The sequence below is a fragment of the Sphingobacterium sp. NGMCC 1.201703 genome, assembly GCF_047784615.1.
GTDB lineage: Bacteria > Bacteroidota > Bacteroidia > Sphingobacteriales > Sphingobacteriaceae > Sphingobacterium.
This window is the reverse complement of sequence record NZ_JBLOHD010000006.1, coordinates 173,015-403,700: the sequence shown is the minus strand read 5'-3', so window position 1 is coordinate 403,700 and position 230,686 is coordinate 173,015. Positions and strand designations below refer to the sequence as shown.

Here is a 230,686-nt window from a genome sequence, read left to right as displayed (position 1 = left end):
GATGAAGAACTGGAAAACGCGATTGAAAAGTTTCTGCAGTTTAGGCGTCCAGTCTCTCCATTTGATCTAGCAACTTTTAAGGCATTATTTAAAAATACCACTCAAACATTTAAGGAGCGTTTTACCATCAGGATCGGCCAGAGCCTCAAGGTTGTGACCACCCGACAGATCGAGTGCATTTACAGCGAAAACAAAGGCACCTATTTATATACCAATGAAAATGGGAATTATCTGTTTGACCAAACACTGGATGCCTTAACCCCACAATTATCACCCAAAGAATTCTTTCGGATCAACCGAAGTGCTATCGTGCAATTTGATGCCATCAAAAACATTGCAGTACATTCCAATGCGAGATTAAAAATATATCTCAAGCATTATGAATCTGACGAGCTGATCGTTTCGAGGGAGAAAGTCGCTGCTTTCAGAAATTGGCTTGATAAATAACCTAGGATTGAACACCCGATTTACTATTCGTGAAGCTGTTAAATCACATCCAATGATCCAGGCTCAAGTCATCGAACGAGCACTTAACGGCAAGGAAAAGAAGAATATAGTGGGAGGGGTTACATATTGAGCCTATAATTCAGTGGAATACTGAATCTAAGGGACACGGCAAATCCTTTCATCGGCCGATAATCTTTTTTGTCATTGATGGAAAAGCCATATCCAAAATCGAGATCTAAAAGTGTTGCCAAGCTGGCACCGATTTTCGGGGTAAAAGTATAAGGCGTCACTTCCGCACGTACAAATGGAGTCAGCACATAGGTTTGGGGATAATAGGTTAAAGCCGCTTCCGGGATAACCGCAAATTTCTTTTGAGTCCAGGTGAAGTTGGCTGTTGCATCTGCCCGCAAGATGTTATCACCTACAAATGGAAATGCAAAATAAGCTCCGGTTTTGATGATACTCCCTTTTTGGAACTGATAACTCAGGGTCGGACCGATCAAATGGTCCTGTGCTGCTGCCTTTTTTCCAAAAGCAAGCAAAATAACCATACAACCTAACCAAAGTATATTTTTATTTTGCATGACTCATCATTTAATAGAGATGAAAATTCAATGGTATATTCACTCCTATAGATACGGTAAGACCATCTATTGGCTTGAAATTTTTCTTTGTATTGTAATCAAAGCCATAACCTATACCCAGATCGACAATGGAAAATAAACTTGCGCCAACTTTAGGCGTAATCGTATAAGGAGTAAGCTCAGCCTTAACAAATGGGAACAGAACAAAGTCATTCAAATAATAGGTGAAGCCCACTTCCGGAATAACAGTTGTTTTGTTATCCATCCAACTGAAATTTGCACCAGCGTCTATTTTCATGTACTGAAAGTCGTTGGGTGCAAACAGCCCCCAACCGGAAACTTTTAGAAAATTGCCACTTTGGTACTGATATCCCACAGAAGGTCCCCATATCCATTTGTTATGCTCCTTCCAAGACCTATCCTGAGCCTTCAAGAAGAAGGATGAACAACATAGTGCGACAAATAACAGTAGGGTTTTTAATTTCATCCAGCTAAATTACAAACTATAATCTATTTTATGGAATACAACAGGCGCACTCCAGAATAGTTTTACTTAAAACCGAAAATAGTACCTATACGGGTTCGATACCCATAAATTTGTTGCGATAAGATTCCTATTTAGAAATACTATTTTAAGGTTCTAGCAACTTTATTCTGATAAATTGAGAGCGTTCGCTTAAAGAACCGTCTTCACCCCAGTAACCATTTACATGATTAGCCGCCGCATAGATATGTCCATCTTTTCCCCAAAATAATAATTCCTCTTTCCAACTTGGCATCCATTCTTTAAAACTTACTGAAATCAGTGGGCTCACTTTCCCTTGTTTCACGTGGAAGAGTTGCAGGTCACCCGTCGATTCATAGGGATCAGCATGCAAAGTCATCAGATATTTTTTGTCCACGGAAAAGAAAGGATAATCGCCACATTCCACAATAAGATGCCCGTCCTTTCGGTCAAAAAGCCGTACATCAGCACTTTCCCAATAGTTTCCCGCAACGGCAAAGGCATTCAGGAAATCGTAATGCCCCATGTAGGAATAGCGAGCTTCCGATTCATTGTCTATATCCTTATCTGTAAACGTCAATGTTTTCCCGTTTGTCAGTGGTAACTCCAAAACGTCCCCGTTTTTGCTATAAGACAATGTATCCTTAATCAGATAATTTTTGGCTGTATTTCGGGCGGCTAGAAAAGCCTGCTCATCGATCAATTCCACAAAAAGATACTTATCCAATGGATGCCCTTTTTCGTAATAGCTTTCCTTTCCGTTCACCGTCTGCGAGACAATGATATTTAGATCCTTAGGTGAGATTGTAATTTTATCCTGTTTGCCCAGTTTAGATTTTTCCACATATACTTTTTCCCATTGTGTTACATCAATGGCTTCGCCGTTAGCCCCTTTATAATCCCGTTGAATACGATCCATCACAGCAATCCAACCGCCCTCCTCACCGATTACATCCAGTTTGGTACCATAAGGATACTTTCCAAGTGCCGGAGCACTTTCATCAGCGCCCTGGCGTAACACCACACCAGCACGGTCGACCACATAGAGGTTTTTCAAGACTTTTGTCTGATCGTAGTTGATCGGCAATGGAGGAAATTTCTCCGCCACAGCAGTATCCTTGACTGCGACCGAATCCATTTGAGTAGAATCTCCCTTTTGGGTATCCGTCTTCTTCGATTGGTCACCGCAGCCTGACATTCCGATGGAAATAGTCCCGCCGATTAGCAAACACAGGGGTAAAAATAGCAGTCTTTTCATAAGGGTGAAGATAGCGATTCCCCTGCCGAAAAAAAATACTGGTATTCAGGGGTTCTTACCTCCCGGTATAAATATGAAAAAGCCAACAGGTTTGGTTCATCGCTATTTTGAGTAACGGCCACCGCAATTATTGTCTTTTTCATTCACAATAATTTTAGCTTTTTCGCCAAAGCGTCTTACGATTCACCTGAAGACCGTTGTGCATTCTTTTTGCCTTAATTACTGTCCATGTGATAACGATCGCGATCGTCAAAAAGCGGAAGATATTCGCGTACCAGTTTCCGGCGGCAGTATCATCGACATTAAAGAGCATCCAAGCCAGATTCATCAGGATATGTAAAGCAATGGGAACCCAGATATTAAACTTCCATTCGGTATACAACCAGCCAAACAATACCGATCCTAAAAATGTTGTCGTGAAAATGAGCGCCAATTCCATCGGATCCTGACTTTGATATAAATGTAATAACGCAAATACGAAAGACGTCGCCAGAATAGCGGGTATAAAACCCAAGCGTGTATAACGGTAAACAAGACCAAAAAAATAAGCCCTAAAGATAAGCTCTTCAAAAAATCCAGCAGATACAGTATTAATCATCAAAGAATTGAAATCAGGTTCTTTGATCAAGGAAAACTTAAATGCATACCCGATAAACATCGGGAGTGTTGCCAACACACCGATAGCTAGCCCCGATATTAATGATCCATTCAAACCAAATTTAGAAATCAGGCTGTCTTGAACTTTTGGACGAAGTAAAAGCGCTCCTACAAGCAGAGGGAGTAAGCTAAGTCCATAGGTTGATATATGCCCCAAGGTTCTGTTGTGAAAGATGCTGGTCATTTTGGAATGGACAGAAGCAAAGAATAATTGATCCAAACCAAAGTAAACCCCGAAAAACAAAAACAAAACAAATAAATTCAAATTTGTGCGATTCATAACTTTTTGGGACAAAACTAAAGGACAATCTCAGAATTGACAAAAGTAAGTGGCGGATAGCAAAGATTAGGGACGAATGGCAAACAGCAGCTTAGAACTAATTAAGCAAGATTATTTCACTAAGTAGGACTTTACCGAAAGAAGCATCGAACGGGACACAAAGGCATTCTCCTCCATACCCTCGAAACGCAATAGAAATCCTTGCGCATTGCCCTCTTTGCTCAATATCCTATCGAAGTTAACCAGATATGATCTATGGCAACGGTGGATATTTGCATCTGTCAGCAACGCGGCTAGCTTCCCTAGTGTAATACGGACGATCTCTTTTTTTACCCTATTATCTTCGTACAAATAGACTATGCAATAATTATCCATGGATTTGGCAAATATAAAATCCTGTCGACCAAAATATAAATGCTGGCTTCCATTGGCAACACAAACAATAGCATTGGTACCAGAAATAAGAGCATGCTGATCCGTTAAACCTATCCGTATTGGAGAAGCAGGCTTCTGAAAGATGGCGTTCGATATATGCAGTTCAGGTAAGTTCGCCTGTATCGGCAAAACAGCGTCTAGAGAAACAGGATCTGGAGAAACAGAGGAGAGAGAGAGACAGAGTTTGACAGATGCTCATCAAGTAAGCTTTTCGGCACCAGAGAGGCCGGTCTCTGAGGCGCAGAGCTCGATACCGACGTAGTCGGCTTAGCCCGATTTATATGTAAACTTGCTAAAAAATAGATCAGCCCAATGGGCACATAGAGAGATAGGGTATAAAGCCCCATATATACGAGGTTAATCCATTGCATGGGGACTTGACTAACAATCAAACTATTATACAGAAAATTCAATATTGAAGCTGATACATATACCAATAGCATGCGTACCAATTCCTTTCGCATGGTCCATTCACTCCCCCAGGATAATACAAAAGAAGCCAATAGATAAGAAAAAGCGAAAATAGCCCCATAACCGGCCAATAGTAGGTACTTGCTGGAATCTTCAAAATTGTAAGTGCCAAAAGGCTGAAAAATAATTAAAAAAAGATAACAGGATACCCCCAACAAAGAAGCATACCCCAGCGAAGTCCGGAAAGAAAATATCACCGTGACCATCAATTGTCTATACCTTATCCATGGTGTTGTATTGATCATAATCAGCGACAATTTACTAAAATTTTATCGTTTCATATCGTACTTTTCGGTCGCACAGAGACTTTCAAGCCAATTATAGTGATTACAACGCATAAGCTGACAGAGCATATATACCGAAAAACCCAACTCCATCGAAGATCTGCCATGGCGGACTTACTCGCTGTTTATGGTAATCCACCTAAAGAGCTAGGGCTGCTCGGTAGCCCCCTCCAAAAATTCCTTACTCAACTGTCAAAGACAGAACCTACCCATAACAATAGTTTACAAAACGTTGATATAGCAATCATAGACCCGTTTAAGTCACCTCTTGGATGGTTTCTCTCTGAAATATGGTATTTTGTAAAAGAGAGATCATAAATCGGATTATTTGAAGGGCCGATAAACAGCTTTGCTTTTTATTGATTAGTTTTGTGTTTCAACGATAAATTAGCATTTCGGTGGCATTATTATTCAACGAAGGACGTCCGGTAGTTAGACTAAGAGCATTTCGTGCTATCGACGATCCCAAAACCTGTGAACGTTTTATAGAAGGGCATGCCCATGTCTTGACAGCAATCGGTGTCAAGAAAGTTACTTCATCCAAAAATGACTGGATGTATAATCCTGCATCTTTCGTACTTATTGTAGAGTCACTTGATGGCGAGAAAGTATATGGCGGAGTCCGGATACATGCCGCTGGAGGGAGTGAGCCGCTACCGATAGAACAGGCTACAGGCGCTATGGATGCACGTATCTACGATTTAGTATACGATTATGCTCTTCACGGTACCGGAGAGGGCTGTGGTCTATGGAACTCCCGTGAGATTGCAGGTTATGGTATCGGCAGTATCTTCCTCACAAGGGCCGGAGCAGCAATCAGTACACAGATCGGGATCAAGTCACTGTTTGCTTTATGCGCTCCGTATACGGTTAAACTAGCTGAGAGTGTAGGCTATCGAATAGATACCAGCGTCGGTAACAACGGGACTTTTTACTATCCCAAGTTGGATCTATTGGCAACAGTTATGATTATGAGAAATCTGGACACATTGACAGAAGCGGATCAGGAAAACAGGGCGGCAATATTTTCACTCCGAAACAACTCCAATATCGTCCGGATTGAAACCCTGCGAAATAAAGAGATTGAAATTCACTATCAAATCGACATTCCCCACCTAGACCGTTGGGATCTTGATGAAGTCATAAAAAATTTGCAACACACATCCGCGGATCTCAAAGTAGATCATCGTAATCTAAATATTTTGTAATGGAAACTAAACACTATGGGGCCGGTTATCTACAGGACACCGGAGACTTTCTTAAGCAACTAAAAATACATTCCTATAGCCCTTTCCACACCATTAAAGGGGGGCTTGTTACCGATCTTGGATGTGGTACCGGGATGGACGCCATTAACCTTGCAAATATGTTGGGAAGTGCTGTACAGATCGTTGGCGTGGATCACGACGCTGCGTTGATAGAGCATGCTAAGTCAAGCAGTAAAGATATCCCCAATGTTCGTTTTGTACAAGGGGAGGTATACCAGCTCGATTTTGAGGATGAAAGTGTATCGGGCGTACGGATGGAACGCCTTGTTCAGCATCTGACGGCTCCGCAGGACATGTTTCGCGAGGTTTATCGCATCTTGCGTAAAGCTCAGCCCTTGGTTATCGTAGAGACCATCTGGAATAGTCTGACTTTTTACACGCAACATGTAAATATTGAAACGAAGATATGTCATTATCTGACCGAAGAAAAAGTCAACAACGGCTGGGCAGGTAATAAGCTTACCGCTGATCTCCTTGCCAATGGATTTCAACAGGTTCAATTGCAAACATTCAATATGGTTGCACGTTCTAGGGAAGAAGCTAACCGTTATTTATTTTTGGACAGAATACTATTGGAAATGTTCGAAAAAGGTAAATTAAGTCAAGCTGAATATGATGCTTTTCAGCATACGCTGAATCAATTGGATGAATCGGGCTGTTTTTTGGTTTCCATGAATTTAGTAATCGCGCAAGCAGAAAAATAGTATCCTAAAGATGAAGTGCTGGTTTCTACTGTTCTGTCTATTTATAGGCGCATATTTACCCACACATGCCAAGCTGAGCGTCGACGATCCTGGGCAACGGCTGCTGGTCGGACATTCGCTTGCACGCTATACTGGCCCCGAAAACTCAGACTTTTCGACAGTGTCATCTTCTTCAGCCTTTCAATCCTTGAATAGGGATGTCCCTAATCTCGGGACATCGCCAAATGCCATATGGTTACGACTACCGATCAAAAATAATACCCAACAAGATTTAGATTTTCTTTTAGAAATTGCCTATCCGTTATTGGACGAGATTGAATTATACAGTCCTTCCGAAAATGGCGCTTATCAATCCATAAAGTTAGGAGAACATCAAAATTTTTCCAGCCGGAAATATAAGGTCGCCAATTATGTCTTTGACATCCATCTGCCCAGAAAGTCTGAAAAGGTATTCTTTCTTCGTATTAAAAGTACTGAGCAGGTTATTTTACCCATTTATCTGAGCAGCAAGCGCCAATTTGTGAGACAGATGAATAGCGATAGTCTCCTGAGTGGTATTTATATCGGGATTGTATTCATTATGGCGATCTACAACCTTTTTCTGTTCTTTTCCGTACGGGAGAGAGGTTACCTTTATTACGTATTATATGTCGCCTGCGCCGGGATCACCCAAATGGGTATCAAAGGTTACAGTTTTCAATATTTATGGCCTTCCTGGCCCTATTTTGCAACCAAAGGCCCCATTATTTTCGGTTGTCTGTCCGGGCTTTTCGCGTTGCTCTTTGCTGGTTCATTTCTTCGGTTATCAAAGAATGCTCCTCGATCAAGGCCTATCATCACCATTTTTATAGCGTTCTTTGTATCGGGTACAATTCTGGCATTGATTGGTCAGACACAACTAGCATTTTTCGTGATGCAAGTGACTACTGGAGCCGGCTCACTGTTTGTCCTTTATCTATCTTACCGCATCATGATAAGCGGCTATAAACCGGCCAAATACTTTGTCTATGGCTGGACAGTGCTCCTCCTGGGATCTGTTGTATTTTTGTTAAAGGATTATGGCATACTAGATTATAACAACTTTACAAGCAATGCGGTACAGATTGCTTCCGTGATCGAAATGGCTTTACTTTCGTTTGGTCTGGCTTACAGTATCAATATACTGAAACAGGAAAATGAAGAGGCCTATAACCGGGAATTGGCGATTTCTCAAGAAAATGCGCGACTTATTAGTGAACAGAATGTAATATTGGAACAGAAGGTCGGGGAACGGACGCGGGAACTAACAGAATCCAATACCTCATTGCAGACCACACTGGAGCACCTCAAAGAAGCCCAGTCGCAACTTGTCGAAGCTGAAAAAATGGCTTCCCTAGGACAGCTGACCGCGGGAGTTGCCCACGAGATCAATAACCCAATAAACTTTGTTACGGCTAATATTACCCCGCTCAAACGTGATATCAATATGATCTGGGCAACGTTGGACGAAGTCGAACGTATTGCATTTAACCCAGATATTTCCGATAACGAAAAACAAGTACAGATCAAAAAATTTAAAGATGATCTAGATATTGACTATCTAAAGACCGAGGTAGATTTTCTACTGCAAGGAATGGGTGACGGGGCTCATCGCACAGCAGAAATTGTAAAAAGTTTACGTATCTTTTCCCGTGTCGACGAAGACACATTAAAATTTGCCGATATCAATGAAGGGCTGGCCTCTACCTTGGTGATCCTGAACAGTTTGATAAACAATTCGATCGAAGTGGAAAAGAATTATGGTAATCTACCAAGGGTAGAATGCTACGCAGGAAAATTGAATCAGGTATTTATGAATATTATCACTAATGCCGTGTATGCCATAAATAAAAAATTCGCTGATGACAGCGGCGGAAAATTAAGTATCGAAACGGGAGTTACAGCGGATGAATCCGGTATTTTTGTTAAAATTGCAGACAATGGTATCGGTATTCCGGAAAACATTCGGGATCGAATTTTTGAACCTTTTTTCACGACTAAAGATGTCGGCGAAGGAACAGGCTTAGGCATGTCCATTGCTTATAATACCATTGCTAAACATCATGGTAAGATTATTGTGGAATCGGAAGAGGGGGAGGGTACAGCTTTTACATTGCACATTCCTATACAACAAAGGGATTGGCACCAAAATAACCCCGAATAGTTCGATAAATTATCATTAATTTCGTTCATTTTTGGGAAGATAAACCAGATAATAAAATTATGCAGCAGGAGCTTGAAATATTATATATTGATGATGAGGCTAATAACTTGGTTGGTTTTAAAGCAAATTTTAGATACGATTATGTCATTCATACCGCATCGAATACTGCCGAAGCCGAAAAAATACTTCTTTCCAATCCGAATATCCGTGTGATCTTTTGCGATCAGCGCATGCCGGGAGAACTGGGAATAGATTTTCTCCACCGCATCAAAAAGGATTATCCGAAGCCAATCCGCATTTTATTGACAGCCTATGCTGACATGAATACGGTTATCGATGCGATCAATAAGGGGCATATATTCCGCTTTGTTCGCAAACCTTGGATGGAGGAAGAAATTATCTCAGCGATCGAAGAAGCCAACAAATTTTATGTTGCAAATTCGCTATTGGAAACGAGGAACCAAGAACTGCAGAAAGCATATGACGAACTGGATAAGTTTGCCTATAGCGTGAGTCATGATTTACGTGATCCACTGACAGGTGTTCTCTCCGCTGTCAAACTCGGGCTGGAATTTGACAATATAGACCGTATCCATGAGTTACTTAGCCTCATGGATAGTTCACTGGTCAGCCTAGATGCCTACATCGATAGCCTTCGGGACTATTATCTCTTGCGAAGAGGCGAACTGATGTTATCTGAAATTAATTTTGACGAGCTTTTTGCCAATGTTAGACAATTCTATAATATGTATACACAAAATAAGGAGGTAACATTCGATATTCATGTGGAACAGAAAGAACCCTTCTATTGCGATAAAGCCATACTGGAATTGATTTTACATAACCTGCTATCTAACGCGTTCAAATATCAGCAAAAGGAGCATACGAATCCTTTCGTCAAATTATCCGTTGATGTCTCAGACCAACAGGCGACTATTATCGTGAGTGATAATGGTATTGGAATTTCGCCTGAACATATTAGCGATATTTTCAAACTATTTTTTAGAGGCAGCGATCAGGCCAAGGGAATGGGATTTGGCTTATACAATGTACAAAATGCACTAATCAAGTTACAAGGGACGATCGATGTGCAATCACCGGCAAATACAGGCACAACATTTACGGTTAAGATACCGAGCAAATAAGAACTGCTATCCTAAAATACAATTCTTAGGATAGCAATTTTTGACGTAGCATAAACTCCAATTGATCATTAGACGTTTCGAGCTGCGCATTTGTTTCTATTATTTTTTGTCGTTCTGTATACACTTCATAGGCACGTTGAATCGTTTGATCGAGTTCCGTCTCGCTCCAGGGTTTATTGAGGTAATGAAATATCTTTCCTTTATTGACAGCATCGACTACCGCCGCCATATCAGCATAACCTGTTAAAAGTATACGCATTGGTGCGGCGTCAATTTTTATGATTTCTTCCAAAAACTCCACGCCCGTCATTTCAGGCATCCGCTGGTCAGTGATAATAATATCAATGGGATTGCTTTTGACAAGTTCTATCGCTTTAGCACCACTGATAGCGGTAAACACGTTATATTTTAATCGAAATGTCGCTTTAAAGGAAAATAGATTATTTTCCTCATCGTCGACATACAATATCGAAATCTTCTTGTTTTCCATAAGCTTATTGTCTCCGATGCAAATTTACGGAATAAATTTTCTGATTAAGTAACGGGAAAGTAGTTTTTATAGCCTTGCTCTTGCCTTGCCATACCTTTTCATTAAAACGAAAAATCCTACAACGTATTTGCGAATTTTTTCTGAAAAAATTTTTAAGCAATGAGATAACCCATACGGAAGTATAAGGCTTTGTAATAGATTTGAAAATAATTTGTAACATTTTATCGCTTCCTGTATTTATCTCTTATAATGGAATTTGAATATCTATATAAAAATTATTCAAGCAAAATATTTAGAGTTTGCTTGGGGTATTTTAATGATGTTGAAAAGGCAAAAGATGTGATGCAAGATACATTTATTACAGTATTCACGCACATGGATGAACTGACACATCATGAGAATATCCCGGGCTGGATATATAGAATTGCAAGCAATAAATGCCTGAGACAAATAGAAAACGAAAAGAAAAAAGAACTTATTAAAGATTATGGATTTTTAAGATCCAACGAAGTAGATCCCTATATGGAGGAGAAAACCCTTGTTAAACTCCATCAATGTATAGCTGATCTGCCCAAATTGGATAGACTTATCATAGGCTTTTTTCTAGAGGACCTGAAACAGGAAAAGATTGCTGAAATATTGGGAATTACGCATTCTAATGTCCGGGTGAGGATGCATAGGATAAAAGAAGTTTTGTCAAAAAAAATGAAAGATGATGAATAATGACCTAACAGCCTTAAAGAAAGTTTGGCAGACAGCCGAAACAGATACGGATAAAAATCTCAAAGAATTCCACCAGGAATTGCGTCGCTGGAGAAAAAAAAAGAAAAGGGCAGTATTCTTCTGGAGTATTTCAGTTATCCTATTTTCCAGTATTTCCCTCGGCTACATCATCTATACGGATGAATTGAACAGCATTTCTAAAAGTATCTCCGAAATAATTGTACTCTTGATCTCTGTTTATCTTTTCAGTTATTCCTGGCAAAAGATCAATAAGGAGCGAAAGGAGTATTTGTCAAACAGTATTGATTTTATAAGGACCCTATCAGCTATCTACTGGGAGCAGAAGCGTCAAGAGCTGAACATATTCTCTATTGGAGCGACTCTTTTTTTCATTGCGGTTTTTCTCTATTGGTTAGACTACTTAGATAATTCATCATCTCTAATATTTTCACTATCAACTCTGCTAATTCTTACCCTCACTATATGGCTGATAATTAAGCCTCTCCTTTGGAAAAGGGCAAAAATCAAGAACCAGACATTGTCGGCCAAAATAGCTCAAGTCCTTAAGCATGATTAAAAAATTTTATGCCTACGTTCGATTATCACCCAATGGCGGAGGATGTCAGACTAGGTCCATTCAGTTTAAAAACTCACCTCTTTTTATCGGACATGAAAGTTTTCCTACTTACTATATTTATTTCCCTGTCTTTATTTGTCATTGGCCAGCCCATACAAAATAAGATAGACCATCTTCTGAAAAAAGAAGCGCTATCAGGAGCCGTTTTTTCGGTTGTGAACAATGGTCATATTACATGCTATAGTTCTGGGTTAAAAAATATGGAGACCCACGAACCTATGCTTAAAAATACCAAGATACATGTAGGTTCAATAACCAAAACTTTTCTTGCGATGGGCGTTTTGCGACTGGCCACGGAAAATCGGCTCGATCTGGATGATCCAATCAAGAAATATCTGAAAGATTTACCCATGAACAACCCCTGGGAGAGCTCACATCCTGTCACAATTAAACATTTACTTAATCATACCGCTGGTCTTTCCGACATTCGGCTGTGGCATTTTTTTAGCACAGAAGTTAGTCCCCAAACACCATTAAAGGAATTTTACAGAAGAAATCCCCAGGTATTGGATATACATGTTTTACCAGGAACGTTGTTCTCCTATTCTAATATGGGATACACTCTATTGGGAATGCTGATAGAAAGTGTTGTGAAGGAACCTTACGAAAACTATCTTGACAAGAATCTCCTGCAGCCTATTGGACTACACAACAGTACATTTCACTTCACTTCCCAAAAGGAAGATAAAGAACTGGCGATGGGACATTTGGATAATGGCCGGCCCACCTTTGCCATGCCAATCTATGTGCGTCCGGCAGGTCAATTCACAACTACTGCTCAGGATATGGGAACTTTTTTGGAATTTGTTCTCAACGAGGGGCGGTTAGATGGTAAAGAATTCATCAGAAGCGAATTTATTAAACAATTTGGACACCCCGAACAGACCATTGCCGCAAAGAACGGGCTGAAGCTCGGTTACGCCTTTGGCGCTTTATCCAGAGATCGCCATGCTGTAATCGGAATTGTTCATTCGGGGAATACAATCGGCTTTCGGGCAATGTATTACATTTTCCCAAAGGAGAAAAAAGCTTTCTTTATAGCCCATAATATGGACAGTGAAACAGCAGACTATGAGGTGTTTAACCAAGCCTTGATCGATAATTTGCATATACATCCGATGCGGGCAACCGTTCCTTCAAAAAAAGAAACAGCCCCCACTCTGTGGGACTCGGACCGAAACGGATACTATGTGCCCGTAATTACAAAGATTTATCCCATGGAACTTTTGGATATCATCAGCTCTTATACCTTGGTAGAAAATCACAAAACGGCTATTTCGATAAAACCCTTCCTTAAGAAAGAAACACTCATAACAGCCGACGATAGTCAGCTCTATATTGCCCAAAATAAGACAGAAGCTTCGCATTTATTCTATCGGGATGAACATGGGGAGTCATATCTTACGACAGGCATAATGACTTTAAAAAAAGTGAACGGTTGGAAAATCGTATTACTGGCACTTTCTATTACGCTTGGAGCGCTGGCAGCCTCCGTCCTGTTGTTACTTTTCATGTTTAATATGTATAAAAAGAAGTGTAACCATTTCAGATCAGCAGAAGTTCCCTGTTCAATTGCTTTATTATTACTTGTGTTTTCGGGGCTTATCGTATTCAGCAATGATATTACCCAGATAGGGAATAAATCTTTTTCAGCGATCCTGTTGTACGGTGCAACAATTTTATTTCCTGTGGGAACTTTCACATCCATTATACAATACGGATTGAACCTAAAAAAAAGCATTAAACGCTTTGATTTTTGGCTAGTTGTCCTGGTTGCCCAATGCCTGATAACACTTTGGTGTTATCATGTAATCCCTTTTGCAACATGGGAATAATGGTCTTTAGATACGGATAAAACAAGTCCCGTTTTGTAAGGTGGGACTTTTATGGACAGCTGTTTCTTTAGTTTTGAATCTCTAATTAAAAATAGAATAAAATGAAAAAGACAAATTTAAAAGTTAGGTTTAGTAGTGCTTTGATCATTATTTTTGCGTTGATATCTTTCGTTGGTTGCAGCAAAGATAAGGATGACAACCCTGGTTCAGATAGTGGCTCCATCGATGTGGCAATAGGTACATATAAGGGTACCTATAGTATTGGAACTGTCAATCATTTTAATGCTGTTCTGATTGTTACGAAAGTAGATAATAATCGACTTAAATTTGTAGCCAAATCGGGGGAGCCGTATTCAAATGTTGCAACTAAAACAATCCAAGCAAAAGCAGATGTACCGGGATTGGTGGATGGGCATGATTCACAAGGGCAATTTACTTACAAAACAGCAGAAAAAGACCTAACTTTAGTTGCAAATGCAACATCGTCATCAGAATTTGCTTATAGTTTTGAAGGACAAAAACAATAGCTTACAATCTGAAGTGCAGATCTATCTTACTAAAGAATTTGTTGTGTAATATATTTTACGCAGCAAATTCTTTTTTCCAGTTAATTTCAAACCATTTAAATTAATTTTGTAGAGATGTCTGGATTTATGGAGTACATTGATGTAAAGTTAACCGGACAATTGGCTTTTAACGAGTTAAAAAAAAACAATTATTTCTGCTTATTTATATCCCGTTATGAACTTAGCTTGGCTATTTATTTATTTTTTTGGCGTTAGCATCTCGTTATTTCTTTTTCTGTTACTCCTTACCAAAAAACGGAAAAATGTTGCAGACAAAATTTTAGCATCTTGGCTTTTTTTTGCTTTTTTTGACCTTATTCTCATAGGGCTTTATGGCTCGGGCGAAATACAAAAAATACCAAAGCTAATTGGCTGGGAATTGCCATTTCCATATCTACATGGCCCATTTTTATACTTATATATTGTTTTTATAAGTGGCCAACAGAAATATACATGGCATTATTTGTTTCATTTTATTCCTGCTGTTGTAATAGCTATGGTGTTAGTTTTTTTATTGCCTGTTGCAATTGTTACCACAAAAGGATACTATCATGTTGCACCTGAATTTGACCTTGTGTTTTTGATAATGGAATCCGGTCTTATGATTTCAGGAGCTACATATATTATTTTATCTACGATCCTTTTATATCGACACAAGCGAAACATTAAAGCACAGTTTTCCAATACCAACAAAATTACGCTGAACTGGATGCAATATCTTGTTTTCGGAATGGGGGTTATCTGGGCAATTGTAATAACGGTACAGATCCCCCCAGTCTTATTTATAGGGATAACACTATTTATTTTTTTTATCGGATATTTTGGGATCCGACAGGTCGGTATCTTTTCAAATGCATTGTCGACACATGAAGTGCTTCTTCCCAAAGAGATTGAGCGAACTTCAAATCCACTGTATACTGCTGCTGTTGATAAGGAGGAAAAATCTGATAGAATTAAATATGAAAAAACAAGGTTAGAAGATACCGAGAGGAACAGAATTTACGCTGAGCTTACCCAGTTGATGGAAGATAAGAAATGTTACCAAAATCCAGATTTGACATTAGGTGATCTGGCAATCCTCCTGACTATTCCACCCGGTTCACTTTCTCAGGTCATAAATTCGATAGAAGGCAAGAATTTCTATGACTACGTCAATTCATTTAGGGTGGAGACATTCAAACAAATAGTCCTAATACCAGAAAATCGAAAATATAATTTAGTGTCATTGGCATTTGAATGTGGATTCAGTTCCAAAACAAGTTTTTATCGGAACTTTAAAAAGGTTACGAATATGTCACCAAGTGATTATCTACGGCAAAACAATATCATTGCTACGATTTAAATAATTTGAATAGGCTTTTAAAGCAACTATACTATAACGATCTTCATTAATACAAGTAGCTGGAATAATAACACTTGCCCTTGGAAAAGATCGGGCGGCCAATTTGCTAGGAGATTTTGGTCTGTTTATCCGACATCTACAATGAGATTCCAGCGAGAAAAACTAAAAATTTTACAACTCTTTTCCATAATTCTGTAATAACACAAGGTGCTAGTATACTGACCTTTACTGCGTATAAATTGAACAACATAATTTCCAATAGACAAAAATGGCTAAATTATTCAATTATAAATCAGGTGTTACTAAAACGGAACCAGGAACGAAACTGTACAACGCTGCCCTAGTATTTATTTTTATTACCATCACGATCGACGCCATTGGTTTTGGGCTAATCATGCCTATTATGCCCAGACTCATTTCGGAGCTAAGAAACGTTTCCATTGGTCAGGCAAGTATTTGGGGTGGCTATCTACTTACGGTATATGCCATTATGCAATTTATCTTTTCGCCGTTGGTAGGAAATCTGAGCGACATGTATGGAAGGCGACCGGTAATACTTATTTCATTACTTGGTTTTTTTGCCGACTATTTATTGCTTGCTTGGCGCACACGTACACGCTGCTAGTTATTGGAAGGGTGCTCTCCGGCATTACCGGAGCCAGTTTTACAGTGGCTACCGCTTACGTAGCCGACATAAGCACGGATGAAAATCGCACAAAAAATTTTGGCGTGATAGGGGCCGCTTTTGGTTTGGGTTTTGTTGTAGGACCTGCTCTTGGCGGATTGCTTTCCGTATGGGGATTACGTGCGCCTTTTTATGCTGCGGCCTTACTTTGTTTTTTAAATTTCCTACTCGGTTATTTTGTTCTTCCCGAATCCTTAAAACCCGAAAATCGCCGACCTTTTGATTGGAAAAATGCCAATCCCATTGGTTCGCTAAAGCTGTTTGTAAAATATCCTGCAATCTTTGGATTAGTAGTTTGCTTTTTCGTTTTTAATATAGCCGGTTATGCCGGGCAAAGCACTTGGAGCTTTTTTGTCATGGATCAATTTGACTGGACAGAAGTGCAAGTAGGTATTTCGTTAGCCATACTAGGTGGTATGATAGGTTTGGTACAGGGGGTGCTTATTCGTTACACGACCCCTCGATTGGGGAATGAAAAAAGTGTGTACCTCGGTTTGCTTTTGTATGCCATAGGTATGGTACTTTTTGCCGTTGCCACCCAGGGTTGGATGCTTTATGTGTTTTTAATACCTTACTGTCTTGGAGGCATAGCCTATCCCGCTTTGCAATCGCTCATCACGGCACAAGTGCCATCCAATGAACAAGGTGCACTACAAGGCGGTATAAATAGTGTATTGAGCCTTACCGCAATCTTTGGTCCTTTGCTAATGACCCAAACTTTCTATTATTTCAGCCACAAAAAAGCACCCATATATTTTCCCGGTTCAGCCTTTATCCTTGGCGCTTTGTTGATGTTGTTCAGTCTGTTATTGGCATATTATTATTTGCATTATAGAAAAAGAAGGCGATAATTTCTCCATGAACAAAAAGCCGTCCTACTTATGTAAAACGGTTTTTCTATAAGTGACCTCTATTTTCCGATTTTTTTATTGCTTGTAGTTCAACTGTTAAAGAGACTGAGGCTCTTTACAACACGGTTGAAAATTTTAGAAGTTGATCACAAGACGGATGGAAGTATCACCAATGATACATTGATATTTAAGAAGGCTGAATACTTTATTGAAAAAGGAGGCTTAGAAATAGCAAAAGCCCTTTTTATTCAGGTATGGTAATGCAAGAACGGAATACGATTCAACTATGACGTATTAAAGAGAAGCTTAATCTTATGTAATAAAAATGATGCAAGGGCCTTCTCAGAAAGGAAAAACTGAAAGCGACGGTAACCGGACCTTACACGCTTATAAATAATTTTTATAACTCTTGTAATAATTCTTGAAACTATATCGGTCCCGATTCTTCCTAATTTTGAAAATGTTAATAGTAAGTATTGATCTTGCAAGCAGGATTCAAAGATCTTAATCACTGAAATGTATATGTTGACGGAGGAAACATGTTTGACTGTCATTCTATAAAATAGGAATTATTCTTTTAAGCAAACACCTTTTTGGCAAATTACATTGTTTAGATGACTTGTTAATCCTAAAAAATTACTAACATAAAAAATAACGGTCATGGTAAAGAATCATAAAAGAAAAAAACTCTATTTAACCCCTAAAATTGAAATTACAATAATTGCAATGGAAGAAGGTATAGCAGCTGGATCTGCAAATATACAGCCTGGGGATAATACAGGTTCGGTCAAAAGCGAATGGGAAACTGCCGACGATAACAACAGCAATATGGGCTGGTAAGTCTTGTAAGCTGACTTTTTATTAAATCAACATGAAATTGTATGTTAAAAAATAGTATAAAATATTCAAGTTTGTTACTGGCATTTATAATCAGTTTAGGTGCCTGTAAAAAAGAACAGGGTGATACGTTACCGAAAGGTAAAGCAGCTATTCGTGTAAATTTATCGGGTGCCGAGTTTGATCAAGGTGGCGTGATTGGCTCCAAAGCTTCTACAGGTAGTACTGCATCTACATCGCAGCGTCAGGTAGTGGCTATTAGTAAGGAGTTAAGTATGGTCACTGAGCTTGTCCCTGCCTCCCAGAGGGAGACCGTTCGTAAAAACGCTTCGGTAGATGGGAAGCGGGCTGCTGTGGTTCAAGAAGACTTACCCGCAAATGTTAAATACAAAGTAGCGGTGTATGATGCCGCTGAAAACTATGTGACGGAGCGTGATTATACCCGTGGCCAAGAAAGCAGTACTGAGGCCCTGATCCTGAACGGTGGTGAAAACTATACGTTTATAGCTTATTCGGTAGGAAGTACTTCTGTATTGCCTGCTATCACTTTTTCAGATGCGAACAATAAGACCTTGGCCGGGTCTAGTGTAATGGATGTGAATGCGGACTCGACTGATCTCATGTATTTCCGAAAGGATATGCAATTGGTGAGTGATGCAGACAACCACCTGGAAGTCGTGCTAAAGCATCAGTTTAGCGAGATCACAACGAAAGTAGATGCTTCGGCCACCGGTTATAATATCGTTGATATCCGGGGAGGAATTTATGACCATTATGCGCAGGCAGACATTGCTTTACAGGACGCTGCGATTACGCGAAAAGGTACTGTAGGCGAAGCAGGACTTGATTTTTCAGGTCTAAATACCATGGTCGTGAATGCTGCTCCCCGAAAACTCAATGCCAACACGACGACCGGAATGTTACACTTTTCAGGTTTCGCCATCGGTGAGATTAGAGTCACAAATCTGACAGCTCTGGAAAACCTGAGTATTACCCCCGGGGTGAAGTATAATCTCAACCTCACCATTGTTCCCAATGATATTTACCTGACCTATCAGGGACAATCGGCGGCCCGCATCAATGGCAAGATATGGATGCGCCATAATTTGGGTGCGAATACAGATGTTAATCCCGACCTGGATCCCGTGATTTCCTCTTTGGGGGGGAATTTTTACCAATTTGGACGTTCGGCCGTGGTTGCAAATGCAAGTAGCTCCGAAAATGCGATTTCAAACTGGAATACGACCGCCGCACCAGCTAATGCCTGGAACAGCGGCACAACAACTACACCGCAGAAGACAGCCAATGATCCCTGCCCAAGCGGTTACCGTATCCCAAGTAAGAATGAATATGACCAATTGCTTCAGGATATGAGCGTAAGCAACAATAGTGGTACTTGGGGGACCACAAGTGCCAACGTAGCCTATGGGCCAGCTAAAATACTAACCAGTAAGCGAAATCGTTCGGTAATACTAACTTTTCCGGCTTCCGGTTTCCGTGATAGCAGAGATGGTAAATGGGCGTGGCGCGGAGGAAGCGGACCGTTCTGGACTTCTGAGCGTACAACAGTGGATCAGGTTTATAGATTATCAATCCTTCGGGACATCGCCACAGTGCGTAACACAGCGAATGTTGGACATACAGCTGTCTCAGGATATTCGGTACGCTGTATTGCCGAATAAGAGAGGAATTTTGGAACACTGGAATTAAATGCCCTAGCAGCCAATGAATGTGATATGCAGAACGGAATTTTTCAGGATACCGGAATTCTATACCCCTCTTGCTAAGGATGTTAAACAGTCCTAATGTTATAGCTTCTCAAAAGACAATAAAGTCATTTTGAAGTATTATATTCATATCGTTGATTTTTATTTACTACCTGTATATTGGTTTGCAATATGCAGGTAGTTATTCTTCAACAATTAGCTATAGCTCGAACGCTATCAGGTATATTAAAGCAGTCTTTTGGGTCCTATTACTTATACTTTGTGACGGTTTTACGTGAAGTTCAACAAAAAACTATGCAAAACACACCGTTTTGAGGGATTTCAAAACGCATGGGGTATAATTCCCTAAACTACCCTAAAAACGAAAAAAGCCATCCTACTAAGTAAAACGGCTTTTTTAGATAGTGACCCCGCTGAGGCTCGAACTCAGGACCCACAGATTAAGAGTGTACCGGCTATACCCACTAGAGCACGTTTAAAAGCGCTTTTTTCTATTTTTCGTCTTGCTGAGACAAAAGTGAGACACAATGAGTGATTATTCAGTCAAAATCAAAAGATCAGATGATTTAAAAAAAAGAGTATTTATTTCAATTTGCCTAAATGGGAAAAGAACAAAGGAATACACAGGACTAAAAATAGGCTTAGATATTAAACCTAACTATGCTACATCGGTTTATGAAAGAGATAAACAATTACAAGTATTAGAGTATGAATTTAGGAAGGCTATTGACATTGGGAATTATCCGCCAACTTCTGAAATTAACCACACATTTGTTGAAGAAGAGGTATCTATAAGAAAAGCATTTCAGAGCGCCTTAAATCAAAAATTAATTTCGAATTTAAATATTCGTTATAAACAAAACTTGACAAAAGTTCACTCCGCATTTATCAGTTACCTTGGGGAAGAAAATTTAGATAATCCAATCTCCACTTTAAAGGTGCAAGAGGTTCAGAATTTCCTCAATCAATTTCAAAGTTCAAATACCTATTATATGGACAAAAGAAGAGATCTAGGAGTTTTATTGTCCAAAATCAACAACCTGTATGATTTAAATATTAATCTGATTAAGAAAACAGAAAGAAGAAAACCTAAGAGTGTTTTACATCAGACCTACGATGAAAAACAAATCCATTTAGTATTAAACTATTTAAAAAAAGCACACGAAAATCTTTACTTGTGTTGCTTGCTTAGTTATGGTTGCTTTCTGAGACCACATATTGAAGTTCGTAAGCTAAAGGGACGACATTTTAAAAATGATTTCAGTGAAATCCACCTCTCAGGAGAAGAAAACAAAAGTGGGAGAGTTCGGGTCACGCCTATACCCAAATATGTCAAAGAAGCCATAATAGAAAGAGCTAGGAAACTTTTACCTAATCAAAACCTATTTACAGGAACCGCAGATTATTTTAATGAAAATTATTTTAGCAAAGCTTGGTCGAGGCAGGCAAAGAAAATGAGAGAATTAGGTTTATTAAGTGAAAATCAAACCATTTATTCTTTTAGACACACCGCTGCCATAAATGTATATAAGAAAACCAAAGATCTTCATATACTCCAACAACTGTTAGGTCATTCTGATATGATTGTAACGCTTAAATACCTGCGTGGATTAGGTGTTCATAATGCGGATGAATTGAAACATGTGATGCCTGAACTATAGTGTCCGAGACATAGAAATTATTTATTATACCCCCTAATAAAAATCGTGTCTCAATCAAAATGAAAATCAGCCCATTTCCCTTTGTGGGGATGGGCTTTTTCATTTTATAAAAACTCGAAATTTATCTATTTTCAACAAATTAATTTTTACATGAAAGAAATAGATAAAGATGCTGTCCAGTACATGGAATTGGCATACAATATACCCGAAGTAAACCTACAGGATTTAAACATATATTACAATTTTGAAAAATATCTAGACAAGGGGATAAAGGTTCTAGGATTCGAAGTAAAACGGATCATTCCTTATCAAACAATCGTAAATGGTGTTCCTATTCCTCACGATGACTGTAATATTCAAAAACGTCTTACAATACTCTATTATGATAAAACCTATGATGAACTAAGTGATGATGAAAAAGCAAGGATCGATTATATACTGGAAGATATGACAGTAATTGCCCATTGTTACGTTGAAATGAATGGAAAAATTTTTATAGCTACCTCCATCACCACGATAACGTTTCTAAAGACGATAGTTACAAATCAAAGAAGCATCATTTAGAAATCCAAAAAAGCTTTTTAAGCGATATGCTTACATTGATTGAAATGACAGATAACAAGGCTAACTCCCATTCACTTTTTAGACTAGTTGACGAATATGGGGCTGTTGATACCACAAAAACCATTAAAATTGAAGGCATTGAGCAGAACAATATTTCGAAGTATTTATTACAGCTTAAATTCGATGCTTGGATCGATCGGTATAAACCTCTAGAGTTGATAGAGGCTTATAATAAAAGTATTGGAAAAACTTATCAATATGGCATTGATGAGGTGCCTATGGATAAATATTCGGATCAATTGGCCACTATCACAAACCAAGCTGTTATTTATCTCTACATAACCCATGAAATGAAACCGAATCTATCTTTTGATTATATTTCCAAACTATATCATCATATCGAAACCAATTTTCCAAATTTTAAAGCAACCTCAGTGCTTAATCATTTTAATAAAATCATCGTCACGGCAATAAACAAATATCTGGAGAATGATCTCAATTCTGATGACAGGAAATACAAAGTCAAAAACAAAGATCTATTTCTGTTTTCAATTCTAGCACTCTTTAATTTAATTCCAAAAGATAATCCTAACATACAATTGACTGGTAAGCAATCAGCTAAAGAGGATTACATAAAAGAATTACTGAGAGCGAAGCCTGATAAATATTTTGTGGGGAGTTCAAAATGAAGTAAAATTTAGCCCACAAACGATTCTTCTGACTTTTGTTGTGTCCGAAAGGGATAACACTTGAACAATAAGGCGCCAAAGTTTAAGTGGTCAAACGAACTGGGATGACATAACAGATTAAAATTAAAGATTCACGGATGAATATTGTGCAATTAAACAAACGCTCACAGGAGCAAAAATCATTATTTACTAGCACAACAAAACGGGCTAGTGCAAAGAGCGCTAAGTATACGCTTTCTAATAAAAATTTCTTTATCGAAAACCATGAATATTTCGGAGTGGTTTCAAAAAAATATTTCATCGAATACTATAGGTCGCTCGACAACGAGCAGCGACTAGGTCTATGGTTATTCTTCAAAAATCTTTCGGCAGGAAATAAAATGGATATATCCGAAGTTCGGTTTAATGAGGATAATGTTTCGTACGTTGAAATCAAAACTACACTCGATAGAAAGCGAACTAAATTTGATCTATACTATATGAGAGGCTTGTATAAGCTGTTAGGGTTTGCGCCGTTTACTAAATACGATCTTGATGTCAAGGAGTTGCTAAAGATAGCAAATCAAAAATAAATCGTCACAAGCTGGGGTAATCTCCCCAGCTTATTTATTCCAAATTTCATAAAATTTCCATAAGCCAATTTATTTGGCCCAGCATTTTAATGTCATGAAAACAGAAAATCTATACATCGCAAAAGGTGATTATTTAAATAAAATACTTTCTCGAATCCCTACAAACACATTGCTATTTAAAAATATTACTGGTATTGGAGCGACTTACTCAGAAATAATGGATAAGACCAGAAACTCAATCATAATAGTACCAAATGTTCCTGTAATACAAGGCAAGCGAGCTAAACACACCCATCTATTGGGAGTTTATGAAGGAATAGGAAAAGATCAAATCAAGCGCTTTCTAAAGAAAAGTAAGCCAAAATTTAAGAAAATCATGGTAACTCCTGAATCACTATCCCGCGTATTGGACTCGTTGAAGGAATTAGAAATAGACTATCTCAACGAATACTTTCTTTTGATTGACGAGTTTGATAAAATGACACACGATAGTGACTTTCGTGAAGAAATTACGTTTCCAATGTCGCTATTTTTTGAGTTCAAGAATAAAGCAATGGTGAGCGCAACTCCTATTATTCCATCAGACACTCGCTTTGAAAAACACAATTTTACAATTAAAAATATTGTTCCAACTTACCCTATCACGAGAGAGTTAAAGTTAATTACAACAAATTCGGTATTGGATGCATTTAAGTCTAAATTAGAATCCTGTAAATCAGATAAAATATTTGTTTTCTTTAAATCACTAGCACAAATCTCTAATTATATTAACTCATTGAATATTGAAAGTGAGTCTAGTATTTTCACTTCAAAGGAAGAAGTCAAAGAGTTTTACAACAAAAGAAAAGAAATAACCCCCTATCATCTAGGTTATATATTGGACGAAACAAAGTTCAGCAAATATAATTTTCTGACCAGCAGATATTTTACTGCTGTCGATATAGATATTGAAGAAGATGCTGATGTATTTATCCTTGCAGATTTGAAAGTTTCACATACGATCATCGACCCTTCAAATGAGATTATTCAGATACTAGGCCGATTTAGAAAGAACAACATCAAATCAGCACATTTCATCACAGATATTAGCCCCAGTATCTCCTTTAAAAGCCAAGAACAGTGTAAAGCATATTTGGAAGCGAACCAAGAGGTATTTAATTATCTTAAAACTATGCGCTTTTCCACGCCAGACTTAGTAATTAAGGAAGTTATTGATGACCTTATTGATATGACTGGCTATAAGATTTTTGTAAATAAGGATTATAGCATTAACTACTTTTTAAGAGACAATTATTGTCTGTCAAATCACATCAAATCGTTATATATCGATATAAAAAGATTAATGGTCGAATTTAAAAATGTAAAAATTTATAATACGGAGATGAAATATTTCAATGTGTTACATGAAGATTTACCGTTTTCAAATCTTGATTTGGACAAAGTTAAATTTAGGGATACCAGCATTCCATTTTTAGAAAAACTAAACACAATCATTGATAATCTAAATGAGTTACAAGATATTCAAAAGAGAATTCACGCCGGTGAATATGTGATCGGAAACATGCAAGAAATGACAAAATATCTTTTAGAAAAATATCCTGAGATATTCAATATCTTCATGGACGAGGGTGAAGACAGACTAAGGGAAATTGCCAAAAGTCAACTTAAATTAAGCCAATACTATCAAAAGACCTATCTCAATGACGCTTCAAAAAATTATCCTTTAATTTCCGAATTACAAGAAAAATTTAGAATAGGAGAGGTATATAAAGAAGCATCTATTTTGACCAAATTTTTCATGGTTGCGAAAAACTATGATATTGGGATCAAAAGGAATAAACATTGTCTAGGATTATTTATCGAAACAAAGAAAATTTCAAAACTTAACGGACAAAGAAGACTAGAAATCACAGGATTCATCCATAAAAAATAAACGATTTTCGGGACATCAAAATCATTATTTATACCCCCCAATAATTTTGATGTCCTGAAATTTTTTGTGTAAAATGAACATCGCACTATCCATATAATCAGTCTATCTCCCCCCAAATTAGTAATAAAAAAAATCGCAACTATTTAAACTGTATTATTAATATAGTCGCTAATAGAAATAGATTTTAAAAAACTGAAATACAGCAATTTATTACTTGAATTTGCGAGTTTGAATCCGATATAACATGTTTTTCAGCTCTTTAAATACGGAATCACAGCATTAACAAATGGTTTCTATTTCTAAAAAGTCAGCCCAGCTTCCACAAAAAATAAAAAATTATATATTTTTTCCACAACCAATAAATAAACACCCCCACCTTTAAACACGAGAGGTGTATATTATTCAACCCCCAATCGTTGCATTGAGAGAAACGATTAATAAAAAACATAATCAAACCATGAAAAATCTACTCAATGTTTCAGAAATTCGGGTCGAGTTCGTTCCCGAATTTAAAATTTCAGAGTGTCCATTAATTACCAATTCACAGCAAGCCTATAAAATATTGATGCAGGTCTGGGACAGATCCGTTATGAGCTTTTTAGAAGAGTTTAAAGTTATCTTACTTAACAATGCAAACAAAGTATTGGGCATTATAGACCTAGCAAGAGGTGGTAAGGATTTCGTTCCAGTGGATATGAAAGTTATCTTTTCCATTGCGCTGAAAGCATCAGCATCTAAAATTATACTGGCACATAATCATCCATCGGAGCAATTACAGCCAAGTTCTGCTGATAGAGCAATCACAAAGAAAGCTATTGAAGCAGGCAAGTTCTTAGACATCGAAGTTTGCGACCATCTAATCGTAACGCATGATAAATACCTCAGTTTAAAAGATGAAGGATATTTTGACATTGATAATCAATAATTATTTATCTTTGTATTGTATTAAAATATTGAAGAAATAAAGCGTTAGCTTGAAGTTCTTGTGAAAGAGAAAACCTAGGAAATTTTCAATTGCACAACAAGAGCGGATAAGGTGACGTTCTACGCTATATATAAGCGTGGGACGTGCCTATCTGTTTGTTTGTGCAGGGTTCTCCTAGGTACCTCTCTCAGCAATCAGCTCTAGGTTACGTCCCACGCTTTTCTATTATTAACCAATCGATAGGGGATGAATCGATATTAAATCAGCATCCTAAATGAATTGACCTTTCTAGTGCGGATTCCCGTAAAACACAACTCACAAATGAATTTACTTTTATAAGCGATATTTTATGCCCATCGCTTGATTCAGATTTACCGCTCTGGGCATAGCGGTTTAGACATATTAGATTTTATGAAAAAGATTTTTTATTCCTTTTTAGCGTTCATACTTTTTGTTAGCTGTTCGAAAGATGACAGTCCAGATGACCCAACCGTAAATGGAAGCTGTACGGTTGCATCCATAAATAATTTATACAATGAGGTATTAAAAATAAAGTACGATGAAAACAGACGAATCGTTGAGTATTCAAGTGGTACCGATCGTATATACACTTACTCCTATTCTAAGACACAAATCGAAGTTGTTGAAAACCATCAAACCCAAGTATATGATTATGATACAAAAACATATCACCCAGTAACCCATCAAACTATTTACAAATACACACTAGACGATCAAAATAGGATTGTGAAGCGTACATATAAGACCGATTACAATGAGATAGCGACTTATAAATATAAATATTCGGCGGAAGGACTTTTATTAGCGATTACAGGTGACGATGGTAAAATCTATACTCAGATTAATTATAATAATGGAAATATTAGTGGCTTAGATCATCCTATCTTTTCGGAAACCTATAAAGTTGAATTGGACGCTTCAAAATCATATGCGCCATTTTCCAATCTTATAATTGATTTTTTCTCAGATAATGCTGATGAGCAAGATTATATTCTTTATGAACAAGGTTTTTTTGGTAAACTACCTAAAAAAAGAATCAATAAAATTAGCGGGAGTTCTAAAAGTGGTACTCTTACTCAAACATTCACATATAAAGAAGACTCCAAAGGAAATGTAACGGATATAGATGAATACAATGCCCATACATATAATAATAGACCCCAAGATAATACATCAACAGTCAAAACAGCTTCCCTTACTTATAAATGTAAATAAGGCTATCTAGCGGGATATTAAATATTGTGTTTAAACCTCTCCAAATCAGAGAGGTTTATTACATTTGTCACCTTATTAAACTATTTATGCGTTTTATATTTTCACTATGCGCTGTACTTTTAGCAAGATTAATCTTTGAGGACATAATCAACTATTCAAATGTCTACACCCTTCTTGTGGTGGTAATCGTATTTCTACTTGTTTGTGGTTACCTATATCTAGAAAAGGCCTATAATTGGTTTAAATTTATTGGGATAGCAAGCCTAATTTCGTTTTGTTTTGATATGGACACTTTAAATAGAATTGACATATTTGGAATCATTGGAAAATTCCTGCCTATATTATTCTATGTTGCTATTGGATTAATCGCTCTAATTATCATTGCAGTATCTATTTTAACGTTACATGATTGGTGGCATAAAAAATTCAATAAGCCGAAAAATAGAATAGAGACAATATACGACATCTTTCCAAATCAGAAAGAAGACATACCAGATGAAAACTTTCAATTTATGCAAAGGGTGTTTACATCATTTTTAACTGCCCATGCCGTGAACGATATTTGCGAAATTGATGAAAATGCCGAGCTTCTCATTACAGAACTCCATTCAGATGACGAATATGATTTGTTATTCCATATCGACATATTAAGCCTAGTGAAGGATTATTCAGAGTTGGTTCCACAACCCAAACTGGAAGAATTTGTCATCCTTTTTATTAAGTCATACTACGATGAGGTGAAAGGGTACTATACCTTTAGATTTTCAGATTCATTTTCTTCTTAAAAACTCTACATCTCACCTATAACCATCCCCAACACGTCATTTGAAACTTTTGAGGGTTTCCATGAGTGTTGGGGATTTATTACTTATATCTTAAAATGACTAAGTCATTCTTTTCTTTGTGGACCTAATTAGCAGAAACATTTACTAATGAATGAAAATAATGCTTATCCTGATCCTCATTAAAAGTACTGATACAGTTAAAAATAAGTTGGTTTATAATAACATTTTTAACAAATGCAGTTACTTTATGTTTAGCCAAACAAACCCTAATTACTTGGGAAAAATAATGTTCCAATAAATGACCATAACAAAACTTGCTAATAGACAGATTTTTTATCAAATCTTTCTCTTCAACAATAATGCTACCATTCTTAACATTAAAGGTATCCTCATCTAGAAATGGGTATTCATCTTTGCTTATATTTATATGGGAATTCGGATTATCTCTTTTGAAAATTGTCTCACCTTTTTCAAAAAAATAGTGATCATAATCAATATACTTACGAATAGTTTTTTCAAAATAATTATATACACCCCTTAATTCAGCCACTTCTTTTAGATTTTGACCTAAATTAAGACAGACTATATAACAAATGTTATCAATATTAAATATATCATTTTCAATACTATATCCGTGACTATATATTATATTAGGATGAATTAATCGCTTATTATTGACTTCATCATACTCACTATCCATACATATTATAGTATTGCTTAACGTTTGATCTAATATTTTAGAAGAAAGTTTTAATAAGACCGTCTTACTTCCTACAGACTTAAATTTTACCTCTTTTAAAGTCGAATATTTCGAAAAAATATTTTTCCAAAAAATTATATCCCTAGATTCTTCTGTGTATTTATCTTCGACAAGTATCTCATCTAGACTATAGCTTTTTTCTCCTCCTTCAACATAGCAAATAGCTTTTGACCGATAGAATTTATTTAGGTTTCTTAAACCTGAATTTGAGCGCAAAAATACTTTCATTTTATAAGATACAGTCTTCTATAAAAATAACAGAATTTTGATAATCACCAACGATGTCAGGAGAATGTGTTGCAAAAATAACTTGTGATGTCGAGTTAATTGTTTTAATACTCTTAACTAATTTTTCTTGCCAATCAACATGTAAGGATAACTCGGGTTCATCTGCGATATATATGTGTGGCGAATCATTTTGTAAAAGAGCTTCCCCGAGAATAATGATTAGTTGTTTTTCCCCTGAAGATAGTTTTTTCAAACTAAACTCTTTGTTACTCTGTGTTTTTACAATGAAATCATTATTTTTTGTAAAAATCAATTTTTTTCTTTGCAACATAGAGTTTACAATCTCGAGAAATAAATCTCGAGATCTAAAAATCTCCTTTTTCCTCTGTTCAAGAAAAGTCCATTGTTGGACAATCTTATGAATTCTATTCGTTCCTATCAATGAAGCTGCATGGTTGAAATTTAGATTCTCTGAGTTTTTCACCCTTTGATTTGCTCTTTCGTAATTTTCATAGTGTTTCTCTATCTTTTTGCTGTAATGTCTTTCAGGAACATCAAACTCTCTAAAAATGTCCCGAAGAGATTTGATTTCTAGAGGTATATTTAAAGAATCATTACTTCTAAAATAACCCTCTGATTCATCGGATATTAATGATAAAAAAATTTGTTTTTGGAACAACTCAGTTTCTTCATTTACCTCAGATTGTAATAATGAAAAATGTCTAATAAATTTGTTTGTTATCTCATCAATCTTTCTGTCCACTGAGGGTTCATGTGATTCACCATTTGTTTTATTATTAAATCTATTTATTGATAACCAATTTACAGATGTTATGTTCCTGAGGACAGTATATATACTATCTCTTTTTGAGATTAAACCTTCTTGAAATACTCTATTTTGAACTCTTCTACCCCTTAAAAATCTTTCCTCTTCCAACTCGTTTAATGAGAAATCAATTGGTTCTTCTTTAGTCGAAAACCTAATTTTGACATTAATATTATTAAATACGGAGTATTCTTCATGAGTTTTTTTAATTTCTATGTTTGGCTTGAACTTACTCTTATCAAAGCTCCTAAACTTAATGAGTATCCTGTCAAATTCTGTTGTATCTAATGTTGGAAAATCTAACTTTATCGCAGCAACGATTAGGTTAATAATGGTGGTTTTTCCAGATCCATTTACTCCAACTATAAAATTTATATCTCTGTTGAAATTAATTATAACCTGTTTATCTCCCCAAAATCCTTCAATCTCGATTGTTTCTATATAATTCATACGTTAACGAGGTAATATGGCATTCCGTTTCGGAATTTATGCCATTAAGATACGCCAAACTTTATAAATATGAAACCTTATTTCATAAAATTTCATATTTATAGCTTCGCTGTTTGTCATACTTAATGTTTTATAAATCCCTTCACTTCATAAAAACTCTTTTGTCTTTTGAATAAGCATAGCATGCACATTCAAAATCCAACCGCTTTTAGAGTTTGGCTCGCCTGCTGTTCTCTCAGGCTTCGCTCTTGTCACTATTTTTGATAAGCCCAGGTCACAAGCCCCTTTTTCAAAAATACCGCCAAGAAGCTTCGTCTATTTCATAGATATCGTTGAATCGTGCTTCGCACTTTTCTTCAACGACCTTCGTTCAACTCGCAGGACGGCGAGCGATTAAACAAATTTTTAAGAACTGGGTGAGACACCGAAAATTACTTTATATACCCCCAGAAAATTTTCGTGTCTCAGCGTTGGATCGAATTCATAGCTTATAGAGCTTGTAAAAGAATTTTGAGGTGTCAACTATTCTAAAACTGTTTACGATTATTAGATGACTTTAAAAAGCTCTATCAAGATAAATAGGCGGTGAGACATGAAAATAATTAAGGGGTATAAAAAACAGAAAATGGTATCCCATCACAATTTTCAAATTGATTTTTCACTATTTTGCGAGACAAAAGTGAGACAAAGTGAGACACTTTGCGAGATAAAAAGGCCCTAAAACGACCATTTTTTAGTATCTTTGAACAAAGAAGTAATTAATAGATTTTATAACTTCTCGGCATGGCATAAATGCAAAAAACCGCTTTAAAGGCACTATAAGGACACAAAAAAGCCATCCTACTACGTAAAACGGCTTTTTTAGATAGTGACCCCGCTGAGGCTCGAACTCAGGACCCACAGATTAAGAGTCTGTTGCTCTACCAACTGAGCTACGAAGTCATTCGATAAACCAAATGTAAGATTCACCGAAGAGAAAGTCAAGTTTAGAAGTAAGTTTTTATTCTTTGTCTTTCATTTTCTGCTCCATCGCTTCGATTGCTTTAAATGTGCGTTCATACATGGGGTCTGAAAAGGCTGATGCAAGCACATCCCATGTTGGGACCAAAATGGGGATTATGAGCGCTATTCCAAACTTGCAGGGCTCCAAAAAAAATTAGACATCCGCTTTCAAATCATCCTCGCAGAATGACGCTCAAAAAATTCTGTACCTGCTATACATCATAAACTACTATTTATTCATTTTAGGAATATCCTCCTGCTTCCTAGGAGCAACGACCATCCCCATGATCATCGGCCGAACTTCCATCTCTATCGGTTTGTTTATTATTGTTTTACCCCCCTTTTTTAATGGGATGACAACTGTTCGATAGCCGATCATTTCTGCCCGAAGTTCCTGATTCTTGTTCAGGAGGGATTGTGGCACCCAAAGTTCAAAATTACCCTTTTCATCAGCCTGTGTATGGTAGTTTCCTATGGTCACATTCGTCCCCATCATATTGTCCCCACCAGAAGCGCAGACAATTTTTCCGGTAATCTTTACTTTACTGCTATCCTGATTTGATGATACTTGACTGTTATTACCTCGAAGGTTTGAATTTGTTTTTTTCCCATCAGATTTACCTGTTCCATCTCCTTTCGATTGTACCACAATCACTTCTCCTGTAGTCGTATTATTGACAGGATGGTCTGGATTTATTTGTTTCCCAGCGGGTTTTACACCTTTTTCTTTTGATTGTACGGTCGTTCCTTGTTCAGTTGTCACAGCCCGTCCCTGAGCTTGTACCATAGGAAAACTCAATGAACCGATCAACATCAATCCTGCAGCAATACCACTCCATCGATTGAGCCATAGCGGATTTTTTGCAAAGGAAACACTGGCATCCAGTTCACGTAGCAGCTGGTCTTCATAAAACCGGCCACAAAGCCCTCTACTGGATTTTTTGATCTGATCGATAATTTCCTGATCGCTCATCTCCGAGAAGTCAACGACCACCTTTTCACACTTGCCACAAAAGCGGCCCTGTTCCTGTGCTGTCATTTTACCCCAATCTGCTGTGCAGGATTCTTTTACTTGTAATATGATCTTTTCCATGTCTATGTCTTTATGTTTGGTGAGGGATGCAGAAAAATTCAAGATTCCACAAGTGCGGAATAAAATAATTTTAAAACCTGTAAAGAGGGAATAGAGGAATACAAGTAAAAATAAAAAACAGGCTGTGTCCAAAAAATGCTCGGACACAGCCTGTTCATCAACTTCAATATCGCTTTCAAATCAAATTCGGAAGCTATTTTTCGAAATAGACTTTCGATATGGTAAAGCCATAGCTGTAGGGAATCCGCCAGCTTATAGCCATTTATTCATGTTACCGCACTATTTGAGATCAGCTAAAATTTCCTTCACTGCACGCTCCAGTTGCGGATCTTTGTTTTCCATACGGTCCTGCACCGTATTTTTGACAAAGATATCCGGCGCCACACCAGTCTGCTCTAAATCCTGACCATCGAGGGTATAACATCCCCAGGAAGGTAAGCGGTAAAAAGAACCATCTACCAATCCTTTGCCAGAGGTAAAGATGATCCAGCGGTAAGTTTCATTACCGATGATCTTGCCCAGTTTTAGCGCTTTGAATCCCGCTGCGGTCATTTCGGCATCACTCAACGATTGCTCATTGATCAACAGCACCATCGGTTTGGCTGCGGGTGCAAAATTACTTTGGGGTGCACGTTTTCCGCCACGATATTGCCATTGTAGATAGGGACGCTGCGACAAAAAGCGTAACACCTCATCGTGTACATTTCCACCGGTATTGTAACGTAAGTCCAGGATAATTCCCTGTTTGTTATTTTCCTGCTCAGCCATGTCGATGAGAAAGCGTTGCAACTCTCCGCCCGACATATTCTTCATATGCGAATAGGCAATTTTATTGTCACTTAGCCTATCAACACGGCCGCGGTTATCCTTGATCCATTCATCATAAATCAATTCCCTAAAAGCTGAACCGGAAATTGGTCGCACATGGGTATGGATTTCTTTACCATTACGGTTTAAAGTCAGCTGCACTTCCTCTTCCAATGATGGCCAGGTAAAATAACTATCCCGGTCTGCCGCAGTATTTAATTTAACACCATTGACAGCGACCAGTACGTCACCGGATTTGATGTCCACTTCTTTCTTTGCAGCCGGCCCATTGGTCACAATGCGACTGATTTTATAAGGATTCTGACTATCGTAGTCCACACCGATTTCATTAGTCACGAAGCCAAATGGTTTACGTTCTTCTGCGCCCATGGAACTAAAGCCAAGGTGAGAGGAATTCAGCTCCCCTAACATATCGTTCAGGAGAATACGCAAGTCATTGCGGTCATTGATACCAGGTAGATATTTCTCATATTTCTTTTTGGTTGCTGTCCAGTCTAAACCATGGAAATTGTGGTCATAAAAGTTCTCTTCCAAATTGGCCCAGGTCTCATAAAACATCTGGTTAAACTCTTTCTCAAGATCTCTATTGAATTTATAGCTCATGGTTATCGCATCGAGCTTATTCGCCTCCAGATTATACTTCTGTATGATACCTCGATGCAGCACAAAGTACTTACCTGCAGATTCCTGCACCAGGCCCATACCGCCTTCGATAACCTTCTCTGTTTTGGGAGCAGTGAATGGTTCATAAACCGTACGGTAGGCGCTGAACTTGCCCTCATGGTCAGACCCATAGAAAACATAGGTCTTGTCTGCCTTTTGGATCACCAAAGGGTTATATTGTGTCCCAAATGTAGGGCTGACCTGCTCAATACGATCCCGTAACCCCTCAAGATCAAGCTGTACCAAGACGGTTTTCTTGGGCTCCGGACTAGAAGCTGCCGGTTTATTCTTATCCGCATTGGCCTTGCTCTTATCCTTGGCATCATTTTCTTTTTTAGGCGCTGTTGGCTTATTTGCGACCGAATCTTTTTTTACTGTCGGCTGAGCAAATAATTCATCAAACTTCGTACTGCGATAAGGTTGGTCAAAATTGGTCAGCGCCATACGGAAGATGCTCGAATTTTGCATTCCGGTAGGGTATGAGGGCCTTGTTCTATTACTTGCAAAATAAATATACTTGCCGTCTGGCGACCAATAGGGGCTGGTCTCGGAGACACCGGTATTGGTCAGGTTGGTCGTTTGTCCACTCTTGAGGTTATGGACAAAGATGTCCTGCTCAAAATTACGCATTGCGGTAAATAACAAATAATTGCCGTCCGGCGAAAATGAGGGCGAAGAATTTTGGAATCCCCAGATTTCGTCTTTGACTATGGTCTGGCTCTTGAGACTACCGAGATCCAAGGTACGCACCTCATCACGGCCACTTAGGTACACCGCTTTAGTACGATCAGTATTAAAGCTAATATCACGGTTGTTTCGAAGATCCTGGGTCAGCTGTTTCACTTCACCTTTGCCATCCGCTGTGCGGGAAAACCAATTTTGATAGCCCTGGAATGTCTGGCTATAGAGTAGGGTTTTGCTATCCTTAAGCCATTTGACCTCCATGACGCGCTCACCCTGCCCCGACATTTGACGGACAAACTTGCCCTCGCTATCGGAGACAAAAAGCTCGCCTCTGGATACAAAAGCAATTTTTTTGCCGTCTGGGGAAACATCAAAATTGCTGATATTCCCCGTGATATTGAACTCTTTCAACTTGCCAAGTACCTGATTGCGGTTCAAGGCAATATTAGGCTGCAAGGTTTTCTTTCCATTGACATCGTAAATATAGAGCTGATAACCCTTTTCAAATACGATCTTCTCGCCGTTTGCTGACACAAAGGGCCGTTTAATAGATTCCGGAAAGCTTGTCAACGCTGTTTTGGCCTTTCCGTTGAGCTGATACAGGTTGTATTCGCCGTTGTTTTCATCCGAAACGTAATATATCGTTCCTTTTTGGTCTATCGTAGGCCATAGGTCTTTTCCGACGTAGTCTGTATACTGTTGAAAGTTTTTTGTTTTGGGATTATAGGAACGGATATCCGGGTTGAATGCTCCTTTATAGCGCTTGCGGTTTGCCGAACTATATCCTTCCCAGCTATCATTGAATAGGAGCTCTCCTGATGGGGTAGGAACAATACCGCTGATGTAATTAAAAAAATGTGGAAATAGGCGTGTTGCCGTACCGCCATCTACTGAGACCTGATAACCACCCATACGATTATAACGTGTCGAAGTAAAATAGAGTGTTTTACTGTCCCAGCTCCAACTATCCACTTCATCCGCGGCATCATGTGCGGTCAACTGACGGATGTCCCCGCCCGCCAAGGGCATGACATAGACGTCCATATTCCCATTTTGATTGGCCGAGAATGCTAACCATTTGCCATCTGGGGAGATTCGGGGATTGATCTCATTACCTTCCATCCCGGTAAGCCGGACAGCAACCCCACCTTGGCTTGCCACTTTCCAAAGATCACCTTCATAACTGAATACCATCTCCTTCCCATCGGGCGTCAATGCAGGATGAGAGAGGAATGTCGGTTGCTGCGCAACAACATAAGCAGTTCCACCATAGGCGAGAACTGCACTTAAAAGCAGTTTTTTTATCATTATATCTAGGCGGCTAATAATTGTTTGCCTTTAACAAAAATAGAATAGCTTATTGAAAAACCGTTGAAGTATTGCGAATTTTACAATTTTATTGAATTTAGCTGGATGTTAGAGGTATTGATTGAACATCTTCGTATATTTAATGTAAAATACGGGATATATATATTTAACATCTGGCCGCTGAACATAGCAGCAATCAGCAAGGGCTAACCAGAAACAGGCAATATATAGGTCATTGATAATAAACTATTTAAAATCAAACTAATTTATCCAATAAAGAGACGAAGATAATTATCGCAACCACTATACCTGAACAACTAAATAGAAGATGATAATTAGAGTGCATTTTGACGATAATTATCACTTGGCTTTAATTGCTTATTGCTCGCTCGATCAATAACGATCATTTTTTCTGTTAGGACCGGTTGCCAAATTTCTTTATTGATCCTATCGTAAAATGAAATACTTATCCGTAACTTTGCACGCTCAAATCGAATACTATGGACGCAACGTTAACTCTCTCAGAGGAAGAACTTTACAACAAGCGCAATCGCATACGGATTGCGGTATCACTTTTCTTTTTTTGTCAGGGCATTGCTTTCGCATCCTGGGCCAGTCGAATTCCTGTCATCAAGGAGCGCCTCCATTTGAGCGAAGGACAACTGGGAACAATTCTATTGATGCTTCCTGTAGGACAACTGGCGACAATGGCTCTTTCGGGCAAGTTGGTTACCAAATATGGCAGCGCCAAAGTCCTACGTATCGTACCGATTGCTTACGCATTGGTTCTGTGCGCTATCGCCTTTGCTCAAAATGCCTGGCAACTGGGTGCTATTCTATTTCTTTTTGGCGTCACAGGTAATATGTGCAACATCTCGGTCAATACACAAGGGGTCGCTACAGAGCAGATCTATAAAAAGTCTATTATGACTTCTTTTCACGGAGCCTGGAGTATCGCTGGTTTTACCGGAGCGTTAGTTGGACTGCTGACCATGAACCTTGGCCTGGATACACTGCCCCATTTCTTGATCATACTGGCTTTCGTCACGGGCAATACCTTGATTAATCAGCGGTATCTGGTGCCGGGAAAATCGCCACAGAAAGAAAAGCGGAGTTTCTTTTCCAAACCGGAGGGAAGCCTTTTACAACTGGGTATCATTGGCTTTTTTAGTATGGCAACCGAGGGAGCCATGTTTGACTGGAGCGGGGTATACTTTAAGGAAATTGTACATGCTCCCGAAAAATTCGTAGTCATGGGCTATGCGTCTTTTATGATCATGATGGCTATAGGCCGTTTTGTGGGTGATGGTGTAATTCGTAAACTGGGAAGAAAAAGAACCTTACAATATAGCGGGCTCCTGATGTTTGTGGGCATGATGACCTCGGTCGTTTTCCCCCAGTTTATTGTATGCACCCTTGCTTTTATGCTTGTGGGGATCGGTGTTGCCTGTAATGTACCGTCTATCTATAGTATCGCTGGCCAAAACAAAAATGTACCATCAGGCGTGGCATTGGCTATGGTTTCCAGTATTAGTTATCTCGGTTTTCTAATGGGGCCGCCGCTGATCGGTTATATCGCAGAGGTTCTTAGTCTCCGATATTCATATGGTGTTTTCGCCTGCTTCGGCCTGCTTATGTTCGGCATGGTTGGAAGGTTATCGCTATTTAAGGAACCGCAGCCAAATTCGTAACAGTATTCGCTTTAATAATATCTTCTTAGTATACTTAGTTGTTTTTGATCTCCGCTATTTTATTGATGTCTTACCACTGTTCCCTGCGATATTTTCGGCGGTCTCGGTTTACCATGTTTACTCTGGCCTGAAGATCATCCTTATTTAAGAAAAACCAGTCCAATTAGCAGCGTTATTGGAAGAATAGCTATAGAGAGAATAGCAAAGATGATGGTATCCTAAAATAAACAGGAGAAGTACCTTTTATGGTATTTCTCCTGCAATCGAAAAGCGACATTGCTGACGTCACTTCTTTCTATGTAGCCCCGAGCAGAATCGAACTGCTATCAAATGTTTAGGAAACATCTATTCTATCCGTTGAACTACGGGGCCATTTCAAAAGCCAAACTTAGGTTTATTTTATAAATAAGTCAATAGCTACATGAAAATCCGCACTATATTTTTTTTGGCTCTATTACAAGAAAAAAATATTCGATAATATTCAACAATGCCTCAACTACCGCCACATGACTATATACATCCAATAACGGAAGTAGCTAAGGATTAATCTGGAGTAGCCCCAGACACCCCTGCGACAGGCCACTTATAAATATAGACGCAACAGCCCAAAGAGCTACCTTAAACAGATTGCCATCTGTGCAATGTGTTCATCTATTTGGCAGGAAATTTAAAGTGACTTTTATAAAGGGAAAAATGTGGAGGGAGAAGGATTCGAACCTTCGAAGCCGAAGCAACGGATTTACAGTCCGTCCCATTTGACCGCTCTGGAACCCCTCCAGCATTGCGCTATTTTGAAATAGAACGTCGCAAAAGTAGGTTTTGCGCAGCAGATGTGCAACTATTTTGACGCATTAATCTGTAACTACCCCAGTATGAATTGTTTTATTTTTATCGAAATGCCCCCGATCCCATATAAACGCATCATCAACGACATATTAATATAATAAAAACTTATTGTTATATTCCAGTCATAATAGATTTTGATGATAGTGTATTGGTAAAATCAATTCGCTTTTTGATCGGAGTTGCCTTATCTTTGTGCCAACAAAAAAGAAAGATATATTATGAGTTTCACAGGTAAAAGTTTTCCAAGCATTACAGTAGATGCAATCGATTATTTAGGCGACAATTTGCAGATCAACATTTTCGAAAAAGCAGTTAAAGAAGGTAAAAAAGTACTTTTGTTCTGGTATCCAAAAGATTTCACTTTTGTATGTCCTACAGAGTTACATGCTTTCCAAGAAGCTGCTGCTGAATTTGAAAAACGCAACACGATCTTAATCGGTGCTTCTTGCGACACAAACGAAGTTCACTTTGCTTGGTTAAACACTGCAAAAGATAATGGCGGTATCGAAGGTGTTGAATATCCTATTTTGGCTGACACTAACCGCAACTTGTCTAGCGTATTGGGTATCTTGGACGTTCAAGAAGTGGAGCATCCTGAGTACGGAACATTAGCACAAGGATCTGCTGTTACTTACAGAGCTACTTATTTGATCGACGAAACTGGCCGTGTATTCCACGAGTCTGTAAACGATATGCCTTTGGGTCGTAACGTAAAAGAATATTTACGTCTTATCGACGCTTATGCTCACGTACAAAAATTTGGCGAAGTATGTCCTGCAAACTGGGAAGAAGGTAAAGATGCAATGAATGCAGACAGAAAAGGTGTAGCTGACTATTTAGCTAAGCACTAACAATAAAAGACCCTAGGTCTTATCGACAGGGGCCTTATCCCGGCTCCTGTTGATTTCTCCATCAATCACCTTAATAATAAAATCATGTTACAAGAATTAGAAAACGATAATTTACAAGAAATTGTAAACAATAACGATATTGTGATGGTTCAGTATGCCGCTACCTGGTGTGGTAACTGCAAAATCATGAAACCAAAATTCAAGAAATTGTCCGGCGAAAATGAGGATGTTCCTTTTATCATCGCTGATGCGGAGAAATTTCCGGAATCACGCAAATTGGCTAACGTCAATAACCTACCTACATTTGCTGCATTTAAAAACGGTAAATTGGTGAATCAAGTACAAACAAATAAGTTGGACGCATTAGTAGAATTATTCAATGAAGCTGCCGGTAATTAAACATCTTACAGAATTCATCGAACAGAACGATGTCGACTATGTACTGGAGACCATCGAGACATTGGAAGCGCTTACCGAAGCTCCATTGAAAGATGAGGAACTCGACGTAATCGGTGAATTAATTTCTAACCTATACGGAGCTGTAGAGGTTGATAAATTGATAAAAGAAGGCAATTCGAAAAAAGATGCTTTAAATATGTTTATGAAACGTGTTTTAGGAGCAATTGACAAATAATTTTGCTTGATCAAACACCCTAAAGTGAAACTTTCTTTTTCATATTTTTAGTTGCTCAAAAGCTAAATTGTTGACAAAATTTAGCAATGTGGAAAACTAATTGAAGGAATCTGACAGAACTAAATATTTTCTACATATATTTACTATGTTAAAGGTTGCCACTTGGAGCGAAGCGACAAAATAACTATTCTCTAAAAATTCGTTTCAGGAAAAAATATTTTAATTGTTAAACGGAAATTTCAACTTGGTTGGAATTTCCGTTTTTTATTTAAGATGAATATGAGCTAACTTGTTTATTTTCGTGCGGTTTCATCTACTTTATAGCGAATAATATACATTAAAATTACAATGCACAACGATGCGGTTTTGGATGAAATCTTTATCTTTAAACATGCGAAAACCCTTTCTTTCTGTCCTTATTCTATTGGCGAGTATCTTGTCAAAATCAACTGTACAAGCACAAAATCCACAGTGGAATGCCGCCGAGATCAAGCTTAATCTAGAAAAACTGAATGTTTTAGGCTCTGTTTTGTACTTTGCAGCGCATCCAGATGACGAAAACACCCGTCTGATCGCCTGGTTGGCCCAGGAGAAAAAATATCGAACAGGCTACTTATCCCTGACACGTGGTGACGGGGGGCAAAATCTCATCGGTACCGAGCAGGGCATCGAACTGGGACTCATCCGTACGCAGGAACTTCTTGCCGCACGAAAGATTGATAAAGGGGAACAATTTTTCTCCTCAGCCTATGACTTTGGGTTTTCCAAAACACCCGAAGAAACGTTTGCCTTCTGGGACAAACAACGGGTGCTCGCCGAAGCAGTATGGTTGATCCGCAAATTCAGGCCTGATGTCATCATAACAAGGTTTCCCCCCGATGCCAGGGGCGGACATGGCCACCACCAGGCCTCAGCGATGTTGGCACACGAAGCTTTTAAGGCCGCAGCGGATCCCAAACAGTTTCCCGAACAGCTCCAATACGTAAAAACCTGGCAGGCAAAACGCCTCCTTTGGAATACATTTAATTTCGGCGGACAGGACAATACAAGTGAAGATCAGCTGAAGGTGGATATCGGCAACTATAATGCGCTTATAGGGGCTTCCTATGGTGAAATTGCCGCACATAGCCGTTCCTCACACAAAAGCCAGGGCTTCGGATCGGCCGCTCAACGCGGTTCTTCCATCGAGTATTTTGAATATGTCGACGGGACTCCCGCCAAAGCTTCCCCGTTGGAAGGAATAGATACTTCCTGGAAAAGGATCGCAAATAGCGAAACAGTACAGGCACTGATTACAAAAATTAACCAGAACTATCGGATAGATAGACCAGAATCCTCTTTACCTGACCTGATCCAGCTCTATAAATCCCTTGATCTGATCAATGATACATACTGGAAAAATGAGAAGAAAAAGGAGGTAGAGAAATTAACCTTAGCCTGTGCCGGAATTTGGTTTGAAAGTATCGCAAAAAATCCTGAATATGCTGTAGGTGATCAGATCAATGTCGACAACGCCATTATTGCACGACGTCCGGATGTTACCGTACAGTTGGCTAAGCTAAATGGCAAAGAGGTGCATAAAAACCTTGTCAACAACCTTCTTTTAAAAGATGCTGCTACCGTTAGCGCAACAAATTCAACACAGCCTTATTGGCTCAATGAACCTCACGCCAAAGGAAAATTTAATGTCAGTGATTTCAATCTAACCGGTTATCCCGAAAACCCCAATAATCCAAAAGTACGCTTTGAATTATTGATCAATGGGACCACAATTGCGTTTGACCAGCATATACAATATAAATATACGGATCCCGTTCGCGGCGAAATCTACAATCCGATAGTTGTCCTTCCACAGCTTACTGCAAAGAGCTCCAGCCCGCTGGCGCTCACTCAAAATGCCCAATCCGTTAAAGTAAACCTCATGTTCAAAAAAAACGGACAGGATCGGGTACAATCATTCAATGTAAAGGCTATCGGTGCAAAAGGCTGGAAGATATCTCCGGCTTCATTTGAACTCCAGTTTGCCTCAGATGTCAGCAATCTCTCCAAAGAGATCACCATAAGCCCCTTAGATGCCACTGTTTCGTCTATTGATACCCTACTTTTCCAAGTCGATCAAAAGGATAGGCTAAAAGAGATAAAATCAATAGGTTATAACCATATTCCGGAGATCGTTTACTTTCCTGATGCCGCTGTCAGGATGAGCAATATCCATCTGAACAACGAAATTAAGAAAGTAGCTTATATCCATGGCGCTGGGGACCTCATTCCGGAGTCGCTCAATGCTATTGGTATATATGTAGATGTCCTAACGGGCGAGCAGCTATTAAAAAGTGACCTTTCGGGCTATGATGCAGTTATCCTGGGCGTAAGGATCTTTAATGTCAACAAAGATATCATTCAGATTCAAGATAGACTGATGGACTATGTCAGTAAGGGTGGAACTGTTCTTGAACAATACAATGTCAGCAATGGCTTGGTTTCGAAAAATTTTGGCCCCTATGCGTTTAGCCTTGGAAGGAGCCGGGTTACCGATGAACTTGCTGCTGTTCATTTTGACGAAAAAGATCCTGTTTTCAATTATCCCAATAAAATTACAAAAGCGGACTTTGACAATTGGGTACAGGAGCGGGGATTGTACTTTGCTGAAAATATTGACAAAAGATACCGTACACCGATCAGCATGCAGGATCCGGACGAGCCTTTGCATAAAGGATCATTATTGATTGCAGAACATGGAAAAGGAAAATTTGTCTATACATCGTTATCTTTTTTTAGACAATTACCTGCGGGAATTCCCGGAGCTTACAGATTATTTGTAAATTTGTTATCAAAATCAAAATAGAATATCATAATGGAAAATCAGATTGACAACAACTGTACAACAATAGATGCAGGAAAGGCTAAAGGAATTATCCTTTTAGTTGCTGTAGTATTTGGTGCATTAATTGGCTTCACTGCAAATGAGACATTTTTAAGTATCATTGGCGGTGCTGTTATCGGATTGATTATCGCTGCATTTTTTAACAGTGTTATCTATCCTCAAAAAGCCTCAGATAGATAAAAAACAACATGAATAGCTGGAAACGTTACTATTGGATAGTCGTTATCTGGCTATTTATATTTATCCTTTTTCTGTACTTTTTTACGAAACATTATTCATGAGTACGGTAGATTGGATCGTTCTATTGCTAACACTTTTGTCGATTGTCGTCTATGGCATCTATAAAAGTCGAGGGATAAAAAATATTGATGGTTATCTTTTGGGCAATCGTTCTTTGCCTTGGTACCATGTCGGGCTTTCGGTAATGGCCACTCAGGCGAGTGCCATTACTTTTTTGTCTGCTCCCGGATTAGCATACTCCTCTGGGATGAGTTTTGTACAGTTTTATTTTGGTCTCCCTTTGGCCATGATTGTACTCTGTATTACCTTTATCCCAATATTTCACAGACTTAAAGTCTTCACTGCCTACGAATTTCTGGAGAAACGATTCGATGTCAGGACCCGCGGGCTCACCGCATTGCTATTTTTGATCCAGCGTGGTATTTCAACGGGTATCACTATTTTTGCCCCATCGTTGATCATTTCGGCTATTCTCCACATAGACCTGACACTAACAACGCTGATTATCGGAAGTTTTGTGGTTATCTACACCACCTATGGGGGCACTAAAGCTGTATCTCACACGCAATTGCTCCAAATGAGCATTATATTTGGGTCACTTCTTATTGCTGGTGTGCTCGTCATCCATTTGCTCCCGGCAGATGTAGGCCTTTCTAAAGCGTTGCACATTGCCGGCAAATCAGGTAAAACCAATGCCCTTGACTTCACTTTTGACCTCAACAACAACTATACGCTGTGGACAGGATTGATCGGTGGTTTTTTTCTGCAGTTATCTTATTTCGGAACAGATCAAAGCCAGGTAGGCCGTTATCTAACCGGATCGTCCATAAAGGAAAGCAGAATGGGATTAATTATGAATGCCCTTTTAAAGATCCCCATGCAATTTGCTATCCTATTGATCGGTGTCCTCGTATTTACTTACTACCAATACCACCAACCGCCTATCTTCTTCAACCAGGTCGAAGTACAGAAGTTGAAAGAAAGTCAATATGCCGCTTCCTATCAAGAACTGGAACAAACACATACTCAGTTATTTCAGCAGCGTGAATCTATGGTCAATGATCTCAATACAGCGCTAGATAAGAATGATGAGGAGAACATTGAGACTTCCCGTTCGGCATTGCATCAACTGAATGCACAAATGCAGCAAGTGAAAGACAGCACACTGACACTTATCAAGAAAAACAATCCGGCAGCCGAGACAAACGATAATAACTATGTATTCCTGTCCTTTGTCACCAAAGCCTTTCCCAAGGGGCTGATCGGCCTGCTGATCGCCGTTATTTTTCTGGCCTCCATGGGTTCTACCGCCAGTGCAATTAATTCGCTGGCTTCAACAACAACGATAGATATTTACAAACGTTTTATAAACCGCAATGCTACTGAAAGACAGGATCTCCTTTGGTCGCGTATATTTACCTTAGCCTGGGGTATCTTTACAGTTGTCATCGCCCTATATGCGAACAGACTGGGCAATCTTTTGGAAGCAGTAAACATCTTAGGTTCTTTATTCTACGGTACGATCCTAGGCATATTTATCGTTGCCTTCTATCTAAAAAAAATTCAGGGAAAGGCTGTTTTCATCGCCGCGATTCTCTCTGAAATCATGGTCATTGGTATTTGGTACCTGGACAAGATTCCTTTTCTATGGCTGAATCTCATTGGCTGTGTGGCGGTAATGATAATCGCTTATTTGATACAGCTTTCGCTCAAAAGAGATGCTACTATACCTGACATAAGCAAGACACAATAGCAACAATCCGAAGAAATAGGATAATAGCCCCCATACAAAGGCGCTGATTACGAATCGGAATTTAATTTGGAGAGGCTTCTTAATGTCCGCGAACATAAAAAAGTCCGGATTCATAGCAACCCCGAACTTTTCGTTTTATAGACCGAGATACCAACGTCTTATTTGGTATCAGTGATCAGGATTCGCCTTTTGACAGCTTATTAGTATTTCTTGTAAATATTATAAAGTACACTTTTATCATAAACCGTCAACTCGGGCGTTGTATCGCGTACGATAAATTTACGTTTAAAGGCAACGATCGCGGCTTTTAGATTAGATGTATCATACCCAATGATCTTAAGCGCGTCAATGGCATTAAAACTATCGGGAGGGGCAACGAGCTTACCTTCATCATACCAGATGCCAAATCCTTTTTCCGCCAGCTTCTTCCAGGGAAAGAAAACACTGGGATCATTTTTACGTGCCGGAGCGATATCCGCATGACCGATAAAATTATTGTCAGGAATCAGATAACGTGATTTTAATGTATCCAAAACAGTGATCAGTGAATTGATCTGCGCATCGGGAAAGGGTTCCCTGCCATTATTGTCCAATTCAATTCCGATAGAACAAGAGTTCATGTCCACAATAGTTCCCCATTTAGCTACACCGGCATGCCAGGATCGTACATAGTCATTCAACATCTGGATAATCTCACCGTTGCGGCCGATCACATAATGTGAACTCACTTTGGTGCGTGGGATCTGGAATGTCTTGATCGTCTGGCCTACACTATCCTGTGCCGTATGGTGGATAATCACAAAATTTGGTTTGCGGACATCATAGTGTATAGCTTCAGCCTGCCGCCAGTAGGGGTGTTCACCTGTCTTCTGTAAGAAGATCACTTTTCTTTCCTGCGGTGTCAATTGATTTGTGTCGGGCTTGGCCACAACCTTCTCCTCCAATGTAGCGCCAGGGAGGAAAGAAGCAACCAGTGGTGTGGTCATAGCAGCAGCTTGTCCCTTGGATTTACAGCTCGCCAAGGACATCAACACAGCAAATACAATTCCAACTGACACTGGTCTAAACATTATTTTGGTAAACTATAGACAATTCCCATAGCCAATGACTGGCTCAATTGAACTCTTGAGATCACATCTGGATCATAGATCATAATTCCATTCAGATTGACGTTGATTACCCGGGTCACTTTTGCTGTTACGGTTACATCAAGGCGATGGGTAGGATCCGAAATCTTCTCATAGTCCGCAAATAAATTGTAACGTGCTTTTACATTCAATTTATCTGTAAAATTCTTATCTAAGTTGCCCGTAAGCTGGAATGCCAGCGCATTGGCAAAAGAACGGTCTTCTTTCACCCCAAATCTCTCCCCAGTACCTACCGTAGGATTGGCAGGATCTCTATAATAGCCGTACTTTTGATAAAATCCTTCTCCAGAACGAGGTTTTACGCGCTCATCCAAAATAAAGGTCTGCCGTGCGGTACCCGTACCAAAACGCAACGAAAACTCATTGCTCGGCTTATACTCAAGACCGAATGATTCTGTTAGATAGGCCGGCGCCATAAACGCATTTTCAATATAATCAATCGTGTCCTTACCATTTACAGCTTTATATTTATAACCCGCATCAAATTGTGACTCGAAGGTTACCGATGTAAACAAGGCCCAGTTTGCCGACAATTTATAAGATAACTTGTTATCCCAAAAAATACGGTCATTGTTCTTTTTTGCGATATTATTATTATTCTTGATCTTACCGTAACGGAGATCAACTTCAGTCACAAAATTAAAGTTGTCGCGGGTATAATCTGATTTGTGATTGGCGTTGAGGCCAACAGCGATAGATCCAACACCACCACCTTTCCAATTATCGTTAAAGGATGCCTGGTTTAAGTTGATACCAAATTTAGTCCAATGTTTCCAGTAATCGACTTCAAGATTGAGTTGGGGTACAACCGGACGAATGGTTTTTATATTTAAAGGTAGCTCTTCTTGTACAGAAATTACGGTATCTGGTTTTGCTCTAAGATCCTTCAGATCCTGCGCCTTTATACTTGTAAAAGAAAGGCAAAGCAAAGCCATGCCGACAAAATTGAATAACTTCATTCTGAAAACTCTATTTTTTGTTTACGGTACTAATTTATAATTAATTGTTGGAAAAGGCTCAATAAAATATTGCGAAGGATTCATTCGGTAACGTGAATAGCAATCTTTGATGTAATTTGTGACTTCGTAATCGCTTGCCGCCAGGATAAAAAAATAGGATGGTCTAAATATTCTTCTAAACCGTTCTGACTCCTCAACATTGAGCCCCGTAACCTTACTGATAAGTTCTTTCGTAAATTTGTAGTCGATCACATTTTCCTTATAATCGTTTTCTATGGTCTTCGTCAGTCTACGCGCTCTCTTGGCTTCTTTACTAAATAAACTATAAATGGAGTTGATACTCAATCCTGCCCCGCTAGGTCCCACTGAAAATACATCGCCATATCCCGCCAAGCGGTAGGCTTTCTCATAATCTTCTTTCGCCTTTTTCAGAATTTCCTCGGGGTTCTTTCGTGCGGACACCTGAACCTCATCAATATAGATAGACTCCCTTCTCAAACGAAACAACAATAACCCTTTATTGTCAACAGCAAGGGTATCTGAAAAATATTCCTTGCTCATGGCAACGATCTGATCACCTATCCGGGCCAGAAAATCAAATTCACCTTTTATATTATTATAGAATACCTCGCCTGTCCTTAAATTGGCAAGTTTCACATTTCCGATACGTTGTTTGGTTTTTTTGTCAAATACAATTCCTTCAACTTTCTTTTCCTGACAAAAAAGTAGGGGAGAACTGCCCAATATGGCTACGAACAGAAAAATATAACGCATTAGTTTCACTTTCGTAAAACTACTATATCGCCATACAAAACTGAAATATTTAACATCTTTTAAAGCGTAACTATTTAGATATAACCAATAGCTGTCCTAGGGACAATGCTTCATCTGTAAGACCATTTAAAGATTTGATTTGCTCCACAGAGACATTATAGAGTTTGCTCAGTGAATAGAGGGTTTCCTGCGCTTTCACTTCATGAATACGCATTGCTACAGGGCTTTTGATCTCTTCCGTTTTCACAACAGCGGGAGGTGTTTCCTCAACATTATGGACAATCTCTTCTTTCACGACCTCTTCACGCATGACCTTTTGTGTCGGCGTCTCTTTCCGGTCGTATTGGTCAAGATGATAGCGTTCGATCATTTCGATCAATAAATCCGGATAGCGGGGATTGGTCGCATATCCTGCAGCCTTAAGCCCTTTTGCCCAACCTTTGTAATCATCCTTGTCCAATTTGAACAAGGCCGAATAGCGGGGACGTAATAAAAACTCCGAATGATCCCTAAACGACTGTTGAGGATTGTCGTATACACGGAAGCAATCGTTAATATTATCATCAGGACGGGTCACGGATTTGCCTTTCCATACGCCACCACACTTGATACCGAAATGATTATTTGCTTCACGAGCCAGGAAGCTATTACCATTGCCGGATTCTAGCAAGGCCTGAGCGAGTTTAATACTGGCCGGAATACCATATTTGTTCATTTCTGCAATGGCAATGTCTTTATAATGCGCAATGTAGTCATTCCCAGCCATGGTGGGTCGGCCTGTTGAAGATGAAGAAGTTTTTGAATTGGATCCGGATTTAGAGGACGATATGGTGCCTCTCCGGCTTGAACATGATGTAATCAACATCATGAATACAATCATGCCATAAAAAAACTTCTTCATGCAATACTGTCGTGCTTATTTTTTAGTAGACGAGAACTTATTTTGCTTGGAATCGTTATCAAACATATCAAGGTGATAGAGTTTGATCGTTTTAAGTACTTTCGCTGTCCAGTCTCTACTCGTGGAGTAACCTGAACGAGCTATTGCCTTTACCCAAGCTTCATATTTTTCCCCTGGATGTTTTTCAAAAAGGCTTTGGGTAGTCTTCTTTCTCTTTACTATTCCTACAAAGTCATCATACGAGTCCAATACAGACCGATAACCTTTGTAAGCTGATCGAATAACAGTGCTGTTATTCTTTCCTTTGACACCAAAATGGTTATTCAAATTTTTTGCTATCCTGCTACCACCATTTCCGCTTTCATGCATAGCGATGGCTAAGATAACCGATGCTGGAACACCGTGTTCCTCCATCATTTCTTTTGCTATTGGACTGTACTTATCGACATATGCCGCACTTTGAGCTGAAACTTTTGAAATTCCAAAAGTTGCTAAAGCCAGTACCAGTACAAAGCTTTTTAATTGTTTTAAATTCATGAAGAATGTTTTAGTTCACAAATTACTTCTTGCGCAACGCAAAAAGTCCGTCTCGAATCGGTAATATTACCTTCTCTACGCGCTTGTCCTGAGCTAAACGTGCATTCAAATCAATGATCTGCTTTGTTTGGTTGTCTGGTTTTGAATCTAACACCTTACCTTTCCATAAGACGTTGTCAATCAAAATGAGTCCCCCAGACGGAACTTGATTTATTATTGTTTCGAAATAATATAAATTTCTCTTTTTATCAGCATCAATAAATACCAGATCAAATGTTTCATTCAATGTAGGTATGATCTCAGCTGCATCGCCAATATGATATCGGATCTTATCTGCGAATTCAGACGCATCAAAATATCCTTGGACCCGTTCTTGTTGCTCTTCATTGATATCAATGGTGTGTAAAACTCCATCTTGCTGAAGCCCTTCTGCGAGACATAATGTTGCATATCCCGTAAAAGTTCCGATCTCCAAAATACGTTTTGGAGCAACCAATTTACTCAATAAAGAAAGAACTCTTCCCTGGTAATGACCAGATAACATATGGGGCATTGTTTCCTTCAAATATGTCTCCCGATTTACCCTTTTCAGTAACGAATTTTCATCGTCTGTAGTATGTTCCAAATAGGACTCCAAATCGTTGGCAACAATTTCCATAACCACAAAGGTACCAAAAAACATATTTATGATAAAAATATTTTTTTATAAAACACTGAAAAACAGCTATATATAATTATTGGTTTGTAAAGGAATTTTGTAACGAGTCGCCTTAAAAGCTCAAAAACGCAATATCCTCATTTTTCGAATTTTGTGTTTTTTTCAAGATTTCATCAAAAAATACGCCCTCGAGAAGAGGTTCTTCTCGAGGGCGTATTTTTATTATTTAACAACAAAAATATTAAGCTAGATCTGCTGTGATCAAGCGTAAAAATTCAGATCGGGTCACGTCGTTTTGAAATGCACCTGTAAATGCGGAGGTTGTTGTAACGGAATTCTGTTTTTGCACACCGCGCATGGCCATACACATATGTTTGCACTCCATAACAACTGCAACACCACGGGCACCTAACGTTTCCTGAATACAATCCCGAATCTCGTTGGTAAGACGTTCCTGTACCTGCAAACGACGGGCAAAGATATCCACTACACGCGGAATTTTACTCAAACCTACAATATGTCCGTTCGGAATATAAGCAATATGGGCCTTTCCAAAGAAAGGTAACATATGGTGCTCACATAAAGAATACACTTCGATATCCTTAACAACTACCATCTGGCTATAATCTTCCTCAAACATGGCTCCTCTGAGTACTTCAGCAGCATCGATATCATATCCATGTGTCAAAAACTGCAGTGCTTTGGCCACGCGCTCGGGGGTCTTTACCAAGCCTTCACGCTTGGGATCCTCTCCTAGGCATTCCAAAATATCTGTATAATGAGAAGCGATGCGATCTACTTTTTCAGTATTGTATTTGTCGATCTTAATATATCCATCCAACTCTTCGCTGTCAAATGAGTGTTGACCCATAGTTTCTACTATTTAAATGTATTAAAGATTAATCGCCAAAATATTCGACGTAGTTATTTTCGGTTTCGTGTAAACGAACACTATGCAAGGCCACACCCTGTGCTTCAAACTGTGGTTTCAGGATCTTAAATATCTCTATAGCGATATTTTCGGTAGAAGCCATGACACCCTTCATAAACTCAACATCCAGATTGAAATTACGATGATCCACTTTATCAATGATACTGTGATTGATAATTTCCTTCATGATCTTTAAGTCGATCAAAAAACCAGTTTCGGGATTTACCTCCCCCTTGACTGTGACAAAAAGGTCATAATTGTGCCCATGCCAATTTGGATTAGAACAGAGCCCGAAAACTTGTTCGTTTTGTTCATTGCTCCAATCTTCACGATACAGCTTATGTGCTGCACAAAAACGTTCACGACGAGTTATAAATATCATAATAATACAAAGATACGGCTTTGAGCCCAATTTTAACATTTCTATTTTAGGAATGCCGTCAGAATATGGTAATATAATTGAGAGCTAAAGATCACGCGCCGATTTTTATTTTAATGTGCTAAAGACCTCCGCGATAATTCGTAATTTTCGCATACTATTAAAAGAAGTCTGTCATGAAGATATTAATCGTTGCCGCTACGCAATTCGAAATTCAGCCTTTTCTGGAAGTTGCCGCCAATTACCCCAATTGTGACACGCTGATCACTGGCGTAGGCATGGTTGCGACAGCATTTGAATTAGGAAGAGTACTACACGAAAACAAATATGATCTCCTTATCAATATAGGCATTGGGGGCTGCTTTGACCGCAACTTGAAAATAGGTACGGTGGTGCAGGTCATTGCGGAATCGTTGGTAGAATTGGGGGCAGAAGATGACCTAGAGTTTATCCCGATCGAACAGTTGGGCTATGGAAAGTCAACATTTGAGTCTTCTTTGCTTCATGGTAAACAGCTATCGCTTCCTTTTTTAACCCAGGGATATGGCATTACAGTAAATAAAGTACATGGGAATGCCGACAGTATTGCAAATGTACAGCAGCTACAGCCCAACAGCTGTATCGAAAGCATGGAAGGTGCAGCAGTTTTCTTTGCTGCTGACAAAATGGATCTTCCGGTGATCGAACTTCGTGGAATCTCCAATTATGTCGAAAAAAGAAACCGTGCCACGTGGAACATTCCGCTGGCGATAATGAATAGTAATAAGGCACTTATACAAACCCTGGATTTCTTGCCAGACTTATTTTCCAAAATTTAATACAAAAGTCATTTACTTATTAAAAAATGACATAAAACTATACAATTAAGCTAGTCAAATCTTCAAAATATCAATTTTAAATAGTAGATTTGTGATCTAAAAATTGATACTATTTTACAACTGATGAGAGAAATACAATTCAGAGAAGCACTTCGTGAAGCAATGAACGAAGAAATGCGTAAAGACGACAAAATATTTTTATTAGGTGAAGAAGTTGCTGAGTATAACGGTGCTTATAAAGTAAGCCAAGGTATGCTTGATGAATTCGGTGCAAAACGTATCATTGATACACCTATTGCTGAACTAGGTTTTGCTGGTATCGCTGTTGGTGCAGCAATGAACGGTTTAAAACCAATTGTTGAATTCATGACATTCAACTTTTCACTTGTTGCAATTGACCAGGTGATCAATGCTGCTGCAAAAATCCACTCCATGAGCGGTGGGCAGTTTTCTATTCCGATGGTTTTCCGTGGCCCAACAGGAAATGCAGGTCAGCTAGCTGCACAGCACTCTCAAAACTTTGAAAACTGGTTTGCAAATACTCCAGGATTAAAAGTGGTTGTTCCTTCGAATCCTTACGAAGCTAAAGGTTTATTGAAATCTGCTATCATTGATCCAGATCCGGTAATCTTCATGGAATCTGAGGTTATGTACGGTGATAAAGGTGAAGTCCCTGAAGAGGAGTACTACCTAGAAATCGGAAAAGCAAACATCATTCAGGAAGGTACTGATGTTACTGTTGTTTCTTTCGGTAAAATGCTTCCTCGTGTTGTAATCCCTGCAGTTGAAGAACTTAAAAAAGAAGGTATCAGTGTAGAATTGATCGATTTGCGTTCTGTACGTCCTATTGATTACCCTACGCTTATTGAATCTGTAAAGAAAACAAACCGTCTGGTTATCGTAGAAGAAGCTTGGCCATTGGCATCTATCTCAACTGACCTAGCATTTAATGTACAGCGCAATGCATTTGATTATTTGGACGCTCCGGTAATCCGTGTGAATTGTGCTGATGTACCTCTTCCTTATGCACCAACTTTGATCGAAGCTGCGTTACCTAGCGTAGAAAAAGTAGTGAAAGCTGTAAAAGAAGTATCTTACATCAAAAAATAACTGAATTCTTTTTGAATCAAATAACAATCCCTTTTACTGACGTAAAAGGGATTTTTTTTTATATTTACCTGTCCTGTTATTAACAACAAAAAATCCAATAGATGAAAAAACTGAAAACAATGGCCTCAACTGCTTTATTTGCATTGATCGCCCTATCTGTATCGGCTCAAAAGAAATATACCCTTCGGGTGAACCCCGAGGAGGGCAAGAAAGTAGCGCAAAACGTTATCATGGCCATGGATATCGAAACTAGCGGACAAAAGATTGTGACAGATTTAACGATGGGATTTGATATTACAAATACCACAAAGAAAGATAACTCTTTTTTATTTGAACTTAAATATACCGGTATCAATATGAAAATGAGTGGCGAAGCCATGGAAATGACTTACGACTCCAAAAATCCAGAAGCAAATGAATTTTCGAAGCAGATGCATGCTACAGTAGGAAAATTGGTAGATAGTAAGATCAGCTTCTCTATAGATCAATTGGGAAAATCCTCAAATATTACACTGCCCGAGGGGGTCAACCTTCCATTTGATCGGAGCATGTTTGAAAATATCAGCACAGTATTACCAGAGAACCCCATTGGCATCGGGGAATCATGGACTTCAAAAGCCGAATCGGAAGAGTCGGGTCTATTAATCGAAAACAAAATGACACTTGCAGAAGTAAATGAGCAAGGCTATAAAGTAAATGTGGAGGGGAAGATGTTTGGATCTGATGCAAAGCAAGTAGGTAACATGCAGGGATTCTATGTATTGGATAAAAAGACTTGTCTGACTAAAATAACGGAGATGACAAGTGATATCGATATGCCCGAAGCAAAGATTAAAACGGTCATAAAATGCCAGTAGATGGCAGCGACTGAAGGTTCGTTACGGCCGATATGCCGACCGCGGCGAGTGAATTGGTCATTTCGTAAAAAAATACGAATCAATAAAAATAAATGCTTTTAACAAAAAAGACGGGGGTAATTTTTATAATTACCCCCGTCTTTTTTTATCACGCTGATATTATGCGTTGATTTCTTCTTTGTATTGATCTGCAGATAGTAATGCATCCACATCTGCTGCATTATTCAATTTGACACGGACAATCCAGCCTTCACCGTAAGGATCAGAATTCACCAGTTCAGGAGAAGCATCAATTGCATCATTAACCGATAAAATTGTAGCTGCTACAGGTAAAAACAAATCAGAAACTGTTTTTACAGCTTCGATCGTACCGAAAACTTCATTTGCGGCAACTTCCTCACCTACAGTATTAATGTCAACAAAAACGATGTCACCCAATTCACGTTGAGCGAAATCAGTAATCCCTACAACTGCTTCATCACCTTCAACACGAATCCATTCGTGATCTTTGGTGTATTTCAATTCTGCTGGAAAATTCATTGTATCTAATTTTTTGATTTTTAATGCCGTGAAGTTACAAAATATCTTCAATTGTCAAAAATGATATTCATTATAACATTTTTGTGTTTATTTTTAGATTATGAATCCGCAAATCGAAAAACTTTATCAGATCGCACTAAAAAAGGAGCGTTTTATTATTGGCTTAATGTCCGGGACCTCCTTAGATGGACTAGATGTCGCATTATGTCGTATTGAAAACGCGGGAAAGGCCACCAGGATAAGTTTAGAAAAGTTTATTACAATGGACTATGAAGATATTTTTAGAACCAAAGTCCGTGAAATATTCGCCAAAAGGACCATCGACCAGCAGTTACTTTCGGGACTTAATGCATACGTAGGTATCACCCACGCGAACCTGATCAATCAAGCAATAGCTAGCTGGAACATCTCAGCTGATCAGATAGATTGTATTGCTAGCCATGGACAAACGGTCTACCATGCCCCCCAATCGTTAACGAAAGATCTGAATTGGCCCAATAGTACGCTACAAATCGGCGACGGAGACCATATTGCGATACATACGGGAATAATTACATTATCGGATTTTAGACAAAAGCACATTGCCGCAGGAGGAGAGGGCGCACCTTTGGCAGCCTATGGGGACTACCTCCTTTTTTCCCATCCTACTGAAAACAGATTTTTACTGAATATAGGAGGTATTTCCAATTTCACTTTTATACCAAGTCATCAAAATAATCTGGAAGCCTATGCGACAGATCTAGGGCCGGGAAATACAATGATGAACCAGTATATGAAAGCTCATTTTGATCAGGAGATGGACAGAGATGCTATCGTTGCAAAAAAAGGTACAGTTAATGCCCCGTTATTAGAGCAGCTCCTTGCCGAAGAATTTCTAAATCTAGCGTTTCCTAAAACAACAGGACCGGAATTATTTAACCTGGATTACCTGAATGAGGCTCAAAGGCGTTCAGATACTTTAGGTTTATCAGCAGAAGATGTCATGGCCACGCTCAATCGCTTTTCAGCGCAGGCCATGATCGATGGCATCTGTAAACAGGCCAAAGGTTTATCCAATGTTTCGGTATACATCAGTGGCGGCGGGTTACATAATCCTTTGCTTTTTGACTACATCAAAGCAAATCTACCGGACATCAAGGTGGACAGTTTCGCCTCCCTGGGTATTGACCCTGATGCGAAAGAAGCCGTTCTTTTTGCCCTATTGGCCAATGAAACTCTTGCAGGAAAAAAATCCAATGTCACGCATATAAAAGATTCTCCAGCGGTCTGTATGGGTAAAATCAGCCTACCACAGTAGACTATTCGCTGTCGATCGCCTCTTGTAAAAACTCCTTGAACGGTAACATCTTTTTGTAAGAGGCGATGATATTATCCAATGCACTTTTGTCGGACAAATCTTTGATCGTCAGGGACTGATCCAGAACAAAACTTTTTAGCTTGATAAAATCAATATAAGGGTTATCCTCCGCGTAACCGGCGGGAGCACGTTTAAGTAGATCTTCTTTAAACAATGTTATTTTTCCATCATCCAATGTACGATTGAGAATTGTCGCTATTTGTTCACCGTTATAGTCAATCTCCTGCCTAATCGCTTCCAGATGCAGTTTTTCTGGCCTCCAATAACCACAGGCTATAAATGAATTTTCGGCGCCGATATGAATATAATATTCGGGGCCATGCAACTTTCTTCCGTCAACAGATATTCCGGCTCCGAACCAAGTCTTATAGGGAGTTTTGTCATTTGAAAACCGTGTATCTCTATAGATACGGAATAAACATTTATTAGCTTGAATAGAGGTATTTATTTTTGGATCAAATTCACTGAGTGCAGCGATCAAGTCAGTTATAAAACTCCGTACATCCGCCAGTGCAGATTCATACTTTTCCCGGTTCTCCGCAAACCACTCCCTTGAATTATTTTCCTTTAATTCTACCAAAAAATCAAAGGTAGATTTCTGAATATGACTCATAATTCTTTTAACTGATTAAAATTAAGAAAACATAAACCATCGGTGCTGCCAATAACAAGCCATCAAAACGATCGAGAAAACCGCCGTGTCCGGGCAGAATGTTACCCGAATCCTTTACATGTAAGCTCCGCTTTAACATCGATTCAACCAGATCTCCCAATGTACCAACAATACTAATGATCATGGCCACGATAATCCATTGCCACAAGGGTAAACTTCCAAAATATTTTTCAAGATTTATAGCGACAACAACGGCCAAAATAAAGCCCCCAAAGAATCCCTCCCAGGTCTTTTTTGGAGAGATCCGCTCAAACAGTTTATGCTTTCCAAAACTCCGCCCTGCAAGATATGCGCCAGTATCATTCGTCCAAAGCAATATTAAAAACCCAAGCGGAATATAATGATTGAAAACGCCACTGATAAAGCCCAGTTGCGCAAAAAGGAAGAAAGGTAAGGTCACATAACAGATTCCCAAAAATGTATAGGCTATATCATTAAAAGGAAAACTTCTTTTTTGAAAAAGTGAAATAATATAGGTCAAACTGACCAATGGTGTGATAAGCCATAGGAATTTAGGCGCCAAATCACCTATAGCTACCATAGATCCTAGGACAAATAGTGCCACGGCTAAGAGAATTCCGAGTGGCTTATTGGGCGCTCGTTCTTCCGATGATACGATACCATAAAATTCATACAGGCACCATGCACTCAACAGCGTAAAAAAAACACTGTATAAATATGGCCCGAATAAGGTAGATGCCACCATGACAGCTACAAAAATGGCTCCGGTTATCGCTCTTGTCTTCATTCTAATTTTCTCCCGCTGCTTCTTCCATCAGTCTTTCGGCAGTTTCAACCGAATTTTCACTCACATACAGCTCTATTTTTCCAAACAGATAAGAAGAATCCTGTTTATTCAATACCACAGTAGGAATACCGTTCTCCTCCAGCATCTGTTTTACTATTTCAGCCTGAATAGCATTTGTGTATGTTTTAATTTTCTTCCAGTCGTTCTCCATGGTTTTCTTTTTGTGTTGAGAGATAAAATAAGAATACAAAAATAGCAGTAAAAATGAAGCCTACAACATATATCCACCAAGATTGCACTTCAAATGCATTGATTTCATCATAGCTTTTACCATTTCTGGTATAATAAAATGCCATGATTGTAGCCCCTGCATTGTTGACGAAATGGCCGAAAATAGGTAACCAGATATTTTTGCCCCACAGATAGAGGTAACCAAAAAATGCTCCCAATAACATCCGTGGTATAAAGCCAAAAAACTGCAGATGTATGGCACTAAAAACAAAAGCTACAATCCAGATGACTACGTGGGGATTAGATATCCATCTTCCGACAATATTTTGAAGGATACCACGAAATAATAGCTCTTCGCCTATTGCTGGTATCAAAGCCAAAACAACCAAGTTAAACAGAAATCCTATAAAACTTGTTTCTACGATAATCCCCTCTATCAGATCGCCCGATTCCCGCTCACTACGTTCCATCCAAACCTGTACGGATCGCATATTGTCCGGCAGCTGTAACGATTCATTCCAATGTCCGATTAAACTCATCAGTGGCATAAAAGCGAGCATAGCGAAAAAGATATAAGCGAACTGCTTTGCCCGCGGCTGATATTCCTGCTTAAAATAACGGATTCCATACCCCTCGCGGGTATTCATCAGATAAGCTGGTACAACAAATGAGCCCAGACTACTCAACAATAACAAAAAACGCATTTCATTTGGAGAACCTTGCATAAGTATGGCCAATGAGAATACCTGTCCTGTAAATTTGTAGTAGAAAAAGAGGATAAGGATATCGATAACCTGTGAGATAAAGGTAAATCCGATGACCAACAGGACCAGACGCAATAAAGATTGAAATGGGGATGTAGTTTGCTCGGGGTACATAAATTTTAAATATGCTTTAAAGATAACAATAAAAGCATGTTACTTTATAAAGTAGCCACAATTCAATCAAGCTTTCCGGATCTTAGCTACTGAACACGAAGCAACAAACGCCCTAAAACTGCTTTAAACAAAGGAATATTTATTTAAACACCATAAAAAAGCACTATATAAAAGGAAACCTTTTCTTAGTAAGATAGGGGTCGACAGTACGATATAAAAATTTGGCTACCAGCTCAAGATGACTTTTTGAGAATGAAAAACGGGCAATTTTCGATCTGAAAATTGCCCGTTTTAGTAAACCAATCATTTGCTCAAAACTTAAATTTGCAAAGATTTACCAAAATCGACTTTATAAATACAGCCTTTTCTCTATCGATATTGACTTATTAATTTACCCGTATTGGATCTGCTGGTTTCTGTAGATTTTTGTAAGGATAAGTTTTCATTTCTTCCAATAAAATCTTCACCGTTCTTTCCAATTGAGGATCGCGTCCCTCTAACAAATCTTTCGGTAATTGCTCAACAAAGATATCCGGAGCAACACCCTCATTTTCTATAATCCAGTTTCCTTTCAGATCATATACGCCAAAGTTAGGTGAGGTAATACGTCCACCATCCAACAACGGCGGATATCCACTGATACCGACCAGAATACCCATTGTTGTGCGGCCAACCAGCTTACCAAGACCTTTAAAACGGAACATATAAGGCATCATATCACCGCCCGAACCCGCATTTTCATTGATGATCATTGCTTTTGGACCGTAAATACCATTGCCCGGCGTCGTAAAACCTCTACCATCACGGATGCCCCAGCCGGAAATCAATTCCCGGGATAGCAAATCAATGACATAATCGGCTACCCAACCACCACCATTGTTTCTTTCGTCCATCAGAAGGGCCTTTTTATCCATCTGAGAGAAATAATATCGGTTGAAGTAGGTATAACCCTCCGGTCCGGTATTTGGCATGTATACGTAAGCTATTTGTCCATTACTTAACTGATCAACCTTCTTGCGGTTGCGCTCCACCCATTCCATGCTGCGCAAGCTCATCTCGTCCGCAAAAGAAATCGGTTTTACAACAACTTCGCGGGCGCCAACCAGCGACGGTTTGGAATTAATTTTTAACGTTACCTGTTTGCCTACAGTGTTATCAAATAAACTATAGATATCCTTTTCTTCGGTTAATTCTATACCGTTTACAGCAACGATATAATCCCCTTCTCTGATATTCAAACCCGGCTCTGCCAGCGGCGCTTTAAACGAAGGATTCCATTCTAAACGTGTAAATAACTTCCCAATCTGATAATAACCATTTTTGATTGTATAGTCAGCACCCAATACACCTACCGAAACCGACGGAGTGGAAGGTTGATCCCCCGGATAAATATAGTTATGTCCAACAACCATTTCACCCATCATTTCGTTCAGTAAATAACCTAAATCCGAACGGTGATTAACAAATGGAAGGAATTTTTCATATTTGGCTTTCATCGCTTTCCAGTCAGCACCATGCATGTTTTCTACATAGAAATAGTCTTTCTGCATAGCCCAAACTTCGTTGAAGACCTGTTTCCATTCTGCGACAGGGTCTACCAGCTGTTGGATCCCATCCAATTTTATTGCGCCCGCAGTCGGAGATGCGACTTTCTGTCCAGCCGTCACGATATTATAACCATTTCCTGTCTGATATAACATTTTCTTGCCGTCGGCACTAATCACAAAACTCCGTGCGTTTTCAACCAATGTCTTATTTTCCAGATCTTTAAAATCGTAAGCACCGATAGTGCCACCGCGTTGGTAAGTCAGCTGGTTTGGAACCAGGCCATTCAGATTCCAATAGGTACCTACCGGCAAAGGCAGAGCCACGATACGGTTCTCGATACGATCAAAATCTACCTGAATGGATTTATCTTCAGGCTTGCTTGCCGGAGTTTCCTCCTTTTTATCATTTTTCGGTGCTTTTTTATCGTTCTCTTTTACGCGTGCTGTTTTGTTGCTCTCTTTTTCTGCAGGTTTGTCTGCCTTTTCTTCGCGAATCTGTTCTTCATCACTTTCGTTCTTAAAGAAAGAAGGGGTTTTGCTGGATAGAATAAAAGCATATACTGCGTAATCGACATTACGTTGCGTAGCCGACATATGCAGACCGGAATTGGTTAATCCGGTATTGGTACTTGCTGTAAAGAAAAGGTATTTACCATCCTGTGAAAAAGCAGTGCTACGAACAGAACTCATACCATCTGTAATCTGCTGCGTTTTCTTTGAATCCAAATTGTACATAAATACCGCCGGTACCCCATTTTCTAAAGTACGTGTAAATGAAATCCATTTTGAGTCTGGAGACCAGCTTGGCTGGAAATGGTTGGATACTCTACCGGTTTGCCCACTCAGTTTATCATCAGCAACCTTCACAATAGCCTTCGATGCAATATCAATGTAGTATAGATTGAGGTGGGCATCGTTATAAAATAATTTTTTCGAATCCGGAGACCAGGTAGGTTCAAAATAAAAATTCGTTTCGCCCAGATTGAAATACAAAGGCTGGTCTTTTCCAAACTGATCCACTAAAACTAGCTGGTAAGCACCATTTTTATCCGAGATATAAGAAACCCATTTTCCATTTGGTGACCAATCTGGAAAACGTTCGTGTGAGCCCGGAGAATTCGACAAATTACGGGCTTCACCTTTTTCCTTAGGTACAGTGAAAATCTCTCCTCGCGACTCAAACAGGGCACGTTGACCGGTAGGAGACAGTGCCACATAGCGAATGTCTTCCTTGATATTTTTGTAGAAAGGACGCTTAAACATGGCATCCGTATTTACACTAATGTGTAAGGCAGTTATCTTATTATTGTTATTCAGGCTTAATGTATTCAAAATGCCTGCGTATTCAAAAATCAATTCATTGCCATTTCCATTTAGCGAGCGAACATCATAATCTTTGAAATCAGTTAGCTTTTCAACTTTCTTTGACTTGGTATCATAACTGAAAATATTGACTATTTTATCGCGATCTGATAGGAAATATACCTTGTTACCTAACCATAGGGGTTTGACATCGTTGCTTTTTACCTGTGGAATGGCTTCTATTTCCTTGGTTTTTGTATCAAAGATCCAAATGGTAGGTGTACCTCCACCACGGTAGCGTTTGAACGCCACGCGATCGCGCTCCGTTGGATCGGTATTTTTGATATAAGCCCAATAGCGCCCATCTGCGGAAGGGCTGCCTTGCGTTGCTTCGGGCATCAATAAAGCCTTATCCATTCCCAGTCGCTGAATATTAGAACTGTATAACCGTGGACTTAGCGCATAGGTGAAATCACGTGATGTGGTATAATATACTTCATCATTATTCAACCAGCCACGTAATACATCTGAAGAAGGATGATAGGTAATACGTTGAGGCTCTCCTCCTTCAATAGGAAGGACATACACATCGGTGTTACCATCGTAATTGCCCGTAAAAGCAATTTTCTTCCCATCAGGGGAGAACATCGGATTTTGTTCGACACCAGGATTTGTGGTCAGACGTCTCGGGTTTCCACCATTCTTGTCTGCTAACCAGATATCTCCACCGTACACAAAAGCGATATTACTGGCACTGATACTTGGATTTCGGAGTAATAAAGTCTCTTGCCCTTTGACCTGTAGAAATGAAGTACCGATCAAAAGTGCCGCAATAAACTTAAAATGAGTTTTATTCATAAATTTTCAATGGTTAAAATTAATATGCAAAACTACTGTTTTATAGTACCTGCGATTCGCATACCAACTTCATAAAAATATAAAGGTTAAAATTACAATACAAAGCTACTATTTTGTCCAATAAATCACTTCGTATATCAACAAAGTTGCATAAAAAATATCTTAAAAAAAAAGCCCTGCTCAAAAAGCAGGGCTTTATTCTGTTATTAACGATTAGAAACCGTATTCTTGTTCAATTTCCAATACGATACCTTCGTCTACCAAAACGCGACCACAATGTTCGCAGATAATGATTTTTTTACGTTGACGAATCTCCGATTGCATCTGAGCAGGGATTTTATTGTGACATCCTGAACAGCTATCACGATCGATAGAAACGACCGCCAAACCATTTTTGAAAGAATTACGCAAACGGTAATAAACTTTTACCAAACGCTCTTCTATATTAGCTTCCGCTTCAGCAGCTTTAGCCAATAACGCATCTTCTTCCTTTTGGGTTTCAGAAGTAATTGTTTCCAATTCTTTCTTTTTACCCTCAAGTTCGTTTTTGCTATATTCCAGGTTACCTACGGTAGCATCGTAGTTTTCTGTTTTATTGCGAATCTCGAATTCTGCTTCTTTGATTCTTTTTTCACAAACCTGAATCTCAAGACCTTGGATTTCAATTTCTTTCGAAATAGCGTCATATTCACGATTATTTTTTACCTCATTTAACTGCGACTCATATTTCTTGATAGCAGCCTGGGCATCTTTAATCATGTTTTTACGCTTAACGATTGAATCTTCTAAATCGTCCAAGTCTGTTCTGATCTTCTCAATACGAGTTTCTAAACCCGCAATCTCATCTTCAAGATCTGCAACTTCCATAGGCAATTCACCACGAACCTGGCGAATCTTGTCTATTTTAGTATGTATGGCTTGCAAAAGCCATAATGCTTTCAATTTTTGTTCTACGGTTTGTTCCATCAACTGTAGTATTTTATAGGATTTGTATCTATTTCTGTTGTTAAGGTTGCAAAGTTAGGAAATTTTTTCGTAATAATGTCGTACAATAATTCTTGCGTAAATTGTTCGCTCTCAAAATGTCCCGTATCTGCTATGACAATCTCACCTTCTGCATCAAAAAACTCATGATATTTATAATCTGCTGTGACAAAAAAATCAGCACCAGAACGCTTTGCCGCCCCCAATAGGAAGCCACCTGCACCACCGCAAACTGCAACTCTACTCACCTTCTTTCCCAGAAGGGCTGTATGGCGAATTACATTTAGCTTGAGATTCTCTTTCAAATAAGCCAAAAATTCCAATTCATCCATGGGCTCGGATAAATTACCAATCATTCCAGCTCCAATTTCTCCAGCTGTATTCTGTAAATCGAAAAGATCATAAGCAACTTCTTCGTAAGGATGTGCTTCATAGAGAGCCAAAAGAAGTTTTCTTTCAATAGAACGTTTATAAATCACTTCAATGCGTGTCTCTTCGACACGTTCCTGTGTTCCTATTTCGCCAATAGCGGGTTCAGCCCCCGCCAAAGGCCTAAAACTTCCATAACCGGCAGTATTAAAACTGCATTGATCATAATGTTTTCCAATTTGACCCGCTCCGGCATCAAACAAGGCTTGCCGGACTTCTTCTACATGACTCCTGGGCACAAATACCACCATTTTGCGCAGTACATTTGGCTTGGATTCCAATATAGCCTGGTTAACCAGTCCCAGTTTATCAGCTATTTTGGAATTGACCCCACCGGTGACATTGTCCAGATTGGTATGTATCGCATAGAGCGCAATGCCATTTTCTATTGCCTTTATGACCGTACGTTCTACATAGTTCTTTCCATTGAATTTTTTTAATCCTTTGAAAACAATGGGATGATGTGAAATAATTAAATTACATCCCTTTTCGATCGCTTCCTGTACCACCTCCTCCGTACAATCCAACGAAATCAATACTTTGGTAATCTCCTGATCTGCATTGCCGACAATCAATCCGGCATTATCATAAGTTTCCTGCAAATCCAATGGAGCCAAATGCTCCAGATGTTGAATAACCGCTTTAATTTTCATCGTTTATAATAACCTCCTTTTCTCGAAATTTATCATGTTCTTCCAAAATTCTACGATTTGCGCTGATATTAAACCAATAGTTAGCCAAGGTGACAAAATGCATGATAACCAGCAGGCCTGAAATAGGAATCGGCAACGGAATATTTGTCGCCAGATAAATCCAGGCATATAATGATCCTTTCCGAAAGGTCGGATTTTCCTCAACCGCGATCTTGCGGTCGTAAAACTCATTGATAAGGGAATCTTTCAAACGGGAAGCGACTTGAAAATTCCAATAAATATTGACTAAAGGAATGGCTACCAGCCAAGATTGATTGGGTGTCATCAATCTATTTTCTACCGCTATCAGGTTTAATGTCCTACGAATGGTATTCGCAAATAACAACCAAATAATAATGCGTATAACAACGAGGCCTAACGCCGCGTATAATACTTCAGGTCTACTTAACTCTTTTATTAATTCTTCTTGTGACATTGAAATCTTACTCTTATTTATCGTTCCTGTAATAACAAATCTACTAATTCTTTCAGCTTTTTTATTTGCGGGTTGTGATCACCGATCAATTCAATAGTTTTGAAATGCTTCTTTTTTGCTTTCGCATAAAATTGAAAAAAATCATCTTTTTCCATGGGCTGATCTCCCTCGTAGGTCAGGATATAAGTTGCCGGAATTTTCTCCCTTTCCGGATTATTCAAATTGATTCCATCGCTCATCGTCTTCAAAGGGTGGGGGACATCCCGCGGAAACTTCATATCGTCTTTTACCCAAAATGGGATAATAAAACCTTCTTTTCCATATTTTAAAAGTCCATTGTTGCCATCCGCCTTACCCATCAAAGTCAGAACGGACTCCTGATCCTCCGGAAGAATGGCATCTAAATATACCAACTTTTTTATCCGATCTGGAAGGCTATCCGCAACTCCGGTTATAACCATTCCACCATAGCTGTGGCCAACCAGTACAATATCCCGCAAATCTTCAAATAATATCGTATTGATAACATCATTGATATGGGTCTGTAAACGAATGGAAGTATCTGCTAAGTGATAACGTTCACCTAGCCCTGTTAGTGTGGGTCTATAAACTTTATGACCTTTTTTCTCCAATTCATTTGCTGTCTTTTTAAATTGCCAGGCGCCACCCCAGGCACCATGTACAATAACATAAGTAGTTTGCTGTGCATAAGCAGATTTTAAGCCTACAACTAATGAAAAAAACAATATAAAATAACCTAATTTATTAAATTTCACTACATTATGTTTAGTAAAATTGACACATCACTCCTCCTAAATCTACTCAACAATTTGCTATGTTCCAATAAGCATTTTCCATTTTGCAGTCGAAAATGACGTATGTGAGTAATTACTCAGAAAACCACACCTAGCTTTATCCTTATTTAAAGAGAGATTTCATATTAAAACTGCCCCAACAGCTAAAGCAGGGTAGGGGAGGAACTCAACATAACTTGTTAGACATACAGCAAAAATATTGTCGGTTTTTTATGGTAATCCGCTTTCTGTTTTTTCCATTCAGCAACAGTCAGACTTTTTATAGATTCGTCTGCCGAAGTCACATTACACGCGACACAAAGTTGCGTACTGGATTTACAGGTTTTGAGAAGATCCTCCAAAAGATGATTGTTTCGAAAAGGTGTTTCAATAAAAATCTGAGTTTGTTTCTCACGCATGGATTGCAGTTCCAGATCTTTGATCTTTTTTGTACGCTCGTTTTTATCGATAGGTAAATAACCGTGGAAAGCAAATTTCTGCCCACTAAATCCCGAAGCCATAAGTGCAAGCAAGATGGAGCTGGGACCAACCAATGGTACCACTTTAATTCCAAGCTGATGAGCATGAGCAACAATAGAAGCGCCAGGATCGGCTACCCCCGGACAACCAGCCTCGGACATCAAACCGACATTTCGACCTTGTTTAAGACCATCAAAAAAGTCATTAATATTTCCTTTGTCCCGAGCATGTTTCCCATAATCGTGTATCTTCAATGCATTTTGGGGAATTTTAAGTCCTGCTAACTTCAGAAACTTTCTTGCCGTCTTCTCATTTTCCACGATATACTCATCCAGCGTATTTATTGTCTCTACCAAATAAGGAGTAAAAGACTGCAATGCTGCGTCATCGCTCAAAGGAACGGGAATTAAATATAATATACCTTTTGCCATATACAAACCTACTAATTTAAGGATCACTTGACTACAGTAATTTTAAACTTAGCATAATTTAACCTTTAAAAATGATTAAGTTTGCGAATTTTAAACTCATTATTAGTATTTTAGCATAAGTATTTGTTGCAACAATAAACATCATCCAAATGATCACACAAATTACAGAAGGCGTAAAAATCTCGGTTGAAACCATCTATCAATCGGAGTATTCGAATCCCGACCGTGAACATTTTATGTTTGCTTATCACATTAGCATAGAAAATTTGAGCGATTACACGGTTCAATTGATCAGTCGTTATTGGAAAATATTCGATGCTAAGGGCGACTATAGGGAAGTATCCGGTGAAGGTGTTGTAGGTGAACAACCGATAATTGAACCGGGCAAGGTACATCAATATACTTCGGGATGTAATCTTAACAGTGAATTTGGTTTCATGGAAGGCCATTACAACATGATCCGTTCTTTGGATAATAGTAGTTTTCAGGTTGAAATACCACGCTTCAATCTGATTGCTGATTATGCATTGAATTAAATTTATCAAGGTAATATCATTATTGCCGTTTTATCACACAACGAAGCTTTTTTCGCATCGAATAAGAAACTATTTCTTTATTTTTGCGTGCATTCTAAATCAACTTGTTACTGAGATTACGCTAAACAGGATTTCCGGCTTAGCTTCTGATTTACTCCATTAACATGATAGAAAGCCCCATTAAGATTTAATTAGTCAGCAATCAAAAGATTATTGATTCACTATATAAATAATTGAAAATCGAATAAAAAAATAGTATATAATTGATTTTCAATGTGTTAAATAAAAATTTTAAGAATAAAGGATTCTTGAAAGGGATTTTTATTGTATAAAAACGACTAAGATTAATTTAGGGTGATATAACGTGAGTATTTTAGCTACAGAACAAGTAAGCCATTCCTTCCATGATAGATGGCTTTTTAGAGACTTACACTTCGGACTCCAAAAAGGGGAGCGGGTGGCTTTGGTTGGCATAAATGGTACAGGCAAATCAACGTTGCTTTCTATTTTGGCAGAGCGTACCTTACCAACTTCGGGAAAAGTTGTAAAAGAAAAAGGAATAAAAATAGGTTTCCTTGAACAAGATCCTGATTTCACAGGATTAAAATCGATCAATGATTTTATTTATAGTGCCGACAACGACCAGCAGCGTCTCATAAGAGAATATGAAGAACTTCTTGAAAATAGTGATATTGATCAAAAAAAATTAGAAGACCTCACCGAAAAAATAAGTTCACTGAATGCCTGGGAGTATGAACATAATATAAAGACGATTTTAAATCGTTTAAACATTATGGATTTTAAACAAGATATTAAAAGTCTATCCGGTGGTCAACGTAAAAGATTAGCTTTGGCTAAACTATTGATTGACGAACCAGACGTATATATTCTTGATGAGCCAACCAACCACCTGGATATTGAGACCATCGAATGGCTCGAAAAGTTACTCACTACCGGGAATAAAACAGTACTTTTAGTCACTCACGACCGATACTTTCTTGACAATATCTGTACGGAAATTCGAGAACTGGATAGGGGAAACCTTTTTATTTACAAAGGTAACTATGCCTACTTTTTGGAGAAAAAATCAGACCGTGAAGCAATTGATGCCGTCATGGTTGAGAAGAGTAGAAATTTACTTCGTAAAGAGTTAGAATGGATGCGTCGGCAACCTCAGGCACGAGGAACCAAATCAAAATCTCGTATAGAGGCTTTTTATGATCTAGAAGAAAAATCGAAATCAATTAAAGGAAATGACTCTGTACAGTTGAGCGTAAAGGTAAGCAGGCAGGGATCAAAAATTCTTGAACTGGAACATATCGCTAAGCATTATGGAGCAAAAGAAATTATAACTGATTTTTCTTACATATTCAAAAAAGGAGACCGTATAGGGCTAGCGGGTAGAAACGGAACGGGTAAATCGACTTTTCTAAATCTGATTACAAAAGAAGAAAATCCGGACAGCGGGACGATCGCAATAGGAGATACAACGGTATATGGATACTATAAACAAGGCGGGCTTGAAGTAAGCGAAAACGACCGTGTACTTGATGTTGTGAAAAACATTGCGGAATATATCGAGATGGCAAATGGAGAAGTAATTACAGCATCCCAATTGCTCACGCACTTTCTATTCCCCCCTGAAAAGCAGTTTGGTTTTGTAAACAAGCTTAGCGGTGGGGAGCGGAAACGCCTCCAGCTTATGCGCGTGTTAATGAAGAACCCTAATTTTCTTATACTGGATGAACCTTCTAACGACTTGGACATTGATACACTAAATGTATTAGAAGAATTCCTTGATAACTATAATGGCGTACTTATATTGGTCTCTCACGACAGATATTTATTGGATAAGTTGACAGATCAACTTTTCATTTTTGAAGGTGAAGGTAAGATCCGTATTTACAACGGCAACTACGCAGACTTCAAAATAGAGCAAGAAGAACTCCAAAAATTAGAAAAGGAAAAGCAAAAAAAGACTATTCAGGAAATTGCAAAACCTCAGGTAAAAGAAGAAAAGAAAAAACTCTCCTATAAGGAACAGCTTGAATATAACAAACTCGAATCAGAAATAGAAAATCTAGAATTACTGCTAAAAGCGAAAACGGGAGAACTAAATCAACTGACAGATCATATCAAACTATCAGCAGTATCAGAAGAGATAAAAACGATACAGGAACAAATAGACCAAAAATCAGAAAGGTGGTTATATCTAGCTGAATTTATGTAAAATTTTCTATTGCGTTTCACGTGGAACGTAAAGAAAAGAGTAAATTTGTAAACAAATAAAAAGCCACGTTTCACGTGGAACAAGAATTAAAAGATGTTTAAAAAATATAATGTAATTGTAGTAGGTGCCGGACATGCCGGATGTGAAGCAGCGGCAGCAGCGGCTAATCTGGGGTCGTCCACTTTACTTATTACAATGAATATGGGTGTGATAGCTCAGATGAGTTGCAACCCAGCTATAGGTGGTGTGGCCAAAGGACAAATCGTAAGAGAGATTGATGCGATGGGGGGATATACCGGGATCATCGCAGATAAATCAACTATTCAATTTCGCATGCTTAACCTTTCGAAAGGCCCAGCCATGTGGAGTCCGCGTACACAGAATGATCGCATGCGATTTGCAGAAGAATGGAGGTTACAACTAGAATCTCTTCCAAACTTAGACATGTGGCAGGACACCGTAAAGGAAGTCATCGTCAAAAATGGAAAAGCATGCGGGGTGATTACCTCCATGGGAATAGAAATCGAATCTGATGCCGTTGTACTAACAAATGGAACATTCCTAAATGGGGTGATCCATATCGGTGATAAAAAATTCGGTGGTGGCAGGACAGGAGAGAAGGCCGCTACCGGACTAACTGAACAGCTGGTTTCGCTGGGATTCGAATCCGGCAGAATGAAAACAGGCACGCCACCGCGGATAGATGGACGTAGTCTTAATTATTCGCTCATGGAAGAGCAGTGGGGTGACGAAAAGAAAGACCGTTTTTCTTATACTGATGTCGAGATGCCAACAGAACAACGTTGCTGTTGGATCACATATACCAATGATAAAGTACACGAAATGCTCCGAACAGGGTTTGAAAAATCACCTATGTTTACTGGTCGGATTAAGGGATTAGGCCCGCGCTATTGTCCTTCAATAGAAGACAAAATAAATCGTTTTGCAGAACGTGAACGACACCAAATTTTCGTAGAACCAGAAGGTTTCAAAACTGTAGAAATTTACGTAAATGGCTTCTCGACCTCACTTCCAGAAGATGTACAGCTAAAAGCATTGCAACTGATTCCGGGTTTTGAAAATGCAAAGATGTACCGTCCTGGATACGCCATAGAATATGATTACTTCCCGCCAATGCAACTTGATCTCACATTGGAAACTCAGCTGGTAAAACATCTTTTCTTCGCTGGACAGATCAATGGAACTACAGGCTATGAAGAAGCAGCGGCGCAAGGTTTCCTTGCCGGTATAAATGCACATCAACGTGTCAATGACGATAAAGAACTTATTCTAAAAAGATCAGAGTCTTATATTGGAGTATTAGTCGATGACCTAGTCACAAAAGGAACTGAAGAACCATATCGCATGTTTACGTCAAGAGCAGAGCATCGTTTATTATTACGCCAGGATAATGCAGACATCCGTCTGACACCACTAGCTTATAAACTAGGATTAGTGGGAGAGGAAAGATTAAAGAAAGTTCAGGATAAGATCCAAAATTCAAACAGCATTATTGAATACCTCAAACAGAATTCCACAAATCTGGAAAAGATGAATATCGTTCTGTCAGAAGTAGGATCGAGCGCACTTGCTCAGAAAACACGTTTAAGCAACGTGCTTGCCAGACCGCAGGTTAATATACAGGACATCGTAAAAGGCGACGAAGGCTTTGCAGCGTATGTTTCGCAATTTGACAATGAAACCATAGAGCAGGCCGAGATTAATCTGAAATACGAAAGCTACTTTGAAAAAGAAATCGATATTGTCAACCGCATGAAGAAGATGGAAGATCGAGAAATTAATCCGGATTTCGATTATAGTTTGCTAACTTCACTCTCAATAGAAGCTAGACAGAAATTGGCAAAGGTAAAACCTAGAACATTAGGTCAAGCGTCCAGGATTTCGGGTGTATCACCGTCGGATATCAGTGTTTTAATGGTACACATGAGTTAATATATTGATTATCAAGTTTTTACAAACAAAAATAAACAAGCTTAAAATAAGCGATTTACGACAATATTTTATTTTTTATGACAACTTCCTTAGAAAGCAATAAAAGTAGCTCAGAAAGGCTAAAAAATAGCTTAAAAGCGAGATTACTTATTTTAAGCATGTTTATAATGCTCATTGGCTTGTCTATACAATGCGCGAGTATACAACAACCAACGGGAGGACCAAAAGATTCCATTCCACCAAAGATTCTACAGGAAAGTCCTGCAAACTTTTCAAAGAATTTTACCGATAAAAAGATTGTCATCACATTTGATGAGTATGTCAAATTGGCTAATCAACAAAAGGAATTCAGCATCACCCCGGATATGGGGAGCAATCCCGATTTCAAAATCAAGAAAAAAAATCTGGAAATCACATTACCGGATTCTCTTGAAAAAAACACGACCTATAGCATCTATTTCGGTAAAGGTCTTGTAGATTATAACGCAGGAAATGCATTGGTAAATTATGCCTATGTATTTGCAACAGGTGATAAAATAGACTCGCTTAGTATATCGGGAAATGTAAAGAGTGCTATAACAAAAGAGGTCTTAAAAGAGGTTAAAGTTCTCTTAATTCCCACAAGCCAGGATTCTATTTTCGGAAAAAAGAAAGCAAATATCTTTACAATCACAGATACAGCCGGAAATTACAAGCTTAATAACCTACGTGAAGGGACATATCGCATCTATGCGCTCCAGGAAAAGAACAATGACCGAATCTATAATGCACCCGATGAAGAAATAGGTTTTCTGAAAGATTCAATTGTATTGGAACATGATTTAACAAATATCGATCTCGAAGTATTCAAAGCAATTCCAAAGAAATTCCGTACCCAAGAAAAGAAATTTGAAAAAAATGGAAGTGTACTGCTTGTCTTCAATAGAAGGATAGATAAACCAAAACTGAGTATACTGAATGATGAATTAAATAACAAGGATAAAATAGTCCGCTTTTCAAAATCTTCAGACTCCGCGTCGCTATTTCTTCCGAATCTAAAAATAGATTCGCTAAAATTAGTGCTAACGGAAAATGAAAACCCGCTGGATACGATCCTTGTCAGAAAGGGAAATGTAAAAATAGAGCAGGTAATTGATCCTCAATTCACACCCAATAATGGAAAAGTAGATCGGATCAACCATTTACAGGTATCGGCTTTTACACCAATAAAAAATATAGATAAAGCGAAGCTCAAATTCAAAGAAGATTCTCTCGTAAGAACAAATTATCAATTGGCAGTGGACACAAATGACGCCAATATCTACCATATCCGCTATAACTGGAGAAAGGATAAAAAATATCAAATTGAATTTACCGAAGGTGCTATAACAGGGTATTTCGGAGAGCATAATAAAGAGAAAAAATTTGATCTTACCTATGATGATAGTGAGAACTATGGGGATCTAACATTTGATTTTACGGATCTGGATAGTAATACAACCTATCTGGTCGAGCTTATCAGTGAGAAAAAAGATAAGATCTATAGGATAGACAAAATCAATAGCAATACTCCCTCGGTAGCCTATAAACAGTTTCCAGGAGGTAAGTATACCCTACGTGTCATTCGGGATAACAATAATAATGGAATATGGGATACCGGCGATGTTGAAAAGAAGACTTTCCCTGAACCTGTTGTCTACTTAAATAAAGTTTTTACCATACGGGCGAACTGGGAACAAAAAGATAGCTTTTCATTAAGTGGACTCAAAAAGGAATAAAATTCAGTTTTAAAAAATATAACGAAAAGCTATTGCTAATACGTTTAAGCTAAAACCAGGAGCTATATAATACATAATTATGTGGCAACTGTTGCAAAAGCGCCTTCTGTTCGTCAGTTAGCGCTTTTATCTTTTTGGCTGGAACCCCGGCATACAAAAATCCGGACTCACATCGTGTATTCTCCAAAACGACGGCACCGGCAGCGATAATGACATTAGATTCTATCACGGCATTATCCATCACTATCGCCCCCATTCCAATCAACACATAATCCTCCACTATACAACCGTGTACCATTGCCTGATGGCCTATGTTAACATAATTACCAATGGTTGTACCGCTTTTTTTATACGTGCAATGAATAACAGCACCGTCCTGTACATTCGTATAATGACCAATACGGATATAATTGACATCGCCACGTACTACGGCGTTAAACCATATCGAGCAATGGTGCCCAATCTCCACATCCCCTACAATAGTCGAATTCGGTGCTAGAAAGCATTCTTCTGCAATCATAGGAGATTTGTCCAGAACAGGTAAAATAAGTGCCATATTTATTAGAATATAGTATCTTGTAATACGGTTGAATGCTGAGGATAGTCGGTTGTATAATGCAGACCTCTACTCTCTTTTCTTAACTTAGCGGACTTGGTCACAATATAGGCGACCTGGATCACATTACGCAGTTCGCAAAGCTTTACAGATAGCCTAGTATTACGATAAAAATCCTCCGTTTCCTCATATAATAGATGTAGGCGTTTTAGCGCCCGTTCTAACCTAAAATCTGATCGTACAATGCCCACATAATCACTCATTATTTTCTGGCACTCCCGTAGATTGTGACTCACCAAAATATCCTCGTTAGAAAGTGAAGTCTTGGAGTCATCCCAATCAGGAACGTTGGCAACATATTGCATTGATCCAATAGTTTTGGTAGCGTCCAAAAATATCCTATGGGCATATACAAGAGCTTCGAGCAGTGAATTAGACGCTAAGCGGTTTGCTCCATGCAATCCAGTTGACGAGCACTCGCCACAAGCGTATAAATTGCGTATACTACTTCTTCCGAAATCATCCACATAAATGCCCCCACATAAATAATGCGCGGCCGGAGTAACAGGTATAAAGTCTGTAGCCATATCCAGCCCTATAGAAAGGCATTTTTCATAAATATTCGGAAAGTGTTTGATGATGTCCTCTTTATTCCTATGGGTAATATCCAGATATACGTAATCCATACCCGACTTTTTCATTTCCGCATCGATTGCCCTTGCGACAATGTCCCTAGGAGCCAATGAAGCTCGTTCGTCATATTCCTCCATAAAAGACTCACCATTTAAACGTCTTAGGATCCCTCCAAATCCACGAACAGCTTCAGAAACCAAAAATGCCGGAGAATCTTTAGGATTATATAAAGAAGTTGGATGGAATTGCATAAACTCCATATTACGTACCTTTCCCTTAGCACGATAAACCATTGCTATACCATCACCGGTCGCGATTGTCGGATTAGTGGTACTTGAGTATACATGTCCAGCTCCACCGGAGGCCATAACGGTTACTTTACTTAAAATTTTGTCCACCAGGTGTGAGGAAGTATTGAACGCATAAATTCCATAGCAGGTAATATCATCCCTGTTCTTATCCACATACTCCCCCATATGATGCTGGGTAATTAGATCAATAGCAAAATAATGTGTCACAATATCTATATTGGGATCATTATGTGCTTGTTCCAATAAAGCTCTTTCTATTTCATAACCGGTTATATCTTTATAATGAAGAATCCGATGAGCGGAGTGCCCCCCTTCTTTAGCAAGGTCATATACGCCGGATTCCTCCTTGTCAAAGGAAGTTCCATAGGCGATAAGTTCAGCAATCCGATCTGGCGCCTCCCGAACTACGTTTTCCACAATTTCCACATCGCATAATCCGTCTCCAGCTATCTGAGTATCAACGATATGCTTTTCAAAGCTATCAGACTTATCCACAACGGCAGCCACTCCCCCCTGTGCATATTTCGTATTAGACTCATCCTCATTGGACTTGGTGACTATCAATACTTTACCAAATTTAGAAGCTTTTAACGCAAAACTTAATCCGGCAATACCTGATCCAATGACCAAAAAATCTACCTTTCTATCTGCCATATATTTTAAAATTCACAAATTATCCCAAAAGTGACGGTTCAAATTAACGAAAAATGTGGAAAACGTGTAAATAAAAGGTTAAATAAAAATGAAAAGTATTTAACAATCCACAAATCCCCTACTCTGGCCAGGAATTGTCATTATTTTTCCGCACAAAATTTGACAGATTTCCACATTTTTTAGACATGAACTATTCAACAAAAAAATATTGAAAATAAAAAACGTCAAAAATTAGAATTTTAAAAATCAGCTCTTTAATCCATAAATTCTGTTGAAAAATTGTTGAAAACTCTGTAAAAACCTAAAATCAAAATTCACAGAGATCAATTTATACCACTTTTCCACACCCTAATAAACAATAAGAGAATCTCTATTTTAAAAAATTAGTATTTATTGAAAAAAAAGATTGTGGAATACGTTCGAAAATCTTTGTTTAGTTTTGTCAACATCGAAACAAACCTATTCAGAATGGAATATTTGGTTGGGGATAAACTCTCCTATTTAAATATTCCATTCTGAACGAGTTTATTTTGAAAATTTAGATTTTAAAGGTTTTTTTAACCTTTTTAGAGTTAGATATTTTTTTAAAAACTTTTTAAATAACTTTTTATGAAATTATAAAAGAGCTTGTATTGGGATTTCTGTAGATTTTAAAATAAAAATTGATTTTTTGCTCCTTTTAGAGCAAGTTATTTGGCCGCATTTGGTTTCAATTTCATTTTATGAGAAGCTCAAGCGGTTTAAAATTTTTTGATATAGAAATTTTTGTGAATTAAATCGCTTAGATTGGCATATTTTTATTTTTTTCCGAATTTTTTACGGTGATTTTAATGTGAAAGCGTTTTTCCGAGTGTTTTCCAGAAATAAGTAGATCCGAAATTGGGATGTAATTGATTTTTATGCAGCCTGAAGTCGTTTAGATTTTGGAATTGGACTTTAAAATATTTTTTTTTCATTTTACCGTAATCTAAGGGCCTCTTTGTAATAAAGTACATAGCCGTCAACGTTTTGAAGGCTTATTTCTTTGGGATATATAATTCTTCGCAAAATTTATTTGTATTTAGCGTATTCTGGAACATTTTGATATAAATTTTTGAAAAAATAAACTCGATTACAATTGAATATATGTTTTTGAGATGTTCTCTTAATTTTTTATTGGATTTTAATACAGTTTGAAAGTATATGGGGAAGGAAAAGCACCTTGCAAATCGTTTAGGTATTGGATGATATCTAATTATTATTAGAAATTTCATTGTTGAACAAACATTCTTACTATATTTGCGAGCCAAAGTCATTTTTTGATTTTGAGTGTTATAATTTAAAGTCTTTTAGATTTCGATAAAAGCTCTGATCGGATACAATGTACGTTTTATCCTATTCTCAGCGAGCTTGTTTCAGAATTAACCGGCTCAGCATGCTGTAAATTTTTATTGTTGATATGCCATTTGATTTACCAGATTCTAGCGGCCTTTTTTCATCGAACTAGAAATAATTTTTTTAATATTTTTAGTTATAATATAAAATTATAACTTTATATTATAAAAATTATATATATTATTTAGAATGCATAGTTTATCTTTTCTAAATCTCCAGTTTCCAATCTATTTAAATTAAGAAGCCTGGCTAGGACTATTAGTTTAAAGCCATTGAGGTTTTGATTTAGAAAAATTTATATTCTTTTTGCATAAATATCAAATTGTATAGCTGTTTACTTATGATATACCGGTAAAGGCTAGTTAGAAGCGCTGAGTGTACGCTATTTTCTCCCGCTTTTGTAGATAAAAATTCTAGCATATTCTAAGGAGCTTTGGACCAAGAAATTTGTCATCTTTTTGCATTATGGATGAGCCTGTGTGGAGCTACTGCTTTGGCTACCCTGATAAACATAACTGTTCCGATGGCTCGACCTGAGAGTTTGGTTTGCACGTACAACAAGAATTTTTTCTGTTTATAGCCCCTGAGAATGCTTTATAATACATCATATCACAGCAGATTAAAAATATCCGATTCTCATCGACCTTAATTAAGAATGGATTGTAAAAAATACCTTTATTGAATTTTACTTTGATTTTTATCGATTTAAAGAATAAATTTGAATGAAATAAAGGTCATGAGATTTTGTTAAAAACCTTCCTTCCTACTATCCTACCTAAATATTGTATTCTAAAAGACTTTATTTCCTAGATTTTTAGATTCTATTTGGCTGATATCACCCCGAAAATGATCTGAAGTGATTGTATCGAATACTACGGTCGCTCGATGTATTTTATTTCCAGCTTCGACGTCTTTAGATTTCTATAAACCTTACTGTTTCCCAATTCTTATTTGATTTTGGACTCTACTGGGTAGACGATCCTTTACTATGAAAATGTTAAAAAATAAAGCTTCCGTTTGTGCTATATTTTTACTTGCTTTGTATTATGCCTAAGAACGTTCAATGAGCAAGAAAATGGGAGAAAGTGATTTTCTTGGTTTGAAAGAGTTTGAAACAAAGTCTTTGAGCTTGCGATAATGCGGAGGCTGTTTGGTATTTTTCCGAATATTCGACTCTAAAAGGGTTTAAATCGAGATATATTTTTAATTATTTCTTTTAATTATACTTTTTTAACTTAAAATATCTTATATATAGCTATTTGTTCCAACGACCGATTTGATTAATTTGCTTTTTATTGACTTTTATATTTATAACAATGTGTATTTTTGTTGTTCATAAACTGTTGAAAGTACCCACATGGAAATTGTAAATTATGAGCTTCAGGCAAAAGGATATAATGATGCTCCGATTGATCCTTCATTGGATTTAGTAGCTGAAATCCAACGATTAAAGAAAGAAAAGAATGCTGTAATTTTGGCACATTACTATCAGGAATCTGAAATTCAAGATATTGCAGATTATATTGGGGATAGTCTAGGTTTATCCCAGGAAGCTGCAAAAACGGATGCTGATTTAATAGTCTTTGCCGGAGTGCATTTTATGGCGGAGACGGCAAAGATACTATCTCCATCAAAGAAAGTAATCCTGCCAGACGCTAAAGCTGGCTGTTCGCTGTCAGATTCCTGTCCACCACACCTGTTTGCTAAGTTTAAGGAGCAATATCCAGATCACTTGGTAATTACTTATGTAAACTGTACGGCCGAATTAAAAGCCTTATCAGATATTGTATGCACATCAAGTAACGCTGTCCAGATTGTTGAGAGCCTCCCTATAGATCAGAAGATCATCTTTGGACCCGATCGTAACCTTGGTGCCTATGTAAAGAAAAAAACTGGACGTGATTTAGTGCTTTGGAATGGTGCTTGTATGGTTCATGAAATTTTTTCACAGGATAAGATCGATCGCTTAAAGAGTGAATATCCGGAAGCTAAATTTATTGCGCATCCTGAATGTGAGGATCATATTTTGGCTAAAGCAGATTATGTAGGCTCTACTGCAGGAATGCTTAAGTTTACGCAGACAGATAGCGCGCAAGCTTATATAGTTGCGACAGAATCTGGTATTCTATACCAGATGCAAAAAGCTAGTCCTGAAAAGACTTTTATTCCTGCACCACCAAATAATGCCTGCGCATGTAATGACTGTCCTCACATGAAGCTTAATACGCTTGAGAAGCTTTATAATTGTTTGAAATATGAATCACCTGAAATTCTGCTTCTTGAAGATGTTATACTTCGCGCACAACGCCCGATTGAGCGCATGTTAGAGATATCAGCAAGTTTAGGACTTTAGTAATTTGCATATTATTTGATAATAATCGATATGATAACAGATTGTTTTTCATATCGATATATTTTGTATTGCTGTTAGCTGTCCAATCCATCCGGGTTATGGCAATATTCGTAATGGCATTATGATATTTTGAAATTTAAAATTTTTTGACATGTTTGATTTTGATAATACTGAGCGTACCAATTTGGAAGAAATGGGTGAGTTTGGTTTAATTGATTATATAAGTAAGGCGGTAGAGCTGACTGAAAAATCTACCATTAAAGGAATTGGTGACGACGCGGCCGTATTGGATTTTCAGGGAAAGAAAACTTTGATCTCCACTGATTTGCTCCTGGAGGGTATTCATTTTGATCTGCGATATGTACCTCTAAAACATTTGGGATATAAGGCAGTACAGGTAAACTTGAGTGATATCTATGCGATGAACGGAATTGCTTCCCAAATTACTTTTTCTATTGGGTTATCTTCCAAATTTCCACTAGAGGCAGTAGAAGAGATCTATCAGGGTGCTTTGATAGCTTGCAAAAAGTATAATGTTGATTTGGTCGGCGGAGATACTTCGGCTTCGGCTCAGGGCCTCGTAATTTCTGTAACTAGCATAGGCTATGCCGAGGCAGACAAGATTGTTTATCGTAATGGAGCAAAGGAAGGTGACCTATTGTGTGTATCTGGGGATTTGGGAGCTGCCTACATGGGATTGCAGCTATTGGAAAGAGAAAAGAACATTTATCTGGAAAATCCAAATGTGCAACCAGATCTTGAAGGCAAAGACTATATTGTTGAACGTCAGCTAAAACCGGAAGCAAGAAAAGATATTGTTGAATTATTTGCAAAATTAGCGATTATACCCACTTCGATGATGGATATTTCGGATGGTTTGGCTTCTGAAATACTTCATATCTGCCGGCAATCGGACAAAGGATGTAGATTGTATGAGGAAAAAATTCCATTGGACCAGATGACCTACGATACGGGACGTGAGTTCGGTATCGACCCGACCGTAGCAGCACTTAATGGAGGTGAGGATTATGAGCTCCTATTTACAATTGCTCAATCGGATCATGATAAGATCAAGAATCTACCTGACATTAGTATTATAGGCTATATGACTGCGGCTTCAGAAGGCTGCGAAATGATTTCTAAATCCGGAAATCTCTATCCAATTACTGCACAGGGCTGGAATGCTTTCAAAAAAAAGGATTAAACTAAAATGCCTATAGGAAACAGCGGATTTTTCAATGAGTGGTATTGAAGTATTTTGATGTTGAAATGTTTACGCAATAATAAAAACGGTTGTCCAGCTTATTGGACAACCGTTTTTTATTGTTCTAATTCTTCTTCGAGTACTAAATCCTCTTGTTTGGGATCCCGTTCTTCGACATTGAAATTGTTATATCCCAATCCTACTTCAATCTGCAGAAGTCGTTGCTGCAGCATTTCTAAAATTGCTAGGAAGTTATAGACGAATTGAACCTTGTTTTCAGAGTTTTTCAGCAGTTCCTGAAAATCTAATTTTTTATTGATTTCAATAAGTTCGGCTATTGCCTTTTTCTGTTGTTCAATGGTATAGGGATACTTCACCACAGTGTGTGTTACCTCGGCCGGTCTATTGCGAAATTGATACATCATCTGCTCATAGATCATCATCAGACCATACAGATCAAAACTGTCCAGATTTTCACCTGTTGCATCCAATTGAAGGCGTTGACGTATGTCATACTGAATATTACCTCTACTATACAATTGAAGCCGGTTTTCCTCCATTTCTCTTAGGGACTCACATATGTCTTTAAATTGCTTATAGAGAATAAGTTTCTGAACAAGATCTTCTCTCAGATCTATTTCGTTCTCATTTTCGTCCAGCTCCGGTCTAGGAAGCAGCATTTTCGCTTTTATACGCATCAATGTAGAGGCTACAAAGATAAATTCGCTGGCCATCTCCATATTGAGTGCCTGCATTTGACTTACATAAGACAAAAAATCATCGGTAATTTTCGAAATGGGAATATCATGAATATTCAGTTCATCCCGCTCGATAAAAAATAGTAATAAATCAAAAGGTCCCTCAAATTGAGGAAGCCTGATTTCGTAACCTTCTTCTACTTGCATATCTTATACAAATTTACGTAATAAAATCTTTTGGAATCGTTCACATAGAAACTATTGCTGTTTTTATTTGTTGTAGTTCAATATACAAGTGCGATTTATTTTAAAGATTAAATAAAATTGTCGTTACTTTGTGTAAACATTTAATGTAAAATAGCGGTACTATGCAATTTGAGGCTGGAGAACTATTAAGTAAAATAAACGATCCATCTGATCTTAAAAAGCTAAAGGAGGACCAATTAGAACAACTAAGCCAGGAATTACGTCAATTTATTATTGATCAGGTTTCGGTGAACGGTGGTCACTTTGCAGCAAGTTTGGGAGTCGTTGAGTTAACGGTGGCATTACATTACGTAATGAATACTCCCTATGATCAATTGATATGGGATGTAGGACATCAGGCTTATGGTCATAAAATTCTGACCGGACGTCGTGAGATATTTCATACAAATCGTATTGAGAATGGTATTTCGGGTTTTCCGAACCGTTCTGAATCCCAGTATGACGCATTTGGTGTAGGACATTCTTCTACTTCAATTTCTGCTGCTTTGGGTATGGCTGTGGCCTCCCAAATTAAAGGAGAAAAAGACCGTCAGCATATTGCAGTTATTGGAGACGGCGCTCTGACCGGTGGAATGTCATTTGAGGCATTGAACCATGCAGGGATCGCTAAATCTAATTTATTGGTGATTCTAAACGATAATTGCATGTCTATAGATCCCAATGTTGGAGCCCTCAAAGAATATTTGACTAGTATTACAACATCAAAACGATACAATAGATTTCGGGATGATATCGCAGCTGTGCTGACCAAAATTTCTGAAGTAGGTCCAAATGCGCTCGGTATCGTTAAAAAATTAGAGAAAAGTATCAAAGGGACCTTATTAAAGAATGCTAACCTTTTTGAGTCATTAAACTTTAGATATTTTGGTCCCGTTGACGGACATGATGTAAAGAAATTGGCTAAGACTCTTGAAGATCTCAAACATATACCTGGTCCCAAACTATTGCACGTGGTCACAGTTAAGGGAAAAGGGTTTGCATTAGCTGAAAAAGATCAGACGAAGTGGCATGCACCGGGCTTATTTGATAAAATTACTGGAGAGATAAAAAAATCTTCGAGTGAAAAACCAGTGGCACCAAAATATCAGGACGTTTTTGGACATACTATGGTCGAACTTGCAGAGGCGAATGAAAAAATAGTTGGTATAACACCAGCGATGCCTTCAGGTTCTTCAATGAACATCATGATGAACGCAATGCCGGACCGGGCATTTGATGTTGGTATTGCCGAACAACATGCTGTCACTTTTAGTGCTGGCTTGGCGACACAGGGACTATTACCTTTCTGTAATATCTATTCATCGTTTATGCAACGTGCCTATGATCAGGTCATACATGACGTTGCTTTACAAAATTTAAATGTAGTATTTTGTTTGGATCGCGCAGGTGTAGTAGGTGCGGATGGAGCTACACATCATGGTGCTTACGATATCGCTTTTATGCGTTGTGTTCCGAATATGACTGTTTCTGCTCCGATGAATGAAGAAGAGCTCAGAAACTTAATGTATACGGCGCAATTGCCTAACAAGGGGCCTTTTGTCATTCGTTATCCAAGAGGAAATGGTGTAATGCCGGATTGGCGCCGTCCATTTGTAGAAATTGAAATTGGTAAAGGAAGGGTGATTACTGAAGGGGAAGAACTTGCTATTCTAAGTTTTGGAGCTATTGGAAATGAAGCTGTCAAGGCTGTACAACAATTGAACGAATTGGGAATACATCCTGCACATTATGATTTGCGATTTGTGAAACCTTTAGACGAATCTTTATTGCATCAGGTCTTTAAAAAGTTCAAAAAAATAATTACAGTTGAAGATGGCTGCCTTCAAGGCGGAATTGGTTCAGCTGTGTTGGAATTTATGGCTGACCACGGATACAATAGTCAGGTTGTACGATTGGGAATCCCTGATCGTATTGTTGAGCATGCTGAACAGAATGCACAGTGGAAAAGTTCTCATTATGACGCAGCTGCCATTGTGGAAGAGGGAAAGAAAATGTGCGATGGAAAATTTACCCATACGATGGTGGGCTAAATTCTGCTATATATTTTCAAAAAAAGGAAATCCTACTATGGATTTCCTTTTTTTTTGAATTAAATTGGATTCTATCTTGTTACAGAAATAACTGTTGTACAGCTTCGAATCGACCGTCTTTTTTGATTTGATAAAGCCTTAAGAGGCGATAAAGAGAAGCTCAGTAAGGTTGTTAAGCCTACTTTAAATTCTTATAAATTTAATATTAAAAATATATGAACTAAAGGTTGTATTTCGCTTTTATTTTGGTTAATTTAGGACTATACCTTTAAGACTGAACCGTAGTATGTTTACTACTTTTTTTGTTCTTTTTTTTGAAATAAATTTGGAATGTTAATAATTATTTTTAGAGATCAATTTTAGCTCGAGTTTTCCACAATTTTACAAGGTAACTGACTGATTTATAGAATTTTGATATTTTTTTTATATTTTAGTTTTTTAGCTGATTTTTTTTTGTCATCTTCGTTCTCAGAGAAAGTTATCAACATATTTTTTGTCGCGTATTGTAAATCAACTTATTAACAATTTTAGAATGGAAAAAACGTATTCAAGTGTCTGGAATAATTGTCTTTCGATTATCAAAGATAATATCCCAGCGCAAAGTTTCAAGACCTGGTTTGAACCTGTGAAAGCAGTCCGTTTGGAGGGTGACGTTTTAACTATTCAAGTACCTAGCTTATTTTTTTACGAGTGGTTGGAGGAGCACTATGTGGGTATCCTTCGCAAGACCGTAAAGAAGTTTCTAGGAGAGCAAGGTAGATTGGAATACAATATTGTAGTTGAGAAGTCATCGGCTTCTCATCCCTATACGACTAATCTTCCATCGAATGGCAATGGGGCAGAGGGTAAGAGACAATCTATTCCTGTACCGGTATCTTTGAACAGAGATATCAAAAATCCGTTTGTTATTCCTGGATTAAAGAAATTGCAGGTTGACCCGCAATTGAATCAAAACTACACATTTGAGAATTTTATTGAAGGTGAATGTAACCGTCTTGCTCGTTCTGCAGGCTATGCAGTAGCAAACAAACCGGGAGGTACATCATTCAACCCTTTAATGATTTATGGTGATGTAGGTTTGGGAAAGACACACCTTGCCCAAGCTATCGGTAATGAAATTAAAAGAAATCTTCCCGATAAGTTGGTCATTTATGTGTCCTGTGAGAAATTCTGTCAACAGTTCGTCGATTCATTGAAAAACAATACGATCAATGATTTCGTCAATTTTTATCAAGCAATGGATGTCATTATCATGGATGATGTGCACAACTTTGCTGGTAAAGAGAAAACACAGGATATCTTCTTCCATATATTCAATCATTTGCATCAATCTGGAAAGCAAATTATTTTGACTTCTGATAAAGCACCGAAGGATTTGGCTGGCTTAGAAGAACGTTTGCTTAGTCGTTTTAAATGGGGATTATCTGCAGATATTCAAATTCCAGATCTCGAAACAAGAATGGCGATTTTGAAGAAGAAGATGTACTCTGATGGCATTGAATTACCTGAAAATGTCGTGGAATATGTTGCAACACAGATCGATAACAGTGTTAGGGAGTTAGAGGGAGCAATGGTTTCTTTATTGGCTCAATCAACATTGAACAAAAAGGAAATTGATCTGGGATTGGCAAAATCGATGTTGAAGAATTTTGTGAAAAATACACATAAGGAAATTTCAATGGATTTTATTCAAAAATTAGTTTGCGAATACTTTGAGGTTCCTGTGGATATGGTAAAGTCAAAGGTCCGAAAGCGTGAAATCGTGCAGGCCAGGCAAATTTCGATGTATTTAGCGAAAAGCCACACAAAATCTTCACTTAAATCGATTGGTGCATTCTTTGGAGGAAGAGATCATTCAACTGTCATCTATGCATGTCAAACCGTTGAGGATTTAATTGAAACTGACAAGAAATTTAAAACTTATGTCAGTGACATTATGAAAAAGTTGAAATCGTAGTGTCGCCTGATATTGAGTTAAAGGAAAGGGGCTATCCAAAATGGGTAGCCCCTTTTTATGCTATTTTATACGTTCTTTTAAAGCATTATTTAAGCTATTAAATTATCAAGTGTTAACTTATTTTTTGGGATATCCGCTGTTATCGCATAAATAATGGTTTAAAAAAAACTCCGAATATGCCAAAGCATATCCGGAGTTTTAATAATTCCATCAAACGGAATTATTATTGTTGTTGTTGATTGCTGTTTTCGTTCGTATTTTCCTTTTGTTCCGTTGGTGTCGGTGTTGTAGGAATGCTTACTGGAGGCCGCTCTTCGATATATTTTTGAAAAGCTGCTTTCTGTTCATCTGTCAATAGCTGAGCAATCTTGTTATCTGATTCGCCTTGGAGTTTTGCAATACTCTCTTTTTTCACATCCGGAGTAGTTGTAGAATCCTGTATTAGAGCTGCTACTGCTTTTTCTTGGTCCAGTACAATTGTTGATACAGCAGTTTTCTGTTCGTCATTCAGCGTAAGCTTCGTGACCAATTCGGTTACAACTTTAGTGGCATTTTCCTCTGGAGTTGCTTGTTGAGCGAAGGTAAGGCTCATCGCTAGGAAGAAACCTATACCGGTTAAAAATAACTTTTTCATGATGTTTAATTTTAAATGAATTATTCAATGAATCTATAAATGTCTTTTATTGTTAAATACCAATATTTTGTTAGTTTGAACTGGATTCTGTTTTAGAAGGTTCGGTCGTTGTCGGAACAGCTTTTGCCGGACGTTCGGCAATTACCTTCTGATAAATAGTTTTTTGATCTTCTGTCAGTAATTGACTGACTTTTGTATCTACTTCTGTTTGAAGTTTATTCAGAGTTTCTCCTTTCGCAGCAGCCGTGGAAGTGCTGTCTTTTAGAATCGTTTCTTCTGCTTTTGCTTGATCCAATAGAATAGAGGATACAGCAGTTTTCTGTTCATCATTCAGATTCAGCTTTTGTACCAGTTCGGTAGTAGCTTTCGCAGCGGTTTCTTCAGGTGTAACCTGTTGGGCGAATGTCAGGCTAAGTGCCAGACACAATCCTATACTTGTTAAAATTAGCTTTTTCATATCTATTGTATTTAAAAAGTTACAACTATGATCTCTTGATATAAAAACTATTAATGTGGGGGTTATATTGTATCAAGTATGTTACTTTAACAAATTTTTAACGCTACATGTTTGTGTATCTTGTTTATTATCAATGGTATATGTGTTTTTTCTGCAAGATACAATAGATAACGATTGTTTTGTTTTAAATAAAGGGTGGGAATCGCTTTTGATATAAAAGAAAGGATAAGCTTACTTGGAAGGATAAATGGTCTTAAAAGACCTAATAATGGTATTACAAGGCTTTATAAGTCCTATTTTATAGAGAAGTATACTTCTATTATTTGGAGCTAACCATAGATTAAATCATAAAAAAGGTCGATAAATAATCGACCTTCTCCATTAAATTAGTTTTCAGAACGTTTTTTCATTCTCTCCTTCATTTTTTCTTGCTGTTCATCGAATAGCTTTACCTGATCCGGAGTGAGCCAGGATTTTATTTTAGTTGCCTGCGCTTCTTGAAGCTGTTTAAACTTGTCCATATTTGCTTTGCGGTCTCCACCATCACTTTTTATTGCCGCTCGCTGTTGGGCTTGGCTTAATGTAAGATTATAGATGGAATCTTTTTGCACTTGATTAAGTGTGAGTAGTTTGTCAAGATGTTCCACACGCATCTTTGCCTGCTCTTCGGGACTACGTTGTTGGCGCTGTTGCGCAAAAGAAACTGTTGTCGCCAGAAGTAGGCCGCTTATTACCATTAAAGTTTTCTTTTTCATCGCTTTATATTTTAAGTTTACTTTCTTTTTGAATATAAATTTGACTAAAAAGTTTACTAAAATGTTAGCCCTTAACAAAATTTAAGGTTGATTAACACTTAATGCGACTGTTTCACTTATAATATTACAAAAGTGATCTCTTTGCTCTGGATCATTAAATTTAAGTCCAATTGGTAAATAGATGAGTTCTATCGTATCGAAACGATCTTTATATGGCTTTAGCCGTTGATAGTCCTTTTCCGTGGTTAATACTATTTTATTGCTGCTATTTAGCGATTGGAAAGCTTTTATGATTTGGTCAATATCGGAGTCGTTAAATGTATGGTGATCTCCAAAAGAAATATGATTGACAGCGTTCGCTTTTTTCTTGACGTGATCTAGCAACGGCTGTGGCCTGGCAATACCAGTCACTAATATGATATCCTTATCTCGGATATCAATTGGTCTCCCATCAGCACTAACAGGCTCAAAATAGTCTATATGACTAAATGCGATCAAGGCCTCTCTATTATAACGACGGAGTTTTTCTTCTATGTGTATCTTTTCCTCACTAGAAATGTTAGGCGGACATTTTGTAACGACTATGATTTGCGCTCGTTTAGATTCAGTAAGTAAGTCTCTGAAATTTCCTGCAGGAAAAACAAACATCGGTTGAGAAAAAGATCTAAAATCGAATAAGAGGATATTAAATGATGCTGATAATTTTCGATGTTGAAAGGCATCATCCAATATAATAAGCTGATGATCCGACTGAAGTTTTTCTATTCCAGTACAACGATCTTCACATACCGCTACTGTGACATTTGGAAGCTTGTTTTTGAATTGCAATGGTTCATCGCCTACATCAGTTGCCAAAGAATCTATTTGTACTGTCCGGAATCCTTTGGTCTTCCGGCCATATCCTCTGCTGAGGATAGCTACCTTGTAGTTACTACTGAGATAGGAGACAACAAATTCGGTCATGGGGCTCTTACCGGTACCACCAACAGCTAAATTACCAATTACGATGGTAGGAATTTGAAAAGATTGGGCTGGTAGCAAATGGAAATCATATAGCCGATTTCTTAACCATACGACTAATCCAAAAATAATGGAAAAAGGAAGAAGCAGATATCGTAGGAAAGTCCACATTATTTAGGTATTACGGTTAATCCAATATCTGTAATTTCTTGCAAGGGGTTTTCCCGCATATTCTGTTCAATGGATATCGTATATAATCCGGTGTCCGGAAATATATAATCTTTATGCAGGATAGCCTGTTGATTGTAGAGGCTACCGGATGATTTTCCCGCCCATCTTCCATCTGATTTTGCCAATTTAATTTCCTTGCGGAAGGTATGTGTTTTTTTATCAGGATTTTGCTGATAAATCAAAACAAAAAGATTAGAGAAAGCATATTCTGGAGTATGGCGTACATCCATTAATACATCATATTTCTTCGTATTGTCGCTAATATGAAATTGAAAACGAGGATGTGAAGTATGTAACCAAGTCTTATTTTCGATAGGTTTATTTTCATTTAAAATGGCAGTTTGGTCACAAGATGTCCATACACCAATACATAAAATTCCAAAAAGAAAAGCCTTTAGTTTCATTTTAAATCTATATAAATAGAATATGCCTAATATTTTTAATTAGGCATATCCGTTTTATTCTGTTTTTGAGGCAGTGTTGTTATTGTTGCCTTTGTTTTTATTTCTATGACGATTAAAGCGTTTTTTTGGTCGATTATTTTGACCTTCTTTATTCTCTTTGCCCGTCGGTGCCGTGTTTGCATTATCCGTATTGCTCTGCTGTTTTGCTACCACCTGCTTTGGAGAGTTTTGTTCAGCTTTATCGTTTTTCTGGCTATTTTTATTTTCCGGTTTGGCATTATTGCTTTTCGTTTTCCGTTTTTTCTTCCTTTTATTGCGATCATCCAGACGTGTCAAACTATCTTGACCGACTACATTCTCGTAATCGTAATTGACAATCTTTTCCTCTCGGATTTCTTCGGTATCTATTACACTTGATATAGCCTCAGGTTTAATTCCCTGCTTGTTCATTTCAACAAGTTCTTTGACCTGTTGAACTGGCATAGCAATCCAGTTTTCTGCTCCTGGGAAAGAAAACCACATCATTTTTTTGAAGATATCAGTTTTCTGGAGATAAGCGACACCTTTTTGTGTCTCAATACGATCTATATTATTTGGAATGTCTTTCAATGCATCCATATAACTATCCAATTCATAATTGAGACAGCATTTCAATTTGCCACATTGCCCGGCCAGCTTTAACGTATTTAATGATAAGTTCTGATAACGGGCGGCTGAAGTCGATACCGTTTTAAAGTCTGTCAGCCAAGTAGAGCAGCATAGCTCGCGGCCACAGGATCCGATACCGCCAAGACGGCTTGCTTCCTGTCGCATACCGATCTGTCGCATTTCAATCCGTATACGGAATGCTTCGGCCATTTTCTTGATCAATTCACGAAAATCCACACGACCTTCTGCTGTATAATAAAACGTTGCTTTCGTTTTATCCCCCTGATAGTCTACGTCGGAAATCTTCATCGATAAGCCTAAGTCTAAAGCAAGTTTACGCGCTTTATGCATGGTTTCCCATTCAAGATCTTTTGCCGCATTATACTTTTCTACATCCACTTCATTCGGTTTCCGATAGATTTTTTTTGTTACCATCTCCGGGGTAACATTATTCTTTTTTAACTGTAATCTAACCAATTCACCAGTCAAAGAAATGTGGCCTACATCATATCCACCTGTTGAGGGCTCTACAATGACCATTTCGCCCATTTCAAGGTAAAGGTTGTCTACATTAATAAAGAAATCTTTTCGAGATCCTTTGAACCGTACTTCTACGATATTGAAGGGTTTATAGTTTGATGGCATATCCATATCGGAAAGCCAGTCATATACATCTAATTTATTACATCCGCTGGTCATGCAAGAGCCATTATTTTGGCATCCCGCCGGTGTACCATTTACTGTGGTAGTACCGCAACCTCCGCCGGATGAGCAACTGCCACATCCCATAGTTTTCTATTTATATATATTGAGTTCCTTTCGGAAACGTTTTGTATTTGTACATTAATGTTAATTGCAAAGATAAATCTAAAAATAATATTTTGGGATTCGCATTTCTTTCGACAAAATAGTGCGTTTCCTCAAATAGATTTATTGTTGCTTCAATTTGTTCTATATCATAATGAACTGCAAATTTTTGAACAAAGTCCAATTCTTTCGCAGGTAAAAATACCAAACTGGATAGCCCCTCTTTGATCAAAATAATCTGTCGCATTATATTGATCGCATAAAAAAGAAAGCTTTTTTGATTTTCACGCCCCATTTTAGACAATTCCTCTTCTACCAAAGAGATCATATTTGTACCAGCATCCGATACAATAAATCGTAACCAGTTGACCAGAATACCGAAATGATTATTGGTCTGTGTGTTGAGTTGATTCAATGCTTCCTGTATGTTTCCGTCCGCTATAAAAGCTATCTCGGATGCTTCTTGATCGGAAAGATGATGCATTGTTTTCAAGTAATCAACGACTTCGGTATGACCCAGTTTTTTTATTTTTACCAGCTGTGTCCGTGAAATAATGGTATTTAAAATTTTATCTTGATTTTCTGCAACAAGAATAAATAACGTTTTTTCGGGCGGCTCTTCAATCAATTTTAATAATGCGTTGCCTTGGGTATCCAAGTATTCGGGCAACCACATAATCAAAACTTTATATTCAGCTTCGAATGCTTTAAGACTTAATTTCTTGATGATACCATGTGCTTCGGCAATATTAATATTGACCTGTTTATTATCTGCATCCAACAGGTTTCGCCAGTATTCCAACCCCATGTAAGGATTGGTTAAAAAGGATTTTCGCCAGTTTTCAGCATAATCTGTCGCTGTATCTTCCTTGTGCTTGGCAATAAACGGATAAGACATGTGCAAATCTGGATGGATCAGTTTGCTGTATTTTCGGCAGGAAGGGCATTCGCCACAACTATCGGTCGTTTGTTTATTCTCACAGTTTAAAAACTGAGCATAAGCATAGGCTAGCGCAAGGCTTCCGGATCCCTCTGGGCCAAGAAATAATTGCGCATGACTCACACGGTTTTCATGAACCGTACGAACAAGATGTTCTTTGATGTCTCTATGCCCAATGATATCTTTAAACTGCATACACTATTGCTATTATACAAATGTAATAAATATTGTGATTTATAAGGGTGTATTTGCTTTCTATACTTTTGGAAGTGTGCTTATTAATTGAAATACAATCGCTTATTTACGTGTAATAAATCTTCGTATGTGGAAAGAAAGGCAGTTACAAAACCGAAAAATATTGATTAATTTGTGTATTATTGCACATAATAATTAGTAATTAGGAAATGAGATTCATTGTATCAACATCAATTTTATTAAAGCAGTTACAAGCTATCAATGGAGCATCTAGTACAAGTACTGTTTTACCAATATTGGAAAACTTTCTTTTTGAAATAAAAGACAATAACTTGACTATTTCTGCTACCGATCTGCAGACAAGTATGGTTACTTCTTTACAGATTGAAGCAAAAGAAGAAGGAAGGGTAGCAATGCCTTCAAAGATTTTGATAGAAACATTAAAAACTCTCCCTGATCAACCCGTTGCTTTTTCAGTAGACATGAATACATTGGCTATTGAAATTAGTGCTGGTGACGGTAAATATAAATTGAGCGGAGAAAATGCAGATGATTTTCCTAAAATTCCGTCTATTGATAACGGATCTATTATCCAAATGCCTGCTCCGGTTCTTTCAGAAGCTATCAGTAAAACCATCTTTGCGGTGAGCAATGACGAATTAAGACCGGCAATGTCTGGGGTTTTGGTACAATTGGCCGAGAAAAATGTAACTTTCGTTTCTACAGATGCACATAAATTGGTACGTTACACCAGATCGGATATCAGTGCTGAAAAACCTGCTTCACTTATTTTACCTAAGAAAGCACTTTCTCTGCTTAAGTCTTCACTACCTTCGGATGATACAACAGTATCTATCGAATATAATCAGACAAATGCATTTTTTAGCTTTGGCAATATCAATTTGATCTGTCGTTTGATTGATGAGCGCTATCCTGACTATGCTGCAGTGATTCCGCAGGTTAATCCAAATAAGCTAACTGTTGATAGACTACTTTTCTTAAATACATTAAGAAGGGTTGTAATTTTTGCGAATAAAACAACACACCAGGTACGTTTGAAGATCTCAGGTAGCGAATTGAATATCTCAGCTGAAGATCTGGATTTCTCTAATGAGGCACATGAACGTTTGTCATGTCAATTTGAAGGCGATGATATGGAAATAGGTTTTAATGCCAAGTTTTTGGTGGAGATGTTAAACAACCTTGAAAGCGAAGAAGTGGTTATCGAAATGAGCACACCAAATCGTGCCGGTTTGTTGATTCCTGCTACATCCGAAGATCATGAGGATATTTTAATGTTGGTTATGCCAGTAATGTTGAATAACGCTTAATCTCCTGATCGGTTTTGGAAATAATTACACATCTTATTGACTTTATTCTCCATATTGATAAGCATTTGGTTGAAATCGTCAACGACTATCAGCTATGGACATACCTTATTTTGTTTCTCATTATTTTTGTTGAAACAGGTGTTGTTGTCATGCCTTTCTTGCCCGGAGATTCCCTATTGTTTGCTGCCGGAATGCTTGCTGCACAACCAAATGACCTTAATGTGTGGTTAATGATCTTGATTTTGTTGATAGCAGCGGTAACTGGAGATTCGCTGAATTACTCCATAGGAAAGCACTTCGGGATGCGATTAACAAAAATCAAACTTTTTGGCAAACAGGTTGTCAAGGATGAGCAGATTGCCAAAACACATGCTTTCTATGACAAATATGGTAGTAAAACAATTGTAATTGCCCGTTTTGTCCCTATTGTACGTACGCTAGCACCATTTGTTGGCGGAATCGGAAAAATGAATTACGGCACTTTTATCACTTATAACGTTGTTGGGGCGGTATTGTGGGTCGGCGGTATAACGTTAGCTGGCTATTTTTTGGGTAATATTCCAATTATTCGAGATAACTTTTCGAAAGTGGTACTACTGATCATTTTTATTTCAGTACTGCCTATTATATTTGAGTTGGTCAAAGAAAAAATAAAAACTAAAAAGGGAGTTCAATAGGGCTCCCTTTTTTTATTTATCAAATATGGAGATTGTTTCTCAGCTGGTCGATTTTATCCTACATATTGATCAACACCTGTTGCAGATTGTCAATACCTATGCTGGATGGACTTATTTCATTCTATTCTTGATTATATTTGCTGAAACAGGATTTGTGGTTACACCATTCCTTCCGGGAGATTCAGTATTATTTGCATTGGGAACCATTATTGCCCGACCAGAAAGCAATCTTTCACTGTCACTTTTCCTATTTATTCTAATATGTGCGGCTATTTCTGGCGATTTTGTGAATTATGAGATAGGTAAATATTTTGGAATTCGAGTTTTTAAACCAGATTCAAAAATTTTTAAACCATCCTATCTTCAAAAAACACAAGATTTCTATGCAAAATATGGTACTAAAACCATTGTTTATGCTCGTTTTGTACCTATTGTCCGAACTTTTGCCCCTTTTGTAGCTGGTATTGGCAAAATGCCATACCGCATTTTTGGCAAATACAATATAGCAGGTGGTATATTATGGGTATCGTTATTTATTCTAGCGGGTTACTTTTTTGGGCAGATTCCTTTTTTCAAGCAGAATTTTTCCTTGGTTGTATTAGCTATCATATTTATTAGCCTAATACCCATGTTGATACAGTTTTTAGTGGTTAAAAGGTCAAAAAAAGATTAAACGTTAAATACTAAAGTCAGTCTTTTAAGGTTAAAGGATTGATATGAAATACTTCATTTTAGCATTTACCTTATTTGTCACACAGCTTGCTTTGGGGCAACGTGTCTCTGTCGATCGTCACCAAGCGAAAGAAGCCTACGATCTCTTGAATAAAATCCGAACAAATCCTGAGAGATATAAAAAGGAACTGAAGCTTTTTAATTTGCATAAGGTTACCCGAACAAAGCTTAATTGGAACAAACAACTTGCCGAAGTGGCAGAATATCGTGCTAAGGATATGGCCAAACGGTCTTATTTTGATCATGTCTCTCCTGAGGGTTATGGCCCCAATTATTTTATCGAAGAAGCCGGATACCCGCTCAATCAGGCTTGGTTAAAAAAAAGGAATGCCAATAATTTTGAATCCATTGCTGCTAATCGTGCCAGTGCGACCGATGCGATTAAAGCATTGATCATCGGTAGAGAGGCACCCGGTTATCATCACCGTACACATCTGTTAGGTATGGATCAGTGGAATGGCTCGCTATATGATATCGGAATCGGCTATGTAAAGTGTAAGGGGGCCAGACCTTACGAAAGCTATCTCGTTGTTATTATTGCTAAGCATGACTGGTAAATAAAATATCCTATTTGAAGGTAATTTGAGGAGTATCAGCAATTAATCTATGTTGCGTCTTCAACTTTTATTCGAAAAGTCATACCTTTGCATATGATAAAATCCATGACAGGATATGGCACGGCTTCCAAAGAAAACGGTAAAGTCAAGTATAGTGTCGAAATAAAGTCCTTAAATTCAAAATTCCTTGAATTAAATCTTCGTCTGCCCAAAGTAGTTTCGGACAAAGAATTGACCTTGCGCACAGAGTGCAGTAAACTTATTGAACGCGGAAAAGTTAATCTGAACGTGACCGTAGAATATACTGATCAAACAGCCAAGGCTTCATCCATCAACGCTGATTTACTGAAAAAATATTATGGTCAATTGCAGCAGATTGCAAATGAACTAAATGATAACCAAGTTAATCTATTTGAATTGGCGTTGAATATGCCGGAAGTTGTCACCAATAACGATGATACAGTTGATGATGAAGAATCCAGCGTATTGATGGATGCTTTTTACGATGCGGTCAGACATTTCAATACATTCCGTGAGGACGAGGGAAATGTACTGGCCCAAGATCTAAAAAAGAGAGCTGAACTTATCTTGACTTATCTGGGTGAGGTGGAAGGTTTGGAAGTTGAGCGTATCCCATTGATCAGACAACGTATAGAGCAATTTCTAAATGACAGCGTGGGCAAAGAGAACGTAGATCAAAATCGTTTTGAACAGGAACTTGTTTATTATATCGATAAATTGGATGTCACTGAAGAGAAAGTTAGATTGCGTTCCCATTGTAACTATTTTCTGAAAGCCTTTGATTCTGCTGACTCCAATGGTAAGAAACTAGGTTTTATCTCTCAAGAAATGGGTCGTGAAATCAATACCTTAGGGTCCAAAGCTAATCATGCCGGTATTCAGCAAATCGTGGTCAGAATGAAAGAAGAATTAGAAAAAATAAAGGAGCAATTGCTCAACGTATTATAAGGATGAGCGGTAAATTAATTATTTTCTCAGCACCGTCAGGGGCGGGAAAAACAACTATAGTAAGAGACCTATTAAGTAAACATGGTGATAAAATAGAATTTTCTATTTCTGCGAGTACCCGCGATCCCAGGGGACAGGAAGTCGATGGAAAAGACTACTACTTTATGTCCAAGGAAGAATTTTTGCATAAAGTGGCCAAACAAGAGTTTATCGAATTTGAAGAGGTATATTCGGGTACATTCTATGGCACTTTGCGTTCAGAAATCGAACGCATCTGGAAAGAGGGTAAAAATGTTATTTTCGATATCGATGTTGTTGGTGGGTTGCGCCTGAAATCTAAATTCCCAGAACAGGCTATCTCCATATTTGTACAGCCACCTTCCTTGGAAGTGCTTAAAGAACGTCTGACCGGACGCGGCACAGATTCGGAGGAAAAGCTGCAAGAGCGATTTGCTAAAGCTGAATTGGAACTTACCTATGCGAATAAGTTTGATGTGATCCTGAAGAATTATGATCTGGCGACGGCCTGTGCTGAAGCAGAAGAAATTGTCATGGGTTTTATCAATAAATAAAGCGCTAGATGAAAAAGATTGGTTTGTTTTTTGGTTCTTTTAATCCGGTGCATGTTGGGCATTTGATTATAGCAAATTACATGGCCAATTTTACCGGGCTGGATGAAGTTTGGTTTGTAGTATCGCCACAGAACCCCTTTAAGAAGAAATCAACCTTAGCAGATCCCTATGACCGTTTGGAAATGCTAAATCTTGCGGTTGAAGATTGTGAACATTTACGCGTAAGTGACATCGAATTCCATTTGCCGGTACCATCCTACACCATAGATACATTAACCTATCTAAAGGAAAAATATCCGACTAGAGAATTCGTGCTTTTAATGGGTGAGGATATCTTAGAATCATTGGAGAAATGGAAGAATGCTGAGATTATTTTGCGTGATTATCATATTTATGTGTATCCCCGGCCAGGCTATCATGGTGGGAAGCTAAAGGATCATCCTTCCATAACCATGACTGATACACCCTTAATGGAACTTTCCTCTACCTTTCTGCGAAAGGCAATTAAAGAGCATAAGAATATTCAGTTTTTCACGCCGCAAAAAGTGATTGATTTTATAGATAAAAAAGGGCTTTATTCATAAGGATTGCAAAATATACAAAGTGAATCCCCGGACTTGCTAAAAGGTCCGGGGATTTTTGTTTTCTATGTCCTTTGAAAACTAATGGAGCAGCGCATAGCTTTGGAAAATGTAGATATATCGAAAGTAATGCCATTAGGGATCAGAAGTAGATAAAGTTTATGATATTGGATTTGAGAAATGGAATTGTTTTTGGTAGGAATAATTTTATTACTTTTAAATAGCATTAATTATATTTTATGAGAGGTTTATTTTTAATACTTATTTGTCTAAGTAGCCTGACCCGTGTTTTTGCGCAGACAGAAAACGAAGCGGGAAGTGATTATATCATGGATCCCGCTGCTATTGAATTCAGAACGAAGATGACAATACCACCCTATGGATTGGCTAAAGTCAAAGCAATGATAGCAAAATTATCCCCAGTAGCGGATAAAGATGGTACAGATACTGGAGTATTGGCTCTCTCCGCAGTTGATTTTAAGAATCTTAGTTTACGTGAAAAATTTACGTATACGATGATCCACGCTGAAGTATATGCTCAAAATTGCGATATACCCGAAAACCAAAAGGCCATCGATAAGAAGATATTTGGCAAGTTGCTCGATGGTTTTAATGAAGCGTGGTGGTCGGAGAGGCAGACAGATTTTCTACAGGAAAATAGGGATTCAGTCATGAGGCTCATCCAGGAGTCTGTTACAAGAAGTAAACGGATGGGGGTGAATTATAAAGAAACTATTGAACAGATCAATGGCTGGCAAATGATTCCATTTATCATTGAATATGCAAAGAATACCCCTAAAGATAAGGATGCATTGACTTTATTGTTATTACTGATGAAACGTGGCGAGTATAGCGAATTCATGAAGTCAACTTCATTCAAAAAGCTATATGGCGATACGAGTAACTACTATTCCTATTTAGACTATAATAAGGAGAATGAAGCATTAATCTATCGTAGAGCAATGGGGTATTACAATGAAAAAAAAGGTAAATAAAATATGGGCTTGTTGGCTGATTTTGCTTGGCTTTATCAGCAGTCCGAGTTTTGGTCAAGAATATAAAGATGCCGCCTGGGATGAACCGCGATCAAAAGATTCACTTTATTATGCTATGCGGGAAAGGGCAAGCATACCCCCTTTTGGTCTCAAGAAGGTTCAGGACCTAGTTAAACAACGACTGAAGAGTCTGCCAGATGAGGCATTGGTAGACTATGATGCTGGAATTTCGCGCACCAACTTTGACAAGTTGAGCTTCGAAGAAAAGTTTACTTATACCATGATCTATCCGGAAATTTATAGTCAGGCTTGTGCCGAGCGAATGTTTGTATTCGAACCCCAGAAGAAGATATTTGGGCATTTACTTTTTGTTTATAATGGTGTCTTCTGGAGTGAACGGCAACTCCGGTTTATGAAAGATAATAAAAAAAGAATAATCGATTTGATTAGGAATCAAGCGAGCCGAAATCGTTCCCTTGGATTAAACTATAAAACTGCTTTGATAGAGATTGATGGATGGGAAAGTATTCCTTTTTTGATCAGTTTTTATAAAAAAAATCCGAAGGATAAGGATATATTGACCACTTTGCTCCAGTTATTAAAGAAATCAGATTTGGAAGGGTTTGAACAATCTAAAATATACAATACGTTATACGGAGCAGATACACATTATGATAGTTGCATAAATTTTTCGAGCGCCAACGAAGCGTATATTATTGAATCCGCTAAAACCCTCTACAACAAACGTCAAAACCAGTGAGATTAGCAATATTGATATGGGCCATATTTCTCCTAAACTGTCTATCATTAATGGGGCAGGAGAAGGGATATGTTTTAATTCCTGGGGGAGATTATCAATTGGGGGATACGATGAGTCTGGATAATCCGAAAAGAACAGTACACGTTGAACCTTTTTGGATTGCCCAATACGAACTGACCAATGCCGAATTTGAAAAATTTATACAGGCGACGGGCTATCAGACTTTGGCAGAACGATATCATAATGCGATGGTATTTGAGCCTGGGCTTGCGGAATTCCGGTGGCTGCAGGATAGTACTGCTTATTGGCGTTTTCCAAATGGGATAAGCCGGGGTGGTATAATGGACAAAATGGATCATCCTGTTACTTGTATATCTTTTAAAGACGCATTGGCTTTTTGCGCTTGGGCTAATTGCCGCTTACCCACTTTTGAGGAGTGGGAGGTCGCTGCGCGAGCGGGAAATGATGGACGTTATTTTGATGGGGTGAATAAGGAAAATATAGGTCAATATGCCAATATATGGCATGGTAGGGATCACCTTAAAGCTGACTTATCCGACGGTTATATGTATACTTCTCCGGTAGGGGCATTCAGACCGAATCCATGGGGACTTTATGATGTATTTGGTAATGTATTTGAATTTTGTTGGGGCAAGCTAAATAGGGATGGGGAGCGTTATGTGGCTCATGCAAGAGGAGGGTCATGGTGGTGCAGTAGAAATAGCTGTTCGGCATTCAATACAGTCTATATTGGTTCTGTTAGCCCGAATGCCTCATTCAGTAATCTCGGATTTAGGATCGTAAAAAAAGTCTTTACCCCGAAGGACAAAGACTTTTAAAACGAAAAATCCTAAAAGGTTGATTTTTTATCTTCCCATCCAGCCACCATCGACAGTAAGGATGGTGCCATGTACGTAATTTGCTGCTTTTGAAGCAAGGAATACCGCTGGGCCTTTAAAGTCTTCCGGCGTACCCCAGCGTCCAGCAGGTATACGGTCCAGGATAGATTTAGAACGCTCTGGATCGTCTCTCAATGCTTCCGTATTATCCGTTGCAATATAACCTGGAGCAAAACCATTTACATTTACTCCCTTAGCGGCCCATTCATTTGCAAAAGCCTTTACCAATGACCCTATTGCACCTTTGGAGGCTGCATATCCAGGAACGTTGATGCCGCCTTGAAAAGTCAATAACGATGCCGTGAATACAATTTTTCCAGTTCCACGTGAAATCATATCTTTTCCAATTTCCCTTGTCAGGATGAATTGTGCATTTTGATTGATTTCAATGATTTCATCCCAGTACTCATCGGGATGTTCAGCTGCTGGTTTACGTAGGATATTTCCGGCGTTGTTGAAAAGGATGTCTATGGTTGGATGCTCCGATTTTACTTTTTCAATAAATTGATAGAGTTCGGTTCTTTTTGAAAAATCACATTGATAAGCATAAAAATTCCTTCCTAATGCTTGGATGGATCTTTCTACCGCCGACCCTGTTGTCTCCAGCGATGCTGAAACACCAATGATATCTGCCCCAGCTTCCGCTAATGCTTCGGCTATAGCTTTACCTATGCCTCTTTTACAGCCAGTTACCAAAGCGACCTTCCCGGTCAAATCAAAAGATTGCAGTATGGACATTATTTCGAGTATTTTATCGTTAATGGTTGATTTAAGTTATTTCTGAATTCTCTGATATAGGATTGCCATTGATCAAAACTGGTTATTTTTCCCGCTTTGTTGAATGCAGCTCCAGCAAAATAGGTCAAAGGGCTGTTGTTTGTGACCGTAGTTGCCAATAAAAACTGTTTTGGGCTATCCTTAAATATATATTTTACTTTGTTAGGCAAGATCACGGCGGTCCCAGTGATTTTATCCCCCTCTGCAGGCTCCCAATAAGCTAAAATACCATTTTTGGTGTCATTTAAGAGCTGAGGTTTATCCTCTTTTCGTTTGGCAAGACCAACGACTACAGGGGTGCTGCTTGAAGTCGTATTTTTGATTGCATAACGTATTTTGTTCAGTTGGCTTCCCGCGTCCAGCGAGACTGTTTTTTCAACTTGTATATTTTGACCCTTGACATTTTCTGGTTCATAGATAAGCTTAAACGTCGTGCGTAAGGGACCATTATCTAAGACTTCATATTGACGATAATGTTTGTGATAGACGACCTGCTGATCAATAAATGGAGTTGCGTCGCCTACTCCTAGAGTTTGACCCACAGAATAGTAATCTAAGCCTTTACCATGATCGGCATGATAATCCCCTGTTTTATACCATTCGTCAATAATAAGGTCATTTGTTCTCTTAGCCCAAAAATCAAATCCTTGGGCATCTTCAGAGCTACCCTCTAATGCTTTTCCATAGGCCCTGAATGCAGCAATGTCATTTTCCCAGGCAAAGTCATCCTTACGTTCGGGGACATAACGTGCAAATGTTTTGGTCGCAACGGTTTTTGGATTATTTCCAGTTACACCAAAAGTCAAAGCACTTCGAGGCGCAATAGATACTTGTATCAGTACATTTTGAGGGGTTGACTGTCCTAGCTTTTCCAATTGGTAAGCCAGTTCCGCTTTATCCTTGCTATCAACAATCGTAAAGACATTTTTCTTCAACTCGAAATGTTTTTCGAATGTTGCATAAGGAATACTGATCAGCTCTGTTCTAGATACTGCTGAAGGATTTTTAACCGTAATCGTCTTATTGTTTTGGGCAAAAGCGATACTCGAAAGCCCTAGCGTTAAACTTAATATGAATGTTCTCTTCATTTGATAAAGGATTAAAGAAAAAAGATTAAAGACAGTGTTTGTAAGCGGGATGCTTGACCAGCCAAGATCTCAAATCTATTATCTAAATACTACTTAAGTTCGGTAATAGCACATTTATCCATATCATCGTAGTCGAGGTTTTCGCCCGCCATACCCCAGATAAATGTATAGTTGGATGTTCCAGCTCCTGAGTGAATTGACCAAGGTGGAGAAATGACAGCCTGATCATTATGCATCCAGATATGACGTGTTTCGTCTATCGGTCCCATAAAATGAGATACAGCCTGACCTTCTGGCAATTCAAAGTAAAAATAAACCTCCATACGACGGTCATGCGTATGCGATGGCATCGTATTCCATACGGATCCTGGCTTTAGCTCTGTCATTCCCATTTGTAGCTGACAGGTCTGTACAACTTTATTCAGCAACATCTGATTGATGGTACGGTGGTTGGCTGTTTCCAGAGATCCTAATTCTATTTTATTGGCATCTTCCTTAGTGACCTTTTTGGTAGGATAACTCTGGTGCGCTGGAGTTGAGTTTAAATAAAACTTTGCCGGATTCGCACTGTCTTGGCTTGAAAAATAGATATCTTTTGCGCCTTGTCCGATATAGAGCGCTTCTTTGGTTTTAAGTTCATACAATGTTCCATCTACCTCTACCTGCCCATTACCGCCGACATTGATAATACCCAATTCTCTTCTAGAGAGAAAGTAAGGTTCTTTTAATAATTCAGGGATTGTTTCTAATTTAATTTTAGAATTTACAGGCATTGCCCCACCGGCCATGTAACGATCATAGTGTGTATACACAAAGTTAATTTTATCCGTTTCAAAAACTTTTTCAATGAGAAAATTATCTCTTAATCCTTGTGTATCTAACGTTTTGTATTCTTTAGGCCCGATTGCATAACGGGATTCAAAATTAATGCTCATAACTGAATGATTTTTCTTTATTTGAAAGCTAAATTTAGGGCTAATATTTTTCAAAAACGATACAATCTTACGCAATCGATGTCGTATTGATTTGCTATAAATTTTTTGTCCTTATTTTAACTACTTGAGCCGGGTTATTTTAGTAAATTTCTGGTTTTTTCCACGATAGCACCTGTACATTGTTTCGGATGATATCTTCATCAGCACCATAGATTAGATGAGGGTTCGCTGTTTGAGGGCTGACCAACTCAGCAAAGTATTTTAAATTTTATTGTCTTTAATTTTGAGATATCTTGAAACTAATTTTGAAATATCTGATGTTAAACTTTGAAATTTCATAAAGTAAACTTTGAAAAATCTGTCGTAAAACGATTAAATAATCTTATTGATTTCAAGATTCAGGATAGCAGTAATATTCGATCTGTTACAGCCCTGGGAGAAATTTCCGGTTTATAGGTCGTAACAAAATTATGGCCTGTTTTGTTGTTACACATAAAGTCATTAAATTTAATGTAAGACACCAATTATTTGCATGCTCAAGCAGAATTTTGTTCAATCACTATATACACGATCAAATACCAATAGAAAATACGATGGTTATTTGGCTTTTTTGCCAGAGTCTGAGGAGGGGCAACTACTGTTGCCAATAGCAATAGCAAACCAACGCATATTCCAGACCGCTGACTTCGCGTGGATTGAATGCAAGCAGGAAAGCATTGATAAGCCATTTTCTGTTCCTATAAAAACGGATGATTATTCCTTTTGGATCCATCTTCATTTCGTTGGCAATGGAAAACTTAAATTGACAGCGCCATTAGTGATTTCATCGGGACAGGCTCATTGCTATCAACTGAAAGAACAGTCGCCCGAATTAGTACTTCATGAAGGAAAGTCATGGTTTCTGACATTGGGGATCGCGGGAAAACATTTGGACGGTTTAATGATCGAGTATCCCAAACTGAAGACTTTAATAACCGGTAGTAATCAACAAACTGAATTTTATTTTGGCCATACCCCGATCCAGAGCAAGCTATATGCTATTTTAGCGTCGTTGCAACGTTTTGAATTTCGCTCTTTTGGTACAGGCTTTCAGCTAGCAAATTGGAACTTGCGGTTATTCCAGCAACTGTTTCAGGACTTAAAGCCAGCTCAACCTGCTGCTGATAACAGCGATGCAATGCTTTATCATAACGCTGTTCGTTATATCCGTCAACATTTTAGTGACGAGGATATCTCGGTCACCAAGATCGCCGATGCAATGAATGTAAGCGTGCGTAAACTCTCACGTAGCTTTGAAGGGAAATCCTTTACCGTCGTCGGTATGATCCTCGAATATCGATTGTTGGATGCAAAAGAATATCTGCTGCACACCGATGATACATTAGCTTCCATCGCATTCTCGCTTAATTTTGCTTGTGCAAAGAACTTTTCCCGACAATTTAAAAAGCGATTTGGAATAGGTCCCAATGAATTTAGAGCTCAAAGACGTAAAAAAGAGCCTTTTGTTAAGAAATCAATTCGTTCACTGGGATAAAATTATGCCTCATCCTATTCGAACAAGACCTGGTTTCTCTAATCCCATAGTCCATTTGTGTCAAAAGCAAGCAAGCTCGCTTCAAATGAGGATGCTGTTGTTGTAAACGAGATCAGTGATGACCGAGATGAGTTCATCTTTTGTTCAAATGAGTTTAACGTCAGCTCAACACTGCCTTCATTTGAGCAAACAGTAAGATCGTTTCTCTTATCCTTGATTACATTTCCTCTAAAACAGCTCTGCTTTGGTCCATTCGAGATCAGCGATCATCCAAATGGATTAACTTTTTGATCAAACGAGATCAAAATATTTTCAAGTCTGAACTCATTTGGTTCATCGCTGATATCATTTGGTTCATCACTGGTATCATTTGATGAAAAGCTGAATGCATTTAACCAAAAGCAGGATCCCAACAGTAAGTGTTTGCTTACCACTAAAATGTGACTTTAAGGGGGAGCTGGTTATGATTTTTAGTCTATTTTTCAATGGAGGGGGCAAAATCGGCAACAGAAAGTCCTGTTTCGCCGAAAAGTTGGCCGATTTTGCCCCCATTTTCGCCAGGAGGCTGTCGTAGATTTGAGCCATTAACAAATTTATTTACATTTTAAATTATTACAATTATGGCAAAGCCAACAGTATCAAATCAAACTAACACTGAAGCAAAACTGCTTAAGTATGCTGAAAATGTTTTCAAAAAATCTACTGAAAACGCAAGTCTTTTCCCCGAAGCCACGACACTTCTGGCGGATCTGGGTGTAGTTCTCGAGCTTTTCCGAGATGGTATTACCGAAGCGAATTATCGCGATAAGCGTCAAGTCGTTATCAAAAATCAGCACGGAGCTAGGCTGAAACAGGCTTTGTACCATCTTTCATTACATGTAGAGCTTGTCGCAAACGGAGATGCCAACCTAATTCTGGCAGCGGGATTTATTCCGTCAAAGGACAAAGCAAACGCAGGCTACGTCGGTATTTCTCCGAAGCCAACCGGATTGACCGTACAATTGGGGGCACAAGGCTTGCTGATGGCTGAGCTGGGAGTCAAATCATGGCAATCAGCGCGCTTCTACCAATTTGAGTACCGTGCGGTCGGTGCAAATGCCTGGACAACAGTCATTAGTCCAAAATCGAAGGTTTCAATCAGAGACCTCGAACATTTGCAGGAATACGAGTTTCGTGTAACTTATTTGGGACCCGATCCTACACCTGTTTACAGTGATTCCGTACGATGTTATATCGTGTAACGGTTAATAGTGGTAATTTCCCTTAGGCATAGCAGAGGGAAATTGCCACTTTTTTACCGAATATATTTTTTCTTTGTTAGCTTTAAATAAGCGATTGCCAATTTAGAATAAACAATAACCATGGATATGAGAAATATCACGATCAACCATCCGTTAAGAACGATAAATTACCTGACAGAGGATATTGGCTCCCCTAGCCAATTGGAAGAAGGAGCATTATTGGCGTATAGAAAATCACATGATCAAGCCTGGTTCATGAAAACTCGCTTCGTAGAGGAAAGAGGGAATACCCTATTGGAGTCCATCGCGCTGGCAGATCTTGATGCAGAAATTGCCGACTTGACAGATATGCTGGAATGGTACAAGGAGACAGGAGAGCTAAATCAGGAGCAGCCGCTGGCTGATGTGGATATCAAATTACAGATCGAACTGCGTGACTGTTACCTAAAAATTGAAGAAGCGCATCGGCGTACGGTGAGATTCTATGATCGTATTGCCCTGCGTGAGCAAGTATACAATGATATTGTAGATAAGTATTACAGATATGAAAAACCATTAGATCCTTTAAAATTCAAGGTACTGGATGAGGTATTTGAGTTTGCCAGCGATATGAATGTCGATGTTGAATCGTTGAGCACTGACCTAGAGGATTTCCTGTCCGTATTATTACAGGTATATGATCTGCTGGAAGATTATTTTGTAGCTTATCATGATCTTTACAAAGGCTATGGCGACACCGTACATAAAATGGCAGCGTTGACCAAATCGGCGCAGATCCTCCGCCCGTTTTGGCAAGCTCAAAGTTAATCCTTTTGGGTTCTAATTCCTAGAAAACGAGACCAATCCTGTACTCAATAGCCCCAATGAGCGTTTCTATGAATTAAAATTGTCCTTATTATTTACATCTCGGTTTCAGATTTGCTAACTTCGTATATGGTAAAGAAGAAACCGAATATTTTAGTTGTTAACGACGATGGTATCACAGCTCCGGGGATTAAGGTGTTGTTGGAAGAAATGCAAAAGATTGGCAATGTGGTTGTCGTCGCACCGGATTCAGCACAATCGGGGATGGGACATGCGATCACGCTCGGTCGGCCGCTGCGATTGGATAAAATCAATCTCTACGAAGGAGTGGAGATGTATCAATGTTCAGGAACACCCGTTGATTGTGTCAAGCTTGCGGTGAATAAAGTCTTCAAAGGGCAGAAGCCGGATATCTGCGTGTCCGGGATTAACCATGGACTCAACAATTCCATCAATGTGCTGTATTCAGGAACAATGTCCGCTGCGGTGGAGGGGGCGATCGAAGGAATACCGTCTGTCGGTTTTTCGTTGGATAATTTTTCTCATGATGCAGACTTTAGCTACTGTAGGCCATATGTAATTTCCATAACAGAACAGGTCTTGGCCAACGGCCTACCTAAAAACACCTTGCTGAATGTTAATTTTCCGCAAACGCAAGGGTTCAAGGGGATTAAAATCTGTAGACAGGCTGGAGGACATTGGGTGGAGGAATTTGATGAGCGTATAGACCCCCACAACCGTGATTATTATTGGACCACGGGAAAATTTGTTTTGCAGGATCGGGGGGAAGATACGGATAGCTATGCGCTGGCAAATGGCTATGTATCGGTTGTTCCTACGCAGTTTGATATGACTGCACATCATGCCATACCCGAACTGAATTCATGGAGTTTTGACCATTTGGAAGGTAAAACAAAACATAGCAAAGGTGAAAAATAATCTTTGGGTAGGCTCGGGCATAGGAATTGCTTTTCCCTTGCTGGCATTTTTGTTGGTGCGTTTCACCGATATCGAACTTCATTTTCTGCCCGAGAAGCCAATGGCAACCTATACCATTGCCGTATTGATCGATTTGATTTTCTTAAGGTTTGCATACCGTTCAGGTAATGATCAAATAGGAAAAGGAATTATTCTCATGACATTTTTGGCCATGATATTATATTTAATTACACATAAAGTGACGGTATAAACAACATGTAAATAAGTGGCGGCACAGTACTTGTTTACGAAATTTTTATCTGTCCATATTTTAAGAAGAATAAGATGAAATTAACATTGGGGTTTTCTCCCTGTCCAAACGATACATTTATATTTGACGCCTTGATCCATCATAAGATCGATACAAAAGGGCTGGAGTTTGAAGTAGCGTATCAAGACGTTGAGACATTAAATTTAAAGGCCTTCCAAGGAGATCTTGATATCACCAAACTGAGTTATCATGCATTTGCTTATGCCGTTGAAGACTATGAACTCTTGGATGCGGGTAGCGCTCTGGGCTTTGGTGTAGGGCCAATGCTTATTGCTAAGGATGCCGATTTGGCAAAAAAACTTCAGGATAAACTGCAGAATGGTGAAGGTTTAGGCGAATTTGATAAGTTGAAGGTCGGATATCCGGGTAAGTTTACGACGGCGAATTTCCTGTTAGGCCTGGCATTTCCGGAATTAACCAATAAAATAGAGCTGGTTTTTTCCGATATTGAGGGTGCATTATTGGATGGTTCAATTGATTTGGGACTTATTATTCATGAAAATCGGTTTACTTACGCAGAAAAAGGATTGTATAAGGTGGTTGATCTCGGCGAATATTGGGAAAGTACGACAAAATTTCCGATTCCCCTGGGAGGTATCGTCGTGAAGAGGTCGTTGCCAAAGGATGTGAAAGATACGCTTAACACAATTTTAAAAGAGAGCGTAGAGTTTGCTTTTTCAAATCCAAAGTCCGGCTTGGAGTTTATCCGTAGCCATGCGCAGGAAATGAGCGAGGAGGTGATGTATAAGCATATTGAGCTTTATGTCAATAAGTATTCGGTCGAACTGGGGGCTGAAGGGCGTAATGCCATTACTAAAATGTTTGAAAAAGCACAGGAAATGGGCTTTATCCCGCATTCGGATAAAAAACTTTTTCTTTCATAGTATTGCCCAACTTTATTTAGCCCTTGTCTACTTTAATCGTCTGTACGGGAAGGATCAGCCATGTTTTTAAGTATAGCTATTTTTGATCTGGATAGAAAACGATAGGGATAATTATAGCAAGAAAACATAGAGAGTGGGATAATTAGCGAAAAGGAGAATAGGCTGCATATCCGGCGGAAAAAAATAACGCAAAAAAAATAAGGGTAAGCTGTTAGATATCATATCTAATAACTAAATTTGCCCGATTAGTGTCAAATTGTCTGCAATTTTACTTTGGAGTCATTATTGTACAAAATCTTTAGTTGAGATAGAAAAAAAATTATGTTAAAGTTTTTAAGTAAATTATTTGGAAGTAAATCCGAAAGAGATATCAAGGGGATTCAGCCAGTTGTAGAGCAAATCAAAGCTGAATATGATAAACTTTCAAATCTAACCAATGACGAGTTACGTGCCAAGACCGCTGACTTCAAAGAAAGAATTAAGAATTACCTCGCAGATATTGACCAGGAGATAGATACGCTAAAAGCAGAGGCGGATCAAGACGAGGAAGATATGGCAAAGAAAACTTCGATTTACGAACAAGTGGACAAATTGTCCAAAGACCGTGATAAGAAGTTGGAAGAGGTATTGAAGGACATTTTACCAGAGGCCTTTGCCGTGGTGAAGGAAACCTCAAGACGTTTGACTGAAAATGAAGAACTGGAAGTTACTGCCAGCGATTTTGACAGAGAATTGGCTGTCTACAAGCCGAATGTTATCATCAATGGAGATAAAGCCATTTGGAAAAACAAATGGATGGCTGCAGGGACTGAGGTTACCTGGAACATGGTACATTATGATGTACAGTTGATCGGTGGTATCGTACTACATAGCGGGAAAATTGCCGAGATGGCTACGGGTGAGGGTAAGACATTAGTTGGAACCCTGCCAACTTACCTGAACGCGCTTTCTGGACAAGGGGTACATATCGTGACTGTGAATGACTATCTTGCACGCCGTGACTCTGAATGGAACGCTCCGCTATTTGAATTCCACGGTTTATCGGTAGATTGTATTGATAAACACCAACCAAACTCTCCTCAACGTCGTAAAGCTTACCAAGCTGATATCGTATATGGAACGAACAACGAATTTGGCTTCGACTATTTGCGTGATAACATGGTGCAGACGCCAGATGCATTGGTGCAGGGAAAATTGCATTTTGCGATGGTCGATGAGGTTGACTCGGTATTAATTGACGATGCCCGTACACCTTTGATTATTTCCGGACCGATCCCTCGTGGTGATCAGCATGAGTTCTATCAATTGAAACCACGTATCGAGCGTTTGGTACATGTTCAGAAAGCCTACATCAATACCGTATTAAATGATGCCAAAAAAGCTTTGGCTGCAGGTGATTCTGATGTAGAAGGTGGAGGTCTGGCTTTATTAAGAGCTTATAGAGGTTTACCTAAAAATAAAGCATTAATCAAATTCTTAAGTGAAGGTGCGAACCGTTCTATTTTGCAAAAAGTAGAGAACTACTATATGCAAGAGCAAAATAAAAATATGCCTAAAGTTGATGCAGAACTTTATTTTGTCATTGATGAGAAGAATAATCAGGTTGAACTGACAGAAAAAGGGATTGAATTGATCACAGCGACAGGCGAGGATCCTTCATTCTTTATTTTACCTGATGTGGGTACTGAGATTGCGGAAATTGAAAAGTCTTCGTTGACTTTGGAAGAAAAAGCAGCTCAGAAAGAGGACTTATTGCGCGATTATTCGATTAAGGCTGACCGTATTCACTCAATCAACCAGTTATTGAAAGCATATACTTTGTTTGAGAATGATGTGGAATATATCGTGGACGAGGGTAAAGTAAAAATTGTCGATGAGCAAACTGGCCGTATCATGGATGGGCGTCGTTACTCAGACGGTTTGCACCAGGCTATCGAAGCGAAAGAAAATGTAAAGGTCGAAGATGCGACACAAACGTACGCGACGATTACTTTACAGAATTACTTCCGTATGTACCACAAACTTTCGGGGATGACTGGTACTGCTTCAACAGAAGCTGGCGAGCTTTGGGAAATCTATAAATTGGATGTTGTTGAAATCCCTACAAATCGTGGTATCCAACGTGAGGACCGTCAAGATTTGATTTACCGTACTGCGCGCGAAAAATACAATGCGGTAGCAGAAGAAATTCAACGATTGACAGAACAAGGTCGCCCGGTGTTGGTTGGTACAACATCAGTTGAAATTTCCGAGTTGTTGAGTCGTATGCTTCAGTTACGTAAAATCAAACATAACGTATTGAATGCAAAATTGCACCAAAAAGAGGCTGATATTGTAGCCGAAGCAGGTCGCCCCGGACAAGTAACTATTGCCACAAATATGGCTGGTCGTGGTACGGATATTAAATTGGCCGAAGCTGTGAAAAACGCGGGAGGTCTTGCCATTATCGGTACTGAAAGACATGAATCCCGTCGTGTTGACCGTCAGTTACGTGGTCGTGCAGGTCGTCAGGGAGATCCGGGATCATCACAATTCTTCGTTTCGTTGGAAGATAACTTAATGCGCTTATTTGCTTCTGAAAGAATCTCCAATATCATGGTGAAAATGGGTGTTGAAGAAGGTGAAGTGATGCAACACAGTATGTTGACCAAATCTATCGAGCGTGCACAGCGTAAAGTCGAGGAGAACAACTTTGGAATTCGTAAACGTCTATTGGAATATGATGACGTCATGAACTCCCAACGTACAGTAATCTATTCTAAACGTAAAAATGCTTTGTTTGGCGAGCGTTTGGATGTGGATTTGAATAACATGATTTTTGATGTTGCTGAAGAGATCGTTGCCGAAGCAAAAGAGCAAGGTAACTACGAAGACTTCCAAATTGAGGTTATCCGTATCTTTGCTATTACACCAGAAATCACTGCTGAAGAATTTGCGCAAGGAAAGATCGAAGGGTTGACAGACCGTCTTTTTGACCAGGCAATTAGAGCATATCACCATAAAATAGATGCTATTGGTGCATTGACAGTTCCTGTATTAAACAATGTATACGCAGAACGCGGTCAAATTGTTGAGAATGTCGTTATTCCATTTACAGATGGTGTACGTGGTATCCAGGTTTCTGCTAATCTGAAAAAAGCGATCGACACCAATGGTAAAGAGGTTTTCAAATCTTTTGAAAAAGGTATCGTCCTAGCATTGATCGACGAAGCATGGAAAGAGCATTTACGTGAAATGGATGATCTAAAACAATCCGTTCAAAATGCTGTTTATGAACAAAAGGATCCAATCATTATCTATAAAATGGAAGCCTTTAACTTGTTCAAGTCTATGTTGGCTTCTATGAACAAGGATGTCGTGAGCTTTATTTTCAAAGGTGAGATCCCAGGACAGGAAACAACTTCATTACAGGCTAGACAAGTAACTCAAGCTCCTGTAAAGACGGTTGAAACAAAAGCAGAGCTGGTTTCCCCTACAGGCGTTAGTGAAGAGGATGTGAATGAAGGTCCGAAAGAGCCTATCCGTAATGAGAATACAGTAGGACGCAATGACGAATGTCCTTGTGGTTCTGGAAAAAAATATAAAAATTGCCACGGCGCAAATAACTAATCGATAAGAAAGGTTAAACTATGCTGAAGAGAGGATTGATTTTCATACATGCACTTGTGCTATTTACGATTGTTCATGTAAAAGCACAGGAAAAGGGCGGAGTTATTGTAACCAAAGATTCTTTGATTACACAACTTCAAAATTTTAGGGCAATAATGGGAATCAATCCTATCGAAAGCAAAACCACCACAGTCCCTTCTAAACCTGTTGTTCGTTCTGCTGCAACACGCGTCAAGGTACGGGGTTTTCGTGTGCAGATTTTCGCTGGATCCAGCCGAAATCAAGCTTTTTCAGAACAAACTCGTTTCCGGGGAATGTATAAAGATGTTGACACCTATATCACCTATGATGAACCTAATTACCGGGTGAAGGTGGGCGACTTTAGAAGTCGTTCCGAAGCAAATGCGTTTATGCGTGAGCTGCGTCAATATTTTAGTAACGTTTTCGTCTTTTCAGAAAGCGTTTTTGTCTATCAATAAATCAAACAACCTCATGGCAAGTACGAAAGAAAAAGTCCTGGCCTTAGCCCATCAATATTTTGAAGATACAGTCGCTAACCGTAGACATCTTCATCAAAACCCTGAACTTTCCTTTGAAGAATATAATACTTCGGCATTTGTAAAGACACAGTTGGATCAACTAGGCATTCCTTACGAGGCCAAAGCAGATACGGGTATTGTTGCACTAATTCGTGGTGAACTTCCTTCTGACGAAGTTATCGCTTTACGTGCGGATATGGATGCATTGCCCATTCAGGAAATGGAAGGAAGACCTTATGGCTCCAATAACCCAGGTGTCATGCATGCTTGCGGCCATGATGTTCATACATCCTCGCTTTTGGGGACCGCGAAGATATTACATCGTTTGAAAGCTGAATTTGGCGGTACAGTGAAATTAATCTTTCAGCCAGGCGAGGAACGTTTGCCCGGAGGAGCATCCATTATGATCAAGGAAGGCGCGTTACAAAATCCTGCACCTTCCGCTATAATAGGTCAACATGTAATGCCCTTTATCGAGGTAGGCAAAGTCGGATTTCGTGAAGGGAAGTATATGGCTTCCTGTGATGAGCTGTTTATGACCGTAAAAGGAAGGGGTGGACACGGTGCACATCCCCATCAGAATATCGATCCTATTGTTATCACAGCACATATAATTACCGCTTTACAACAGGTTGCGAGCCGCTTTGCGGACCCCCGCACTCCGACGGTGTTGTCTTTTGGTAAAATCATTGCGAATGGTGCGACAAATATTGTACCTGATCAAGTGTATCTCGAAGGTACATTCCGAACATTCGATGAGCGCTGGCGTGCTGAAGCACATGAAAAGATGGTGAAAATGGCTGTCGGAATCGCTGAAAGTATGGGTGCTACCTGTGATTTTGAAGTTCGAAAAGGCTATCCATTTTTGATCAATGAGCCTGAACTGACGAAGAGTGCGCGTACTTTTGCGGAGGAATATCTTGGAAAAGAGAATGTCGTGGATTTAGATCTTTGGCCAGCTGCGGAAGATTTTTCCTACTACTCACAAGAAATCAATGCTTGTTTCTACCGACTGGGTACAGGAAATAAATCGAAAGGAATAACTTCTGCGGTGCATACACCGACCTTCGATGTTGACGAGTCCTCGTTGGAGATCAGCACAGGGTTAATGGCGTATATCACCTTGCGCAGATTAGGTTATTAGATCTTTCGAAATGTCATCACATCATATTGTCCGAGAGAACCAGGAACCCGCTCTGCTGATTGAAGACCTTTTTCTGATCGAAGAAGAAGATTTGGGACAACTGTTGGAATGGAGCCCTACTATTGCTATCGAAAATAATCTTGTTGAGCCACTGGATGCCAGAGGATATAAGTTTGACATTGTTTTTGCCAAAAGGCTTGCGGATCCAATTCAGGAAAATTCAAAAGTCATCCCATATCGTGATAATTTCTTACAATCGGCCATTGAATATCTTATTAAACATCAATATAAGGCAGTTAATATTATTACAGATCAAATAGATCATACATCCTATCAGCCCTATTTGGACCAGATCAATATTGTATTATTAGCCCGGGGCACGCGTTATTATTTTGTCACAACCGGTTTTACAAAATGGAAAATGGGCGGTGAACAACTAAGAATAGACTCCCAGGGAGAAGAAATCACAACAGCAGGCCTTCGGAAGATAGGAGCTGACCTATATGAAACTGAAAGGGATGGTTTATTTAAGCTTGAGTTTTCGAAATCAAAATATATTTTAATAGGAGAGACAATCTCATGATAACAATAGAATTAGCAGAACAGACAGATATCCGTAGCATTTCCAATATGGCCCACATTATATGGCCTGACGCCTATGGAGAAATACTTTCGAAAGAGCAGATTGATTTCATGTTGGAGAAAAGTTATACCGTCGAGGGCTTAGCTGAGGGAATGGTAAATGGACAGTTTTTTTATATATTAAAGGAAGACGGTATCGGCCAGGGCTTTGTTGCACTAAAGACTTTTGAAGATAAACTCCGTATCGAAAAACTTTATTTGATGCCTCATGTGCAGGGAAAAGGTTTTGGGAAGGCATTAATTGATTTTGCTGTTGAAAAAGCAAAAACCAAAGGCAAAGATATATTGGAACTCAATGTCAATAGAAATAACCCTGCTTATCATTTCTATCTAAAGCAGGGTTTCCAGGTTGTCGAAACCGTCGATATTCCGTATTATGATTATGTATTAAATGATTATGTGATGCAGCGGACAATAGACCGCACCGCCTATTAATCCTTTAATTTTTCTACACGTGAAGGCGTTTGTTTGCCTTCTACAATGCCTGATGTACCGATCGCGATTGCTTCTATACTGGAAATAATATTTTGAACGTTTAAGGTGCTGACTTCGTCCTTTACCGTATGGTAATACTCATCTTTGTCCATTTGGGAGGTAGAAAACGAATGTGCGGGAACACCTTTTGCCGCTAACACGGCATTATCACTGCGATAGAATAAATTTTGTTTTGTATAAGGATCTGGATAAAATTTGAAAGCCGTGTTTTTTAGGTTTTCCTGCATCAATTTACCCAAGTCAGATTGATCATAGCCTGTTATATATACTGTATTAGGACCAAATTTTGAATCTTTTCCGATCATCTCCATATTGATCATAGCCACGACCTGATCGGCATTGATGTGGTTGGAAAAATATTTTGAGCCATACATTCCGAGTTCTTCGGCTGTAAAGGCCACAAAAATAAGCGTCCTTTCATTGTTATTTTTCTTCTTGTAGTAATCTGCAAGGGTGAGCATCGCTGTTACTCCCGAAGCATCGTCATCTGCTCCATTGGCTATCGAGTCCTGTCCAACAGCAGGTAATATACCAATATGATCATAATGGCCAGAGAAGATTACATATTCATTTGGCTTACTCTTTCCGGGAATAATTCCGGCAACATTAAAAAGTGGGAAGTGCTGAAGATCACGTTGGATATGAATATCAAATGTTTTCGGTTTTTCTGAGCTTAGCAGATAAACTATGGACGGTTTTTGTATGTTCGGATCCTCCACAAATTTGGGCTTGTTGAGCATCTGGCCAAAACGAACAAAAGAGGCTTCAAACGAAGGGTCTACCAGCACGATCGTATTTTCCTTGGATAAGGACTGTTCACGAAAGGCTTGGGAGAAATCAGCCCCAGAAGCGATATGGGTAATCCTTACAGGACTTTTTTCGTTCCATTTGAGGTCAACATGGCTGCCCAGTGATATGATATGCTCAGCAGGAATTGCCTTTTTATTGATCGCGGCCACATTGCTTTTGGGCGAGAGTTTGTCCAGTTGGAATGTCTGTCTGAAAGATTCTTCCGCATAAGGTTTGAGCCCTATTTTTTTCATTTCTCCGGCGATAAAATCTGCCGCCGGCTCAATGTCTTTTGTCAGGGCCGATCGTCCACGCATATCATCCGATGCCAAAGTATTTAAGATACGGCTCACGCCCTGACGTTGTTGTTCGGAAATCACTTGCTGCCCAAATGTCATGGAGCATAGGGCGATTAGCGAAAATACTAAAGATATTTTAGGTGCTGAATTCATAAAATTAGTTATGTTCGGATGAAGATAATGATTTCGGCTGTAATTTTTGTAGAAATTCGTGCTAGCAGGCCCATAATGGGTAAATACCGTTACCCTCAAAACGGTAAAGTTTAAATGAAGGATCTTGTTGGCCCTTCAGGAATGAAATGCATTCAATAAAATTTCGTCGTTCTGTTATTAGCGACAAGCATGAATGTTCTGATGGCTTTTGAAGAAAGACAATTCAGAAAAAAATGTAGTATATTTGATTATAAATTATTTGACAATGAAAGAAGTATCTGTACAAGAATTAAAGAATAAGATCGATAACAATGAAGATTTTCAATTGATTGATGTGCGTGAGTCATTTGAATATGAAGTTTCAAATCTGAACGGTTTGAATATCCCCCTATCAGGAATCCTGATTGAAGCAGATAAGATTGCGAAGGATAAACCCGTTATCGTTCAGTGTCGTTCCGGAAAACGTTCAGCACAGGCAATTATGTTGTTGGAGCAACAAGGATTTGATAATCTAGCAAATTTAAAAGGCGGTATCTTGGCCTGGAAAGAGGAAATCGATCCAGAGTTAGACGTTTATTAATATGAAAAACTTGGAGCATCAGACTAAACAAGCTTTCTTGTTTAGTCTTGCTTTTTATATCGTAGCCCTATTAACTCGGCTCTTAAACTTAGGGATCTTCCCTGTATTAGGTAGCCTCTCTATTTTATTGTCCCTCTTATGGGTGATATTGGCCTTGCGGGAAATTATGCTTTCCAGGACTATTTCCAATGCTGAGCGGATGTTGATGGCACTGGCTATCGTACTGCTTAATATTATCGGCGGAATTTTCTATTTCTTTGTGTGGCGACCACGTGTATTGGGATTAACAAAAAAGTAATATGACAAAATATTTTATACTGAATATTGTATTGAACTTGGCCATTGTATTTTTGGCTTATTGTGGATTTGAGGGGTATAAAGCCGGAAATATGTTGGTGACAGGATTGTCTATCGCATTTTTGGTCGTCCTGATTTACCTTAAGGTTGTTTTAAGCAAGCGGATAAAAGTTGTTATCCAAGAAAAGGATCGTGAAAAAAAACAGGCATATGCTGCTAAGCAAGCGAAAGGAAAAAATAAATAAGAGTGGAGTTTCTTACTTATAACATACAAAAAGAGCAGAAAACGATCGTCTTCTGCTCTTTTTGTATTGTCTACATTTGTTTTTATTTGACAAATGGAGGTTTCGTTACTTTAGCTTTAACTTTTTGATTACGGATATGGATAAAGATATCTGTACCGTCTTTTGCGAACGCAGTATCTACGTAACCCAAACCTACCGATTTTTTCAATGTCGGAGATTGCGTTCCCGAAGTAACCCGACCGATTACATTGCCATCAGCATCTACGATCTCATAATCGTGACGCGGGATACCTCTGTCGATCATTTCAAAACCAACCAGTTTCTTTTTAAGTCCAGCTTCTTTTTCAGCTTTAAGTGCGGCGGAGTTTACGAAGTCTTTTGTAAACTTAGTTACCCAACCTAAGCCAGCTTCTAAAGGAGAGGTATTGTCGTCGATATCATTTCCATAAAGGCAGAAACCCATTTCTAGACGTAGCGTATCACGAGCGCCCAATCCGATAGGTTTAATTCCGTAAGCTTTTCCGGCTTCAAAAATAGCATCCCAAACTTTTTGTGCATCTTCATTGGCAACATAAATTTCGAAACCACCTGCGCCAGTATAGCCGGTGGCTGATACCAATACGTTTTCTACACCAGCAAAAGTACCTTTGGCAAAAGTATAGTATTCCATTGGGGCAAGCTCGATATCTGTCAGCGATTGTAAAGCATCCGCTGCTTTAGGTCCTTGAACAGCAAATAAAGAAGTCTGGTCAGAAATGTTTTTCATTTCTACACCATCGGTATTGTATTTGGAAATCCAGTTCCAGTCTTTTTCGATATTGGAAGCATTGACAACCAGAAAATAGGTCTTATCGTCTATACGATATGTTAGAAAATCGTCTACAACACCACCTGTTTCGTTTGGAATATAAGCATATTGAACTTTACCGTCATATAATTTCGATACATCGTTGGAAGAGATTTTTTGAAGAAGATCCAGTGCTTTTTCACCTTTAAGGATGAATTCGCCCATGTGGCTTACATCAAAAACTCCTACACCTGTACGAACTGTTTCGTGCTCATCATTGATACCAGTATATTGCACTGGCATGTTGAAGCCTGCGAAGGGAACCATCTTTGCTCCTAAAGCAATGTGTGTCTCCGAAAGGGCAGTATTTTTTAACATAAAAATTAAGTTTTAATCAGTTGCAAATTTAATAAAATATACGTGATTCCTAGCTTTGAATCTATTTTAGAACAAACGATTTAATTCGTTACTTTCAACGAATAAACCGTCAGTTCAGCATCTTCTGTATCAGCATCTTCGCAGAGTAAGAAAATTAAACCGTTGTCGGTTTTCTCCTTGAGGGTGATTCCCTCAAACTTGTGATTTTCGGGTATTTGAAATACTTCCAGTTTGGAAGACAGATTTGCTGATATCTTACCAAGTAAAGATCCAGCGATCTCGCCATCGAGATAGGTCGATTTTGCATCTTCTGCAGTTGCGATAAAATAAATGTCTTCACCGACAAGTGTGGCATCCGAAAAACCGGTACTGATTCCATTTAACTTGGGTAACTCGATTGGAATACAGCGCGATTTCTCTTCAGCTTTACTGTTGTATTCTAAAATCGCATTGATGCCTTTTGGGCCATTTCCTCTGTTGAAAAACAAGATCCGGTCGTCAATATGCAGCACTCCCTCGATGTTGAAGTCCGATTTACTGATCTTAAATTTCCTCATTAAACGCGCATAGATTTCGCTATAGTCTTCCTTCACGACTTTGTTTCCGTCCCAAATAAACCGGTTGTTTCTCTTTTCAGTTGACCCTGAGCCATATAGGTAGTAGCGCTTGCCATCGAAAGTAATGGATTCAAGATCCATTTTGTTCGCTTTACTGATATTTTCCATGGGTTCAGCTTCCAATAGAGCCGTTTTGGATAGGCGTTGCTGAGCAAGGTTATAGCTATATAGATAATTGCTATTGTCCGAGACAATATGAAGTTCATCGTTATTATAGACGATCCCAGATGCCGCGGCGATGCCTGATATGCTGATAAATGCTTCGAGAATTAATTTTAACATCGTTCATTTATATTTAGGATTCCAAGTACTTTCTGGAATTCGGATTGGATTGCTGCTTTTATATGAATAGTTTCGCCTGACTGGGGATGTCTGAAGGTTAATTCAGAGGCATGCAGTAGCATCGTATCCATCTGATAGTTCTCTTTCCAGAATTTATTTTGCTTATTACAGCCATGCGGACGATCACCGATAATGGGATAAAAGATGTGCGCAAAGTGACGCCGCAGTTGATGCATACGGCCAGTAAGTGGGTTGGCTTCAACAAGACTGTAACGCGAGGTTGGGAATTTTCCGAAAGGAATATCCAATTCACTTTTGGCTAGTAACCTGAACGATGTCTGGGCTTCCTGTATGGTACCATTTTCTTTTTTCAATGGATAGTCAATTAGGCCTTCCTCAGGAGCAAAGCCTCTCAGTAGGGCAAGGTACTTTTTGTCTATCTGATGTTCCTGAAAACTTTTTTGGAGATATTGGTCCGTTTCTTTGTTCAGTGAGAACAAAAGCACCCCGCCGGTTTTACGGTCAAGGCGATGAGCAGGATATACCGTTTTCCCGAGCTGATCACGTAGTATTTGAAGGGCAAATTCGGAGGTGTCGCGCGCAATCGAAGAGCGATGCACCAAAAGGCCATGCGGTTTATTGATGGCTACGATGGACTCGTCTTCGTAAAGGATTTCTAAAGACATATTAGATTTTTTTCAATGCGGCAATGATTTCATCCGCTTTTTCATCAATCTTGGGACTCAACCAAACCTGTTTAAATGCGCCACCACCAATAATCTGTTCTGTGCCTTGCCATTTTATCTTGGTAAGAGAAAAGAGGTAATAATTGTCTACAACGATCGAATTCTGGACAAAATTGTCCACTAAATTATTTCCGAAAAGTTGCATCCCCAAGCCGAAAAAGGCTTGATCTTTTGCATGAAGCTGATTTTTTAATAATTGCTCAGCTTTTGCACGGACAATTTTTTCGTGCTCCTCCTTGCTCGGGTTTGTTAGAATGGCCGCAAGCATGATGGCAACCAGAAGCAGGGCAAATATTCTTTTTTTGCTCATTTTTTAATGCTAAAATTAGTGTTGGGAGATCGCCTCACTACGGGATCTACTGCTATCAAAATTATTAAATAGATATTAGATATGCACAATTGTTTTTATATCCAAGCTGTGCTGCAAGGGGAAGTGATATAAAAAGGTCTTGATCTTAGAAAGAAATCCCGTTTAGCAGCGAAAATGCCCAAGAAAAGAAAATCCAGATCAGGTAACAAGTAGCAGCGATTAAGATAAATAGGATCAATACGATCGTCAAGATAATACCGATGCCCGAACCTTTATGTCGGCCCTCATAATAGTGCTCACGTAGTAGTTTGATATTCTTCTCATTGGCCTTGCTGTAAAAATCGAAAATATTACCCAGAAAAGGGATGCTTCCCAAGATAGCGTCGAGGCTGATATTGAGCAGCATACGGATCACTAATTTTGGACTAGCTCCATTTCGCCACATGGCAATGACTAGGACTAATGACGTGCCAAATCCGGCAATAGCACCCCCTAAGGGAATCAGATTCAAGATCGGATCCAATCCGAACCGGAAATTGCCAATCTTGAACTGATTATCCATTAACCAGGATATTCGGTTGATCCAACCGAAATCATGGTCTAATCGTTTCTTTTTATCTTCTGGAGATAATTCTCTATGCATGATTACAATAATTCGAAAGAAGCGCTGATTTCGCTGGTCACTTTCATTGGCCTGATATTTAAGTCAAGGCCATTTTCACCAGCAGCGTCTGCCGCTTCAGCCATGGCGCCTTTATACATTGCATTACGCATCATTGGTTGAACACCAAAAATAATCTGTTGCGGTGTTTCTGAAAGCACGATCGCTTTACCGATTTTCTGCCCTGCTGCTTCGGCAAGAATCTGTGCATTCGCTTTCGCATCTAACACAGCTTTCGTTTTTAAGGTCTTTTCAAGCTCCTTTTTCTTTGAATAATCATATTCGCTGATGTAGGTGCTTTGAATGCCTGCTTTATCGACTCCATCCAACAACTGATCTAAGTTGTTTAAGTTCGTTACTTTAATTCGGTATTGTCTGGAAAGTAGTATATCCGTGTCCTTTTTCTTTTTTTCAGGGGTATTATAGCTCCAGATATTCTGGATCGTAAAATCTTCTTTTTTAACACCGGCTTTTGTTGCTGAGTCAAAAAGATCTTTTTCTAACTTGTCTATTGCAACTTTTTTCTTCGTGTTTCCATTATCATAAAACTCTTTTAGTGTAACATCTATATAGATGATGTCCGGAGTCACTTCTTCTTCTGCGCGACCCACTGTAGATACAAATTCTTTATTTACCATTTGTTGAGCGTTTAGTTTTGTCATCAAACCTAAAAAAGCCAGTCCTAATAATATTTTTTTCATGTTTTACGATCTTAAAGTTTTATAATAATACGATTGCTATTATCGCATTGCTACAAGATTGGAGCCAAAGTTGACAAAAAAGTTTAACGGATAAAAAAAATAAAAACGTTAAGATTTTTGATTTTATTTCTATACCTTTAGGGAAATTAATAAAATAGTGCCATGCAAGAAGGTAAAGTAAAATTCTTTAATGAGACCAAAGGTTTCGGTTTCATCATCCCTAATTCAGGCGAGAGCGAAATTTTTGTTCACGTTTCAGGATTAGTTGACAAAGTTCGTGAGAATGACAATGTTTCTTACGAAGTTGAACAAGGCCGTAAAGGTCTTAATGCGGTAAATGTAAGAGTTATCTAATTAGATTCAAGATATATTTATTGTGAAAAAGCCCATGCTACTGCTTGGGCTTTTTTTTTGAAAAAAATTGGACTGATAATTGTAATAACATGTTTAAATATATTCAATTTAACATGAAACGTTCGTTATTATTGATCTTTGCTGCTGTTATGGCCATTTCTATGTCGGCTTGTTACTCCACGTATCATGGACATGGACATAGACACAAGCATAAATCGAAAGGTATGCCTCCCGGTCAGGCAAAAAAATATTATGGAGAGCAATCTGCAAGAGATTTTGCTCCAGGGCAACAAAAGAAAAAGCATAGACATTGATCGCAGAGGTCTTTTGCTGAAAATTCAGCATTTACTAAAAAGAATACATAAAAAGAGCGTTCATTTATTAAATGAACGCTCTTTTTATGTATTCTGCTTGATTACTATGCGAATGGATCTCTATCAGCGGGCGGAGTTGAAGGTGAATCAGGTGCCTGTGAGCTACCAAACGGATCTCTTGGTTGTGAAGAACCAAATGGATCTTGTGCTTGATTGAAGGGGTGATTTGCTCCATTTTCCTCTGCCTTTGGATCTGGACCATACTGATTTGGACCTTTGTCGCCTTCAATAACCATCAGGTAAATCAAGTATAGGTTGACCAATGGGATAAGTGCCAATAGTAAAAACCAGCCCGATTTATTCGTATCATGTAATCGACGTACTGCAACAGCAATGCCTGGAATAAGTAGAGCTAAGCTTATTAGATAGGAAATGTAAGAAAATACACTTGCAATTTGCCCGAGTATTCCAAAGACTACTCCAATGAGAACATTTGCCAGAAAAAACATCCAGTACTCTTTACGACGAGCACGTCCATTAAAGTTTGCATAATTGTCCCTTACAACTTTTAAAAACCAATCTTTAATTTCCATATAATTTTGAGATTTTTAGGTGAAAAATATGTGTTAGTAAATCATTTGTTAATATGATTCTGTTACAATAAATGTACCAAGAATTTATCTGATTAAACAATTATTAGGGGGATGATGAAGGGGCAATTAATGATAATTTAAAATAGCACTCCTGTTGTGTATTTATACGCTATTGCGTGTATTTTTTGGGCCAGAAATATATTGCCGTTGGGAAGATCTATTTAAAAATAATTGCTGTTGCTTGCTATCGGAAGATTTCCTCTAGGATATACAATGATTTTATTTCTCTGAAATTTGTGCGGTGGATTCTATAAAAGTCCAGTAACTTTTCCAATAGAAATTGTCGATCTGTACTAGACATTTTAATATGGTCACTAGTCGAGTATTCGGATTCGATTAAGCTGCGGAAAATGGAAGTGTGTGGCTCCTGAAGTACCAGCGGGTGTTCTGGGAGACTATTTGAGAAAGTTGCCTCATGTAAGTTAAAATAAGGCAGCGATTGCTTGGTTGTGGTTGGATAAAAACCAAGAAAGCGTGTCAGTTTTATTAAAAATACCAAATGGAAATTGGCCAGATTTAAATGTGTTTCATCCAGCCAACGGATCGACTGATGGATAAATTCAAATAAATAAGGATCGCTTTCCTGTTCTTTCAATACTTTATATAAGATTTCATTTAAGAAAAGTGCGAGCGAGCTTTTTACAATATCATAAGGAATTTCCTGCAATACCGGCGTTTGCCGTGCTTCCGAAATACGTTGTAGCGAACCATTATCCTTATGTGTTGCGATGATTTCGAGAAGATGTAAAGGCTGTAAGATGTTGGCTTTGATTTTTGCTTTGGGCTTACGTGCGCCAGCAATGAGGTAAGATTGCATACCAAATGACTCGGTATATATTTGTGCGACAAGGCTGCTTTCCGAATAATTGGTTGTTTTTAGGACAATACCCCTAGTTTTGTTCAGCATCTCCTTCTTTATCTTTTTTATGAATATCTTCCTTATGGGCCTCTTCCCGCATCTCAATAATTGCATTGCGGTCTACTTTTCGAATCATTCTATAGATTAATGTCAGAAAGCCGATACTGAAGGTAATCACTCCGATGAGCATAGCTAGTTTATACCAATTGGACCGTTGTTCCATCAGGTAGTAACCAAGGATAACCAATAATACACCAATGATTATTTCTCTTAAGCCCTTGCGAAGATATTTGTTCATAAATGTGAATTGTTGAAAACTATTTTTCTTTACAGAGCAAATATAATACAATAAAATGCTTTATTTTTGCCCATACCATTCCTGTGTAGAACTATTTTTAAAAATAATTCCCATAATGTTGTTGCTTATCTAAAAAAAAATATAGATATTTGCAAACTCTTTGCAGAGAGTGCAAAGGATTAATATATTGTAATAAAGACAACAAAAAAAGATAATATCATGTCAAGAATTTGTGATTTAACAGGCAAAGCAGCGTTAACAGGAAATAACGTTTCTCACTCAAACGTTAAAACTAAACGTAAATTCTATCCAAATTTACAAACTAAACGTTTTTACATTCCAGAAGAAGATCGTTGGATTACGTTGAAAGTATCTACTTCTGCTATCAAAACTATCAACAAGAACGGTATTACAGCTGCGATCAATAAATTTATCGTTAAAGGATCAATTTAATATTGATTTATCGCCTGTTACATTAAGATTATTCATGAATTTCAATCCTAGCATTAGGATTCAAAATAAAGTAAAACAATGGCTAAAAAAGGAAATAGAGTACAAGTTATCTTAGAATGTACTGAACACAAAGAAAGTGGTCTTCCGGGAATGTCTCGTTACATCACTACTAAAAACAAAAAGAACACAACTGAGCGTTTAGAGTTGAAAAAATTCAACCCAGTATTGAGAAAAGTTACTGTTCATAAAGAAATTAAGTAATTCACCCATCTTAGCACTTGCAATAGAGGGCTGAGTAAAAATATTTAAAATACCATGGCAAAGAAAGCAGTTGCATCGTTACAAAAAGGTGGCGGTAAAGAATTTACAAAGGTTATTGTTACTACTAAATCTGCAAAAACTGGCGCGTATACTTTCAAAGAAGGTATGGTTCACAACGATAAAGTGAAAGACGTAGTTGCAGAAGCTCAAAAAAATAACTAGTAGCATTTTCCTTTTTTAAAGTTTTTCTTTAAAAAGAATTCGATAAAAATAGCCGTTTTGGTATCCTACCGAAAGGGCTTTTTTTGTTGAGGACATTTGTTTATATTTGGACATCAATTTTCACTAAACACTCCATGGGATTATTTGATTTTTTTAAGAAAAAGCCACAAACACAAGAAGAAGAACAAGCCTTAGACAAAGGCTTGGAAAAAACCAAAGAAGGATTTCTTTCCAAGATAACGAAAGCGGTAGTTGGTAAATCTACCGTGGATGATGATGTCCTTGATAATCTGGAAGAGGTTTTGGTTACTTCTGATGTCGGAGTTACAACGACTTTAAAAATCATCGACCGTATCCAGGCGCGTGTTGCTAGAGATAAATACGTTTCCACTTCAGAATTGAACAATTTATTGAAAGAGGAGATTCAGACCCTACTCGCTGAAAATAATAGCTCAGATTTTGAAAACTTTAATTATGGGGATCATAAGCCTTATGTTATTATGGTCGTCGGCGTCAATGGTGTGGGGAAGACAACCACAATTGGTAAGCTTGCCCATCAGCTTAAACAGGCAGGAAGTAAGGTGGTTTTAGGAGCTGCAGATACCTTTAGGGCTGCTGCAGTTGATCAGCTTAAACTGTGGGGCGAGCGTGTTGGTGTACGAGTTGTGGCACAAGCAATGGGTTCTGATCCCGCTTCAGTAGCTTATGATACGGTTAAATCTGCTGTAGCGAATGGAGAAGATGTTTGTATTATTGATACCGCTGGCCGCCTACACAATAAGGTTGGCTTAATGAATGAATTGACCAAAATTAAAAATGTCATGCAAAAAGTCGTTCCCGGCGCTCCGCATGAAATTTTATTGGTCTTAGATGCTTCTACAGGTCAGAATGCCATAGAGCAATGTACCCAATTTACACAGGCGACCGATGTAAATGCGCTGGCACTGACGAAATTGGACGGAACCGCAAAAGGAGGCGTTGTCATTGGGATATCCGATCAGTTCAAAATCCCAGTGAAATATATCGGCGTCGGTGAAAAAATAGGCGATCTCCAATTATTTAATAAAAAGGAATTTGTAGACTCCCTTTTCAAATAGAATACTAAAATAATTGTCAGAAATAAGGCTTTCATTCTTTACCGGGAATGGTTAATAATCAGATTAAGGATCTAGTGAACATGTTTAATCCCTTGTTTTCTTAGTTAAGAATTCCCTTTGTTTCTAGACAAACCCTTCTAATCATATGAAGACAAAATATACGAAACCTGCCCCATCGATCAATAAACCCCGTGTCAACGTGGTTACTTTGGGCTGTTCGAAAAATATTCACGATAGTGAAGTGCTGATGGGCCAGTTGAAAGGTAATCAGATGGAGGTGGTCCATGAAGCATCAAATATACAGGAGAATGATATTGTTGTCATCAATACTTGCGGTTTCATTGACAATGCCAAACAAGAATCTATTGATGCAATTTTGCAATATTCCGAATTAAAGGACCAGGGTAAGATTAACAAAGTGATTGTCACCGGATGTCTTTCCGAACGTTATAAGCCCGAATTGCAAGCAGAAATACCAAGTGTGGACGCTTATTTCGGGACAAATGATCTGCCTGATTTACTTTCTTCTATCGGAGCAGACTATCGCCATGAATTATTGGGCGAACGCTTATTGACCACTCCTTCCCACTTTTCTTATTTTAAGATCGCAGAAGGTTGTAACCGCCCATGTTCATTCTGTGCGATACCCTTGATGCGTGGTAAGCACGTTTCCAAATCAATTGACGATCTAGTTAAAGAAGCTAAATTCTTGGCGTCAAACGGAACCAAGGAATTGATTTTAATTGCACAGGATTTAACTTATTATGGATTGGATATCTATGGTAAACGTAATCTTTCCGATTTGATGCGTCATTTGTCTGATGTGGATGGTATTGAGTGGATCCGTTTACAGTATGCTTATCCTTCCGGGTTTCCCATGGATATTTTGGATGCAATGAATGAGCGTTCAAATATCTGCAATTACCTGGATATGCCATTACAGCATATCTCAGACCCCATGTTGAAATCCATGCGCAGAGGAACTACTAAACAAAAGCAGATTGATCTGGTTAATGCTATTCGCGATAAAGTACCCGATATCGCATTGCGTACGACATTGATCTGTGGATATCCGGGCGAGACTGAACAGGACTTTCAGGAAATGTTGGAATGGGTAGAGGAAACCCGTTTTGATCGTTTGGGCTGTTTTACCTATTCTCATGAAGAGAAGACGCATGCCCATACCCTGGAAGATAATGTCCCGCAAGAGGTAAAAGAGGAGCGCGTTGAGGCTATTATGGAAGTTCAACAGGGTATTTCTTATGAGATCAATCAATCGAAAGTGGGTAATACCTATAAGGTGCTGGTTGATCGTGTGGACGGCGATTATTTTATCGGACGCACAGAGTATGATTCGCCGGAAGTGGACAATGAGGTGTTGATTTCTGCAGCGGATTCTTATGCGCGTATTGGTGATTTTGTGCAGGTAAAAATCGACCGTGCGGAGGATTTCGATCTCTATGGTGGAATCGTCAAAAGATAATACCGGCCTGATCGATACAGATCATGAATAAAATATATGGAAGGAGCTGCCCAAAACGGGTGGCTCCTTCTGTCTTTTTTTATTTATGTACTACAGCGCGGTTCGAAAATGTCCAATTCTCAGACAACTGATCTACTTTTTTAAACGGCAATTTTTTTAGAAAGTGTCTGCTTTTGATTGAGTCGTTTTTTCTATTAAGGCATTAACAAAATCTACGCCTTGGTTTAATGACGAAAAGCTTCCCTGTCGATTTTCATAATGCGTACTGCTATGAAAGTCTCCGGATTTTATTTGGACATTTGTCAATAGAATGATATAATTTAAAAGTGCAACGGGCTTTTTATTAAAAATCAGTATTTTGTCTGCCTAAACTAAATACATTTGTATATCGTACAATAAGCATATATGAAAGCAACTTATATCGAATACAGTGAGACAAACAGTTTCTCCAAAACATTGTTGGCCTATTTGGCTCATGATGAGGCGCTGAAACCCTTTGTTGGACACTGGCCTACATTTGATGGATTTGAGAAACAGGTGCAAGAAAAGAAACCATTTGCTCACCGTGCTATTCTCGTAGAGCGCCTAAAAGAGCAATATGCGGCCTTGTTGCGGGATTCTCCTGTTGTGGCCAAAAATATAGATTTGTTGTTGCTGGATAATACCTACACCATTACTACTGGTCACCAATTGAATATCTTTACGGGTCCATTATACTTTATATTTAAGATCATGACAGCGATACGTCTGTCAGAAGACCTGCGGAGCAAACATCCGGACAAAAACTTTATACCCGTTTATTGGATGGCAACTGAGGATCATGATTTTGAAGAAATTAATCATACCAAAGTGTATGGGAAGAAAATTGTTTGGGATACTCCCACGGTGGCGGCCACGGGACGAATGGATACAGGATCGATTGCCGATGCGGTAAAACAATATACCAATATTCTTGGTCTCTCGGAGAATTCCGCTAAACTTACACATATTGTCGAACAGGCCTATCTGAAGCATAGTAAGCTGGCCGATGCGACCCGTTATATGGTGAATGAGCTTTTTAAATCTTACGGTCTCCTGGTTATTGATGCTGACGATAAAGAGCTGAAAGAATTATTTAAGCCGATTATTAAAACGGATATTTTATCCGAAAATAGCTTTAAAGCCATTACGGAGCGATCGAAAGAACTCGAGTCAAAAGGCTTTTCGACACAGGTGCATGCCCGTGAGATTAATTTCTTCTACCTTACAGATGAGTTTCGGGAACGCTTGGTGCTAAATGCTGATGGTCGATATGAGGTGCTGCATCAAAATATATATTTTACCAAGGAAGAGCTGGAAAGAGAAATAGATGCTCATCCCGAACGCTTTAGTCCAAATGTGGTAATGCGCCCCATGTATCAGGAAATTATCCTTCCTAATTTGGCTTATATTGGTGGTGGTGCTGAGATGGTCTATTGGATGCAGCTGAAATCTAATTTTGATCAGTACCAAATAGATTTCCCCATCTTGATCCCGCGAAATTCAGCCATGATTACTGAGGATAACGTTGCAGCAAAGCTTTTCCGTGTCGATCTAACTTTTAAAAGTATCTTCCGCCCTGCGGAGGTTTTGAAGAAAGAATATGTGCGTCGCCATACGAAGGAAAGATTGAATCTTAATGACGAGTGGATGGAACTGAATGCGATCTTTGGAAAGATAAGGTTACGTACACACAAAATTGATCCTAGTCTAGGACCCAGCACCGAGGCGATAAAAGCTCGTTTGAAAAAGGCGATGAACAATTTGGAGAAAAAGTTGATGAAAGCCGAAAAACGAAACCATCAGCATGCATTGGCGGATATCGACAATGTAAAAGAAAAACTCTTTCCCGGAGGAGGACTACAAGAGCGATCTGAAAATTTTGCCTTACTGTACGTAAAATATGGTGATAACCTTTTTAGAGATCTATATAAATACTTTAATCCCCTGGATTTCAAATTCACAATCTTATATTAAAAGCCGGTATTTTACTGGCTTTTTTTGTTTTAAAATAGTAGCCTATATCGTGCTACTAACATCGTAGTTGCTGTCATGCTCGTAGAATTCTCGAGTAATTGACAGACTATTTTTGGCCGCGTTGTACAATTCTGCATTTTTACAAAATATTTTAGAAAGTTTTGTTTATAATTTCATAATATTTCGTTTAGCTTCTGTTAATACGATGGAAGTAGTTTTGTTGCCGTATTACAACCAACAACTAAATGAAAGAAATATTACTTACGACTTGTGCCATTGCGATAGGAACAGGTTTGTATGCGCAAACAACCCAGGCAGGATTTTCCGGAAAGATTACGGACGAGAATAACAAAGGGGTTCATGGAGCTTCAGTGGAGGTTCGTAACGAATCTACGGGTTTTACCACCAAAACATCGACCAACGCTAATGGCGATTTCAATTTTAAGGAACTTCCACTCGGAGGGCCATACATTATTAAAGTTACCTTTATTGGTTATGGCGAACAGATTCGTTCGGGCTTTACACTAAACCAGGGCGATATGATTCGCTTGAATATTCCGATTCAAAATGCATCTAACATATTGGAAACGGTTGAGCTCACAGGAGTAAGTACATTGAAAAATAAAATTGAGAACCTTGGTGCTGCAACTGCGGTGACGGCCCGGGATATTGCGAAACTACCGGTAAATGGTCGTAATTTTACTTCTTTAATGGATCTATCTCCATTGAGCAAGGGTGATAATATCGGTGGTCAACTTGGGTCTTCTACTAATTTTACCATTGATGGGATGAACGCAAAAAACCCGACTTCTGCCGGCTCGACAACAAGTCGGAGTGGCGCTCCTTTCTCGATCTCTATTGAAGCGGTACGGGAGTTTAAAGTCGTGACTAACCAATATGATGTCACCTACGGAAGAGCTGGGGGCGGAACAGTCAGTGCGGTTACTAAACAGGGTACAAATAAAACGCAAGGTAGTGCCTGGTTATATTCCCGAGCAGACTGGTTGTCCAGCCCATACGATATTCGAGGAAACAAACGAAGCAATGATTTCTCCACTTATCAATATGGCTTTACTTTGGGTGGTCCCATTATAAAAGACAAACTTCATTACTTTGTTGCATGGGATCATCAACAAGACTCCCGCCCTTTGATTATCGCTGATATCAACTCTGAAGCCGATGAAAAAAGATTTAATGTTACAAACGCGACATTGGATGAATTTGTCAATATCGGGCGGAAAAAGTACGGATTGGGGAACGAACGCCAATATGGCGCTTTTGATAAAAAAAGAGGCTCTGACGCGATTTTTGGCCGTATTGACTGGCAGATTAATGATAAAAACTTATTGACAGTCCGTAACAACTTTACAAGTGATAACAATAAGCTGGGGTTGCAGGACAACAAGCCAATTACTTTATATGAATCTTACGGGAATGATAAAAATATTGACAATAGCCTATTGGCTACTTTGCGTACCACCGTTTCCCCTAAGGTAACCAATGAGCTAAAAGTACAACATCTCTATACCTATCAGAAAAGTAGTCCGGGAGACCTTTTGCCTGGTCAGAATATTCCACGTGCCATTGTTGAAGATGCGGTTTCCAAAATTGCTGGGGAAGATAAAAAGACCACATTACAATTGGGAGGGCATCGTTTTGCACAGGAATCTTTTAAAAATAACGTATTTCAGCTTGTTGATAATATCTATTACAGCACTGATAATATCAATTACACCTTTGGTGTAGACCTGATGTATACCCATGCAAATTCCATTTACGGAAGTGAGGTCAATGGCCGCTTCCACTTTCGACCAAGTGACGGAAAGACGGCTATGCAGAACTTTGAGGATATGAAACCATATGCTTACTATCGTGAAGTTCCTTTGATGAGTGATCCTGCAGTGGTCGGTAAGATATTCAATGCAGGTGTGTATGGACAATTGCAAACGAAGCTAGCGCAGGGACTGGACTTAGTCGCCGGCTTACGATTGGATTACGGCCATTATCCTACCTCTCCTCTGAATGAGGAATTGTTAAGAGAAGTCGGTGTCCGTACAGATCATAAACTCAAGTCTTTTGTCGTGCAACCGCGTTTCCAAATGACCTGGGATGTGAACGAAGAAAGAAAAGATTTCTTTCGAGTGGGAGGCGGGATATTTGCATCGGATATCAATAATTATATGACGATCAATAACCTTACTTTTGATGGGAAGCATTTTGCTACTGTTGATGTTCGCGGTGCGGATGTGCCCACACCAAATTTTGTCGACTATAGAAAAGACCCATCATCCACACCTACTTTGGCTCAGTTTCAGGTGCCCACCATCAATACTTATGGTCCAGATGCTAAAATCCCGGTTGTGTACAAGGCTAATTTATCTTATACGCACTTTTTCACAGAAAAGTTGAAGGCAAGCCTTTCGGGATATATGAATTTGGGACGCAATAATTATATGTATGTAGATCGTAATATGGTGAAAGACCCTTTCTTTAGACTTGCAAATGAGGATAATAGAGGTGTATTCGTTCCTGCAGCATCCATCGTCGATGGAGCTCCGGACTGGAAAAAAGGACGGATTTCAGATAAGTTCGGCCGAGTTCTAGAATTGAATTCTGAGGGTAAAGTCAACCAATTTGCTGTCGTATTTGATGCAAGTTATCAGTATTACAAAGATGGAACGATTTCGCTTAGCTATACTTGGAATGATGCGAAAGACAATACTTCATTCAATGGGAATGTGGCCAATACGGCGACCTTATCCTTAGCGGTAAAAGATGATCCTCGCGATTTGAGCAAGATGAGCTATTCGAACAACCAATTCCGTAATAAAATTGTTATTTACGGAACTTTGCCAACATTTTATGGTGTCAGTGTGGGCGTTCGCTACTCGGGTATCGGAGGTACACGATATAGTTTGCTCGCCGGCGGAAATATCAATGGAGACTTTGTCGCCGGAGACAATGATCTGGCCTATATTTTTGACCCGAATAATTCCAATACTTCAAAACAGTTGGTCACGGGGTTAAATAATCTGTTGAATAACCCGGAAGCGAGTCAGAGTCTTAAAGATTATATCAAGAAATATCAGGGTAAAATAGCGGAACGTAATGGTGGGGTGAATGGTTTTTATGGTGTGATTGACTTACGAATTGCTAAAAAATTCAATTTATATAAGAACCATGCGCTGGAAATATCAGGGGATCTTTTCAACGTTGCCAACTTGTTCAAGAAAACTTGGGGCATAAATGAGTCTCTAGGCAATCAAAATCTATATGCTTTAGGTGGGAAAAATGCTGCCGGGGAAAAGCTGATCCCTTTTGATCCTGCAAAGCAGCAGTTTAATTACAATGTAAACAATTCCGGTATCGTTACCCCTTCTGGTAACCCATACCAATTCCAACTGGGATTACGCTATTCTTTTTAATCTGTTTTAAAAAAGACAAAGAGCTGTATTAAAAATCGATTTTGGCAAATGGCTCTAAATAAAATTTTAAAACTTCATTAAATCAAAAGAGAAAGGACCAAAATTCATTAAGACTTTGGTCCTTTTTCTTTTGATTATCTATAGAAGTGATGAATCCTAGGCATTCATCATTTTTTCTTTTGGAAGGAATACTTCTGCCATCATATGGCGCACACTACCACCACCGCAGGTTTCAATAACGTGTAAATCTTGATGGATGATTTTACCATGTTTTTCCAATTGCGCTGTTTGGTACAGTGTTAATGAAGACAACGCTTTATCACTTAGGACAATAAAACGGTTCCCATATTTATTTCTCACCTGGAGACAATTTGCTGCAAAATTTTCCAGTTGGTTTTCGTTGATCTCGATGATTTCTTTTCCGGTCTCTTTTAGTTTTTTTATTAATGTATCGCGCTCCGATTGATGATCAATTGCGGTGGGGCATAAGATGGCAAAATCTTCTCCTACGGCTAATACCACATTGGTATGATAAATGGGTCTGCGTTCGCCATTGACTGTCTGAAATGCGTGGAAGACAATAGGAGTATAGTTTTCTGTTCTACAATATTCGTCTAACATTGCCCGGTCCGCCCGTTCAGATAGTGCACAATAAGCAATACGATGTGTGCGGTCGAGTACTAGAGCGCCTGTTCCTTCTAAATATTGTCTGTTATTTTCGGCCTCGCTGAGGTCTTTGATTAGCTTTACATAGTAACCATTTTGTTTCAATGGACCCTCAAAGTCCAATAAATGTTCTTTTCTGCGGTTGGGCGCAAACATCGGATAAAAGATAATCTTCCCGTCCTGATGGAAAGAGACAATATTGTTCGGAAAAATACTGTCTGGGCTTTCGGATTTTTCATCATCCTGGATGACCGTTACTAGGATACCGTGTGATTTTAATTCATTGACAAGGGCGTCAAATTCCCCCTGTGCTTCTCTATTTACTTCTTCGCCGCTTAGATTTTCAATGTCCTTTTGGAAAAAATTATTGACTGCGGTCTGTTCATTTTTGCGGAAGACAGAGGGTCTTACGAGGAGTACACTGTCTGTTACCTGTTTTCTCATGATTTATAATCGTTACTTCGCTGGTTTGTATTTGTTAAAAAAGAAATGATATTCTTACCGTTATGAGCCCTACTGTAGGAAAGAGAAAATACCTGTTTTTCGATATTTTAGAGTGAATCAGCGTATTTTGGAATATGCGTGACATTTGTTTTGAATAATTTCGTTCTGTCAGCAATCACTTTTACAATTGGTACTTATACTAATGTATTGAAAAATCAGCTCGATTGCAAAAAGAATATCTCTAAAAAGAAAAAAGGTGGGTGGAAAATTAATAGCATAATCTTTTGTTTTTTGTCATTGTGTCAATCTATCTTTGGATTGATTGGTATATTTTTAATGTGAGTTGCTGTTGGTTATCTTTATTTGAATTTTAATATGGAGAGGGCAATCGATTGCGCATTCGTTTGTACTTAAAACTGACTTTTTATCCACTTTTTTGCTTCGTTTTCAGTCATTTATTTTGCTATCTTTGCTCATCCAAAAAACGACTGTTTATAAGAGAGTTAATTACCTAATTGTTATGTCGCTAACTGTCTATAAGCGTTAACTTTTTGCACACATGAGCAATATACACTTCCAAGAAAAATTCGAAAATCGCCACAATGGCCCAAGTCCAGTTGAAGCGAATGAAATGTTGGCCAAATTGGGCGTAACGTCAATTGACCAGCTAATCGACCAAACGGTCCCTTCTCAAATCCGCGCTCCGAAACCTTTAAATCTTCCAAAAGCATTGTCTGAGGTTGCTTATTTAAAGCGAATAGCGGAAATCGCAGAGAAAAATAAAGTTTTTAAATCTTTTATTGGTCAAGGATATTATGACGTGATCCTTCCGGGTGTAATTCAACGTAATGTGTTTGAAAATCCGGGATGGTATACACAATATACGCCTTACCAAGCAGAAATTGCACAAGGTCGTTTACAGGCACTGTTAAACTTCCAGACTGTTATTTCTGATTTTACTGGATTGGAAATTGCAAACGCTTCATTATTGGATGAAGCTACAGCTGCTGCTGAAGCGATGTTTATGCTTTACTCAGCACGTAAAAACAAAGATGCGAATGTATTTTTGGTTTCTGAAAATGCCTATCCACAGACGATTGACGTATTAAAGACGCGCGCGCTTTCTTTCGGTATCGAACTTAAAATCACAGCTATTCAAGAGTCCGAATTGACAGATGATGTTTTTGCTGCATTTGTACAATACCCGGCAGCAGACGGATCGATCGTTGACTACAAATCATTTGCTGAGGCTGCACACGGTAAAAATATTACAGTATGTGCTGCTGCGGATCTAATGAGTTTAGCCTTGTTGACTCCTCCAGGAGAATGGGGTGCAGATGTTGTTGTCGGTAACTCCCAACGTTTTGGTGTCCCTATGGGATTCGGTGGCCCTCATGCGGCGTTCTTCGCTACACGTGATAGTTTCAAACGTAATATTCCAGGACGTATCATTGGTGTAACTTCTGATTCGAATGGAAAGTACGCTTTACGTATGGCTTTACAAACTCGTGAGCAACATATCCGTCGCGATAAAGCATCTTCGAATATCTGTACAGCACAGGCTTTATTGGCTATTATGGCTTCTTTCTACGCTGTTTACCATGGCCCGGAGGGAATCAAAAATATTGCATCCCGTATCAATGCATTAGCCAATTTATTGGATCAGGCTTTACAGTCTTTGGGTTATACTCAATTGAATAACGCTTATTTTGATACACTGCGTGTAGATTTAGGTGCGCATGCGGGGGCATTAAAATCTGAAGCGTTGAATAATGAATTGAACTTCTACTACAACGGTTCACAAGTTTCTATTGCGATAGATGAAACAACAACATACGAGGATATCAAAACGATCGTAAAAGTGTTTGCAAAAATTCAGGGCAAAACATTGAACGATGTAGATTTCGATACATTAGAAGAAAATGTTGGTTCCTCAATTCCAGCTGAACTGGTCCGTACCTCAGCTTACTTAACGCATCCAAACTTTAATAGCTACCACTCTGAACATGAGATGTTACGCTATATTAAATCGTTGGAAGCTAAAGATTTATCTTTATGTCATTCGATGATCCCCTTGGGTTCATGTACAATGAAATTGAATGCGACAGCTGAAATGACCCCTGTTACCTGGGCGAGATTTGGTGGATTACATCCATTTGCGCCAGCTGACCAAACTTCCGGTTATATGCAGATGATCGGTGAATTGAATGATTGGTTATCAGAGATCACAGGTTTTGCTAAAATGAGCTTCCAGCCTAATTCAGGAGCGCAAGGTGAATATGCAGGTCTAATGGTTATCCGTGCTTATCATGAGAGCCGTGGTGATCATGGTCGTAATATCTGTTTGATCCCAGCTTCTGCACATGGTACAAACCCTGCATCGGCTTCAATGGCTGGTCTGAAAGTGGTGGTCGTGAAATGTGACGAACTTGGAAACATTGATATCCCAGATTTGAGAGCTAAAGCGGAAGAGCATGCTGCTAATCTGAACTCATTAATGGTGACTTATCCATCTACACATGGTGTATTTGAAGAATCTATCATTGAAGTGTGTGAAATCATTCACGCCAATGGTGGTCAGGTATATATGGATGGTGCTAACATGAATGCTCAGGTAGGCTTGACTAGCCCAGGTCATATTGGTGCTGACGTTTGTCACTTAAACTTGCACAAAACGTTCTGTATTCCACATGGTGGTGGTGGTCCAGGTATGGGGCCGATCGGTGTTGCTAAACACTTGGTGCCTTTCTTGCCAAACCATCAAGTTGTTTCTACTTCAGGAGAAGAAGGAATTACAGCTGTTTCGGCGGCCCCATTTGGCTCAGCATCAATCTTGATTATCTCCCACGCTTATATTTCGATGATGGGTGGTGAAGGCTTGACTAATGCTACACGTACAGCAATATTGAATGCAAACTATATTAAAGCACGTTTGGAAAATGCTTACCCAGTACTTTATTCTGGTAGCAACGGACGTTGTGCGCATGAGATGATCTTAGATTGCCGCGGTTTCAAAAATGTAGGTATCGAAGTTGCTGATATCGCAAAACGTTTGATGGACTACGGTTTCCATGCACCGACAGTTTCTTTCCCTGTGGCTGGTACATTGATGGTTGAACCAACGGAGTCTGAATCGAAAGCTGAATTGGATCGTTTCTGTGATGCATTAGTTGCAATTCGTCAGGAAATTGCTGCGGTTGAATCGGGCGAAGCAGAACAAGCAAATAACGTATTGAAGCATGCTCCGCATACAGCAGCAGTAGTTACTGCAGATGAGTGGGATAGACCTTACAGTCGTCAGACTGCGGCTTATCCATTGGAGTACGTAAGAGAGCGTAAGTTCTGGCCTTCTGTAGGTCGCGTAAACGACTCACAGGGAGATCGTACATTGATCTGTTCATGTCCTTCGATCGAAGAATATGCTGAGGCGTAACAACCTTGGAAAATAATATTACAATAGAGCCTCCGTATTACGGGGGCTTTTTTTTTTACTTAGAATTTGGAAAAGGTAAACGAAAAGAATAGATGGCGAAAAAGGACGTAAGCATGATGGCCTCATAGCTTATTAGATCGGTTCTGGTAGGTTCGGGAAAAACAAGTGGGACTATTTTACGGCTATATTTTAAATAGTTGCGCCTGTAAAATCATTTTTTTATCTTTCTGACGTTTTATCTAAAAAACTGATAATCATGAAAAGACAATTGAGTTTAATGTCCCTCTTATTGAGCGCGGCTATTTTGATCGCAGGTTGCGGTAACCGTAACGAATCCCAGGATGGTGCGGCGGATGATAATGAAACGAGTGCGGGGATCTCCGATGTGGTTAAAGGAGTATCTAATCTGGATAACCTGACTGATGGAGCAAAGAAAATGGAAGAACTCCAAACTAAACTAAAAGCTGAAAAACCATTGAGTTCGGAGGAATTAAAAGCATTTCTTCCAGAAAGTTTAGACGGTTTGAAAAGAACATCTTATTCTGCGGGCTCTATGTACGGTGTCAGTGTCATTTCTGGCGAGGCAACGTATACCGTGGATGATCAAAAGGACATTAAAATAAACATTATTGACGGTGCAGGTGAGACCGCTTCGGCTATTGTAAGTCTCGCTCAGATGGGTTTTATGGTCGATTCTGAAAATATTACGGACACAGAAGTAGAGAAAACAGGTGATTTTGAAGGAAAGCGTGCAAAAACAATGGACAATAAAGGCGTGGAAGGTTCGACACCAAAGAGCTCCGAAATAAGCTATCTCGAAAAAGACCGTTATTTGATCACATTAAGAGGTAATGGCTATAGTTTGGATGAGCTGAAAGCATTCATGGGTAAATTGAACGTAAGCGCTTTAAAATAAAATATCAATACGTTACATCGTTCTCAAAAAGTCCAGATACTCCATCTGGACTTTTTTGATGATCAGCTACTCGTGTGCAGTAGACCAATCAGGAACATTTGGCATTTCCCTGTTTTGCTTTAGAAAAAGAAGATTATTGTATCATTTTAGCGTATAATCACATTCATATCCTATTTTGGAGGTATATTTGTACAGAAACATTTCGATATGAGGATAACATCACGATTCAATCTTTTTATTATTGCAGCATTGATTACATCTTGTGCAGGCAATAAATATGCTAAAACGGAGAAAGTATATAAGAAACAGGCAAAAGAGTTCGCTAATTTGTATCGGCAATCTCCGGTATCCGGACAGCTGGAAAAAGTAAATGTGAAAGATCAACAATGGATTGCCTCTATCAATTTCGGTATCCGGAAGCCTAATTTTGTGGTCATTCACCATACAGCGCAAGATTCTCTGGGACAGACAATCCGTACCTTTCACTCTGCGAAAGCCGGTGTAAGTTCACATTATGTTGTGGGACGGGATGGTAAGGTGGTGCAGATGGTAAATGATCTATACCGGGCTCATCATGCAGGTCTGGGTAAATGGGGGAATGATACTGATCTGAACTCCGCATCGATAGGTATTGAACTGGATAATAATGGGACGACCGACCCCTGGACGGATGCACAGATAAATGCGTTGATTCAGCTGCTGAACTATTTGAAAAATACCTATAAGATTCCACAGGCAAATTTCATCGGGCATATGGATCTGGCACCTTCACGTAAAAATGATCCCTCACGGTTCCCTTGGAAAAAGTTGGCCGATCAGGGATTTGGTTATTGGTATGAGGAATTTTCAGAAACACCGCCTGTTGACTTTAACCCCAAAATGGCATTGCGTATCATTGGATACGATGTCAGTAACCTCGATGCGGCAATAAAGGCGTTTAAGATCCACTATATTCAGCAGGATGTGAATACCGCATTTTTGAGTGAAAACGATCTAAAAATTATGTATTCCATCTATAAGAAATATCTATAGTTGGCTACTCGAGGGTATAAAAAGAGAGGAGCATTTGTGATAGAATTGCTCCTTTTTATTTGTAGGGCTAGCGGCCCCTAGAGCTTCTATTATGGTGCTATTCATGGAGTTTGGCCATTACAAGGAGGACGTCGCTGTGCTTTTATCGCTACATGGCTTTTGGGATACCTTACTTCTTGTATTTGTCCAAATAGGTCTCAAATACACGTTGATAGATCATTTTGAACCAAGGGGTAAATTTCTCTGGAAAGTGCGTGATCTCATCTTTAATCTGTTGTTGATCCAAATATTGTATAGCAGCTACTTCTGCAACATTAAAATCAGATTCACCGTTGAATTTGCCAATAAGTACATGATCAAACTCATGCTCTGTAAGGCCATTGTCAAACTCGGCTTTGTATACAAATGAAAATGAATCATATAGGTCTGATGCTTCTATACGAAGCTCCTCCATCAGGCGCCGTGTGGCAGCTTCCAAATTACTTTCGCCAAGCCGTTGATGGGAACAGCAGCTGTTGGTCCATAATCCACCACAGTGATATTTGTCTAAGGCCCTTTGCTGTAAGAGCAGCTGACCCATGTCATTGAATAAAAAGACACTGAACGCCCGATGCAGCAAGCCCTTTTCGTGAGCTTCGTATTTCTCCATACCCCCAATGACAGTGTCATTGGAATCGACTAGTATTACATGTTCTTGCTTCATAAGGCTCAGATATAAATATAGTCCAATTTAACGAAATTGGACTATAAATTATAGCAAAGATTTGCACTATACGGTTTTTACAAACTTCTCGTCGTAATTTTCAATATCAATGATATAACCGTTTTTAATTAAGAATTCAAATAGCGGTTTGGCTTCTTCGGAGACGGGCATATTTTGCGTCGTGATGATTTTATTTTCCTTTTTCAATAGATATGGATAAGCATAAAGCTTTACATTTTTATTGAACATACCGGATATGTAGGATAATAACTCGTTGGTATAAAGCTCTTTGTTATAGTTGTCCGAATTGAAGATGTTTTTTAAGTTATAAACGTTTGTTGCAATTCCGATATTTTTGGGTTTAAAGTTACTAATAAACTCAGCGAGATGGTTATTTCTACGGAAGTTGCTGACAATAATATTATTGCCTGTAGCGCATAATTCATCTGCTCTCGATGCAAATTCCTGTAGATCTTCATCTGTGATTTCATGTGTATCCTCCAGTACATTTCCCATTAATACCTCGATCAATACGATGGTATCCTTGTCTGTTGCTCCCGTATTTTTCTTGAACTGCTCTACAGCAAGATTAAATAGGTCAAAGTTAGGAAGTGATTTCTGACGGTATTTTGTACGTAGCAAGATGATATTCTTTTTGTACAAATAATCCTTGATCTGTACTGCTTTTCCATCTGGTTGGAAAATAGCGGCTTTCGCAAACCCTTTGGCAATTAGGTATAAGTTGATCAGCCGTTGATTGACATTTTCAAACAAAGGGCCATTTAACTTAACAAGATCAATTTCTACTGATCCGACAGATAGATTGTCGACCAGGGATTCAATCATGGTCTGTACATTTTCCGTATAGTAGTAAGCCGCAAATAACAAGTTTACGCCAATAATACCCAATACTTTTTGTTGCAGCTGATTGTCGCTGTCCAAAAGCCTGACATGGACGATGATATCATTGGTGGGGCCACCGACTTCGTGCTGAAAACGGAGACCAATCCAGCCATGAGGCTCATTGGTTTTGGTGAAGTTCAGCGTAGTAACAGTATCTGCAAAGGCAAAGAACTTTTTGTTGCAATACTTATCACCATGTAGTCGTTGCGTCAGCAAATCAAATTCATGAGAAAGCATTTTTTGTAAGCGGGTTCTGCTGACATATCTGCCATCCTCTTCCTCGCCGTAAATCGCATCACTGAATGCCATGTCATACGCTGACATTGTTTTTGCAATTGTGCCGGAAGCAGCCCCTGCATTGAAAAAATTACGTGCGACTTCCTGTCCAGCACCGATCTCAGCGAAGGTTCCGTAAATCTCAGGATTTAGATTTATTTTCAGGGCCTTTCGCTTGGTTTCAAAAATTTCTCTTGCCATAGCACAAAGGTACAAAAATCAAAAGTCTAGTGAAAATTAAAGTATGAAAGGAAAAAACAGAATAAAATTAGGCTTGTTTTATAACAAGCCTAATTTATTAAAAGCATAGAATAAAGCGCTACTATGTAGTGCTTGGCTAAATTTATTCTCCAGCAGCATTGTTTTTGCTTCTTCAAGTGGGATAAGGAATACTTCGATTTCCTCGTGTTCATCCAGTTCCTGTTCCTGCACTTTACGTCCACCTGTCATCAGATAGGTATATGTAACGTTGCCACTTGTTGCGGGGTTGGCATAAAGGCTCGCAATCTCTTCAATGTTATCGAACTGATATCCCGTTTCTTCGAGCATTTCCCGGATTGCGGCATCTTTTGGATTTTCTCCCGGTTCCATTGTCCCGGCCGGAATTTCCAATGAAATCATACCGGCACCATGACGGTATTGTTGGATCACCAATAGCTCATTTTTCTCGGTAATGCCGACCATATTAACCCAATCCGGATATTCTAGTACATAATAATGGTCATTGATGCGTCCGTCGGGGAGCTCGCAGGTATCTCTGCGTAACGTTGCCCATGGCTCCTTACAGATATATTCAGATGATAATTGTTTCCACTTCTCCATTTAACCAACAATATCTTTCATCATACGGTCTACCTTTTCTTCCAATATTTTTTGAAGGCTTAGGTAATCACTTTTATCTTGAAGCGTTCCCTTAACCGAACAATAGAATTTGATCTTGGGCTCTGTACCCGAAGGTCTGGCTGAAATCACATCACCATCTACCGTGATAAACTGTAAGACATCCGATTTTGGAAGGGTAATTTCACTTTTACTGCCTGTTTTCATATCAGTCGTTTGTGAAAGCTCATAGTCCCGAATTTCTTTAACTTCGATTCCTCCGAGTTTGGCTGGTAGATTTTGGCGTAGACCGGCCATCATGGCCTGAATTTCTTCGGCTCCTGCTTTTCCTTTTTTTGTTAAGGAAATCAGTTTTTCCTGATAGCAGCCAAATTTCTGGTAGATATCTAATAAAACTTCGTAAACAGTCTTGCCTTTTGACTTAAAATATGCGGTCATTTCTGCTAGGAAGGCACAAGCATTCGGGGCGTCTTTATCGCGGACCAAATCACCGACTAAGTAGCCATAGCTTTCTTCCCCACCGGCAAGATATTGAGCTGAATCACCTAATTTTGTCATCAATTCACCGATGTATTTAAACCCGGTCAGTGTTTCATAATGCGTAACTTTGTAATGATCTGCAATATCAGACTGGAGGTTGCTGGTTACAATGGTTTTCACAATATAAGGATTGTTGCCCAATTGTTTTAAATCACTTTTTGCACTTAGTACATAATAGATTAACAAACTGCCGATCTGATTACCATTGAGTAATTGAAATTGGCCCTGACTATTTTTAATAGCAATACCTACACGGTCCGCATCAGGGTCGGTGGCCAAAACAAGGTCCGCATCAATCTCTTCACCTTTTTTCTTTGCTAAGGCCATAGCATCTTCTTCCTCAGGATTGGGGTAAACCACAGTGGGGAAGTTTCCGTCTGGAGTTGCCTGTTCTGTGACAATAGTAACGTTTTCAAAGCCCCAGGAAGCAAGCATTTTGGGAACGATTGTAATTCCGGTACCATGGATCGGAGAATAAACAATTTTTAGATCCTTCTGCGCATGTACAGCCTCTGGATGAATACGCAATGCTTTATTTGCCTCAATATAAATTGGATCGATTTCCTCGCCAACCGGAATAATATTTTGGGTATTCCCTTCAAATCGGATGTCGTTTACGCTGGCAATTGCATTGACTTCATCGATCACGTTTTTATCATGGGGAGCCGTCAATTGACACCCATCGTTCCAATAAGCTTTATAGCCGTTGTATTCTTTGGGATTATGTGAAGCTGTTAACATGACCCCGCTTTTGCAGCCAAAATGACGGATAGCAAAAGAGAGCATCGGAGTAGGGCGTAGTTCATTGAAAAGATAAACCTTTATACCATTTGCGGCAAATACTTGGGCAACAAGCTGACCAAAGGATTGTGAGTTATTGCGGCTATCGTAGGATACAGCTACTTTTATTTCCTCGTTGGGAAACTGTTTTTTTAGATAGTTTGATAATCCCTGGGTCGCTTTCCCAATCGTGTACTTATTCATACGGTTGGATCCTACACCCATAATCCCTCTTAAACCTCCTGTTCCAAATTCAAGATCCTTGTAGAATGAATCAATAAGTTCTGTCTCTGCCTGATCATCTATTAATTTCTGGACGGAGGTTCTTGTTTCCTCATCATAATTGGAGGTTAACCAATCGTCGATTTTCTTTTGTATGTCTTTATCTAAATTTCCCATGCTCTTAAAAATGGCTAAATGTAAAAAATCTTTTTATGCATCACAACCTGCATACGCGCGGTCTATAACTGTAATATACCATTTTTCTCCTTCTTTTGTTACATGAAAAACAAAAGGCTCTTCGCTTTCATTGGACGTCATGATCGCACGATAGCTTCTGGCTTCTATATTTCTCAGCCGCTGCAATTCGGTCCGATTAATTTTTGCATCTAAAATCTCGTTCATGAATTTAGCCGTTTGTGACAGTTCATTCGGACGGGACTTCTTATCATAAAAAAAGCCTAACTTATCCCATTTCATTGTTCCACAGTCAAAAGCAGGGAGTTTTCCTGCTTTTAACGGTCCTTTGTAACTCAGTTTTTCATACGAATGATATTCTGGGACCGGTTTGGAAAAATTAAAACTATTTTGATGCACATACGAATCCAATGCTCCCGGACGATATATGATATAGATCCCTAATTTTGGATGTATATAGTTATTGATCGTTTTACTGTCTTGTTCAGTATATGCTTTGGCAATTTTTTCCAGTACTTCTTCCAGCGTTTCTGTATCCTCTTTCTTTATTTCTTTTTCGACCGTGTCCGGTTTACTTATCGTATCCAATGGAATAGAATCCTGGGCAATTTTGACTGCCTTGTCTTCCTTTTTATTGTTTCTACAGGAGACCACACTGATGGAGAGACAGATAAGAACAAAGAAAAAGAGATTTCTCATGTTATTTTCGTTTATTAAATATTATTTTTTTGAAGTCAAATTTTCGATGATCGACTTTAATATAGACCGTGTTGACGGTAGCCACCATTGTTCGAGAATAGCCTGAATCGTCTCTTCTCTATTTTCACGCAATTTAAGAATTATTTCTTTTCGGAAGTTTAGTTTAGAGGTTTGCCAGGTTTTTTGATTAAACTGTGCGATCTGTTTTATTTTCTTCGATGCGGTATTAAAAAGTATATCTGCCGGTACGACTTCGTCCACCAAGCCCTGTGATTTTGCTTCAAGCGGCGAGAGCAGTTTTCCTTCGAGCAGATTCTGATAAGCATGTCTTTTCCCGATCCAGAAAGCATAAAGTTGGAAGATACTTTCAGGTACGATAAGCCCCACTGGTATTTCATTGAGTCCTATCACGAAATTCCCTTCAGCCATAATCCTATAATCGCAGCATAGGGCGAATACACAGCCTCCAGCCGGACTATGGCCCGATATGGCGGCGACTATCGGTTTCGGGAAAGATGCCAGTAGGGAAGTGGCCTCCAAAAAAAGATTCCAGAATTCCCGGATTTGATCCTCATCATAATCAAATAAGGTGATCAGGTCAAGACCTGCGCTAAAAAAGTTCTCCTTACCGATAAGAATCGCTCCGCGCACAGCATCGTTAGCCTGATTAGATTCGAGGGTCTCTATCAGCTCTTTTAATAACTGTGTATCGATGGCGTTGGACTTTCCCCGATCCAAAAAAATACTTAAAATATGGTCTTCTATTTTGGTTTTGATATGCTGCATAACGAATTTATTTAAATTTATAACGGTTTGTTCGGATTGCTATTGTGATTTTACTTCTATTAAATATTCAAGATGGGCAATTTTGCCTTCCATGTCAACGCCTTCGACTGTAATTTTATAGGTTCCGGGTTCATCGGAAGTAAAAAAATCAAATTTGGTTTTCCCATTTTTCTCGGTCACTAGATTAGGTTCCCAGGCGATGGTTGTTCTTAGGTCGCGTTTAAGTTCCTGTTTTTGTGTGGTGTTATATTGTGGTTTGAAAAAGATGCGGTTTACATGCAGTCCTTTAGGCACAATGGTGACGATTCCTGTAGGTGTATAGGAGGCTGACATTGCATCTCCGGATTTACTTGTAATGACCAATACACCGTTTCCGCCATACATACCATAGATGGCGGTGTTGCCGATGCTCCTCAACACCTCGATACTGGCAATGTCCTGAACATTGATCATGTCGAGCTGATCCGCCTCGATGTACATCCCATCTAAAACAACCTGCATGGGACTACCCCCGTTCATTCCCATCGAGCGGGTACTGTAAGGAACTCCATTTCGAAAAATAACGCCCACCAGTCTTCCTGCTAGACATTGCTCCAGGGTTGTGCAGGTCGATAGATCTTCGGCTGACAAGACCTGATCAGCATGGCCCGGACCATTGAGATTTCTTGAATTTTTGTCCGCTTTATTGGTCCGCATCCTGTTAACCTGGACTTCCTCCAGTTTAATACTTTTTTGAATGATGCCGGCAGCTTCCAGTTCCGTCAAAAATTGCTGGCTACCTTTGAGCTGATCAATCAGTCTGCTGTTGACATCATTCGCAATCAAGGGTTGGTCTTTGCTTTCAGTAACAGCAGGAGCTGCGATCTCGTCAATAAGTATGTCAACCCTGTTCTTTTCCTTTTGACCCTTCCCGGTTACGATAAATTTGATGCTATCGGCGAATAGTAAGTCATCAAAAATAAATCTACCATCATTATTTGTGGTTGTGTCTATACTCAGCATTATATCGCTGGTTGGTATTAAAGTCACTTTAGCATTGGGAACAACTGCTTTTCGTCCGGTTTTCTTGACCGTCCCAGAAATTGTGAGACCTTTTTCCGGTCGATACAGATTATTCGTTGTACTGAGATAATTCTTCCAGTCCAGTTTACGCCAGCCTTGGATCAACATGAGGTTGTCAAGCTCATTAAATCGGATGTTATCCAAATCATCAAAATAGTAATTGGGGCGCTCTACAAAACCACGGAGATCAGATTTTAGGAGGAGCTCGGAGACAATCGAAGAATAATATTGATCTGTGGTGGAATCAACTTTACTGAGGTTGACTACAGCGGCTGAGAGCGCCGCTATTTTTGAGGTATCGCTACTACCATCTTTAATGGAGAGGCTTGCGATGACCTGCTCTCTCGTAGCAAAGGAGGACTTGTTTAATTGGATGGCTATTGGGAACAGTGTTTTAGGTGCATTGTAATTAAAGACAAGTCTTTCTATGATGGGAGTCATCTCCTCATTCAGTACGGAAAGTTGAATCACTCCCGAAGGAAGATCCTTTTTGGGAATGTTGAACAGGAGCTCCGGTCCATTTAACTTTTGCTTTACAGCATGTAGTACGATTCCATTGTATTGGGCAATTAGATAAACATCTTTTCGGCTGACCAGATCGTTAGTGGCGGATAATTGGGCTGCGATCTTGTCTTTTAAACCGGCATTGACGGTGAGCACATAACCAGATACTGCTACTGGAGGTAGTGCTGTCCTCACAGAACTTCCGTCCGAAAAGACTGCAGTGACCATGTATTTTTTTTCGGAGCTTAGAATCAGTGGGATACTTCCCATGCCCAGCACATTGGTTTCAAATTCGATAAAGGGAGCTTGGTTTTCTTCTGCGATTTGGATTTTTGATTGAATACCCAAGCCCGAAGGGCTTAGTACTTTGACGCCGGTTTTGCTTAGGATATTATTTACAAATTCGCCGCTTTCAGGAAAAATCTGGATACTGTTTTGCTGATTTGGATTCGGGATAGTAAAGCTCTTTAGCACACGTCTTTTGTCTAAGGAGAGGAATTGCAATGTTAGCAGGCCTCCTTTAAAGTTATCTTTGAGTTCAAGTGCTATTGTTCCATTTTCATTGGATTTTAACCGGCCTGTTTTTTCCTTTTGGCCATTTTGTTGGAGCGTGTAGCTTATACTGCTGTTTATTAGAGGCGCTCCCTGAATTGTCTTTAGATCGATCTGGAAGAAATTTTCATTTCCATTTTTAAGCAATGTGCTTTGGGTTATGACATTATCTGCTCTCCCGTTGGTAATAGGGATAATACGCTCATAGAAATTGGATATGGAATCATTTTGCATCCAGCGGGTGTATGCTCTGATTCTATATGTGCCTTCTACTAGTGTGTCGGACAGGCTGAGATCGCCAATGCCGAGACCCAATGTGAGTGGGATCTTGATACTTTTAACGACGTCATTTGTTGGAGAGATCAATTCGATATTGGCGATTTTACTGATGTTGCTCAAGTAATTGAAGGGCGCCGTGGTACAATACATTTTGAACCAAATACTTTCACCAGCTGAATAGTCATTTTTGTCTAGATGTAGATAAATTTTTTCTGTGACATGATTTTCACGGTAGGTCTCCAGTTTCTGTAATGTTTGATCGATTTGAGAAAAGGCCCATAACGGAAGAAATAGGCAATTGACTAACAACAATATTCTAGCGTACATATGACCAATGTTTCTTGAAAATTAGAAAATATTTTTCCTTTAATCAACTTATAAATCAAAATATTATCTAGGTAGAGTTGCTAAACGATCTGTATGGATGCTTCGATCTTCATTTGTGCTGAAAAATAAATTTAAAATCTGTTTTTGAACCATCTTTTGCCTGAAAATTAGCATAAAAAAAATATCTTTGTGCTATGAATATCCTAATAATCGGTTCAGGAGGTCGGGAATCTGCCTTCGCCTATAAGTTGTCGAAAAGTCCACGTTTAGGTCAATTGTTTATAGCTCCAGGCAACGCTGGTACAGGAGCGTACGGCCAAAATGTCAATATTAAAGTTACTGATTTTGAAGCTATCGCTTCCTTTGTCTTGGAAAATGCCATACAAATGGTTGTCGTAGGTCCCGAAGAGCCTTTGGTAAAAGGTATTCATGATTATTTTTTAAACCGTACAGATTTAAAAGATATTCCGGTAATCGGCCCACAACAGGAAGGAGCTCAATTAGAAGGCTCAAAAGATTTTTCAAAACAGTTTATGGATAGACACGGTGTACCTACTGCTGCATCGCGTTCTTTTGATGTGGACTCTTTGGAGGAAGGACTGGTTTATCTAGAAAGTCAAAAGCTACCGATCGTGCTTAAAGCCGATGGTCTGGCTGCTGGAAAAGGTGTTTTGATCTGTGAAACGCTTGATGATGCTAAAGCCGAACTAAAAGCGATGATTGCGGATTCCAAATTTGGTGAGGCAAGCCGAGTTGTCGTCGTTGAGGAATTTTTAAAAGGAATTGAGCTATCGGTATTCGTATTGACTGATGGTAACTCGTATAAGGTATTGCCTTCTGCGAAGGATTATAAACGCATAGGAGAGGGAGATACGGGTTTAAATACAGGTGGAATGGGATCCATTTCTCCGGTACCTTTTGCTGATGAGACATTTTTGAATAAGGTAGAAGAACGTATCATCAAACCAACTGTTGAGGGATTGAAGAAAGATGGTATTCCATATAAAGGCTTTATTTTTATCGGTTTGATGAATGTCGATGGCGAGCCATATGTCATTGAATATAATGTTCGTATGGGCGATCCTGAAACAGAATCTGTATTACCGCGTATTGAGTCTGATCTCTTGGATCTGCTAGAAGGTGTTGCACAGGGAAATTTAGACCAACGTTCTTATACCGTCTCGCCAAAAACAGCAGTTACGGTGATGTTAGTGGCAGGAGGTTACCCTGGTACCTATGAATCCGGAAAGGAAATTGTGAATATGGAGAATGTCAAGGAATCTATTGTATTTCAGGCAGGCACCAAGGAGTTGGATGGTAAGGTTGTCACCGCTGGTGGTCGCGTGATTGCTGTTACCACGTTACAAGACTCTCTTTTTGAGGCTCTTCAACAGGCAACAGCAGATGCTGGAAGGATCTATTTTGAAGGAAAGTATTTCCGCCGCGATATCGGTTTTGATCTCATCTAAAAAATATTTAAAATTATTTTTGTAAAAATAATTTTAAGATCTATATTTGCAACTCCAAAAAACAAGAAAGCTTTTGGAGTTGCATTAAAAAATGGCCCGTTCGTCTAGGGGTTAGGACGCAAGATTTTCATTCTTGAAACAGGGGTTCGATTCCCCTACGGGCTACAAAAGAAAAACCTGCAAAATATCAAATTTGCAGGCTTTTTTGTTTTAGGAGGTAGATTGCCAAAATTTGAAGTATAAAGTGCTTCGTTGTACTTAAAGCTTCTTTTTCAATTTCTCCAAACTCAAACTTTGCATGGATAGAATGGAATGGTAATCATAAGCTCCATTGGGCTCAAGCAAAATATAGGAAGGAAAGCCTGTTTTGTCAAAAGTATTCATTACTTCAGTTATAACCTTAGAGTCGACAAAAACATGTGTTCCAGGCTGATCTAGTTCCAGGACTTTATTCCGCCATTTTTGTTCATCTGTTCCTGAGGAGCTACATAGGTATACAAATTCTATGGGAAGTCCTGCATCGTGAATCTCCAGCTGGAGTTTTTTCCCAAAAGGCATCGCTTGAATACAGGGCATACACCATGTAGCCCATATATCAATTACAACTAGCTTGTTTTTAAAAGTGGATTTTAAAGCTGTTAGGAGTTCTTTACCAGACTTATGTTCGTTTAAATATAACTTAGAATTGGACTTGGTTTTTAGTATTGATTTGCCAAGGGAAGAATTTTCTTTATCTATGGATGATTTTACGTTTATGGAGTCAATTGCTTTGATTTTTTTTGCTAAGTCCGTCATTTGCGAATTCAGGTAATCTTTCGACCAATTATAACGCATGGTGGGCTTTAAGAGCTCGTATAGCTGAAATTTCTCTTTTAAATCACTATCGTCAAATTGCAGCTTCCCAAGATCAGCGTAAGTAGGAGGAAGCGTCTCGTCGTAATATTTAGCCAAGTTTGTAACACTAAATTTTTCCTTAGTCCCTTTGAAACCAACTGAAGCCATATATCTGTTCAGAAATTGAAGATATTCATGAGAATTATTTGAGATAGCATAAACTGGAATGAGTAGTTCGTTTATTGAATGAACAGGTTTAGCATTTCGATATAAATAGTTTAATTTTTTTGCATAATATGCCATATTTGTCTCCCCGTCAATCAATGTCTGCTGCGTATGGTCATAGGCCATGTAAAAGTCTTGGTTAACTTTTTGTTGAAAAGCAAATAAGCTATCCAGTATAGTCATATAATTGGAGTCTTCGGTTGCTAATACATTGATTTTATTTGAGAAATTTGCGTTATATTTTTTATTAAATAATATGTAATCATTCATAATTCGATTTTTGTCTCCATCTTTTCCTGCGAAGGTTACTCCCTCGCCATTGAAGTAAACAGCGTTTTTCTTCAATTTATTGAGATCAAAGGTGAGTACAAGTTCGTCATCACTGTAGAGGCAGATATAGGCATAGCTCCCAAATGATAACCAAATCTGACGATTTGGAAGCTTTTCGGGTAGTATAATCAGGAATGATCCATCTTGTTCAAGAGCGATTTCGTAAGTAGATTGTATCGGATTTCCAATGTTGACAACAGCGTACTTTACAATGATATCTTTTAGATCTGTCGAATTTCCATTGATAACCCATCCCTTAATTTTTGAATGGTTTTTTTGGGGATATTGCTGTGCGTACTCGGCATGCGTGATAGGTTGTTCCGATTTATTTTGCCCTAAAACAATTAAAGGGAAGATGCTTGTGATAAAATAAAAGAGGTAGGCTTTCATGATTTATTGTGTTTGTTTAAAATCTGATATACATATTCTTTTTTTTGACGAGCAATAGGTATTCGTGTGCCATTGTTCATCATGAGATAGGCCCCTTGGCCTTTAGTTACCGATACAACATGTTCGGGGTTGACAAGATGACTTTGATGAGAGCGGATGAAACCATAAATAGCTAACATGTCGTCGTACTCTTTTAACGTTTTACCAATAACGATTGATTTGTTATCTGTAAAATATATTTTAGTGTAATTATTGTCCGCTTGGCAATGAACGATATTAATAATGGGTATATATTGGGTTTCCCTTCCGGTCGCAAGTGCGATTTTATGTGTACTGCGTTGTTCATTGTTTAGATTCTGTATTAGGTTTTCAAGATTAGCATTGTGTTTTTTACGCTTAATCTTTTCGGAGGCTTTATATAGTGCGGCTTCTAATTCGATAAGATTAATTGGTTTTAGTAAGTAATCCAGCGCTGAAAACTTGATCGCCTGAATACCAAACTTATCGTATGCTGTAACGAAGATGACTTCGAAGTTTCTTTTGCCAAGTTCTTGGAGCAGGTCGAAGCCGCTTTTATCGGGCATTTGAATATCCAAAAACACCAATTCGGGCTGTTGCTGCTTAATCAATAGAAGCGCTTCGTCCGCATTGCCGGCTGTGCCGACAGGTTTTAAGAGGTCAGTATAATTATCCAAATAACTCTTTAGGATTTCGATGTTATTAATTTCATCGTCTACAATTATATAATTTATCATAATATTAGGGTTTGGCTATCCAGTCGGATATAATAATGCAGATTTTAGTAATTCCTGAGTTTGATGTTCTATGGATCTGAAAAGTGTTTTCGGGATAAAGCTTGCCCAGCAAGATTAATCGTTCCTCAGTAAGCCTTAGTCCATATCCACTGGTGGGTTTTGTCATCTTCACATTAAATCCCTTCCCATTATCGGAAACGCAGAGAAATAAATCTTGCTCTACTTGCTGGGCGGATAAGGTTATCATTCCTTGGGAGCCTATTGCCGCAATGCCATGTTTTACTGCATTTTCTACTATTGGTTGAAGTAACAAGCTTGGGATTTCGATCAAATCACCATGTACTTCTAAGTTGTTTAGTATTTCATATTTGAATCCAAACCTTAATTGTTCCATTTGTAAGTAATCGTCCAATAATTGAAACTCGTGATTTAAGGTGTTCATCTCTCTTTCAGCATTTTCTAGAGTGGCCCTGGTCAATGAGGAGAATTTGCTCAGATAATAATTGGTTCTTTCCTGGTCAGTTTTTTGAATAAGGTTTTGTATAGAGTTGATTGCATTGAATATAAAGTGAGGATTTAATTGGGACTGGATATTCCGTATCTGAAGCATCAGCGCTTGTCTTTGTTGTTCAAGCTTTTTTAAGCGTTTGCGGCTTCTATATCGGACAAGAATAAATATAGTGATGATAATTACGATGCTGACACAGAGTATTGGAAATAAGGTCGACCAAAAAAATGTCGCTGAAAATTGCTTAGGAGCGGGTGTAACGCGATAAGGGATCCTCAGAACCTCATCCGGACCGTATTTGCCGATATTCCCTGTTTTATGGATCAATAACTCATATTCTCCAATTTCATTTAAATATTGGTTTGAAACTTCAAATTGTTTGGATTGAGTCCACCATTCTAGTAGGATCGTGTCAACTATATTTTTTGTTTTTTTGATCAAATTGATGGAATAGGGGATCGTTTCGTGATTTTGAAATTCAAGGTTCAGAGAAGAGATGCTGTCTTTATTAAAAGTCAAATCTAAGGGTACTCCGGTAAGCTTATCATATTGTTGGATGTAGGATTTATTCAAAGTACGGTCCAATAGATTAAAATAGCCGTATTGACCAGCTCCACGGGCGATAATTTGATCTAAAATGGGACGTACATTTTTCCGCCAATCTAAAATATAACCATCTCTTATATTGTATACTTTCCGATGTTTGACTTCCACTAAGATCAGTTTATTTGGAAAGTTAAAAGTTCCAATATCACCATAGGTTTCTTTGGCTCCATAACTCATTGATAAGGCCGGTATCGGTGACCAGGGAACAAGTTCAATGCTATCATTTTCGATAACGCGGTACATAAAATCCTGATGGTTATTTTTATTGATCCCCATAGCGATTATTGTTGCATCGGAACTATCCGGGATAAAATAACTATTATATTTTTTTGAAAAATTTTGAACTTCAGGCGAGATAAAATTCTTCAATTTTGGATTTAGTTTTATACCCAGGATTATTGGTGAGTTGGGAGTCGCAGATAAGCCTTTCCCAGGTAGCTTTTTTGTGTTATCGAAGCTGTCGAAAATATGCCAGATATATTTTGCAGAAGTAATGTACCCCACTTTAGTTCTCACCATTGTCTGGGCATCAGTAGAGTAACCGCTAAAATGGAAATTGTCTCCAAAATAATAGTCGTTCCCTTGGGAATCTTGTGCCGAAATTGCAAAAAATTGAAATAGTAGAAATAATAAAATTGCCGTTCTCATCCTTTAAAGTTTACAGATCGAAAATGCCTAAAATAAATTGAAACAACGAAAAGGAATGAGTAATCGGATCGATGTAATTAGTATTTGGAAATACGATTAACAGATTTAGCTATTTAATAGCACTGGTTTTCCTGTTTGATACAAACAAGCAGATTATTGAGATAATTCGATAGTCTCAAAAATTTTACGTTAGCTACTTTTGAGTAATCAATTATAGAATATAATACCCTAGGGAAGCACCTAGAAACACAGATTAGAGATATACCCATTAAATTTTTGCTGAAAGAACGAATGCTATTGTGCTAGTAATAGATATCGCTTACATGTAGCGACCATTTGAACGAATGAAGAGAGTTATACTAAGAATTGCGGGGAGTATAATGCTTGGAATTTAAAAACGGAAATAGAAAGTATTAGAAAAGTAATTTAAATAAATTAGGAAGACTTTGAAGCTATTGCACTAAAGTCTTTTTAGCTGTCAAAAGCTAATACCATTTAGCTTGTAATTTTAATTAATCAATTATGTGTAAACTTTTAAAAGGAGTTCGCCCTCCAAATGGGCGGGCGTCGATTCGTTCGTCCTAAAATTTCCGACGTAAGGAAAACCAGTTAAGTCCCTGACATGCTTTCAACGAGATAAGCCTAAAGAAAAAATATCCGGAAGCGATCCACTGGGATACTAAAAAAAGTATTTGAAATAAATTTTAACCAATTAATAACTTATGAGAACAAAACAAGTAGCGAATAGAGCCTTGTGCCGATTTGGTAGACTCTGGGTCTTTATGATTCTCACCTTTGGTCTTTGGGCCTGTAAGAACGATACAACAGCAATTATTGGAGAATCTAAGCCTTTTGATCCCACAAAACCCGTCACCGTGTCTGATTTCAGCCCAAAATCGGGTGGCATGGGGCAGCGTCTAATTATTTATGGGCAAAATTTCGGAAATGATCCGAAGAATGTTAGCGTGTTTATAGGTGGACAAAAAGCAGTCGTTATTAATGCTTTAGGCGAGTCATTGTATTGCCTTGTTCCCAAACAGGCGTTCGAGGGCGATATCGAAGTGCGTGTTGGCGGAACCGAGAAACCTGTCATCGGCCGAGCTGAAGCAAAGTTTGATTATAAGCGTAAGCTGGTGGTATCCACACTTGCCGGTTACAGGAATGCCCGCGGTGACGAACCTTGGAAAGACGGTAAGTTTAAAGATGCTGACCAAAACAAAATGGCCAGTGGCTTTTGGCTTTCCTCTTTTATGAAGTTTGATCCCATAAATCCCAAACATCTGTGGGTGACCTTTGATGACAATAATGGCCTCTATCTGATTAATTTTGAGGATAGCACAATTACCAAAAAACGTTCCGATTTTAGCCGCCCACGTAGTGTAGATTTTTCGATAGATGGGAAATATATGATCGTAGCACAAGACCGGGGCGGAGAGAATGATGAGTCAACGTTATTGTTTTCCCGAGCAAGGAGCTTTCTCGATAAAGAAGTGCTGACCAAAAGCAAACAGTGTAATGGGGCTTCCATTCATCCTGTGAACGGGGAAATGTATTTTAACAGTTATGCAAAAGGAGAGTTCTTCCGTTTTGATCTCAATCAGTATTTCACAGATAAAACAGTAAAAGCTGAGCAGTTATATGTGATTCAGGATCCGGAATGGGAATATCGGGCCTTGATCCATCCAACAGGAAACTACGCGTATATTTTGGTGATTAATCAAGGTTATATTATGCGTGCGGATTATAATTGGGATAAAAAGCGGTTTAACCAACCCTATTTAGTTTGCGGAAAAGTCCGTGAATCTGGTTATAAAGATGGGGTAGGATCCTCAGCTCGTGTCAATCAGCCTTACCAAGGGGTATTTGTCAAAAACCAGGCCTATGTGGAAGCCGGTAAACCCGATGTCTACGATTTTTATTTTACCGACCTTATGAATCATGCCATTCGTATGCTTACGCCTGAAGGTGCCGTAACAACTTTTGCTGGCAGGGGTAGTTCAAGCCTGAATACGAATCCTTACGGCTATGTTAATGGTGATCTGAGGGCTGATGCTCGTTTTGATCGACCATCAGGCATTGCCTATAACGAAAAAGAACAGGCTTTTTATATTGGAGACCGTGAAAATAGGCGGATTCGTAAGATCGCATTGGAGGAAATGGATGAAAATGACCAAGATTAACCTGTGATAAGATGATGAATAAAATAGTACTAACATGTATAGTGCTTCTCAGTTTCAGCTGGACTGTGTTTGCACAAGAAACTGTTGAGGTAAGGGGTGTCATTGTCGATACCCAAAGGTTGCCGCTTGTCGGTGTCAGCATCTCGGTGAAAGATGCTCCCGGCTTGGGGACGAGCTCGGATAGCAAGGGTAACTATAAGATAAAAGTAGAGCGTTACAAAACACTCGTATTCTCTTCTGTGGGATACCAAAAGAAAGAAGTACTTGTGAAAGATGCACAAATCATTGATGTGAGTTTAAAAGAATCGGAGACCAGTGTACTGGATGAAGTGGTAGTAACAGGTACTGGTACTCAAAAGAAGCTGACATTGACTGGGGCCGCAAGTGGAGTGGATGTGGAGACAATGAAAGCTAACCCAACTTCAAGTATAACGAATGCACTTGCCGGTAATGTGCCCGGTGTCATGGCGATGATGCAATCCGGTCAGCCCGGTAGAAATATCTCTGAGTTTTGGATACGTGGTATTTCTACCTTCGGTGGCGGTAGTGCCGCTTTAGTTTTGGTAGATAATGTCGAGCGCGATATTAATGATATAAATATCGAAGATATTGAAACGTTTACCGTGCTTAAAGATGCGGCCTTGACAGCAATTTATGGCTCTAGAGGAGCAAACGGCGTTATCCTGATCACAACAAAACGTGGTAAAGAGGGTAAAATCAACATCAATTTTAAAGACGAAACCATTTATAACACACGTACAATTACGCCTGAATTTGAGGATGGCGTAACCTATGCTAACCTACTAAATGAGGCCCGGATCACGCGAAATTTTGAACCGATTTATCGTACGGAAGAGTTGGAGATCTTGCGCTTGGGATTGGACCCAGATCTTTATCCTAATGTCAACTGGAAAGACCTGTTGTTGAAAGATGGTGCCATGACTTACCGGGCAAACCTTAACATGACCGGAGGTGGGGCTACAACGCGTTATTTCGTTTCGGGAAGCTATGTAGATGAAGGTGGTATGTATAAAACGGATGAAACACTGCGCAACGATTATAACACAAATGCGAACTATAAACGTTGGAATTACCGTTTGAATGCGGATATCAACGTGACCAAAAGCACCGTATTGAAAGTTGGCGTCGCGGGATCACTGGACAAACGGAATAGCCCAGGCCTGGGCGATCAGGATCTATGGGGTTCTTTTTTTGGATATTCTCCGATCAGTACACCAGTACTGTATTCCAACGGCCGTGTACCAACGATAGGAGATGGCAATAAGATCAATCCATGGGTCATGTCAACACAGTCGGGATTCAATGAAAATTGGCAAAACAAAGTACAGACCGACGTTACAATTGAACAGAACTTTGATTTTATTACCAAAGGTTTAAAACTCAGAGGGATTGTCGGCTTTGATACCTATAATAATAACAATATCACGCGTATTAAATTGCCTGAATTATGGCATGCCGAACGCGCACGTGATGAGAATGGGAATCTGATTTTTACGCATAAGGCTAATCCCAGGGAAATGGAACAGGGCGGGTATTCCGAAGGAAATAGACGGGAGTTTTATGATGTTATGATTAATTATGACCGTAAAATTGGAGATCATAATTTGGGTGCAGTAGCACGTTTTACCCGGGATGCTTTTACCAAAACAGTTGATTTGGGCAATGACATCAAAAATGGGGTATCCCGACGTAACCAGGCATTAGCGGGAAGATTGACCTATAATTGGAAGTCACGTTATGTTGCTGATTTCAATTTTGGTTATACGGGTTCGGAAAACTTTGCCATAGGGCAACAATATGGTTTTTTCCCCGCTGTAGCAGCAGCATGGAATATCTCCGAGGAGCCTTTTGTAAAGAATAATGTTCCTTGGCTGAATTTGCTTAAAGTACGTTACTCCTGGGGTAAGGTGGGAAATGACCAACTTAAAATAGGCGATAACAACGAACGTTTCCCGTACTTATATACGATTGAGGAAATCTGGCGTAGAGATGATAGGGGTAACCTGATTCTGGATAGTAATGGTCAGCGGATTCCCGTAGGGGGGTATCAATGGGCAGATTACGGCCTAGATCGTTCCTATGGCGGTATTCGGTATAGCCAGGTGGCTTCGCCCTATGTCACATGGGAAATGGCGACCAAAAATAACCTGGGTTTGGATATCGCTTTATTGCGGGATAAAATTGTCGCCAACTTCGATTTCTTTGATGAGAAACGTACCGGCATTTATATGGAACGAAGATTTTTGCCAAGCATGGTTGGCCTGGAAAGTATTCCAAGAGCGAATGTGGGTGGAGTAAAATCACGTGGTTTTGACGGGCGCCTCGAATATAAGCAGAAGATCGGCGAACTAAACCTTACGGCACGTAGCAATATCACCTATAGTAAGAACGAAATTACGGCAATCGATGAGGAAAATAACGTATACGGTTATCAAAATCAAAAAGGTTATCGTGTCGACCAGTCTATAGGATTAATCGCTTTAGGCCTGTTTAAAGATTACGATGATATTCGCAATAGCCCGAAACAACAGTTTGATAATAATCCGCCAAATTATCAGCCCGGAGATATAAAATATAAAGATGTCAATGGAGATGGGATAGTGGATGATGGTGACCGGGTGGCCATAGGCGCAACACGGCGGCCTAATTTGGTTTACGGTCTAGGTACTTCGCTGAGCTGGCGGGGATTTGACCTTAGTGTCCATTTCCAGGGATCGGGGAAGTCTACTTTTTCGATTTATGGAAAAACGGTACAGGCTTTTCGTGAGGGTGAATGGGGGCAGGTGATGAAAGGCGTCATGGGCGATAATCGTTGGATTTCAGCCGAGATATCGGGTGATCCGTCAACCGAAAATCCCAATGCATCTTATCCACGTTTAAGCTTTGGAGACAATATTAATAATTTCAGAGAGTCAACATTTTGGTTGAAAAACGGACAATATCTTCGTTTGAAAACCTTGGATATTGGTTATACATTGCCAAAACAGCTTACCAATCGGATTAAGGCCAATAGCATTCGCTTCTTCCTCGTTGGCTCAAATTTATTGACCTGGTCAAAATTCAAACTTTGGGATCCGGAGCTGGCCACCCCAAGGGGCGAAGATTATCCCCTGCCCAAGTCCTTTACATTTGGCATCAATATTAACCTGTAAAATTAGAAAAAGATGCAAAGAAAGACATTATATCTTGCACTTATGCTCGCTTTGGGCATGAATGTGATCTCATCCTGTAAAAAGGATTATTTAAAGTCCGACCAATATTTTAAAGATCGGATCACCTTGGAAAAAACATTTAAAAGCAAACTGTATTCGGAGAAATGGCTGGCTCATGTATTTGAAGAATTCAAAGGTGAAAATGCCGATGTCGCCAGTAAAGGCCTGACACCGCATTGTTTCGCGGATGATATGTATTATGGTGATCGGGACAAGGATTACGATCCATCAAAAAATGAGCTGTCCTATAATATGTTTAAAATGGGTTTGTATACCGAAACGGATAAACAGGGGACATGGACTCAATCGTATCGCGGGATTCGGAATGCTTCGACCTTTATCCATAATATCTACATGAATACGGAGATGTCCGAGGCCGAAATCGTAGATTATCGGGGGCAAGCGCGTTTTGCGCGGGCTTACCTCTACTGGTTATTGCTCCGTAAATATGGGCCTATTCCGATTCTGCCCGATGAAGGCCTGGATTATACAGATAGTTATGAAGAACTGGCTATTGCGCGAAATACTTATGATGAGTGTGCTGAATTCATCAGTAACGAACTATTAAAGGCTGCGAAAGAGATGGAAGCCCTTGGGATGAGGCGCGGACAGGATGGCTCTGCCCGCCCTTCTGTAGGTGCGGCATTGGCTGCGAGGGCTAAAGTGCTTCTGTATGCGGCAAGCCCCTTGGCCAATGGGAATAATTCCGCTTATGCTGCGCGTTTGGTAGACAAACAAATGAAACGCCTGTTGTCTGCCGATTATAAAGAAGAGAAATGGGCAAAGGCCGCGGCAGCGGCACGCGATGTTATCGAATTGGGGGTATATCGGCTTTACACGGCCCCTTTACAGGAAACAGGTGATGATGCAACAGTCAGACCGCCACAGGATCATAATTTTTCGGAAAAAAGCTGGCCAGCAGGTTGGGCCGACATCGATCCTGCCAAATCCTATGCAGAGGTCTTTAATGGGACATTGACTGCTTCGGGTAATCCGGAGTTAATATTTACCCGGGGTAATAACCAACCGAATGAGGGCATAGACCAAATGGTCATCCACCAACTGCCGCGTTCAGCAACAGGATGGAATACGCATGGGCTGACACAGAAACTGGTTGATGCTTATTATATGAATGATGGTACGGATGTGCCAGGTAAGGATAAGGAAATCGGCCGTGGTAATGGTTCAGATCGTGTCAGTGGATTTGTGACACAGGAGGATTATGACAATAAAAAATACAGACCATTGCGTCCCGGTGTGTCGTTGCAATATGCAAACCGCGAACCGCGATTCTACGCTTCGGTGGCTTATAGTGGAAGTTTTTGGACATTGCTTAATGAAACAAAAGAGGAAAACCGCAACAAACAAATCTTCTATTATAGCGCTGACCCGAAAGGAAACGGCTTTAATTCAGCGAATGGGTACTGGTTGCGGACGGGTTTCGGCGTTAAGAAGTTTGTTCATCCCAGTGATACTTACGAAGGTGGAGTTGGCTCCCGTATTATTCCCAAGGCCGAACCCGCCATCCGTTATGCAGATGTATTGCTGATGTATGCGGAGGCGCTGAATGAGCTGAGCGGTTCGTATACGATTCCGTCTTGGCGCGGAGCAAGTTATACCATTAGCCGTGACATTGCCGAAATGAAAAAGGGTATCCATCCCGTACGCATCCGCGCGGGTGTGCCGGATTACGCTGCCAGTGTATATGGCAATAAGAATGAGCTACGTAAAGCATTGAAACGGGAGCGTTTTATTGAGCTTATGGGCGAAGGTCAACGCTATTATGATCTACGCCGCTGGATGGATGCACCTGTTGAAGAAGCATTGCCTGTGTATGGCTGTAACGTATTGATGAATGTAGCGGAACGCGACCTTTTTTACCAGCCCGTCGCGATATGGACCTTGAAGACAACCTTTGCCGACAAAATGTGGTTTTGGCCGATTAGCCATACCGAACTTAAGCGCAATAAGAATCTGACTCAAAATCCCGGATGGACTTACAATGATTAACTAAATATGCATTTTATGAACAAGTCATATATACAATTGTTGTTCCTCACTTTACTTGCTGTCTGCGGCTCTTGTAATGATGAATGGAAAGAGGAACAATTCGAACATTACATTTCTTTTAAAGCTCCCCTGGAAAGTGAAGGGGTGACCAATATCTATGTTCGTTATAAGGATGGACAAAAGACCACCTTCATGCAACCCTTGGAAGTAAGCGGATCGACGAGCAATGACAATAATCTTTCAGTCAAAGTTGCGGTAGATGCCGATACATTAGGGATACTGAATTATGAGCGGTTCCAGACACGGACGGATTTTTATTACAAACAGCTCCGTACGGACTATTTTTCGATTCCATCAGCGGTGGATATCAAGTCTGGAGAAAATACCGGATTAATGGCTATAGATTTTACACTGAAAGGTATTGATATGACCGAAAAATGGGTCCTTCCCCTGACTATTTTGGATGACCCGGGAGCTCAATATAAAGTCAATCCCCGGAAGCATTATAAAAAGGCGCTATTACGCATCAACCCTTTTAACAATTACTCTGGGACCTATAGCGGGACGGCCCTAAAGGTCGTTATGGAAGGGCATGAAAATGAAACCCCGATCGTAAAAAGTCAGATCAAGAGCTATGTTGTCGATGAGAATACGATCTTCTTTTACGCGGGAAATATAGATGAAGAGCGAAAGGACCGGAAGAATTATCAAGTTTTTGCAACATTCAATGACAAGGGCGGTGTTACCTTTCGTGCAGCAAATCCAAATATGAAGTTCGTTGTGAAAAAAGATGCAAGTTATACCATTTCAGAACAGATGGACGCCGTCCGGCCCTATTTATTGCATCGTTATATCACGATCAATAACGTGGATTACGAGTTTACGGATTATACCCTTGTTGCTACGACGGCGATCAAATTCAAGGTCTCGGGCTCATTGATTTTGGAACGGCAGCTCAATACACAGATTCCAGATGAAGATCAGGCCATTGAATGGTAAACTTTATCAAACCATTCGGCGCGCTATTGGTTATATCATAAGGTATAAAAAATAGTAGTTATGATTGGTTTAGTAGGCGGCCTTGGCCCTTATGCAGGCTTGGATATAGCCAAGAAAATTATAGATGAGACAGTGGCAGGTTCCGATCAGGAACATTTGCCACTGTTATTGTTTTCCTGTCCCAATTTGATTCCGGATCGTTCCGCATATTTATTGGATAGATCAAAGGAGAATCCGGGAAAGGCAATCGCATTGATTTTAAAACAACTGGAACAGGCAGGGGCAACTATTGCGGCAATTCCGTCGAATACAGCGCATGCGGAGCCGATTTTTTCGGTTATTCAAGATGAGATGGCTCGCTTGGGGACAGAACTGAAGTTGCTCCATATTGTCCATGAGGCGGTGCGCTTCATCCAAGAAAATTATCCGGATAGTACGATAGGCGTGCTGTCGACGGCGGGAGAGCAGGCTTATAGTCAGTATCGGGAAGCTTTTATGAAAAAAGGGTTTCCTATTGTTGAGCCTGAAGGGACTCAGAAAGAGAAGGTAAACAATGCGATTTATGATAAAGATTACGGTATTAAGGCGCAACCAGCACCCATAGCCAATAAAGCAAGGGAAGACCTTTTATTGGCGATGGATGATTTGAAAAAACAAGGCGCTCAAGCGATTATTTTGGGGTGTGCCGAACTGCCATTGGCTATTCCTGAGAAAGATCACAATGGAATGGTCGTAATTGACCCCAATCGTATCCTTGCAAGGGCACTTATCCAAGCAGTTGCTTCTGATAAACTCAAAGCGCTCTAGCATTGTAGTTTTTGTCAAATTGGCAGGTTTTTTACCGAAAAGCTTGTTGGTATGAGTTTTGTCCTCTGATTATTAGTTATTTATACAACAGGGAGGAACAGATGCAAAAGATCATTCACCGGGAAAACGATCGTGGTCATGTGGACTTTGGTTGGCTTAAAAGCGCCCACTCATTTAGCTTTGGACAATATTTTGATCCTGAAAAAGTAAATTTTGGTGCCTTACGTGTTTTAAACGATGATCAGGTGGCTGGCGGTCAGGGTTTCGGTCGTCATGCACATGACAATATGGAAATCGTGAGCATACCTTTGGCGGGAATCCTTTCCCATCAAGATAGTATGGGCAATGTCCGTAATATTGAAACAGGAGAAGTGCAGATAATGTCTGCTGGTAAAGGCGTGAAGCATTCGGAGTTTAACGGAGACCAAAAAGATCCTGTTAAATTTTTGCAAGTTTGGGTATTACCCAATGAACAGAATATAACACCGACTTACGAACAGAAATCTTATCTTCATTTGGACCGTCATAATAAGTTTGTAACCATCGTGTCCCCCGACGTATCGAATCCGGATACTGTCCATATTCATCAGGATGCATACTTCAATATTGCGGACCTGGATGAAGGGAATACAATCTCGTATACTGTCCATTCGGAAAGAAACGGGATATACCTTTTTGTCCTCGAAGGAAAGGTATCCGTAGCCAATGAAACATTAGCACGGAGAGACGGCATTGGAATCTATGATTCTGCTAAAATTGATATCGAGGCGGCGTATAATGCTAAATTGCTGCTGATTGAAGTGCCCATGTTCTGATAGGGATAATATGTTCTTTTCACGATTTAGTATGACGAATATGTATCATAGCCTACATTGTTGCCTATCAATACTCGTACTGTACACAAGGATGATGCTATAGGCTTGTCAAGAGTATTTTCATTTCCTTATTCTTCATCTAAATCCTGAACCGGAGAGATCTTTTGCAACAACTGGTTGACCTCGTCTTCGGTTGCGGTCAATTTTGCCCGACAGACCTCAATAAGTTCGGATGCACGTTTGATTTTCTCCGCAAGTTCATCAATATTGGTTGTTCCATTTTCAATTTCTTTTACAATCGTTTGTAATTCATTGAAGGCATCGGTATACGTATATTTTTGTTCCATTGTCTTTTTATCGCTTTAAATTTTTTCAGTTTCAAATAATATTACTGTTAGCTGCCTTCTAATCTGTCGCTATGCGATTTCTTGTCAGTCACCGTACTGGTTATTTCACCGTCTTCCAGCATTGTCTGAATAAGGTCTCCGGAGGATATCTGATCTACAGATTGAAGTAATTTGCCATTGACTTTTGTGATGGAAAATCCTTGTTTGAGCAATCGCCGTGGGTCAGAAAGTTGGATAATCCGCTCGGTGTGTGCCAAAGCCGTTTTATGTTCATAAAAACGCAGTTTAACCAATGCATTCAGCTCGTGTTGCATGTGCTGAATGTTGCTGCGCGCAGTTTGAAGTTCTCTTTTCCCGATCCATTGAATATGTGTCGCCATTTGAGACAAAGTATTCCTTTCCTCCCTAAAACGAGTAATGATCAGATGTTGGATGCTCTCAGTAGCTTTGTCTATAGGAACCGAAAAATTATGAAATTTTTGGATGAGGAAATCAGCCAGCTCGCTGGGGGTGATCGCATTTTTGTAGGCCACCATCTCGCTCACAGTATAGTTGGTCGAATGACCTATTCCCGTCAATACAGGAATAGGGAAGATTGCTATGGCCCTTGCCAACAGATAATTATTGTAGCTCGATAGGCCAACCTCACCGCCACCGCCACGAATAATGGCAACCACATCAAATTCAGCTATTTTATCGGCGATGATCGCGAGTTGATTGATGATTGAAGGGATGGATTTATCTCCCTGTAAGAGCGCTGGAAATAAGGTGCATTCCAACCGGTAGCCCCAGGGGTTTTGATTGATAATCTTGTAGAAATCAGAAAGTCCCTTGCTTGTCTCTACAGAAATAATTGCCAGTCTTTTTGGAAGCATGGGGAAGGGTACCAATTTATTGGCCTCGTAAATGCCCTCTTCCTTGAGCTTTTTAATGCTATCCAGCTTTTCTTTCTCCAGTTCACCTAGGGTAAAAGTCGGATCAATATCAACAATCCTCAAGCTCAAACCATACATCGGATCATAGGAAATACTTGCCTGAAATAACATTGTGATGCCCTCCCGCAGCGGTTCCTGTGCAATTTTCAGAAAATTGTTGTTGATCCGGTTGAAGTCCGCCTTCCATAAAGTAGACCTGATCTCAGCGACGATTTTGCCATCCTGTTTTTCAACGAGCTCAGGGTAACAATGTCCGGAATGCGTATAATGGTTCAGTTTATTCATCTCCGCCTTGATCCAATATAAGCTCTTGTAACGCTCAGCAAGCGTTTTTTGGATACTTTTGCTCACCTCTAGGAGGGAAAATATTGTTTTATCTTGAATCAATTCCGGCATTAATCAAACTTACAGAAAAAAAAAGATTTCAGCTTGCTCATCTGAAAAATCCCTAACTAGAAGCCCATTCCCGTAACAAAATTGATTTTTTACTGATGCTGAGCTTTGTTTTTTTATTTTATTCGTATTTTTATTTGATAGAACCTAAAAAACGATAAAATCAGAATGAAAAAAGGATTTTTTGGGGTGTTATTTGCAGGTTTCTTCTGTATTCCCCCCCTGTTCGCTCAATATAAATCGACCATAAAGAACGAAACCATACTTTATAATAATATCGATCAGTTACTGCCACTTACTGGACTGGATCAGTTGCGCATCGCAGTTGTTGTGCCGCATGCGGACAAATATGCACCGTTTACAAACCAGCTGGCACGGTATACAAATATAACAGTATTGGATTTTAGTAAATTTGATGAAGATATCAAATATTACAATACGATTATTGTCGCAGGGAAGGAAGATGATTTGGATGCGGATTGTTTGGCGCAGCTCAAGCAGGCTGTACTGAACAATAAGAAGGTTGTGCTCTGCCACTTCTTTGAACATGAGCGTGGCAAAAAGGCTGTTTCTGAGCATCTGCAGTCTGATTTAATCGAACTTTTGGCTCCTTTTACTACCGCTGGCCAATACAATGCTGCGATGTCTATCTTTGGCGGTGCAGCCATTACCGAAGGAAATGTTACGACGGCTCAAACGCGTCTGCAATACAGTTCCGGGAAAAACTCAAACCTGAACTTGGGTAAACTGACCAAAAAGATTGATGCCATTGCACAGGAAGCGATCGATAAGCAGGCTACTCCCGGCGCAGTGGTGATGATTGTCAAAGATGGGCAGGTGCTATTGGAAAAATCGTATGGTTATCATACCTATACGAAAGCTATTCCAACAAAAGTAAGTGATATTTTTGATCTCGCCTCCGTCAGCAAAATTGCGGGTACTACACCCGTGATTATGCGCCTGACCGAGCGTAATGTCATTAATTTGGATAGCACAATGGGCCATTACCTATGGCAGGCAAAGTATACGAATAAAAAAGATATCAAATTGCGCGCTGTGATGCTTCATGAAGCAGGTTTTACGCCATTTATCCCATTTTATAAATATTTGAAAGCCGGAGATGTTGTTGGCAGCTCCGACCAGCAGCATCAGGTGAAGATGGCCGACAATAGTTATATTCTCAATCATTACTACCGGGATGTGATGTGGCCCGAAATGTTAAAGTCCCCGGTTAAGCCAACAGGAAACTATGTGTATAGCGACATAAGCATGTATGTGATGAAGGAAGTTGCGGAACATCAGACTGCAGTGCCCATGCAAGATTATGTTCAGGAAAATTTCTACCGACCGTTGGGGATGACCCATGCCGGCTATCTTCCAAGGGAACGGTTTGCGAAGGATCAGATTGTGCCTACGGAGCAGGATACTTCGTTCCGTAAAACATTGTTGGAAGGTTATGTGCATGATCAGGGTGCCGCGATGGCCGGTGGTATCGCTGGACATGCCGGTTTATTTGCTACAGCCAATGATCTGGCAATATATGGGCAGCTTTTGTTGAACCGCGGTGAATATGGGGGCGAGCGTTATTTTAAGACAGAAACAATAGATCAGTTTACCAGTAAACAGTCGGCAACAAGTCGAAGGGGACTCGGATTTGACCGCTGGGATCCTAACCCGAAAAACGAATATCCATCTAAATTGGCCAATAGTACTGTTTTTGGGCATACCGGATACACAGGCACATGTATCTGGGTAGACCCACAAAATCAGCTGGTTTATATCTTCCTGTCCAATCGCGTGCACCCGCAAGTCAGTACCAAATTGTTGGATCTCAATATCCGTAGCCGGATTCAGGATGCCATTTATGAGACAATTAATGAGGCGAAAAAATGATCAGGAATCTATTGTTTACGGGCTTGTGTCTTTTAACCCTGAATCGCATGATCTATAGCCAGGAGTATAAGCAAATTCATGCCGATATGATTGTTGTAGATGGGCATAATGATGTGATTTATGAATCAATTTTTGGAGGAAAGGATATTGGTCAGCGACTGAGTACGGGTGCTACGGATTTACCAAGGTTAAAAGAAGGCGGAGTGGATGTGCAAGTCTTCGCTGTTTGGTCCGATGATGCAAAATGGAAGACCGGAGCCTTTGAGCATGCCAACGCCCAAATAGATGCCCTGGAAAAAATGATTGCTACAAATGCGGAGGATATTGCCTTGGCAAAATCAACGGCAGATATCGATGGCATTCTAAAAACGGGTAAAATTGCTGCGATTATTGGTGTGGAGGGAGGTAATATGATCGAAGGTAGCATAGACAAGCTCATCAAACTTCATCAACGTGGTGCGAAATATTTAACCTTGACCTGGAACTATAATGTGCCATGGGCGAGTTGTGCTGCTATGGAGTCTGGTAAAATGGATTCGAAGGCAAAAGGACTAACTGACCATGGGAAAGCGATCATTCGGAAAATGAATGAGCTTGGCATGCTGGTGGATCTCTCCCACGGTGGTGAGCAGACCTTTTATGATGTCCTTGCGGTTTCCAGTAAACCGATATTGGTGTCACACAGCAATGCTTATCGTTTATGTCCACATTTCCGCAACCTGAAAGACGAACAATTGGAGGCTCTGAAGAAAAATGGCGGCGTGATCGGTGTCAACTTTTACTCTGGTTTTTTAGATCCGACCTATGAAACGCGGTTAAAGAAGATCTACAAAAAACAAGTTGGAAAGGATGCCGATATGACGAAAAGCACCTGGAGTATGTATGATCAGTTATCCAAGGAGGCGAAATACGAAGTTGATGCTCCTTTATCCAAACTATTGGATCATATCGATTACCTTGTCCGTAAAGTTGGGATTGATCATGTAGCGATTGGATCAGATTTTGATGGTATCGAATCTGCTCCTCAGGGCTTGGAAGATGTTTCCAAGTTCCCTTTATTGACAAAGGGCCTTTTGGAAAGAGGCTATAAGAAAGGAGATATCGCTAAAATCATGGGCCAGAATTTTTTGCGGATTTTAAAAGAAAATGAAAGGTAAGGTAACGGATAGAAATTTGTAATTTCGTAGATGGCAAAAACAAAATCGGCATATTTCTGTCAAAACTGCGGCTATGAATCTCCCAAATGGATGGGACAGTGTCCTTCGTGCAAACAATGGAATAGTTTCGTTGAGGAGGTGGTCGAAAAGTCAAGCTCAAAAGTTCCTGAATGGCGAAGCACGACAACAACAGGAAATGCAAAGCGGGCAAACAAAGCAGCCATTATTCACGAGATTGTATACCAGGACGAATCGCGTATCCTGACTCCGGATCAAGAGTTTAACCGGGTGTTGGGCGGCGGAATCGTTCCAGGTTCGCTGGTGCTGATCGGAGGTGAACCCGGCATTGGAAAGTCTACTTTGATGCTCCAGCTGGCTTTGTCCATTCCACAGGTCAAGACCCTCTATATTTCCGGAGAGGAGAGCGAGCAGCAGATCAAGATGCGGGCTGAGCGCTTATCGCAATCATCTAAAGCGAACTGCTATATTCTGACGGAAACATCCACACAAAATATTTTTAAGCAGATTGAAACTGTACAACCCAATGTCATAGTCATTGATTCGATCCAAACACTGCATTCATCACAGATTGAATCAGCACCGGGCTCTGTTTCTCAGGTACGGGAATGCACGGCCGAATTACTACGGTTTGCCAAAGAAACCAGTACACCCGTATTTATTGTAGGCCATATCACCAAAGATGGTTCCATCGCTGGACCAAAGGTATTGGAACATATGGTTGATACCGTACTCCAGTTTGAAGGTGACCGCCATCATGTCTACCGCATTTTGCGCGCTGTCAAAAATAGGTTTGGCTCTGCTTCTGAATTAGGTATATATGAAATGCAGGGTTCGGGTTTACGGGAAGTGTCAAATCCGTCCGAAATTATGATTTCACAACGCGATGAGCCCGTGAGTGGAGTTTCCATTGCAGCTATGCTCGAGGGCATGCGGCCCATGATGATTGAAGTTCAGGCCTTAGTAAGCAACTCCGCATTCGGTACGGCTCAGCGCTCATCCACAGGCTATGATACAAAAAGGTTGAATATGCTGTTAGCAGTTTTGGAAAAGCGATTTGGTTTTCGTTTAAGTGCGCAGGATGTATTTTTAAACATTGCCGGAGGATTGCGGGTCGAAGATCCGGCCATTGATCTGGCGGTTATCGTAGCGATTATCTCATCACAGCAGGATATTCCTATCCAAAGCAATCTGACTTTTGCCGGAGAGGTGGGATTGTCAGGGGAAATCAGAGCTGTAAACCGGATTGAACAACGCATTCAGGAAGCAGAGAAGTTGGGCTTTGATGGAATTTTTATTTCCAAGTTCAATACCAAAGGTTTAGATGCAAAGAAGTATAATATTGCCATTCGGCCTGTGGCTAAGCTGGAAGATATTTTTAGCGCTTTATTTGGCTAATGGATCATAAATTTATATAAAAAAATAGGTGCCCGATTTTCGGGCACCTATTTTTTTATACTATCGCTGCTTTTCCAAGGGGATTTTTACTGACCTTCGATTGAGGGCGATCACCTTCATACTTAGCGGCTTTTGCGCCATCAGAAATAAGTTTCTGAAGCGCATTTAGGAATTCACAGTTTTAAATTCCTACTTTAATACTTCCCTTAATTTTGCACGTAAAGCATCCCCATGCAAATTCTTTGCAATGATTTTTCCATTGGGGTCAATCAGTACATTTTGAGGGATAGATTTCACCGCATAAAGCGTACCTACGTCGTTTTGCCAGCGTTTTAAGTCAGAGACATGTCTCCAATGAAGTTTATCTGCATGGATAGCCTTGATCCAGGAGTTGCGGTCTTTGTCAAAAGATATACCGAGGATTTCAAACTTGTCTCCTTTAAACTGTTCGTAAGTTTTTACAAGATCCGGGCTTTCAACGCGGCAATCGGGACACCAGGAAGCCCAAAAATCAAGTAACACATATTTGCCTTTGAAATCGGACAGCTGTACAGGATTGCCTGTTGTATCATTTTGCGTAAAAGCGGGTGCAACTTTTCCGATCTGAACAGTCTCCAATGCGTTTAAATATTCCTGGAATTCTTTTCCTTCATTAGAATTTTTGACATTGTTGCTCAGTGTATTATAAAGCGCCTGCAGTTCTGTATAGACAGGGTCATAGCCACCTACACGACGCAAGTCAACTAAAGTTGAGATGGAATCCGGTGCCGCTTTCACACGGGCGATATATTCCTGTTTGGTCAATTCTTTCTTCTGTGCGAAGCCGAAAAATGGGAGAACCAAAAAAAGTACTGTGATGTATTTTATCATGTTGCTATTCTTGTATATATTTACAAATATAAGAAAATCCACTAATTTAGTAGATTAATAAAATGTCAAAAAATGAACTTCGACCTAATACCTAAACTTCCACATGTCGGAACATCGATCTTTACCAAGATGACCATGCTTGCCAATCAGGAGCAGGCACTGAATCTGTCCCAGGGTTTTCCGGACTTTGAGACAGATCCCAAGCTTATACAATTGGTATCAGCAGCAATGGAAAAAGGACATAACCAATATGCGCCGATGATCGGTGCGCAAAGCTTGCGTGAGGCCATCGTCGAAAAATACAAGAACGTATATACGGTGGACATCGATCCATTGGAAGAGCTTACTATTACAGCCGGAGGGACTCAGGCGCTCTTTACTGCGATTGCAACAGTTGTTGGCCACGGAGATGAAGTCATTATATTCGAACCTGCATACGATAGTTATGCACCAACGATTGAATTGTTTGGTGGTAAAGTTGTGCCCGTTCGCTTATTGGCACCTGATTTTCAGATTGACTGGGATTACGTGGCGACATTGATCAACGAGAAAACTCGTTTAGTGATAATCAACAATCCGAACAACCCCACCGGAAAAGTGCTTCAAAAAGAAGAATTAAATAAACTTAGTAAGCTTTTGGAAGGCACCAATAGCCTATTGCTCAGTGATGAAGTTTATGAGCATCTCGTGTTTGATGGAGTCGCTCCACAATCGGTGTTAAGTATACCCGGTCTGCGTGAACGGAGTTTTGTTGTTGCCTCTTTTGGAAAACTGCTGCATACCACCGGGTGGAAGATCGGTTACTGTGTGGCTCCGGCCCTCTTAATGCGTGAATTCCGAAAAATCCATCAGTTTAATGTATTCAGTGTGAATACCCCAATGCAGCTAGCGATAGCTGAATATTTAAAAGATATGGCTTATGTGGAGAGCCTGTCCGGTTTTTTTGAGAAAAAGAGAGACCTGCTCAAAAACGGATTAACGCAATCCCGCTTTAAGATTCTTCCTTGTCAAGGGACCTACTTTCTCAATCTTGATTATAGTGCCATTAGTCGGGAGAAGGAGTTTGATTTTGCCTGCCATCTGACCAAGCAGCACAAAATAGCGACAATTCCACTGTCAGCATTCTATAAACAAGCTACAGATCAGCAGGTTTTGCGCGTTTGTTTTGCTAAGCAAGATGTCACTTTGCTGAAAGCTGTGGCTATTTTGAATGAAATATAGCCGGTTTTCTGTGCTAAAATAAAGGCTAAAAGGATTTATTTAAAATATTGTTAAGAATAAGCCACTTTATTAAAATTTTACTTCAACTTAACTCACTAATTTCATAAATTTGTAATTCACGTTTATCAATATATCCATAAAATGGCTAGATTAAATTTATTGGAAGAAACACGCTTCGAAAAAGTCCCCGTAAGCGTCTATCCAGATCAAAATTCAGCTTCGAAAAACGTTGCAAATCGTATTGCTGAAATTATTCGTGCAAAGCAGGAGAAAGGTGAAAAAGCTGTTCTGGGTCTTGCTACTGGTGCTACGCCAGTGAAAGTCTATCAAGAACTGATTCGCTTGCACAAAGAAGAAGGTTTAAGCTTTAAGAACGTGATTACCTTCAATCTTGACGAATATTACCCTATGCAACCTGATGCCGATCAGAGCTATGTGACCTTTATGAACAAGAATTTGTTTGATCACGTAGATATTGACAAGGCGAACGTAAATATTCCTGATGGTACCCTGGCTCCAGATCAAGTCAATGCTTTTTGTGAGGCATACGAGCAAAAGATCACGGCCGCCGGTGGATTAGATATTCAATTATTAGGTATTGGCCGTACAGGCCATATCGGTTTTAATGAGCCGGGTTCTGCTCCAAACTCTGGTACCCGTATTGTCACCCTGGACGACTTGACTCGTCGGGATGCATCACGCGCCTTTGGTGGTAAAGAAAATGTGCCAAGAAAAGCGATTACTATGGGTGTCGGTACAATTTTCAAAGCTCGCGAGATCATCTTGATGGCCTGGACCGAAACCAAAGCGGAGATCATTAAGAAAGCTGTTGAGGGCGAGATCTCGTCAGAGATTCCTGCAACTTATCTTCAGCTATCGGATAATGTCGAATTCATCCTGGATGAAGCAGCGGCATCCCTGTTGACGCGTTTTGACCTCCCATGGTTGGCCGAAGATGTGACCTGGACACCAACTTTGATCAAAAAAGCTGTCGTTTGGTTAGCACTGGAAATCAATAAGCCGATTTTAAAACTTACAGATGAAGATTATAATGCGCATGGTATGGCCAAGCTGGTCACAGAAACTGGCCCTGCTTATAACATTAATATCCGCATCTTTAATGAGCTTCAACATACAATTACCGGATGGCCAGGAGGTAAGCCGAACGTAGACGATTCACAACGTCCTGAGCGTGCGAATCCGGCTAAGAAAAACGTGATCGTATTTTCTCCACACCCAGATGATGATGTAATCTCTATGGGTGGAACATTTATCCGTTTGGCAGATCAAGGACACAATGTACATGTTGCTTACCAGACTTGTGGTAATACTGCCGTATGGGATGATGATGTAGTCCGTTACTTGGAGTTTGCTGAGGACCTAGCAAACCAAATCGGTGCGAAGACAGAGGCCGCTCAGATCAGTCAGATTTATGATGAAGAAAGAGCAATCTTTGCGACTAAAAAACCAAATCAGATCGATACCGAACTCGTTCGAAAAATAAAGGCATTGATCCGTAAAGGAGAAGCTATTGCCGGTGCACGTTTGGTAGGTTTGCCGGATGAAAATATCCATTTCCAGGATTTACCATTCTACGATAGACAAAAATTTGCCAAGGATGTATCCTTTGAAGACGATATCCAACAAACGATGGAATTGTTGCGTCAGGTAAAACCGCACCAAGTATTTGCTGCAGGAGATTTTGCCGATCCACATGGTACGCATAAAGTATGTTTTGATATTTTGTTTGAAGCACTAAGAAGGTTGAGCAAAACGGATGAGTGGACAAAAGACTGTTGGTTGTGGCTGTACAGAGGTGCTTGGCATGAATACCCGATCCATGAGATCGAAATGGCGGTTCCATTATCTCCACAAGAGGTATATCGCAAACGTTTGGCGATCTTCAAACACCAGTCTCAAAAAGATTTACCGGTATTCCCGGGTGATGATCCACGTGAATTCTGGGTGCGTGCAGAAGACCGTACGAGCGATACCGCAGCATTGTACGATAGATTAGGCCTTGCCAACTATGAAGCGATAGAAGCTTTTGTACGCTGGAAGTTTGACTAAAACAGGCTGAGTTAATATAGGAAAGCTCTGAATCAGAAGTGGTTCAGAGCTTTTTTGTTTTTAATTGTTCTAACAAAGGAAATTTTTATACCTTTGTCGTGTTATTTAGATTAATTAAAAATAATTACCCAAGATTATTAACATGAACAAACACTTACTTGCACTTGCCTCTACATTTTTAATCGGAAGCGCTGTATATGGCCAAACTTCAGGAATCGTAAAAGGAAAGGTTGTTGATGCAAACAATAACCCATTAAGCTCAGTAACCGTTTCAATCGGTGATAAAACGGTCCGTACAGACCATAAAGGTCATTTTAGACTTCAGGGTGTCGCTCAGGATGCCGTCATTCGTTTTACTTATTTAGGTTATCAGACGACATCAATTGATTATGTGTTTAGTTCTACTAGCCCTGAGGTGGTACTAAAACCTGTGGTGCTGGTCGGCAATGAACAGGCCATCGATGAGGTGGAAGTATTTGGCGAGCGTAATAAGAAGCCGAAGGGACTTGAAATGATTACCCGTATGCCGCTAAAACCGTCCGATCAGATCCAGAGTATATCTGTTATATCCAACAAAGTGATCCAAGATCAAGGTATCCTGACGTTGACTGATGCGGTTAGAAATATTCCAGGGGTGACCTTATTCGGCTCATATGGTGGTGTCAAAGAATCACTATCGACTCGGGGATTCAGAGGTATACCGGTATTGAAAAATGGCGTACGTATGGATTCCCAGTTCCAGACCGCTTCGGGTGTCGTTGATATGCAAGGGGTGGAGTCTATCCAGATGATCAAAGGTTCTGCTGCGGTGACGCAAGGTGTGATTACCGACCTTGGCAATGCCGGTGGGGTAATTAACGTCGTGACGAAAACCCCTAATTTTACCAATTCAGGCGAGGTTGGGGTACGTGTGGGAAGCTGGGGACAGTTTCGGCCAACATTCGATTTCCAGACCGTATTAGATAAAAAGGAGACTGTTGCTTTTCGTATGGACGGTGCTTATGAAAGGAATGATAGTTTCAGAAAAGGACTTTCTGCTAATCGTGTTTATCTGAACCCATCTTTGGCCTGGAAGCCTACAGAGAAGACAACGATCACATTAGAAGGAGATTATTTCAACGATAACCGTACACCTGTCAATTCGGCCGTTAACCTAAATCCCTCACAGAGTATTAATGCTTTGTATGTGATACCCAACAATAAATTCTTGGGTATGAATTCTGATAACGTCAATACCGAGATGAAGAGTTTTATGGGGCAGATCAATCATGAATTGACCGATCGTTGGAGTATTCGGGCTTCAATAGCGACTTCTTCCTATCAGGTCGATAACCTCACGACTTCGGCTTCGCTGGTTAACGATGCGGACAAAAAGTTCAATACCTTTTCACGGAAGATGAGCAAGAGTTTGCGTGACGATAAAAATAAGACCTTCCAATTTGATTTGATCGGAAAGGATTTGTATACAGGCAAAGTAAAGCATTTGGTCCAAGCTGGTGTAGATTATCGTATTGCGGATGCAACAACAACTTCGTTTGGTACCAAATTGAGTTTGTTGGACAGTAAAATTCCATTGTCAAAGCCTGATCAGGCAGCTTTAGCTGCCGGGGTAATTGATGTTATTGATATTCATGGCGACTGGGCTAATGATTTGGATCAAGTATCTTATGTGGATTCGTTGGGAAATAAACGGACAGGTAAGAAGGTGGCTTTTGAGGCCAAAACACCTGTTCGGAATTATTATTCCTCTATTGGCTTTATGGCACAGGATGTCATTGAATTTAATAAATATATTAAAGCTGTTTTAGGCTTGCGTTACTCTGAAATTACTACGAAGGACTTTACCTCAAACGGAAATAAAAGGGAATCAGCCTGGAATCCGATGGCAGGGATTATCGTTACGCCTTTCGAGAATTTTAATGTATTCGGATCTTATACGAACTCAACCAGTCTCAGAAGTGCAGCCAATCCAATGGTTGATGGGACCAAGGCCGGTGCTTCAACTACGGAACAATTCGAAGGGGGGATTAAATCAGATTGGTTGGATAATAGACTGCGTTTCAATTTGACGTATTTCCATATTTATACATCTGACTTAACGAATGCGGAATATAATGATGCAAATCAGCCGACGGGTCTTTATTTTAAAGCGGGTGATTTAGTCCGGGATGGTATCGAAGCGGAATTAAACGGTCGTGTGTTGGAAAATCTAACGGTTATGTTGGGCTATGCATATTTAGATGCCCGATATAAAAACTCTCCATCCTATATGAATGGCTCAGCACCAATGAATGCGCCAAAACATACGGCCAATGCCTGGGTGCAATATGTGTTTAACCAAGGTGCCTTAAGAAATCTGAGTTTGAGTGCCGGAGTTTATTATGTAGGCGACCGTCCGGTGAATGAATATAGCCTAACGCCGCAGGGCCATGGCGAATATTATGGCGAAAAACCATTCAATATGCCTGCCTATACAACGTTAAATGCGCAGGTAGGCTATAAGTGGCGTAAGTTTGATGCCAAAGTCTTTGTGAACAATATTACCAATGAGATTGGCTTGAACTCGTATTTCCGTGGTGGTTTTATTAATCAGATCGACCCGCGAAATGCGGCTGTCTCATTGAGCTATAAGTTCTAAGCGGCTCGTATTTCATACTAAAGACAAGCAAAAAGGGATGATTTTCGAATAGAAATCATCCCTTTTTCGGTTTTAGAACTGCAATCAGCCTATGCTATTTCGTTGGCGAGCTTGAACAGCTTGGATGACGTTATTTTATTGTCATAATCCAGTTTAGTTTTTAATATGCAATAACCTCTCCGGATCTACCTTTGGCATCAAAGACTTTGAATAGATATTTCTTACCCATTTGATAAGGAATTGCACCACTTGCTTCTTTTGATTTCAACGTCGGTGTGCTTCCATTGTCCGTATAATATATTTTGAATCCGGGATAATCGGTGTTGATAAGGAGTTGGTTGCCCTCTTTTTTAATTCCAAGCTTTGGAAGGCGATAGGTATAACCACCGTCAATAATATCGAGTTTCTTCAATTCATCTTCGCCTAATTTTTTAATAAAGGCTGTGTACGATTTACGATAGCTTGCTTCATCATACGAGTTCCCTTTTTCCCAGTCTTGTTCTTGCGCCCAGGCACGATCGGCAATGGCGATTAAGCGCGGGAATATCATCTCTTCAAGACGTTGATCGGTGGATACTTTTTCAGCCCATAGCGCACCCTTGATGCCGAGTAGATTTTTCTTTCCTTCAGCAGTGAGCTGCTCTTTGTTGGTATAAGCTTCTTTTACGAGATCTTTTCCCGTGTCATCCTTACGAAGATTGATAAAGAAGTTTTCCGGAGAGAAAGAGTAAGTCCTGTTCAGGTTTACAGTACCCACCCAGCTATGGCCCGGATCTGCAAAGTCGCGGTCCCATGACATATCCAGGTAGTTGTTTGCTGCGCTGGTATAGACAACTTTATAGCCAACATTTGCTAAGCGGTAAGCGAGATCTTCCTGTCCTTGTCCAGGAAGGTTATTCCATACATTGAGATGGATGCCAGATTTGCCCAATTCAGCATTAACTTCCATTCCTTTCCCTTTATTACGCATGCCCATCTCTTCCCATCCAGACATCGTCAACCCCTTATCCTGAACAAGTTTGTTGATTTTGGCGATATATATCGGCCATACATCAAGTACATTACTGATATTATTTTCCTTCATGAAAGCAATGATCTTTGGCGATTTTTCCCAAACACCATTCGGCGTTTCATCGCCACCCAAATCGATAATTTTCAACGGCACTCCAGCTTTATCGTGGATCGCTTTAATTTCATCGACCACCTTGCTCAGGAAATGGTAGGTCGAAGGGAGGGCAGGGTTCATTACATTGTCGTTCCAGTTCTGTGCAGAGTTATAGACCGATTTATCATCCGCATCATCCAACAAGAATTCCTCCGCTTTTTGCTTGTCGCCAGCCTTCGTAAAATGTGCAAAGCGTGCACGCATCGCTTTGATCGCTGCACGGGCATGCCCTGGGGTTTCTACCTCTGGTATTACATCAATATGCCTTGCTTTTGCATATTGTAAGATTTCGATATAATCGGCTACGGTGTAGAATTGATTTGTTTTTGCAGTTGCACCAGATCCATAAGCTGGTTGAATTCCTTTGCCGTCTTCAAAACTCGCTGTGCGGTTAGCACCCACAGCAGTAAGTTCTGGTAAGGATGGGATCTCTAATCGCCAACCTTCATCGTCAATAAAGTGGAAATGGAACTTATTTAATTTGTAGGCAGCCATCAGATCCAATATCCGTAACACTTCTGCTTTGCTGTGGAAATTGCGGGCAGCATCCAACATAAATCCACGGTAGCCATAACGCGGACTATCTGCTACTTTCGCGTAAGGTAGGCCTATTGATTTTGCGGTTTTATTCCATTGTCGATGATTGATCAAGGATTTCAAAGACTGTATGGCATAAAATGCGCCTGCCTTATCTGCAGCTTCGATTCGGATACCTTTTGCATCGATGTTTAGGCGATAAGATTCAGGTTTCAGATCGTTTGCTTTGATAATCACAACACCATCCTGTTTTTCTGAGCTAGTTGACAGCTTAATCCCTGTGTATTGGTTTAGAAAGTCTGTCAGGAAGCCTCCTTCGGAGGCAAATTCGTCAGTAATGTATACTTTTGTACCTGTTGTTATATTGAATTTTGCAGTATTGTTGATACTGATGCTGGCAGGTAGGGGGATAATGGCCTGAGCGTCTATACCTTCAGTAAGTTTATTTTGGTCATATTTATAAGACCAAAAATCTGCTTTGTCAGTATCGGATTGAGGAGCTGTTTTTACAGCGGTATAGTTGCGAACATCTGTTGAAAGCCCGGTTTTGCTATTTTTTATGTACAAACCGATTGGTCCATCGGTATAATTGACGAGTCCTGTTGTGATAAAATCAATATGGATTGTATCCTGTGCTTTTAGCAAAAAATTGTTTTTCTTAAAGCTTACCTGAAATAGGTCACCATTTCTGTGGTCAATGGCAAATCTTTTATCTACTTTATTGGGATCGATAGACCGGATAAAGTTAAACCACAGACTCCAATCATTAAGTTGTACGGCATTTTTGCCTTTGTTTTTCAGAATGATTGTTGAGATAGGGTTTTTACGGATGTTCTGACCTTCCTTGACCTGCCAGGTGACTTGCAGCTGATCTGCAATTGAGCTCGATTTTTGAGCGTATGCCGCCTGGCTAAAAAATGCCATGCCAAGGCTGGCATAGAGCAAATGGTTTTTGATTTTTTTAAAATTAGTCATGTTGGTTACTTTTTCAATGAGTCTAAATATAGCTATTTTAGAGGGTTTTGCGATCTACTTTGAAAAAAATGAATAAAAATTTCATAAAAATTTGGTGAAGTTTAGAAAGCTTTCTATATTTGCACACCGAAACAGAAAACGGCCCGTTCGTCTAGGGGTTAGGACGCAAGATTTTCATTCTTGAAACAGGGGTTCGATTCCCCTACGGGCTACAGGGTAGGCAAATCAAGTTTTTACTTGATTTGCCTTTTTTTATCCTCTTTCGCTACTTTGTCCGCATATCCAGATCAAGCTCTCCTCCGCCCTTATTCCCTACATTTTTCAAAAATGAATTAAAATATTGGAAATCGATTTCAAAAAATTATTTTTGCTCTGAATAACTGAATATTAAGGGCAAACGAATCTTACTCCAGTAGCAGTGTGTGCAAAATTTGGGATAGCAGCTTCGAGAATAAGTAGTATTGCTTTAAGCGCGAGTTCGCTCGAGCATATTGAATAGAATATTGGTTTGACACATACCCACATACCTAAAAGTTTTTGGCATCATCTATAGCAGGGAAATTTGATTAGCGAGGAAGGTTTAAATAGGACATTTGGCTTTTAGTATATGATTAAGTGTCAATAAGACGGTAAATTATGAAAACTCTAATCTGTACAGGACCACAAAAACTAGAATACAAAGACGGCACCATGCCAAAAGCTAAGGCTGATTTTGCAATTATAAAAATACATCGCATCGGGGTTTGCGGTACCGATTTACACGCATTTGAAGGTACGCAACCCTTTTTTACTTATCCCCGCATTTTGGGGCACGAGATCTCTGGTGAACTGATCGATACTGGCGGTAATCAAAACTTTGAAGTGGGGGAGTCTGTGACATTTATCCCTTACATCAATTGCGAAAACTGCATTGCCTGCTTAAGTAAAAAGCCTAATTGTTGCGTAAATATAAAAGTCTGCGGAGTGCATACAGATGGAGGCATGGCGGAGTTTATACAGATTCCTGCACGTTTGTTGGTAAAGGGATGTGGCTTGAGCTTTGATGAACTGGCTTTGATAGAACCTTTGGCTATAGGTGCCCATAGCCTGCGTAGAGCCCAGATACAACCCGGTGAGTTCGTCCTTGTGGTCGGAGCGGGTCCAATAGGACTAGGTATTATAGAACTCGCCAGAATTGCTGGCGCTCAAGTAATTGCCTTGGACATCAACAGCAACCGTTTAAACTTCTGTAGTGAAAAATTAAATCTAAGACACATCATAAATGCAGGCAATGAAAATGTAGCCGATAGATTAGCTGAAATTACAGGTGGTGATATGCCTACACTGGTGATAGATGCTACCGGTAATCAAAAAGCGATTAACAATTCTTTTTATTACATGGCACACGGCGGCAGATATGTATTGGTTGGCTTACAAAAAGGTGAATTGATTGTGAGTCATCCGGAATTCCATAAACGCGAAGGCACGCTCATGAGCAGTCGGAATGCAACTATCGAAGATTTTGATCACGTAATAAACTGTATGAAAAAGCGATTGATCAACCCCGAATATTATATTACGCACCGGGTATTTTTTGATGAAGTAAAAACTGAGTTTAAAAGTTGGCTTGATCCATCATCATCGGTAATAAAAGCGATGATATCCATCCCTTGATATACGTTAATCACAATTTAGGCACCATAAAATACCTCATAGTATACATTAAAGCTCTTTATCTCAATTAATATGCTAATGAAAACATTGAATAACCCAAAGAGATAATCAGCACGATCAAAGTAAAGAGTTTTGATGAAAACAAAGGGATAACTGTATGCAATCATGACATTCAAAATAGCGTGTACAATTTGAATAATAACCATTTCGGTGAGGACCAAGTATCAGGTAAAAAGAAAACAAAAGCTTTTGGTATTAAAGAAATAGCATGATGAATTTAGATAAACAACATTTGGCGGGTATTAATCATCAGGAAATTGAAGTTCCCATGGAGTCAATATTTAATATGCCGGAACGGGTCATCCAATTTGGAACAGGAGCACTCCTACGTGGCCTGCCTGATGATTATATCCATCAGGCCAATCAAAAAGGAATATTTAATGGCCGTATAGTTGTTGTCAAATCAACACGCACTGGAAATACAAGTGCATTTGACAATCAAAATGGGCTCTATACTTTAATTACGAGGGGGATGGAGAAAGGAAAGATTAAAGATCAGAAATGTATTAATGCTTCCATCTCCAGGGTGTTGTCTGCCCATGATTCGTGGGAGGAAATACTAACGACAGCGACTTCTCCTTTGATCAGCATTCTGATTTCAAATACAACTGAAGCTGGACTGTTGGAATTGGGAGGAACTATTGATGACAGTCCCCCGACAAGCTTTGCGGCAAAGGTAACAGCTTATTTATATCATCGATTTTCCCATTTTAATGGCGATAACGCTAAAGGTCTTGTCATCATTCCTACGGAGTTAGTTTCAGATAATGCGAAGGTACTTAAGCATAACATCGTCTGGATTGCTGAACAGCAAAAATTAAGCAAGGATTTTATTGATTGGATTGACAAGGCCAATTACTTTTGCAACTCACTGGTAGATCGTATTGTTCCCGGTAAGGTATCCGAAGAGGTCCTTTCCTATACAGATCAACTTGCAATTATGGCCGAACCGTATAAGTTATGGGCTATTGAGTCGGATAATCAGGATGTTAGGGATATTTTGAGTTTTGCATTGGTTGACAGCACCGTGAAGATAGTTCCCAGTATAGCCCAATATAGCGAATTGAAACTGCGTCTGCTTAATGCTCCGCATATTTTATGTTGTGGTATTGCGCTCTTGTCCAATACAGAATTTGTTAAGGACTTCTTTAATAATGAGATCTTAGACCGTTATATTCAATATTTACTTTTTAAAGAGATAAGTCCAATAGTTGAGCAATCAGGTATCAGTCATGAACTTATTCAACCATTTGGTGAGGCAGTTATTGATCGTTTTAAGAACCCATTTTTATTACACAAATGGCAGTCCATCGCATTTCAGTATACAGCCAAACTTAACATGCGCGTATGTCCTTTAATTGAACAATGGTATAGCAAACAATCTGAACCACCGATTGGTATTGCTATTGGCCTAGCTGCATACATACTTGTCATACGCAATCAAACCACAACAGAACCTTCATTTCAGGATGACGCTAGCTTAATAATATCAAGACATCAGGAGTACCCCAATTTTACAACAAGGATATTATCCGATCCTAAGATATGGGTTAAACCACTGCATAATTATCCAGGTCTCATTTCTTTAGTTCATACAATAGTTAATCATATAGAGCGACAAGGAATATTGGCAACCATAAATCATTTTTTATAGACTAACCAACAGTGTTTTTTATTTGAGGATAGGGTACAGATTATTTGATCAATTTTTTCATGGATATTTCGGATGGTCATTTAATTGACAAATAAACAAGACTCCCGAATTTAGGCGTTTCCCATATTCGAGAGTCTTGCAATGTTATTGTCTATTATAATTTAAAGCAGGACACATTTCCAGCGAAATCAGCGGTGTAAATAAAGTCACCATCTACGGTGATTTCCGAGAAAATCGGAGCGCCCAGATTAAATTTGGAAAGTAGCTTTCCTTGTTTATTAAGCACATAGATGTAACCGTCTGAGGCGCCGAAAAACAGCTTCCCTTTTACTTCAGTTACAGAGGATTCTACGGTTCCGACCGGTTTATGTTGATCGGGGCTGCTGTAAGGGGAGGTATAGACAAGAGCCTCACCGGTGGCGAAATGCCATTTTTCCGTTAAGGTCTGAAGATCGTATGCCTTGATGCCATTTGTGGATGTTGGCATGACCAACAGGTCCTCGACAATATCCGGAGAAGCCATGACTTTAAAGTCATCGGTTTTGATGCTCTTTTGTGCGACTTCACCGGTCTTTAAATTTAGCTTGAATAGTCCATTGAGGCCTGTTGTATAGAGGTAGCCGTCTTTTGCCGTGACACCCCCGCTTCGAAAACGGAGACCATCCTCTTGGCGTTTCCAGAGAAGCTTTCCTGTCTGGGTATCGTACGCACAGAGGGCATTCCAGTTGTATCCCGCTAATAAGGTTTGATCCACTACGGATAGCTCTGCAGGGGTTGCTTCGCCGCCCGAGGGATCTACACCTTCCCAAAGTACTTTTCCTGTTTTGATATCAATCGCCGACATGCGCTTGCCAAGTCCGGCATAATAAACCCCTTGCTCAAGAGCTGGACCTGACACAAATGTCGGAAGGCCCGGGTTGGATGGCTTTTTAGTCCAGCGTACTTTGCCTGTATTCGCATCGATGGCATATACATTGGTTTCGACATCGGTTGCAAGTAATATTCCGTCGCTGTAGCGCAGTTTATGTTTGATCGAATTGATCGTAGGCAATGACCATAGCGTTTTACCCGTGCGTTTGTCCAGTGCCATAATAGCATGGTTGGTTCCGGTACCATCGTCCATAGTCGCAACAAAAAGTTTATCCCCAACGATTAATGGACTGGTTTTCCAGATATTGCCTTTTACAGCAGTAGACCACTGTAGTTTCATGTCGCTTTCTGCGCGGTCCACTAAATTAAAAGACTGTTTTTTTAATGCTTGTTCACCATTTTCATACTGGATGGTAATAAGGGCATCGTATTGTCCTTTTTGTTTTCCGAATGGTATGTGTGCTTGCCACAACCAATCGCCGGACGGAGACAGTTGAACACTGCTCAGACGTTTGCCATTTTCATGGGCATAGACTTCCATGGTCACCTTTTGTATTTTTCGCTCACTGTCGTAAGCACTGACTACGACAGGCAAGGCTTCTTTTGCTGTCACTTGTTGATCAGCGCTTGGCTGTACCAGTTGGACCTGATCGCGTCGGTTGGTATAAATGGGCTGAATACCTTTGATGCCTTGTTTGTCGATATCGACGACGACAAACTGTGCGGCCGAATTGTCAATACCCCCTTTATTTGGCGCGTTTGAACAGACAACATAGACTCCCTTTTGTTTAAAGACAAAATTGTTGTGCCAGTGCCCATAAAACCAGGCTTTGAGGTTATATTGCGTCAGGTCGATCTGTTCTTTTTCCCCTTTTAAGATAAAGTCAGGCCCGGCAAAAAAATCGTGATTGATAAAGATCAAAGGTTTTGACTTGTCCATCGCAGCAAGGTCTTTCTTGAGCCAGGAGATGATCTGATCGGCGGTGTAACTAGGTTTATAGTCTCCATTAGGCATGGGGGTTACGACAAAATGGGCCGGGCCGGCATCAAAAGAGTAATACGTCGGACCAAAGAGGTCTTCAAATAGTTTCTCCCCATATTCCCCTTTTACAAGATCATGGTTGCCGACGGTATAATAGGTAGGTCTGCCCATGAGATCGGAGTTCACCTGCTTGGCATGAAAAAGCATACCCGGTTCATAACAGATATCGCCGGTATGCATGATCAGGCACGCCTTTTGATTTTGGGCATAATTTCGCACGTTATCTATCCATGGGCCATAAAGTGGCGTTTCGGTGTCCGTAATTTGGATAAAACGTAAAAAATCGTTTTGCTGTACCGTGTCTTTGGTTAAGGCGAAATCTAAATTTTTAACCTCACCGCGCAGTGGGATATAGTGCGTTTTTGTCGCCTTATATCCGCTCGGAATGGTAACTGACAAAAAGCGGGCGTTTGGGTTGTGCGGTAAGCTGTATGTCCCGGTCTTGTCCGTTTTTACAACATCATAACCATCGGAGACAACAATGTCGGCAAGTTGTTTTTCGTTCTGTTCGAACTGATTATTCGCATTTTGATCTTCAAAAACCCGTCCCGTCCGCTGTTGTGCCAATAAGGGCGAGATCGGGAGTAAAAGACATGTGATTAGTTTCGTTAATTTCATCATAGTTTTATAAAGTGGAGCCAGCTGCTCCCTGCGGAGAACTGGCTCGTTTTACTGGTTTCACTGCTTATTAAGCATATTCATGATCTGGGCTTATCTACCGAGGTTATGAATGTTGCTTTTTTACAGGTCAAATTCTTCCCAACCTTTCGGCTGTTTCAGCTTATTGTTGAGAACAGTTTGCTCGATCGGTATAGGGAAGTAATAATATCTTTGCTCATTAAAACTCCTTGGACGGGTTGTTTTGTCGTCGATGAACATGATTCTTCCTGAATTGTCGTTTTCCAGATAAAATATGCCATCATTGACATAGAATTTAGGGATCTTTTTAAGATCGTCTTCAGGAATACCGGCTATCGGACTGTTATCTCCTTTTTTTAGGATGATAATATCCCCAACACCATCACCGCTCACATCAATAAGTCCCAGCTTAGGGATGTACATGCCACTTGGAGCCTTTGCGAGTATGTTGCCCGATTTCCAGCGGTAAAGATCATCAAAACGGAATCCTTCACAAGCGAGTTCTACACGGCGTTCGCGACGGATTTCTAACAACACGCCTTTATTGGCACCTGTTACTAAAGCGTATTGATTTGCAAGATAAGCATCTGGCGTTGCGTTGGCGGCTGCAAGATTTAATGCAGGCATTCCTACACGTGCGCGAATCTTGTTCACAGTAGCATCAATATCAGTTTGCGTCAATTTTCCCAATTCCGCCTTTGCTTCTGCATTAATTAATAGTACCTCCGCATAGCGCATGATAGGCAAATCGGTATAATTCAGTTCCCAGCCACCCCGTAGAGCGGGGTCACGCGGATAGAATTTGATCTGAAGCAATCCCCCAAAATCCGGACGTGTTATATACGGCGTCCCAGCAGCATTATTGCTGAATCCTGGAGGCATAATTGTCTCGGCAAGACGCGGATCACGGTCTTTAAATAGATCCACAAAGGCTTTCTTTTTGTAATCAGCTTTGGATGTAAATGTTGTTCCGTCTTTCATCAGGAATTCATCGGCCAGTTCAGCACTCAATGCCCATTGCCAGTCCAATACCGTGTGTGTATTGTTGGCAACCCCTAGATCGCGGCCGTTTTTCTGTACGAAAATTACCTCTTTGTTTCCTGCGAGTGTATTGCTCGAAAAGAGCGCACGATAGTCCGTAGCAGAGCTGCCTGATATGGAGAACCCACCGTTATTGATGATTTCCTGCGAGGCCGATGCAGCTCTTTCCAAAAATGTTGCGGCCGTGTTCTGTAGATTTAATTCAGTGTGGTATTTACGGAAGGTCCCTTCATGAAGGGCTACACGGGACAATAACGTCAAAGCACTCCATTTGGTAAAATAACTATTATCTCCACCCGGACGGACATTGGCTGCCGCAAATTCAAGATCCTTCATGAGGGAGTCGACAACTGCAGTACGGGGATCTTTTGCCTTGTAAAGATCTTCGGATGATGTACCCATTACATGGGAGTACCAAGGGACATCACCATATTTCTTCACCATTTTAAAGTAGAAGTTTGCGCGAAGCAAACGGGCAACTCCGATATAATGATTAATAACAGCAGGGTCACCAGCAACTTTACCCACATTGTCCAGCATATAATTTACATCACGTAGGGGAGCCCAAGTATCTTTATCCCATCCGGAGACGGTAGAGGGGGTCAGCGTGCCGGCCAATAATGTTCTGACTTCCGCGTTTTGATCGTTGTTGCTCAAGGCAATGTTGTCCGAATAAAGATCTGTATATTGGGCCCGCATTTGCTTGTATAAGCCATTTGTATAGATTGCCAGATCTTCGGTTGTATTAAAAAAGACCTCTTTGGTTATCGCCGATCCCGAGGTGCGATCCAGAAAATCTTTTTTACAGGATGTCCCCAGTGCGATAAGGGAGGCCAGTGCGATATAATTGATGCGTTTCATTTTTTTAGATTTAGAGATTAAAGATTTACATTCAGACCAAATGTATACGTCCGCTGGAATGGATATGCAGCTTGCGCCCTGTTACCTGATCCTATCGATTCCGGATCCAATTTCACCTTAATATGAGAGATCTCAAAAACGTTTTCTGCACTGAAGAAGAAACGTACTTTTCGCAATTTGATACGTTGTAATACAGATTCTGGTAGCGTATAGCCAAGAGTAAGATTTTTTACCCGCATATAAGCACCATTCTGCATATAACGTTTGTTTGGAATACCGAGCTGTTGATAATTATCTTCGGCAGAGTAAGCACGCACAGCAGGGAAGTAGCCAATTTCGTCTTTAGATTTCCAATGATCGCCATTTTGTACCGTTGGATTTGTCCAAGGTTGAGCATAGACACCCCAGAAGTAGATGTTGGAAGCTCCTGGATACCAGTCACGCTTACCTATACCCTGTAAGAATACGCGTAAATCAAAGCCTTTCCATCCTGTGGAGAGATCCAAACTATAAGGTAGTCTTGCACTGTTATTGCCAACAATATGCATATCGCCGGCGTCATCCACCGTCTTTTTGCCCATATCCACTTTGCCATCCCCATTTAGGTCAGCAAAGATAGGATCACCGGCATAGAACTTATAAGATTGATCATCCGTTCCCATGGCAGACTGTTTGGAGGCAGCAGCGGCAGCATCATCTTCAAAAAAACCAACGATGTCCGCACCCCAGATTTCACCAATTTCCTTCCCTACATAATGTCTGTCCCATTGATCGCCCAGGGATTTTGTCGGATTATCAAAACGCGTGATCCATGAACGGCTATCCGCCAGTGTAAAGGCGACATTATACCAGAATGGAGAACCGCTTAGTTCCTTGCTGTCACGCCAGCTCAAACGCAACTCCCAGCCTTTTGTTTTTAGGTCACCGGCATTTTGTACGGGAATCTTTGCACCAAAAGGCCCAGGCAATTCTTTGCCCGGTACCAACATATCCTTGGTATAACGGGTATATTTATCAAAGTTAACGCCGAGCTTGTTATTGAAAAATCCCATATCAATACCCGCATTGACCGTTTGGATTGTCTCCCAAGTGAAATTATCCGAAACAGCCCGCGGAGCATAGACAGCCGGTGGTTTACCATTCCCCAGAATGTAGTCGGCTAGTTTATTGTCCATAATTGGCATATACGGATAGGCATCGTAATAAGGGAAATCAGAATCATATCTGAACAATTGGTTGCCCAAAGATCCATAAGAACCCCTGATTTTTAGGAAATCCATTGCCAGCGTATTTTTCACCGGTTCGAAAAAATTCTCCTTGGAGATTACCCATCCAGCAGAGGCCGAAGGAAAGAATCCCCATCTGTTATTCTTCGGAAAACGGGACGAACCATCAAATCGACCATTGAATTCCGCCAGATATTTATCTTTATAACTATAGCTGACGCGGGCAAATATACCCTGTACTGCCCAGTCTTTAATACGTTCATCTTTTGAGATATTTCCCGTCGCACTCCCGATAGAAGGCACTGTTGTGGAAATTAGATTTAATGCCTGTATGTAATTGTAGTTATTGTAGTTGTACTCCTGGTTATAACCTGCAAGTGCCTGTAAATAATGATCCCCAAAATTTTTATGAAAATCAGTGTAGATATTATAGACATTATATCGGGTGAGATCATTCTCATTTCTTGCATAGGTATTCGAAAATGTTGGCGTTAGAATAGCCTCTGGTCCCGTTTTGTACTTCGAAGGAACATCATATGATCTTTTTAATCCTGAACTACGTCTGAAAGTTGCATCGGCATTTAAGTCCCAGATCCCTTTGATCAACGCAGCCTTTGCGGAGAATGTGGTTACAAATTCGTTGATACGATTATCATTACGCCCACCTTCTTGTAATGAACCTAATACCTGCGCACCGGCTCTTGTCCAGCTACCATCTGGATTTCGGGGTACATCGAGCGAGTTGGTCCGGTTGACCCTCCAAAAAAAGCTGTCGCCGGCATCCAGAACAACAGGGGTATCATAATTCATACTGGTGAGCAATGTATTATTAGATACCTGTAGCCAGTCAGTGACATCAAAATCTACCTTTCCTCTGACATTGTAACGTTTGTAAACATCGTTTCCATATTTTAAAAGCCCATCTTGTCTATAGTAATCACTGGAGAGGTAATAGCCGATTTTATCCGACTTTTTGGCAATACTTAAGTTGGCATTATAGGTTGGGGCAGTTTTATTGTAGGCCTCTTTCAGCCAATCCGTGCTACCTGTATACACCCAGTCCTGGCCATTATCAGATAGTGTTACCGCAGGTAATGAAGGGTCCAACGAACGTTTTTTTGCATATTCACGTGCAGATTCCGGATACGAGTTGTATAAAGGTTTTCCTGCTTCGTGTTTAATGGCCATTACTTCGTAAGGGTCAGTAATGAATTCGGGTAGCTTACCTAGAGTTCTATAGCCGACATTGCTGCTGAAATTCACATCGAGCTGACCGCTCTTGGCTTTTTTTGTGGTGATTAATACCACCCCAAAACCACCACGGGCTCCATAAATAGCAGCTGAAGCAGCATCTTTCAGTACGGACACGGACTCGACATCATTCGGGTTGATACGTGCAACTTCATCCGGAGAGTAGGGGATATTATCGACCAAAATTAACGGTGCACCACCATTTAGACTGGTAAATCCGCGTACGTTAAATTCGGGATTTGTAGATGCACGGCCATTGGAAGTCGTGATATTCAAGTTGGGGATTAACCCTTGCAGTCCAGCGCCGAGATTTGCTATCGGACGGCTTTCCAGTTGTTTTGAAGAGATCATATCAACAGCCCCCGTTAGGTTCACTTTTCGCTGCGTACCGTAGCCGACAACAACAACCTCATCCAACTGTGAGTTGCTCGCCTGTAGGGTCACGTTGACTGTACGTTGACTTCCTATCTGCACACGCGCTGTGGTATATCCCATATATTGAAATACCAATACAGCGTTTTCCGGTACACGGAGTTTAAACTGACCATTGGCATCGGTTTTCGTCGAAAGTGTAGTATGCCCCTCAACAGATACGGTAACACCGGCCAGGGCAGATTCTGTACTACGTACAGTACCTGTTATTTCGATATCTGTGCGTTGTTTTTCTGAAATGACGATCGTGTTGTTAAGAATCTGATACGTCAGGTTCTGACCTTTAAGAACCTTGGATAGGGCCTGTTGTATAGGGCCGTGATCCATTTGGATACTTACAGGCTGCAAACTGTTCAATAGTTTTTCGTCATAGAAAAAGCGGAGGTCAGTTTGTTTTGAAATTTCTTGCAAAACTTTCTCTATCCGTACTTTTTTCAAAGAAAGATTGACAGTCTGTGCTGTTCCCGAAGCATGGGCTCCAAGTGCGAGGGAAAGCAAGGAAAGGGTGCTTAACTTTATCATACATAAAGTTTTAAAGGCTGGAGGGATACGGAATCCCCGATCTTTCTCCTGCCTTTTTAATGGAGAAAAAAAATTCATAAATTAGAATGATTTTTAAGGTTTTAAAATTTCTGTTGGTAATCAGTAAAATAAGCCTTGAATTTAACCGGGGATGCGTCAACATCCCCTTTTTTGTTAACCGCAAGGAGCTAAAGTTGATGTCTATACCATAGGCCGTTTAATATTTGGGTAATTAATCTCATTGTATTATAACCTTTCGTCCGATAATGTCAAATTTTCGCCCCGTGGCCAGAGCCAGGATCTGCAATACTTCTGAAAGTCTACTATTTCTACTGATGGAGCCTTTGTAAGTCGAATTTGTGCCAATTGTTTCTATATTTTCAAACTCAACATTATACCATCGGGCGATCTGAAGCGAAATATCACTAAAATTGCTGCCATCGAAATAAAATTCATCCCGTTGCCAAGCGGTATTTTTAGTCAGGTCCGTTGTGGTGACTTTGATATCGTTTGTCAGTGATGTGGTTGCCTGTTGACCGGGCTTAATAATAATTTGCTTACCCTCCTTGCGGACTTTCACGCTACCTTCCACTAAAGATGTGGCGACCTCCTCGTGATAGGCATTGACATTAAAAGTTGTCCCGAGGACTTCAATTGTGGTACCGTTGGCATTGATCCGGAAAGGTCTGTTTGCATCTTTTGCTACCTCAAAATACGCTTCTCCCGTTAAAGCAACTTGACGTTGATCGGACTCGAAATGTGTGGGATACGACAATTTTGTGGAAGCATTCAACCATACTTTTGTGCCATCTTCAAGAATAACCATATAAGAACCAGCTTTAGGAACATCAACAAGAAAATTCTTACCCTGTTGATCGGATGATTGTTCAAGCCGCTGAACGAACGGGTCGGCTAGGGTATGTTCTTCCCCTTTTGCTGTTATGATTTTGGCATAATGCCCTCCGGGCAGGATATCGTTGTGAAAGGTCTTGTCATGTGAAGGCACCTCCGCGGCTAGTTCCTGCAGCTTTTGATCGGACGGTGAAAATCTGTTATACATCCATAGACTAAAGCCCGAAATAGCAATCAGCATTGCTGCCACCATCCATTTGGAACGAAACCAGAGGGGACGGCTGACGGTAGGGGTAGATTCACCAAATAGTTGCTCCTCCAGTTTGGTATTGAGACGTGGTGCTAACCCCGCGCGGTATTCCTTCGTTAACGGCTCCTCCTCGGGATGATCCTGCGTATAAAACCAGTGAAGAACCTGTTGTTCTTCCTTTGGCGTACACTGACCTTCCAGATATTTTTTGAGCAAAGCTTTAGCTTGATCTGACGATTCTTGTTCCTTCATACAGACCTATAATCTGCATAGGGGAATAATAGTACCGAAGAAAATTATAGAAATAATTTAAGTTACTGTAAATTAGGTAGATATTTTTTTTATTCGTTATTTGAAGCGAAGTCTAAGCCACCCGAGGGCTAATGAAATATTGTTTTTGACGGTTTGCTCGGATAGGGCTAATTCCGACGCAATATCTTTGATGGACATCGCCTCCTTTCGGCTGAGTGAAAATGCCGATTTCATTGTGCTTGGCATTTTTTCTATTTCTGTGTCGATCAATTGGGCTAATTCTTTTGCCAGGAGCTCCTCTTCGGATGTTGGCGATGTCGATTCACCTTGGAAATTTGCCAATAGTTTTTCGGCACGGACAATTTTCTTTTGTTCATTTATTGTCCAGTCGATAATCTTATACTTAGCGGTTTGAAATAGGTACGGATATAGCGAGTAGGCTATGGTAATATGAAGACGCTGATTCCACAGTGAAACAAATACTTCCTGCAAAATATCTTCGCTGTCTTCAATACAGGAAACACGGCGCTGAATGAAACGGAAAAGAATGTCTGAATAGCGATTGACTAATTCAGAAAAAGCATAACGGTCATCCGCTTGAATTCTAGTGAATAGCTCGGTGTCGTCTAACTGTTCCATAGGTACCGCAATTTGTGCTAAATATCTCTTAGTTTAATGAGGTCAAATTTATAATTGTGGTGTTAAGTTAATATTAAAAACAAAAGATTTGATGCTATTTTTTAAAACAAACGATTGCATAACCTGTATTTATAACAAAAACAGTCAGTTTTCTCGTTAATTAAAGAGAAAACTGACTGTTTAGAAGAATGTTGTCAGAAAATATGCTAAAAATATACGGTGCTACAAGCGAGCGTCTACCAATTTTCGATCCAGTATTCCTTTGATATCGAATACTACGGATGGATTCTTTTTTAAATTTTTGAGGTCAAGCTGTAAAAACTCCCGATGTCCAACAGCAAGGATGATACTATCATAATCGCCTGTCTGGGGGAGAGTTTTTAGTAAATCCAGACCAAAATGTTTTTTTAATTCATCAGGGTTTACCCACGGATCATAAATATCAACCTCCAGACCAAATTCTTTCAAATCCTGAATCATGTCAACCACCTTACTATTGCGGATATCAGGACAGTTTTCTTTAAAAGTAACGCCCAATACCAAAGCTTTGGCGCCATCAAATTTGATGTTTTTCTGAATCATCAATTTGACGACCTTCGAGGCAATAAAAGAAGCAACTTGGTCATTGACTTCCCGACCGGAAAGGATGACATGGGGATGATAGCCTAATTGTGTTGCCTTTTGAGCCAGATAATAGGGATCTACCGAAATACAATGTCCACCAACCAAACCGGGTTTGAAACGGAGAAAATTATACTTTGTCCCAGCAGCATCGAGAACATCCTGTGTATCTATGCCCACGCGGTCAAAGATTAGGGCCAGTTCATTCATAAAAGAGATATTGACATCGCGTTGTGCATTCTCAATCACTTTTGCTGCTTCGGCGACTTTGATTGATGGTGCCAGGTGCGTGCCCGCATGAATAATTTTTTTATAAAGACCATCCACCACAAGTCCCGCGGCAGCAGTACTACCTGAAGTTACTTTCATCACTTTTTGCAACGAATTCACCTTATCGCCAGGATTTATACGCTCAGGGGAATATCCAACAAAGAAGTCCTGATTAAATTTCAATCCTGAGTTCTTTTCTAAAACCGGAATACACTCTTCTTCCGTACAACCCGGGTATACGGTGGATTCATAAATAACCAGATCACCCGGTTTTAGGAGTTCTCCGATCATTTTGGAAGCCGCCAACAGTGGCGACAAGTCCGGTGAGTTATAACGATCTATCGGTGTCGGTACAGTGACAATATATACATTGGCATCGGCGATATCTTGAACGTCTGCACTTGCGTCGTACCCTTTGCGCTGTTCCGATGCTGTAAATAAATTCCGCGCACGTATGAGCTCATCTTCAGGAGTCTCCAATGTACGGTCTACGCCGGCCTTAAGTTCGTTAATACGTGTTTTGTTGATATCGAAGCCGATCACTGGAAAGAATTCAGAGAAAGCTATTGCTAAAGGCAATCCCACATAACCCTGACCAATGATGGCAATTTTTTTTATCTGAAAGTCTGTCATATTTATATTTAAAGTAAAGATACATTCTTTACATCGAAATTACCCCCTCGTCAACCAACCTCTACGCCCAGCAGTAGCGATGGCGTACGGCGTGATCCAAAATAAACTAAACGCGTAGAATATACTGTAGCTATATGCCCAGAAGGCCTCTTTTGCATTGGAGTTTTTAGATGCAAAGAAATAAGCCTGAATACTTGAAAAAATAAGGATCCCTACCAAAGTCGAACTTAAGAACATCAACGGATAGTGAAATACCGTCCAAAGCATCAGCAACATCATGGGGTAGGAAAGTAGCACTTTTTGCCATTGCATGATCAATAGGATACGTGCGCCCCATTTTGGTCCTTGACGGAAATTCTTAAAGGCAAACTGGCTCATCATAATGTTTTCACGCACATTGCTTCGTTCCCAACGGATAAACATTTTATATAAGTTCCTATAGCGTACAGGTGTATCAGTATACACTAAAGCGTTGGACTGAAACAATACATGATATCCCTGTTTCAAGATCATATTGGTCATGGCACGGTCTTCACCAATATCTGACGGTTGTCCCATAAACGTTTGGTTGACCCAGTCTTCAAGACAGTTCTGCACAGCTTCCCTGCGGTATCCGGATAATGCGCCTGGGGTACACATAACGGTGCCCAACATGCTCTGAGCCGAACGTACAAATTCAAAACTGAACACGAAGCTCACATTCAGCATACGTGGTATAATAGCCTTTTTATTGTTCAGTACCCGCACGTTACCCGCTACAGCTCCACATTCCTCATTGGTTACAAATGGGCTGGCCATGTTACGAATAGTATCTTTATTGACCACAGAGTCACTATCCACTGTGATAAATACCTCACCTGTACCTAATTTAAAACCACGGTATAGTGCATGGCGTTTACCCATATTTTTGGGTTGTTGGTAGATCTCTATACGATCGCCTAACTCCATTTTAGCACGTTGGATCCACGCGAAGGTGTTATCCTTACTTCCGTCATCAATGGCGATAATCTGCAGTTTCTTTTCCGGATAATCGCTACTTGCCAAACTATGCAAGGTATCGTAAACCAATTGTCCTTCATTATAAGCCGGCACGATTATCGTACAGGTCGGCAGTTCCTCATCTGAGACCGAGGCAATCGGCTTATATTTGCGATGGAGTACAACTAAAAATAGTAAAAAGCTAATTGCGACAACCGCCAAAAATATACCCAAGCCAATTAAAAATGTTCCCCAAATACTGTCTAAACGTTGAAAACGTAAGGCGTCAAAATCTGGCTGGAGCATATATACACCAAAGACTGATGCAAATAGCGTAAAAAATGTCGCTCCAAAAATCAAGTATTCTTTTGTTCCAAAATTGCTTTCTTCGACTTTATCTACTGCCGTCTCAGATTGCTGCTGTTCTTCATTTACGTCGTACATGGCAGGTTTCCATTGTTTAGTCATCTGCGCCGATACGATTGAGTTTTCTTTCATGTAATTCATAGCCGTTCTATTTTTAGATATGCATTCTTCTTTTTTATTTTTTAGCGGACTCAAACAAGGAGCCTTTTGTAATGAAAATATTACGAATCCATAAACGCAAAATACATGCCTTTATTTTGTGCCAAAAATTGAGACAATTAGCTATTTGTAACGTTCTTGATACATTATGTTTCTTTGTAATGTACTGATATTCAATTTGTTTTATATGTGATAGTTTTCGATTAACCCAAAAAATAGTAGGCTATGCCACAGGTGGACATTTAAGATTTTTTAACGTTTTCAGGGATTTTGTTAAGAGAACTTGACAGTGTAGTGCTGAGAATGTATCCGAAAAAAGGCAGTGGTTTGCATGAAAAAAGGGGGATCAGACCTGACTGATACCCCCTTTAACTTGATGGATTTTTCGCGATAGGTTAACCGCCAAATTCCATTAAATAATTTTTTAAGAAATCATTGAGGTCCCCATCCAATACGGCTTGGGTATTTGATGTTTCATAATTTGTGCGTAAATCCTTGATCAATTTGTAAGGGTGTAAGACATAGTTACGAATTTGCGATCCCCATTCTATTTTCTTCTTATTTCCTTCAATTGCTGCAGTGGCTTCTTGCCTTTTGCGCATTTCGATCTCGTATAATTGCGATTTCAATAGGCGTAAGGCATTTTCCTTATTTTGCAATTGCGACCTTGTTTCCTGATTTTTTATAATAATTCCCGTGGGTTTATGATGCAGTCGGACCGCCGTTTCTACTTTGTTTACATTTTGGCCGCCCGCACCGCCCGAACGGAAAGTATCCCATTCAATCTCTGAGTCTTTGACGTCTATTTCGATATTGTCGTCAATCAGCGGATAAACATAAACTGAGGCAAAAGAGGTATGTCGTTTTGCATTGGAGTCAAAAGGCGAAATGCGAACCAGTCGATGTACACCGTTTTCACCTTTCAGGTAGCCGTAGGCAAAATCTCCGGAAAGCTGCAGCGTTACACTTTTGATTCCCGCAACATCTCCCTCCTGAGAATCCTGCTCGGTGACTTTATACCCATTTTTTTCGCCCCACATGATATACATGCGCATCAACATGGCAGCCCAGTCACAGCTTTCTGTACCTCCCGCTCCCGCGGTGATCTGTAAGATCGCATCCAGCTGATCCTCCTCTGCACTGAGCATATTTTTGAATTCCAGTTCTTCGACCTCTGCCAATGCAAGCTTATACTGATCGTCCAGTTCCTTTTCGCTTGCATCTCCGGACTGAAAAAACTCGTACATCACATAGGTATCTTCAACCGCAGCGGCTACCGCGTCAAAATGATCTGTCCATACTTTCTGGTTTTTGATGGCCTGCAGTATTTTTTCTGCAGCTTTGGAGTCATCCCAGAAGGTCGCCTCTAAGGTAAGCGCTTGATCTCTTTCTATTTCTTCTTTGCGGACATCGATGTCAAAGATGCCTCCTCAGGGAAGTAACACGATCCCTCAAGTCTTGAATTTGTTCTTTTGTCATATCTGCTAATGTATAAATTTTTCGGTAATAAATTCGTCGCCAACACCAAATTTAGCTGTGGCATTTAACGGGCTTATTGATCGCTGTATCGGGAATAGCGAAGACATACAAATATTTGACCTTTTTTTTTTAGTTTTGGTATCATCAATTGCATCAACCTTCACTGAACGATCTGTGCCGGGGGGAATGAAAAAATACCGAAGGTTTTTATTCGCATTTTAAAACAAATAATTTCAACAAAAACAGTATGTTTCCAAAAATTAATTTTACGACAACCAAAGCCTACCAATATCTGGTAGATCATTATATTGATATCAATCAGCAGGACCTACGTGAGCTTTTTGCAGCAGATCCACAGCGATTTGAGAAATTTTCAATTCTTTTTGAGGATATTCTCTTAGACTATTCTAAAAATCGTGTAAACGAGGAGACAATGGCACTGCTGATCCAGTTGGCCAAGGAATGTCAGCTAACTGAAGCGATAGCAGCCATGTTTGCCGGCGAAAGGATTAATGTGACCGAAAACAGGCCCGTTCTGCATACGGCATTGAGAAATCAATCCGACCAACCAGTCTTCGTTGACGGAAAAGATGTGATGCCCGCTGTTAGAAACGTGCTGGCTCAAGTGAAAGCTTTCACAGAAAAGGTTCTCTCTGGCGAATGGAAAGGTTATTCAGGCAAGGAGATCACAGATGTGGTCAATATCGGTATTGGGGGGTCCGATCTGGGACCTGTAATGGTTACCGAAGCTTTAAAAGCTTACAAGACCAGACTGAATGTGCACTTTGTCTCCAATGTAGACGGAACACATATTGCCGAAACCCTAAAAGCAGTTGATCCAGAGACAACCTTGTTTCTGATTGCATCCAAAACATTTACCACGCAAGAGACCATGGCCAATGCACACACAGCCAAGGATTGGTTTTTGAAGGGCGGGGCTGGTCAGGATGATGTTGCTAAACACTTTGCCGCATTGAGCACCAATACGGAGGCTGTGAAGGCTTTTGGAATAGACCCGCAAAATATGTTCGAATTTTGGGATTGGGTTGGTGGACGTTATTCCCTATGGTCTGCAATTGGACTTTCCATTAGCCTAGCGATCGGCTTTGATAATTTTGAAGAGCTTCTCAAGGGGGCATATGATGCCGATGAGCATTTCAGGACCAGCGCCTTTGAGGAAAATATTCCAGTGATATTGGCCTTATTAGGTATATGGTATAATAATTTCTTTGAAGCCGAGAGCCATGCAATCCTTCCTTACGATCAGTACCTGCATCGTTTTGCGGCTTATTTCCAACAAGGAGATATGGAGAGCAACGGAAAATATATAGACCGGAATGGAGAGCGTGTAGATTATCAGACTGGACCGATCATTTGGGGTGAGCCCGGGACAAACGGTCAACATGCTTTTTACCAATTGATCCACCAAGGCACAAAATTGATCCCATGTGATTTTATTGCACCAGCGAATAGCCTGAATCCGATCGGTAATCATCATCAGCTTTTATTATCTAATTTCTTTGCACAGACTGAGGCGCTGATGAATGGTAAAACCGAGGAAGAGGTTGTTGCGGAACTGCAAAAAGCAGGTAAGTCGAAAGAAGAGGTGGAAGAATTGAAAGCCTATAAGGTATTTGAAGGCAATCGGCCGACAAATTCTATTTTATTGAAAAAAATGACACCACGTACATTAGGCCGACTTATTGCATTGTACGAACACAAAATTTTTGTGCAGGGAGTCATCTGGAATATCTACAGTTTTGACCAATGGGGTGTTGAACTTGGTAAACAGCTTGCCAACAAGATTTTGCCTGAATTGGGTGACAATAATCCCATCAGTAGCCATGATTCTTCTACCAATGGCCTGATCAATACCTATAAATCTTGGCGCGATTAGGACGAACGAAGCATACCTGACATTTAACAATAGGGATATCCTTACATAAACAACAAGCGGCTGAATTTTTCAATGTCAGCCGCTTGTTGTTTATCCAGCTCTCTTGTAGAACAATTTCTTTACACCGTTTTATTTTGGATACGGATTGCATTTAGGATCGCCAGGAGTGCTACCCCAACATCGGCGATAACAGCCTCCCAGAGTGTTGCAACCCCTCCGGCGCCCAAGATCAAAACAATTATTTTTATACCCATCGCCAGGATCACGTTTTGCCAGACAATATTGCGGGTAATTTTGCCGATTTTGATCGCAGATAAAATTTTATGGGGTTCATCATTCTGTATCACGACATCCGCCGTTTCAATGGTTGCATCTGCTCCTAAACCTCCCATTGCTATACCTACCTGCGCTAGCGCGACGACAGGAGCATCATTGACGCCATCCCCGGCGAAAGCAACATTTCGCCCTTCGTTGATCAGTCCCTGCACATGCTTCACTTTGTCTTCTGGTAAAAGGTCACCATAAGCTTGGTCAACCCCCAGCTCCTTTGCAATCTCGTTTACTACAGCCTGCTTATCGCCGGACAACATGACTGTGTATAGGCCCTGTGTCCGCATAGCGGAAATAACCTCTTTTGCCCCTGGCTTATTTCGATCAGCAACAGTAATGTAGCCCACATATTGATTCTCTATTGCTATGACTACAATGGAATAAACAATTTGCTTTATTTCTTCCGGATACGGAATGCCAAACTTGTCCATCAGCTTCGTATTGCCCGCTAGGACAAGCTTATTGTTGACCTTGGCTTTGAGGCCATGTCCCGCGATTTCTTCTATCTCTTCCGTTGTAAAGGAAGCATTTCCGGGATGGTAGTTGGCAATTGCCTTGGCAATAGGATGGGTAGAATTTGACTCAATGGCTGTGGCGTAATCCAGCAATGTTGCCGTTTGCCCATTGACGGCTTTGACCTCTTTTACTTCAAAGACTCCTTCGGTGAGGGTACCCGTTTTGTCCATAACGATGGTGTCAACAGCAGTGATGGCATCGAGAAAATTGCCCCCCTTGAATAATATGCCATTTCTGGAGGCCAATCCTATTCCGCCGAAGTAACCTAAGGGGATCGAAACGACTAATGCACAAGGGCAACTGATGACCAAAAAGACCAAGCTGCGGTAAAACCAGTCTCGAAAGCTATAGTCATTAACAACAAATAGGGGGATGATAAGTACCAGAAGCGCCAGCGCGAAGATAATCGGAACATAGATTTTTGCAAACTTTGAGATAAATAGCTGTGTTTTGGATTTTCGCGCAGTAGCATCCTGCACCATCTCCAATATTTTGCTCAATTTGCTGTCCTGAAACGAGCTACTTACAGTGATTTGGGAAACGGTCTCCAGATTTATCATGCCGGCAAAAACAGCCTCGCCCTTATATTTGGTGTCTGGTTTGCTTTCCCCTGTAAGCGCTGCGGTATTGAATGCTGCCCTTTCATTGACCAGTTTGCCATCCAAAGCCACTTTTTCACCGGCTTTGACGAGAATGACTTCACCAATTCCGACCGTCTTCGGATTGACGTCTATTTGTTCCCTATCACGTAGGACGGTGACTTTATCCGGGCGGATATCCAGCAGTGATTTGATGGATTTTTTTGCATTGTCTACCGCCGTGTCCTGAAACCATTCACCGATCTGATAGAATACCATTACTGCGACGCCTTCTTCAAATTCGCCTATGGCAAAAGCGCCTAGCGTCGCGACACTCATCAGAAAGAACTCGTTAAAAAAATCGCCACGTTTGGCCTTTCGAAAAGCCATTTGGAGAACTGGAATGCCGGCTAATAAGTAAGCAATCCCGTTTAGAAGGAGCGAAGCATAAAATGGAGGGCTGATCTTAAATGCGTATTTGAGTATCAGCAGGCTGATCAATAGGAGAAGTGCAATAAGGAGTTTGCGTTGCGAAATCCACCAGGGGGTCTCTTTTTCTGTATGGCTATGCTCGTGATTGTGTTCGCACATATATTGAGGGATCTATTTAAATACTATAAATTTAGCGATTTTAAGCTTAAAAAGCGAGGCGGACTTTAATAAAAAGCACTCTCCGTGGATTCCCCGAACGCTCAAACAAAAACGGCTGTTTTTCAAATCGAAAAACAGCCGTTTCTATATGCGGTAAATCTAATTTTAGTCTTTTGAAGTGCTGCCGATGATCATTTCCAATATAGCAACAACGATGGCAAATAAGGCCGCAGTCCAGAATCCATCCACATTAAACTTGTCTCCAAGCAGTGAATCTGAAAGTAAGACCATAAGGACAGTGATAATAAAAGAAACCAGACCCAGTGTTAGCCAGTTCAGAGGAAAGGTGAACAGCCTCAAGATGGAACCTACAGTAGCGTTGACAAATCCAATGACCAATCCTGTGACGATAGCCCAGCCAAAACCGGCAACTTGGGCTCCCGGTATGAGCCAGCAAGCGACTGCGACGACAACTCCGGTGAGTAAAAGACTAATAATAAATTTCATAATATGCGCTAATTTATAAACTGTGAATAAAGTAATAATATAAAAACTATCGTGCAAACGCGATGCCAAAATTTAATAGATGCTTGTTGATAAATAGGTCTTCGTGTACTCGCTGTTCAGATTTTTGTTAGATCTAGTTCATTAAACCAACAATGAATCTAAGCGTCTATTTAAATAAATCGAAAACACGACAAATAAATATATGCAAGCATAGTAAATATTTTGTATATTTATTCATGTTAATAAATGAGATAGCAGCGATCATTTTTAGTTATCACTTATAATTAGTTATCACTTATAAATAGTAAACCAATGAAGAAAATTATGATGTCATTCATCATGTTACTAGCTACAGTAACATTGTTTGCACAAACAGATCCGATTATCGGAAAATGGGAAAACCCAAGTGGCGAGGGGCGTGTGGAAATTTATAAAAAAGGGGATAAATTTTTCGGTAAACTCTATTGGCTTAAATTTCCGAACAATGAATCGGGCCAGCCCAAGAAAGACGTAAAAAATCCGGATAAAGCACTTCAGGCTAGAGCTGTCCAGGGCTTGGAGATCCTGACCAATTTTGCAAAAGATGGAAATACCTATGAAGATGGAAAAATCTATGATCCAAAAACAGGAAAGACCTACAGCTGTAAAATGACGTTAAAAGGCGATAAACTTGATATACGCGGTTACGTTGGCGTCAGCTTATTGGGCCGGACTGAAACCTGGAAAAGGATCAAATGACAGACAAATGGATAGCGAAAGCGATTCATATCAAAAGCTATAGCAGATCAATACAAACCTTCTTGATGGCAATGATCTGTTATAAAAAGGCAATTTATTCCATTAGGATAAATTGCCTTTTGGTTTTGTGCAGGAATAACAGTATTTTCATCTGCAAATTATAAAAATCGCCGTATGTCCGTAAAAATGTCTTATGTTGAAAATGTCAAACTTGCGCTGCAATCTATCGTAGGCAATAAGTTGCGGACATTTTTAACGGCATTGATCATTGCGATAGGGATGATGGCTTTGATTGGTGTATTGACATCTATTGATGCCATGAAAAATTCGCTGACGGATTCCTTTTCTTCGATGGGCTCCAATTCATTCAATATCCGCAACCGGGGACTGAATGTACAGATCGGTACCGGCGGCACCCGGTCGAAAGTATTTGCCAATATTACCTATGCGCAGGCGGCAAGGTTCAAGCAGAACTTTCATTTTAACGCAACGACCTCCATCAGTGCCAATGTAACCTGGAATTCAACGGTAAAATTTCAATCCAAAAAGACCAATCCCAATATTGGCCTCATCGGGACCGACGAAAATTATCTTCAGACATCAGGTTATGTGGTCAGCGAAGGACGCAACTTTTCTGCTCGAGATGTAGCGACGGGTGGCGCAGTGATTATTATTGGTAGCGAGGTCAGTAAAACACTTTTTGGAGAAATCATAGATCCGGTCGGGCAGTTTATTACGGTCAATAATATCCGATACCAAGTAATCGGAGTGCTAAAAAGCAAGGGTTCTTCTGCAGGGATGGGTGGGGATAGAGCTTGCTTTATACCCTTGGTGAAAGCCCGGTCGGTGATGCAAGTGGTGGAGCCATCCTATGTGATCACCGTCTCTTCTAATGATCCAATGCGCTTGGAAGCAGCAATTGGAGAGGCCTCCATTGTTTTTCGAAATATTCGTGGTCTATCCGCCAGACAGACCAACGATTTTGAGATTACCAAATCCGATGCTGTCGCACAGATGCTGATGCAGAATATGGCCATGGTAACCCTGGGAGCTGTCGTGATTGCTTTTATTACCCTTGTTGGCGCATCCATCGGGTTGATGAATATCATGTTGGTATCGGTTACCGAGCGGACGCGAGAAATTGGTATCCGCAAGGCGATCGGGGCGACACCAAGTGTGATCCGCAAGCAATTTCTGATGGAGGCCATCGTCATCTGTATGATGGGCGGTGTTGCAGGAATATTTATCGGAATCCTGATCGGTAATTTATTGGCCCTGCAACTGGGGACATCTTTTATTATCCCCTGGGCAGCCATTATTCTCGGATTTGCAGTTTGTGGTCTCGTGGGGATGCTATCCGGTTATTATCCGGCTTCCAAAGCGTCGAAATTGGATCCTGTCGACGCACTTCGTTACGAATAGACAAAACCGGCATTATCCACCATATAATTCACACAAGCAGAAAACAAAAGTCCAAACCTAACAGGTCAGGGGCAGGGCTTTCCTCGGCTGCGCATAATTCCGGGCTAGGCCCATACTTTTAAGTTGTCGCGTTGCAAACAGGTTGTTTTTATGCTGCCAATGATCCAATGCAGTTTGCTCGTTATCCCCGCATAATAGTTCCATTTTTCGTTGCGAAAGGAAAGAAATCAATGCAGAATGTAATTTGTGCAAACGGTTTAATGTTATCAAAACATTGATTTGAGGTGAATTCTCAATAAACAGGCTGTTTCCACCAAAGAAAAACTGTAATATTGTATAAAAAAATAAAATCAAATTATGTACAATACATTACAACCAGTTTTAGAAAAAGAATTGGAAGCAATCAAAGAAGCGGGATTGTATAAACAAGAACGGGTGATCGTTACTCCACAAGGAGCAGACATCAAAGTAAGCACAGGACAGGAAGTTGTCAATTTTTGTGCGAACAATTATTTGGGCCTGTCCTCACACCCCAAAGTAATCGAAGCTGCAAAGAAAGCGATTGATACACACGGATATGGCATGTCATCTGTACGTTTTATCTGTGGTACCCAAGATGTGCATAAAGAATTAGAAGCAAAAATTTCCCAGTTCTTAGGAACAGAAGATACAATTTTATATGCAGCGGCATTCGATGCCAATGGTGGAGTTTTCGAACCTTTGTTTGGTGCTGAGGATGCAATTATTTCCGATGAATTGAACCACGCTTCGATCATTGATGGGGTACGTTTATGTAAAGCACAACGTTTCCGTTATAAAAATGCGGATATGGCAGACCTGGAAGCACAGCTGCAGGCAGCATCGGGAGCAAGACACAAAATCATCGTGACCGATGGAGCTTTCTCCATGGACGGATCAGTAGCGCCATTGGACAAGATCTGTGACCTGGCCGACAAATACCAAGCTTTGGTGATGATCGACGAATCACATTGTACGGGCTTCATTGGAGCTACCGGTCGCGGGACACATGAACTTTTCAACGTGATCGATCGTGTAGATATTATTACAGGAACTTTAGGTAAAGCCCTCGGCGGAGCCTCCGGTGGTTTTACTTCCGGTAAAAAAGAGATCATTGATTTGTTACGTCAGCGTTCACGCCCGTATTTATTCTCAAATACATTAGCTCCGGCAATCGCAGGTGCTTCTGTTGCGGTATTGGATATGTTGAGCGAGACAACAGCGTTGCGTGATAAACTAGAATCCAACACAAAATATTTCCGTGAAAAAATGACGGCGGCAGGATTTGATATCAAGCCAGGTTTCCACCCGATCGTCCCTGTGATGCTTTATGATGCGAAACTTGCACAAGAGTTTGCTGCCAAGATGCTGGAAGAAGGTATTTATGTGATCGGCTTCTACTATCCTGTTGTACCTCAGGGAAAAGCCCGTATCCGTGTTCAGATTTCTGCAGGACATGAGCTCGCACACCTGGATAAAGCGATCGCCGCCTTCACCAAAGTAGGTAAGGAATTAGGTGTAATTAAATAAAATACACATAGTTATAAATTTTATGGTGCAAAATGATTATCTTTGCACCCTAAAATTTTATAAAAATATTCTTGCTCAATGCAAAACATTAGAAACATTGCGATCATCGCTCACGTCGACCACGGTAAAACTACGCTTGTAGACAAAATTTTATATTTTACCAATCAATTCAGAGAAAATGAAAATGCTGGTGAATTAATCCTAGACAATAATGATTTAGAGCGTGAGCGCGGAATCACTATTGTATCTAAGAACGTATCAGTAACATATAAAGGTGTTAAAATCAATATCATTGATACTCCTGGTCACGCCGACTTTGGTGGTGAAGTGGAGCGTGTATTGAAGATGGCCGATGGTGTTGTATTACTTGTAGATGCTTTTGAAGGTCCAATGCCTCAAACGCGTTTCGTTACAGGTAAGGCACTTGGATTAGGTATCAAACCTATCGTTGTTGTCAATAAAGTCGATAAAGAAAACTGTCGTCCAGAAGAAGTATACGAAAATGTTTTCGATTTATTCTTCAACTTGGGTGCTACCGAAGAACAATTGGATTTCCCAGTATTGTACGGTTCTTCAAAACAAGGATGGATGTCTACAGATTGGAAAAACCGTACCGAAGACTTCACGGATCTGTTAGAAGCAATCATCAAATATATCCCTGCTCCAGTGGTTACTGAAGGTACTTTGCAGATGCAGGTAACATCTTTGGATTACTCTACATTCGTAGGACGTATCGCTATCGGTCGTATCGCTCGGGGTACAATCAAAGAAAACCAGCCCGTATCATTGGTAAAACGTGACGGAAAAGTGGTTAAATCACGCGTGAAAGAACTTCAGGTTTTTGAAGGTTTAGGCCGTATCAAAGTGCCAGAAGTACATGCAGGTGATATCTGTGCCGTCGTTGGTATCGAAGGTTTCGATATCGGTGATACCATCGCAGATTTTGAAAATCCAGAGCAATTGGAAGTTATCAGCATTGATGAGCCAACAATGAACATGTTGTTTACGATCAACAACTCTCCGTTCTTTGGTAAAGAAGGTAAATTGGTAACATCGCGTAATATCTATGATCGTTTACAAAAAGAATTAGAGAAAAACTTGGCATTGCGTGTCGTTCCTACCGAATCTCCTGATGCTTGGTTGGTATATGGACGTGGTATCCTTCACTTATCTGTATTGATCGAAACAATGCGTCGTGAAGGTTATGAATTACAGGTAGGACAACCTCAGGTTATCGTGAAAGAAATCGACGGTCAAAAATGCGAGCCTATCGAAGAGCTAGTTGTTGATGTTCCTTCTGATGTTTCCGGGAAAGTAATTGAACTGGTCACACAACGTAAAGGTGAATTGTTGATCATGGAAGCTAGAGGCGATATGCAACATCTTGAATTCTCTATTCCTTCTCGTGGTATCATTGGTCTACGTAACAACGTATTGACTGCAACCGCTGGTGAAGCTGTAATGGCGCACCGTCTGAAAGGTTACGAGCCTTGGAAAGGTACAATCCCTGGTCGTTTGGCGGGTGTATTGATCTCTTTGGATACAGGTTCAACTACAGCATACTCGATTGATAAATTGCAAGACCGTGGTCGTTTCTTCGTAGATCCAGGAGTGGAAGTATATGAGGGTCAAATCTTGGGTGAGCACATCCGTGATAACGATTTAACAATCAACGTGACCAAAGGAAAGCAATTGACAAATATGCGTGCTTCCGGTTCTGATGATAATACACGTATTGCTCCGGCAATCAAATTCTCTTTAGAGGAATGTATGGAGTACATCCAGGCAGATGAGTATATTGAGGTAACACCGCAATCGATGCGTCTACGTAAGATCTATTTGACGGAAAATGAGCGTAAACAAAATGCGAAAAAATTCCAATAATCATTAGATAAGGATAATAAGATAAAAGCCATCGAAATATTATTTCGATGGCTTTTTTATTAGTTTTTGGTTTTGCGTCGAAAGCAGATCTATGCCGCCAATTTTCGATGGCATACTACTTCCAAAGCAAAATGTGTGGAATTAATACCTGTCCTTTTTAATTTTTTCTTCTTTGCATGCTTCAATCAAGCAGAGCAAGTAATCCTATCTATTATTTAATAGACCATATCACATCATTTTGCGTATCCGATCCGTTAAACTGACGTTGCAAAGCCTCCTTTAAATGACTTTCGTTTGTGCTATATTCGTTTTTCGGATAGGCCCAACGTTTAGGAATCTGGTTGTTGTTGGCGTTTGCCGGACCTACATTGAACTCCGGGATACCGGTACGTCGTTGCTCAAAAAAGGCCTGTTTGCCCGAATTCTCAAAAAAAGCGACATATTTCTGGATAAGGATCTGTTTCAAACCTTCCGGATTATTCCCTTTGTAAGGATAAGCCCTTAAAAAGGCTTCAATCTTCTCTGGGGAAATACCATAGGACTGCATGGACTGTGTTATACCCGATTCAAATCTGGATTTTGCATCCGCATTGCTCCAGCCGCGGTTGATCCCTTCGGCAAGCGCAAACTGTACTTCAGCCGCTCCAAGTTGAATGGAGGGTAAACCCGAAGGCGAGGCGAGCCAATAATCAAAATTGATCATGGATAGCAGACCTTCAGTAGCCTGTTTCAAAAGTGTACTTTGTAAATCACCTGTTTTACCGCCTTGATAAGCTTCGAAAGGTTTGGCGGGATCAAATGGCAAAGCAGTCGCGGGTAATGCCTGAACGAGCAATCGTGGATCTCGGGTTGCCTTTAGAATGTCCAGATAAGTTGCCCCCAGGGTGTTCCGCACATCTTTTTTGATAATCACTCCGTCAGTAGGCCAGAGCGGATAGGTATTGATCGAATTGTATTGCAGTTGAAAATTGTCCCGATTGTCAAGAATCAGCGGGAATTTTGACGGATTGGCCAACATCTCCGCAAATCGCTCTTTAATACGTAGTGCTGGACTGTCATCGGCGCGTTTACTAAGGCTTAACAGGATACGCAACTTCAGGGAGTTGACCAATTTCTGCCATTGTTCCGTTTTTCCGTTGTAAAAGAAATCACCCTCCAGTAGGGTGCCTTTCGCTTTGAAATCAGCCAGTTCGCTATTGGCCTCTTCCAGCCAGGAGAGCACCTGTAGATAGACTTCCTGCTGCGTATTGTACCGCGGGGCAAAGTTGTTGTTGGTCTCCCCCTGGAGGGCATCTGCCATTGGGATATCACCGAACATTTCGGTTGTCCGCGTAAAAAAATAGGCTTTGAAGAACTTGGCCAGCGTGAGGTAAACAGCTCCTAATTCGGGTGTTTTCGCCGCTTCGATTTCCATCCGATAGACATCCCGCAGCACGCCATAAGGTGTATCAAAGGAGCCTGTAGTCCAGCTGTAGGGTTGTCCGGTATAATAGGCCTCATTTTGGGTCATGAACTGATTGTACCGATGGTCTTCGCTCCAGGGAGCGTCATGAGCACGCATCAATATTCCGGTAAATAGCAGCTTCGGAGCTGGATCATACACGGCAGCGGGATCCTTTTGCAAGTCCTCGATTTTTTTACAGGAGCTCAGTGTACCCCCCAAGACAAATAAAAGTAAGATTGATTTAAAGCATTTCATAGTGGAAAATATCTTGATGTGTTAAAGCCTTTAAAAAGTTGCATTAATATTCAGACCAAAGCTTTTTACCGATGGCGTTTGGTAATCCGAACTGGCTGCGGTAAATTGATCCAGATCCATGTTTTGCGTCCCTTTACCGGTAAAGTATAGCAGATTCCGGCCAACGATAGAGACGCTTGCGCTGCGTAAAAAACCAGTGTTTTTCAGTAAACTGACCGGAAGGTTGTAGCTGAGGACAATTTCCCGCAATTTGACAAATGTCCTGTCTTTTGCACTGATCGGTCCGGATTGGTAGTAATTGGTGGCCCAGTTTTGCCATAAAACGGGGATGTCATTGCTTGCAAACTCCCGTGTGTCGGAGATTATTTTACCATCTTGATCAGTGCTCAATTGGCCTTTGACAATCTTTAATCCCTCGGTCATTATCGAGCCCTTGTAATCTTTGCTGTCTCTGTTTTGCCAGTCTTTTAGGCGATAGACGCTGGCCGATTCAGGGTGCGTGCCAGATCCCCATTGTTTGGCATCCTGTACGTTTTTGATCAACCCGCCAAAGCGGCCGTCGACAAGAAAACTCAGGTTGAAATCACGGTAGCGGAAGCTGTTGCTGATGCTGGCCGTGAACTTATTGTCACTGTATCCGATCTTGCTGACATAGGGATTGTAGGCCGGCAGACCGTTGGTCCCCACGATTAAATTTCCTTTTTCATCACGTTGAAAATCATTTACATAGAAGCCGTCCCAGCGTTCTCCGATGCGAACATTGCCGGAGCGGGTCTGCTGGCCATCTATAGCATGCAGCCAAGCATGGTTGGTCGATGCATTGACTACTACATTCCAGCTGAACTGCTCACGTTGGATTGCCGTGGCGTCTATACTCAATTCAATTCCTTTTCGCAGCAGAGTCAACCCGTTGGTTTGTCTTGCCTTGACGCCCGAAGTGACAGAAGTAGCCAGTTCGATAATTCGGGGACCTTCCAGGTTTCGGAATACGGCGACATCCAGGCCGAGACGGTTATTAAAAAGACGGGTTTCTAAGCCGATCTCCGCTGTCTTTACACGTTCTGCTACGAGATCCGGATTGGGTAATACATCTGTATAGGTAACGCCAGTCATGGAGTTTGCCCAGCGACCGTAATTGGTATAGGCTGGCAGCAGCTTGTAAATATCGTATTGTGCTGTTTCATTAACGAAATCACTGGCAACATTGGCATAGGCACCACGTACTTTAAGCGAAGAGATCACTTGTGGTAGAGCAACAATCTGTGATATGACCGCACTTAAGGATGCAGATGGATAAAAATAGGTGTTATTTTTTACTGGCATGGTCGACGATTTATCAAATCGGCCGGTTAGGTTTAAGAACAGCATATTTTTGTAGTCAAGATCCACAAAGCCATACGCGCTACCGACCTGACGGAGCGCACGGTCGTTGGTCGATACAGTTGGCATGACCGAATTGCTCAGATCATAAACACCAGGGACAGTCAACCCTCGATCCGTACGGGCAAACAAGGATTTTGCGCTAACAGTTCGTAAGTTTCCAAATAGGGAACCGCTGAAGCCTAGGTCTTCTGAAATACGATTTTGATATTTTAAAGAGATCTCGGTGTTATTTTCCCAGAAAGTATCGTAAGTTTCCTGATAACCGCCGACACGGCTCCCGCCAATATTGTAGTTGTATAAATTGGCAGATATTGGAATTTTGATGGTTCGGTTCCTGTTCCAGGTGCTCGCGCTGCTGCGCGCATTTAAAGAAAGATGGCTGTTCCATTTGTAATTTGCCGAAACATAACCGTAAATATCATCTTTATCATAGGTACGCAGGTTTTCATAAGCTGTCATCCATGGGTTGTCATATATCGTGTATTCGCGATTATACTGTTGTACATTTTCTTTCCCCGGTTGCCAATAGTTTCTCAGATCATTGATGTTATAATCTGCACCGCCCCATAAGGTTAGGATATAAATGGGACTGTTTGGTCCATAAGCGATATTGGGATAGTTTGGCGAATACTGCTTATTGTAATTGATGCTTGCGTCTATCCTCAATTTGCTTCCGGCATTAATACCACCTGTTAAATTGATATTTGTGCCCCCTAGTTTTGTATTGGGTGTTGTGCCGCGTTGAAATAGCTGCGAAGCCGAAAGGCGAATATCCCCACGCTCCGTTTTACTTGAGATAGCGATATTGTTGGTGCTTAACAATCCATTTTGAAGAAATTCCTTTAAATTATCTTTCCCACGGGCTTCCCAGGGAAGCGGTACCAAAGATCCGGTTTTGGGGTCTATAGGACTATTATACTGAGGGATAAGCTGGCCTTCGAATCGGGGTCCCCAGATATTATAGTCGTTATCGTTTATTCCGCCACCGCGTCCATCTTTGAATGCATATTGAAAATTTGAACCGGGACCATACTCCGTCTGAATCTTAGGGATCGCATTGTAGCCGGTTTGGAGTTGGGTGCTCGAGTTAAACTCTACTTGGAAACCCTTATCCTCAGTCTTGGCTCGCTTGGTTGTAATGACAATAGCACCATTTTGTCCACGATTTCCGTATAGTGCTGCAGCATTTGCTCCTTTCAATACAGAATAAGATTCAATATCATCGGGACTCAGGTTCCAGGAATCTGTATTGATCGGCATACCGTCTACGACAATAAGAATATTGCTTCTCCCACGCAAAGTGATACCGGGATCTCCGAATAGATTTGTGCTCGGGGTAATTGTCAGGCCCGATACACGGCCCGCAAGACTGGATATTGCATTTGGTTCGCGGGCCTTGACCAGATCTTTGCCTTTAATCTCCTGTACGGAATAACCGATGGACTGTTTTTCTTTCTTTATACCCAGGGCAGTGACCACTACTTCATTGAGTGATTGTTGATTAGGCGATAAGGAAATCAATAGCGGGCCCTGATTGGAGATAATAAAATTTTTAGGAAGGTAACCCATAAAGCCTATGCGCAGGGTATCTCCGATCTGCGCCTGGATGGAGAATTTTCCTGTTGGGTCTGATGAAACTAATTTACCCCAATGGGAATTTCGAATGGTTGCTCCGTGAATAGCTTCCTGGCTCAGGGAATCAATCAGCTTTCCCTCAAATATGGGGGATTGGGCAACAACCTTAGCAGATAACGTCGTTAAGATGCACGTGAGTACTGCAATTTTTGATAGATGTAATGAAGGTCGATTAAACATGATCATTTTTATACTTATGTCTGAAAACGTAAGCAATATTAAACTTTGTATATTAATACTAAACCAATGAAATGTTAAGTTTTTGGTATTAAGATTTTTTTTATTGCTGCAATACTTTGTTAATCATGTTATTGTGGGTGGGGTGGCTGTTTTTTGGGAGGCTTTTTGAAGAAATCAGCGGGTTTTCATTTTGATGGTCCACAAAAAAGGAAAAGCCTCCAATTTTTATTGAAGGCTTTTCATTATCAGCTTTGTTTGTTGTTTTTGGGCCAACTAAACAGAATGTAGTGGCTATTATTTTTTCTTTTCCCTGACTTCAGCAGCCCGATAGGTATCTCCATCTGTCGAATAGATTTTGAATTGCGCTTCATAACCTTCAGGAATATAAATAACAATAGGCATTCGACCATTGTAACGTACCGTTTCAGGTTGGGCACTTACAAAAAGATTTCTCTTGGCTTTATCCGGGCAGGCCATCATGGTACTTGCTACATTCCCGTTGGTTTTGAATACATAGTAATCATAACCCCAGCCCTGAAGATCTATCTTCTCAAGGGAACCGGCTAAGTTAAAATTGTTGCAACCGTCCACTTCCATCCATTTACCTACAGCGAATTCGATTTTTTTATTCTTATCGTTGTCCGAATGTGGAACTTCGATCACCATTTTTTTGTATCCCTTTTCTGCCGCTGGAAAAATACTTAAGTCTATTTTATCAATTACCATTTGTGCTTTACTTACTGTTGTGGATGCTGCGAAGACGAACAGCATCATGACCATTACTTTAAATAGATTTTTTCTCATAACCATTTTTTATTTTATTATTAAAACGCAATTTCTATTGGTATTGCTACATTGTTATCAAAACTATATTTTTAAGACTAGCAAAAATTAAGAAGGATTAATTGTTAATTGATATATATTCAAAATAATTGTTTGAAACATCAGGTGGCAATGTGAAAAAGTGTCATTAGACAAGACCTGCTCAATGTCGGATATACAGTGGTTATTTTGTAACAAAATTATGGGATTTTCCTAGAGTATTTGTTGCAATGCTGTTATTTACAGTATATTACCTTTTCAAATATGACCTAAATATACGCATGAGCAAGGAAAATCATTTTGATGCCATAGTGATCGGTTCGGGCATCTCCGGTGGATGGGCCGCCAAAGAATTTTGCGAGAAAGGATTAAAAACCCTTGTTTTGGAACGGGGTAAAGATGCCAAACATATTCAGGATTACCCGACAGCATATACGGACCCTTGGGAGTTTAAGTATGGGGGGCAGGTGGATCTGCAGACCAGAAATGAGAATCCCATTGCTTCAAAATGTTATGTCTACCGCGAAGATGCCAAACACTTTTTTTTGCCCGATGCTGTACAGCCATATATCCAGGAAAAGCCATTTGACTGGATTCGGGCCGATCAGGTTGGGGGCAAATCGCTTCTTTGGGCCCGTCAGACCCAGCGATGGTCGCAGTACGATTTCGAAGGCCCGGCAAGGGATGGTTTTGCCGTGGATTGGCCTATTCGTTATGACGATATTGCGCCATGGTATTCCTACGTTGAGCACTTTGCTGGCATTTCGGGTAATAAGGATGGAATTGAGGCCATGCCAGATGGAGATTTTCTTCCGGCATGGGAGATGAATGTTGTCGAAAAAACGATACAACAACGTATTCAGTCGCAGTACAAAGATCGCCCGGTGATCCAGGGGCGCTGTGCTCACTTGACCCAGCCCCGGCAGATCCATATTGATCAGGGGCGTAGCCAGTGTCAGGCACGTAGCTTGTGTCATCGTGGATGTCCTTTTGGTGGATATTTCAGCTCCAATGCATCCACTTTACCCTGGGCGGCGAAAACAGGAAAGCTGACCGTTCGTCCGCAGGCAATTGTCGAATCTATACTTTATGACGATCGTTTACAAAAAGCAGTCGGTGTCCGGATTGTGGATACCCTGACTAAGACAAGTCAGGAATTTTTTGCGAAAGTCATCTTTCTGAATGCCTCAGCACTGGCAACAAATTTGATTCTGTTGAATTCCACTTCCGCCCGCTTTCCAAATGGCCTTGGGAATGATAGTGGGCTATTGGGAAAATACGTGGCCTTTCATAATTATTTGGGGACAATAAGCGGTACAATGGAGGGCTACGAAGATAAATATTACTATGGGCGTAGGCCCACCCAACCGATTATTCCCAATTTTAGAAATGTACATCGACAGGAAACCGATTTTTTACGGGGCTATGCATCATTCTTTGGAGCTTACCGTTCAAGAGGCGGGAGTTTTGATGGCCAGTCTGTTGGCGGAGCATACAAAGATAGTTTATCTGAGCTGGGAGGCTGGGGAGTCACCATGATGATGCAGGGGGAGACGATTCCACAGGAAAGCAATCATGTGCGTTTGAGTCCTGATAAGAAAGATCCTTATGGCATCCCACAATTGATTACTGCCGTTGGTTACGGGGAGAATGATTACAAATCCCGCGACGACTTCTTTCAGCAGGGGCAGGAGATGCTCGAGGTAGCAGGGGTCAAGAATCTCAACGTCAGTGACAGCGGGCAAAATCCGGGGCTGGATATCCACGAAATGGGCGGGGTGCGCATGGGATTGGATCCAAAAACGTCCTTATTGAATAGGTGGAACCAGCTACACTTGGTAAAAAATGTATTTGTTACCGATGGCGCCTGTATGACCTCAACCGGAACACAAAATCCATCGCTGACCTATATGGCATTAACGGCGAGAGCCGTCGATTATGCCGTTGGTGAAATGAAAAAAGGTAACCTTTAACGCACAGTACGATACGATGATCACTACGATGTTTTTTCGCGCGAGCTTTTAATTCATTGGGACTATAATCAGCTAAGATTGCGTAACTTTGTGGGAGATAAGGATTATTATGAGTCAAAAAGTGGAGCATACTCCAAAAGAATATATTCAGATAAAAGGGGCCAGGGTCAATAATCTAAAGAATATTGATGTTGATATCCCCAAAAATAAATTAGTTGTCATTACCGGAATGTCGGGCTCGGGAAAATCCTCCCTCGCTTTCGACACCCTCTATGCTGAGGGGCAGCGGCGCTATGTGGAGAGTCTTTCTTCCTATGCACGGCAGTTTATGGGCCGGATGAACAAACCCGAGGTGGATTACATCAAAGGTATTGCCCCAGCAATTGCCATTGAGCAGCGTGTTATTACCAGTAATCCCCGGTCTACAGTAGGGACTTCTACCGAAATATATGACTACCTGAAATTACTCTATGCAAGGATCGGTAAAACGATTTCTCCTGTCTCGGGCAGGGAGGTGACCAAAGACAGTGTGAGTTCGGTGGTAGATTTTGCCCTGAAATTGGACGCGGGCGAATCCGTGACACTGTTGGCTCCCTTGGTACCTTCCCATGGACGAAAACTCAAGGAAGAGTTGTCCCTTTTGCTGCAAAAGGGATTTGTCCGTGTCGTCTATCAGGATAAAATGCAAAAAATCGAAAGCATTATTGACGATAAGGGCATGGCCAACGAAACCATTCAGGATGGCGAGGTATTGATCGTCGTGGACCGGATACGTATTGAACAGGATGATGATACCATGAATCGATTATCCGATTCCATTCAAACGGGATTTTTTGAGGGTAAAGGGGAGCTATATATCGAAGAAAACGGTAAAAGACACCATTTCTCACATAAGTTTGAACTCGATGGAATTACCTTCGAAGAACCCAGTCCCAACTTCTTCAGTTTCAATAATCCCTATGGTGCCTGTCGTCGATGCGAAGGCTACGGCAAGATCATTGGTATAGATCCGGATCTTGTTATTCCGGACAAAAGCCGCTCTGTCTATGATGGTGCTATTGCACCTTGGCGCGGGGAGAAAATGGGCGAATGGTTACAAGTGTTGGTAAAAAACTCTCTAAAGTTTGATTTTCCGATACACCGTGCTTATTCCGATCTGACAGCAGCGCAAAAGGAACTTCTGTGGACAGGAAATAGCTATTTTACTGGACTTAACAAGTTCTTTGAAGAACTCGAAGAGCAGACCTATAAAATTCAATATCGGGTGATGTTATCCCGTTACCGTGGCAAGACGGACTGTCCGGATTGTCGAGGAACGAGGTTGCGCAAAGATGCGACTTATGTCAAAGTAGGGGGTAAATCCATCACCGATATCGTATTGATGCCGCTTGAAGAGGCCCTGTCATTTTTCACGGATTTATCGTTGACAGGAAATGAAAAGGTGATCGCCAAACGTTTATTGGCCGAAATTAATAACCGCCTACAATTTTTATGTGATGTTGGTTTAAGTTATCTTACCCTAAACCGCCTGTCGAATACACTATCCGGCGGAGAATCGCAACGGATCAATTTGGCAACTTCACTTGGAAGTTCCCTGGTCGGCTCTATTTACGTGTTGGATGAACCCAGTATTGGATTGCATCCGCGTGATACACAGCGCCTGATTTCAGTACTGAAATCCCTGCGTGATGTAGGCAATACGGTTGTGGTGGTGGAGCATGAGCAGGAAATGATGGAAGCCGCAGATTACCTGATTGATATCGGCCCCGAAGCCGGGATCAATGGCGGGGAAATGGTATTTGCAGGAACATATGGCGAGATCTTAAAGGACAGCAAGAGTTTGACCGGGCAATACCTGAGTGGCAAAAGCCAGATTGAAGTGCCCAAGAAAAGACGTAAGTGGTCCCATAGCATTACCGTGAAGGGCGCGCATGAGAATAACCTTCAAGGGATCGATGTACAGTTCCCTTTAAATACATTTACCGTTGTATCTGGGGTATCGGGCTCTGGAAAGACCTCCCTGGTAAAACGGATTCTTTATCCGGCATTGCAGAAGTCAATTGGTAATTATTCCGGTGAACAAACGGGCGTATATGATTCCATCGAAGGTGATATAGCACAGGTGGAGCAGATCGAAATGGTGGACCAGAATCCAATCGGTCGTTCTTCGCGGTCCAATCCCGTGACCTATGTGAAAGCCTGGGACGAAATCCGGGCCTTGTATGCCAATCAGGCTGCTTCCAAAGCTGCTGGATTGAAACCTGCAGCATTTTCTTTTAATGTAGAGGGTGGCCGTTGTGATGTCTGTCAGGGTGAAGGAGAAGTGAAAATCGAAATGCAATTTATGGCCGATATTGTACTGCCCTGTGAGGCCTGTGGCGGAAAACGTTTCAAACAGTTTGTCCTTGATGTGCAGTATAAAGGTAAATCCGTAGCGGATATACTTGAGCTGAGCGTGGATGAAGCCATTGTATTCTTTGGCGATCAGCCTAAAATATTGGCTAAGTTACAGCCCCTACAGGACGTAGGTCTGGGCTATGTGAAGCTCGGGCAGTCTTCCAGTACACTTTCTGGCGGAGAGGCACAGCGGATTAAACTTGCTTCTTTCCTGATCAAAGGCAATAACAGCAAGAAAACCTTATTTATTTTTGACGAACCGACTACAGGTTTACATTTTCAGGATATCAAAAAGCTCTTAAAATCATTTGATGCGCTGATCGCCCTTGGGAATAGTATTTTGGTCATCGAACATAATATGGACATGATCAAGTCGGCCGATTGGGTGATTGATATTGGGCCTGAAGGAGGTAATAAAGGCGGTAAGTTGGTCTTTGCAGGACTTCCAGAAGATCTGGTACATTGTAAAGATTCTTATACAGGACAATTTTTAAAGGCACATTTAAAAGATTAAGTCCTACATTAGCATGCGTTATTAATGCGATATGCCCGTACTTTGGATAGCAACTAAAATTAAAGAGCAAGGAATGAAAGATCATGTTAGTAAACCAAAGGTTTGCCAAAACTAAAATCTAAATACTCAATACTAAATACTCAATACTATTATGATTAAAAGATTTTTTTTAAGTGTCGTATTTGGAATAGCCGCACTTTCCGCCATGGCACAACAACCGGAAAGACCTAAATTGGTCGTCGGGTTGATGGTGGATCAGATGCGTTGGGATTATCTATACCGTTTTGCGGATCGATATGGAAATGATGGTTTCAAGCGACTTTTGAAAGAAGGCTTCTCCTGTGAGAATACCCTGATCAATTATATTCCGACCTATACAGCTATCGGGCACAGTTCGGTATATACCGGTTCTGTCCCGTCGATTCACGGTATTGCAGGGAATGATTGGATCGAAGAACTTACCGGCAAGAATATGTATTGTACCCAGGATGATAATGTTGTCGGCGTGGGTACAACAGAAAAGGAAGGACAACAATCCCCTCGGAATTTGCTGGCTTCTACCGTAACAGACCAATTGAAACTTGCTTCTAATTTCAAATCTAAAGTCATTGGTATCGCTATTAAGGACAGAGGCGGTATATTACCTGCCGGTCATTTTGCGGATGCTGCTTATTGGTTTGAAGCGAAGTCCGGAAATTGGATTACCTCAAATTTCTATATGGATCAATTGCCAAAATGGGTAGTTGACTTCAATAAGAAAAAATTAGCTGAAAAGTACCTTAAGGCAGACTGGAAGCCGATGTACGATGTAAGCACCTATGCGGCTAACAGTATTGCGGATGATAATAGCTATGAAGGGAAGTATCCCGGTGAAGATAAACCGACCTTGCCGCGTGCGACATCTAAGCTGATGAAAGATGAAGGACTTGAATTGATCAAGACAACCCCTATGGGCAACCAGTTTACCCTGGATCTGGCAATGGAAGCCATCAAAAATGAGCAGATGGGAAACAATCCGACTAAAAATACCGATTTCCTTTGTGTTAGTCTTTCCGCCACTGATTATGTGGGACACCGCTACTCATTGACCGCAGTTGAAATTGAAGATATTTATCTGCAATTGGATAAACAGCTGGCAAATTTCTTTACCTATCTGGATAACGCAGTTGGTAAAGGCAACTATACTTTCTTCCTGACAGCTGACCATGGTGCTTCTTACAATTCCCGATTCTTTATGGACATGAAAGGAAATGGGGGCTATTTTTATTCCCGTCAGATTATTTCTGAGCTTAATAAAAAGTTGAAGGAGAAATTTGGACAGGAAAAAATTGTCAAGAGCATGATGAATTACCAGGTACATTTGAATAATCAACTAATTGATTCCCTTCAATTGGATCGCGATAAAATCAAAGAGACAATTATCCGCGAATTGCGCCACACCGAAGGTGTTGCCTATGTTGCAGATATGGAAAAGAGCGAAGGTCTGATGATTCCACAGCCTGTCCGTGAAAAAATGATCAATGGTTACAATTACAAACGAAGCGGTGCAATTCAGATCGTTTGTGAACCGCAGTGGTATGATGGTACCCCACGTTCTACAGGTACGACCCACGGTACCTGGTCGGGTTATGACTCCCATATTCCATTGGTATTTATGGGCTGGGGTATTAAACCCGGCGTATCCAATACCGAGGTACACATTGTTGATATCGCACCTACAATTTCATCGCTATTGCATATTACCGAGCCAAATGGCAGTATCGGTAAACCCATTACCGCAGTACTGGGCCAATAGCAATTAGGTTTTAAATCATATTCGCCCTTAGCACAAGGATATCCCGGCGATAAATTGTGCTAAGGGCTCTTCTTTTACAGGGCAGGTTTATGTGTTTTATTCTATTGAATAAAAAACGTAAATTTGCAATTCAACAGGGGGTTAACAAATTATGCTTTCCAAAAAGACAAAATATGCAATAAAGGCACTTATGGTGCTCGGTCGTAATTACGGAAATGAACCTATGCAGATCGTTAAGATCGCACAGGAAGAAAATATTCCAAAAAAATTCTTGGAACAGATTCTCCTTGAAATGCGCAACGCAGGGATTCTCTATAGTAAAAAAGGTGCCGGTGGTGGCTATAGTCTAAATAAAGCGCCCGAAGATGTATTTTTATCGCAGGTAATGCGCCTGATAGACGGACCGATTGCCTTATTGCCTTGCGTTAGTTTAAATTTCTACCGTTCCTGTGAAGAGTGTACCGAAGAACATGCCTGTGGCATCCGTGATACATTTGTGGAAGTGCGGAATGCGATGCTGCAAATTTTGAATGACACCAGCATTGCACATTTAATTAATAAGGAAAAAGAGTTGAATCTAAATGTAGACGACACCAAATAATAGACTCGATTAAGAATTAGGAGCGGGGCTGTCCATTTTTTGGATAGCCCCGTTTTTTGTGCAATGTTACATGTTATGCAATTTTATAGTTCATTCCCGTAGCCCTATTTTAGATACTCAATACTCAAAAGGATTTGATTTGACTTTTTGGCGGCCTTCTTTCTGCTTTATCCAAAAGAAAAATATAATGAAACTATATTTCTTTTTATGTTAACAAAGCTGTTTTGTCGGGAAATGAAAGCCCCGCTAAGTCATGTTTTACTTCGTTATATTTTTCAATCAATTTTAATTATCTGTTTTTTAAGTGTTTATCGTGTATTTTTTAATTTACCAATTATTTAACATTATTTTACGAATTTTCCGTAGCAACATTAATATCTTTATTGCGACAATATATAAACGGAAATTTTATGAAATTAGCCTATTCCTTAGTTCTGTTGCTTGTGCTTTCGGCCCTAAGTTCTATTTCCTATGCCCAGCATAGGCTTATAGGTACTGTCGTGGACGCCAAAGACCAAGCCAAGCTCCATCAAGCGTCTGTTGCTTTACTTAACCCAAAAGATTCTATTTTAATTAAGTTTGATCGAACAAAAGAAAATGGAACTTTCCAAATTGCCAATCTGGATACAGGCAGGTATAAAATGGTCGTGTCCTATCCGCAATATGCCGACCTGGTGAAGGATATACATATGACGTCGCAGGGGCTTGATCTTGGACCAATAGCGCTGTCAAAGGCGGCATTGCTCTTGGAAGAGGTACAGGTGAACGGAAGAATTCCGGTTGTTATCAAAGGGGATACCATAGAATACGATGCCGGGAGTTTTAAGGTCGAGAAAGATGCCAAAGTTGAAGATTTGCTCAAAGTGCTTCCGGGTATAACCATCGACGGGACGGGAAAGATCACAGCGCAGGGCAAAGAAGTGAAAAAGGTACTGCTTGATGGCGAGGAGTTTTTTGGGGACGATCCAACCCTGATCACCAAGAATATCCGGTCGGATATGGTGAGCAAGGTACAGGTCTACGAGAAGAAGTCAGATCTGGCCGTACGGACGGGCGTGGACGATGGTGAGCGCACACAGACCATTGATATCAAGCTGAAAGAAGATAAAAAGAAAGGAATGTTTGGTCAGGCCATTGCTGGGGCCGGGACGGATAGCTACTACGGCGGAAAAGCCATGCTCAATAAATTTAAAGGTTCCCAAAAAATTGCCGCCTACGGTATTCTGGCCAATGATGGCATGGTGGGATTGGGTTTTGAAGATAGCCAAAAATATGGTGTGGGTGGAAGCAGCAATATCCAGGTGATGGATGGTGGCGGTATTATGATCTCTTCCAGTGGTGACGACACTGATGGCGGATGGGATGGACAATACAGGGGCGGAGGTATACCTAAAGCGCTCAATATGGGGGTGAGTTATTCCGATAAGTCCAAAAATGACAAGCATAAAATGAATGTCAATTACAAACGGAGCCAGATCAATGTGGATAATACCAGTACCTATAATGCACAGAACAACTTGCCTGACCGGGCACAAATAGACAATAATATAACCCGGACGGAAAATGAAAATAAGACGAACGCGGCCAATTTGAGGTACGATTATAAATTGGATTCATTGGCAGATTTGACCGTTAATATGGGCTTTAATAAATCCAGCAGGGATAATAGCTCCGAAGCGGAAGCTTATCAGAAAACCCTGGGTGGGGATCCGATTACAAGCACCAATTCACGGACTGATCGGGAGAGCGATCAGGATAAATTCAATGTGAATGCTATCCTGACACGACGGTTTAAAAAAGAACGTCGCTCCATCACATTCAATGTCAACGCCAATACGGACCGGAACCTTTCGAATACACGATATTTTTCGGAAAACTATTTTGAAAATAGCCAACGTACCGACACCATCGACCAATTTAAAAAAGATGAATTCAGAAATAATACGTATGGCGCTTCGGTAACCTTTACAGAACCTCTTTCCAAAAAAATTACAGGATCAGTCGGTTACGCCTTTTCCAGCAATAAATCAGAGACGCTCAATCAATCCTTCAATAGAGATTCAATTACAGGCGAATACACAGTATTGGATCAGCGTATATTAAATGATTTTAACTTTTCCAGCTTAAAAAATAATATCAACACCTCACTGAATTATAAGACCAATGCCTTGACAATCAATTTAAGCAATCAAACTGAGTTTGAGGCGGTAAAGAGAACTTATAATAATTTAAATACCATATTGAAACGCGATCAGATCTCTTTAAGACCATCACTTTCGGTCAATTACAAGATTTCTAAAAGTAAAAACATCGGCTTCCGTTATAATGGACAGACGGCCCAGCCTGCATTGACACAGATCGAACCGCTCAAACAAAATGCCCAGCCGCTCGTAGAATATTTGGACAATCCGGATCTGAAAGCTGGATTCAATAACACCTATTCTGTCAATTATAACTCTTATAAGCAGATAAAAGATCAAAATATGTATTTCTATGTTGGTGCTTATCAGGGAAAACGCAGTATTAATAGTAATGTGCGCTATAACTTAGAAGAGGGTACCCGACAAATCTCCTACGTCAATATTGATAAGGATAATTGGTCTTTGTATGGAGGTGGAAGCTATAGTTTTCCGATACAAAAGAAATGGGGATTAAAGATGAACCTTGGTATGGACCTTAATTATAATAGTCAGTATAGTTATCTTTCTTTATTGAATCAAGAGCCACAGTTAAATCGTAACAAAACTTTGAACGTAGGTCCAAATATAGGTTTTAACCGTTATAAAGCAAATAAAATGGACTTTTATGTTAACTTGAGTCCGGGTGTAGAAAAAATGGATTCCTATTTACAGCCCGAACTGAATCAAACCACCTTCAAATTTGGATCCTATTCACAAGTTACTTATTACTTGCCCAAAGACTTTAAAATTTCATTATCCATGCAACAGAATTATCAGGCTGCAACAAAGACATTGCAATCCATTAACATGATGAATATGAATGGTTATATCTCTAAAAAGTTCTTAAAAGATAAATCCTTGGAAGCACAACTATTTGTCAACGATATATTAAATAAAAATATTGGAGTGCGTCGCTATCAGGATGGTACTGCATTTATCCAGACAAGCAACGATGTATTACGTCGTTACGGGATGTTAAAAGTGATCTATAATTTTACAACAATGAACCGCCCATGATAAATTTATCAATTTTACTGCCCGAGATTAAGATGAATTTTAATCATGGGAAGCGCCATCTGGCTGATGGAAGAAAAAATTATTTAAAGATGAAAGGAGATGCCAAATGAATAAGCAAATACTACTGATGATCGTATTTTTATGTTTGTCCATCACTGCAATACAGGCACAGCACGCATACTTTCCGAGCAGTGGTACGGTGACTTTTGAACGAAAATTCCATGTGCAGAACTACTTGAAACGAAATTTTCTGAACAAGCCCGATCTGGATACCTGGGATAAATTGAGTGTGGAAAATGCGGTCAAAAATGGACCTGTTGAGGTGATCACACATCATACGTTGAAGTTTTATGATACCGAGACCTTATTTGAAACCGTGCAGGAAGAGTATCCCGCTAATTATCGCAATGTTTCCTGGTATAATCCAGCAGTGACCGATTCAAAAACATATACGGATTTCAAGAAACAAGAGTTCATCAAATTATTGCCTTTTGGCGACGAACAACTGCTGATGAAGGATTCTCTGCCAACAGTTAAATGGAAGTACACTGATGAATATCGCAATATCGCCGGCTATGATTGCCGGCGCGCAAATGGCATTATACAAGATTCAATCTATATTGTCGCATTTTTTGCGGGACAGATCCCGATATCAGGTGGCCCCGAATTAATCCATGGCCTGCCAGGGCTGATCCTTGGCATTTCTGTTCCCGTTTTGAATATCAATATGTTTGCGACGAAGGTCGAGCTCACGAATACGCCTGTGTCCAATGTGCTTACTAAAAAGAAAAAAGTTGTCGCCGAATCTAAGGCGGAGATTATCAAAAAGCTAAAAGATAACGTCTATGATTGGATGGATGAGAAAGATTTTAAAAAGCGGCTGCAAAGCGTCTTATTCTAACGCTTTCCCCGCGTATATGTCGCTAAAATTATCCCATAAGGAAATATCGCTACAGCAAATCCATCGAAACAAAAATGCCTGTCCAAAGACAGGCATTTTTTATGATCGTTTTTGTGTTATTAACGTACTGTACTGCCCACTTTGATCGCAGTATCGGGTTTGACAAAATCCAGTCGGCCATCTGCGTCTTCAGCCATCAGGATCATACCCTGTGAAGTAATGCCTTTGATTTCACGCGGCTCCAGATTGACTAAAATGGAGACCTGGCGCCCAACGATTTCTTCGGGACTGAAGAATTCGGCAATACCAGATACGACGGTACGTTTGTCTATACCTGTATCTATGGTTAATTTCAGCAATTTCTTTGTTTTCGCTACTTTCTCAGCTTCTAAAATTGTTCCTACGCGGATATCCATTTTGACAAAATCGTCAAAACTGATGTTTTCTTTTGCGGGAGCAACTTGTGCATTGTCGGCGCGGTTTTTTAGTTTCGCTTCGGCAAGTTTGTTCAATTGGAATTCCACTTGCTCGTCGGTTATTTTGTCAAATAACAATTGGACTTCACCCAGTTGATGACCATCTTCAATTAAGCTTTCGTTACCTGCATCATTCCAGTTCCCTTGTGGGAAGTTGAGCATTTCAAATAATTTGATCGCTGTTTTTGGTAAAAATGGTTGCGCCAGTACAGCAAGGTTGGCAACAATCTGAGCTGCTACATTTAGGATCGTTTTGACGCGTTCCTCGTCTGTTTTGATTACTTTCCAAGGCTCCTCATCTGCGAGGTACTTGTTTCCGAGACGGGCCACATTCATAAACTCGGACAGCGCTTCACGGAAACGGAATTGTTCCAGCGATGATTTGATAGATGCCGGATAGGATTTTAACTCATCCAATACCGATTGATCCACTGCTGTCAATGGAGATCCGCTCAATACTTTGCCGCCAAAATATTTATGGGATAGTACCATCACGCGATTGACAAAGTTGCCAAAGATGGCTACCAGCTCGTTGTTGATCCTTGCCTGGAAATCCTTCCAGGTAAATTCAGCGTCTGAGGTCTCCGGTAAAATCGAAGTCAGCACATAGCGTAGTTCATCCTGTTTATTTGGAAATTCCTGTAAATATTCATGCAACCAAACTGCATGATTTCTGGATGTTGAAAGCTTATCGCCTTCCAGGTTAAGGAATTCATTTGCAGGGATGTTTTCCGGTAGGATATAGTCTCCATGTGCATGAAGAATCGCTGGGAATATTATGCAATGAAATACAATATTGTCTTTTCCGATAAAATGGATCAATGTGGCATCATCGGCTGGGTTTTCATGGGTTTTCCAATAGTCTTCCCAATTTTTCCCCTGATCGATTGCCCACTGTTTTGTGGCGGAGATATAACCTATCGGTGCATCCAGCCATACATACAGTTTCTTTCCTTGTGCTTCTTCCAAAGGTACGTCCACTCCCCAATCCAGATCCCGCGTCATAGAACGCGGCTGCAGGCCTGATTTGAGCCAGGATTGACATTGGCCAAAAACGTTGGATTTAAGAATATTTTTCTTGCCCTCGATCAACCATTTTTCCAACCAGGGCTGGTATTTATCCAAAGGCAGGTACCAATGTTTTGTTTCTTTTAATACCGGAGTTTTTCCGCTTAATGTGGAAATGGGATTGATCAAGTCTGTTGGACTGAGCGAAGTACCACATTTTTCACATTGATCGCCATAGGCGCCTTCGGATTTACAGTTTGGACAGGTACCCGTAATATAGCGGTCCGCTAAAAACTGATGGTATTCTTCATCATAATACTGCTCCGAAAATTTCTCGACAAATTCACCTTTATTGTAGAGGTTCAGGAAAAAATCCTGCGAAAGTTGATGGTGGATTGGTTCGGAGGTACGGTGGTAGATATCGAAAGAAATACCAAACTCCTCAAAGCTCTCCTTGATTTGTTTGTTGTACTTATCAATGATCTGTTGTGGTGTAATCCCCTCTTTTTTGGCGCGGATAGTAATGGCTGCACCATGTTCATCCGAACCACAGACATAGACGACATCTTTTTGGTTCAAACGCAAATAGCGAACAAAAATATCACCAGGAATATAAGCTCCGGCAAGGTGTCCAATATGTAAAGGACCATTGGCATAAGGTAATGCCGAAGTGATTGTATAACGTTTTTTATCTAGAATACTCAATGCTTGAAAGTATATTAAAGTTTTTACTTGTTTCTTTCACAAAGATAATTCAATTTGCGGTATAATACTAAGATAAATTTGTTCTCTCCGTATCCATTGAAAATTTTTATGGACGGAAGCCATGAGGAGCCGAGACAAAATACTTTTGGTAAAAATAAAGTAGATTGGCTGTTGCTCGCGGCATAGCCATATAGCATCAAATTATTTATAGAAACAAAACAATATGTCTAAAATACCTGATTTTCTTAGAGAAGGCGACAAAGTCGCTATCGTTTGTCCGGCCAGTTTTATCCGGGGCAATATTGATATGGGGATCGAAACATTGAAGAACTGGGGCCTTGAAGTTGTGGTGGGGCAGACAGTAGGCACATCTTATCATCAATTTGCCGGAGATGACCAATTGCGTGCGGCGGATCTCCAATGGGCCTTGGATGATCCATCCATTAAAGCTGTATTTGCAGCCCGTGGCGGCTATGGCTGCGTTCGGATTGTTGATGAAATCGATTTTTCCAGATTCGAGCAGCATCCGAAGTGGTTGGTCGGCTTTAGCGATATTACGGTATTACATAGCCATATCCAACGTAACTATAAGATCGCAACAATACATGGGCAGATGCCCAAATCTTTTGAATCAGGAACGAAAGCTTCCTTGGAGACCTTAAGAAATGCACTGTTTGGTGAATCTACGGACTTTACCTATGAACAATCTGTATTCCCCAATCGTCCCGGTGAGGCTGAGGGCAAACTGATCGGCGGAAATTTAGCGATTTTATTATCCGTCTTGGCTTCGGATTCAGATGTTAAGTATGCAAATAAAATCCTTTTTATCGAAGATGTGGGTGAAGCTTATTACTCGGTAGACCGGATGCTTTGGGCATTAAAACGTGCTGGTAAATTTAAAAAACTGAAAGGCCTTATTGTGGGCGGCTTTTCATCCATGAAAGACAACGATCCGGCCTTTGGGCAGACCGTAGAGGAGATCATCTGGGATAAAGTCAAAGAATATGACTTTCCTGTTGCTTTTGGTTATCCGGCGGGACACATCGATGATAACCATGCGTTGGTATTGGGCCGAAAAGTGAAATTGGTGACGAGCGCCAATAAAACGGGACTTACCTACCTATAGCGATATCGACAATCAAATCGTCTCATCCCGGACAAAACTATTTGATTGTCGATATGTTTAGCTTATCCCGAATGTACAGGAATAACCATCATGGCAGCCTGGCTTTTCCAGGCCATTTTCTGTGCGATACTGGTATTGAAAATCCGGCTGAGTAATCCTTTGTCACGGTGAAATGTTACCATCATATCAATGTGGTTTTCATTGATATATTGATTAATGCCGATGGCAATATCCGAATGTAGGATATAGCTGTATATCGGATGGTAAGGCGCCAACAGTTCATTCATCAGGTTAATCTCCGTGCGGACGGCTTTGCTTGCGGGATCTTCCTTGGTAACGTGAACGACATAGACCTCACTTTTTCGCAGTACTTCCGCGGCATTGATCAGAAGACGGTCCAACTTGAGTTTGACTTCTTTGAGGTTGGTTGCGATCAGCATTTTCTTGGGGATCCTGAATTCGGCCTTGGCTGGCACGACCAACAAAGGCGTATGACAATTTTCAATTAATTTTAGCGTGTTGCTCCCCAGGAGAAGCTTCTTAAATCCGCTTTTTCCTGCGGTTCCCACCACAACAATATCAATATCTTCTTCCGCACAGGTACGGTTGACGCCATAGCTCAGTTCATATTCTTCCAGCACCACTTTCCATGCTATTCCCTGGGGAAAGAGCTGCATGAGGTCTTCCTGCCATACGTTGAGGTCTTTTTGTTTGTCTTCTAATATATCCGAATTACTGATAACAACCGGCTCCGTCCCGACAGTGGGTATGACCTCATAAGTATGGTACAATACAACCCTTTCTATGCCCCAAAGTGGCGCTAATTTGGCAGCATATTGCGCGGCAGCATATGCATTGTCGGAGAAATCTGTTAACAAGAGAAGATTCTTCATAATATTTTTATAATCGGGTCTATGAGATTTAAATTACGTATTTAGTAGCATAAATGCAATATTTTTATCGCCTGCCTCGATTTTACTGAGAATTCTTTTCTTAATTTTTCTTTCTTTCCAATGCCCAGATTAAGTTCTGCGTTGAAATTTCTTAATCTATATCAAGGAAAGGTCAGGCATTTTGGGCTATTTTGAGTATTTTAGAAACAGCTATCAGCAAGTAATATTTTAATACATTATAATTTTCTATTTATGGCAATTTGGAATTCATTGGGAAAATATAGGGATACGGGTTTATTGATCCTTCGTATCGGCTTGGGTGTTATGATGATTATGCATGGTTTGCCCAAGTTACAGGGCGGTCCTGAGCTATGGGCTGGGGTCGGAAAGGCCATGGGGAATATAGGCATTCACTTTATTCCGACATTTTGGGGCTTTATGGCTGCGGCTACGGAGACGATAGGCGGTCTTTTCCTCCTATTGGGCCTTTTCTTTAGGCCTTCGGCTTTATTGCTCGCTTTTACGATGGTCGTTGCCGGTTTGATGCACCTTTCCAAGGGTGATGGCGTCAGCGGTGCGTCGCACGCCATTGAATTGTTCTTCGTTTTTCTGGGGCTCGTCTTTATCGGCCCGGGCAAACATTCTGTAGACAAGAAGTAGGTGCCGGCACATCGAAATTTATAAAACAGAGAAACTTATAAAACAGAGCGGCCTCCGAGATATGAAATTTTATATCGGAGACCGCTCTGCGCTGTTTATGATTTATCCATTGGAATTACCAATAGGTTTGCAGCACCATTCCAGGCGATTTTTTTGGATATACTTGTTTTGAACAAACTCGCCAATAAACCTTGTTTTTTGTGAAAGGACAGGATCAGGTCGATCTGTTTCTCCTTGGCATAGGCCGCTATCCCTGTTGTAATATCGTCGTGACTGATGTAATCATAGATTGGTTTGTACTTGTCCAGCCGTTCATGTAAATGTTTTAATTCCTGTGCCAGATCTGCTGCAGAGCCTTCCTTCTTGGCAACATTCAAAACGTATAATTGTGCTGAAAATGTGTCGAGCACCTGATCTAGATTAAACAAAGCCAATTTTCTGTCTACCTCTTTAAGGTCAGTAGTGGCCAGCACATGCTTGGGGACCGCTGGATTCACCTTATGGGAAACAATCAGCATCGGTTTATTGCAGATATCCATTAAGGTGATGGCATTGCTTCCCACCAGAATCTTCGCAAAACCAGTCTGCCCTGTGATACCTAGCGCCACAAGATCGATATCCTCGGATTCACACAGCTCATTTACACCTATCGGAAGATCCACATCCTCCATTTTGTGCGATAGTGTTACCTGTGGCGGAAAGTGCGGAGCAATCTGTTCCAGCCAGGCATTTAATTCTTTCTCTTTGGCCTCTTTTACTTCATCATTAACCACCACGATGGGCTCATTGTTTACAATTGTTACACTGTTATACGTATGGTAAACAATAACTTGTTCAGTTTTCCAGGCCTCTGCACATAGCGCAACTTGCTTAGCTGCTAAAAGTGCATTTTCTGAAAAGTCGGTTAGGAGCAGGATACGTTTCATTTTGCTATTGTTTTAAAGGTACAATCCATCATTATCCGGGCATTCAATTTACTTTTATTGACAGCACAATGCAATGCGCTTCCTAATTTTAATGCCTTTACATATAGAACAATTAATATGACGATAAGTTACGAAGAAAAGGCGAAATTGATCATAAAGCTTTGCTATTGTGATGAGTATCATAAAAAAAGGCAACCGTTGTTACGATTGCCTTTCTTAACCGGTTGTTAGCCCTTATTATTTTTTGTTTGCAAAATTGATAATGTAATCGGTCATTACTTTTGCACTTTCGTCTTTTACAAAGTCAAGGTCCATTTTTGGCTGTGGTTTTCCATCCTCCCATGCAGGTTTACCTTGTAATTTCAATAAAGCATTGATACGCTCTTTATTTTTCTTGAGGTTGTCGTCTTTTTCTTTTTTGAATTTGTTTAATTCCAGTGAAATTTTGACATCCTCATCTTTTTGAGCTTCTTCAATATCTTCTTTTAGATATTTGTACTCCAGGGAGTTTTTAATACGGCTCTCATGTAGTGTCTCTAGCTTTTTATCCACGCCACTCATATCCGCAACCTTTTTGAAGTTGCTGGATTGGATCTGATCCCATGGAAGGGCAGATTTTTCTGAGCTTTCACCAAATTTCTCTGCAGAGAATTGGGAAGGGAATGTAATGTCAGGAGTCACACCTTTGTGCTGTGTACTGCTGCCATTGACCCGGTAAAATTTACCCAGTGTGATGTTGATCTGTCCATATTGTGGTGCGCCTTCTGGGGTATCAGGATCCTTCTCACCCGAAGCTTTCAGCAACAGACGGCTTGTTGGGCTAATCACGCGAGACATGTCGATGGCCGATTGAACAGTTCCCTTACCATAACTCTGTGAGCCCAGGATCACGCCTCTACCATAGTCCTGAATTGCTCCGGCAAAAATTTCAGAAGCTGAGGCCGAGAAACGGTTGATCATGACGCCTAAAGGTCCGTCCCATGCTACACCAGCAGTTTTGTCTTCTTCGACATCAATATTGTTTTTGGTATCCCTTACTTGTACAACAGGCCCCTTGTCAATAAATAGCCCGGTAAGATCAATCGCTTCGGGAAGTGAACCACCACCGTTGAAACGTAGGTCGATCAGTACTGCATCCACTTTCGCTTGTTTAAGGGTGTC

Annotated in this window: 190 protein-coding genes, 5 tRNA genes and 1 pseudogene (2 of these 196 cut by a window edge); 106 read left to right on the top strand and 90 right to left on the bottom strand. The window is 39.9% G+C overall.

Annotation, left to right across the window (positions count from 1 at the left end):
- Nucleotides 1–447 carry the 3' portion of a LytR/AlgR family response regulator transcription factor gene (locus ACK8HY_RS15310; protein ID WP_077436955.1) on the top strand. Its footprint begins 303 nt before the window's first position, so 447 of the gene's 750 nt are visible here — the last part of the coding sequence; its start codon lies beyond the left edge, outside the window; its stop codon occupies nt 445–447.
- Between the two features lie 119 nt (nt 448–566).
- Here ACK8HY_RS15310 and ACK8HY_RS15305 read toward each other — a convergent pair whose 3' ends face one another.
- The 7 genes from ACK8HY_RS15305 to ACK8HY_RS15275 form a co-directional block, all read right to left on the bottom strand.
- Nucleotides 567–1,031: a hypothetical protein gene (locus ACK8HY_RS15305; protein ID WP_077436954.1), complete on the bottom strand. Its 465-nt coding sequence runs from the start codon at nt 1,029–1,031 to the stop codon at nt 567–569.
- Between the two features lie 10 nt (nt 1,032–1,041).
- Complete coding sequence (locus ACK8HY_RS15300) at nt 1,042–1,518, bottom strand: hypothetical protein (protein WP_416134153.1); 477 nt, start codon at nt 1,516–1,518, stop codon at nt 1,042–1,044.
- 145 nt (nt 1,519–1,663) lie between these two features.
- Nucleotides 1,664–2,794: an SH3 domain-containing protein gene (locus ACK8HY_RS15295; RefSeq protein ID WP_416134152.1), complete on the bottom strand. Its 1,131-nt coding sequence runs from the start codon at nt 2,792–2,794 to the stop codon at nt 1,664–1,666.
- A complete protein-coding gene (locus ACK8HY_RS15290) occupies nt 2,791–2,937 on the bottom strand; it encodes a hypothetical protein (protein ID WP_175992060.1) in 147 nt (48 codons plus the stop codon). The genes ACK8HY_RS15295 and ACK8HY_RS15290 overlap by 4 nt, the downstream gene beginning before the upstream one ends.
- Before the next feature lie 11 nt (nt 2,938–2,948).
- Nucleotides 2,949–3,731 (bottom strand): lysostaphin resistance A-like protein, encoded by a 783-nt coding sequence (locus ACK8HY_RS15285; RefSeq protein WP_416134151.1) that lies wholly within the window; start codon nt 3,729–3,731, stop codon nt 2,949–2,951.
- Between the two features lie 111 nt (nt 3,732–3,842).
- The gene (locus tag ACK8HY_RS15280; RefSeq protein WP_416134150.1) at nt 3,843–4,295 is read right to left on the bottom strand and encodes a LytTR family transcriptional regulator DNA-binding domain-containing protein; all 453 of its coding nucleotides are present in this window, start codon (nt 4,293–4,295) and stop codon (nt 3,843–3,845) included.
- Nucleotides 4,296–4,303: 8 nt separating this feature from the next.
- Nucleotides 4,304–4,882, bottom strand: coding sequence for a hypothetical protein (locus ACK8HY_RS15275; RefSeq protein WP_416134149.1), 579 nt, complete (start codon nt 4,880–4,882; stop codon nt 4,304–4,306).
- 437 nt (nt 4,883–5,319) lie between these two features.
- Between ACK8HY_RS15275 and ACK8HY_RS15270 the strand changes: the two genes are divergently transcribed.
- From ACK8HY_RS15270 to ACK8HY_RS15255, 4 genes are read left to right on the top strand one after another with little or no spacing between them, the layout of a single operon-like run.
- Nucleotides 5,320–6,129, top strand: a complete 810-nt coding sequence (locus ACK8HY_RS15270; protein WP_077436948.1) for a hypothetical protein — start codon at nt 5,320–5,322, stop codon at nt 6,127–6,129.
- On the top strand, nt 6,129–6,893 hold the full coding sequence (locus ACK8HY_RS15265; RefSeq protein ID WP_416134148.1) for a methyltransferase domain-containing protein: 765 nt from the start codon (nt 6,129–6,131) through the stop codon (nt 6,891–6,893). The genes ACK8HY_RS15270 and ACK8HY_RS15265 overlap by 1 nt, the downstream gene beginning before the upstream one ends.
- A 10-nt stretch (nt 6,894–6,903) precedes the next feature.
- The gene (locus ACK8HY_RS15260; protein WP_416134147.1) at nt 6,904–9,075 is read left to right on the top strand and encodes a 7TM diverse intracellular signaling domain-containing protein; all 2,172 of its coding nucleotides are present in this window, start codon (nt 6,904–6,906) and stop codon (nt 9,073–9,075) included.
- Between the two features lie 59 nt (nt 9,076–9,134).
- Nucleotides 9,135–10,220, top strand: coding sequence for an ATP-binding protein (locus ACK8HY_RS15255; protein ID WP_416134146.1), 1,086 nt, complete (start codon nt 9,135–9,137; stop codon nt 10,218–10,220).
- A gap of 25 nt (nt 10,221–10,245) precedes the next feature.
- Here ACK8HY_RS15255 and ACK8HY_RS15250 read toward each other — a convergent pair whose 3' ends face one another.
- Entirely contained in the window at nt 10,246–10,710 is a 465-nt protein-coding gene (locus tag ACK8HY_RS15250) for a response regulator (RefSeq protein WP_077436944.1), read from the bottom strand.
- Nucleotides 10,711–10,959: 249 nt separating this feature from the next.
- Between ACK8HY_RS15250 and ACK8HY_RS15245 the strand changes: the two genes are divergently transcribed.
- The 16 genes and pseudogenes from ACK8HY_RS15245 (at nt 10,960) to ACK8HY_RS15170 (ending at nt 28,278) form a co-directional block, all read left to right on the top strand.
- Complete coding sequence (locus tag ACK8HY_RS15245) at nt 10,960–11,433, top strand: RNA polymerase sigma factor (RefSeq protein ID WP_416134145.1); 474 nt, start codon at nt 10,960–10,962, stop codon at nt 11,431–11,433.
- Complete coding sequence (locus ACK8HY_RS15240) at nt 11,423–12,010, top strand: hypothetical protein (protein ID WP_416134144.1); 588 nt, start codon at nt 11,423–11,425, stop codon at nt 12,008–12,010. Before ACK8HY_RS15245 ends, ACK8HY_RS15240 begins: the two co-directional genes overlap by 11 nt.
- Nucleotides 12,011–12,018: 8 nt before the next feature.
- Nucleotides 12,019–13,905 (top strand): serine hydrolase domain-containing protein, encoded by a 1,887-nt coding sequence (locus tag ACK8HY_RS15235; RefSeq protein ID WP_416134143.1) that lies wholly within the window; start codon nt 12,019–12,021, stop codon nt 13,903–13,905.
- Between the two features lie 101 nt (nt 13,906–14,006).
- Nucleotides 14,007–14,432, top strand: a complete 426-nt coding sequence (locus ACK8HY_RS15230; protein WP_077436940.1) for a hypothetical protein — start codon at nt 14,007–14,009, stop codon at nt 14,430–14,432.
- A 535-nt stretch (nt 14,433–14,967) separates the two neighbouring features.
- Nucleotides 14,968–15,813: a helix-turn-helix domain-containing protein gene (locus ACK8HY_RS15225; protein ID WP_416134142.1), complete on the top strand. Its 846-nt coding sequence runs from the start codon at nt 14,968–14,970 to the stop codon at nt 15,811–15,813.
- Nucleotides 15,814–16,081: 268 nt separating this feature from the next.
- Nucleotides 16,082–17,349, top strand: a pseudogene (locus tag ACK8HY_RS15220) (TCR/Tet family MFS transporter).
- A gap of 660 nt (nt 17,350–18,009) precedes the next feature.
- Nucleotides 18,010–18,189, top strand: a complete 180-nt coding sequence (locus tag ACK8HY_RS15215) for a hypothetical protein (RefSeq protein WP_416134141.1) — start codon at nt 18,010–18,012, stop codon at nt 18,187–18,189.
- 41 nt (nt 18,190–18,230) lie between these two features.
- A complete protein-coding gene (locus ACK8HY_RS15210; RefSeq protein WP_416134140.1) occupies nt 18,231–19,868 on the top strand; it encodes an FISUMP domain-containing protein in 1,638 nt (545 codons plus the stop codon).
- A gap of 572 nt (nt 19,869–20,440) precedes the next feature.
- Nucleotides 20,441–21,574 (top strand): tyrosine-type recombinase/integrase, encoded by a 1,134-nt coding sequence (locus ACK8HY_RS15205; protein ID WP_416134139.1) that lies wholly within the window; start codon nt 20,441–20,443, stop codon nt 21,572–21,574.
- A gap of 150 nt (nt 21,575–21,724) precedes the next feature.
- The gene (locus tag ACK8HY_RS15200) at nt 21,725–22,138 is read left to right on the top strand and encodes a hypothetical protein (protein WP_416134138.1); all 414 of its coding nucleotides are present in this window, start codon (nt 21,725–21,727) and stop codon (nt 22,136–22,138) included.
- A 26-nt stretch (nt 22,139–22,164) separates the two neighbouring features.
- A complete protein-coding gene (locus ACK8HY_RS15195; protein WP_416134137.1) occupies nt 22,165–22,827 on the top strand; it encodes a hypothetical protein in 663 nt (220 codons plus the stop codon).
- A gap of 137 nt (nt 22,828–22,964) precedes the next feature.
- The gene (locus ACK8HY_RS15190; RefSeq protein WP_416134136.1) at nt 22,965–23,399 is read left to right on the top strand and encodes a hypothetical protein; all 435 of its coding nucleotides are present in this window, start codon (nt 22,965–22,967) and stop codon (nt 23,397–23,399) included.
- A 94-nt stretch (nt 23,400–23,493) separates the two neighbouring features.
- Nucleotides 23,494–25,332, top strand: a complete 1,839-nt coding sequence (locus ACK8HY_RS15185) for a hypothetical protein (RefSeq protein ID WP_416134135.1) — start codon at nt 23,494–23,496, stop codon at nt 25,330–25,332.
- 457 nt (nt 25,333–25,789) lie between these two features.
- Nucleotides 25,790–26,257 carry a JAB domain-containing protein gene (locus tag ACK8HY_RS15180; protein WP_416134134.1) on the top strand — a complete coding sequence of 156 codons (468 nt, stop codon included), beginning with the start codon at nt 25,790–25,792 and terminating at the stop codon, nt 26,255–26,257.
- A 411-nt stretch (nt 26,258–26,668) separates the two neighbouring features.
- Complete coding sequence (locus ACK8HY_RS15175; protein ID WP_416134133.1) at nt 26,669–27,493, top strand: hypothetical protein; 825 nt, start codon at nt 26,669–26,671, stop codon at nt 27,491–27,493.
- Nucleotides 27,494–27,579: 86 nt separating this feature from the next.
- On the top strand, nt 27,580–28,278 hold the full coding sequence (locus tag ACK8HY_RS15170) for a hypothetical protein (RefSeq protein WP_416134132.1): 699 nt from the start codon (nt 27,580–27,582) through the stop codon (nt 28,276–28,278).
- Nucleotides 28,279–28,402: 124 nt separating this feature from the next.
- On the opposite strand, the gene ACK8HY_RS15165 is transcribed toward ACK8HY_RS15170, so the two are convergent.
- The 5 genes from ACK8HY_RS15165 to ACK8HY_RS15145 all read right to left on the bottom strand — a co-directional run bounded on the left by ACK8HY_RS15165 (nt 28,403) and on the right by ACK8HY_RS15145 (nt 36,120).
- Nucleotides 28,403–29,266: a hypothetical protein gene (locus tag ACK8HY_RS15165; protein ID WP_416134131.1), complete on the bottom strand. Its 864-nt coding sequence runs from the start codon at nt 29,264–29,266 to the stop codon at nt 28,403–28,405.
- A 1-nt stretch (nt 29,267) separates the two neighbouring features.
- On the bottom strand, nt 29,268–30,542 hold the full coding sequence (locus tag ACK8HY_RS15160; protein ID WP_416134130.1) for an AAA family ATPase: 1,275 nt from the start codon (nt 30,540–30,542) through the stop codon (nt 29,268–29,270).
- 869 nt (nt 30,543–31,411) lie between these two features.
- Nucleotides 31,412–31,484: transfer RNA gene (locus tag ACK8HY_RS15155), tRNA-Lys, on the bottom strand.
- A gap of 289 nt (nt 31,485–31,773) precedes the next feature.
- Nucleotides 31,774–32,637, bottom strand: coding sequence for a hypothetical protein (locus ACK8HY_RS15150; RefSeq protein ID WP_416134129.1), 864 nt, complete (start codon nt 32,635–32,637; stop codon nt 31,774–31,776).
- Between the two features lie 279 nt (nt 32,638–32,916).
- Nucleotides 32,917–36,120 (bottom strand): S41 family peptidase, encoded by a 3,204-nt coding sequence (locus ACK8HY_RS15145; RefSeq protein WP_416134128.1) that lies wholly within the window; start codon nt 36,118–36,120, stop codon nt 32,917–32,919.
- A 500-nt stretch (nt 36,121–36,620) separates the two neighbouring features.
- Here ACK8HY_RS15145 and ACK8HY_RS15140 point away from each other — a divergent pair, with 500 nt between their 5' ends.
- Nucleotides 36,621–37,811: an MFS transporter gene (locus tag ACK8HY_RS15140; RefSeq protein WP_416134127.1), complete on the top strand. Its 1,191-nt coding sequence runs from the start codon at nt 36,621–36,623 to the stop codon at nt 37,809–37,811.
- A gap of 300 nt (nt 37,812–38,111) precedes the next feature.
- Here the strand turns inward: ACK8HY_RS15140 and ACK8HY_RS15135 are convergent.
- Both ACK8HY_RS15135 and ACK8HY_RS15130 read right to left on the bottom strand, forming a co-directional pair.
- A tRNA-Arg gene (locus tag ACK8HY_RS15135) sits at nt 38,112–38,183 on the bottom strand.
- A 324-nt stretch (nt 38,184–38,507) separates the two neighbouring features.
- Nucleotides 38,508–38,588, bottom strand: a tRNA-Tyr gene (locus ACK8HY_RS15130).
- A gap of 287 nt (nt 38,589–38,875) precedes the next feature.
- Here ACK8HY_RS15130 and ACK8HY_RS15125 point away from each other — a divergent pair.
- From ACK8HY_RS15125 to ACK8HY_RS15100, 6 genes are all read left to right on the top strand, one after another.
- A complete protein-coding gene (locus tag ACK8HY_RS15125) occupies nt 38,876–39,508 on the top strand; it encodes a peroxiredoxin (RefSeq protein ID WP_077436921.1) in 633 nt (210 codons plus the stop codon).
- Between the two features lie 84 nt (nt 39,509–39,592).
- Complete coding sequence (locus ACK8HY_RS15120) at nt 39,593–39,907, top strand: thioredoxin family protein (protein ID WP_077436920.1); 315 nt, start codon at nt 39,593–39,595, stop codon at nt 39,905–39,907.
- Nucleotides 39,888–40,142 (top strand): DUF6952 family protein, encoded by a 255-nt coding sequence (locus ACK8HY_RS15115; RefSeq protein ID WP_077436919.1) that lies wholly within the window; start codon nt 39,888–39,890, stop codon nt 40,140–40,142. The genes ACK8HY_RS15120 and ACK8HY_RS15115 overlap by 20 nt, the downstream gene beginning before the upstream one ends.
- A 391-nt stretch (nt 40,143–40,533) precedes the next feature.
- A complete protein-coding gene (locus tag ACK8HY_RS15110) occupies nt 40,534–42,987 on the top strand; it encodes a PIG-L family deacetylase (protein WP_416134126.1) in 2,454 nt (817 codons plus the stop codon).
- 9 nt (nt 42,988–42,996) lie between these two features.
- Nucleotides 42,997–43,206, top strand: a complete 210-nt coding sequence (locus ACK8HY_RS15105; RefSeq protein WP_077436917.1) for a hypothetical protein — start codon at nt 42,997–42,999, stop codon at nt 43,204–43,206.
- A gap of 97 nt (nt 43,207–43,303) precedes the next feature.
- Nucleotides 43,304–45,019 (top strand): sodium:solute symporter, encoded by a 1,716-nt coding sequence (locus tag ACK8HY_RS15100; protein WP_416134125.1) that lies wholly within the window; start codon nt 43,304–43,306, stop codon nt 45,017–45,019.
- A 200-nt stretch (nt 45,020–45,219) separates the two neighbouring features.
- On the opposite strand, the gene ACK8HY_RS15095 is transcribed toward ACK8HY_RS15100, so the two are convergent.
- The 8 genes from ACK8HY_RS15095 to ACK8HY_RS15060 form a co-directional block, all read right to left on the bottom strand.
- Complete coding sequence (locus tag ACK8HY_RS15095; protein WP_416134124.1) at nt 45,220–46,077, bottom strand: N-acetylmuramoyl-L-alanine amidase; 858 nt, start codon at nt 46,075–46,077, stop codon at nt 45,220–45,222.
- A gap of 11 nt (nt 46,078–46,088) precedes the next feature.
- Entirely contained in the window at nt 46,089–47,126 is a 1,038-nt protein-coding gene (locus ACK8HY_RS15090; protein WP_416134123.1) for a DUF3078 domain-containing protein, read from the bottom strand.
- 21 nt (nt 47,127–47,147) lie between these two features.
- Nucleotides 47,148–47,900: a hypothetical protein gene (locus tag ACK8HY_RS15085; protein WP_416134122.1), complete on the bottom strand. Its 753-nt coding sequence runs from the start codon at nt 47,898–47,900 to the stop codon at nt 47,148–47,150.
- Nucleotides 47,901–47,970: 70 nt separating this feature from the next.
- Nucleotides 47,971–48,801, bottom strand: coding sequence for a glucosaminidase domain-containing protein (locus ACK8HY_RS15080; RefSeq protein ID WP_416134121.1), 831 nt, complete (start codon nt 48,799–48,801; stop codon nt 47,971–47,973).
- A 15-nt stretch (nt 48,802–48,816) separates the two neighbouring features.
- Nucleotides 48,817–49,338, bottom strand: coding sequence for a glucosaminidase domain-containing protein (locus ACK8HY_RS15075; protein WP_077436911.1), 522 nt, complete (start codon nt 49,336–49,338; stop codon nt 48,817–48,819).
- 22 nt (nt 49,339–49,360) lie between these two features.
- On the bottom strand, nt 49,361–49,996 hold the full coding sequence (locus ACK8HY_RS15070; RefSeq protein WP_077437018.1) for an O-methyltransferase: 636 nt from the start codon (nt 49,994–49,996) through the stop codon (nt 49,361–49,363).
- A 241-nt stretch (nt 49,997–50,237) separates the two neighbouring features.
- Nucleotides 50,238–50,867 carry a GTP cyclohydrolase I FolE gene (folE, locus tag ACK8HY_RS15065; RefSeq protein WP_077436910.1) on the bottom strand — a complete coding sequence of 210 codons (630 nt, stop codon included), beginning with the start codon at nt 50,865–50,867 and terminating at the stop codon, nt 50,238–50,240.
- A gap of 28 nt (nt 50,868–50,895) precedes the next feature.
- Nucleotides 50,896–51,309 carry a 6-pyruvoyl trahydropterin synthase family protein gene (locus ACK8HY_RS15060; RefSeq protein WP_077436909.1) on the bottom strand — a complete coding sequence of 138 codons (414 nt, stop codon included), beginning with the start codon at nt 51,307–51,309 and terminating at the stop codon, nt 50,896–50,898.
- Between the two features lie 173 nt (nt 51,310–51,482).
- On the opposite strand from ACK8HY_RS15060, the gene mqnB reads away from it, so the two are divergent.
- From mqnB to ACK8HY_RS15045, 3 genes are all read left to right on the top strand, one after another.
- Nucleotides 51,483–52,124 carry a futalosine hydrolase gene (mqnB, locus tag ACK8HY_RS15055; protein ID WP_077436908.1) on the top strand — a complete coding sequence of 214 codons (642 nt, stop codon included), beginning with the start codon at nt 51,483–51,485 and terminating at the stop codon, nt 52,122–52,124.
- A 123-nt stretch (nt 52,125–52,247) separates the two neighbouring features.
- Nucleotides 52,248–53,234: a pyruvate dehydrogenase complex E1 component subunit beta gene (locus ACK8HY_RS15050; protein ID WP_077436907.1), complete on the top strand. Its 987-nt coding sequence runs from the start codon at nt 52,248–52,250 to the stop codon at nt 53,232–53,234.
- 101 nt (nt 53,235–53,335) lie between these two features.
- Nucleotides 53,336–54,091 carry a DUF6263 family protein gene (locus ACK8HY_RS15045; RefSeq protein ID WP_077436906.1) on the top strand — a complete coding sequence of 252 codons (756 nt, stop codon included), beginning with the start codon at nt 53,336–53,338 and terminating at the stop codon, nt 54,089–54,091.
- Nucleotides 54,092–54,250: 159 nt separating this feature from the next.
- Here ACK8HY_RS15045 and gcvH read toward each other — a convergent pair whose 3' ends face one another.
- Complete coding sequence (gene gcvH, locus ACK8HY_RS15040) at nt 54,251–54,631, bottom strand: glycine cleavage system protein GcvH (RefSeq protein WP_077436905.1); 381 nt, start codon at nt 54,629–54,631, stop codon at nt 54,251–54,253.
- Between the two features lie 100 nt (nt 54,632–54,731).
- Here gcvH and ACK8HY_RS15035 point away from each other — a divergent pair, with 100 nt between their 5' ends.
- On the top strand, nt 54,732–55,928 hold the full coding sequence (locus tag ACK8HY_RS15035; protein WP_077436904.1) for an anhydro-N-acetylmuramic acid kinase: 1,197 nt from the start codon (nt 54,732–54,734) through the stop codon (nt 55,926–55,928).
- Between the two features lies 1 nt (nt 55,929).
- Here the strand turns inward: ACK8HY_RS15035 and ACK8HY_RS15030 are convergent, their stop codons facing one another.
- The 10 genes from ACK8HY_RS15030 to ACK8HY_RS14985 form a co-directional block, all read right to left on the bottom strand.
- A complete protein-coding gene (locus ACK8HY_RS15030; protein WP_077436903.1) occupies nt 55,930–56,601 on the bottom strand; it encodes a DUF2461 domain-containing protein in 672 nt (223 codons plus the stop codon).
- Nucleotides 56,602–56,608: 7 nt separating this feature from the next.
- Complete coding sequence (locus ACK8HY_RS15025; RefSeq protein ID WP_077436902.1) at nt 56,609–57,409, bottom strand: phosphatidate cytidylyltransferase; 801 nt, start codon at nt 57,407–57,409, stop codon at nt 56,609–56,611.
- Between the two features lies 1 nt (nt 57,410).
- On the bottom strand, nt 57,411–57,620 hold the full coding sequence (locus tag ACK8HY_RS15020) for a DUF2007 domain-containing protein (RefSeq protein ID WP_077436901.1): 210 nt from the start codon (nt 57,618–57,620) through the stop codon (nt 57,411–57,413).
- Complete coding sequence (locus tag ACK8HY_RS15015) at nt 57,595–58,518, bottom strand: lysostaphin resistance A-like protein (protein WP_416134120.1); 924 nt, start codon at nt 58,516–58,518, stop codon at nt 57,595–57,597. Before ACK8HY_RS15015 ends, ACK8HY_RS15020 begins: the two co-directional genes overlap by 26 nt.
- A 386-nt stretch (nt 58,519–58,904) precedes the next feature.
- A complete protein-coding gene (locus tag ACK8HY_RS15010) occupies nt 58,905–62,225 on the bottom strand; it encodes a S41 family peptidase (protein ID WP_077436899.1) in 3,321 nt (1,106 codons plus the stop codon).
- Between the two features lie 213 nt (nt 62,226–62,438).
- Nucleotides 62,439–63,191: a zinc ribbon domain-containing protein gene (locus ACK8HY_RS15005; RefSeq protein ID WP_077436898.1), complete on the bottom strand. Its 753-nt coding sequence runs from the start codon at nt 63,189–63,191 to the stop codon at nt 62,439–62,441.
- Entirely contained in the window at nt 63,191–64,291 is a 1,101-nt protein-coding gene (locus ACK8HY_RS15000; RefSeq protein ID WP_077436897.1) for a Nif3-like dinuclear metal center hexameric protein, read from the bottom strand. Before ACK8HY_RS15000 ends, ACK8HY_RS15005 begins: the two co-directional genes overlap by 1 nt.
- Nucleotides 64,281–64,766, bottom strand: coding sequence for a hypothetical protein (locus ACK8HY_RS14995; RefSeq protein ID WP_077436896.1), 486 nt, complete (start codon nt 64,764–64,766; stop codon nt 64,281–64,283). Before ACK8HY_RS14995 ends, ACK8HY_RS15000 begins: the two co-directional genes overlap by 11 nt.
- A 17-nt stretch (nt 64,767–64,783) precedes the next feature.
- On the bottom strand, nt 64,784–65,542 hold the full coding sequence (locus tag ACK8HY_RS14990) for an alpha/beta hydrolase (protein WP_077436895.1): 759 nt from the start codon (nt 65,540–65,542) through the stop codon (nt 64,784–64,786).
- A gap of 218 nt (nt 65,543–65,760) precedes the next feature.
- Nucleotides 65,761–66,471 (bottom strand): SAM-dependent methyltransferase, encoded by a 711-nt coding sequence (locus tag ACK8HY_RS14985; protein ID WP_077436894.1) that lies wholly within the window; start codon nt 66,469–66,471, stop codon nt 65,761–65,763.
- A 149-nt stretch (nt 66,472–66,620) separates the two neighbouring features.
- Here ACK8HY_RS14985 and apaG point away from each other — a divergent pair, with 149 nt between their 5' ends.
- From apaG to ACK8HY_RS14965, 4 genes are all read left to right on the top strand, one after another.
- Complete coding sequence (apaG, locus tag ACK8HY_RS14980; RefSeq protein ID WP_077436893.1) at nt 66,621–67,007, top strand: Co2+/Mg2+ efflux protein ApaG; 387 nt, start codon at nt 66,621–66,623, stop codon at nt 67,005–67,007.
- A gap of 364 nt (nt 67,008–67,371) precedes the next feature.
- Entirely contained in the window at nt 67,372–69,237 is a 1,866-nt protein-coding gene (locus ACK8HY_RS14975) for an ABC-F family ATP-binding cassette domain-containing protein (protein ID WP_416134119.1), read from the top strand.
- Nucleotides 69,238–69,330: 93 nt separating this feature from the next.
- Nucleotides 69,331–71,190 (top strand): tRNA uridine-5-carboxymethylaminomethyl(34) synthesis enzyme MnmG, encoded by a 1,860-nt coding sequence (mnmG, locus tag ACK8HY_RS14970; protein ID WP_416134118.1) that lies wholly within the window; start codon nt 69,331–69,333, stop codon nt 71,188–71,190.
- 77 nt (nt 71,191–71,267) lie between these two features.
- Entirely contained in the window at nt 71,268–72,947 is a 1,680-nt protein-coding gene (locus ACK8HY_RS14965) for an Ig-like domain-containing protein (protein WP_077436890.1), read from the top strand.
- A 49-nt stretch (nt 72,948–72,996) separates the two neighbouring features.
- Here ACK8HY_RS14965 and ACK8HY_RS14960 read toward each other — a convergent pair whose 3' ends face one another.
- Both ACK8HY_RS14960 and nadB read right to left on the bottom strand, forming a co-directional pair.
- Nucleotides 72,997–73,503, bottom strand: a complete 507-nt coding sequence (locus tag ACK8HY_RS14960; RefSeq protein WP_077436889.1) for a gamma carbonic anhydrase family protein — start codon at nt 73,501–73,503, stop codon at nt 72,997–72,999.
- A 5-nt stretch (nt 73,504–73,508) separates the two neighbouring features.
- Nucleotides 73,509–75,101 (bottom strand): L-aspartate oxidase, encoded by a 1,593-nt coding sequence (gene nadB, locus ACK8HY_RS14955; protein WP_416134117.1) that lies wholly within the window; start codon nt 75,099–75,101, stop codon nt 73,509–73,511.
- Between the two features lie 2,731 nt (nt 75,102–77,832).
- On the opposite strand from nadB, the gene nadA reads away from it, so the two are divergent.
- Nucleotides 77,833–78,828: a quinolinate synthase NadA gene (nadA, locus tag ACK8HY_RS14950; RefSeq protein ID WP_416134116.1), complete on the top strand. Its 996-nt coding sequence runs from the start codon at nt 77,833–77,835 to the stop codon at nt 78,826–78,828.
- A 151-nt stretch (nt 78,829–78,979) separates the two neighbouring features.
- On the top strand, nt 78,980–80,032 hold the full coding sequence (gene thiL, locus ACK8HY_RS14945; RefSeq protein WP_077436886.1) for a thiamine-phosphate kinase: 1,053 nt from the start codon (nt 78,980–78,982) through the stop codon (nt 80,030–80,032).
- Nucleotides 80,033–80,148: 116 nt separating this feature from the next.
- Here thiL and ACK8HY_RS14940 read toward each other — a convergent pair whose 3' ends face one another.
- Nucleotides 80,149–80,937, bottom strand: a complete 789-nt coding sequence (locus ACK8HY_RS14940) for a segregation and condensation protein A (protein WP_077436885.1) — start codon at nt 80,935–80,937, stop codon at nt 80,149–80,151.
- A gap of 161 nt (nt 80,938–81,098) precedes the next feature.
- On the opposite strand from ACK8HY_RS14940, the gene dxs reads away from it, so the two are divergent.
- Together dxs and dnaA are read left to right on the top strand one after the other, a co-directional pair.
- A complete protein-coding gene (dxs, locus tag ACK8HY_RS14935; protein WP_077436884.1) occupies nt 81,099–83,027 on the top strand; it encodes a 1-deoxy-D-xylulose-5-phosphate synthase in 1,929 nt (642 codons plus the stop codon).
- Nucleotides 83,028–83,559: 532 nt separating this feature from the next.
- On the top strand, nt 83,560–84,984 hold the full coding sequence (gene dnaA / locus ACK8HY_RS14930) for a chromosomal replication initiator protein DnaA (protein WP_077436883.1): 1,425 nt from the start codon (nt 83,560–83,562) through the stop codon (nt 84,982–84,984).
- Nucleotides 84,985–85,207: 223 nt separating this feature from the next.
- On the opposite strand, the gene ACK8HY_RS14925 is transcribed toward dnaA, so the two are convergent.
- The 7 genes from ACK8HY_RS14925 to ACK8HY_RS14895 form a co-directional block, all read right to left on the bottom strand.
- A complete protein-coding gene (locus ACK8HY_RS14925) occupies nt 85,208–85,618 on the bottom strand; it encodes a hypothetical protein (RefSeq protein WP_077436882.1) in 411 nt (136 codons plus the stop codon).
- A gap of 70 nt (nt 85,619–85,688) precedes the next feature.
- On the bottom strand, nt 85,689–86,075 hold the full coding sequence (locus ACK8HY_RS14920; protein ID WP_077436881.1) for a hypothetical protein: 387 nt from the start codon (nt 86,073–86,075) through the stop codon (nt 85,689–85,691).
- 386 nt (nt 86,076–86,461) lie between these two features.
- Nucleotides 86,462–86,830 carry a hypothetical protein gene (locus tag ACK8HY_RS14915; RefSeq protein WP_416134115.1) on the bottom strand — a complete coding sequence of 123 codons (369 nt, stop codon included), beginning with the start codon at nt 86,828–86,830 and terminating at the stop codon, nt 86,462–86,464.
- Between the two features lie 81 nt (nt 86,831–86,911).
- Nucleotides 86,912–87,961 carry a tetraacyldisaccharide 4'-kinase gene (gene lpxK / locus ACK8HY_RS14910; protein WP_416134114.1) on the bottom strand — a complete coding sequence of 350 codons (1,050 nt, stop codon included), beginning with the start codon at nt 87,959–87,961 and terminating at the stop codon, nt 86,912–86,914.
- Nucleotides 87,961–88,425 (bottom strand): gliding motility lipoprotein GldH, encoded by a 465-nt coding sequence (locus tag ACK8HY_RS14905; protein ID WP_077436878.1) that lies wholly within the window; start codon nt 88,423–88,425, stop codon nt 87,961–87,963. The genes lpxK and ACK8HY_RS14905 overlap by 1 nt, the downstream gene beginning before the upstream one ends.
- A gap of 54 nt (nt 88,426–88,479) precedes the next feature.
- On the bottom strand, nt 88,480–89,862 hold the full coding sequence (locus ACK8HY_RS14900; protein WP_175992057.1) for a PSP1 domain-containing protein: 1,383 nt from the start codon (nt 89,860–89,862) through the stop codon (nt 88,480–88,482).
- A 10-nt stretch (nt 89,863–89,872) separates the two neighbouring features.
- Nucleotides 89,873–91,015: an ATP-binding protein gene (locus tag ACK8HY_RS14895; RefSeq protein ID WP_077436876.1), complete on the bottom strand. Its 1,143-nt coding sequence runs from the start codon at nt 91,013–91,015 to the stop codon at nt 89,873–89,875.
- A 209-nt stretch (nt 91,016–91,224) separates the two neighbouring features.
- Between ACK8HY_RS14895 and dnaN the strand changes: the two genes are divergently transcribed.
- From dnaN to ACK8HY_RS14845, 10 genes are all read left to right on the top strand, one after another.
- Nucleotides 91,225–92,346, top strand: a complete 1,122-nt coding sequence (gene dnaN, locus ACK8HY_RS14890) for a DNA polymerase III subunit beta (protein WP_077436875.1) — start codon at nt 91,225–91,227, stop codon at nt 92,344–92,346.
- A gap of 14 nt (nt 92,347–92,360) precedes the next feature.
- Entirely contained in the window at nt 92,361–93,023 is a 663-nt protein-coding gene (locus ACK8HY_RS14885; RefSeq protein ID WP_077436874.1) for a DedA family protein, read from the top strand.
- Between the two features lie 25 nt (nt 93,024–93,048).
- The gene (locus ACK8HY_RS14880) at nt 93,049–93,696 is read left to right on the top strand and encodes a DedA family protein (protein ID WP_077436873.1); all 648 of its coding nucleotides are present in this window, start codon (nt 93,049–93,051) and stop codon (nt 93,694–93,696) included.
- A 43-nt stretch (nt 93,697–93,739) separates the two neighbouring features.
- Nucleotides 93,740–94,312, top strand: coding sequence for a CAP domain-containing protein (locus ACK8HY_RS14875; RefSeq protein ID WP_077436872.1), 573 nt, complete (start codon nt 93,740–93,742; stop codon nt 94,310–94,312).
- Nucleotides 94,313–94,405: 93 nt separating this feature from the next.
- Entirely contained in the window at nt 94,406–95,281 is an 876-nt protein-coding gene (locus ACK8HY_RS14870) for a YicC/YloC family endoribonuclease (RefSeq protein WP_077436871.1), read from the top strand.
- Nucleotides 95,282–95,283: 2 nt separating this feature from the next.
- The gene (gene gmk, locus ACK8HY_RS14865; RefSeq protein ID WP_077436870.1) at nt 95,284–95,853 is read left to right on the top strand and encodes a guanylate kinase; all 570 of its coding nucleotides are present in this window, start codon (nt 95,284–95,286) and stop codon (nt 95,851–95,853) included.
- 8 nt (nt 95,854–95,861) lie between these two features.
- The gene (gene nadD, locus ACK8HY_RS14860) at nt 95,862–96,437 is read left to right on the top strand and encodes a nicotinate (nicotinamide) nucleotide adenylyltransferase (protein WP_077436869.1); all 576 of its coding nucleotides are present in this window, start codon (nt 95,862–95,864) and stop codon (nt 96,435–96,437) included.
- A gap of 236 nt (nt 96,438–96,673) precedes the next feature.
- Complete coding sequence (locus tag ACK8HY_RS14855; RefSeq protein WP_077436868.1) at nt 96,674–97,429, top strand: hypothetical protein; 756 nt, start codon at nt 96,674–96,676, stop codon at nt 97,427–97,429.
- Nucleotides 97,410–98,189 carry a hypothetical protein gene (locus ACK8HY_RS14850; RefSeq protein WP_077436867.1) on the top strand — a complete coding sequence of 260 codons (780 nt, stop codon included), beginning with the start codon at nt 97,410–97,412 and terminating at the stop codon, nt 98,187–98,189. Before ACK8HY_RS14855 ends, ACK8HY_RS14850 begins: the two co-directional genes overlap by 20 nt.
- On the top strand, nt 98,186–99,028 hold the full coding sequence (locus tag ACK8HY_RS14845) for an SUMF1/EgtB/PvdO family nonheme iron enzyme (protein WP_217700074.1): 843 nt from the start codon (nt 98,186–98,188) through the stop codon (nt 99,026–99,028). Before ACK8HY_RS14850 ends, ACK8HY_RS14845 begins: the two co-directional genes overlap by 4 nt.
- 27 nt (nt 99,029–99,055) lie before the next feature.
- Here ACK8HY_RS14845 and ACK8HY_RS14840 read toward each other — a convergent pair whose 3' ends face one another.
- The 3 genes from ACK8HY_RS14840 to kduI all read right to left on the bottom strand — a co-directional run bounded on the left by ACK8HY_RS14840 (nt 99,056) and on the right by kduI (nt 101,888).
- Complete coding sequence (locus ACK8HY_RS14840; protein ID WP_175992064.1) at nt 99,056–99,820, bottom strand: SDR family oxidoreductase; 765 nt, start codon at nt 99,818–99,820, stop codon at nt 99,056–99,058.
- A gap of 5 nt (nt 99,821–99,825) precedes the next feature.
- Nucleotides 99,826–100,953, bottom strand: coding sequence for a DUF4861 family protein (locus ACK8HY_RS14835; RefSeq protein WP_077436864.1), 1,128 nt, complete (start codon nt 100,951–100,953; stop codon nt 99,826–99,828).
- 89 nt (nt 100,954–101,042) lie between these two features.
- The gene (kduI, locus tag ACK8HY_RS14830; RefSeq protein WP_077436863.1) at nt 101,043–101,888 is read right to left on the bottom strand and encodes a 5-dehydro-4-deoxy-D-glucuronate isomerase; all 846 of its coding nucleotides are present in this window, start codon (nt 101,886–101,888) and stop codon (nt 101,043–101,045) included.
- A 532-nt stretch (nt 101,889–102,420) separates the two neighbouring features.
- On the opposite strand from kduI, the gene ACK8HY_RS14825 reads away from it, so the two are divergent.
- The 11 genes from ACK8HY_RS14825 (at nt 102,421) to ACK8HY_RS14775 (ending at nt 113,969) form a co-directional block, all read left to right on the top strand.
- Nucleotides 102,421–103,422, top strand: a complete 1,002-nt coding sequence (locus ACK8HY_RS14825) for an AraC family transcriptional regulator (RefSeq protein ID WP_077436862.1) — start codon at nt 102,421–102,423, stop codon at nt 103,420–103,422.
- A gap of 620 nt (nt 103,423–104,042) precedes the next feature.
- Nucleotides 104,043–104,663: a hypothetical protein gene (locus ACK8HY_RS14820; RefSeq protein WP_416134111.1), complete on the top strand. Its 621-nt coding sequence runs from the start codon at nt 104,043–104,045 to the stop codon at nt 104,661–104,663.
- A gap of 126 nt (nt 104,664–104,789) precedes the next feature.
- Nucleotides 104,790–105,470, top strand: a complete 681-nt coding sequence (locus tag ACK8HY_RS14815) for a hypothetical protein (RefSeq protein ID WP_416134110.1) — start codon at nt 104,790–104,792, stop codon at nt 105,468–105,470.
- Nucleotides 105,471–105,596: 126 nt separating this feature from the next.
- Nucleotides 105,597–106,406: a 5'/3'-nucleotidase SurE gene (gene surE, locus ACK8HY_RS14810; protein WP_416134109.1), complete on the top strand. Its 810-nt coding sequence runs from the start codon at nt 105,597–105,599 to the stop codon at nt 106,404–106,406.
- Nucleotides 106,396–106,656 carry a hypothetical protein gene (locus ACK8HY_RS14805; RefSeq protein WP_416134108.1) on the top strand — a complete coding sequence of 87 codons (261 nt, stop codon included), beginning with the start codon at nt 106,396–106,398 and terminating at the stop codon, nt 106,654–106,656. The genes surE and ACK8HY_RS14805 overlap by 11 nt, the downstream gene beginning before the upstream one ends.
- Nucleotides 106,657–106,730: 74 nt before the next feature.
- Nucleotides 106,731–107,600: a menaquinone biosynthesis family protein gene (locus ACK8HY_RS14800; protein ID WP_416134107.1), complete on the top strand. Its 870-nt coding sequence runs from the start codon at nt 106,731–106,733 to the stop codon at nt 107,598–107,600.
- 321 nt (nt 107,601–107,921) lie between these two features.
- Nucleotides 107,922–111,209 (top strand): preprotein translocase subunit SecA, encoded by a 3,288-nt coding sequence (secA, locus tag ACK8HY_RS14795; RefSeq protein ID WP_416134106.1) that lies wholly within the window; start codon nt 107,922–107,924, stop codon nt 111,207–111,209.
- Between the two features lie 20 nt (nt 111,210–111,229).
- Complete coding sequence (locus ACK8HY_RS14790) at nt 111,230–111,688, top strand: SPOR domain-containing protein (RefSeq protein ID WP_077436854.1); 459 nt, start codon at nt 111,230–111,232, stop codon at nt 111,686–111,688.
- A 13-nt stretch (nt 111,689–111,701) separates the two neighbouring features.
- Nucleotides 111,702–112,892 (top strand): M20 metallopeptidase family protein, encoded by a 1,191-nt coding sequence (locus ACK8HY_RS14785; RefSeq protein WP_416134105.1) that lies wholly within the window; start codon nt 111,702–111,704, stop codon nt 112,890–112,892.
- 10 nt (nt 112,893–112,902) lie between these two features.
- A complete protein-coding gene (locus tag ACK8HY_RS14780; protein ID WP_416134104.1) occupies nt 112,903–113,475 on the top strand; it encodes a thiamine diphosphokinase in 573 nt (190 codons plus the stop codon).
- Nucleotides 113,472–113,969: a GNAT family N-acetyltransferase gene (locus ACK8HY_RS14775; RefSeq protein WP_077436851.1), complete on the top strand. Its 498-nt coding sequence runs from the start codon at nt 113,472–113,474 to the stop codon at nt 113,967–113,969. Before ACK8HY_RS14780 ends, ACK8HY_RS14775 begins: the two co-directional genes overlap by 4 nt.
- Here ACK8HY_RS14775 and ACK8HY_RS14770 read toward each other — a convergent pair.
- A complete protein-coding gene (locus tag ACK8HY_RS14770; protein WP_416134103.1) occupies nt 113,966–115,270 on the bottom strand; it encodes a M20/M25/M40 family metallo-hydrolase in 1,305 nt (434 codons plus the stop codon). The genes ACK8HY_RS14775 and ACK8HY_RS14770 overlap by 4 nt on opposite strands.
- Nucleotides 115,271–115,535: 265 nt before the next feature.
- Here ACK8HY_RS14770 and ACK8HY_RS14765 point away from each other — a divergent pair, with 265 nt between their 5' ends.
- From ACK8HY_RS14765 to ACK8HY_RS14755, 3 genes are read left to right on the top strand one after another with little or no spacing between them, the layout of a single operon-like run.
- Nucleotides 115,536–115,850 (top strand): rhodanese-like domain-containing protein, encoded by a 315-nt coding sequence (locus tag ACK8HY_RS14765; RefSeq protein ID WP_070562591.1) that lies wholly within the window; start codon nt 115,536–115,538, stop codon nt 115,848–115,850.
- Nucleotide 115,851: 1 nt separating this feature from the next.
- The gene (locus ACK8HY_RS14760; RefSeq protein ID WP_416134102.1) at nt 115,852–116,148 is read left to right on the top strand and encodes a PLDc N-terminal domain-containing protein; all 297 of its coding nucleotides are present in this window, start codon (nt 115,852–115,854) and stop codon (nt 116,146–116,148) included.
- A 1-nt stretch (nt 116,149) separates the two neighbouring features.
- Nucleotides 116,150–116,392, top strand: a complete 243-nt coding sequence (locus ACK8HY_RS14755; protein WP_077436848.1) for a DUF6358 family protein — start codon at nt 116,150–116,152, stop codon at nt 116,390–116,392.
- A gap of 82 nt (nt 116,393–116,474) precedes the next feature.
- Here ACK8HY_RS14755 and gcvT read toward each other — a convergent pair whose 3' ends face one another.
- The 6 genes from gcvT to ACK8HY_RS14725 form a co-directional block, all read right to left on the bottom strand.
- Nucleotides 116,475–117,557 (bottom strand): glycine cleavage system aminomethyltransferase GcvT, encoded by a 1,083-nt coding sequence (gcvT, locus tag ACK8HY_RS14750; RefSeq protein WP_077436847.1) that lies wholly within the window; start codon nt 117,555–117,557, stop codon nt 116,475–116,477.
- Nucleotides 117,558–117,637: 80 nt separating this feature from the next.
- A complete protein-coding gene (locus ACK8HY_RS14745) occupies nt 117,638–118,456 on the bottom strand; it encodes a DUF6929 family protein (protein WP_416134101.1) in 819 nt (272 codons plus the stop codon).
- Nucleotides 118,450–119,142, bottom strand: coding sequence for a pseudouridine synthase (locus ACK8HY_RS14740; protein WP_416134100.1), 693 nt, complete (start codon nt 119,140–119,142; stop codon nt 118,450–118,452). Before ACK8HY_RS14740 ends, ACK8HY_RS14745 begins: the two co-directional genes overlap by 7 nt.
- Nucleotide 119,143: 1 nt before the next feature.
- Entirely contained in the window at nt 119,144–119,512 is a 369-nt protein-coding gene (locus ACK8HY_RS14735) for a DUF4359 domain-containing protein (protein WP_077436844.1), read from the bottom strand.
- Between the two features lie 145 nt (nt 119,513–119,657).
- On the bottom strand, nt 119,658–120,155 hold the full coding sequence (locus ACK8HY_RS14730) for a DUF4112 domain-containing protein (RefSeq protein WP_416134099.1): 498 nt from the start codon (nt 120,153–120,155) through the stop codon (nt 119,658–119,660).
- A gap of 2 nt (nt 120,156–120,157) precedes the next feature.
- Nucleotides 120,158–120,874, bottom strand: coding sequence for an SIMPL domain-containing protein (locus ACK8HY_RS14725; protein ID WP_077436842.1), 717 nt, complete (start codon nt 120,872–120,874; stop codon nt 120,158–120,160).
- Nucleotides 120,875–121,036: 162 nt separating this feature from the next.
- On the opposite strand from ACK8HY_RS14725, the gene ACK8HY_RS14720 reads away from it, so the two are divergent.
- Nucleotides 121,037–121,228 carry a cold-shock protein gene (locus ACK8HY_RS14720; protein ID WP_046672593.1) on the top strand — a complete coding sequence of 64 codons (192 nt, stop codon included), beginning with the start codon at nt 121,037–121,039 and terminating at the stop codon, nt 121,226–121,228.
- A 113-nt stretch (nt 121,229–121,341) separates the two neighbouring features.
- Nucleotides 121,342–121,542: a quinol oxidase subunit 4 gene (locus tag ACK8HY_RS14715; RefSeq protein WP_416134098.1), complete on the top strand. Its 201-nt coding sequence runs from the start codon at nt 121,342–121,344 to the stop codon at nt 121,540–121,542.
- A 104-nt stretch (nt 121,543–121,646) separates the two neighbouring features.
- Here the strand turns inward: ACK8HY_RS14715 and ACK8HY_RS14710 are convergent, their stop codons facing one another.
- The 3 genes from ACK8HY_RS14710 to ACK8HY_RS14700 all read right to left on the bottom strand — a co-directional run bounded on the left by ACK8HY_RS14710 (nt 121,647) and on the right by ACK8HY_RS14700 (nt 123,352).
- Complete coding sequence (locus ACK8HY_RS14710) at nt 121,647–122,135, bottom strand: DUF805 domain-containing protein (RefSeq protein ID WP_416134097.1); 489 nt, start codon at nt 122,133–122,135, stop codon at nt 121,647–121,649.
- A 244-nt stretch (nt 122,136–122,379) separates the two neighbouring features.
- Nucleotides 122,380–123,102, bottom strand: a complete 723-nt coding sequence (gene recO, locus ACK8HY_RS14705) for a DNA repair protein RecO (protein WP_077436839.1) — start codon at nt 123,100–123,102, stop codon at nt 122,380–122,382.
- Entirely contained in the window at nt 123,086–123,352 is a 267-nt protein-coding gene (locus tag ACK8HY_RS14700) for a hypothetical protein (RefSeq protein WP_077436838.1), read from the bottom strand. The genes recO and ACK8HY_RS14700 overlap by 17 nt, the downstream gene beginning before the upstream one ends.
- A 219-nt stretch (nt 123,353–123,571) precedes the next feature.
- Here ACK8HY_RS14700 and rpmB point away from each other — a divergent pair, with 219 nt between their 5' ends.
- From rpmB to ACK8HY_RS14665, 7 genes are all read left to right on the top strand, one after another.
- Nucleotides 123,572–123,805, top strand: coding sequence for a 50S ribosomal protein L28 (gene rpmB, locus ACK8HY_RS14695; RefSeq protein ID WP_046672597.1), 234 nt, complete (start codon nt 123,572–123,574; stop codon nt 123,803–123,805).
- A 78-nt stretch (nt 123,806–123,883) separates the two neighbouring features.
- Nucleotides 123,884–124,066 (top strand): 50S ribosomal protein L33, encoded by a 183-nt coding sequence (gene rpmG, locus ACK8HY_RS14690; RefSeq protein ID WP_002998409.1) that lies wholly within the window; start codon nt 123,884–123,886, stop codon nt 124,064–124,066.
- 54 nt (nt 124,067–124,120) lie between these two features.
- Complete coding sequence (locus tag ACK8HY_RS14685) at nt 124,121–124,288, top strand: DUF4295 domain-containing protein (RefSeq protein ID WP_077436837.1); 168 nt, start codon at nt 124,121–124,123, stop codon at nt 124,286–124,288.
- Between the two features lie 134 nt (nt 124,289–124,422).
- Nucleotides 124,423–125,385, top strand: coding sequence for a signal recognition particle-docking protein FtsY (gene ftsY / locus ACK8HY_RS14680; RefSeq protein WP_077436836.1), 963 nt, complete (start codon nt 124,423–124,425; stop codon nt 125,383–125,385).
- 145 nt (nt 125,386–125,530) lie between these two features.
- Complete coding sequence (gene rimO / locus ACK8HY_RS14675) at nt 125,531–126,868, top strand: 30S ribosomal protein S12 methylthiotransferase RimO (protein WP_416134096.1); 1,338 nt, start codon at nt 125,531–125,533, stop codon at nt 126,866–126,868.
- A gap of 405 nt (nt 126,869–127,273) precedes the next feature.
- Nucleotides 127,274–128,863 carry a bacillithiol biosynthesis cysteine-adding enzyme BshC gene (gene bshC / locus ACK8HY_RS14670; protein WP_416134095.1) on the top strand — a complete coding sequence of 530 codons (1,590 nt, stop codon included), beginning with the start codon at nt 127,274–127,276 and terminating at the stop codon, nt 128,861–128,863.
- 245 nt (nt 128,864–129,108) lie between these two features.
- Entirely contained in the window at nt 129,109–132,288 is a 3,180-nt protein-coding gene (locus ACK8HY_RS14665) for a carboxypeptidase regulatory-like domain-containing protein (protein ID WP_416134094.1), read from the top strand.
- A gap of 156 nt (nt 132,289–132,444) precedes the next feature.
- On the opposite strand, the gene ctlX is transcribed toward ACK8HY_RS14665, so the two are convergent.
- Nucleotides 132,445–133,398 (bottom strand): citrulline utilization hydrolase CtlX, encoded by a 954-nt coding sequence (gene ctlX / locus ACK8HY_RS14660; protein ID WP_077436832.1) that lies wholly within the window; start codon nt 133,396–133,398, stop codon nt 132,445–132,447.
- A 559-nt stretch (nt 133,399–133,957) separates the two neighbouring features.
- Here ctlX and gcvP point away from each other — a divergent pair.
- From gcvP to ACK8HY_RS14645, 3 genes are all read left to right on the top strand, one after another.
- A complete protein-coding gene (gene gcvP, locus ACK8HY_RS14655) occupies nt 133,958–136,831 on the top strand; it encodes an aminomethyl-transferring glycine dehydrogenase (RefSeq protein ID WP_416134093.1) in 2,874 nt (957 codons plus the stop codon).
- Between the two features lie 256 nt (nt 136,832–137,087).
- Nucleotides 137,088–137,747, top strand: coding sequence for a hypothetical protein (locus tag ACK8HY_RS14650; RefSeq protein WP_416134092.1), 660 nt, complete (start codon nt 137,088–137,090; stop codon nt 137,745–137,747).
- 207 nt (nt 137,748–137,954) lie between these two features.
- Complete coding sequence (locus tag ACK8HY_RS14645; protein ID WP_416134091.1) at nt 137,955–138,779, top strand: N-acetylmuramoyl-L-alanine amidase; 825 nt, start codon at nt 137,955–137,957, stop codon at nt 138,777–138,779.
- A 169-nt stretch (nt 138,780–138,948) separates the two neighbouring features.
- Here the strand turns inward: ACK8HY_RS14645 and idi are convergent, their stop codons facing one another.
- The 7 genes from idi to ACK8HY_RS14610 all read right to left on the bottom strand — a co-directional run bounded on the left by idi (nt 138,949) and on the right by ACK8HY_RS14610 (nt 147,447).
- On the bottom strand, nt 138,949–139,482 hold the full coding sequence (idi, locus tag ACK8HY_RS14640; protein WP_077436827.1) for an isopentenyl-diphosphate Delta-isomerase: 534 nt from the start codon (nt 139,480–139,482) through the stop codon (nt 138,949–138,951).
- A 66-nt stretch (nt 139,483–139,548) separates the two neighbouring features.
- Complete coding sequence (locus ACK8HY_RS14635; RefSeq protein ID WP_077436826.1) at nt 139,549–140,862, bottom strand: nicotinamide mononucleotide adenylyltransferase; 1,314 nt, start codon at nt 140,860–140,862, stop codon at nt 139,549–139,551.
- Nucleotides 140,863–140,940: 78 nt separating this feature from the next.
- On the bottom strand, nt 140,941–141,483 hold the full coding sequence (locus ACK8HY_RS14630) for an NUDIX hydrolase (protein WP_077436825.1): 543 nt from the start codon (nt 141,481–141,483) through the stop codon (nt 140,941–140,943).
- Entirely contained in the window at nt 141,484–143,220 is a 1,737-nt protein-coding gene (locus ACK8HY_RS14625; RefSeq protein ID WP_077436824.1) for a phospho-sugar mutase, read from the bottom strand.
- A 33-nt stretch (nt 143,221–143,253) separates the two neighbouring features.
- Nucleotides 143,254–143,937 carry a hypothetical protein gene (locus ACK8HY_RS14620; RefSeq protein ID WP_416134090.1) on the bottom strand — a complete coding sequence of 228 codons (684 nt, stop codon included), beginning with the start codon at nt 143,935–143,937 and terminating at the stop codon, nt 143,254–143,256.
- A gap of 21 nt (nt 143,938–143,958) precedes the next feature.
- Complete coding sequence (locus ACK8HY_RS14615) at nt 143,959–144,723, bottom strand: enoyl-CoA hydratase/isomerase family protein (protein WP_416134089.1); 765 nt, start codon at nt 144,721–144,723, stop codon at nt 143,959–143,961.
- Nucleotides 144,724–144,762: 39 nt separating this feature from the next.
- Nucleotides 144,763–147,447, bottom strand: a complete 2,685-nt coding sequence (locus ACK8HY_RS14610; RefSeq protein WP_416134088.1) for a TonB-dependent receptor plug domain-containing protein — start codon at nt 147,445–147,447, stop codon at nt 144,763–144,765.
- Nucleotides 147,448–147,641: 194 nt separating this feature from the next.
- Between ACK8HY_RS14610 and purD the strand changes: the two genes are divergently transcribed.
- The gene (gene purD, locus ACK8HY_RS14605) at nt 147,642–148,916 is read left to right on the top strand and encodes a phosphoribosylamine--glycine ligase (RefSeq protein WP_077436820.1); all 1,275 of its coding nucleotides are present in this window, start codon (nt 147,642–147,644) and stop codon (nt 148,914–148,916) included.
- Between the two features lie 93 nt (nt 148,917–149,009).
- Nucleotides 149,010–149,081 (top strand) — tRNA-Glu (locus tag ACK8HY_RS14600).
- Between the two features lie 93 nt (nt 149,082–149,174).
- Here ACK8HY_RS14600 and ACK8HY_RS14595 read toward each other — a convergent pair.
- The 3 genes from ACK8HY_RS14595 to ACK8HY_RS14585 are packed head-to-tail and all read right to left on the bottom strand — an operon-like array spanning nt 149,175 to nt 153,212.
- Nucleotides 149,175–150,695 (bottom strand): TlpA family protein disulfide reductase, encoded by a 1,521-nt coding sequence (locus tag ACK8HY_RS14595; RefSeq protein ID WP_077436819.1) that lies wholly within the window; start codon nt 150,693–150,695, stop codon nt 149,175–149,177.
- A complete protein-coding gene (locus ACK8HY_RS14590) occupies nt 150,692–151,450 on the bottom strand; it encodes a LytR/AlgR family response regulator transcription factor (RefSeq protein WP_077436818.1) in 759 nt (252 codons plus the stop codon). The genes ACK8HY_RS14595 and ACK8HY_RS14590 overlap by 4 nt, the downstream gene beginning before the upstream one ends.
- A gap of 4 nt (nt 151,451–151,454) precedes the next feature.
- The gene (locus ACK8HY_RS14585) at nt 151,455–153,212 is read right to left on the bottom strand and encodes a sensor histidine kinase (RefSeq protein ID WP_416134087.1); all 1,758 of its coding nucleotides are present in this window, start codon (nt 153,210–153,212) and stop codon (nt 151,455–151,457) included.
- Between the two features lie 722 nt (nt 153,213–153,934).
- On the opposite strand from ACK8HY_RS14585, the gene ACK8HY_RS14580 reads away from it, so the two are divergent.
- From ACK8HY_RS14580 to ACK8HY_RS14555, 6 genes are all read left to right on the top strand, one after another.
- On the top strand, nt 153,935–155,392 hold the full coding sequence (locus ACK8HY_RS14580; protein WP_416134086.1) for an IPT/TIG domain-containing protein: 1,458 nt from the start codon (nt 153,935–153,937) through the stop codon (nt 155,390–155,392).
- Between the two features lie 11 nt (nt 155,393–155,403).
- Nucleotides 155,404–158,565, top strand: a complete 3,162-nt coding sequence (locus tag ACK8HY_RS14575) for a SusC/RagA family TonB-linked outer membrane protein (RefSeq protein ID WP_416134085.1) — start codon at nt 155,404–155,406, stop codon at nt 158,563–158,565.
- Nucleotides 158,566–158,577: 12 nt separating this feature from the next.
- Complete coding sequence (locus ACK8HY_RS14570) at nt 158,578–160,635, top strand: RagB/SusD family nutrient uptake outer membrane protein (RefSeq protein WP_077436814.1); 2,058 nt, start codon at nt 158,578–158,580, stop codon at nt 160,633–160,635.
- A 15-nt stretch (nt 160,636–160,650) separates the two neighbouring features.
- On the top strand, nt 160,651–161,634 hold the full coding sequence (locus tag ACK8HY_RS14565; RefSeq protein WP_416134084.1) for a DUF4973 domain-containing protein: 984 nt from the start codon (nt 160,651–160,653) through the stop codon (nt 161,632–161,634).
- A 60-nt stretch (nt 161,635–161,694) separates the two neighbouring features.
- Nucleotides 161,695–162,441 carry an aspartate/glutamate racemase family protein gene (locus tag ACK8HY_RS14560; protein WP_416134083.1) on the top strand — a complete coding sequence of 249 codons (747 nt, stop codon included), beginning with the start codon at nt 161,695–161,697 and terminating at the stop codon, nt 162,439–162,441.
- A gap of 101 nt (nt 162,442–162,542) precedes the next feature.
- Nucleotides 162,543–163,256 carry a pirin family protein gene (locus ACK8HY_RS14555; protein WP_416134082.1) on the top strand — a complete coding sequence of 238 codons (714 nt, stop codon included), beginning with the start codon at nt 162,543–162,545 and terminating at the stop codon, nt 163,254–163,256.
- A 128-nt stretch (nt 163,257–163,384) separates the two neighbouring features.
- Here ACK8HY_RS14555 and xseB read toward each other — a convergent pair whose 3' ends face one another.
- Nucleotides 163,385–163,603: an exodeoxyribonuclease VII small subunit gene (xseB, locus tag ACK8HY_RS14550; protein WP_416134081.1), complete on the bottom strand. Its 219-nt coding sequence runs from the start codon at nt 163,601–163,603 to the stop codon at nt 163,385–163,387.
- Between the two features lie 47 nt (nt 163,604–163,650).
- A complete protein-coding gene (xseA, locus tag ACK8HY_RS14545; protein ID WP_416134080.1) occupies nt 163,651–164,934 on the bottom strand; it encodes an exodeoxyribonuclease VII large subunit in 1,284 nt (427 codons plus the stop codon).
- 165 nt (nt 164,935–165,099) lie between these two features.
- On the opposite strand from xseA, the gene ACK8HY_RS14540 reads away from it, so the two are divergent.
- Genes ACK8HY_RS14540 through radA form a run of 3 tightly spaced genes read left to right on the top strand, consistent with a single transcriptional unit; the run spans nt 165,100 to nt 169,397 of the window.
- A complete protein-coding gene (locus ACK8HY_RS14540) occupies nt 165,100–166,824 on the top strand; it encodes a serine hydrolase domain-containing protein (protein ID WP_416134079.1) in 1,725 nt (574 codons plus the stop codon).
- 47 nt (nt 166,825–166,871) lie between these two features.
- On the top strand, nt 166,872–167,981 hold the full coding sequence (locus ACK8HY_RS14535) for a dipeptidase (protein ID WP_416134078.1): 1,110 nt from the start codon (nt 166,872–166,874) through the stop codon (nt 167,979–167,981).
- Nucleotides 167,982–168,011: 30 nt separating this feature from the next.
- Nucleotides 168,012–169,397 (top strand): DNA repair protein RadA, encoded by a 1,386-nt coding sequence (gene radA, locus ACK8HY_RS14530; RefSeq protein WP_077436807.1) that lies wholly within the window; start codon nt 168,012–168,014, stop codon nt 169,395–169,397.
- Between the two features lie 189 nt (nt 169,398–169,586).
- Here radA and ACK8HY_RS14525 read toward each other — a convergent pair whose 3' ends face one another.
- Complete coding sequence (locus ACK8HY_RS14525) at nt 169,587–170,267, bottom strand: peroxiredoxin family protein (RefSeq protein WP_077436806.1); 681 nt, start codon at nt 170,265–170,267, stop codon at nt 169,587–169,589.
- 72 nt (nt 170,268–170,339) lie between these two features.
- Between ACK8HY_RS14525 and ACK8HY_RS14520 the strand changes: the two genes are divergently transcribed.
- The 3 genes from ACK8HY_RS14520 (at nt 170,340) to ACK8HY_RS14510 (ending at nt 176,196) form a co-directional block, all read left to right on the top strand.
- Complete coding sequence (locus ACK8HY_RS14520) at nt 170,340–171,488, top strand: methionine aminotransferase (protein ID WP_416134077.1); 1,149 nt, start codon at nt 170,340–170,342, stop codon at nt 171,486–171,488.
- A 141-nt stretch (nt 171,489–171,629) separates the two neighbouring features.
- The gene (gene nagB / locus ACK8HY_RS14515; RefSeq protein ID WP_077436804.1) at nt 171,630–173,558 is read left to right on the top strand and encodes a glucosamine-6-phosphate deaminase; all 1,929 of its coding nucleotides are present in this window, start codon (nt 171,630–171,632) and stop codon (nt 173,556–173,558) included.
- 142 nt (nt 173,559–173,700) lie between these two features.
- On the top strand, nt 173,701–176,196 hold the full coding sequence (locus ACK8HY_RS14510; protein ID WP_077436803.1) for a TonB-dependent receptor: 2,496 nt from the start codon (nt 173,701–173,703) through the stop codon (nt 176,194–176,196).
- Between the two features lie 160 nt (nt 176,197–176,356).
- Here ACK8HY_RS14510 and ACK8HY_RS14505 read toward each other — a convergent pair whose 3' ends face one another.
- Nucleotides 176,357–178,873 carry a family 20 glycosylhydrolase gene (locus ACK8HY_RS14505; protein WP_416134076.1) on the bottom strand — a complete coding sequence of 839 codons (2,517 nt, stop codon included), beginning with the start codon at nt 178,871–178,873 and terminating at the stop codon, nt 176,357–176,359.
- 140 nt (nt 178,874–179,013) lie between these two features.
- On the opposite strand from ACK8HY_RS14505, the gene ACK8HY_RS14500 reads away from it, so the two are divergent.
- The 3 genes from ACK8HY_RS14500 (at nt 179,014) to ACK8HY_RS14490 (ending at nt 182,240) form a co-directional block, all read left to right on the top strand.
- A tRNA-Glu gene (locus tag ACK8HY_RS14500) sits at nt 179,014–179,085 on the top strand.
- Nucleotides 179,086–179,509: 424 nt separating this feature from the next.
- Nucleotides 179,510–180,526, top strand: a complete 1,017-nt coding sequence (locus tag ACK8HY_RS14495; protein WP_416134075.1) for a zinc-binding alcohol dehydrogenase family protein — start codon at nt 179,510–179,512, stop codon at nt 180,524–180,526.
- 268 nt (nt 180,527–180,794) lie between these two features.
- Entirely contained in the window at nt 180,795–182,240 is a 1,446-nt protein-coding gene (locus ACK8HY_RS14490) for a tagaturonate reductase (protein ID WP_416134074.1), read from the top strand.
- Nucleotides 182,241–182,394: 154 nt separating this feature from the next.
- Here the strand turns inward: ACK8HY_RS14490 and ACK8HY_RS14485 are convergent, their stop codons facing one another.
- From ACK8HY_RS14485 to prfB, 8 genes are all read right to left on the bottom strand, one after another.
- Entirely contained in the window at nt 182,395–184,773 is a 2,379-nt protein-coding gene (locus tag ACK8HY_RS14485) for a PQQ-binding-like beta-propeller repeat protein (RefSeq protein WP_416134073.1), read from the bottom strand.
- Nucleotides 184,774–184,893: 120 nt separating this feature from the next.
- The gene (locus ACK8HY_RS14480; RefSeq protein WP_416134072.1) at nt 184,894–186,693 is read right to left on the bottom strand and encodes a RagB/SusD family nutrient uptake outer membrane protein; all 1,800 of its coding nucleotides are present in this window, start codon (nt 186,691–186,693) and stop codon (nt 184,894–184,896) included.
- A gap of 17 nt (nt 186,694–186,710) precedes the next feature.
- Entirely contained in the window at nt 186,711–190,124 is a 3,414-nt protein-coding gene (locus ACK8HY_RS14475; RefSeq protein WP_416134071.1) for a TonB-dependent receptor, read from the bottom strand.
- Between the two features lie 238 nt (nt 190,125–190,362).
- On the bottom strand, nt 190,363–191,478 hold the full coding sequence (locus ACK8HY_RS14470; RefSeq protein ID WP_416134070.1) for a FecR family protein: 1,116 nt from the start codon (nt 191,476–191,478) through the stop codon (nt 190,363–190,365).
- Between the two features lie 96 nt (nt 191,479–191,574).
- Nucleotides 191,575–192,117 (bottom strand): RNA polymerase sigma factor, encoded by a 543-nt coding sequence (locus ACK8HY_RS14465; protein ID WP_416134069.1) that lies wholly within the window; start codon nt 192,115–192,117, stop codon nt 191,575–191,577.
- A gap of 222 nt (nt 192,118–192,339) precedes the next feature.
- Nucleotides 192,340–193,641 carry a nucleotide sugar dehydrogenase gene (locus ACK8HY_RS14460; protein ID WP_416134068.1) on the bottom strand — a complete coding sequence of 434 codons (1,302 nt, stop codon included), beginning with the start codon at nt 193,639–193,641 and terminating at the stop codon, nt 192,340–192,342.
- 39 nt (nt 193,642–193,680) lie between these two features.
- Nucleotides 193,681–195,126, bottom strand: a complete 1,446-nt coding sequence (locus ACK8HY_RS14455) for a glycosyltransferase (RefSeq protein ID WP_416134067.1) — start codon at nt 195,124–195,126, stop codon at nt 193,681–193,683.
- Between the two features lie 413 nt (nt 195,127–195,539).
- Nucleotides 195,540–196,623, bottom strand: a protein-coding gene (prfB, locus tag ACK8HY_RS14450) for a peptide chain release factor 2 (RefSeq protein ID WP_139351147.1) whose coding sequence is annotated in 2 segments (ribosomal slippage) — nt 195,540–196,562 and nt 196,564–196,623 — 1,083 coding nt in all. Because the reading frame shifts where the segments join, the coding sequence is not laid out codon by codon here.
- A gap of 247 nt (nt 196,624–196,870) precedes the next feature.
- On the opposite strand from prfB, the gene pgi reads away from it, so the two are divergent.
- The gene (gene pgi / locus ACK8HY_RS14445) at nt 196,871–198,520 is read left to right on the top strand and encodes a glucose-6-phosphate isomerase (RefSeq protein WP_416134066.1); all 1,650 of its coding nucleotides are present in this window, start codon (nt 196,871–196,873) and stop codon (nt 198,518–198,520) included.
- Between the two features lie 119 nt (nt 198,521–198,639).
- On the opposite strand, the gene ACK8HY_RS14440 is transcribed toward pgi, so the two are convergent.
- Nucleotides 198,640–200,535, bottom strand: a complete 1,896-nt coding sequence (locus ACK8HY_RS14440) for a heavy metal translocating P-type ATPase (RefSeq protein ID WP_416134065.1) — start codon at nt 200,533–200,535, stop codon at nt 198,640–198,642.
- Nucleotides 200,536–200,700: 165 nt separating this feature from the next.
- Nucleotides 200,701–201,042, bottom strand: a complete 342-nt coding sequence (locus tag ACK8HY_RS14435; RefSeq protein ID WP_077436760.1) for a phage holin family protein — start codon at nt 201,040–201,042, stop codon at nt 200,701–200,703.
- Between the two features lie 312 nt (nt 201,043–201,354).
- Between ACK8HY_RS14435 and ACK8HY_RS14430 the strand changes: the two genes are divergently transcribed.
- Together ACK8HY_RS14430 and ACK8HY_RS14425 are read left to right on the top strand one after the other, a co-directional pair.
- Nucleotides 201,355–201,780: a DUF2147 domain-containing protein gene (locus ACK8HY_RS14430; protein WP_077436759.1), complete on the top strand. Its 426-nt coding sequence runs from the start codon at nt 201,355–201,357 to the stop codon at nt 201,778–201,780.
- A 174-nt stretch (nt 201,781–201,954) separates the two neighbouring features.
- Nucleotides 201,955–203,202, top strand: coding sequence for an ABC transporter permease (locus tag ACK8HY_RS14425; RefSeq protein WP_077436758.1), 1,248 nt, complete (start codon nt 201,955–201,957; stop codon nt 203,200–203,202).
- Nucleotides 203,203–203,259: 57 nt separating this feature from the next.
- Here ACK8HY_RS14425 and ACK8HY_RS14420 read toward each other — a convergent pair whose 3' ends face one another.
- Nucleotides 203,260–203,406 (bottom strand): hypothetical protein, encoded by a 147-nt coding sequence (locus tag ACK8HY_RS14420; RefSeq protein ID WP_416134064.1) that lies wholly within the window; start codon nt 203,404–203,406, stop codon nt 203,260–203,262.
- 153 nt (nt 203,407–203,559) lie between these two features.
- Between ACK8HY_RS14420 and kbl the strand changes: the two genes are divergently transcribed.
- Both kbl and typA read left to right on the top strand, forming a co-directional pair.
- Nucleotides 203,560–204,750, top strand: coding sequence for a glycine C-acetyltransferase (gene kbl, locus ACK8HY_RS14415; RefSeq protein ID WP_416134063.1), 1,191 nt, complete (start codon nt 203,560–203,562; stop codon nt 204,748–204,750).
- 78 nt (nt 204,751–204,828) lie between these two features.
- Nucleotides 204,829–206,634, top strand: coding sequence for a translational GTPase TypA (gene typA / locus ACK8HY_RS14410; protein ID WP_077436755.1), 1,806 nt, complete (start codon nt 204,829–204,831; stop codon nt 206,632–206,634).
- A gap of 211 nt (nt 206,635–206,845) precedes the next feature.
- Here the strand turns inward: typA and ACK8HY_RS14405 are convergent, their stop codons facing one another.
- The 3 genes from ACK8HY_RS14405 to ACK8HY_RS14395 all read right to left on the bottom strand — a co-directional run bounded on the left by ACK8HY_RS14405 (nt 206,846) and on the right by ACK8HY_RS14395 (nt 212,335).
- Nucleotides 206,846–208,333: a SusD/RagB family nutrient-binding outer membrane lipoprotein gene (locus tag ACK8HY_RS14405; protein ID WP_416134062.1), complete on the bottom strand. Its 1,488-nt coding sequence runs from the start codon at nt 208,331–208,333 to the stop codon at nt 206,846–206,848.
- Nucleotides 208,334–208,363: 30 nt separating this feature from the next.
- A complete protein-coding gene (locus ACK8HY_RS14400) occupies nt 208,364–211,531 on the bottom strand; it encodes a SusC/RagA family TonB-linked outer membrane protein (protein ID WP_416134061.1) in 3,168 nt (1,055 codons plus the stop codon).
- 294 nt (nt 211,532–211,825) lie between these two features.
- A complete protein-coding gene (locus ACK8HY_RS14395; protein ID WP_416134060.1) occupies nt 211,826–212,335 on the bottom strand; it encodes an ecotin in 510 nt (169 codons plus the stop codon).
- Between the two features lie 299 nt (nt 212,336–212,634).
- On the opposite strand from ACK8HY_RS14395, the gene ACK8HY_RS14390 reads away from it, so the two are divergent.
- The 6 genes from ACK8HY_RS14390 (at nt 212,635) to ACK8HY_RS14365 (ending at nt 223,731) form a co-directional block, all read left to right on the top strand.
- Nucleotides 212,635–214,326 (top strand): GMC oxidoreductase, encoded by a 1,692-nt coding sequence (locus ACK8HY_RS14390; RefSeq protein ID WP_416134059.1) that lies wholly within the window; start codon nt 212,635–212,637, stop codon nt 214,324–214,326.
- 109 nt (nt 214,327–214,435) lie between these two features.
- Nucleotides 214,436–217,237: an excinuclease ABC subunit UvrA gene (gene uvrA / locus ACK8HY_RS14385; protein WP_077436752.1), complete on the top strand. Its 2,802-nt coding sequence runs from the start codon at nt 214,436–214,438 to the stop codon at nt 217,235–217,237.
- A 151-nt stretch (nt 217,238–217,388) separates the two neighbouring features.
- The gene (gene pafA / locus ACK8HY_RS14380) at nt 217,389–219,032 is read left to right on the top strand and encodes an alkaline phosphatase PafA (protein ID WP_416134058.1); all 1,644 of its coding nucleotides are present in this window, start codon (nt 217,389–217,391) and stop codon (nt 219,030–219,032) included.
- A 151-nt stretch (nt 219,033–219,183) separates the two neighbouring features.
- Nucleotides 219,184–219,633, top strand: a complete 450-nt coding sequence (locus ACK8HY_RS14375; protein ID WP_077436750.1) for an RrF2 family transcriptional regulator — start codon at nt 219,184–219,186, stop codon at nt 219,631–219,633.
- A 410-nt stretch (nt 219,634–220,043) separates the two neighbouring features.
- A complete protein-coding gene (locus ACK8HY_RS14370) occupies nt 220,044–222,830 on the top strand; it encodes an outer membrane beta-barrel protein (protein ID WP_416134057.1) in 2,787 nt (928 codons plus the stop codon).
- A gap of 106 nt (nt 222,831–222,936) precedes the next feature.
- Nucleotides 222,937–223,731: a GLPGLI family protein gene (locus ACK8HY_RS14365; RefSeq protein ID WP_416134056.1), complete on the top strand. Its 795-nt coding sequence runs from the start codon at nt 222,937–222,939 to the stop codon at nt 223,729–223,731.
- Between the two features lie 119 nt (nt 223,732–223,850).
- Here ACK8HY_RS14365 and metG read toward each other — a convergent pair whose 3' ends face one another.
- A complete protein-coding gene (metG, locus tag ACK8HY_RS14360) occupies nt 223,851–225,920 on the bottom strand; it encodes a methionine--tRNA ligase (protein WP_416134055.1) in 2,070 nt (689 codons plus the stop codon).
- 223 nt (nt 225,921–226,143) lie between these two features.
- On the opposite strand from metG, the gene ACK8HY_RS14355 reads away from it, so the two are divergent.
- A complete protein-coding gene (locus tag ACK8HY_RS14355; RefSeq protein ID WP_416134054.1) occupies nt 226,144–227,046 on the top strand; it encodes a S66 peptidase family protein in 903 nt (300 codons plus the stop codon).
- A 62-nt stretch (nt 227,047–227,108) separates the two neighbouring features.
- Here ACK8HY_RS14355 and ACK8HY_RS14350 read toward each other — a convergent pair whose 3' ends face one another.
- Nucleotides 227,109–227,939: a universal stress protein gene (locus ACK8HY_RS14350; RefSeq protein WP_416134053.1), complete on the bottom strand. Its 831-nt coding sequence runs from the start codon at nt 227,937–227,939 to the stop codon at nt 227,109–227,111.
- Nucleotides 227,940–228,191: 252 nt separating this feature from the next.
- Between ACK8HY_RS14350 and ACK8HY_RS14345 the strand changes: the two genes are divergently transcribed.
- Complete coding sequence (locus tag ACK8HY_RS14345) at nt 228,192–228,599, top strand: DoxX family protein (RefSeq protein WP_343562968.1); 408 nt, start codon at nt 228,192–228,194, stop codon at nt 228,597–228,599.
- Nucleotides 228,600–228,694: 95 nt separating this feature from the next.
- Here the strand turns inward: ACK8HY_RS14345 and ACK8HY_RS14340 are convergent, their stop codons facing one another.
- Complete coding sequence (locus ACK8HY_RS14340; RefSeq protein ID WP_416134052.1) at nt 228,695–229,525, bottom strand: universal stress protein; 831 nt, start codon at nt 229,523–229,525, stop codon at nt 228,695–228,697.
- A 237-nt stretch (nt 229,526–229,762) separates the two neighbouring features.
- Nucleotides 229,763–230,686 carry the end of a carboxy terminal-processing peptidase gene (locus ACK8HY_RS14335; RefSeq protein WP_416134051.1) on the bottom strand. Its footprint extends 1,197 nt past the window's final position, so the window shows 924 of its 2,121 coding nt (coding positions 1,198–2,121); its start codon lies off the right edge, out of view; it ends in the stop codon at nt 229,763–229,765.

Coding starts and splice junctions, on each gene's coding strand:
- ACK8HY_RS15305 (WP_077436954.1), bottom strand. CDS start 1,031: ATGCAAAATAAAAATATACTTTGGTTAGGTTGTATGGTTATTTTGCTT.
- ACK8HY_RS15300 (WP_416134153.1), bottom strand. CDS start 1,518: ATGAAATTAAAAACCCTACTGTTATTTGTCGCACTATGTTGTTCATCC.
- ACK8HY_RS15295 (WP_416134152.1), bottom strand. CDS start 2,794: ATGAAAAGACTGCTATTTTTACCCCTGTGTTTGCTAATCGGCGGGACT.
- ACK8HY_RS15290 (WP_175992060.1), bottom strand. CDS start 2,937: ATGAAAAAGACAATAATTGCGGTGGCCGTTACTCAAAATAGCGATGAA.
- ACK8HY_RS15285 (WP_416134151.1), bottom strand. CDS start 3,731: ATGAATCGCACAAATTTGAATTTATTTGTTTTGTTTTTGTTTTTCGGG.
- ACK8HY_RS15275 (WP_416134149.1), bottom strand. CDS start 4,882: ATGATCAATACAACACCATGGATAAGGTATAGACAATTGATGGTCACG.
- ACK8HY_RS15265 (WP_416134148.1), top strand. CDS start 6,129: ATGGAAACTAAACACTATGGGGCCGGTTATCTACAGGACACCGGAGAC.
- ACK8HY_RS15260 (WP_416134147.1), top strand. CDS start 6,904: ATGAAGTGCTGGTTTCTACTGTTCTGTCTATTTATAGGCGCATATTTA.
- ACK8HY_RS15255 (WP_416134146.1), top strand. CDS start 9,135: ATGCAGCAGGAGCTTGAAATATTATATATTGATGATGAGGCTAATAAC.
- ACK8HY_RS15250 (WP_077436944.1), bottom strand. CDS start 10,710: ATGGAAAACAAGAAGATTTCGATATTGTATGTCGACGATGAGGAAAAT.
- ACK8HY_RS15245 (WP_416134145.1), top strand. CDS start 10,960: ATGGAATTTGAATATCTATATAAAAATTATTCAAGCAAAATATTTAGA.
- ACK8HY_RS15240 (WP_416134144.1), top strand. CDS start 11,423: ATGATGAATAATGACCTAACAGCCTTAAAGAAAGTTTGGCAGACAGCC.
- ACK8HY_RS15235 (WP_416134143.1), top strand. CDS start 12,019: ATGCCTACGTTCGATTATCACCCAATGGCGGAGGATGTCAGACTAGGT.
- ACK8HY_RS15230 (WP_077436940.1), top strand. CDS start 14,007: ATGAAAAAGACAAATTTAAAAGTTAGGTTTAGTAGTGCTTTGATCATT.
- ACK8HY_RS15225 (WP_416134142.1), top strand. CDS start 14,968: ATGGTGTTAGTTTTTTTATTGCCTGTTGCAATTGTTACCACAAAAGGA.
- ACK8HY_RS15215 (WP_416134141.1), top strand. CDS start 18,010: ATGGTAAAGAATCATAAAAGAAAAAAACTCTATTTAACCCCTAAAATT.
- ACK8HY_RS15210 (WP_416134140.1), top strand. CDS start 18,231: ATGTTAAAAAATAGTATAAAATATTCAAGTTTGTTACTGGCATTTATA.
- ACK8HY_RS15205 (WP_416134139.1), top strand. CDS start 20,441: ATGAGTGATTATTCAGTCAAAATCAAAAGATCAGATGATTTAAAAAAA.
- ACK8HY_RS15200 (WP_416134138.1), top strand. CDS start 21,725: ATGAAAGAAATAGATAAAGATGCTGTCCAGTACATGGAATTGGCATAC.
- ACK8HY_RS15195 (WP_416134137.1), top strand. CDS start 22,165: ATGCTTACATTGATTGAAATGACAGATAACAAGGCTAACTCCCATTCA.
- ACK8HY_RS15190 (WP_416134136.1), top strand. CDS start 22,965: ATGAATATTGTGCAATTAAACAAACGCTCACAGGAGCAAAAATCATTA.
- ACK8HY_RS15185 (WP_416134135.1), top strand. CDS start 23,494: ATGAAAACAGAAAATCTATACATCGCAAAAGGTGATTATTTAAATAAA.
- ACK8HY_RS15180 (WP_416134134.1), top strand. CDS start 25,790: ATGAAAAATCTACTCAATGTTTCAGAAATTCGGGTCGAGTTCGTTCCC.
- ACK8HY_RS15175 (WP_416134133.1), top strand. CDS start 26,669: ATGAAAAAGATTTTTTATTCCTTTTTAGCGTTCATACTTTTTGTTAGC.
- ACK8HY_RS15170 (WP_416134132.1), top strand. CDS start 27,580: ATGCGTTTTATATTTTCACTATGCGCTGTACTTTTAGCAAGATTAATC.
- ACK8HY_RS15165 (WP_416134131.1), bottom strand. CDS start 29,266: ATGAAAGTATTTTTGCGCTCAAATTCAGGTTTAAGAAACCTAAATAAA.
- ACK8HY_RS15160 (WP_416134130.1), bottom strand. CDS start 30,542: ATGAATTATATAGAAACAATCGAGATTGAAGGATTTTGGGGAGATAAA.
- ACK8HY_RS15150 (WP_416134129.1), bottom strand. CDS start 32,637: ATGGAAAAGATCATATTACAAGTAAAAGAATCCTGCACAGCAGATTGG.
- ACK8HY_RS15145 (WP_416134128.1), bottom strand. CDS start 36,120: ATGATAAAAAAACTGCTTTTAAGTGCAGTTCTCGCCTATGGTGGAACT.
- ACK8HY_RS15140 (WP_416134127.1), top strand. CDS start 36,621: ATGGACGCAACGTTAACTCTCTCAGAGGAAGAACTTTACAACAAGCGC.
- ACK8HY_RS15125 (WP_077436921.1), top strand. CDS start 38,876: ATGAGTTTCACAGGTAAAAGTTTTCCAAGCATTACAGTAGATGCAATC.
- ACK8HY_RS15120 (WP_077436920.1), top strand. CDS start 39,593: ATGTTACAAGAATTAGAAAACGATAATTTACAAGAAATTGTAAACAAT.
- ACK8HY_RS15115 (WP_077436919.1), top strand. CDS start 39,888: ATGAAGCTGCCGGTAATTAAACATCTTACAGAATTCATCGAACAGAAC.
- ACK8HY_RS15110 (WP_416134126.1), top strand. CDS start 40,534: ATGCGAAAACCCTTTCTTTCTGTCCTTATTCTATTGGCGAGTATCTTG.
- ACK8HY_RS15105 (WP_077436917.1), top strand. CDS start 42,997: ATGGAAAATCAGATTGACAACAACTGTACAACAATAGATGCAGGAAAG.
- ACK8HY_RS15100 (WP_416134125.1), top strand. CDS start 43,304: ATGAGTACGGTAGATTGGATCGTTCTATTGCTAACACTTTTGTCGATT.
- ACK8HY_RS15090 (WP_416134123.1), bottom strand. CDS start 47,126: ATGAAGTTATTCAATTTTGTCGGCATGGCTTTGCTTTGCCTTTCTTTT.
- ACK8HY_RS15085 (WP_416134122.1), bottom strand. CDS start 47,900: ATGCGTTATATTTTTCTGTTCGTAGCCATATTGGGCAGTTCTCCCCTA.
- ACK8HY_RS15080 (WP_416134121.1), bottom strand. CDS start 48,801: ATGAAGAAGTTTTTTTATGGCATGATTGTATTCATGATGTTGATTACA.
- ACK8HY_RS15075 (WP_077436911.1), bottom strand. CDS start 49,338: ATGAATTTAAAACAATTAAAAAGCTTTGTACTGGTACTGGCTTTAGCA.
- ACK8HY_RS15070 (WP_077437018.1), bottom strand. CDS start 49,996: ATGGAAATTGTTGCCAACGATTTGGAGTCCTATTTGGAACATACTACA.
- folE (WP_077436910.1), bottom strand. CDS start 50,867: ATGGGTCAACACTCATTTGACAGCGAAGAGTTGGATGGATATATTAAG.
- ACK8HY_RS15060 (WP_077436909.1), bottom strand. CDS start 51,309: ATGATATTTATAACTCGTCGTGAACGTTTTTGTGCAGCACATAAGCTG.
- mqnB (WP_077436908.1), top strand. CDS start 51,483: ATGAAGATATTAATCGTTGCCGCTACGCAATTCGAAATTCAGCCTTTT.
- ACK8HY_RS15050 (WP_077436907.1), top strand. CDS start 52,248: ATGAGAGAAATACAATTCAGAGAAGCACTTCGTGAAGCAATGAACGAA.
- ACK8HY_RS15045 (WP_077436906.1), top strand. CDS start 53,336: ATGAAAAAACTGAAAACAATGGCCTCAACTGCTTTATTTGCATTGATC.
- gcvH (WP_077436905.1), bottom strand. CDS start 54,631: ATGAATTTTCCAGCAGAATTGAAATACACCAAAGATCACGAATGGATT.
- ACK8HY_RS15035 (WP_077436904.1), top strand. CDS start 54,732: ATGAATCCGCAAATCGAAAAACTTTATCAGATCGCACTAAAAAAGGAG.
- ACK8HY_RS15030 (WP_077436903.1), bottom strand. CDS start 56,601: ATGAGTCATATTCAGAAATCTACCTTTGATTTTTTGGTAGAATTAAAG.
- ACK8HY_RS15025 (WP_077436902.1), bottom strand. CDS start 57,409: ATGAAGACAAGAGCGATAACCGGAGCCATTTTTGTAGCTGTCATGGTG.
- ACK8HY_RS15020 (WP_077436901.1), bottom strand. CDS start 57,620: ATGGAGAACGACTGGAAGAAAATTAAAACATACACAAATGCTATTCAG.
- ACK8HY_RS15015 (WP_416134120.1), bottom strand. CDS start 58,518: ATGTACCCCGAGCAAACTACATCCCCATTTCAATCTTTATTGCGTCTG.
- ACK8HY_RS15010 (WP_077436899.1), bottom strand. CDS start 62,225: ATGAATAAAACTCATTTTAAGTTTATTGCGGCACTTTTGATCGGTACT.
- ACK8HY_RS15005 (WP_077436898.1), bottom strand. CDS start 63,191: ATGGAACAAACCGTAGAACAAAAATTGAAAGCATTATGGCTTTTGCAA.
- ACK8HY_RS15000 (WP_077436897.1), bottom strand. CDS start 64,291: ATGAAAATTAAAGCGGTTATTCAACATCTGGAGCATTTGGCTCCATTG.
- ACK8HY_RS14995 (WP_077436896.1), bottom strand. CDS start 64,766: ATGTCACAAGAAGAATTAATAAAAGAGTTAAGTAGACCTGAAGTATTA.
- ACK8HY_RS14985 (WP_077436894.1), bottom strand. CDS start 66,471: ATGGCAAAAGGTATATTATATTTAATTCCCGTTCCTTTGAGCGATGAC.
- apaG (WP_077436893.1), top strand. CDS start 66,621: ATGATCACACAAATTACAGAAGGCGTAAAAATCTCGGTTGAAACCATC.
- mnmG (WP_416134118.1), top strand. CDS start 69,331: ATGTTTAAAAAATATAATGTAATTGTAGTAGGTGCCGGACATGCCGGA.
- ACK8HY_RS14965 (WP_077436890.1), top strand. CDS start 71,268: ATGACAACTTCCTTAGAAAGCAATAAAAGTAGCTCAGAAAGGCTAAAA.
- ACK8HY_RS14960 (WP_077436889.1), bottom strand. CDS start 73,503: ATGGCACTTATTTTACCTGTTCTGGACAAATCTCCTATGATTGCAGAA.
- nadB (WP_416134117.1), bottom strand. CDS start 75,101: ATGGCAGATAGAAAGGTAGATTTTTTGGTCATTGGATCAGGTATTGCC.
- nadA (WP_416134116.1), top strand. CDS start 77,833: ATGGAAATTGTAAATTATGAGCTTCAGGCAAAAGGATATAATGATGCT.
- thiL (WP_077436886.1), top strand. CDS start 78,980: ATGTTTGATTTTGATAATACTGAGCGTACCAATTTGGAAGAAATGGGT.
- ACK8HY_RS14940 (WP_077436885.1), bottom strand. CDS start 80,937: ATGCAAGTAGAAGAAGGTTACGAAATCAGGCTTCCTCAATTTGAGGGA.
- dxs (WP_077436884.1), top strand. CDS start 81,099: ATGCAATTTGAGGCTGGAGAACTATTAAGTAAAATAAACGATCCATCT.
- dnaA (WP_077436883.1), top strand. CDS start 83,560: ATGGAAAAAACGTATTCAAGTGTCTGGAATAATTGTCTTTCGATTATC.
- ACK8HY_RS14925 (WP_077436882.1), bottom strand. CDS start 85,618: ATGAAAAAGTTATTTTTAACCGGTATAGGTTTCTTCCTAGCGATGAGC.
- ACK8HY_RS14920 (WP_077436881.1), bottom strand. CDS start 86,075: ATGAAAAAGCTAATTTTAACAAGTATAGGATTGTGTCTGGCACTTAGC.
- ACK8HY_RS14915 (WP_416134115.1), bottom strand. CDS start 86,830: ATGAAAAAGAAAACTTTAATGGTAATAAGCGGCCTACTTCTGGCGACA.
- lpxK (WP_416134114.1), bottom strand. CDS start 87,961: ATGTGGACTTTCCTACGATATCTGCTTCTTCCTTTTTCCATTATTTTT.
- ACK8HY_RS14905 (WP_077436878.1), bottom strand. CDS start 88,425: ATGAAACTAAAGGCTTTTCTTTTTGGAATTTTATGTATTGGTGTATGG.
- ACK8HY_RS14900 (WP_175992057.1), bottom strand. CDS start 89,862: ATGGGATGTGGCAGTTGCTCATCCGGCGGAGGTTGCGGTACTACCACA.
- ACK8HY_RS14895 (WP_077436876.1), bottom strand. CDS start 91,015: ATGCAGTTTAAAGATATCATTGGGCATAGAGACATCAAAGAACATCTT.
- dnaN (WP_077436875.1), top strand. CDS start 91,225: ATGAGATTCATTGTATCAACATCAATTTTATTAAAGCAGTTACAAGCT.
- ACK8HY_RS14880 (WP_077436873.1), top strand. CDS start 93,049: ATGGAGATTGTTTCTCAGCTGGTCGATTTTATCCTACATATTGATCAA.
- ACK8HY_RS14875 (WP_077436872.1), top strand. CDS start 93,740: ATGAAATACTTCATTTTAGCATTTACCTTATTTGTCACACAGCTTGCT.
- ACK8HY_RS14870 (WP_077436871.1), top strand. CDS start 94,406: ATGATAAAATCCATGACAGGATATGGCACGGCTTCCAAAGAAAACGGT.
- gmk (WP_077436870.1), top strand. CDS start 95,284: ATGAGCGGTAAATTAATTATTTTCTCAGCACCGTCAGGGGCGGGAAAA.
- nadD (WP_077436869.1), top strand. CDS start 95,862: ATGAAAAAGATTGGTTTGTTTTTTGGTTCTTTTAATCCGGTGCATGTT.
- ACK8HY_RS14855 (WP_077436868.1), top strand. CDS start 96,674: ATGAGAGGTTTATTTTTAATACTTATTTGTCTAAGTAGCCTGACCCGT.
- ACK8HY_RS14850 (WP_077436867.1), top strand. CDS start 97,410: ATGAAAAAAAAGGTAAATAAAATATGGGCTTGTTGGCTGATTTTGCTT.
- ACK8HY_RS14835 (WP_077436864.1), bottom strand. CDS start 100,953: ATGAAGAGAACATTCATATTAAGTTTAACGCTAGGGCTTTCGAGTATC.
- kduI (WP_077436863.1), bottom strand. CDS start 101,888: ATGAGCATTAATTTTGAATCCCGTTATGCAATCGGGCCTAAAGAATAC.
- ACK8HY_RS14825 (WP_077436862.1), top strand. CDS start 102,421: ATGCTCAAGCAGAATTTTGTTCAATCACTATATACACGATCAAATACC.
- ACK8HY_RS14820 (WP_416134111.1), top strand. CDS start 104,043: ATGGCAAAGCCAACAGTATCAAATCAAACTAACACTGAAGCAAAACTG.
- ACK8HY_RS14815 (WP_416134110.1), top strand. CDS start 104,790: ATGAGAAATATCACGATCAACCATCCGTTAAGAACGATAAATTACCTG.
- surE (WP_416134109.1), top strand. CDS start 105,597: ATGGTAAAGAAGAAACCGAATATTTTAGTTGTTAACGACGATGGTATC.
- ACK8HY_RS14800 (WP_416134107.1), top strand. CDS start 106,731: ATGAAATTAACATTGGGGTTTTCTCCCTGTCCAAACGATACATTTATA.
- secA (WP_416134106.1), top strand. CDS start 107,922: ATGTTAAAGTTTTTAAGTAAATTATTTGGAAGTAAATCCGAAAGAGAT.
- ACK8HY_RS14790 (WP_077436854.1), top strand. CDS start 111,230: ATGCTGAAGAGAGGATTGATTTTCATACATGCACTTGTGCTATTTACG.
- ACK8HY_RS14785 (WP_416134105.1), top strand. CDS start 111,702: ATGGCAAGTACGAAAGAAAAAGTCCTGGCCTTAGCCCATCAATATTTT.
- ACK8HY_RS14780 (WP_416134104.1), top strand. CDS start 112,903: ATGTCATCACATCATATTGTCCGAGAGAACCAGGAACCCGCTCTGCTG.
- ACK8HY_RS14775 (WP_077436851.1), top strand. CDS start 113,472: ATGATAACAATAGAATTAGCAGAACAGACAGATATCCGTAGCATTTCC.
- ACK8HY_RS14770 (WP_416134103.1), bottom strand. CDS start 115,270: ATGAATTCAGCACCTAAAATATCTTTAGTATTTTCGCTAATCGCCCTA.
- ACK8HY_RS14765 (WP_070562591.1), top strand. CDS start 115,536: ATGAAAGAAGTATCTGTACAAGAATTAAAGAATAAGATCGATAACAAT.
- ACK8HY_RS14760 (WP_416134102.1), top strand. CDS start 115,852: ATGAAAAACTTGGAGCATCAGACTAAACAAGCTTTCTTGTTTAGTCTT.
- ACK8HY_RS14755 (WP_077436848.1), top strand. CDS start 116,150: ATGACAAAATATTTTATACTGAATATTGTATTGAACTTGGCCATTGTA.
- gcvT (WP_077436847.1), bottom strand. CDS start 117,557: ATGTTAAAAAATACTGCCCTTTCGGAGACACACATTGCTTTAGGAGCA.
- ACK8HY_RS14745 (WP_416134101.1), bottom strand. CDS start 118,456: ATGTTAAAATTAATTCTCGAAGCATTTATCAGCATATCAGGCATCGCC.
- ACK8HY_RS14740 (WP_416134100.1), bottom strand. CDS start 119,142: ATGTCTTTAGAAATCCTTTACGAAGACGAGTCCATCGTAGCCATCAAT.
- ACK8HY_RS14735 (WP_077436844.1), bottom strand. CDS start 119,512: ATGAGCAAAAAAAGAATATTTGCCCTGCTTCTGGTTGCCATCATGCTT.
- ACK8HY_RS14730 (WP_416134099.1), bottom strand. CDS start 120,155: ATGCATAGAGAATTATCTCCAGAAGATAAAAAGAAACGATTAGACCAT.
- ACK8HY_RS14725 (WP_077436842.1), bottom strand. CDS start 120,874: ATGAAAAAAATATTATTAGGACTGGCTTTTTTAGGTTTGATGACAAAA.
- ACK8HY_RS14720 (WP_046672593.1), top strand. CDS start 121,037: ATGCAAGAAGGTAAAGTAAAATTCTTTAATGAGACCAAAGGTTTCGGT.
- ACK8HY_RS14715 (WP_416134098.1), top strand. CDS start 121,342: ATGAAACGTTCGTTATTATTGATCTTTGCTGCTGTTATGGCCATTTCT.
- ACK8HY_RS14710 (WP_416134097.1), bottom strand. CDS start 122,135: ATGGAAATTAAAGATTGGTTTTTAAAAGTTGTAAGGGACAATTATGCA.
- recO (WP_077436839.1), bottom strand. CDS start 123,102: ATGCTGAACAAAACTAGGGGTATTGTCCTAAAAACAACCAATTATTCG.
- ACK8HY_RS14700 (WP_077436838.1), bottom strand. CDS start 123,352: ATGAACAAATATCTTCGCAAGGGCTTAAGAGAAATAATCATTGGTGTA.
- rpmB (WP_046672597.1), top strand. CDS start 123,572: ATGTCAAGAATTTGTGATTTAACAGGCAAAGCAGCGTTAACAGGAAAT.
- rpmG (WP_002998409.1), top strand. CDS start 123,884: ATGGCTAAAAAAGGAAATAGAGTACAAGTTATCTTAGAATGTACTGAA.
- ACK8HY_RS14685 (WP_077436837.1), top strand. CDS start 124,121: ATGGCAAAGAAAGCAGTTGCATCGTTACAAAAAGGTGGCGGTAAAGAA.
- ftsY (WP_077436836.1), top strand. CDS start 124,423: ATGGGATTATTTGATTTTTTTAAGAAAAAGCCACAAACACAAGAAGAA.
- rimO (WP_416134096.1), top strand. CDS start 125,531: ATGAAGACAAAATATACGAAACCTGCCCCATCGATCAATAAACCCCGT.
- bshC (WP_416134095.1), top strand. CDS start 127,274: ATGAAAGCAACTTATATCGAATACAGTGAGACAAACAGTTTCTCCAAA.
- ACK8HY_RS14665 (WP_416134094.1), top strand. CDS start 129,109: ATGAAAGAAATATTACTTACGACTTGTGCCATTGCGATAGGAACAGGT.
- ctlX (WP_077436832.1), bottom strand. CDS start 133,398: ATGAGAAAACAGGTAACAGACAGTGTACTCCTCGTAAGACCCTCTGTC.
- gcvP (WP_416134093.1), top strand. CDS start 133,958: ATGAGCAATATACACTTCCAAGAAAAATTCGAAAATCGCCACAATGGC.
- ACK8HY_RS14650 (WP_416134092.1), top strand. CDS start 137,088: ATGAAAAGACAATTGAGTTTAATGTCCCTCTTATTGAGCGCGGCTATT.
- ACK8HY_RS14645 (WP_416134091.1), top strand. CDS start 137,955: ATGAGGATAACATCACGATTCAATCTTTTTATTATTGCAGCATTGATT.
- idi (WP_077436827.1), bottom strand. CDS start 139,482: ATGAAGCAAGAACATGTAATACTAGTCGATTCCAATGACACTGTCATT.
- ACK8HY_RS14635 (WP_077436826.1), bottom strand. CDS start 140,862: ATGGCAAGAGAAATTTTTGAAACCAAGCGAAAGGCCCTGAAAATAAAT.
- ACK8HY_RS14630 (WP_077436825.1), bottom strand. CDS start 141,483: ATGGAGAAGTGGAAACAATTATCATCTGAATATATCTGTAAGGAGCCA.
- ACK8HY_RS14625 (WP_077436824.1), bottom strand. CDS start 143,220: ATGGGAAATTTAGATAAAGACATACAAAAGAAAATCGACGATTGGTTA.
- ACK8HY_RS14620 (WP_416134090.1), bottom strand. CDS start 143,937: ATGAGAAATCTCTTTTTCTTTGTTCTTATCTGTCTCTCCATCAGTGTG.
- ACK8HY_RS14615 (WP_416134089.1), bottom strand. CDS start 144,723: ATGCAGCATATCAAAACCAAAATAGAAGACCATATTTTAAGTATTTTT.
- ACK8HY_RS14610 (WP_416134088.1), bottom strand. CDS start 147,447: ATGTACGCTAGAATATTGTTGTTAGTCAATTGCCTATTTCTTCCGTTA.
- purD (WP_077436820.1), top strand. CDS start 147,642: ATGAATATCCTAATAATCGGTTCAGGAGGTCGGGAATCTGCCTTCGCC.
- ACK8HY_RS14595 (WP_077436819.1), bottom strand. CDS start 150,695: ATGAAAGCCTACCTCTTTTATTTTATCACAAGCATCTTCCCTTTAATT.
- ACK8HY_RS14590 (WP_077436818.1), bottom strand. CDS start 151,450: ATGATAAATTATATAATTGTAGACGATGAAATTAATAACATCGAAATC.
- ACK8HY_RS14585 (WP_416134087.1), bottom strand. CDS start 153,212: ATGAGAACGGCAATTTTATTATTTCTACTATTTCAATTTTTTGCAATT.
- ACK8HY_RS14580 (WP_416134086.1), top strand. CDS start 153,935: ATGAGAACAAAACAAGTAGCGAATAGAGCCTTGTGCCGATTTGGTAGA.
- ACK8HY_RS14575 (WP_416134085.1), top strand. CDS start 155,404: ATGATGAATAAAATAGTACTAACATGTATAGTGCTTCTCAGTTTCAGC.
- ACK8HY_RS14570 (WP_077436814.1), top strand. CDS start 158,578: ATGCAAAGAAAGACATTATATCTTGCACTTATGCTCGCTTTGGGCATG.
- ACK8HY_RS14565 (WP_416134084.1), top strand. CDS start 160,651: ATGAACAAGTCATATATACAATTGTTGTTCCTCACTTTACTTGCTGTC.
- ACK8HY_RS14560 (WP_416134083.1), top strand. CDS start 161,695: ATGATTGGTTTAGTAGGCGGCCTTGGCCCTTATGCAGGCTTGGATATA.
- ACK8HY_RS14555 (WP_416134082.1), top strand. CDS start 162,543: ATGCAAAAGATCATTCACCGGGAAAACGATCGTGGTCATGTGGACTTT.
- xseB (WP_416134081.1), bottom strand. CDS start 163,603: ATGGAACAAAAATATACGTATACCGATGCCTTCAATGAATTACAAACG.
- xseA (WP_416134080.1), bottom strand. CDS start 164,934: ATGCCGGAATTGATTCAAGATAAAACAATATTTTCCCTCCTAGAGGTG.
- ACK8HY_RS14540 (WP_416134079.1), top strand. CDS start 165,100: ATGAAAAAAGGATTTTTTGGGGTGTTATTTGCAGGTTTCTTCTGTATT.
- ACK8HY_RS14535 (WP_416134078.1), top strand. CDS start 166,872: ATGATCTATAGCCAGGAGTATAAGCAAATTCATGCCGATATGATTGTT.
- radA (WP_077436807.1), top strand. CDS start 168,012: ATGGCAAAAACAAAATCGGCATATTTCTGTCAAAACTGCGGCTATGAA.
- ACK8HY_RS14525 (WP_077436806.1), bottom strand. CDS start 170,267: ATGATAAAATACATCACAGTACTTTTTTTGGTTCTCCCATTTTTCGGC.
- ACK8HY_RS14520 (WP_416134077.1), top strand. CDS start 170,340: ATGAACTTCGACCTAATACCTAAACTTCCACATGTCGGAACATCGATC.
- nagB (WP_077436804.1), top strand. CDS start 171,630: ATGGCTAGATTAAATTTATTGGAAGAAACACGCTTCGAAAAAGTCCCC.
- ACK8HY_RS14510 (WP_077436803.1), top strand. CDS start 173,701: ATGAACAAACACTTACTTGCACTTGCCTCTACATTTTTAATCGGAAGC.
- ACK8HY_RS14505 (WP_416134076.1), bottom strand. CDS start 178,873: ATGACTAATTTTAAAAAAATCAAAAACCATTTGCTCTATGCCAGCCTT.
- ACK8HY_RS14495 (WP_416134075.1), top strand. CDS start 179,510: ATGAAAACTCTAATCTGTACAGGACCACAAAAACTAGAATACAAAGAC.
- ACK8HY_RS14490 (WP_416134074.1), top strand. CDS start 180,795: ATGATGAATTTAGATAAACAACATTTGGCGGGTATTAATCATCAGGAA.
- ACK8HY_RS14485 (WP_416134073.1), bottom strand. CDS start 184,773: ATGATGAAATTAACGAAACTAATCACATGTCTTTTACTCCCGATCTCG.
- ACK8HY_RS14480 (WP_416134072.1), bottom strand. CDS start 186,693: ATGAAACGCATCAATTATATCGCACTGGCCTCCCTTATCGCACTGGGG.
- ACK8HY_RS14475 (WP_416134071.1), bottom strand. CDS start 190,124: ATGATAAAGTTAAGCACCCTTTCCTTGCTTTCCCTCGCACTTGGAGCC.
- ACK8HY_RS14470 (WP_416134070.1), bottom strand. CDS start 191,478: ATGAAGGAACAAGAATCGTCAGATCAAGCTAAAGCTTTGCTCAAAAAA.
- ACK8HY_RS14465 (WP_416134069.1), bottom strand. CDS start 192,117: ATGGAACAGTTAGACGACACCGAGCTATTCACTAGAATTCAAGCGGAT.
- ACK8HY_RS14460 (WP_416134068.1), bottom strand. CDS start 193,641: ATGACAGACTTTCAGATAAAAAAAATTGCCATCATTGGTCAGGGTTAT.
- ACK8HY_RS14455 (WP_416134067.1), bottom strand. CDS start 195,126: ATGAATTACATGAAAGAAAACTCAATCGTATCGGCGCAGATGACTAAA.
- pgi (WP_416134066.1), top strand. CDS start 196,871: ATGTTTCCAAAAATTAATTTTACGACAACCAAAGCCTACCAATATCTG.
- ACK8HY_RS14440 (WP_416134065.1), bottom strand. CDS start 200,535: ATGTGCGAACACAATCACGAGCATAGCCATACAGAAAAAGAGACCCCC.
- ACK8HY_RS14435 (WP_077436760.1), bottom strand. CDS start 201,042: ATGAAATTTATTATTAGTCTTTTACTCACCGGAGTTGTCGTCGCAGTC.
- ACK8HY_RS14430 (WP_077436759.1), top strand. CDS start 201,355: ATGAAGAAAATTATGATGTCATTCATCATGTTACTAGCTACAGTAACA.
- ACK8HY_RS14425 (WP_077436758.1), top strand. CDS start 201,955: ATGTCCGTAAAAATGTCTTATGTTGAAAATGTCAAACTTGCGCTGCAA.
- ACK8HY_RS14420 (WP_416134064.1), bottom strand. CDS start 203,406: ATGGAACTATTATGCGGGGATAACGAGCAAACTGCATTGGATCATTGG.
- kbl (WP_416134063.1), top strand. CDS start 203,560: ATGTACAATACATTACAACCAGTTTTAGAAAAAGAATTGGAAGCAATC.
- typA (WP_077436755.1), top strand. CDS start 204,829: ATGCAAAACATTAGAAACATTGCGATCATCGCTCACGTCGACCACGGT.
- ACK8HY_RS14405 (WP_416134062.1), bottom strand. CDS start 208,333: ATGAAATGCTTTAAATCAATCTTACTTTTATTTGTCTTGGGGGGTACA.
- ACK8HY_RS14400 (WP_416134061.1), bottom strand. CDS start 211,531: ATGTTTAATCGACCTTCATTACATCTATCAAAAATTGCAGTACTCACG.
- ACK8HY_RS14395 (WP_416134060.1), bottom strand. CDS start 212,335: ATGAGAAAAAATCTATTTAAAGTAATGGTCATGATGCTGTTCGTCTTC.
- ACK8HY_RS14390 (WP_416134059.1), top strand. CDS start 212,635: ATGAGCAAGGAAAATCATTTTGATGCCATAGTGATCGGTTCGGGCATC.
- uvrA (WP_077436752.1), top strand. CDS start 214,436: ATGAGTCAAAAAGTGGAGCATACTCCAAAAGAATATATTCAGATAAAA.
- pafA (WP_416134058.1), top strand. CDS start 217,389: ATGATTAAAAGATTTTTTTTAAGTGTCGTATTTGGAATAGCCGCACTT.
- ACK8HY_RS14375 (WP_077436750.1), top strand. CDS start 219,184: ATGCTTTCCAAAAAGACAAAATATGCAATAAAGGCACTTATGGTGCTC.
- ACK8HY_RS14370 (WP_416134057.1), top strand. CDS start 220,044: ATGAAATTAGCCTATTCCTTAGTTCTGTTGCTTGTGCTTTCGGCCCTA.
- ACK8HY_RS14365 (WP_416134056.1), top strand. CDS start 222,937: ATGAATAAGCAAATACTACTGATGATCGTATTTTTATGTTTGTCCATC.
- ACK8HY_RS14355 (WP_416134054.1), top strand. CDS start 226,144: ATGTCTAAAATACCTGATTTTCTTAGAGAAGGCGACAAAGTCGCTATC.
- ACK8HY_RS14350 (WP_416134053.1), bottom strand. CDS start 227,939: ATGAAGAATCTTCTCTTGTTAACAGATTTCTCCGACAATGCATATGCT.
- ACK8HY_RS14345 (WP_343562968.1), top strand. CDS start 228,192: ATGGCAATTTGGAATTCATTGGGAAAATATAGGGATACGGGTTTATTG.
- ACK8HY_RS14340 (WP_416134052.1), bottom strand. CDS start 229,525: ATGAAACGTATCCTGCTCCTAACCGACTTTTCAGAAAATGCACTTTTA.